At 42.7% G+C, this 230686-nt stretch carries 192 protein-coding genes, 6 tRNA genes and 1 riboswitch (1 of these 199 cut by a window edge); of the genes, 120 read left to right on the top strand and 78 right to left on the bottom strand.

Annotated elements, in window-relative coordinates:
• Positions 1 to 23: 23 nt before the first annotated feature.
• The 3 genes from ACTXGF_RS26965 to ACTXGF_RS26955 form a co-directional block, all read right to left on the bottom strand.
• Positions 24 to 515 (bottom strand): DNA polymerase III subunit chi, encoded by a 492-nt coding sequence (locus ACTXGF_RS26965; protein ID WP_443533099.1) that lies wholly within the window; start codon positions 513 to 515, stop codon positions 24 to 26.
• Positions 516 to 522: 7 nt separating this feature from the next.
• On the bottom strand, positions 523 to 2178 hold the full coding sequence (locus ACTXGF_RS26960) for a leucyl aminopeptidase (protein WP_443533101.1): 1656 nt from the start codon (positions 2176 to 2178) through the stop codon (positions 523 to 525).
• 225 nt (positions 2179 to 2403) lie between these two features.
• Positions 2404 to 3021: a cysteine hydrolase family protein gene (locus ACTXGF_RS26955; protein ID WP_443533103.1), complete on the bottom strand. Its 618-nt coding sequence runs from the start codon at positions 3019 to 3021 to the stop codon at positions 2404 to 2406.
• Between the two features lie 493 nt (positions 3022 to 3514).
• Here ACTXGF_RS26955 and ACTXGF_RS26950 point away from each other — a divergent pair, with 493 nt between their 5' ends.
• Both ACTXGF_RS26950 and lptG read left to right on the top strand, forming a co-directional pair.
• Entirely contained in the window at positions 3515 to 4831 is a 1317-nt protein-coding gene (locus tag ACTXGF_RS26950) for an LPS export ABC transporter permease LptF (RefSeq protein ID WP_443533105.1), read from the top strand.
• Positions 4831 to 6039 (top strand): LPS export ABC transporter permease LptG, encoded by a 1209-nt coding sequence (gene lptG, locus ACTXGF_RS26945; RefSeq protein WP_443533106.1) that lies wholly within the window; start codon positions 4831 to 4833, stop codon positions 6037 to 6039. The genes ACTXGF_RS26950 and lptG overlap by 1 nt, the downstream gene beginning before the upstream one ends.
• Before the next feature lie 120 nt (positions 6040 to 6159).
• Here lptG and ACTXGF_RS26940 read toward each other — a convergent pair whose 3' ends face one another.
• The gene (locus tag ACTXGF_RS26940; RefSeq protein ID WP_101204678.1) at positions 6160 to 6768 is read right to left on the bottom strand and encodes a class I SAM-dependent methyltransferase; all 609 of its coding nucleotides are present in this window, start codon (positions 6766 to 6768) and stop codon (positions 6160 to 6162) included.
• A 241-nt stretch (positions 6769 to 7009) separates the two neighbouring features.
• Here ACTXGF_RS26940 and ACTXGF_RS26935 point away from each other — a divergent pair, with 241 nt between their 5' ends.
• Positions 7010 to 7453: a PH domain-containing protein gene (locus tag ACTXGF_RS26935; RefSeq protein WP_443533109.1), complete on the top strand. Its 444-nt coding sequence runs from the start codon at positions 7010 to 7012 to the stop codon at positions 7451 to 7453.
• Between the two features lie 63 nt (positions 7454 to 7516).
• On the opposite strand, the gene ACTXGF_RS26930 is transcribed toward ACTXGF_RS26935, so the two are convergent.
• The 7 genes from ACTXGF_RS26930 to recN all read right to left on the bottom strand — a co-directional run bounded on the left by ACTXGF_RS26930 (position 7517) and on the right by recN (position 12948).
• Positions 7517 to 7846: a DUF3817 domain-containing protein gene (locus ACTXGF_RS26930; protein ID WP_443533110.1), complete on the bottom strand. Its 330-nt coding sequence runs from the start codon at positions 7844 to 7846 to the stop codon at positions 7517 to 7519.
• 69 nt (positions 7847 to 7915) lie between these two features.
• A complete protein-coding gene (gene xerD / locus ACTXGF_RS26925) occupies positions 7916 to 8854 on the bottom strand; it encodes a site-specific tyrosine recombinase XerD (protein WP_443533111.1) in 939 nt (312 codons plus the stop codon).
• 66 nt (positions 8855 to 8920) lie between these two features.
• On the bottom strand, positions 8921 to 9247 hold the full coding sequence (tusA, locus tag ACTXGF_RS26920) for a sulfurtransferase TusA (protein ID WP_443533113.1): 327 nt from the start codon (positions 9245 to 9247) through the stop codon (positions 8921 to 8923).
• An 83-nt stretch (positions 9248 to 9330) separates the two neighbouring features.
• Positions 9331 to 9825: a hypothetical protein gene (locus ACTXGF_RS26915; RefSeq protein ID WP_443533115.1), complete on the bottom strand. Its 495-nt coding sequence runs from the start codon at positions 9823 to 9825 to the stop codon at positions 9331 to 9333.
• Positions 9826 to 9911: 86 nt separating this feature from the next.
• Positions 9912 to 10487, bottom strand: a complete 576-nt coding sequence (gene ruvX, locus ACTXGF_RS26910) for a Holliday junction resolvase RuvX (protein ID WP_443533116.1) — start codon at positions 10485 to 10487, stop codon at positions 9912 to 9914.
• Positions 10488 to 10537: 50 nt separating this feature from the next.
• Entirely contained in the window at positions 10538 to 11101 is a 564-nt protein-coding gene (locus ACTXGF_RS26905) for a YqgE/AlgH family protein (protein ID WP_101204671.1), read from the bottom strand.
• 167 nt (positions 11102 to 11268) lie between these two features.
• Positions 11269 to 12948, bottom strand: a complete 1680-nt coding sequence (gene recN / locus ACTXGF_RS26900) for a DNA repair protein RecN (protein ID WP_443533118.1) — start codon at positions 12946 to 12948, stop codon at positions 11269 to 11271.
• A 765-nt stretch (positions 12949 to 13713) separates the two neighbouring features.
• Between recN and ppnP the strand changes: the two genes are divergently transcribed.
• The gene (gene ppnP, locus ACTXGF_RS26895; RefSeq protein ID WP_057757729.1) at positions 13714 to 14049 is read left to right on the top strand and encodes a pyrimidine/purine nucleoside phosphorylase; all 336 of its coding nucleotides are present in this window, start codon (positions 13714 to 13716) and stop codon (positions 14047 to 14049) included.
• A 223-nt stretch (positions 14050 to 14272) separates the two neighbouring features.
• Positions 14273 to 15043 carry a 23S rRNA (guanosine(2251)-2'-O)-methyltransferase RlmB gene (gene rlmB / locus ACTXGF_RS26890; protein ID WP_102078746.1) on the top strand — a complete coding sequence of 257 codons (771 nt, stop codon included), beginning with the start codon at positions 14273 to 14275 and terminating at the stop codon, positions 15041 to 15043.
• Here rlmB and coaE read toward each other — a convergent pair.
• The 4 genes from coaE to pilB all read right to left on the bottom strand — a co-directional run bounded on the left by coaE (position 15006) and on the right by pilB (position 19888).
• Positions 15006 to 15692, bottom strand: coding sequence for a dephospho-CoA kinase (gene coaE, locus ACTXGF_RS26885; protein ID WP_379543487.1), 687 nt, complete (start codon positions 15690 to 15692; stop codon positions 15006 to 15008). The two genes, rlmB and coaE, sit on opposite strands and share 38 nt — an antisense overlap.
• A 129-nt stretch (positions 15693 to 15821) precedes the next feature.
• A complete protein-coding gene (locus tag ACTXGF_RS26880; RefSeq protein WP_443533599.1) occupies positions 15822 to 16721 on the bottom strand; it encodes a prepilin peptidase in 900 nt (299 codons plus the stop codon).
• 7 nt (positions 16722 to 16728) lie between these two features.
• Complete coding sequence (locus tag ACTXGF_RS26875; RefSeq protein WP_134292256.1) at positions 16729 to 17952, bottom strand: type II secretion system F family protein; 1224 nt, start codon at positions 17950 to 17952, stop codon at positions 16729 to 16731.
• 220 nt (positions 17953 to 18172) lie between these two features.
• Positions 18173 to 19888: a type IV-A pilus assembly ATPase PilB gene (gene pilB, locus ACTXGF_RS26870; RefSeq protein ID WP_443533121.1), complete on the bottom strand. Its 1716-nt coding sequence runs from the start codon at positions 19886 to 19888 to the stop codon at positions 18173 to 18175.
• A 400-nt stretch (positions 19889 to 20288) separates the two neighbouring features.
• Here pilB and tpiA point away from each other — a divergent pair, with 400 nt between their 5' ends.
• The 14 genes from tpiA to pnp all read left to right on the top strand — a co-directional run bounded on the left by tpiA (position 20289) and on the right by pnp (position 34083).
• The gene (gene tpiA / locus ACTXGF_RS26865; RefSeq protein ID WP_443533123.1) at positions 20289 to 21101 is read left to right on the top strand and encodes a triose-phosphate isomerase; all 813 of its coding nucleotides are present in this window, start codon (positions 20289 to 20291) and stop codon (positions 21099 to 21101) included.
• Positions 21102 to 21315: 214 nt separating this feature from the next.
• Positions 21316 to 21624, top strand: coding sequence for a preprotein translocase subunit SecG (secG, locus tag ACTXGF_RS26860; protein WP_021814138.1), 309 nt, complete (start codon positions 21316 to 21318; stop codon positions 21622 to 21624).
• 141 nt (positions 21625 to 21765) lie between these two features.
• Positions 21766 to 21849: transfer RNA gene (locus ACTXGF_RS26855), tRNA-Leu, on the top strand.
• A 122-nt stretch (positions 21850 to 21971) separates the two neighbouring features.
• Positions 21972 to 22048 (top strand) — tRNA-Met (locus ACTXGF_RS26850).
• Positions 22049 to 22498: 450 nt separating this feature from the next.
• Positions 22499 to 22999 (top strand): ribosome maturation factor RimP, encoded by a 501-nt coding sequence (rimP, locus tag ACTXGF_RS26845; RefSeq protein WP_057757748.1) that lies wholly within the window; start codon positions 22499 to 22501, stop codon positions 22997 to 22999.
• Between the two features lie 134 nt (positions 23000 to 23133).
• Positions 23134 to 24618 (top strand): transcription termination factor NusA, encoded by a 1485-nt coding sequence (gene nusA / locus ACTXGF_RS26840; RefSeq protein ID WP_443533125.1) that lies wholly within the window; start codon positions 23134 to 23136, stop codon positions 24616 to 24618.
• 148 nt (positions 24619 to 24766) lie between these two features.
• A complete protein-coding gene (gene infB / locus ACTXGF_RS26835; RefSeq protein WP_201547504.1) occupies positions 24767 to 27493 on the top strand; it encodes a translation initiation factor IF-2 in 2727 nt (908 codons plus the stop codon).
• Between the two features lie 201 nt (positions 27494 to 27694).
• The gene (locus ACTXGF_RS26830) at positions 27695 to 28084 is read left to right on the top strand and encodes a ribosome-binding factor A (protein ID WP_102078739.1); all 390 of its coding nucleotides are present in this window, start codon (positions 27695 to 27697) and stop codon (positions 28082 to 28084) included.
• A gap of 9 nt (positions 28085 to 28093) precedes the next feature.
• Positions 28094 to 29185, top strand: a complete 1092-nt coding sequence (gene truB, locus ACTXGF_RS26825; RefSeq protein WP_443533127.1) for a tRNA pseudouridine(55) synthase TruB — start codon at positions 28094 to 28096, stop codon at positions 29183 to 29185.
• Positions 29186 to 29568: 383 nt separating this feature from the next.
• Entirely contained in the window at positions 29569 to 30093 is a 525-nt protein-coding gene (locus ACTXGF_RS26820) for a type 1 glutamine amidotransferase domain-containing protein (protein ID WP_102091361.1), read from the top strand.
• A gap of 97 nt (positions 30094 to 30190) precedes the next feature.
• Positions 30191 to 30352 (top strand): hypothetical protein, encoded by a 162-nt coding sequence (locus tag ACTXGF_RS26815; protein WP_443533129.1) that lies wholly within the window; start codon positions 30191 to 30193, stop codon positions 30350 to 30352.
• A 112-nt stretch (positions 30353 to 30464) separates the two neighbouring features.
• Positions 30465 to 30641, top strand: a complete 177-nt coding sequence (locus ACTXGF_RS26810) for a hypothetical protein (protein ID WP_443533131.1) — start codon at positions 30465 to 30467, stop codon at positions 30639 to 30641.
• 382 nt (positions 30642 to 31023) lie between these two features.
• Positions 31024 to 31290 (top strand): 30S ribosomal protein S15, encoded by a 267-nt coding sequence (rpsO, locus tag ACTXGF_RS26805; protein ID WP_045443035.1) that lies wholly within the window; start codon positions 31024 to 31026, stop codon positions 31288 to 31290.
• Positions 31291 to 31980: 690 nt separating this feature from the next.
• Positions 31981 to 34083: a polyribonucleotide nucleotidyltransferase gene (pnp, locus tag ACTXGF_RS26800; RefSeq protein WP_443533133.1), complete on the top strand. Its 2103-nt coding sequence runs from the start codon at positions 31981 to 31983 to the stop codon at positions 34081 to 34083.
• Between the two features lie 119 nt (positions 34084 to 34202).
• Here pnp and ACTXGF_RS26795 read toward each other — a convergent pair whose 3' ends face one another.
• The 4 genes from ACTXGF_RS26795 to ACTXGF_RS26780 all read right to left on the bottom strand — a co-directional run bounded on the left by ACTXGF_RS26795 (position 34203) and on the right by ACTXGF_RS26780 (position 37945).
• Entirely contained in the window at positions 34203 to 34766 is a 564-nt protein-coding gene (locus ACTXGF_RS26795) for a hypothetical protein (RefSeq protein ID WP_443533135.1), read from the bottom strand.
• 34 nt (positions 34767 to 34800) lie between these two features.
• Entirely contained in the window at positions 34801 to 35349 is a 549-nt protein-coding gene (locus ACTXGF_RS26790; RefSeq protein ID WP_443533136.1) for a hypothetical protein, read from the bottom strand.
• Positions 35350 to 35491: 142 nt separating this feature from the next.
• Positions 35492 to 35749, bottom strand: coding sequence for a YheV family putative zinc ribbon protein (locus tag ACTXGF_RS26785; protein ID WP_335731559.1), 258 nt, complete (start codon positions 35747 to 35749; stop codon positions 35492 to 35494).
• Positions 35750 to 37945: a M3 family metallopeptidase gene (locus ACTXGF_RS26780; protein WP_443533139.1), complete on the bottom strand. Its 2196-nt coding sequence runs from the start codon at positions 37943 to 37945 to the stop codon at positions 35750 to 35752. It lies immediately after the preceding gene.
• Positions 37946 to 38447: 502 nt separating this feature from the next.
• Between ACTXGF_RS26780 and ACTXGF_RS26775 the strand changes: the two genes are divergently transcribed.
• From ACTXGF_RS26775 to ACTXGF_RS26760, 4 genes are all read left to right on the top strand, one after another.
• Positions 38448 to 39560, top strand: coding sequence for an AOC03_06830 family ribosome hibernation factor (locus ACTXGF_RS26775; RefSeq protein WP_443533141.1), 1113 nt, complete (start codon positions 38448 to 38450; stop codon positions 39558 to 39560).
• 208 nt (positions 39561 to 39768) lie between these two features.
• The gene (locus ACTXGF_RS26770; RefSeq protein ID WP_414559554.1) at positions 39769 to 40524 is read left to right on the top strand and encodes an endonuclease/exonuclease/phosphatase family protein; all 756 of its coding nucleotides are present in this window, start codon (positions 39769 to 39771) and stop codon (positions 40522 to 40524) included.
• A 186-nt stretch (positions 40525 to 40710) separates the two neighbouring features.
• Positions 40711 to 41742, top strand: coding sequence for an NADP-dependent oxidoreductase (locus ACTXGF_RS26765; RefSeq protein WP_443533143.1), 1032 nt, complete (start codon positions 40711 to 40713; stop codon positions 41740 to 41742).
• 195 nt (positions 41743 to 41937) lie between these two features.
• Positions 41938 to 42810 carry an EcsC family protein gene (locus tag ACTXGF_RS26760; protein WP_443533144.1) on the top strand — a complete coding sequence of 291 codons (873 nt, stop codon included), beginning with the start codon at positions 41938 to 41940 and terminating at the stop codon, positions 42808 to 42810.
• 32 nt (positions 42811 to 42842) lie between these two features.
• Here ACTXGF_RS26760 and ACTXGF_RS26755 read toward each other — a convergent pair whose 3' ends face one another.
• The 3 genes from ACTXGF_RS26755 to ACTXGF_RS26745 form a co-directional block, all read right to left on the bottom strand.
• On the bottom strand, positions 42843 to 43460 hold the full coding sequence (locus ACTXGF_RS26755) for an alpha-ketoglutarate-dependent dioxygenase AlkB family protein (protein WP_443533146.1): 618 nt from the start codon (positions 43458 to 43460) through the stop codon (positions 42843 to 42845).
• Between the two features lie 20 nt (positions 43461 to 43480).
• The gene (locus tag ACTXGF_RS26750) at positions 43481 to 44371 is read right to left on the bottom strand and encodes an alpha/beta fold hydrolase (RefSeq protein ID WP_443533148.1); all 891 of its coding nucleotides are present in this window, start codon (positions 44369 to 44371) and stop codon (positions 43481 to 43483) included.
• 77 nt (positions 44372 to 44448) lie between these two features.
• Positions 44449 to 46365, bottom strand: a complete 1917-nt coding sequence (locus ACTXGF_RS26745; protein WP_443533149.1) for an ABC transporter ATP-binding protein — start codon at positions 46363 to 46365, stop codon at positions 44449 to 44451.
• A gap of 369 nt (positions 46366 to 46734) precedes the next feature.
• On the opposite strand from ACTXGF_RS26745, the gene ACTXGF_RS26740 reads away from it, so the two are divergent.
• Complete coding sequence (locus ACTXGF_RS26740; protein WP_443533151.1) at positions 46735 to 47583, top strand: EamA/RhaT family transporter; 849 nt, start codon at positions 46735 to 46737, stop codon at positions 47581 to 47583.
• Between the two features lie 176 nt (positions 47584 to 47759).
• Positions 47760 to 48650 carry a fructose bisphosphate aldolase gene (locus ACTXGF_RS26735; RefSeq protein ID WP_443533152.1) on the top strand — a complete coding sequence of 297 codons (891 nt, stop codon included), beginning with the start codon at positions 47760 to 47762 and terminating at the stop codon, positions 48648 to 48650.
• A 124-nt stretch (positions 48651 to 48774) separates the two neighbouring features.
• Here ACTXGF_RS26735 and thiC read toward each other — a convergent pair whose 3' ends face one another.
• Positions 48775 to 50889, bottom strand: coding sequence for a phosphomethylpyrimidine synthase ThiC (thiC, locus tag ACTXGF_RS26730; RefSeq protein ID WP_443533154.1), 2115 nt, complete (start codon positions 50887 to 50889; stop codon positions 48775 to 48777).
• Between the two features lie 248 nt (positions 50890 to 51137).
• Positions 51138 to 51282: riboswitch (TPP riboswitch) on the bottom strand.
• A gap of 314 nt (positions 51283 to 51596) precedes the next feature.
• Between thiC and pstS the strand changes: the two genes are divergently transcribed.
• From pstS to phoU, 5 genes are all read left to right on the top strand, one after another.
• Complete coding sequence (gene pstS, locus ACTXGF_RS26725) at positions 51597 to 52763, top strand: phosphate ABC transporter substrate-binding protein PstS (protein ID WP_101211185.1); 1167 nt, start codon at positions 51597 to 51599, stop codon at positions 52761 to 52763.
• Positions 52764 to 52972: 209 nt separating this feature from the next.
• Positions 52973 to 53926, top strand: coding sequence for a phosphate ABC transporter permease subunit PstC (gene pstC / locus ACTXGF_RS26720; RefSeq protein ID WP_191114511.1), 954 nt, complete (start codon positions 52973 to 52975; stop codon positions 53924 to 53926).
• A 61-nt stretch (positions 53927 to 53987) separates the two neighbouring features.
• Positions 53988 to 54893, top strand: a complete 906-nt coding sequence (gene pstA / locus ACTXGF_RS26715; protein WP_101204644.1) for a phosphate ABC transporter permease PstA — start codon at positions 53988 to 53990, stop codon at positions 54891 to 54893.
• A gap of 88 nt (positions 54894 to 54981) precedes the next feature.
• Positions 54982 to 55902, top strand: a complete 921-nt coding sequence (gene pstB, locus ACTXGF_RS26710) for a phosphate ABC transporter ATP-binding protein PstB (protein ID WP_443533157.1) — start codon at positions 54982 to 54984, stop codon at positions 55900 to 55902.
• 119 nt (positions 55903 to 56021) lie between these two features.
• Positions 56022 to 56804, top strand: a complete 783-nt coding sequence (phoU, locus tag ACTXGF_RS26705; RefSeq protein WP_102078266.1) for a phosphate signaling complex protein PhoU — start codon at positions 56022 to 56024, stop codon at positions 56802 to 56804.
• 99 nt (positions 56805 to 56903) lie between these two features.
• Here phoU and ACTXGF_RS26700 read toward each other — a convergent pair whose 3' ends face one another.
• Positions 56904 to 57194 carry an oxidative damage protection protein gene (locus ACTXGF_RS26700; RefSeq protein ID WP_057757820.1) on the bottom strand — a complete coding sequence of 97 codons (291 nt, stop codon included), beginning with the start codon at positions 57192 to 57194 and terminating at the stop codon, positions 56904 to 56906.
• 317 nt (positions 57195 to 57511) lie between these two features.
• The gene (gene argH, locus ACTXGF_RS26695) at positions 57512 to 58885 is read right to left on the bottom strand and encodes an argininosuccinate lyase (RefSeq protein WP_443533601.1); all 1374 of its coding nucleotides are present in this window, start codon (positions 58883 to 58885) and stop codon (positions 57512 to 57514) included.
• Positions 58886 to 59124: 239 nt separating this feature from the next.
• Here argH and ACTXGF_RS26690 point away from each other — a divergent pair, with 239 nt between their 5' ends.
• From ACTXGF_RS26690 to ACTXGF_RS26665, 6 genes are all read left to right on the top strand, one after another.
• Positions 59125 to 60150, top strand: a complete 1026-nt coding sequence (locus ACTXGF_RS26690) for a histidine kinase (protein WP_443533159.1) — start codon at positions 59125 to 59127, stop codon at positions 60148 to 60150.
• 330 nt (positions 60151 to 60480) lie between these two features.
• Positions 60481 to 61218: a LytR/AlgR family response regulator transcription factor gene (locus ACTXGF_RS26685; RefSeq protein ID WP_102078269.1), complete on the top strand. Its 738-nt coding sequence runs from the start codon at positions 60481 to 60483 to the stop codon at positions 61216 to 61218.
• Between the two features lie 252 nt (positions 61219 to 61470).
• A complete protein-coding gene (hemC, locus tag ACTXGF_RS26680; protein ID WP_443533603.1) occupies positions 61471 to 62481 on the top strand; it encodes a hydroxymethylbilane synthase in 1011 nt (336 codons plus the stop codon).
• Between the two features lie 119 nt (positions 62482 to 62600).
• The gene (locus tag ACTXGF_RS26675; RefSeq protein ID WP_443533605.1) at positions 62601 to 63593 is read left to right on the top strand and encodes a uroporphyrinogen-III synthase; all 993 of its coding nucleotides are present in this window, start codon (positions 62601 to 62603) and stop codon (positions 63591 to 63593) included.
• Positions 63594 to 63653: 60 nt separating this feature from the next.
• Positions 63654 to 64688 carry a hypothetical protein gene (locus ACTXGF_RS26670; RefSeq protein ID WP_443533162.1) on the top strand — a complete coding sequence of 345 codons (1035 nt, stop codon included), beginning with the start codon at positions 63654 to 63656 and terminating at the stop codon, positions 64686 to 64688.
• A 52-nt stretch (positions 64689 to 64740) separates the two neighbouring features.
• Entirely contained in the window at positions 64741 to 65232 is a 492-nt protein-coding gene (locus ACTXGF_RS26665) for an acyl-CoA thioesterase (RefSeq protein ID WP_443533164.1), read from the top strand.
• Between the two features lie 141 nt (positions 65233 to 65373).
• Here ACTXGF_RS26665 and ribBA read toward each other — a convergent pair whose 3' ends face one another.
• Both ribBA and ACTXGF_RS26655 read right to left on the bottom strand, forming a co-directional pair.
• Positions 65374 to 66486: a bifunctional 3,4-dihydroxy-2-butanone-4-phosphate synthase/GTP cyclohydrolase II gene (ribBA, locus tag ACTXGF_RS26660; RefSeq protein WP_057757842.1), complete on the bottom strand. Its 1113-nt coding sequence runs from the start codon at positions 66484 to 66486 to the stop codon at positions 65374 to 65376.
• A gap of 350 nt (positions 66487 to 66836) precedes the next feature.
• Positions 66837 to 68126, bottom strand: a complete 1290-nt coding sequence (locus ACTXGF_RS26655) for a replication-associated recombination protein A (RefSeq protein WP_443533166.1) — start codon at positions 68124 to 68126, stop codon at positions 66837 to 66839.
• A 465-nt stretch (positions 68127 to 68591) separates the two neighbouring features.
• On the opposite strand from ACTXGF_RS26655, the gene ACTXGF_RS26650 reads away from it, so the two are divergent.
• Positions 68592 to 69125, top strand: coding sequence for a type IV secretion protein Rhs (locus ACTXGF_RS26650; protein WP_443533168.1), 534 nt, complete (start codon positions 68592 to 68594; stop codon positions 69123 to 69125).
• Between the two features lie 210 nt (positions 69126 to 69335).
• Positions 69336 to 70250, top strand: coding sequence for a hypothetical protein (locus ACTXGF_RS26645; protein WP_443533169.1), 915 nt, complete (start codon positions 69336 to 69338; stop codon positions 70248 to 70250).
• A gap of 132 nt (positions 70251 to 70382) precedes the next feature.
• Here the strand turns inward: ACTXGF_RS26645 and gltA are convergent, their stop codons facing one another.
• A complete protein-coding gene (gene gltA / locus ACTXGF_RS26640; RefSeq protein WP_414559568.1) occupies positions 70383 to 71663 on the bottom strand; it encodes a citrate synthase in 1281 nt (426 codons plus the stop codon).
• Positions 71664 to 72680: 1017 nt separating this feature from the next.
• Between gltA and sdhC the strand changes: the two genes are divergently transcribed.
• The 14 genes from sdhC (at position 72681) to ACTXGF_RS26570 (ending at position 91916) form a co-directional block, all read left to right on the top strand.
• Positions 72681 to 73067 (top strand): succinate dehydrogenase, cytochrome b556 subunit, encoded by a 387-nt coding sequence (gene sdhC / locus ACTXGF_RS26635; protein ID WP_443533171.1) that lies wholly within the window; start codon positions 72681 to 72683, stop codon positions 73065 to 73067.
• Between the two features lie 2 nt (positions 73068 to 73069).
• A complete protein-coding gene (sdhD, locus tag ACTXGF_RS26630; RefSeq protein WP_057762261.1) occupies positions 73070 to 73474 on the top strand; it encodes a succinate dehydrogenase, hydrophobic membrane anchor protein in 405 nt (134 codons plus the stop codon).
• 330 nt (positions 73475 to 73804) lie between these two features.
• Positions 73805 to 75655: a succinate dehydrogenase flavoprotein subunit gene (gene sdhA, locus ACTXGF_RS26625; RefSeq protein ID WP_057757857.1), complete on the top strand. Its 1851-nt coding sequence runs from the start codon at positions 73805 to 73807 to the stop codon at positions 75653 to 75655.
• Positions 75656 to 75878: 223 nt separating this feature from the next.
• A complete protein-coding gene (locus ACTXGF_RS26620; RefSeq protein WP_055123743.1) occupies positions 75879 to 76589 on the top strand; it encodes a succinate dehydrogenase iron-sulfur subunit in 711 nt (236 codons plus the stop codon).
• 913 nt (positions 76590 to 77502) lie between these two features.
• On the top strand, positions 77503 to 80379 hold the full coding sequence (locus tag ACTXGF_RS26615) for a 2-oxoglutarate dehydrogenase E1 component (RefSeq protein WP_347162659.1): 2877 nt from the start codon (positions 77503 to 77505) through the stop codon (positions 80377 to 80379).
• Positions 80380 to 80534: 155 nt separating this feature from the next.
• Entirely contained in the window at positions 80535 to 81782 is a 1248-nt protein-coding gene (gene odhB, locus ACTXGF_RS26610) for a 2-oxoglutarate dehydrogenase complex dihydrolipoyllysine-residue succinyltransferase (RefSeq protein WP_101204629.1), read from the top strand.
• Positions 81783 to 82036: 254 nt separating this feature from the next.
• Positions 82037 to 83491 carry a dihydrolipoyl dehydrogenase gene (gene lpdA, locus ACTXGF_RS26605; RefSeq protein WP_443533173.1) on the top strand — a complete coding sequence of 485 codons (1455 nt, stop codon included), beginning with the start codon at positions 82037 to 82039 and terminating at the stop codon, positions 83489 to 83491.
• A 158-nt stretch (positions 83492 to 83649) separates the two neighbouring features.
• Positions 83650 to 84816 (top strand): ADP-forming succinate--CoA ligase subunit beta, encoded by a 1167-nt coding sequence (sucC, locus tag ACTXGF_RS26600; RefSeq protein ID WP_057757869.1) that lies wholly within the window; start codon positions 83650 to 83652, stop codon positions 84814 to 84816.
• 150 nt (positions 84817 to 84966) lie between these two features.
• Positions 84967 to 85842, top strand: a complete 876-nt coding sequence (sucD, locus tag ACTXGF_RS26595) for a succinate--CoA ligase subunit alpha (RefSeq protein WP_101204626.1) — start codon at positions 84967 to 84969, stop codon at positions 85840 to 85842.
• A 257-nt stretch (positions 85843 to 86099) separates the two neighbouring features.
• Positions 86100 to 86489 (top strand): glycerol-3-phosphate cytidylyltransferase, encoded by a 390-nt coding sequence (tagD, locus tag ACTXGF_RS26590; protein ID WP_443533176.1) that lies wholly within the window; start codon positions 86100 to 86102, stop codon positions 86487 to 86489.
• A 57-nt stretch (positions 86490 to 86546) separates the two neighbouring features.
• A complete protein-coding gene (locus ACTXGF_RS26585) occupies positions 86547 to 89096 on the top strand; it encodes a CDP-glycerol glycerophosphotransferase family protein (protein WP_443533178.1) in 2550 nt (849 codons plus the stop codon).
• Between the two features lie 157 nt (positions 89097 to 89253).
• Complete coding sequence (locus ACTXGF_RS26580; protein ID WP_443533179.1) at positions 89254 to 89991, top strand: glycerophosphodiester phosphodiesterase; 738 nt, start codon at positions 89254 to 89256, stop codon at positions 89989 to 89991.
• A 4-nt stretch (positions 89992 to 89995) separates the two neighbouring features.
• Positions 89996 to 91195, top strand: coding sequence for a CDP-glycerol glycerophosphotransferase family protein (locus tag ACTXGF_RS26575; RefSeq protein WP_443533181.1), 1200 nt, complete (start codon positions 89996 to 89998; stop codon positions 91193 to 91195).
• Positions 91196 to 91259: 64 nt separating this feature from the next.
• Positions 91260 to 91916 (top strand): IS1595 family transposase, encoded by a 657-nt coding sequence (locus ACTXGF_RS26570; protein WP_443533182.1) that lies wholly within the window; start codon positions 91260 to 91262, stop codon positions 91914 to 91916.
• A gap of 30 nt (positions 91917 to 91946) precedes the next feature.
• Here ACTXGF_RS26570 and ACTXGF_RS26565 read toward each other — a convergent pair whose 3' ends face one another.
• Complete coding sequence (locus ACTXGF_RS26565) at positions 91947 to 93461, bottom strand: glycosyltransferase (protein WP_443533184.1); 1515 nt, start codon at positions 93459 to 93461, stop codon at positions 91947 to 91949.
• A gap of 70 nt (positions 93462 to 93531) precedes the next feature.
• On the bottom strand, positions 93532 to 94515 hold the full coding sequence (locus ACTXGF_RS26560) for a capsular polysaccharide export protein, LipB/KpsS family (RefSeq protein WP_443533185.1): 984 nt from the start codon (positions 94513 to 94515) through the stop codon (positions 93532 to 93534).
• A 145-nt stretch (positions 94516 to 94660) separates the two neighbouring features.
• Here ACTXGF_RS26560 and galE point away from each other — a divergent pair, with 145 nt between their 5' ends.
• The 4 genes from galE (at position 94661) to ACTXGF_RS26540 (ending at position 99782) form a co-directional block, all read left to right on the top strand.
• The gene (galE, locus tag ACTXGF_RS26555; protein WP_443533187.1) at positions 94661 to 95722 is read left to right on the top strand and encodes a UDP-glucose 4-epimerase GalE; all 1062 of its coding nucleotides are present in this window, start codon (positions 94661 to 94663) and stop codon (positions 95720 to 95722) included.
• A 69-nt stretch (positions 95723 to 95791) separates the two neighbouring features.
• A complete protein-coding gene (locus ACTXGF_RS26550; RefSeq protein ID WP_443533189.1) occupies positions 95792 to 96676 on the top strand; it encodes a UTP--glucose-1-phosphate uridylyltransferase in 885 nt (294 codons plus the stop codon).
• Positions 96677 to 96679: 3 nt separating this feature from the next.
• Positions 96680 to 98359 (top strand): glucose-6-phosphate isomerase, encoded by a 1680-nt coding sequence (gene pgi, locus ACTXGF_RS26545; RefSeq protein WP_443533191.1) that lies wholly within the window; start codon positions 96680 to 96682, stop codon positions 98357 to 98359.
• A 64-nt stretch (positions 98360 to 98423) separates the two neighbouring features.
• Positions 98424 to 99782 (top strand): UDP-glucose/GDP-mannose dehydrogenase family protein, encoded by a 1359-nt coding sequence (locus ACTXGF_RS26540; RefSeq protein WP_443533607.1) that lies wholly within the window; start codon positions 98424 to 98426, stop codon positions 99780 to 99782.
• Between the two features lie 102 nt (positions 99783 to 99884).
• Here the strand turns inward: ACTXGF_RS26540 and ACTXGF_RS26535 are convergent, their stop codons facing one another.
• Positions 99885 to 101372 (bottom strand): phosphohexomutase domain-containing protein, encoded by a 1488-nt coding sequence (locus ACTXGF_RS26535; RefSeq protein WP_443533192.1) that lies wholly within the window; start codon positions 101370 to 101372, stop codon positions 99885 to 99887.
• 138 nt (positions 101373 to 101510) lie between these two features.
• Between ACTXGF_RS26535 and mazG the strand changes: the two genes are divergently transcribed.
• From mazG to yjgA, 8 genes are all read left to right on the top strand, one after another.
• On the top strand, positions 101511 to 102377 hold the full coding sequence (gene mazG / locus ACTXGF_RS26530; RefSeq protein ID WP_443533194.1) for a nucleoside triphosphate pyrophosphohydrolase: 867 nt from the start codon (positions 101511 to 101513) through the stop codon (positions 102375 to 102377).
• Positions 102361 to 102735: a ComEA family DNA-binding protein gene (locus ACTXGF_RS26525; protein ID WP_443533196.1), complete on the top strand. Its 375-nt coding sequence runs from the start codon at positions 102361 to 102363 to the stop codon at positions 102733 to 102735. Before mazG ends, ACTXGF_RS26525 begins: the two co-directional genes overlap by 17 nt.
• A gap of 166 nt (positions 102736 to 102901) precedes the next feature.
• The gene (gene pcnB, locus ACTXGF_RS26520) at positions 102902 to 105130 is read left to right on the top strand and encodes a polynucleotide adenylyltransferase PcnB (protein ID WP_443533198.1); all 2229 of its coding nucleotides are present in this window, start codon (positions 102902 to 102904) and stop codon (positions 105128 to 105130) included.
• A 1-nt stretch (position 105131) separates the two neighbouring features.
• Positions 105132 to 105653, top strand: a complete 522-nt coding sequence (folK, locus tag ACTXGF_RS26515; protein WP_443533200.1) for a 2-amino-4-hydroxy-6-hydroxymethyldihydropteridine diphosphokinase — start codon at positions 105132 to 105134, stop codon at positions 105651 to 105653.
• A gap of 119 nt (positions 105654 to 105772) precedes the next feature.
• On the top strand, positions 105773 to 106573 hold the full coding sequence (gene panB / locus ACTXGF_RS26510; protein WP_443533202.1) for a 3-methyl-2-oxobutanoate hydroxymethyltransferase: 801 nt from the start codon (positions 105773 to 105775) through the stop codon (positions 106571 to 106573).
• A gap of 57 nt (positions 106574 to 106630) precedes the next feature.
• Positions 106631 to 107533: a pantoate--beta-alanine ligase gene (gene panC, locus ACTXGF_RS26505; protein WP_443533204.1), complete on the top strand. Its 903-nt coding sequence runs from the start codon at positions 106631 to 106633 to the stop codon at positions 107531 to 107533.
• Positions 107534 to 107584: 51 nt separating this feature from the next.
• Positions 107585 to 108550, top strand: coding sequence for an RNase adapter RapZ (gene rapZ / locus ACTXGF_RS26500; protein ID WP_427621240.1), 966 nt, complete (start codon positions 107585 to 107587; stop codon positions 108548 to 108550).
• A gap of 49 nt (positions 108551 to 108599) precedes the next feature.
• On the top strand, positions 108600 to 109112 hold the full coding sequence (gene yjgA / locus ACTXGF_RS26495) for a ribosome biogenesis factor YjgA (protein ID WP_443533205.1): 513 nt from the start codon (positions 108600 to 108602) through the stop codon (positions 109110 to 109112).
• Between the two features lie 200 nt (positions 109113 to 109312).
• Here the strand turns inward: yjgA and ACTXGF_RS26490 are convergent, their stop codons facing one another.
• Positions 109313 to 109933 (bottom strand): thiol:disulfide interchange protein DsbA/DsbL, encoded by a 621-nt coding sequence (locus ACTXGF_RS26490; RefSeq protein WP_057757933.1) that lies wholly within the window; start codon positions 109931 to 109933, stop codon positions 109313 to 109315.
• Positions 109934 to 110438: 505 nt separating this feature from the next.
• Here ACTXGF_RS26490 and ubiG point away from each other — a divergent pair.
• The 4 genes from ubiG to ACTXGF_RS26470 all read left to right on the top strand — a co-directional run bounded on the left by ubiG (position 110439) and on the right by ACTXGF_RS26470 (position 113372).
• Positions 110439 to 111266: a bifunctional 2-polyprenyl-6-hydroxyphenol methylase/3-demethylubiquinol 3-O-methyltransferase UbiG gene (gene ubiG / locus ACTXGF_RS26485; RefSeq protein ID WP_443533207.1), complete on the top strand. Its 828-nt coding sequence runs from the start codon at positions 110439 to 110441 to the stop codon at positions 111264 to 111266.
• A gap of 67 nt (positions 111267 to 111333) precedes the next feature.
• The gene (locus ACTXGF_RS26480) at positions 111334 to 112044 is read left to right on the top strand and encodes an HAD family hydrolase (RefSeq protein ID WP_443533209.1); all 711 of its coding nucleotides are present in this window, start codon (positions 111334 to 111336) and stop codon (positions 112042 to 112044) included.
• A 75-nt stretch (positions 112045 to 112119) separates the two neighbouring features.
• Positions 112120 to 112956, top strand: a complete 837-nt coding sequence (locus ACTXGF_RS26475; protein ID WP_443533211.1) for a YciK family oxidoreductase — start codon at positions 112120 to 112122, stop codon at positions 112954 to 112956.
• 149 nt (positions 112957 to 113105) lie between these two features.
• Complete coding sequence (locus ACTXGF_RS26470) at positions 113106 to 113372, top strand: DksA/TraR family C4-type zinc finger protein (RefSeq protein ID WP_101204603.1); 267 nt, start codon at positions 113106 to 113108, stop codon at positions 113370 to 113372.
• 195 nt (positions 113373 to 113567) lie between these two features.
• Here the strand turns inward: ACTXGF_RS26470 and ACTXGF_RS26465 are convergent, their stop codons facing one another.
• Positions 113568 to 114842 carry a CobW family GTP-binding protein gene (locus ACTXGF_RS26465; protein ID WP_443533212.1) on the bottom strand — a complete coding sequence of 425 codons (1275 nt, stop codon included), beginning with the start codon at positions 114840 to 114842 and terminating at the stop codon, positions 113568 to 113570.
• Positions 114843 to 114906: 64 nt separating this feature from the next.
• Complete coding sequence (gene ompR / locus ACTXGF_RS26460; RefSeq protein WP_057757943.1) at positions 114907 to 115665, bottom strand: osmolarity response regulator transcription factor OmpR; 759 nt, start codon at positions 115663 to 115665, stop codon at positions 114907 to 114909.
• A 378-nt stretch (positions 115666 to 116043) separates the two neighbouring features.
• On the opposite strand from ompR, the gene ACTXGF_RS26455 reads away from it, so the two are divergent.
• Positions 116044 to 118590: a Tex family protein gene (locus ACTXGF_RS26455; RefSeq protein WP_443533214.1), complete on the top strand. Its 2547-nt coding sequence runs from the start codon at positions 116044 to 116046 to the stop codon at positions 118588 to 118590.
• A 119-nt stretch (positions 118591 to 118709) separates the two neighbouring features.
• On the opposite strand, the gene ACTXGF_RS26450 is transcribed toward ACTXGF_RS26455, so the two are convergent.
• Both ACTXGF_RS26450 and ACTXGF_RS26445 read right to left on the bottom strand, forming a co-directional pair.
• Positions 118710 to 119288, bottom strand: coding sequence for a hypothetical protein (locus ACTXGF_RS26450; RefSeq protein WP_443533215.1), 579 nt, complete (start codon positions 119286 to 119288; stop codon positions 118710 to 118712).
• A 751-nt stretch (positions 119289 to 120039) separates the two neighbouring features.
• Positions 120040 to 121326, bottom strand: a complete 1287-nt coding sequence (locus ACTXGF_RS26445; protein WP_443533217.1) for a saccharopine dehydrogenase family protein — start codon at positions 121324 to 121326, stop codon at positions 120040 to 120042.
• A gap of 502 nt (positions 121327 to 121828) precedes the next feature.
• Here ACTXGF_RS26445 and ACTXGF_RS26440 point away from each other — a divergent pair.
• The gene (locus ACTXGF_RS26440; RefSeq protein WP_082624527.1) at positions 121829 to 121984 is read left to right on the top strand and encodes a DUF1328 domain-containing protein; all 156 of its coding nucleotides are present in this window, start codon (positions 121829 to 121831) and stop codon (positions 121982 to 121984) included.
• 133 nt (positions 121985 to 122117) lie between these two features.
• Here the strand turns inward: ACTXGF_RS26440 and ACTXGF_RS26435 are convergent, their stop codons facing one another.
• The 4 genes from ACTXGF_RS26435 to ACTXGF_RS26420 all read right to left on the bottom strand — a co-directional run bounded on the left by ACTXGF_RS26435 (position 122118) and on the right by ACTXGF_RS26420 (position 125872).
• Complete coding sequence (locus ACTXGF_RS26435) at positions 122118 to 122411, bottom strand: 4a-hydroxytetrahydrobiopterin dehydratase (protein WP_057757953.1); 294 nt, start codon at positions 122409 to 122411, stop codon at positions 122118 to 122120.
• A gap of 157 nt (positions 122412 to 122568) precedes the next feature.
• A complete protein-coding gene (locus tag ACTXGF_RS26430; RefSeq protein ID WP_298808883.1) occupies positions 122569 to 122862 on the bottom strand; it encodes a GNAT family N-acetyltransferase in 294 nt (97 codons plus the stop codon).
• A 203-nt stretch (positions 122863 to 123065) separates the two neighbouring features.
• Entirely contained in the window at positions 123066 to 124511 is a 1446-nt protein-coding gene (locus tag ACTXGF_RS26425; protein WP_443533219.1) for a fatty acid desaturase family protein, read from the bottom strand.
• 158 nt (positions 124512 to 124669) lie between these two features.
• Positions 124670 to 125872: a flavin reductase family protein gene (locus tag ACTXGF_RS26420; protein WP_443533220.1), complete on the bottom strand. Its 1203-nt coding sequence runs from the start codon at positions 125870 to 125872 to the stop codon at positions 124670 to 124672.
• 448 nt (positions 125873 to 126320) lie between these two features.
• Here ACTXGF_RS26420 and ettA point away from each other — a divergent pair, with 448 nt between their 5' ends.
• A complete protein-coding gene (gene ettA / locus ACTXGF_RS26415) occupies positions 126321 to 127982 on the top strand; it encodes an energy-dependent translational throttle protein EttA (RefSeq protein WP_057757965.1) in 1662 nt (553 codons plus the stop codon).
• A gap of 103 nt (positions 127983 to 128085) precedes the next feature.
• Here the strand turns inward: ettA and plsB are convergent, their stop codons facing one another.
• Positions 128086 to 130890: a glycerol-3-phosphate 1-O-acyltransferase PlsB gene (gene plsB, locus ACTXGF_RS26410; RefSeq protein WP_443533223.1), complete on the bottom strand. Its 2805-nt coding sequence runs from the start codon at positions 130888 to 130890 to the stop codon at positions 128086 to 128088.
• A 247-nt stretch (positions 130891 to 131137) separates the two neighbouring features.
• Between plsB and ybaK the strand changes: the two genes are divergently transcribed.
• Positions 131138 to 131626 carry a Cys-tRNA(Pro) deacylase gene (gene ybaK, locus ACTXGF_RS26405; protein ID WP_443533224.1) on the top strand — a complete coding sequence of 163 codons (489 nt, stop codon included), beginning with the start codon at positions 131138 to 131140 and terminating at the stop codon, positions 131624 to 131626.
• Positions 131627 to 131821: 195 nt separating this feature from the next.
• Positions 131822 to 132196 (top strand): 5-carboxymethyl-2-hydroxymuconate Delta-isomerase, encoded by a 375-nt coding sequence (locus ACTXGF_RS26400; protein WP_443533226.1) that lies wholly within the window; start codon positions 131822 to 131824, stop codon positions 132194 to 132196.
• Positions 132197 to 132309: 113 nt separating this feature from the next.
• Here ACTXGF_RS26400 and ACTXGF_RS26395 read toward each other — a convergent pair whose 3' ends face one another.
• The gene (locus tag ACTXGF_RS26395; RefSeq protein WP_443533227.1) at positions 132310 to 134130 is read right to left on the bottom strand and encodes an acyl-CoA dehydrogenase C-terminal domain-containing protein; all 1821 of its coding nucleotides are present in this window, start codon (positions 134128 to 134130) and stop codon (positions 132310 to 132312) included.
• Positions 134131 to 134512: 382 nt separating this feature from the next.
• On the opposite strand from ACTXGF_RS26395, the gene ACTXGF_RS26390 reads away from it, so the two are divergent.
• Positions 134513 to 135634, top strand: a complete 1122-nt coding sequence (locus ACTXGF_RS26390) for an FUSC family protein (protein ID WP_443533229.1) — start codon at positions 134513 to 134515, stop codon at positions 135632 to 135634.
• Positions 135635 to 135666: 32 nt separating this feature from the next.
• On the opposite strand, the gene aroE is transcribed toward ACTXGF_RS26390, so the two are convergent.
• Positions 135667 to 136530 carry a shikimate dehydrogenase gene (gene aroE, locus ACTXGF_RS26385; protein WP_443533230.1) on the bottom strand — a complete coding sequence of 288 codons (864 nt, stop codon included), beginning with the start codon at positions 136528 to 136530 and terminating at the stop codon, positions 135667 to 135669.
• A gap of 490 nt (positions 136531 to 137020) precedes the next feature.
• Between aroE and ACTXGF_RS26380 the strand changes: the two genes are divergently transcribed.
• Both ACTXGF_RS26380 and ACTXGF_RS26375 read left to right on the top strand, forming a co-directional pair.
• Positions 137021 to 137683 (top strand): hypothetical protein, encoded by a 663-nt coding sequence (locus ACTXGF_RS26380; RefSeq protein ID WP_165598150.1) that lies wholly within the window; start codon positions 137021 to 137023, stop codon positions 137681 to 137683.
• Positions 137684 to 137686: 3 nt separating this feature from the next.
• A complete protein-coding gene (locus tag ACTXGF_RS26375) occupies positions 137687 to 138715 on the top strand; it encodes an aminotransferase class IV (protein ID WP_443533232.1) in 1029 nt (342 codons plus the stop codon).
• Positions 138716 to 138718: 3 nt separating this feature from the next.
• Here the strand turns inward: ACTXGF_RS26375 and ACTXGF_RS26370 are convergent, their stop codons facing one another.
• Positions 138719 to 138916 (bottom strand): DpnD/PcfM family protein, encoded by a 198-nt coding sequence (locus ACTXGF_RS26370; RefSeq protein WP_443533233.1) that lies wholly within the window; start codon positions 138914 to 138916, stop codon positions 138719 to 138721.
• Between the two features lie 154 nt (positions 138917 to 139070).
• Here ACTXGF_RS26370 and ACTXGF_RS26365 point away from each other — a divergent pair, with 154 nt between their 5' ends.
• A complete protein-coding gene (locus ACTXGF_RS26365; RefSeq protein WP_443533235.1) occupies positions 139071 to 139637 on the top strand; it encodes a hypothetical protein in 567 nt (188 codons plus the stop codon).
• Here ACTXGF_RS26365 and ACTXGF_RS26360 read toward each other — a convergent pair.
• Complete coding sequence (locus ACTXGF_RS26360; RefSeq protein ID WP_443533237.1) at positions 139629 to 140393, bottom strand: DpnI domain-containing protein; 765 nt, start codon at positions 140391 to 140393, stop codon at positions 139629 to 139631. The genes ACTXGF_RS26365 and ACTXGF_RS26360 overlap by 9 nt on opposite strands.
• A gap of 170 nt (positions 140394 to 140563) precedes the next feature.
• On the opposite strand from ACTXGF_RS26360, the gene mltG reads away from it, so the two are divergent.
• Positions 140564 to 141853, top strand: a complete 1290-nt coding sequence (gene mltG, locus ACTXGF_RS26355) for an endolytic transglycosylase MltG (RefSeq protein WP_201573014.1) — start codon at positions 140564 to 140566, stop codon at positions 141851 to 141853.
• Positions 141854 to 141941: 88 nt separating this feature from the next.
• Positions 141942 to 142673 (top strand): dTMP kinase, encoded by a 732-nt coding sequence (gene tmk, locus ACTXGF_RS26350; RefSeq protein WP_443533239.1) that lies wholly within the window; start codon positions 141942 to 141944, stop codon positions 142671 to 142673.
• A 172-nt stretch (positions 142674 to 142845) separates the two neighbouring features.
• Here tmk and ACTXGF_RS26345 read toward each other — a convergent pair whose 3' ends face one another.
• The gene (locus ACTXGF_RS26345; protein WP_443533241.1) at positions 142846 to 145119 is read right to left on the bottom strand and encodes a cation:proton antiporter; all 2274 of its coding nucleotides are present in this window, start codon (positions 145117 to 145119) and stop codon (positions 142846 to 142848) included.
• An 877-nt stretch (positions 145120 to 145996) separates the two neighbouring features.
• On the opposite strand from ACTXGF_RS26345, the gene ACTXGF_RS26340 reads away from it, so the two are divergent.
• The 5 genes from ACTXGF_RS26340 (at position 145997) to purC (ending at position 151590) form a co-directional block, all read left to right on the top strand.
• On the top strand, positions 145997 to 147451 hold the full coding sequence (locus ACTXGF_RS26340; protein ID WP_443533609.1) for a Do family serine endopeptidase: 1455 nt from the start codon (positions 145997 to 145999) through the stop codon (positions 147449 to 147451).
• 265 nt (positions 147452 to 147716) lie between these two features.
• A complete protein-coding gene (locus tag ACTXGF_RS26335; RefSeq protein ID WP_443533242.1) occupies positions 147717 to 148925 on the top strand; it encodes a hypothetical protein in 1209 nt (402 codons plus the stop codon).
• 449 nt (positions 148926 to 149374) lie between these two features.
• On the top strand, positions 149375 to 150280 hold the full coding sequence (gene dapA, locus ACTXGF_RS26330; RefSeq protein WP_165598142.1) for a 4-hydroxy-tetrahydrodipicolinate synthase: 906 nt from the start codon (positions 149375 to 149377) through the stop codon (positions 150278 to 150280).
• 141 nt (positions 150281 to 150421) lie between these two features.
• On the top strand, positions 150422 to 150748 hold the full coding sequence (locus ACTXGF_RS26325; RefSeq protein WP_296135154.1) for a hypothetical protein: 327 nt from the start codon (positions 150422 to 150424) through the stop codon (positions 150746 to 150748).
• Between the two features lie 128 nt (positions 150749 to 150876).
• Positions 150877 to 151590, top strand: a complete 714-nt coding sequence (gene purC, locus ACTXGF_RS26320) for a phosphoribosylaminoimidazolesuccinocarboxamide synthase (RefSeq protein ID WP_443533244.1) — start codon at positions 150877 to 150879, stop codon at positions 151588 to 151590.
• A 224-nt stretch (positions 151591 to 151814) separates the two neighbouring features.
• Here purC and ACTXGF_RS26315 read toward each other — a convergent pair whose 3' ends face one another.
• Positions 151815 to 152255: a hypothetical protein gene (locus ACTXGF_RS26315; protein ID WP_443533246.1), complete on the bottom strand. Its 441-nt coding sequence runs from the start codon at positions 152253 to 152255 to the stop codon at positions 151815 to 151817.
• Positions 152256 to 152624: 369 nt separating this feature from the next.
• Here ACTXGF_RS26315 and ACTXGF_RS26310 point away from each other — a divergent pair, with 369 nt between their 5' ends.
• Together ACTXGF_RS26310 and cutA are read left to right on the top strand one after the other, a co-directional pair.
• On the top strand, positions 152625 to 153257 hold the full coding sequence (locus ACTXGF_RS26310) for a DNA-3-methyladenine glycosylase (RefSeq protein WP_443533248.1): 633 nt from the start codon (positions 152625 to 152627) through the stop codon (positions 153255 to 153257).
• 37 nt (positions 153258 to 153294) lie between these two features.
• Complete coding sequence (gene cutA, locus ACTXGF_RS26305) at positions 153295 to 153606, top strand: YqfO family protein (protein ID WP_443533250.1); 312 nt, start codon at positions 153295 to 153297, stop codon at positions 153604 to 153606.
• Between the two features lie 142 nt (positions 153607 to 153748).
• On the opposite strand, the gene ACTXGF_RS26300 is transcribed toward cutA, so the two are convergent.
• The 4 genes from ACTXGF_RS26300 to ACTXGF_RS26285 form a co-directional block, all read right to left on the bottom strand.
• Positions 153749 to 154123, bottom strand: a complete 375-nt coding sequence (locus ACTXGF_RS26300) for a hypothetical protein (protein WP_443533251.1) — start codon at positions 154121 to 154123, stop codon at positions 153749 to 153751.
• 83 nt (positions 154124 to 154206) lie between these two features.
• On the bottom strand, positions 154207 to 154869 hold the full coding sequence (locus ACTXGF_RS26295) for a hypothetical protein (protein ID WP_443533253.1): 663 nt from the start codon (positions 154867 to 154869) through the stop codon (positions 154207 to 154209).
• A 714-nt stretch (positions 154870 to 155583) separates the two neighbouring features.
• The gene (locus tag ACTXGF_RS26290) at positions 155584 to 155787 is read right to left on the bottom strand and encodes a CsbD family protein (RefSeq protein ID WP_102092613.1); all 204 of its coding nucleotides are present in this window, start codon (positions 155785 to 155787) and stop codon (positions 155584 to 155586) included.
• 437 nt (positions 155788 to 156224) lie between these two features.
• Complete coding sequence (locus ACTXGF_RS26285) at positions 156225 to 157466, bottom strand: NADH:flavin oxidoreductase/NADH oxidase family protein (protein WP_443533255.1); 1242 nt, start codon at positions 157464 to 157466, stop codon at positions 156225 to 156227.
• Between the two features lie 207 nt (positions 157467 to 157673).
• Here ACTXGF_RS26285 and ACTXGF_RS26280 point away from each other — a divergent pair, with 207 nt between their 5' ends.
• The gene (locus ACTXGF_RS26280) at positions 157674 to 158372 is read left to right on the top strand and encodes a TetR/AcrR family transcriptional regulator (protein WP_443533257.1); all 699 of its coding nucleotides are present in this window, start codon (positions 157674 to 157676) and stop codon (positions 158370 to 158372) included.
• A gap of 63 nt (positions 158373 to 158435) precedes the next feature.
• Entirely contained in the window at positions 158436 to 160634 is a 2199-nt protein-coding gene (locus ACTXGF_RS26275) for a molybdopterin oxidoreductase family protein (protein WP_443533259.1), read from the top strand.
• A gap of 91 nt (positions 160635 to 160725) precedes the next feature.
• On the opposite strand, the gene ACTXGF_RS26270 is transcribed toward ACTXGF_RS26275, so the two are convergent.
• Positions 160726 to 162051, bottom strand: coding sequence for a D-amino acid dehydrogenase (locus ACTXGF_RS26270; protein ID WP_443533260.1), 1326 nt, complete (start codon positions 162049 to 162051; stop codon positions 160726 to 160728).
• A gap of 95 nt (positions 162052 to 162146) precedes the next feature.
• Positions 162147 to 162899, bottom strand: a complete 753-nt coding sequence (ygfZ, locus tag ACTXGF_RS26265; protein ID WP_443533262.1) for a CAF17-like 4Fe-4S cluster assembly/insertion protein YgfZ — start codon at positions 162897 to 162899, stop codon at positions 162147 to 162149.
• Positions 162900 to 163195: 296 nt separating this feature from the next.
• Between ygfZ and ACTXGF_RS26260 the strand changes: the two genes are divergently transcribed.
• The 3 genes from ACTXGF_RS26260 (at position 163196) to ACTXGF_RS26250 (ending at position 166941) form a co-directional block, all read left to right on the top strand.
• The gene (locus tag ACTXGF_RS26260) at positions 163196 to 163549 is read left to right on the top strand and encodes a zinc ribbon domain-containing protein YjdM (RefSeq protein ID WP_057758016.1); all 354 of its coding nucleotides are present in this window, start codon (positions 163196 to 163198) and stop codon (positions 163547 to 163549) included.
• Positions 163550 to 163652: 103 nt separating this feature from the next.
• Complete coding sequence (hemL, locus tag ACTXGF_RS26255) at positions 163653 to 164954, top strand: glutamate-1-semialdehyde 2,1-aminomutase (RefSeq protein WP_443533265.1); 1302 nt, start codon at positions 163653 to 163655, stop codon at positions 164952 to 164954.
• A 265-nt stretch (positions 164955 to 165219) separates the two neighbouring features.
• Complete coding sequence (locus tag ACTXGF_RS26250) at positions 165220 to 166941, top strand: AMP-binding protein (protein WP_443533267.1); 1722 nt, start codon at positions 165220 to 165222, stop codon at positions 166939 to 166941.
• Between the two features lie 125 nt (positions 166942 to 167066).
• Here ACTXGF_RS26250 and ACTXGF_RS26245 read toward each other — a convergent pair whose 3' ends face one another.
• Positions 167067 to 167402 carry an Mpo1-like protein gene (locus ACTXGF_RS26245; protein ID WP_240990740.1) on the bottom strand — a complete coding sequence of 112 codons (336 nt, stop codon included), beginning with the start codon at positions 167400 to 167402 and terminating at the stop codon, positions 167067 to 167069.
• A gap of 460 nt (positions 167403 to 167862) precedes the next feature.
• On the opposite strand from ACTXGF_RS26245, the gene ppx reads away from it, so the two are divergent.
• The 5 genes from ppx (at position 167863) to ACTXGF_RS26220 (ending at position 173840) form a co-directional block, all read left to right on the top strand.
• Positions 167863 to 169428: an exopolyphosphatase gene (gene ppx, locus ACTXGF_RS26240; protein ID WP_443533268.1), complete on the top strand. Its 1566-nt coding sequence runs from the start codon at positions 167863 to 167865 to the stop codon at positions 169426 to 169428.
• Positions 169429 to 169605: 177 nt separating this feature from the next.
• Entirely contained in the window at positions 169606 to 170409 is an 804-nt protein-coding gene (locus tag ACTXGF_RS26235; protein WP_102078709.1) for an acetyl-CoA carboxylase carboxyltransferase subunit alpha, read from the top strand.
• Between the two features lie 167 nt (positions 170410 to 170576).
• Positions 170577 to 172139, top strand: a complete 1563-nt coding sequence (tilS, locus tag ACTXGF_RS26230; protein ID WP_443533271.1) for a tRNA lysidine(34) synthetase TilS — start codon at positions 170577 to 170579, stop codon at positions 172137 to 172139.
• Positions 172140 to 172317: 178 nt separating this feature from the next.
• Positions 172318 to 173151, top strand: a complete 834-nt coding sequence (proC, locus tag ACTXGF_RS26225; RefSeq protein WP_443533272.1) for a pyrroline-5-carboxylate reductase — start codon at positions 172318 to 172320, stop codon at positions 173149 to 173151.
• Positions 173152 to 173279: 128 nt separating this feature from the next.
• On the top strand, positions 173280 to 173840 hold the full coding sequence (locus tag ACTXGF_RS26220; protein WP_224737825.1) for a YggT family protein: 561 nt from the start codon (positions 173280 to 173282) through the stop codon (positions 173838 to 173840).
• A gap of 109 nt (positions 173841 to 173949) precedes the next feature.
• On the opposite strand, the gene ACTXGF_RS26215 is transcribed toward ACTXGF_RS26220, so the two are convergent.
• A complete protein-coding gene (locus ACTXGF_RS26215; protein ID WP_443533275.1) occupies positions 173950 to 174744 on the bottom strand; it encodes a hydroxymethylpyrimidine/phosphomethylpyrimidine kinase in 795 nt (264 codons plus the stop codon).
• A gap of 351 nt (positions 174745 to 175095) precedes the next feature.
• On the opposite strand from ACTXGF_RS26215, the gene ACTXGF_RS26210 reads away from it, so the two are divergent.
• The 3 genes from ACTXGF_RS26210 to ACTXGF_RS26200 all read left to right on the top strand — a co-directional run bounded on the left by ACTXGF_RS26210 (position 175096) and on the right by ACTXGF_RS26200 (position 176401).
• Positions 175096 to 175185, top strand: a tRNA-Ser gene (locus ACTXGF_RS26210).
• Positions 175186 to 175366: 181 nt separating this feature from the next.
• Positions 175367 to 175443: transfer RNA gene (locus ACTXGF_RS26205), tRNA-Arg, on the top strand.
• 295 nt (positions 175444 to 175738) lie between these two features.
• A complete protein-coding gene (locus ACTXGF_RS26200) occupies positions 175739 to 176401 on the top strand; it encodes an RDD family protein (RefSeq protein WP_443533277.1) in 663 nt (220 codons plus the stop codon).
• Positions 176402 to 176498: 97 nt separating this feature from the next.
• Here ACTXGF_RS26200 and ACTXGF_RS26195 read toward each other — a convergent pair whose 3' ends face one another.
• The 10 genes from ACTXGF_RS26195 to ACTXGF_RS26150 all read right to left on the bottom strand — a co-directional run bounded on the left by ACTXGF_RS26195 (position 176499) and on the right by ACTXGF_RS26150 (position 185504).
• Positions 176499 to 177524, bottom strand: coding sequence for a calcium/sodium antiporter (locus tag ACTXGF_RS26195; RefSeq protein WP_443533279.1), 1026 nt, complete (start codon positions 177522 to 177524; stop codon positions 176499 to 176501).
• A gap of 188 nt (positions 177525 to 177712) precedes the next feature.
• Positions 177713 to 178093 (bottom strand): aspartate 1-decarboxylase, encoded by a 381-nt coding sequence (gene panD / locus ACTXGF_RS26190; protein ID WP_010196068.1) that lies wholly within the window; start codon positions 178091 to 178093, stop codon positions 177713 to 177715.
• A 100-nt stretch (positions 178094 to 178193) separates the two neighbouring features.
• The gene (gene pth, locus ACTXGF_RS26185; RefSeq protein ID WP_443533281.1) at positions 178194 to 178775 is read right to left on the bottom strand and encodes an aminoacyl-tRNA hydrolase; all 582 of its coding nucleotides are present in this window, start codon (positions 178773 to 178775) and stop codon (positions 178194 to 178196) included.
• A 176-nt stretch (positions 178776 to 178951) separates the two neighbouring features.
• On the bottom strand, positions 178952 to 179632 hold the full coding sequence (locus ACTXGF_RS26180; RefSeq protein WP_057758040.1) for a 50S ribosomal protein L25/general stress protein Ctc: 681 nt from the start codon (positions 179630 to 179632) through the stop codon (positions 178952 to 178954).
• Between the two features lie 421 nt (positions 179633 to 180053).
• Entirely contained in the window at positions 180054 to 181001 is a 948-nt protein-coding gene (locus ACTXGF_RS26175) for a ribose-phosphate pyrophosphokinase (protein WP_057758042.1), read from the bottom strand.
• Positions 181002 to 181110: 109 nt separating this feature from the next.
• A tRNA-Gln gene (locus ACTXGF_RS26170) sits at positions 181111 to 181186 on the bottom strand.
• A 240-nt stretch (positions 181187 to 181426) separates the two neighbouring features.
• Positions 181427 to 181502, bottom strand: a tRNA-Gln gene (locus ACTXGF_RS26165).
• 167 nt (positions 181503 to 181669) lie between these two features.
• Complete coding sequence (gene ispE / locus ACTXGF_RS26160; RefSeq protein WP_443533283.1) at positions 181670 to 182635, bottom strand: 4-(cytidine 5'-diphospho)-2-C-methyl-D-erythritol kinase; 966 nt, start codon at positions 182633 to 182635, stop codon at positions 181670 to 181672.
• 90 nt (positions 182636 to 182725) lie between these two features.
• A complete protein-coding gene (lolB, locus tag ACTXGF_RS26155) occupies positions 182726 to 183358 on the bottom strand; it encodes a lipoprotein insertase outer membrane protein LolB (protein ID WP_443533284.1) in 633 nt (210 codons plus the stop codon).
• Positions 183359 to 183548: 190 nt separating this feature from the next.
• Positions 183549 to 185504 carry a tetratricopeptide repeat protein gene (locus tag ACTXGF_RS26150; protein ID WP_443533286.1) on the bottom strand — a complete coding sequence of 652 codons (1956 nt, stop codon included), beginning with the start codon at positions 185502 to 185504 and terminating at the stop codon, positions 183549 to 183551.
• Positions 185505 to 186055: 551 nt separating this feature from the next.
• Between ACTXGF_RS26150 and hemA the strand changes: the two genes are divergently transcribed.
• From hemA to ACTXGF_RS26130, 4 genes are all read left to right on the top strand, one after another.
• Entirely contained in the window at positions 186056 to 187468 is a 1413-nt protein-coding gene (gene hemA / locus ACTXGF_RS26145) for a glutamyl-tRNA reductase (RefSeq protein ID WP_443533288.1), read from the top strand.
• Between the two features lie 358 nt (positions 187469 to 187826).
• Positions 187827 to 188963: an aminotransferase class V-fold PLP-dependent enzyme gene (locus ACTXGF_RS26140; RefSeq protein ID WP_443533290.1), complete on the top strand. Its 1137-nt coding sequence runs from the start codon at positions 187827 to 187829 to the stop codon at positions 188961 to 188963.
• 234 nt (positions 188964 to 189197) lie between these two features.
• The gene (locus ACTXGF_RS26135) at positions 189198 to 189635 is read left to right on the top strand and encodes a YeeE/YedE family protein (RefSeq protein ID WP_443533292.1); all 438 of its coding nucleotides are present in this window, start codon (positions 189198 to 189200) and stop codon (positions 189633 to 189635) included.
• Between the two features lie 98 nt (positions 189636 to 189733).
• Positions 189734 to 190153, top strand: coding sequence for a DUF6691 family protein (locus tag ACTXGF_RS26130; RefSeq protein ID WP_443533293.1), 420 nt, complete (start codon positions 189734 to 189736; stop codon positions 190151 to 190153).
• A gap of 207 nt (positions 190154 to 190360) precedes the next feature.
• Here ACTXGF_RS26130 and ACTXGF_RS26125 read toward each other — a convergent pair whose 3' ends face one another.
• The gene (locus ACTXGF_RS26125) at positions 190361 to 192025 is read right to left on the bottom strand and encodes an AMP-binding protein (protein ID WP_443533295.1); all 1665 of its coding nucleotides are present in this window, start codon (positions 192023 to 192025) and stop codon (positions 190361 to 190363) included.
• 403 nt (positions 192026 to 192428) lie between these two features.
• Here ACTXGF_RS26125 and ACTXGF_RS26120 point away from each other — a divergent pair, with 403 nt between their 5' ends.
• Together ACTXGF_RS26120 and ACTXGF_RS26115 are read left to right on the top strand one after the other, a co-directional pair.
• Positions 192429 to 194564: a 2,4-dienoyl-CoA reductase FMN-binding domain-containing protein gene (locus tag ACTXGF_RS26120; protein WP_443533297.1), complete on the top strand. Its 2136-nt coding sequence runs from the start codon at positions 192429 to 192431 to the stop codon at positions 194562 to 194564.
• A 159-nt stretch (positions 194565 to 194723) separates the two neighbouring features.
• Positions 194724 to 195968, top strand: coding sequence for a serine hydrolase domain-containing protein (locus ACTXGF_RS26115; protein ID WP_443533299.1), 1245 nt, complete (start codon positions 194724 to 194726; stop codon positions 195966 to 195968).
• Between the two features lie 196 nt (positions 195969 to 196164).
• Here ACTXGF_RS26115 and lplA read toward each other — a convergent pair whose 3' ends face one another.
• Both lplA and ACTXGF_RS26105 read right to left on the bottom strand, forming a co-directional pair.
• A complete protein-coding gene (gene lplA / locus ACTXGF_RS26110; protein ID WP_443533301.1) occupies positions 196165 to 197169 on the bottom strand; it encodes a lipoate--protein ligase in 1005 nt (334 codons plus the stop codon).
• Between the two features lie 280 nt (positions 197170 to 197449).
• Positions 197450 to 197863 (bottom strand): hypothetical protein, encoded by a 414-nt coding sequence (locus ACTXGF_RS26105; protein ID WP_443533303.1) that lies wholly within the window; start codon positions 197861 to 197863, stop codon positions 197450 to 197452.
• A 605-nt stretch (positions 197864 to 198468) separates the two neighbouring features.
• Between ACTXGF_RS26105 and ACTXGF_RS26100 the strand changes: the two genes are divergently transcribed.
• Entirely contained in the window at positions 198469 to 199398 is a 930-nt protein-coding gene (locus ACTXGF_RS26100) for a DMT family transporter (RefSeq protein WP_443533304.1), read from the top strand.
• A gap of 244 nt (positions 199399 to 199642) precedes the next feature.
• Positions 199643 to 200746 (top strand): alkene reductase, encoded by a 1104-nt coding sequence (locus tag ACTXGF_RS26095; RefSeq protein ID WP_201568238.1) that lies wholly within the window; start codon positions 199643 to 199645, stop codon positions 200744 to 200746.
• 87 nt (positions 200747 to 200833) lie between these two features.
• Here the strand turns inward: ACTXGF_RS26095 and ACTXGF_RS26090 are convergent, their stop codons facing one another.
• Together ACTXGF_RS26090 and ACTXGF_RS26085 are read right to left on the bottom strand one after the other, a co-directional pair.
• Positions 200834 to 201799 (bottom strand): pirin family protein, encoded by a 966-nt coding sequence (locus ACTXGF_RS26090; RefSeq protein ID WP_443533307.1) that lies wholly within the window; start codon positions 201797 to 201799, stop codon positions 200834 to 200836.
• 241 nt (positions 201800 to 202040) lie between these two features.
• Positions 202041 to 203381 (bottom strand): BaiN/RdsA family NAD(P)/FAD-dependent oxidoreductase, encoded by a 1341-nt coding sequence (locus tag ACTXGF_RS26085; protein ID WP_443533308.1) that lies wholly within the window; start codon positions 203379 to 203381, stop codon positions 202041 to 202043.
• 347 nt (positions 203382 to 203728) lie between these two features.
• Between ACTXGF_RS26085 and ACTXGF_RS26080 the strand changes: the two genes are divergently transcribed.
• The 9 genes from ACTXGF_RS26080 to pgsA all read left to right on the top strand — a co-directional run bounded on the left by ACTXGF_RS26080 (position 203729) and on the right by pgsA (position 215915).
• Positions 203729 to 204607: a branched-chain amino acid ABC transporter permease gene (locus tag ACTXGF_RS26080; protein WP_057758078.1), complete on the top strand. Its 879-nt coding sequence runs from the start codon at positions 203729 to 203731 to the stop codon at positions 204605 to 204607.
• 76 nt (positions 204608 to 204683) lie between these two features.
• On the top strand, positions 204684 to 205781 hold the full coding sequence (locus tag ACTXGF_RS26075) for a branched-chain amino acid ABC transporter permease (RefSeq protein ID WP_201548966.1): 1098 nt from the start codon (positions 204684 to 204686) through the stop codon (positions 205779 to 205781).
• Positions 205778 to 206545 carry an ABC transporter ATP-binding protein gene (locus ACTXGF_RS26070; protein ID WP_201548964.1) on the top strand — a complete coding sequence of 256 codons (768 nt, stop codon included), beginning with the start codon at positions 205778 to 205780 and terminating at the stop codon, positions 206543 to 206545. Before ACTXGF_RS26075 ends, ACTXGF_RS26070 begins: the two co-directional genes overlap by 4 nt.
• Positions 206545 to 207387: an ABC transporter ATP-binding protein gene (locus tag ACTXGF_RS26065; RefSeq protein ID WP_010196012.1), complete on the top strand. Its 843-nt coding sequence runs from the start codon at positions 206545 to 206547 to the stop codon at positions 207385 to 207387. Before ACTXGF_RS26070 ends, ACTXGF_RS26065 begins: the two co-directional genes overlap by 1 nt.
• Before the next feature lie 5 nt (positions 207388 to 207392).
• Positions 207393 to 209369, top strand: coding sequence for an AMP-dependent synthetase/ligase (locus ACTXGF_RS26060; protein ID WP_443533310.1), 1977 nt, complete (start codon positions 207393 to 207395; stop codon positions 209367 to 209369).
• A gap of 128 nt (positions 209370 to 209497) precedes the next feature.
• Positions 209498 to 210736 carry an ABC transporter substrate-binding protein gene (locus ACTXGF_RS26055; protein ID WP_443533311.1) on the top strand — a complete coding sequence of 413 codons (1239 nt, stop codon included), beginning with the start codon at positions 209498 to 209500 and terminating at the stop codon, positions 210734 to 210736.
• A 415-nt stretch (positions 210737 to 211151) separates the two neighbouring features.
• Entirely contained in the window at positions 211152 to 213113 is a 1962-nt protein-coding gene (gene acs, locus ACTXGF_RS26050) for an acetate--CoA ligase (protein ID WP_443533313.1), read from the top strand.
• 281 nt (positions 213114 to 213394) lie between these two features.
• Positions 213395 to 214603: an NAD(P)/FAD-dependent oxidoreductase gene (locus ACTXGF_RS26045; protein ID WP_443533315.1), complete on the top strand. Its 1209-nt coding sequence runs from the start codon at positions 213395 to 213397 to the stop codon at positions 214601 to 214603.
• 628 nt (positions 214604 to 215231) lie between these two features.
• A complete protein-coding gene (pgsA, locus tag ACTXGF_RS26040) occupies positions 215232 to 215915 on the top strand; it encodes a CDP-diacylglycerol--glycerol-3-phosphate 3-phosphatidyltransferase (RefSeq protein ID WP_057758088.1) in 684 nt (227 codons plus the stop codon).
• Positions 215916 to 216017: 102 nt separating this feature from the next.
• Here the strand turns inward: pgsA and ACTXGF_RS26035 are convergent, their stop codons facing one another.
• Positions 216018 to 216512 carry a pyridoxamine 5'-phosphate oxidase family protein gene (locus tag ACTXGF_RS26035; RefSeq protein WP_057758090.1) on the bottom strand — a complete coding sequence of 165 codons (495 nt, stop codon included), beginning with the start codon at positions 216510 to 216512 and terminating at the stop codon, positions 216018 to 216020.
• 482 nt (positions 216513 to 216994) lie between these two features.
• Between ACTXGF_RS26035 and purL the strand changes: the two genes are divergently transcribed.
• The 4 genes from purL (at position 216995) to ACTXGF_RS26015 (ending at position 223690) form a co-directional block, all read left to right on the top strand.
• Positions 216995 to 221011, top strand: coding sequence for a phosphoribosylformylglycinamidine synthase (gene purL / locus ACTXGF_RS26030; protein ID WP_443533316.1), 4017 nt, complete (start codon positions 216995 to 216997; stop codon positions 221009 to 221011).
• 208 nt (positions 221012 to 221219) lie between these two features.
• Positions 221220 to 221618 (top strand): ACT domain-containing protein, encoded by a 399-nt coding sequence (locus tag ACTXGF_RS26025; RefSeq protein WP_443533318.1) that lies wholly within the window; start codon positions 221220 to 221222, stop codon positions 221616 to 221618.
• A gap of 502 nt (positions 221619 to 222120) precedes the next feature.
• Positions 222121 to 222564 (top strand): Panacea domain-containing protein, encoded by a 444-nt coding sequence (locus ACTXGF_RS26020; protein WP_443533320.1) that lies wholly within the window; start codon positions 222121 to 222123, stop codon positions 222562 to 222564.
• 13 nt (positions 222565 to 222577) lie between these two features.
• Entirely contained in the window at positions 222578 to 223690 is a 1113-nt protein-coding gene (locus ACTXGF_RS26015) for a RelA/SpoT domain-containing protein (RefSeq protein WP_443533322.1), read from the top strand.
• Positions 223691 to 224006: 316 nt separating this feature from the next.
• Here ACTXGF_RS26015 and tdh read toward each other — a convergent pair whose 3' ends face one another.
• The 7 genes from tdh to rsfS all read right to left on the bottom strand — a co-directional run.
• Positions 224007 to 225032 (bottom strand): L-threonine 3-dehydrogenase, zinc-binding type, encoded by a 1026-nt coding sequence (gene tdh / locus ACTXGF_RS26010; RefSeq protein ID WP_443533324.1) that lies wholly within the window; start codon positions 225030 to 225032, stop codon positions 224007 to 224009.
• Positions 225033 to 225095: 63 nt separating this feature from the next.
• On the bottom strand, positions 225096 to 226286 hold the full coding sequence (gene kbl, locus ACTXGF_RS26005; protein ID WP_443533326.1) for a glycine C-acetyltransferase: 1191 nt from the start codon (positions 226284 to 226286) through the stop codon (positions 225096 to 225098).
• 393 nt (positions 226287 to 226679) lie between these two features.
• Positions 226680 to 226871 (bottom strand): hypothetical protein, encoded by a 192-nt coding sequence (locus tag ACTXGF_RS26000; protein ID WP_443533328.1) that lies wholly within the window; start codon positions 226869 to 226871, stop codon positions 226680 to 226682.
• A 29-nt stretch (positions 226872 to 226900) separates the two neighbouring features.
• Complete coding sequence (locus tag ACTXGF_RS25995) at positions 226901 to 227782, bottom strand: N-acetylmuramoyl-L-alanine amidase (RefSeq protein WP_443533330.1); 882 nt, start codon at positions 227780 to 227782, stop codon at positions 226901 to 226903.
• Positions 227783 to 227810: 28 nt separating this feature from the next.
• Positions 227811 to 229163, bottom strand: a complete 1353-nt coding sequence (locus tag ACTXGF_RS25990) for an APC family permease (RefSeq protein WP_443533332.1) — start codon at positions 229161 to 229163, stop codon at positions 227811 to 227813.
• A 163-nt stretch (positions 229164 to 229326) separates the two neighbouring features.
• Positions 229327 to 230106, bottom strand: coding sequence for an MOSC domain-containing protein (locus ACTXGF_RS25985; RefSeq protein WP_443533334.1), 780 nt, complete (start codon positions 230104 to 230106; stop codon positions 229327 to 229329).
• A gap of 228 nt (positions 230107 to 230334) precedes the next feature.
• Positions 230335 to 230686 carry the 3' portion of a ribosome silencing factor gene (gene rsfS / locus ACTXGF_RS25980; protein WP_057758112.1) on the bottom strand. Its footprint extends 62 nt past the window's final position, so only the last 352 of its 414 coding nucleotides appear in the window; its start codon lies off the right edge, out of view; its stop codon occupies positions 230335 to 230337.

Raw genomic sequence — 230686 nt, 5'->3', positions numbered from 1 at the left:
TAAGAGGGAAATAAACAGTAGAGCTACACCTTAAAGTGGGTCAGATCGTAACCTAATTGCTGGTAGGCTTTATATTTATTGCGACCTTCTTGTGTACTTGTAGCATCAGGTCGGATCAGCTCAAGGACTCGAGAGGGTTTTGAATTATTAGTAGCAGCCATAAAATCGTTGACGGGACGTGTCGTCGTATTGAGCACGATACCATTAAAATCTGCTGGCATATGATTGCCTAGCAGTACAGGCGCTGATACTTCAGAAGTAGCAATGTTGCTATCATCAGTACCTCTATCATTGGTAATTTTATTGTCATTATCAGAAAGACATTGATGTGGTATAAAACTCGTGGAGTCCTGTGACCAAAGTGCCGTATCTAGATTTGATAGTAATGTCTCATCTTCAATTAAAATCAGCAAAGACTGAGCGCTTTTGTTAAGCGCCGTCTGAGTCAGCTGACAAATAAAGCCCAAGAAATCTTGGGCCTTACTCTCACTTAATACATAAAAACTAATTTTCATAAATGTATTAAGCCATCTCTGCGCTGTTTTTTAGATATTGCATAAATAGTGGTACTGGACGACCAGTCGCTGCTTTGTCTTTACCTGAGTTCCATGCAGTACCAGCGATGTCTAAATGCGCCCATGCTTGACCTTCTTCAATGAAACGCGATAAGAAGCAGGCGGCAGTTACGGCGCCAGCACCTTTACCACCGATGTTTTGCATATCAGCGATTGGTGAGTCAAGCTGAGCTTGATATTCGTCATCTAAAGGCATATGCCAGATAAGATCACCTGATAGGTTGCTGGCATTTTCTAAATCAAACAGGACGTCTTCATCATTACTAAATACGGCTGAACGAACATGGCCTAGCGCAACCACACAAGCGCCAGTCAAGGTAGCAACATCGATGATGGCTTTTGGCTGATAACGCTGCACATAGCACAAGGTATCTGCTAGTACCAAGCGACCTTCGGCATCAGTATTCAAGATTTCAACTGATTTACCATTCATCGCTTTGACGATATCGCCTGGACGCGTTGCATCACCTGATGGCATGTTTTCAGCACAGGCTAGCGCACCAACGACGTTGATTGGTAGACGCGCTTCACATAAGGCTTTGATTGTACCAAGTACTGACGCCGAACCACCCATATCAAACTTCATCTCATCCATCGCCGCACCTGGCTTAATTGAGATACCGCCTGAATCAAAGGTCACGCCTTTACCGACTAATACGATAGGTGCGTCGTCATTGGTTGCTTGTGCATTGTCATTGCTATTTTTACTTGCATTTTTAGCTGACTTTTTGGTTGGTAGTTTATCGGCCAATGCCTTTAGGCCACTCACTTTTGCGTTGCTAGTGGTTTGCTCGGTAGTGCCTACATTTGAACTAAATTCTGATTTACCACGGTACTCCATGAGTACCAGCTTACCTTCTTTGGTAGAGCCTTGTGCAACGGCCAGGAAGCAATGCATACCTAGCGCTGACATCTCGTCCTCACCTAGTACCTTCACGGTTAATAGGTCCGGGTAAGCTTTTGCAAGCTCTTGAGCTTGTTCAGCCATGTAAGCTGGGAAGCAGATATTACCAGGCTCATTGGCCACATCACGAGTGAGGCTCTGACCAGCAAATACTGACTGAGCAAATGCTAGCGCAGGCTGTAGTGACTCATCAGCTAACAGATAAACATCAGTCAATACAGGCGTGGCTTGCTCAGATTTATATTTATCAAAGCGGTAGCTTGCTGCCAACAGATTAAGGGCAAATTGACCAAAGTGATTTTCTTCTAGTGCATCACCCAAGGCTACAGTAATAGAAGACACACGTTTTTGTGTGCTGCTATAGATGGTATTGGCGATTTTTTGCAGTACTGTATTGTTGAACTTATCAGTGTTACCTACACCGACCAACAGCAGTTGAACAGGGTTTTGCTTAGTGGTCTTTTTATCACCTGCTAGCGCATAATCAGCAACAGTCTCACAGGTAGTACCCTTGAAATGTGATACTTCAATCAGCTGCTCAATACGAGTGGTATATTCGCTTAGCACAGATTTAGCCAGAATGTTTTTCTTGTCATCGACTAAAACAACCAGACAAGCATCGTCTTTACTTTTGGCTTCTTTTTTCAAGATTTTTTGCGTATGAGTCTTTGGTAGATGCTGAGATAATTTGATATTCATATAGTTATCCTTATTAGAGTTATGAAAATTGCAGGATTTGTATGTCTGCTTATACCTGTCAGATTATTAGATTATTTGGTCTATCGAGCAATCACAGTAGTGTAGCATATTGCGATAATTGAGCGCAGTTAGCAAGCCTTAGGTAATACGTTTGAATTATTATGCTGTGCTAACTTACGCTATGGTTTAGTGGTTACATTATCATTTTTCGATGATGCCAACATACTAGCCATTGACCAATTCATCGGTCGTTACCATCGCGGCAAATCTGTCTTGTAGTGCGGCCATGGCAGTGTTATGCATAATTTCAGCGCTTATCGGCTTTCTTGTAGCGCTAGGTAGGTCGCGAGTGGCACAGGCATCATGGCAAACAAAACTATCGAAACCTAAATCAAATGCGGCGCGGACGCTTGAGCTGACGCACATATGGCTCATAAAACCCGCAAAAATAATCTGTTTTTTTGCTGCTGCTGAAATCAGTGATTGTAATTGCGTATCATAAAAGGCATTCGGATGCTTTTTGGCAATTACTGTTTCGCCATCTTGCGGCTGCAGCTGTTCGAAGATCTCAACGTTAGCTGATAAAGGATCAAAGACATTACCATTCTCTGCGCCATGATGGGTAATGTGGAAAATAGGTATATCTTGCTGACGCGCTTTATCGAGTACTAGGCGTGCATTGGCGATGGCTTTTGCCCCAGCGTCCCCTAATGGCATAGCGCCATCGACATATTCATTTTGATAGTCGATAAGAACAAGCGCGCTATTTGACCAGTCAAGCGCATCGAATGTGCCGCCGGCGAGTTCAAGTAGGGTAGAAGGTGTAGAGGTCGTTTTATTCATTAGTATTATTCTCCGTTTGACTATATAAGTATATTTTTCTATCAGTCAGTCTAGCAATTAATAACAGAGATAAATGTTCGATGATACGAATGACAAACAAACCTTTCTAAAATAAATAAAGCAAAAACTTAACGCTATAAATGCTATCAATTCGATGTAATTTAAGGTTTTATCAATTGTTTATCCAATATTTGCTATATTCGTTAATTACTGTCAATAATGCGCTCTTAGCAAGGTGTAGGTAATGTTTCCAAACACATTTCACAGCCATTTTTGAGCAAAACATGCTAGCATTAGCGGTTATATCTGTTGCTTGTGTTTATTGAGTATGACTAACCAGTCGCTTAGTAACGTTTACCGTTATTTGAGTATTTAGATGACCCATATCATGCTGGTGATATGTCGTCGTACGTCCTAGATATTCAGTAAGCCTATCATCAATCGCGCGCATACTAACCGTTTAAGAGTACCCATTGTGATATTACGCCGCTACATGACACAACAAGTTGCCTCGACCACTGCCTTAGTGTTGGGGTTTTTGGTAGTGATGATGCTCGGCGGTCGTTTGATACGCTATTTTGGCATCGCTGCTGAAGGTCGTTTGGACGTCAGCCTACTGTTTACAATCATTGGGTATAACCTACCGTACTTTTTAGAGCTCATTTTACCGTTAGCGTTCTTTATCGCTTTGATGCTGGTATTTGGTCGCTTGTATGTCGATCAAGAAATGGCAGTGATCAATGCTAGTGGCGTGTCTCGAGGTAAGCTTGCTCGGTTAATGACACCATTAATATTGGCATTGTTCGTCGGCGAGGCGGCGCTATCTGTCGTTGGTAAGCCTTGGGGTGTCCGCTCGTCTGAGGCTGTCTGGCAGCAGCAAGCATTGACCAGTGCGTTTGATTTGATTCGTCCGAACGAGTTTATCAGTAGCGGTAATTACCATTTGTACGTGGGTAGTCTCAGCGATGATAAGAAAAAACTACAAGATGTGATCTTGATCCAATCTGAACCCGTGAAAAAAGGTAGTGCTGCTGAAGATATCGATGCTAGTACCACTGCTATTGATATGAATAATACGATTGACAGCGAAACAGCTGAACAAATTGGCATCTCTGATATTCCAAAAGATATTATAAATAGTGGTGCAAAGGACATCAGCAAAGACACGATCACGTTGGCTAAGCGTGCTGAGCAAGTTGATACTGGCAATAGCGGCGTGACCCAGTTGGATCTGTTTCAAGGACGTCGTTACGAAGTCGGCGCAGGCAGTCTGAAATATAACCAAGTCGCTTTTGATCGTTATCGCATTACCTTGACTGAGTCTTCACAGGAAGTTATCACCGAAGACAATATTGAAACGCAAAAGATTGGACCATTGTGGCAAGCCGCAACGAGTAGCTCACCATCAGGCACTAACAGTGCAATGCGCGCTGCACAAGGTGAGCTTGGCTATCGTTTGGCGCTACCATGGCTGATGATTATCGCGCCTATGTTGGCTGTGCCACTGGCGCAAGTGCGTCCGCGTCAAGGACGTTGGCTGCGCTTGTTTCCTTCTATCTTATTATTTGTCAGCTGTGCATTAGGTATCATCTCGCTCAAAAACGCAGTGAGCAAAGACAGCATCAGTGTATGGGCATATGCATGGCTTATTTTAGGATTTATGGCATTGGCGCTTTATATGAATTGGGGTAGCCGTGTGCAACATCGATTGCGCTTTCGCAAACAAGAAAATAGGCTAGCCGCTGCCGCAACTAATTTAGTTAGCGACATAGACAATCAGAACAACAGCTCACAAGGGGGGCAGTCTTAATGCGCTCTTTATTTGCTAGGTCAGCTAAGTCTGATCAATTGGCCAAAAAACCTGCCAATCTAAAAGTCATTAGTCGCTATGTCAAGCTCAACGCTCTATTGGCTATTATCGCTGCCGTCATTGGTTTGTGGGCATTACAGCTGATTTTTTCTTACTTATCAGAGCTTGATTCGTTAGATGATAACTACACCATGGGCGAGGCGCTCAAATATATCTTTTATCGTTCGCCTTACTTTTTAGAGCAATTTATTCCAACGGGTGCGTTACTTGGTGCCGTCATAGGATTGGGCTTGCTGGCCAATAAAAGCGAGCTGGTCGTCATGCGCGCGGCTGGGGTCAGTATTTATCGTATCGTCGGCTGGGTATTGCAGCCCGCTTTGATATTTGTACTATTGGCCTTGGCTATCAATCAGTTCGTTCTACCGTCTTCTAACCAGTTAGCAAAACAGATTAATGATGAAGACAGCACCTCATTGGTCACATCAGTACGCGGCTACTGGACGATACAGCCACGATTCGAAACCGCAGAAGATGGCAGTGCTACACCTGATGGTAGCGATGTTTTATATATTGATTATGCTGATGTCGCAGGCAACATTGGCGAGGTGAAACGCTGGCATTTGGATAATAATGGCAATTTGCAAACTGCTGTCCATGCGGAAGGTGGAAAGTATACTGGCCGTGAACCAATTGATATAAATAGTGAAAAGCCAAGCGAGCAGTATCGTTATGAGTGGCAGTTAAACGATATGGTTAAGCTTTCTATCAATCAAGGTTTTGAGAGTAGCCAAGCTATTTCACCATCAGATACGTTAAGCTTACCCTTTGCCCCAGAGTCTGTGTATCTGCTAACGCGTAAGGCAGAAGATTTATCATTGACGCAGCTGTATGAGCATCGCACGTTTATGCGTCAGCAGGGCAATCGTTCTTTAGATCATGAAGTCGCATTTTGGCAAAAGCTACTATCGCCATTGTCGATATTGTCGCTAGTGATTGTCGCCTGCTCATTTGTTTTTGGCTCGCTACGGACGCACAGCTTAGGCTTGCGTATCGTCGTGGCATTGTTGTTTGGCTTGCTATTTAGCTATATACAAGACTTAGTCGGTTTTGTATCGCTAGCCACAGGCTTTTCACCAATGCTCATGGTGCTATTGCCGATTATCGGCAGCGCGCTATTAGGCGGATATTTGATAAAACGCCAGATGTAGAAAGACAATTAGTCATACAAAATAAAAAGCACGCTAAAACTAATTTAGCGTGCTTTTTTATGTTGATTTCAATTTGAGCCTCAGTTTAAATGGCCGAAACTCAATCAGGCAAAGCTAAAACTAGTCTTTGGTCGCCATCGTAATTGTATAGGTTTTACCTTGTTTGATTTTGTCGCTATTACCAAATACTTCGGTAAACGAGCGTTTCACAAATTGGCGCAGGCCGTTGATGGTGACGACATAAAAACGGCCACCTTTACGCATGCGTGCATAGGCATCGAGGAAGTATAAATAATGCTGCTCCTTACCGACTTTGGCTGGCAAGTTTGACATCACAAGGCTAAAGTCTTTGTCTTTTGCCACATGATTAAAGCCATTTGATAAATGCACATCGACATTGTTTAGACCATTTTTCTCACAGTTACGGCGTGCGTATTCTACCGCCATAAAGTCTTTATCAATCAGCGTATGCTGACCATTTGGACATTCACGTGCTGCCGTCATACCAAGTACGCCATAACCACAGCCCAAATCGATCGAGTCATCATCTTGCTCAAAATCCACATAATCAAGTAGCATCAAACTACCGTCATCGAGCTTTTGCGGTGAAAAAATGCCCCACGTGGTCGCAAAATCAAACGGCTTACCCAGCACTTCTTGGCGAAAATTGATATCTTCGCGCCAGTGTTCGGCATTTTTTAATAGGTCAGCAGGTGGTCTATGGCTCATGGGATTCTCGGATAATAGATAGGAAAAAGGTAGTGCGCAGCCCAGTTAGGCAGCATGTATATCATGACGCACTTTAATAAGGGTATTGTAACTAGAAAAGGATGGGTTTGCAGCTATCTATTTCTAGAACTGCATTTTGCTATATTGCAAAAATTTTTAAGAAAAAATGCTAGAGATATTAGATAAGAGGTATTGCTTAATATAGAATCGAATTTAACCTAATAGTCGCTAAGTATTATTTATGCCAGACATTATATTCGTATCTAAAGTAGACTTCTGGCTTGCACTGTTACTCTGGGGTTTGAGCTTATTTACTGTGTCTGTTCCATTATGGCAGTGGAAGCGAGATGCTCACAAATCCCTCATACAAACTATATTAATGACGGTTATTCTCATACCTTTTGCAGCACTAATGCTCATCCCCTTTTTCGGTACCGAGTACACATTAACGAATGACCAACTACAAGTAGATAGTGGGTTCTCTGTTCAAAAAATTGAGCTTACAGATATCACCTATATTATGCCGACTCGAAGTATGAGTTCTGCGCCAGCATTATCATTGGATAGGATTAAAATATCCTATCAAGATGAAGAAATACTAATCTCACCAAAAGACAAACCACGTTTTTATCGCGAGATACAGGCACGTAATCCTAGAATAGTGATAGATACTGCAGGCGAATAGAATGGCATTATAGTTAGCCGCATTCAGCTATACATCGTTCCTGATATTGAATTTTTCTTGAAACTACTTACTCAAACTCTTATTTAATAAAAGATCAAATATAAATGGCCCAAATGGTAAAAACGAGCCAAACACGCCAGCAGGTAGTGCCCACAGCGGCATTTTTATTCTGCTCGCCGTAATGACCAGCACCACGATATAAGCAACGAATAATACCCCATGCACTGGACCGACATAGCTCACCGCTTCTGGAGTATCGAACATATATTTGAGTGGCATCGCGATACCAAGTAACAATAAAAAAGAAGTGCCTTCTAAATAACCCATGATAGTAAGATTTCGGAGTGCAGAGTTTTGACTCTTTGTTAAGGCAGACGGTTGAGCTTGCGACACAATATATTCCTTTTACAATCATCAATAAATATTAGATTTCAATGCTGCCCATATGACAATATGGCAAGGCTACCCACGTGGATGATGCTCCGCATGTAATTTCTGCAATCTCGCTGTCGCCACATGAGTATAGATTTGTGTGGTGGACAAATCGCTATGTCCTAGCAATAACTGCACACTTCTTAAATCTGCACCATGATTGAGCAAATGTGTGGCAAAGGCGTGACGTAGCGTATGCGGGGATAATTCTTTATCGATACTGGCAACTTTGGCGTATTTCTTAAGTAGATACCAAAAGTTCTGCCGCGTCATATAGCCACCTTGCGCCGTCAAAAATACCGCTTGGCAATTGCCTGATTTCAAATGGGCAATCAAGTCTCCACGTCCATGAGAAAGATAATCTTCCAATGCATCCGCTGCATATTCGCCGAGGGGCACCAGTCGCGTTTTATTCCCTTTCCCCGTGATTTGTAGCCAACCTGAGTTTAGATTCACTTGCTCTAATGAGAGGTTAATCAACTCACTCACCCGTAGACCGCAGGCATAAAGCACTTCTAGCATGGCTTTATCACGCAGTCCAAGTGCCGTACTGGTATCAGGTGCAGCAAGTAGATTATCGACGTCAGCCTCGGCTAAGTCCTTTGGTAACGGACGTCCCAGTTTTGGGCTTTTGATACGTTCACAAGGATTATCTTCACGCAGATTGCTAGCGATCATCCATAGATAAAACTGACGCAAGCTTGAGAGCATGCGTGCTTGGGTACGTGGGGTTTTGCCTTCTTGAGAGAGTGTTGATAAGCAGTGCAGTACATCATCAGGCTGCCAGCGTGTCAGGGCGATAGGATTGGTCAGCTCACAAGAGCGTAGGTCACGGACGTACGCATTACGAGTACGCGTCGCTAGACCGCGCGCCAGCATGGCTTGACGAAACTCAGTCATATAAGCTGGCTCATCATCGACCGCCAATGCTTTAGGCTGTCGTTGTTGCACGGCACGATCACGGCTCATAGGACGATACTCAGGTAGGGGTTAAGTTAGCAATGACAGACAGTTATTAAAACAATGCCAAACCTATCATGCCATCTTTTTCTTAACCAGATAGCGATATAGCGTCACGCTTGCAGGCGTATCATCATCGCTATCGATGGTGATTTCATCAGGGTCAGCATCTAAGCTCACGTTTTCAGCCAATGTTTCTTGACCTATTAGTTCATGACCCAAATGACGACAGAAATTTGGAATGTCGCGCGTGGTAGCTGGATCTGTCGCCAATATCTCAATCACTTCACCGCCATCTGCTTTTCGAATGACACGGTGTAGCATCATGACGGGCTCAGGACAAATCAGCCCTTGAGTATCTAAGTAATGGTGGATAGGCGTGTCTGGTATCGAAGTGGTCATAGTCATTATCGTAAAGCTAAATAAGTGAATTTGAGGATGAGTAGTTTGCTTAAATACTTATCGCGGCGTACTTTGTAGATCGTCTACGCTCCAGTACTTTCAGCATCTTCGTCGGCATCAGGCGTATCAGCTACTTCTAAAAAGTTAAAAAACCGCTTAAAGCTTACTTTAAATAAAAATGCCACGCCTAGCCAACAAGATAGCCCTAACCATGCAGTATCGGCAAAAATTAATCCACCAACCAATATAATGGTTGATACACCAATACTCATGGCAATCATCGACGGTTGGTTTAAGCGATAACGATAAACGACCAATGCATCATAAATAGTAATGGGTATCGTGAGGGCTACTAAGGCGTAGGGCAAATTATAAAATAACTGATAAAGCAGCTGGTTATCATGGAAAGCTTTGATACTAGCAATCGTGCCAAAGACCACAAATGTAAAAATAGCCGCATAAATGAGATAAATCGCTATTTGGTTGGCACGCTGTGCGCCTTTAATACGGGCAATAGCAAGTGGAGCGAAACCATGCTGTGACTTATGTTGCGAGGGTTGGTCTGAGACAGTGGTCATAGTAATCAGTCATTTATCCGTTAAGAGGTACGATGTATCGAAGTGACATTATAGCCGCACACGTGTCTTTTACCTATTTGGCTGCTTTATTCTGCTTTGATTGCATCGATAGCGATACTGCTATTAGGATCAGCAAAATAGGTCGACATTAGGATACAAGCGGAGATATCATCGATTGGGTCGCGTTCGTTTTTGATCCAACCATTGTCCCATGCGATTTCTCTTGCTTCGATGGAAGTCAGCCGCTCATCACACAGTGATACGGTCACTGGCAAATGCTGCTCCATTATTCTATGGGCCAGACGACGAGCGAATTTGTGTGCTCGTTTTGAAAGCATGGAGCTAGTGCCATCCATATTAAGCGGTAGACCGACCACGACTTGCGCCACGCCCCAAACTTTGATGATACCAATTAGATTGTCCCAATCTGGCTGACCGTTATTCATCGCCAATATGTCAAAGGCACGCGCTGTCTGCGTAATGGTATTACCGAGCGACATACCCATCTTTTTGACGCCATAATCTAGCGCCAAGATAAGATGCGGCTTTACTTCTAGCTCAATAGTTTCAGCAGTGCTATTGCTATCGAGAGTATCAAGTTCATTTTCAATGTCATTATCTATAGCGTCTGTGCTACTGGCTGTAAAAGTACTATCTACCATAGTAATGGGTGTCCTTTATGTCTTTATCTAAATTCGCAGAGCGTATGATATTAAGCATGACCTATGTCACTACTAAGATAGTCGAAATTGACTCCGATTTTGTCGGCTGCGATTTGCCAGCGTTCTTCAAACGGGGTATCAAATAATAAATTCAGATCAGCAGGGCAGACTAACCAGTCACCATTACTCAGCTCTTGGTCTAGCTGTTTTTTGCCCCAGCTGGCATGACCTAGACACAGCTGATAGTGACCAACACCTTGCCCTGCGGCGATACGCTTTAGAATATCTTGGCTAGTCGTGATGCAAACGTTCTCTGAAATAGCAAAAGAAGACGCCCATTCCGGCTGACCAGTATGCAGCACAAAGCCAACCTCAGGATACATAGGGCCGCCTTCTAATGCCACATCCTCCATCACCTGTGGATTGGTCACTTCAATATCCAAATCTTCTAGCAACTTACCTACGCGAGATTGCTCAAGCGGGCGATTGACCATCAGACCTAGCGCACCATGCTTGTCATGACGGCAAATATATATAAGTGCCTGCTCAAACCTTGGGTCTGACAGCTCTGGTGCTGCAATCAAAAAATGATGGGTCAAATTGGTTTTAGACATAGAAACAAACGCAACCTAATAATAAGGGTGAAAGACCACTATATGGTGATAATCAACAGAAAAGCAAGATTCGCATCAATTGCTGCTGACCATCATACAGACTCATCTAACCATTCGTTTTAATGAAAACGAATGATTATTTAACGTTAGATAGGTCAGATAGAGCGTTATTTAACATCGGATAATAAGCTGCGGGCATGATCGCGCGTGACATCGGTGATAATGACACCACCAGACATACGCGCCAGCTCGTCTACTTGTGCACTGTCGGTCAGTATGAGTAGCTCGCTTTCGGTCTGTTCTTGATGATGCTTTTGTACCAAGATATGTTGATGTGCTTGTGCCGCGACTTGTGCTTGGTGTGTGATAGCTAACAATTGCTGTGTTTGGCCAAGTGAGCGTAACAGTTCGCCAACCACTTGCGCAGTACCGCCACTGATACCGACATCGACCTCATCAAATACCAACATAGGCTTGGCGGCATTATTATCAGCATTGGTCGCTTGTAAGACTTGCATCACGAGCGCCATACGTGACAGTTCACCACCTGAGGCGATTTTATGTAGGGGCTGCATTGGCATACCGACATTAGCGCTGAATAATAAATCAATATCGAAACAACCTTGGGCATTGTAATGACTAGGTTCAGATTTTTTGATAAAGACAAATTCACAGCGAGCATTGGGTAGCGCAAGCGGTTGTAGTTGTTTGATGAGTTGCTTACTAATTACCGGGGCAGCTTTTGTGCGCTCTTTATTTAACTGTGTCGCCAGAGCGAGATAGTCTTGCCAAGCCTGCTCAATTTGCGCTGCCATTGCATCACTACTTGGCTCGTTCTCTAGCTGCTCTAATTGCGCTTCCCAACCTTTTGCCTCATCAATTAAATCACTCGCTGGCAAGCTATGCTTACGTGACAAACGATGTCCTAAGCTGATTAAATTGTCTAGTGTTTGCAAGCGTTCAGGATCAGGTAGCTGCTGTTCGGCATAATCTGATAGCAGAGCAGTCACCTCAGTGATTTGCTGCTGTGCTAGATGGAGCTGCTCAGAAGCTTGTTCAAACGTTTGACTGACGCTTACTTGATTGTCACAGAGTTTAATCGCTTGTCCGAGCAAGGTCATGACGTCTGGTTCATCAGTATCATTGTCGAGCAAATGCAGACCATGACTGGCCTCTTGCATCAAGGCTTCAATATTGGAGAGCTCTTCGTGTTCAGATTCAACTTCTACGTAATCCACAGCCAATAACGGCGCAATATCTGCTAATTGGCTCTGCAACAACTGAATACGATCTTGACGCTGGGCTTCACGACTTGCGATGTCATCCGCGCGACGTTTTAGCTGTTGATAAGCTTGATAGCTACTGGCAGTTTGGATGGCTAGCGGTGTTATCTGTGCCATCTCATCGAGCCATTGCACCACAAATTGCGGCTTGAGCAATGCTTGCTGAGCATGTTGGCTATGTATATTGACCAGTAAAGCACCTAAACTCTTTAGCTCAGCTAAGCTAACCGGTGAACCATTTAGCCATGCTTTTGAGCGGCCAGTATTGCTTAATTGTCGACGAATAAGTACTTCAGGTTCTTCTAGCGGTCGATCATTTTTGGCAAACCAGTCAGCGACGACACTGTTATTTTCTACATCGAATTGAGCGTAGATATCTGCATGCGCGGCGCCATGCCTGACCATTGCACTGTCTGCTCGCTCACCGACACACAGTGATAGTGCATCTAGCAATAACGACTTGCCAGCACCTGTTTCACCAGTGATGACATTAAAACCTTCAGCCACGCTCAGCTCATGCTGAGCAATCAACGCAAACTGATGTAAAGTTAACGATACTAGCATCAACGCCTCTCAGGACAGACAATGGACATCATATAAATCTTAGGAAGCCATCTATAAATAGGATAAATAAGGAATTGAAAATATCTATTTAAACTTGCTAATTAGATAAATATTATAGGCAAATAGTATGGTGTTAAATGTGCGTAAATACAAACTTTAAGACGAGGTATAACAGAATTTATTATTGGGAGATTACCATAAAACTATTAAAAACTGACAATAAATCATCGACATAATACCTATAATATTAATCATTAGGGTCATTTAACATCTAAAGATAAGCAAAGTATGCGAAAAAGTATTTTGACTAATAATGATAAAAATATATCTAAGTTAGTGGCCTAGCATCTGCCTAGAAAAACACCAAATAAATATTAAATGAGTGAATGGTTACTTGTCATCAAATAGAATTTTCCTAGCCGCTTTAACAAACTTTATAGATATAATGTGGTAGCATAATCTCACATAATGATAAACTCTTCTTATGAGTTTGATGCGCTATGCAACCTAATAACAAGTCATAATTTTGTAAAATTGTAGGCGTATAGTGGTAAAAAACATGCCACTCTATCATTATTCAAAAGCGTTTTCATGGAACCTGTGGCTACCTTTAGCGCGCAGATATCTACTATAGAGGGATAAGGTGCCTAAAGCAGGCATATTTGCTTACTGGTCACGTATTTGAAGCCCAGTGCAACTCTGTCAGTACTTTAACCCGTTACTTATTTTTTAGTTTTGCCATAATTATTTGATAAGGAAGCCACTATGACAGCGGCGCAATTTACTAACGTAACAGTTAATGCCCAAGCGACAGTATCCTATGATGGTCGCTGCTCAAGCCATACCATTATGTTTGAGGATGGTCGCCATAAAACGCTAGGCGTTATCTTACCTTGTGACAACTTGGTTGAGCATTATCACTTTAGCACCAACACTTCTGAGCGTATCGAAATCACCAGTGGTGAGTGTGAAGTGAAGATCAATGGTGACGATGAATTCAGCTACTACCGTGCAGGTCAATCATTTGTCGTTGAAGGCAATAGCGGTTTTAACCTACGTACTGAAGAGATTGTTCAATATGTCTGTCATCTAGAGGGCTGATATTATTAATAGGGCGCTTGAGCTTTATTATTCTAGCGCCTGTTCTATCACACATTAATGTTTCGAGAAAATAAACAATATCGGATTGGTATTGTTTATTTCTTTTTTGACGTTTGGTTTACTGTTCTCTTATCATCAATGAGCTATGACATTTAAAGCCGACGTTATCCTCTTTTATCCCGTCGCCTAATGCGATATCCACTTTATATTTAGTAGGCCTATTATGGCAAAACCCATTTATTTTTACGGCATTCATGCCATTGATGCATTACTTGAACATCGTCCTCTTGATGGCCTTAGCTTGTTTGTGCAGCAAGGGCGCGAGAGTGACAGTCATGTACAAGCTATCATGGCCGAAGCGGAAGCAAACGGCATTAGCATTCAACCAACCCAAAAAGACAAGCTAACGCAATTATGTGGCAGTCCGCAGCATCAAGGCGTGGTGCTCAATGCTCGTCCGTTAGGTTTCGCTGATGAAGGTTTGCTTGATACTATTATTGGCCGTGAACAGTGCTTATTATTGGTACTAGATCAAATTACTGATGCACATAACTTTGGCGCCTGCCTACGTACCGCCGTGGCGATGGGTGTGGATGCAGTGGTTTGTCCAAAACACCATGCAGCGAGTCTAACGCCAACAGTCGCTAAAGTATCGGTTGGCGCAGCAGAGATGATGCCGATCGTCAGCGTTACGAACTTGGCACGCACGTTGTCGCAAATCAAAAATGCAGGCGTTTTCGTATTTGGTACGGCACTTAGTGAAGAGGCTAAGCCAATACATGCCGCTGACCTAACTGGAAAGACTGCTATCATTATGGGTTCAGAAGGAGAGGGTATGCGTCGCCTGACAATGGAGAGCTGTGATGAGTTGGTTTATATTCCAATGTCAGGAAACGAGCATGGTAATCTACAAAGCCTAAATGTGAGTGTTGCTACTGGCATGGCATTGTATGAGGTTAATCGCCAGCGAACTTTAGCTGCTGGGCAAGCGTAAGATACTCTTGATGTAAAGGTTCTAGTTGTAGATATAGAGAGGCAAGGTCGCTCTCATTGAGTATGACATTGTCTGCATGACGATTACGCTCTTCACGACTCAGCTGATTGGTCATAATGGCCTTAATCTTTTGTATGCTTTGATCATCACGCTGACTGGCACGCGCAAGCTGCGTATCTTCGGTGGCATCCATGACTAAAATACGTTGACATAAATTGGCCAGTCCTGCTTCTGCCGCCTCTATAAGTAGGGGCGCAGACAAGATTATATACGGTGAAGTACTAGCATCTAGCTGTGCTTTTGCTGTCTCACGTATCGCTGGATGAGTGATGGCTTCAAGCTCAATCAACGCTTCAGGATTTGCAAATACGTGTGTACGTACAGCAGCCCTATCCATGACACCATCATCCGTCAATATCCAATCACCAAATTTTTTCTGAATTTTCTGCAGGGTGACGCTACCTTTAGCGACAGTCTCATGGGCGATTACGTCTGCATCAATAATATCGATGCCTTGCTCAGCAAACCAAGCACTAGCGGCAGATTTGCCACTACCGATACCACCCGTCAAACCAACCACAAGCTTCTTATTTTTTGGTTGCGTAGTTTGTGGTTGGTGTGAATAAGAGTGTGATGTATTTTTTGACATAATAATGGCTTATCTGACAGATAGAACAATGAATGCAGCTATAAACTCACAATTGGCCTTTTAAGGCTTCGTTCATAAGTCACTGCCGAAAATTTCCTACAATAATCTAGTGTACGCTATCAGTTATTATTAGACATACATACCAAGATACCAACTGACGATATCTGAGCCGTATAATAAGGCAACAATACCTGCAATAGCGATATAAGGGCCGAAAGCAAAAGGTCGGCTTTCACCCTGTTTTTTCATCAAGATTAATCCAGCGATAGAGCCGAGTAAAGATGATAGTAGAATAATCAAAGGTAACATCATAGGTCCAAGCCAAGCACCTAATACTGCCAATAGTTTAAAATCCCCTTGACCCATTCCATGTTTCTTAGTGATTAAATAAAACACTTTGACTACTATCCATAGCGATAAAAACCCAAGTAGTAATCCCCATATCGACTGTGTTGGTGAGACGAACCAGCTTTGTGAGTTTACCGCCAACCCTAAGCCTGCCAAAGGAAAAGTTAGACGATCAGGTAGTAACTGTGTGTCAAAGTCGATACCTGTTAGAGCAACCAGTGTCCATACTAAAACCAATGCGGACAAGCCTGTAGTACTTACCCCAAACTTATATATTACTAATACGGATAGGATGGCAGTTACTAGCTCAACGAGAGGATAACGCAGACCGATAGCCGCTTTGCAGCTTGAACAGCGTCCGCGTAGTAATAGCCAGCTTATTAAAGGGATATTTTCATACCACTTAATTTTATGTGCGCAATGAGGACAGCGTGAGGCAGGTCGACTTAAAGTAATTGGTTGGTCAGTAGCGGCAATATTTGCTATGGGTAGCGTATGCTCGCGTGGCATATCTGCCTGTTCAGACATAAATTGGCTACACTCTTGTCTCCAACCATAGACCATCATCAGCGGTATGCGATGAATCACAACATTTAAAAAACTGCCAACACAAAGACCTAATAGGCCAAATACGAACAAAGCTAAGGCGATATTTTCTTGTAGTAACTGTATAAATTGCATCAAATCATTATCCTACTACTGCGCCCATTTGGAAGATTGGCAAGTACATTGCAATGACTAGGCCACCAATTAATACACCCAATACCGACATAATGAGTGGCTCCATCAAGCTAGTTAGACCATCAACAGCGTTATCAACTTCATTCTCATAGTAGACAGCGACTTTGTCTAGCATTTCTTCTAAGCTACCAGACTCTTCGCCAATGCCAACCATTTGAATAGCTAAACTTGGGAACAAATTGGTAGATCGTATAGAGAACTGTAATTGCTGACCAGTAGATACATCACTCTTAATTTGCTGAGTGGCGTTGTAAAAAACAACATTATTGGTCGCACCAGCAGTAGAATCTAAGGCATCGATAAGCGGCACACCAGCAGCAAAAGTTGTAGATAGCGTACGAGCGAAACGAGCAATAATTGCCTGATAAGCAATATTTCCAAATATCGGAGCCTTTAGCGTAGCCCGATCCAAAAAGTCACGGAACTTTTTAGAGCGCTTTTTAGCCTCAGTGAAGCTAATAATTGATCCACCAATGACAATAATCAAAATAAACCACCATGCCTGCATCCATTCAGACATCGCGACTACCATCTGAGTAAAAGCAGGTAATTCCGCTCCAAATGATTCAAATAATCCAGAGAATACAGGTACTACCTTTACGAGCAAAATTATAGTGACAATGATAGCAACTACGATAACAGCAATAGGGTACTTCATCGCCTTTTTGATTTTTGCTTTTAGAAGCTCACTCTTTTCTTTGTAAGTAGCGACTCGTTCAAGCATCGTCTCAAGTGCACCTGATTGTTCACCAGATTCAACAAGTGAGCAAAATAAGTCGTCAAAGTAGCGGGGGTGTTTGCGCAACGCAGAAGCAAACGTACCACCCGCCTCGATATCCGCTTTTATTTGCAGTACTAAGTCTTTCATACTCGGGTTGTCGAGGGAGTCGGCGACAATTTCGAAAGATTGTGTTAATGGCACGCCTGCTTTCATCATTGTTGCTAATTGCCGAGCGAAAATGGCAATATCAATGGCTTTAATGGCTTTTTTAAAGGTATAAAGTGGTTTTGGTTTTTTCTTAATCCCTTTAACTGTGATACCTTGTTTACGTAGGGTCGCTTTTGCCAGCTCTAAACTACGACTGGTAGTTTCGCCTTTAACTTTCTGTCCGCGTCGATTCACACCGTCGTAAACAAAATCTAACAACATATCAGTCTTAGCTTTTGCCATATTACTACCCTCAAAATAGTCCAATATATATTGTAAATTTACAATAGAATACCAGACTTAAGATACCAGTCAGGCATACTTTATTTTAGCGTAAAAAACCAGTGTATATCTGTTTTATTTTTAAAGATATACGATAGAAAATGTTGCTAGTTTATAAATTGCTTAACAACTACAAGTTAAATCGCCAAGAAATAGCAGATACATTCTACGTTTTTATTTATTATTCAGAAGTCACCCGCATCATTTCTTGAATACTTGTGACACCTTGCAACACTTTTAAAATCCCAGAACGACGCAAATCGCGGAAACCATTTTTAATGGCAGCGTCTTTAATATCTATTGCATTACCATCTTCCATAATAATGCGTGAAATATCAGGGCTGACTTTCATAACTTCATAGATGCCCACACGACCTTTATAACCTTCACGGCATTCATTACAGCCGACTGGTTCATAAATAACATTATCAGTGTTGTCTAGATCAGTATCAGTAAAACCAATCTCTAATAAGCTCTGACGCGGTATGCTAATAGGTTTTTTACAGTTCTTACAAAGACGTCGTGCCAATCGTTGGGCAATAACTAGGTTGACTGATGTGGCAATGTTGAAGGAGGCGACGCCCATATTGCGTAGACGCGTTAATGTTTCAGGTGCCGAGTTGGTATGCAAGGTAGAAAGAACCATATGACCTGTCTGCGCCGCTTTAATAGCAATCTCAGCAGTCTCAAGGTCACGAATCTCACCGACCATGACAATATCAGGATCTTGACGTAAAAAAGACTTGAGCGCATTGGCAAACGTCAGACCAACTTTGGCATTGACATTGACTTGGTTAATCCCTTCAAGGTTAATTTCGACTGGATCTTCAGCTGTTGAGATATTGGTTGCGCCAGTATTCAAGATATTGATACCAGTGTAAAGGGAGACAGTCTTACCAGAACCAGTAGGGCCAGTGATAAGCAACATGCCTTGTGGTTTGTGTAATGCTTCTAAAAACATTTCCTGCTGATCTGGTTCATAGCCCAATGCATCAATACCTAGCATGGCTGATGATGGGTCAAGGATACGCAAAACAAGCTTTTCACCGAATAACGTCGGTAATGAGTTTACCCGGAAATCAATCGCTTTATTTTTAGAAATTTTTAGTTTAATACGCCCATCTTGTGGTACCCGACGTTCTGAGATATCCATCTGAGACATGACCTTTAAGCGTGCTGCAATTTTATTCGCAAGTTGAACCGGTGGATTGGCCATTTTTTGCATGACGCCATCGACACGAAATCGTACTCTGAAAGATTTTTCGTATGGCTCGAAATGTAAATCAGAAGCACCCATACGGATAGCATCGACTAGCATTTTATTGACGAATTTTACGACAGGTGCTTCATCGACGCCGTCGTTCAGCTGAGTTTCGCCATCCTCTTTATCTTCATCACCGTCTTCAAAGCCAACATTTAAATCACTATCAGAGAAGCTATCAAAGCTTTGCATCGTATCTGCATATGCACTTTCTATACGCTTTTTGAGCTTATTTTCTTCGACAACAATGGTTTCTATCGACAGTCGAGAGTTAAAGGCTATTGCATCAATAGCATCAACGCGTGTGGGATCACTCAGCGCGACAAACAGTCGTTGTCCTCGTTTAAAGAGTGGTAATGCATTAAACTTGCGAACGATTTTTTCATCCACCAAGTCTTTTGGAATAACATCAATGTTTAATGCATCAAGATCAAATAGAGGGTCGCCGAAAGCTTGGGATAGCATTTGGGCAAGTTGATAAGCATCGGCCAATTTATTGTCTACCAGATAAGGTACCAGTCCTATTTGCTGCTGTTGCGACTCAGTCTGTGCCGTCTTCATATTCGCTTCGCTAACGACACCGTCGCTAATAAGTTGCTGCGCTAGACCACCATACTTACTGGTTGCGATAGACATTGTAACCTCTCCTTTGATACAAAATATTCTGTAGAACTGCTTTATATTGCACGCTATATACTTGTCGTTGCTAGTCGATAAATCGCTTGAACTATATTGCTTTGTTTATCTTATCTGACTGCATATCTATATATAGAACCAGCAATAATATTTGATTTTATAAACTCTGTATTTCATCAACTCTGTAGTATAGAACTTTACTTTAGTTTGAAAAAATTATATATACCATTAGACGACTAGCTCGTAAAAATAATGGTCTATTGATACATTGTCTGTAGATAAGTTTGCAGTAGTGATTATGCTCATGGTGGCACGCTACTATAGCACTTACGAATTATTTGTTATACTGACGCGCATATTAGCCGAATTGGCATGAATACATGAAACAAGGTAAATAAGTATGCAAGCTTGGGTAATTGGCAATTGGAAACAGAATCCTGCGACTAACAGTGCTGTCAATGCACTATTGGACGACTTATTGACTAAAGTTAATACTGAAGAACAAGCTAACTTGCAGGCGTCAAAAAATCGCTGTAAATTAATGGTAGCGCCAAGTTGTGTTCATTTAAGTACAGTGAGTACGCGTCTAGCAGATAGCTCAATACTCTGTGCCGCACAGGACGTTAGTACTTATAGTGCAAGTACAGGAGCCTATACGGGTGACTGCTCAGCACAGCAGGTAGCAGATGCAGGTGCTACTTGGACGCTACTTGGCCACTCTGAGCGTCGTCAATATCACCAAGAGTCTCATGATTGCCTGATAAGTAAATTGTCTCATGCTTTTTCTCAGAACTTAGGCGTAGTGTTTTGCATCGGCGAAACGCAAGAGCAGTATGACAATGGTCAAACACTCGACGTTATCAATGAGCAACTCTCGGTTATTAAGGATTTACTGACTCAGCAGCCAGATTTGGCATCATCGTTATCTGAAAAGCTGCTCGTCGCTTACGAACCTGTATGGGCAATTGGTACAGGTAAAGTGCCTACTGTGGCAGAAGTGAGTAAAACTCATCAGTATATCAAGCAGACGATTGCAAGCTTTGCTGATATAACAGATACGATTACCGTATTGTATGGCGGTAGTGTTAATGCTGATAATGCCAATAGCTTTGCTTCTGACGCTATGATTGATGGCGCGTTAGTGGGCGGCGCTTCGTTAAAAGCAGAGAGCTTTCTAGCGATTGCCGACGCCTTCAACCAAGCTAATGCTTAAATGAATAAATAACGCTCAGATATCAAGATCATAGCTTATAGAGAGTATGGTTTTATCGGTTGGTAAAAGTAGGTTTAACACTGCCCTTGCAATCGTGTACAATGCGCCTTATTTATATAGTCGATTTGGCATTTGATCATGCCGATTGTCATTCTATTAACCTTACGTTTTATTTTCCGTTATCAGTCGTCATTACGCGGCAAAAGAGGCCACCATGTTTACGTTTATATTAGCCCTGCATATTATTGTGGCCATTGCCATGATCGGCTTGATTCTGATACAGCATGGTAAAGGGGCAGACGCTGGAGCTTCTTTTGGTGCCGGTTCATCAGGTACCGTGTTTGGCGCAGCAGGTACTGCTAATTTCTTGACGCGTGCTACGGCAGTACTAACGGTCATATTTTTTATTACTAGTATGACGCTTGCTGTTCATGCGCGTAAGCAAGCAGAAGATCAGTTTCGTTTAGATGCGCCAGTTTCAGCACCGCAAACGCCGCGTCCATTGACTCAAAATCCTGAGTAAGCCTCTTTTAAGTAGGCAGCGCTTGCTATTTTGGTAGGTTAGATTTACAATGCTTTCCTGTTTTCGCAACTCCTGTTCTATAGGTGCCTACCTTAAGCATCATTGATTATAGACTGGATGATAGAAGCAGAGCAGTACAATGCGATTGTGGTGGAATGGTAGACACGCCATCTTGAGGGGGTGGTGGCGAAAGCTGTGGGGGTTCAAGTCCCCCCAATCGCACCAAGTTTTACAGACGCAGCATAGCGTCAGGTTGGATTTTTAGCAGATAATACTTATTTTATAATTAATTTAAAAAAGTATTGACACTTCTACGAAACCTCCCTATAATATGCGTTCTAGATTGATGCGGGGTGGAGCAGTCTGGTAGCTCGTCGGGCTCATAACCCGAAGGTCGTTGGTTCAAATCCAGCCCCCGCTACCACTTTTTATACTGATGTTTTGTACACTAAATTTGTCAGTACCGATTAGCCCACCATTATGTTTGTGGGTTTTTTTGTATCTGAAGGTCAGTGTTATCGCGGTATCTATCCTACTTATGCTAAGCTCTAAGTCTATAGAGTACGATATTACTCGTCACTGGTCATCATCGGCCGCTACCGGCACGATGCTTCTTAAGCAACACTATCTTTTATTCCTCATACTTTTATCGATAGTAGTGCTTTATAAATAATAAAAGCATTGTTTGGCCGAGCTTGATGTTTTTTACGCTCGTCCCTATATAAATGCACAATATGTATCATATATTTGTGATTTAAAATTATATACTGACCGTGATTCTTATCATCATAAGATTGCTATATAGATAAGAGTCAATCTTTAATACGGTTTACTAAGTACGATAGATAAGTGAATAGGAAAATACAAAGAGATTATGAAGCTTTCGACTAAAGTTGCAGAACTGACTAATATTATTGCCCCTGCCGTGGCCGCTTGTGATGTGTCGCTATGGGGTATCGAGTTTGCGCCACAAGGTCGTCGCTCTTTACTACGTATCTATATTGAGGCATTGCCGGAAGAGCAAGCCCAAGATAAACAAGTAACGATTGAAGACTGCGCGGCAGTAAACCACCAAGTAAGCGGTATCTTAGAAGTTCATGATCCTATCGCTGGTGAGTACATCTTAGAAGTATCTTCACCTGGTTTTGATCGTGCGTTTTTCTCAGATGAGCAAATGCATGCGTATGTTGGTCAAACTGTGAGCTTGCGTCTGATTCAAGCTATCGGTACAGGCGATCAAAAACGTCGTAAAGCCACAGGTACTTTAGATAGTATTGATGAAAACTCTTTAAAACTGACGTCAAGTGATGGCGAGCAGTTTGAGATTGCATTAAGTAATATTGATAAAGCCAATTTGATTTATGAAGATGCCTAGATTTTTACTAGGGTAACTGTTTATAGATAGACAGTTTTATCTTCAATAGCTTACGTGGCTTATAGTAACTATATAATAGCAGCACCCAAATTATAAAATTTAAGTCAATTAAAAAATGATAGGACAGGTATAGCATGAGTCGTGAAATCTTAACGGTAGTAGAAACTGTCAGTAATGAAAAGGGCTTAAATCCTGAAGATATCTTTGAAGCAATTGAAGACGCTTTAGTGGTATCGACTAAGAAGAAAGTATATACCGAGCAGCCAGAAGTGGCTGTACGGGTAGCGATCGACCGTGCAACTGGCGATTACGATACTTATCGTTACTGGACAGTGGTTGCAGATGAAGACCATGAAATGCCAGCTTGTCAGCTTGCTATCACCGATCTTGATCAGGAAGAATGGTCAATTGGTGATATTAAAGAAGAGCAAATTGAGTCAATCGAATTTGGTCGTATTGCTGCTACTCAAGCCAAACAGGTTATCATCCAAAAGATTCGTGAAGCTGAGCGTGCACTAGTTGCAGATGCTTTCGAGCCACGTGTTGGTGAGATGATGTATGGCGAAGTCAAAAAACAGACTCGTGATGGCTATATCATAGATTTGGGTGACAATGCCGAAGGTTATTTGTCACGTGATCAAATGTTGCCACGCGAACAACTCCGTGCAAAATCACGTATCAACGCTATCTTGTACCATGTAAACCGTGAAAACCGCGGTGCACAGTTACTGTTATCTCGCACGCATCCTGAAATGCTATCAGCATTGATGCAAAAAGAAGTGCCTGAGATTGCAGAACAAATTATCGAAATTCGTAACGTCGCTCGTTTGCCAGGCACCCGTGCTAAAATAGCCGTGAAGACTAACGATCATCGTATTGACCCAGTTGGTGCCTGTATTGGTATGCGTGGTACGCGTATCCAAGCAGTACAGCAAGAGTTAGACGGTGAGCGTATTGATGTCGTGGTATGGTCAGATGATCCGGCCCAGTTCATCATCAGCTCTCTAGAGCCTGCTGACGTAAGCAGTATCATTTTAGATGAAGATACACAAACAGCAGATATTATCTTTAGCACCAATGATCAATTGGCGCGTGCTATTGGCTCACAAGGTCAAAACGTACGTCTAGCGTCTGAGTTGACAGGCTATAAGCTTAATATGATGCTCGAAGAAGAGTATCAGCAACGTCAACAAAACGAATCAAAAGCGTTTATTGAATTATTCTATGAGCGCCTAGAAGTAGATAAAGATTTAGCACAGGCATTGGTTGATATTGGTTTTACCAGTATCGAAGAAGTTGCCTATGTACCAGTTGAGACTTTCTATGATATCGAAGGTCTAGACGATGAAGCGATTGATATGATTCAAGAGCGCGCTAAAGAAGTTGTCATCGCTGATGAACTGGTCAAACAACAGAACATGAAAGAGCCAAGTCAAGAGCTTCAAGAGCTTGAAGGTATGACAGTCAGTTGGGCTTATAAAATGGCGCAAAAAGACATCATTACTATTGATGACTTGGCAGAACAAGCCGTCTTCGATCTAGAAGATATCGAAGGATTAGACTCTGAAACTGCAGGAAAACTCATCATGAAAGCTCGGGAATCTTGGTTCGATGAATAAGCGGTAACTGCATATCGCTGTCTTTTGGTGATATGCTATTGAGAATAAAGCGCTGATATCTATTTATAAGTATCAGCCTTAACCCAATCATTTGTAGCCAACAACTGAATTGAACATATAGCAAATAATAGACAGTAGGTGATAATAAATGGCAGATAAGACCGTCAAAGAACTGGCAGAAATGGTAGGCAAAACTACAGATGCTGTAAAGCAGCAATTAGTAGATGCTGGCCTGCCTGCTCGCGCAGAGGATGACCTAGTCACCGAGCTTGAGCAAGAAAAGCTGGTGACGTATTTAAAGCAAAGTCATGGTCAACAAGAAAAGCGTCGTATTAGTCTTAAATCTAAGACGACCAGTACTGCACGTGTGACCGGCTCTTCTGGTAAATCTAAGAGCGTCAATGTAGAAGTGCGTAAAAAGAAAGTATTCGAAAAGCCTGATCCAGAAAAAATGGCTGAAGAGCTAGCCGCTCGTGAGCAGGCTCTGGTTGAGTCTCAAGAACGTGCAGCAAAAGAAGCTGAAGAACGCGCCGCTACTAAGAAAAAAGCGGAAGAGCGTCAAGCAGCAACGCTAGCAGCAATGCGCGCAAGCTTAGGCTCTAGCAAAAAATCAGACGACAAAAACGATGATATTTCTACATCAGTTGTCGTCAAAAAAGGCGGTAAAGCGACTGCTGAAGTTAAGCCTAAAGAACAGCCGAAGAAGAAAGTTGCTGCAACCAAGCCTAAAGTTGAAACCGCTGCTGAACGTAAAGCTCGCGAGACTCGTGAGAAAGAAGAAGCGCGTCTGCGTGAAATCGAACTAGAAACCCGCCGCACACAAGCTGAAGAAGCGCAAAAGCGTACACTTGAGCAAATGCGCAAAATGGCTGGTAAATATACAGATCGTGAGCCTGTTACTGAAGTACGTAAAGATGAGCCATTGGCTGAAGGTTTGGTCGGTGATGCACTAGAAGAGTCTTTCGAAAAAGAGCGTCGCGAAATCAAACGTGGTTCGAATAGTACTGGCACTCGTGGTCGTCGTCGTAAGAACCAAGATGAACGCGAAATCAAAAACCGTAAAAACGGTTTGCGTTCAACTCAAGCATCACAGCATAAGTTTGAAAAACCTGTCGAAAAAATCGTCTATGATGTCGAGATTAGTGAGCAAATTTCAGTTGCCGATCTTGCACAGCGTATGGCGGTTAAAGCTCGCGAAGTAACCAAATTACTTATGAAAATGGGTGAAATGGCTCGTGAGTCAGATACGATTGATCAAGCAACCGCAAGTTTGCTTGTTGAAGAAATGGGTCACAACCCAGTACCAGTTAGTGATACTAAAGTTGAAGACGACTTACAGTACGCAGTTGATGAGCGTAGTAGTAACATTCAAACTCGTCCACCAGTAGTAACTATCATGGGTCACGTCGATCATGGTAAGACCTCACTACTAGATAAAATTCGTGAAACGAAAGTTGCGAATGGTGAAGCGGGCGGCATTACACAGCATATCGGTGCTTACCATGTAAAAACTGATCGCGGTGTTATTACTTTCCTTGATACTCCAGGTCACGCAGCGTTTAGCGCAATGCGTTCACGTGGTGCTCAAGCGACTGATATCGTTGTATTGGTTGTTGCAGCTGACGATGGCATGATGCCACAAACAGCAGAAGCAATTGATCATGCACGTGCAGCTGGTACGCCAATCATTGTTGCTATCAACAAAATGGATAAGCCAGGTGCTGATCCTGACCGTGTTCTTAATGAATTAACGACGAAAGAAGTTGTTTCAGAAGAATGGGGCGGCGATACACCAATGGCTCGTATTTCAGCCAAAACAGGCGAAGGTATCGAAGACTTACTAGAATTTATTAGCTTGCAAGCTGAGCTAATGGAACTAGAAGCGCCATTAGACGGTGCTGCTCAGGGTGTGGTTATTGAGTCAAGACTTGAAAAAGGTCGTGGCCCTGTCGTTAGTGTCCTAGTGAAAAAAGGGACATTAAAACAAGGCGACTTGGTTCTAGCTGGTGAGCACTATGGTAAAGTTCGTGCATTAACAGACGAGCATGGCCAACGTATCAAATCAGCTGGTCCTTCTATTCCTGTAGAGATTTTAGGTCTGCCTGAAACACCTGCTGCTGGTAGTGAGTTCCTAGTTGTAACGGATGAGAAAAAAGCTCGTGAAGTTGCGGACTTTAGAACCAACCGTGAGCGTGAACGTCAACTTGAGCGTCAGAACGCCATGCGTTTAGAAAGCATGTTTGATCAGATGGGCCAAGGCGATGTGTCATTCTTGAATATCGTACTAAAAACAGACGTACGTGGTTCACTTGAAGCACTACTAGCTGCCCTAAATGAACTGTCTACTGACGAAGTAAAAGTCAGAGTGATCAGTTCAGGCGTTGGTCCTATCTCTGAGTCTGATGTAACCCTTGCAGAATCTAGTGAAGCGGTACTATTAGGATTCAACGTTCGTGCAGATGCTACCGCACGCCGTAAAGCAGATACTGCTAACATGGATATTCGCTACTATAGCGTAATCTATGGTTTGATCGATGATGTGAAATCAGCAATGAGCGGTATGCTTGCTCCTGAACATCGCGAGAAAATCCTTGGTGTTGCAGACGTTCGTGAAGTATTCCGTTCTAGTAAGTTCGGTGCTGCTGCTGGTTGTATGGTGGTCGAAGGTACAATCTATCGCAACAAACCTATCCGCGTATTGCGTGATGACCAAGTTATCTTTACTGGTCAATTGCAATCATTGCGTCGTTATAAAGAAGACGTTAATGAAGTACGTACTGGTATGGAATGTGGTCTGGCCGTTCGTGGCTATGATGTTGAAGCTGGCGATAAGATCGAAGTCTTTGAAATCCAAGAGTTCGCACGTACTATCTAAAGCTGCTGTTCGATAGCAGAGTATGTATTAATGCAATATGCGTAACCCGCTGAGCTGTTTAGATACTTTGCTAATATTCAGCTGTACTTAGGCCTAACAGGTACATCCTGCTAGGCCTTTTTTAGCACATATTAGTGCAACATCTATTAATCAGCAGACTTATACAGTAATAAAATAAGCCCATTAAAGTAAGGTAACAACATGAACCAACGTTTACAAAGATTGTCGGATCAGATTCAGCGTGAGCTTGCTGTTCTTATTCGCGATGAAGTCAATGACCCTCGTCTAACGGGTTTTGTCACGATCTCTAGTGTCAAAGTTAGCCCAGATTTAGGCTATGCGGACGTCTATGTCACTATCATGGAGCCTGAGCTCAATGATGCTATGAACAAGACCAATCATGAAGAAAGCATTAAAGTATTGAATAAAGCGGCAGGATTCTTGCGTACGGAATTAAGCCATAGCTTAAAGACACGTACTACGCCGCGCCTACGTTTTCACTATGATGAAGTGACTGCTCGTGGTAACTACATGATGGACTTGATTAGTAAGGCCGTGACTAAAACTGAGCAAAACGAGAATGACGAGTAAATTATTATTATGTCTATAGCGTCTAAGCAAGTTGATAAACAAGCCAATATGACACCTGAAAAAGTAAAAGTTTCAGGTGTCATATTGGTGGATAAACCCAAAGGTATGACCTCGCAGCAAGTCGTATCAAAAGTGAAGTATTTATTTAAATCACCGATACACGATAGTAAAAAGGCAGGACATACAGGAACGCTTGATCCAATGGCAACTGGCCTGTTGCCTATTTGTTTGGGTGAAGCTACCAAGTTTAGCCATTATCAACTGGATGCTGATAAGTCTTACCAAGCGACTATCTTGTTAGGTAGCCAAACCGATACTGGTGATGCTGATGGTCAAATCGTAACGCAGGCATCTATTTCAGTATTCGACGAAGCATCATTGGCGACTATTGCCCAGCAGTTCTTGGGCGCTCAACAGCAGATACCCCCGATGTATTCAGCGCTAAAAAAAGATGGCAAAAAACTGTATGAATATGCTCGGGCTGGCATTGAGGTTGATAGACCGCCTAGAGATATTACGATTAAAGCAATCAATCTACAGATGATAGATGATACCCAGATTAATCTCACGGTTACTTGTACTAAAGGTACTTACGTACGTGTATTAGCGGAAGATATTGCAAAGCAGCTAGGTACGCTAGGACATTTGACGGCATTACGTCGTACACAAGTAGGGAACTTCAGCATTGATGATGCTATCGCTTTATCATCGTTAGAAGAGCATGGTTTAGAGGAGCGTCAAGCTTGTCTACTGCCTATCGATGCTTGTATTGATATCGATGCTGAACTGATGCTGACAGAGGAACAATGCGCCCGTGTACATATGGGGCAGCGCTTAAACGTATTTGATGAGCTAACAGGTAAGCTCAAAGACTATGTTACTAATATGGTTTCTAACCAGCTATCTAATAGTAGCTCTGTTAGTGTTGATGATAACGCTAGTACCAATGGTAAAGCTGATACTGGACTTGATGCGTCTCAGCTTTTAGAGCACGAAATACCTGTTGATATACGTTTACTCAACGAGCAGGGAGAGTTTCTCGGTTTGGGATCTGTGAGCTTAAACGGACGTCTACAACCTAAGAAATTGATTCAGCGCTAATAGTCACGTTTTCACCAATGTTACTTAAATAGAGAAATTATCACCTAACATTGGCCTGATTTACTAATAGTTTACACTAATCACATACCGTCACATTTTATTGCAGGTTTCGCCTATGGTGAAACCTGTTTTTTTTGTACTCTAGATTCATTAGATAGGGAATACTGAGTTAAAAAATAAAACGGATAAATATTATAAAAATAAAAAATTGCTATAAAGCAAATAATTAAAAATAGACAATCAAAAGAAAAAAGTAATGCAGAAAGGACGCATTTGGATAAAAATAAAATAGTTCAAAGGAAAACGTACTACTGAATAATAATAAAATTAGCTTATAAAAATATACTGGCTCACAAAACTAATAGATAAGAAAAAGGAAAGTTATGAAAACGATCGCTTTTTTACTACATAACCACTTCGAACAAGCAGAGTATGAAGACGTCAATAATCAGTTAAAAGACAAAGGCTACAAGACACTTCTTATAACAACAAATGATAAAAAAGAAGTGCAAGCCATGCAGCAAGACGTAGATAAAAGTGATACTTTTACTGCTGATATCTTTGCAGAAGATGCTAACGTCTCTGACTATGATGCGTTAGTTTTACCAGGTGGTACTGTGAACGCTGATACTATTCGTGGTAACGAAAAGGCTCATCAAATTATCAATGCTATTAATGAAGCAGGAAAGCCATTAGCTGTTATTTGTCATGCTCCTTGGGTTCTCATAAATACAGGTATTGCTAAAGGCAAAACCCTTACCGCTTACCCTACGTTGCAACTAGATTTAGAAAATGCTGGAGCAAACTACGTAGATAAGACAGTACAAGTAGATGGTAATCTTATTACCTCGCGTAACCCAGACGATATACCCAATTTCGTTGATGCCATAGATAAAGCATTATCTTAGAATTTTGATTTCTAACTAAACAAGTTCAATTAATTAAGTACTATTAAATCTCAACTCTGTACAACCAACATTCATAACCATAACTAAGGAAGATAATATGTCAAATTCTAATCCAAACGATACTAAACTTGAGCAACAACGTTCTGATTCAGCGGAAGCAGCACTTAAGAGTCAAACTGAAGACAATCATAGTGAAAACAGCGAAGCAGCAGCAGAACGTATCGCAGCTAACTTAGAAAACGTGAAAGAAGATAAGTAGGTTTTTAATATGCCACCTGTAATGGGTGGCATTGATATGTTTATAGTTTGCACGTCTTATGATCGATGAGTGCAACGACAGTTAGTCCAAAAATAATAATTCAGGAGCTAATATGAGTAATTCACCGAACAATATGGACGAGCAAGAAAAAGAGACTGAAAAGCTTGCAAAAGAAATCAATCCAAGTGAGCATACTGCCCCAGATAGTCTAGCGGAAGTGACTACTGCCGCGCCTCTTGAAGATGATGAACTAGGCGGCAATGCGAAAGAAGCTGATGTTAATAAATAGACTACTTAGGTAGGATGTTAATAGCTAGTTATCTATCAAATACTAGTTACCAGAGACCAAAGGTAGCTTTACAAGTATTATGAAAAACTGCTGCTAGTTCAGCAGTTTTTTGTTATAATTACCCCCACATTTAAATTAGGTTTTGAATGATGTACTGTAGTTAGCCCATTACTTTGATTAAGTAGTTCTATAGCTAAATGAAATGTACGATTCAAAACATACTAAATGGTTGTTAACTGAGCTTGTCGTACACTAGGTCAACTCTAGTAATGCAGGGTTGTCCTGAATGGCGTACAGGTTATTTTATTTATTATTCTATTGCTTTAATACTGACTCAAATTGCAGTCCGTTTTTAAAGTTTTTAGCATTGCCGGAGATATTTATGCTAACTAATACCGATCGTGAACAAATCATCGCTCAATACCAACGTGGCGAAAATGACACTGGTTCTCCAGAAGTTCAAGTAGCTTTGTTGAGTGCTCGTATCAATGATTTGCAGAACCACTTTAAAGCACACAAAGCTGACCATCATAGCCGTCGCGGTCTTATCCGTATGGTTAACACGCGTCGTAAACTGCTTGATTACTTAAAAGGTAAAGACCTTGGTCGTTACACTACTCTAATCAGCCAGTTAGGTCTACGTCGTTAATCTAACGACAATAGTACGAGTGGACGCTAAATTTTTTGCTAAACCGCTTGGAACTTGTTTGTTGTTATCGATAAAATAGATTTTTCTAAAAACGGTGTGGAATAGTTTCACGCCGTTTTTTTATGCTTATTCGTTTTAGATACTGTGCTCAAATAGTAAGAGTTATAACCCCTTCTATAGAATCGTTAAGAGGGATATTGGTATAAACTGTACTAACCAGGTCTCAAGTACGGTATTTTCTGACAATAATTGCGCTACTGTGCAATTAATTGGTCAATGGCTATAAATCACTGTAAAATAATGCCTTGTGAGTTTGATAGCGCATCTGCTACAGATATGGCGATTATTGTTAAGATATTCATTATTTGGCTTGGTAATCGGCGCAGATAGCTGATATTTGAGAGCCTAGAAAATAGCCTGTAGGGTTTTTAGCATCGAAGTCTTTTGACTTAATGTCTTTTTGATAGTATTTATAGTAAAGCCAAAATTGCACGACCGAATATACATAATAGTACGATGTCTAACTCAGACAAATATATGAGACAACCAAGTAACGTTATTGGCATTGGTTGCGATGATTTCTAATAGAAAACATGTCAACTGATAGCCATATACACAGAATTTTAATGACAGATATCAGCCTTTTTTAACGCTGATATCAGTTTTGTCAGTCAACATTAGGAAGATTATATGACAATGTTCAACACCATTAAGCGTGAATTTCAGTATGGCAACCAGCAGGTTGTTATCGAGACAGGCCGTATTGCCCGTCAAGCAAACTCTATTTTAGTACACATGGGCGGCGTAACCGTATTAGTTGCAGCAGTCGTAAAATCAGAAGCTAAAGAAGGTCAAAACTTCTTTCCGCTAACGGTTAATTATCAAGAAAAAATGTATGCAGCGGGTAAAATTCCAGGTGCTTACGGCAAACGTGAAGGCCGTGCAAGCGAATTTGAAACGTTGACTTCACGCTTGATTGACCGTCCGATTCGTCCGCTATTCCCAGAAGGCTACGTAAACGAAATCCAAATCACCGCTACAGTTGTATCATCAGATAAAACTCAGTCTGCAGATATCGCTGCACTAATCGGTGCTTCAGCAGCATTGGCTATTTCTGATGCACCATTTAATGGTCCTGTTGCGGCCGCTCGTGTTGGTTTCATTAACGGCGAATACGTTCTAAACCCAACGTCTGAGCAGCTTGAAACTAGTGATCTAGATTTGGTTGTGGCTGGTACTAAGTCTGCAGTATTGATGGTTGAGTCTGAAGCGGCAGAGCTGTCAGAAGACCAGATGTTAGGTGCAGTATTGTACGGCCATCAGCAACAACAAATTGTTATTGATAACATTGCTTCGATGGCTGAAGAGATCGGTACTGCTAAGCAGCAATATTCTGCTCCTGAGCGTGATCAAGCACTTACCAGTAGCATGAGAGAGCAGTTCGGCGAGCAAGTTGCTGATGCTTATACCATTACTGATAAGCAAGCACGTTACACTAAGCTTGATGAGATTAAGCAATCAATTATTGATGCACTTGCTGGTGATACTGAGTCAGAAACTTATGCTGATACCGTATCTGAGCTTAAAGAAATCTATAACGACCTTAAATATCGTACCGTTCGTGACAACATTTTGTCAGGTAAGCCGCGTATCGATGGTCGTGACCCTGAGACAGTTCGTGCGCTTGACGTACAAGTTGGTGTATTGCCATATACGCATGGTTCAGCATTGTTCACACGTGGTGAGACGCAGGCATTGGTTACTACCACACTTGGTAACAGCCGTGATGTCAACATGATTGACTCACTAGGTGGCACGATTCGTGACCATTTCATGCTGCATTATAACTTCCCGCATTTCTCAGTTGGTGAAACGGGCCGTGAAGGTATTCCAAAACGTCGTGAAATCGGCCATGGTCGTCTAGCGCGCCGCGGTGTACAAGCAATGTTGCCAGATAGTGAGCGTTTCCCGTATGTGATTCGTGTGGTATCAGAAATCACTGAATCTAACGGTTCATCTTCTATGGCTTCTGTGTGTGGTGCAAGCTTGGCATTGATGGACGCAGGCGTACCGTTAAAAGCACCAGTTGCTGGTATCGCGATGGGTCTGGTTAAAGAAGGCGATCGTTTTGCTGTATTGTCAGACATCTTGGGTGATGAAGATCATCTAGGCGATATGGACTTTAAAGTAGCCGGTTCTAAAAATGGTATCACTGCACTTCAGATGGATATCAAAATCGAAGGTATTACACCTGACATCATGGAGCAAGCGCTTAAACAAGCCCATGCTGGTCGTATCCATATCCTAGAAGCAATGAACCAAGTATTGCCTGAAAGCCGTACTGAAATCAATGCTCATGCACCAAACTACGCGGTTATCGAAATCAACCCAGACAAGATTCGCGACGTTATCGGTAAAGGCGGCGCAACTATCCGTCAGCTAACGGAAGAAACTGGCGCGGTTATCGATATTGATGACGCAGGTACTATCCGTATCTTTGGTGAAAACAAAGCAGCGACTAAAGCGGCTATCGGTAAAATCGAAGCACTAACTGCTGAAGTTGAAGTTGGTAAAACTTATGAAGGTACCGTTGCTCGTATCGTTGACTTCGGTGCATTTGTAAATGTCTTGCCAAATACGGATGGCCTAGTACATATTTCACAAATCGCAGAAGAGCGCGTAGAGAATGTATCAGACTATCTAAAAGAAGGTCAGGTCGTTAAAGTACTCGTACAAGACGTTGACAACCGTGGTCGTATCAAACTAACTATGAAAGGTGTTGAGCAGAACTAATACTCAATATCTGATGTGGTTTAAGTAATAAAAAACCACCTTGAAGTGCTCGTTATGAGTATTCAAGGCGGTTTTTTTATGTGCTCAAAAAGACGATGACTGGCTAGCTAAAAGGCCATTTATAACTCAATGTTTTTAGGCAGATGTATATCGATACGAAGTTTTGGTAGGTCTTGTAAGTACTCAGTTAGTAATGGCAAAGTAACAGCATGCCAGTCTAAAGGCAGGGTATCTACTGTATTGCTTTTATTGGATACGATATCACGTGGTCTGCTTGAGATAAGTGGCCGCGCAAGTAATGCAACTCTGCGTATGCCTTGGTAACGTATAAGCGGCATTATTTGCTGTTGCAAATCAATCAAGGCAGCAGTCAGCCAACGTGTGCGCGCTGGATGATAAGGATGGTTTGATATCACAAGGTTGGCAATATAGTTTGGCTGGTTACCGTTACTACTGATACCAAGTCCGACCTGCTCACGTGTACGCTTATTAATTAAGCAGCTACCAACATTCAGACTACCATCGCGACACGCACGATGATAGCGACTATAATTATCAGCAAATAGAGTTTTCGCTCGTGTGAGTACAGGATCTAAAACGACACCAGCATTGTTAACAGGTAAAATAAGCAACTGTGCATTGCTATTTAAAATAGAGGCATGTGTGAATTGCAAAATCGCCATCGTAAGCCTCTCTATAACCAAATCAAGTATACGGTTATTGAACCGTCGCTTTATTAGAGTCGTTTGCTTCTAATTGAGCAATTTGTTGTTCAAGCAGTGCAATTTGTTCGGCCTTCATATCAGTCAATTGCTTATTCATAGCCACTTGTTCAGCGGCTAATTTTTCTTGTTCGGCCAGTCGCTGACGTTCATCTTCTAAACGATCAATCTCTTCTTTCGCCAAGCTATCATTTTCTGGTAGAGGCGCATCTAATATAGCAGTAGGATTTGGTATCGCGTTATTGTCATTATTGGCTGCTTCAGAGTTTTCATCCATGAGTACACCATCGTTAATGACAGAGTCATCTGTTGTCTCAGGTATATTGTCTGTTGTTGACTCTGTCGGTGTTTGCTCAGTTGTTGGTACTGAAGTAGCAGTATTAGCAGGTAAAGTAGATTCTGTGTCAGACTTACCTAAAATTAAATAGCCGATGGCAATAATCAGCAGTACTAAAATAAATACTGTCCAAATTTTCCGGCGTGTTTTAGTCGCTTTTTTCTTGGAAGCGTGAGTGGGTAAAGGACGAATGTTTTCTCGTTTCATATTATGATCGATTCATGTCAAGAATATAAGTAGCCATACTATAGCAAACTCAAAATAAAAAGCCTATCTATTGATAGATAGGCTTAATAGACCATTAAATAATAAAGGACTTAATCTGTTTTTAGATATGAAAACTAAATAATTAAGGCTTGAATTTTACAGTGCCGCTGGTGCCAGTCGCCATCGCATCACGAGCTATCTGATCTTCTAAATGGTTCTTGGCGCTAATGGCATCAGGATCAGGGCGGTGCTCTGTGTGTCCGCACTGAGTACATTCAATATACTCATCTGGGGCAGGAGTCACGATATTAACTTGCACCACAGCGTCCATCTCCTGACATTTCGGACAACGTACCCCTGCTAAAAATCGGCGCTTAGGACTAGAAGACTGATAACGCATTTAAATGACCTCGCGAGTCGTTTGAGTGTTTGCGGCATCGATACTTTTAACATCAGTGAAACCATTATGGCGTAACAAGGCGTCGATACTGGCGCTACGACCGCGGAAGTTTTCAAAGTTGGTCTTGGCTGGGAAACTGCCGCCAACAGATAAGATAGATTCACGGAACGCTTTGCCTGTCGCTGGGTTGAAAATCCCGTCTTCTTCAAACTTGCTAAACGCATCCGCTGATAGCAGTTCCGCCCATTTATATGAGTAATAACCTGCAGCATAACCACCCGCGAAGATATGACTAAAACCATTAGCAAAGCGGTTATAGTCAGGTGTTTGCATAACGGAGATATCATTACGGACAGTATTGAGCGTCTCTAAAATGCCATCGTAACTCAGTGCTGGCGTATGAGCGTGAATGAGTAAGTCAAATAGGGCAAACTCAATCTGACGCAGCGTTTGCATGCCGCTTTGGAAATTTTTCACTGCTAATAATGCATCGAGCTTGTCTTTAGGTAATGGCTCACCAGTCTCAACGTGGCTGCTGATAAGGGCGATACCTTCAGCGTCCCAAGCCCAGTTTTCCATAAACTGACTAGGAAGCTCGACCGCATCCCACTCGACGCCATTGACACCAGCGACATCACCGACCGTCACTTGGGTTAATAAATGATGTAAGCCGTGACCAAACTCGTGGAATAAGGTTAATACTTCATCATGGGTCAATAAACTAGGTTTGCCATCAAGTGCTGGCGTAAAATTACCAACCATAAAGCAAACGGGCAGTTGCTGATGGTTTTGTTCTTCATAGCTATAGCGAGATTGGAAACCACTCATCCATGCACCGCCACGCTTACCACTACGTGCAAACAAGTCAAAGTAGAAGCCACCAAGCAAGCGATCATCAGCATCGAATAATTGATAAAAACTCACATCGTCATGCCAGCGAGATACTGAATCACTTTCTACATTTTTATGGCTTTGCGCTTGTACTTTAATACCGTATAGACGCTCAACGATAGTAAACAAGCCGTTAATTACTTTAGGTAATGGGAAATATGGACGAATTTCCTCTTGCGATAAGCTGAACTCACTTTGTTTTACTTTTTCAGCGATGTAAGCGCTATCCCACGGTTGCAACTCGTCAATGCCATAATCACTAGCGTATTTCTGTAGCTGTGCCAAATCTACTTTGGCAGCAGGGGTTGCTTGCGTTCCTAAGTCACGTAAGAATGTCTCTACTTCTAAGACACTGTCTGCCATCTTAGTCGATAGGGATACTTCAGCATAATTTGCAAAACCAAGTAGCTTGGCTTTTTGCTCACGTAATGAGAGGATTTGACTCATATTGTCAGCGTTATTTAATGAGTTGCCTTTTACATTGGTATGTTTATCAAACTCCGAGGCACGCGTAACATAAGCACGATACAGCGTCTCACGTAGGCTACGATCGTCCGCATGAGTCATGATCGCTAGATATACAGGAATATTTAAACTGGCCACATAGTACGGAGTAGGAAGCGCATCTATATCTGTTTGACTTAGAGTGCCATTAGCAAGCTCACGCGCTTTGTATTGTTCGCCTGCATCTGCCAATAATGCCAAACCGCTCTCTGTTAAACCTTTTAATTGAGAGTCTTCTAAAGGCAGGGCAAATGCTTGCGTCGCATCCAAGATATTGTCCGAGAAAGTTGCAGACAGGGTTGATAACTCACTTTGGATAGCGGCAAACTTTTCTTGCTCAGCTTGAGGTAACGCAACGCCTGATAACTCAAAGCTACGTAATGCCAGTTCGATTGCACGTCCACGAGCAGGCTCTAACGTAGCAAAAAAATCTGTGTCATTGACGATAGCTTGATAGCGATTAAACAAAGGCTGATGCTGTCCAACCCGCGTACCGTAAGCAGATAGCTTTGGTAGCAGCTCATGGTGAACATGACGAATCTCATCGTTACTCATCACACTATTGAGATGCGACAAAATACCCCAGCTACGATCTAATGCCAAATTGATATGGTCAAAGCTCATCACATCTGCTAAAGCTTGTTCAGCGCTTATTTTTTCAGCACTGTCGCTTTCTATCACAGTTAAAGTATCTAAAAAAGCATTGGCAGCATCAATAGCGTCAATCACTTGGTTCTGTAACGTATGTGGCGCAGTGTCGGTAAAATCGACAAGGCGTAAATCTAAAGGAGAAGATGTCATATAGGTATCCGGTATCAATGAATTATTACTAATAAAAATGAGAATGAGAATGAGATAAGTCTGGCTACTATTGAAATATACAGTATGTTCTTATTTTATATATAGATTATATAAAAGATGGGTTCGTTTGATAAAAATACAACCTAAGTATTTTTATACGATTCAAGTAATTGGGACAGCGCTAGCAAACTGAAAGTAAATGTCGAGATTCTAGTACTTAGATTCAACATCTCAAGATAATTATCTGAATACGTAGTTATGCTCGCTAAGTCAGTTCTTTAACAATATAGAGTGCTCTACTTACAAAGCGCTATCATTTGCTTGCAAATTAACCCTACAGGGAGTGGGGTATAGCTGTTAGCATCAAGATAATGGAATTTAAATATTATGCATCAATGAGATGCAAGAAAAACACGGATAGAAATTTCTACGCTTATAACAGTATATGAGTGAAGAAATGTATAAAGTTGAAAATGAACGATAATAAAACAAGGAGCAATATATGAAAGCGACTCTTAAAAATTTACGTGAAACTAAAGCTAACCCTGCAGTAAGTATCTTTGTTAAAACGCATCGTGAACATCCAGCTAACGAGCAAGATCCTATCGCTCTAAAAAACCAATTGAAGGTTGCCGAAGATCGTCTGACGAAAGAGTTCGATAAACGCACAGCGACCACTATTCTAGATAATATTCAAAATAAAATCAGTGAGCTCAATCACAATTATAATCTCGATACATTAGCTATATTTGCTAGTACAGATGATGTGCAAGTCATCCGTATGCCAATTGATACAACAGAACGCGTTGTGATTTCAGATAGATTTGCTACGCGTGACTTGGTTCGTGATATGGCAAGTGCGGTTCATTATTATACGGTGGTCTTAACCCGTGACAATGCTCGTTTGATTGAAGCCTCTAATGACCGCGTTGTGAGAGAATTCGATAAAGATGATGATGCACAGAACAACATGGAGAACATTCAGTTCCCTGTCGAAAACAACGGACTATACACAACAGGTGACGGTGGCTCAGATCGTTCATCAAACAACGAAAGCAGTCACTTAAAAGAATTCTTTAACCAAGTTGATAAAAGTGTCCAAGAACTATGGGGCGAGCATAAAATGCCTCTTGTCATAGTTGGTGATGCAAAAAATATTGGCTACTATAAAGAAGTCTGTGATCGTCCAGACAACATCATCGCTACAGTATCGAATGCGACCAATTTAGAAGATGGTAGCGCTCAACATATTGTAGATAGTGTGCAAGAAGCTGTAGAAGAGTATCGTACCTCACTGCACAAAGCTGCGTTGGGTGAAATAGATAAAGCTCGCGGTGCGAATATGTTGCAGACGGATTTACAGGAAGTATATCGCAGTGCCTTCCAAGGGGTTGGCGAGACACTTTACGTACGCCGTGGTTATATACAGTCCGCTAAGATTGATGAGAAAGCACAAACGTTAAGCCCTGCCAATGATGCGACTACGGAAGGCATCACAGATGATGCAATCGGTGAAATCATCGAACACGTCATTCATAATGGCGGCGAAGCTGTATTTATGCCACAAGACATCATGGGTGAAGATCAACCAATAGCGTTAGTAACTCGATACTAATCTGACGATGACACCTATACGCGATGTTCATTTACGATTCAGCCATTTATGAATTAGCCATTAATAATACATAGGTGTAATATGAGAGCATTGGTTCAATACGAGCCAGTGCTCTTTTTATGTCTGTCATTACCATCACTATGGGTGCTATCGTAGCTGAGCTATTGATCTTTACTCCATAAATAATGAGCGTACAACTAACCAAACTATGACTACCACCTCTTTTGTTTTAACCAGCTACAACATCCACAAAGGCATGTCACCGCTGAATCGCCAAGTGAAGATGCAAGGTATTGCTCAGGCGCTAGAGTCTGTGGGTTCAGACGTCTTGTGTTTGCAAGAAGTGCAAGGCCAAAACCTTAAACGCAATATGCAATACAACGAGTACCCAGATCAATCGCAGCATGAATGGTTCGGCGAGTTTTTAGATCTGCAAAACAGTTACGGCAAAAACTCCGAGTACGAAAACGGCCATCACGGCAATGCAGTATTGAGCCGCTTTCCGCTAGACCCCAAACACAATGTAAATATTACGGTCAACAAGCTTGAGCAGCGCGGTGTCTTGCACTGTGAGGTACAGCCTATCGGTTGGGAGATGCCAGTTGTCGTATTGTGTGCACATTTGAACTTGTTTGAGCGTGATCGTATCAAGCAGTATCAAGCGATTAGTGATTATGTGCGAAATGAGATTGCGCCAGAGCAGCCACTTATCTTGGCAGGCGATTTTAACGACTGGAAAAAGATGTCTTGTGACAAACTGGCGTCAGATCTCGGTATGATAGAAGCGTTCAAGCATTGTCATGGCAAGCTGTTGCCAACCTTTCCCGCAAAACTGCCAGTACTCAGCTTGGATCGTATCTACGTGCGCAATTTGCTTGTGAAGGATGCTTGGGTACACACTGGAAAACCTTGGTCATCGCTATCAGATCACCTGCCCATTAGTGCAGAACTGATGCTGCCTTAATACCTAACTATAATAATTCGTCTAAATGTATTATATTGGCAATCTATCAATATATGAACAATTGTTTTTATCGATCATATTATTGATTAACCATGTTCTCGATTGAAAGTGCTATTTGCAGCATAACGTTTCAATAAAATGAAGACCAAGTACAGCCTAATAAACAAAATATAAGGATATTCTACGATGGCAACAGCGTCTACTACTGATAATAATCAACAAGCTAACCACAACATACCTAAGACTCAGCACGCCGTACTCATACACGAGTTCGGTGAGCCTGAAGTAATGAAATATCAAGATGGTGCTGATGTCCCTGAGCTACAGGACGACCAAGTACTGGTAAAAATTGCCTATGCTGGAATTAACCCTGTCGATTATAAAACTCGCCAAGGTAAAGGCTGGGGTGCGGAAAACATTCGCAAAGACAAGTTTGAGAATGATCAGCCAGCTATTTTAGGATTCGATGTATCAGGCGAAGTAGTCATCAGTAATAGCGATGAGTTTGCTATCGGCGATAGAGTAGCGGCCTTGACTTTTACCGGTGGCGGCTATGCGCAATATGTGGCAGTAGATGCCAAGTTGCTTGCAAAAGTACCAGACAATGTCACTTTAGAGCAGGCAGGTGCTTTGCCTTGTATCGGACAAACGGCGCTACAGTTTGTAGATTTTGCTGATATAAAAACAGAAGAGCATGTGGTGATTAATGCACCAGCAGGCGGTGTCGGTCATTTATTAATCCAATTGCTCATGAATAAGGTGGCGCAAGATAACATCAAGGTAACGGTAATTTGCTCGCCAGAAAAGTACGCCAAGCTTGATGAGTTGATAGACGTATCTAAGCTGGCGGGTTGGATAGATTATACCAAAGATGAAGCGTTTCCTGACCTACAAGCCGACGTGCTACTTGATTTAGTCGGTAATGACGCAGGTGTCCGTGCGCTTAGCGTGCTCAAGTCAGGCGCTCGAGTGAATGTATTGCCAACTATCTGGGTTGATAAGCTCAAAGAAGCCGGTCAGCAAAAAGACTTAGCAGTAGCAGGCTATAAAGCGCAGCGTAGTGGTCAAGATATGGCGCATGTTTTACAGGAAGTGGCCGATGGTAAGCTGACTTTAAAGATTCAAAAAACCTATCCACTCTCAGAAGTTGTTGCAGCGCACCATGAGCTACAAAAAGGCGATGCTTTTGGCAAGATTGTCTTGGCCGCTGCTGAGTGAATGTCAAGACTGCCTAAGTATTAGATAGTGTTTGATAGGATTTATTAGTAAGGGGGTGTCTGTTGAAACCCAGTAAACTTAACTGATTACTTAACAAATCATACAAAAGTTTTATTTTGGACAACAGAACGTCCCTGTAGTCTTCGCTTATTTATCATAGGATAGAAAGCGAACAATACTAATAAAGGGAATAATATGACTATCAACAATAAGACTAACAATAATAAGACCAGCAATGAAAAAATAGATGACCACATTGCTTATGAAGCAAAAGTTCGTGCAGAGATAGAAGCATGGAAGAACCCTGATAAAGGAATTTTGGATAAAACGCTAGCAGTGCTTAATACCCCTGTGGTAGCCGCTGGTGATGCATTGATGGAAGCTCCACAATTTGGCGATTCTCTAAAAAAAGCAACTGAGGAAACGATTAGTGCTTTGAGTGATGCAGCCAACTGGACATTGGACACTCAAGACGTTATCGATAGCTATCAAGAGGCAGCAGATATTAACGACGCCTCTATCAAAACGCTAGCTGACGTTAAAAGTCTACCCATTGCTGCTGTAGATAAACAAGTTAAGCTTTTCAAAAGCAAATATGTAGCGCTAACCAGTGCGCAAGGGGTGACTACAGGGATTGTAGGTTGGGCAGGTATCCCTGCTGATGTCGTTGGGCTTATTACAGCCAATCTACGTGCGATTGGAGAATATGCAACGTACTATGGCTTTGATATCAATAATGAAAGCGAACAACTATTTGCGATGTCTTTGTTGGCTGTAGCAACTTCTGCCTCTGTTGAGGAACGTAAAGCAGCGTTAGATGACACTCATGCGATGATTAAAGATCCAGAAACTCAAGCATTCAATCAGATTAATGAAGAAGTTATGTCTCGTGTACTGCGTCAGACAGCGACTAAAGTAGCCGCTAACATCGTTAAGACAAAAGCGGCGCAAATCATTCCAGCGGTGGGCGCAGTAGTCGCAGGTAGTGTCAATGCTAGCTACACTGCCAATGTGTGTGAAGCTGCTTACCAGTGCTACCGTGAGCGTTTTTTAGATCGTCTCGCATAAGAGTTAGATGACTCGTTAAGTCAGCGATAGTATCAAGATGTAAGCATATGCCGAAACGTTAGACTGATTCGTCCAGTATCGACCGTCTTTGTCTTAGTAATCGTATGCTTCCAAAAGGTTTGTGTATCACCATGCATCACAACGAGCTGACCAGACTCAAGATAAAGTTCAACTTTGTCTTGAGTTTTTTTATGCTTAAAAACAAATTTACGTGTGGCACCAAGCGATAAGGAGGCGATGACTGGTTGATGACCGAGCTCTTTTTCGTCATCAGCGTGATAGCCCATACCATTAGTGCCAGAAGGATAGTAATTAAGCAGGCAGGTGTTGAAGTTAGCGATGACACTACTCTCTGCTAAAGCTTGTTCGATTTTCTGTTTCACGTGAAACACTATATCTGTCCACGGAACAGTTTGTCGCACATGTCCTGAATATTGATAGTCTGCATCTGTATCTCCCATCCAGACAATTTTTCGAGTGGTTATGTGGGTCTTACCAAATAACGTCACGATGTCTGGCTGCCAAGGTAGCTCATTTAGTAGAGTGTTATAAAGGGCAGTGGCATCGTCGATAATTACGCCTAGATCATTCACCTTACCATCATAGGGTAGTAAGTTATCCGTGGGTGCAGGGGCAAAGAGGTCAGTCATAATTCAGTCGTTGTAAATCCTTATTTACTTCTTTGGTAGTGCTCGTTGATGATTTGAGCACATAATTCAGGCGCTTCCATTGGCAATAGATGACCATAATCTGACAGCGAAATAAGACTGCTATCTGGGACAAATTTTTGCCATTGCTTTCGTACTCTGTCATTGATGAACAGGGTAGGCTTGCCTGTAATTAAGGTGTAGGGACAGTGTAGTTTTTTGAGTGCGGCATCGATATGAGGAGCGCCAAAATAATTGGCTAGCTCTTGTTCTGGTGCAAACATAAGCGTATAGCTACCATCTGCATTCTTGCTCAAGCTTTGTTCAGCAAACACTTGCAAGTGCTCGTCACTGATACGCTTATAAGCACGCTGCGCACGTAGGCTCTCGTAATAACTACAGGTACTTGGCCAAGTAGATTGCTTGGTTAACGTGCTTTTGAAAGGCTCGCGGCTCAATAGGAAAGAGCGTGGCAAAAGGTTATATAAGGTAGCTTGGTGTTTGGTAAATGTGACAGGCTCGATCAGGTACAACTGCGAAAACAGCTCTGGACGTTTGGCAGCTGCCATTGCTGTGGCTGTTGCGCCTTGCGAATGACCAATACCTACGACAGGCTTGTCTTGTGTCTTTTCTAAAAACTCAATCAGCATATCAGCATCTTGCTCGCGCGTAAGGCGTTGGCTTTGCGGCTTGTCATACCAATAGCCCCGTAGGGCAAGTGAGCTAATATCAAATTCAGTGGCTAGCTTACTTAATAGCGGTGTATAAGTGCCAACGGTAAAACTATTTCCACTATAAAAATGTGCTGCCGCGCGGGGAGTAGAGCTTGAATCTAGCGGCTGATTAAACTGGCTAAGGTCATAGTAGCGTGCCTGTTTTCCGCCAAGATTAATGCGGTTTGTGAATGCTTCCATAAAATAAACACTTCCTTGTGACTTATTTTGAGTGATTTTTTTGCAGTTTGTCTTCTTATGATTGCTCTTAATGAATCTTAGTTATCTTCACCTAAGAAGCCACCACTTTGACGTTGCCACAGTCGAGCGTAGACACCGTTTAATGCTAATAGTTCATCATGACTACCTTGCTCAATGATGCGGCCTTGATGCATAACGACCAGTCTATCCAGTGCCGCAATAGTAGACAGCCGATGGGCGATAGCAATAACGGTCTTGCCGGTCATGATGTCATTTAAGCTTTCGGTAATGGCATATTCAATCTCAGAATCTAGCGCACTGGTCGCTTCATCTAAAAGTAAAATCGGCGCATTTTTTAGCATAACACGTGAGATAGCGATACGCTGACGTTGACCGCCAGATAGTTTGACTCCGCGTTCACCTACTTGGGTATCGAGACCTGTATTGCCTTTATCATCGTACAGATCTTTGATGAAATCCCATGCCTGAGCTTGTTTGGCAGCGATCATAATCTCTTCGTCAGTAGCGTCAGGACGACCATAGGCAATGTTTTCACGCACGGTACGATGTAGCAATGACGTGTCTTGAGTCACCATACCAATCTGTTGACGCAACGATTCTTGCGTAACGGCATCAATAGCCTGACCATCAATTAGAATCTTACCGCTATCGACATCAAAGAAGCGCAGTAGCAAATTGACCAAGGTCGATTTACCAGCACCTGAACGCCCAACCAAACCAATCTTTTCACCCGGCTTAATATCTAAGTGGAAGTTGTCCAACAGTTTGATATATGAGTTAGGAGCGCGCTTAGCGATGCTAGTACCATCGACAGGCTCGCTAGTTTGACCATTGTCTTCTTCGTCATTTTCATAACTGAAGTCAACATGGTCGAACACGATACGTCCGTCCGTGACGGCTAGCGCTGGTGCGTCAGGTTTATCAATAATCGTCTGCGGTGCTGACAACGTACGCATACCATCTTGAACTGTACCGATACTCTCAAACAAACTGGCTGTCTGCCACATAATCCAACGCGTCAAACCATTTAGACGTAATGCCATAGCTGTCGCAGCAGCAATGGCACCAACACCAACTGCGCCTTGTTGCCACAAGTACAATCCAATACCTGCAGTACTACTGACCAAGATCACGCTGATAAGATGTGTCGATACTTCCAAATAGCTGACCCAGCGCATTTGTGCATGAACCGTACCTAGAAATTGCCCCATGGCGTTTTTAGCATAGCCAAGCTCACGACGAGAGTGGCTAAATAGCTTTACGGTCATGATATTGGCATAAGCATCAGTGATTCGCCCTGTCATCAAGGCACGAGCATCTGCTTGGACAATGGCTGTCTCCTTGAGCTTAGGGATAAAGTACCAAATGGTAATGGCAACCAAAATCAGCCAAATAATAAAAGGAATAAGTAGTAAGCTGTCTAAATTAAACAAAATCACCCCTGAGGTGATAAAGTAGACAGAGACATACATAAACATATCGGTGACAGTCATCACGGTATCGCGTACTGCTAGGGCTGTCTGCATTACCTTAGCTGAGACACGTCCCGAAAATTCATCCTGATAGAACTGCATGGACTGCCCAAGCATGCGCTGATGAAAACGCCAGCGCATCTGCATGGGAAACACACCTTGCAAGGTCTGAAAGTGGATAAACGATGACAAGGCAATCCACAATGGGCTTACTATCATGACAGCGAGCATGATGAGCAACATGTCGCCTTTTTCTACCCATAAGTTTTGTGGTGTATAAACGCCCAACCAATCGACGATATTACCTATCCAAGCAAACAGCATGGCCTCGTAGATACCGATACCAGCAGACAAAATCATAAAGATTAGTAGCCAGCCGCGTAGGCCATTGGTACATGCCCACAAAAACTTCAGCATGCCATCGCGAGGTGATGGCAATGGCATAGGGGTGTCTGGAAAGGCGGGTAGGCGGTTTTCAAAAAAGCGAAATAAAGCATTCATAGGCAGTAATAAAACATCAATAGCAGTACGTCAAGATGAACGAGAGGACTCGTTATCTAGAATCTTTACTTTTGTGATTGGGATTAGGTGCTATTTTAGCAAAATTACTAATCATACCTGCATGCTAATTGTAATTTGCTTAAGAATAGCTATGTTTTGAGAGCTTCAGTTATAACTATAATAAATAGATTGCTGTAGAAAACATATTTTGTTACATTTCATATCCACACTTATTTATAGTTTAAATATTGCTTTTATAAGCATGATTTTATTGCAAAAATCAGCTGATTAGCGGGCATTCTATTTAATGGTTTTTATAAATAGACGAACAGTAATAACTCAACATTGAAGTTCAAAAGGTAGCAGTGAATGATGTATTTAATAATAGCGGTGCTATGTAGCGTCGCCGTCTCCGTACTTTTGAAGATATTGCGCCAGAAAAATATAGATATTCGTCAGACCATCGTGGCAGGCTATCCTGTGGCTTTTTTACTGACTTGGGTGTTACTAAAACCTGATATAGGGGCCATACATGCGCTTGATAGCGCTTGGGGCATCATCATTGCGCTTGGAGTACTATTACCTGCTGTATTTATCATTCTCGGAAGAGCTATTGAAGCGGTGGGGATGGTAGCAACCGACGCGTCTCAGCGCTTATCACTTATCATTCCTATCGTAGCGGCTTTCTTGCTATTCGGTGAGGTGCTGACTGGTACACGTATACTTGGATTGGCGTTAGGTTTTCTTGCATTAGGTGCGCTTGTCTATAGACCACAGCATAACGATATTACTCGGCAAGCAAAGCATACGCCACTGTGGTTATTCGGGGTATGGGCAGGCTACGGCATTATTGATATTTTGTTCAAACAAGTTGCCAAACAAGGGGCAGCTTTTCCGCTGACTCTATTGGTTAGCTTCGGGGTAGCAGGTGTATTGCTTTTAATCTATTTACTTGTCACACGGGTACGTTGGCAAAAACAAGCACTTATGACGGGCTTGCTGCTCGGCGCATTAAACATGGGCAATATCTACGCCTATGTGCGGGCACACCAAGTGCTGCATGATTCTCCTAGCATCGTCTTTACTGGTATGAATGTCGGTGTTATTGCCGTAGCGACATTGATTGGCGTAGGTGTATTTAAAGAGCAGCTGAACCGTATCAACATAATAGGATTAGTATTGGCAGTCTGCTGTGTAGGGGTGCTATTTTTGGCGTAAAGCGCACTGTCCAAAAGTATTGGTTTCATGATTTTTTAGCTATATTGTCACGTATCCTATATAGGCATATAAATCATCCTATGATAAGGTTATCTACAAATAACACGGCTTGTATGGAATAAAAAAGCTTAGTTTATGATACTTAACTTAACCAATAAAAATAGGATGCAGGCTCAATGGAATACGATAAGCAATTACAGCGTATAAAAAATAGTTCGGGTTTTATTGCTGCGCTTGATCAAAGTGGTGGCAGCACACCAAAAGCGTTAGAGACTTATGGTGTCAGCAGCGATGCTTATGATAATGATGAGGCCATGTTTGATTTGGTTCATGAAATGCGTGCTCGTATTATGACGTGTGACTGTTTTGATAGCGAGCGTGTACTTGGTGCAATTTTATTTGAAGATACCATGGAGCGCGAAGTCAATGGTAAGTCGACGGCTAATTACCTATGGGAAGATAAAAATATCGTACCATTTTTAAAGGTAGATAAAGGTCTGGCTGAGCAAATGAACGGTGTACAAGTCATGAAGCCGATTCCGAATCTAGATCTATTATTAGATAAAGCAAAGAACTATCCCGTATTCGGTACTAAAATGCGCTCAGTCATCTATGAGCCAAATGCCGATGGTATTGAGCTTGTGGTACAACAGCAGTTTGATGTGGCTAAGCAAATTATTTCAAAAGGTCTGATGCCTATCGTCGAGCCAGAAGTCAATATTGATAGCACTCAAAAGCATGAGTGCGAGTTACTGTTGAAGGCAGATATCCTGCGCAATCTGGAACGCTTGAATGATGAACATCAAGTAATGCTTAAGCTGACCCTGCCAGAAGAGGCGGGGGTTTATCAGGAGCTGATTGACCATCCTAAAGTGCTCAAAGTAGTGGCGTTATCTGGTGGTTATAGTCGTAGCGATGCTTGTGCCAAGCTCAAACAAAACCCAGGTATGATTGCGAGCTTCTCGCGTGCCTTTACTGAAGGCTTGAGTAAGCAACAAAGTGATAGCGAGTTTGCTGAAACCATTAATGCCTCAATTGAAGAGATTTATCAGGCGTCGAAAATTTAAATGTAGTAAATAAAAATTCGCACATAAATCATGAGTAAATAAGTCAAAAAAAGCCCTACTAGATAAGTGTGCAAATACTTAAATAGTAGGGCTTTCCTTATTTCAAAAGTATAGGTTATTAACCCTACACCTCTTTATATAACTGGCGTCCTTCGTTGTTATATTTTTTAGTCATTTCAGCCATGCCTTGGCGAATTTCCTCAGCAGTGGCTTCACCAACTTGTCCGACAAGCTCTGTATCTACCTCTTTGATTAGGTGACCAGCATCGGTTAAGTCGCCTGTTTGCGGCGTTATTTTTTGGTTAGCGGTATCTTTATCCAGTCCTGCTGCATATTCACGCACGTTTTGAGTGATTTTCATTGAACAAAACTTAGGGCCACACATGGAACAAAAGTGTGCCGATTTGTGTGCGTCTTTTGGCAATGTCTCATCATGATATTCGCGTGCCGTATCAGGATCGAGCGCTAGATTGAACTGATCATCCCAGCGGAATTCAAAACGTGCTTTAGATAGCGCATTGTCACGTGCCTGTGCTCCTGGATGACCTTTAGCAAGGTCAGCAGCGTGTGCAGCGATTTTATAAGTAATAATGCCGTCTTTGACGTCTTTTTTGTTTGGTAGACCCAAGTGTTCTTTTGGCGTGACATAGCACAGCATCGCTGTACCAAACCATCCAATCATTGCAGCTCCGATGGCACTAGTGATATGGTCATAGCCTGGAGCGATGTCTGTCGTTAATGGCCCTAAAGTATAGAAAGGCGCGTCAGCACATAGCTCAAGCTGCAAGTCCATGTTTTCTTTGATGCGGTTCATCGCGACGTGTCCAGGGCCTTCGATCATCACCTGTACATCGTGTTCCCATGCGACTTTGGTCAATTCACCAAGCGTACGTAGCTCACCAAACTGCGCTTCATCATTGGCATCTTGCAAGCAACCAGGACGTAGGCCATCACCTAGACTAAATGCGACATCGTACTGTTTCATAATCTCGCAGATGTCTTCGAAATGCGTGTATAAAAAGCTTTCTTTGTGATGGGCTAGACACCACTGCGCCATAATAGAGCCGCCGCGTGAGACGATACCTGTCAGACGTTTTGCGGTGAGCGGTACATAGCGTAATAGTACGCCGGCGTGAATAGTAAAGTAATCGACGCCTTGCTCTGCTTGCTCGATCAACGTATCACGGAATATTTCCCACGTCAGATCTTCAGCGACGCCATCGACTTTTTCTAATGCTTGATAAATCGGTACGGTACCAATCGGCACAGGAGAGTTACGGATTAGCCATTCACGGGTTTCATGAATATGATTACCCGTTGATAGATCCATAATGGTATCCGCACCCCAACGTGTGGCCCACGTCATTTTGGACACTTCTTCATCGATAGACGAACCCAGCGCTGAGTTACCGATATTAGCATTAATTTTCACCAAGAAATTGCGCCCGATGATCATCGGCTCAGATTCAGGGTGGTTGATATTGTTTGGAATAATTGCACGTCCAGCCGCCACTTCATCACGAACAAACTCAGGAGTAATGATTTGAGGCGTATTAGCACCGAAGCTCTCGCCATCGTGTTGACGCATATCGGTCAGTTCATGTTGCTTCTGCGTTTCGCGTATGGCGATATATTCCATCTCAGGAGTGATGATGCCACGGCGTGCGTAGTACATTTGCGTGACGTTCTGTCCCGCTTTGGCGCGACGCGGTTTATCGATATGAGCAAATCTAAGGTTAGCAGTGCTGATATCGCGGGCACGTGCTTGTCCGTATGAGCTGGATAGGCCGCTTAATTGCTCGGTATCACCGCGTTCTGCGATCCAGTTCTCACGCAATTTTGGCAATCCACGTGTGAGGTCGATATCGACATTAGGGTCGGTATATACACCTGAGGTGTCATACACATAAAACGGCGGATTATGCTCACCGTCTTTATCTCCAGTACCGCCAACAGGCGTATCAGCCAAGCTGATTTCACGCATCGGCACTTGGATGTCAGGTCTTGAGCCTTCGATATAGACTTTTCTTGAGGCGGGTAAAATACGGTGTAAGTCGCGCGCATCTTCTTCGAAACGGGCATCACTTGCGGCACGGTGAGCAGGGGTTTTTAACGCATCTGCTTTTTTATCTGCTTTGACGTTGGTCGTGTCAACAGCATTTGAAGCAAGCGTTGAGTTGTCGGCTGGATTATGCGTTTGGGCTTTCGGTGCAATTGAGGTGGTGTCTGCAGTAGTCATATGCTGTCCTAGCGTGTTGGTTTTTGAATAAAATCAACACCGCCAGTATCTGCGGGGGTAGGCATCCATTATTTAGACAAGTTTATAACCTGAACCCACAACTTCGACCAAAAAGTATCGTCGCGCATGGTGGTCATCAAATATTGGACGCAAATTTATATCCTCTCTTCTTATCTGGCTATGCATCACGCATATTAAGACAGTAGTGACGATAAAAATGTATTTCTACGCGCCCTTTGTCATAAATAACAAAGTGCTTAAGACTTCCCTGCGTCGGTACTAACCGCATCAGGTTCGGCGGGTGATCTCTCAGCGAATGTATCAAGGCGACTACTTTAATAAAGCAAGTTTAATAAAGTGAGCCAAAAATACACCGCACCCCGAGTCTGTCAGTGTTGTAAATCAGCCTTCATACTAACAAAATTCTGTACCAACGGCTAATAGTATTTGGATACAAATATCCTGTGCCACACATACTATTCAATATTTTCGTGAATAATTTTTTGAGTGTTGATAGATGAGGATGCTTAGTACTATTAGGCTGTAGGCAAATCGCTGTTGGGCTGTAGACAAATTATTCAAATATTATGTAAAGCGAATGAAGGATTCTAGAAGTTGTCATTAAACTGTCATAAAGATTTGGCAAGATAACACGCATATCACAAGCAATGCTTTTTTATACCGTTGTTAAACTTCAGGAGTCCTACATGCGTTATTCGTTATTAGCAGTGGCCGTCAGTTGTACATTAATGCTTACGGCGTGTAATAAGTCAACAGATACGGCGGAGCCAACTGCTGATACTAGCAGTAGCGCTGTGACAACAGCTGAAACAACCTCTCAGACAGCATCTTCTGCTACGTCAGATTTTAAATCTGCTGAAAATATCGCTATGAATATTACAGGTGCAGGTGCGTCGTTCCCGCAGCCTATCTATGCGAAATGGTCATATGACTACAATGCTGCGACTGGTGGCCAAGTCAACTATCAGTCGATTGGTTCATCTGGTGGTATCAAACAAATTCAGTCAAAAACAGTAGACTTTGGTGCTTCTGATGCACCGATGACGCCTGAAGAGTTAGATGAAGCAGGTTTGATTCAGTTCCCAACCGTGATTGGCGGCGTTGTGCCAATCGTCAACATCGACGGTGTTGAGCCTGGTGCACTGAAGCTAGACGGCACAACGTTGGCTGATATCTATTTGGGTAAGATTAGCAACTGGAATGACCCTGCGATTAAGGCGATGAACCCAGATTTGACCTTGCCAGATGCCGCAATTACAACAGTATTCCGCTCAGATGGTTCAGGTACGACGTTTAACTTTACTGACTATCTTGCCAAGGTTTCACCAGACTGGAAAGACACCGTTGGTGTTGATAAAACCGTCAAATGGCCGACTTCTGCTACTGGTGCAGGCGGTAAAGGTAACGAAGGCGTTTCAAGCTACGTAAACCGCATGAAAAACTCTATCGGTTATGTTGAGTATGCTTACGCTAAGCAGAATAAGATGTCACATACTGCGCTGAAAAATGCAGCTGGTAACATCGTACAGCCATCTGCTGAAACGTTTGCTGCGGCAGGTGATATCGACTGGTCACAACAAGAAGGCTTTTATAAAGTCATCACCAACTCTGAAACTGACCAAGCATGGCCTATCGCTGCTGCGACCTTTATCTTGGTACATAAGCAACCAGAAAATCCTCAGCAAGTCGCTGGCGTGTTGAACTTCTTTGACTGGGCTTATACCCAAGGTGATGACAGCGCCATGGAACTAGACTACGTACCATTCTCTGATACGGCAGTAGCCTTGTTCAAAGAGAAGTGGAACGAAGTAAAAGGTAGCGATGGACAGCCTGTCTACAAGCCAGCTCAGTAATTTGTTTCTGCTAAATACGATTTAGCAACCGACAAGTTATCCTCTCGAATAACTATTCTCCGGTAGTTATTTGAGGGGTTTTAACACAGCAAATTTGATGAATACATCTCGATAAATATGCTTACACATCCCATTTAAGTTTGTTGTGTTAAAACCTGAGATACATCTTTTTAATATTTCGATTCATCCCATTCAATGCTGAGACACTTATGACAGACTTAAGGTCCCAACTGGCTAAACAAAAACGTTACGACGCTTTATTTGTTAACTCTACCAAAGCGTTTGCCATACTCGTCCTCCTATCTTTAGGGGGCATTTTGGTGTCTCTAATTGTTGGAGCATGGCCGAGTATTCAAGAGTTTGGTTTGGGGTTTTATACCAGCAATAACTGGGATACAGTCGCCAATGAATACGGGGCATTAGCGCCTATTTACGGCACCTTAGTCACGTCATTTATCGCTATTATTATCGCGGTTCCAGTCAGTTTCGGTATTGCGATATTTTTAACCGAGATGTGCCCTAAGTTCCTAAAAAAACCACTTGGTATCGCTATTGAGTTGTTGGCTGGTATCCCATCTATCATTTATGGCATGTGGGGATTGTTCGTATTTGCACCATTCTTTGGTGATCACATTCAGCCATGGTTCATTGAGCACGTCGGCCCTTTACCTATTATCGGTAAGCTGTTTGCAGGTGCACCTATGGGACTGGGTATGTTTACCGCCTCCCTAGTACTTGCCATTATGATCATACCGTTCATCGCCGCTACCATGCGTGATGTTTTCTCTGTCGTACCAGACTTACTGAAAGAGTCAGCATATGGCATGGGCGCGACGACTTGGGAAGTCATGTTCAAGATTATCCTGCCTTATACCAAAGCTGGTGTCGTTGGTGGCGTAATCTTGGGTCTTGGTCGTGCATTGGGTGAGACGATGGCAGTTACTTTCTTGATTGGTAATGCTTTCAATATCAGTCCAAGCCTATTCACTTCTGGCGTGACGATTACTTCGGCCTTGGCCAATGAGTTTGCTGAAGCGTCTAGTGAGCTACATCTTGCGTCTCTACTACATCTAGGCTTAATCTTATTTGTCATCACCTTCATTGTGCTGTCTTTAGCGAAACTGATGCTTATGCGCATGGATCACAAAGCAGGTAACCGATAAGTCTGTTACCGATTTATTGAACCTTGATAGATATTGATAAAAGATATGGGAAATAAATATTATGCCTGCTAACAATGCGATCAATGCACCACTACCTACTAAGCCAAACGGCGCTACTCGCTACAATCAAAGCCTGTATAACAAGCGTCGTTTGACCAACAAGTTAGGTCTAGGCTTTGCCATGTCAGCGATGATTTTTGGCTTGTTTTGGTTGTCATGGATTTTGGTGACTTTGTTTGTTGAAGGCTTCCAAGGTATGGTGCAGCTACCAATCTTTACCGCTGATACGCCGCCACCGATGAGTGCAGGCGGTTTACGTAATGCTATCGTTGGTTCGGTCATGTTGGCGTTTTCAGGATTGTTTATCGGTGCACCTATTGGCCTTATGACAGGTATTTACTTATCTGAGTTTTCTAAAGGCAGTATGCTGGGCAAGGTCACTCGCTTTTTAAATGATATTCTATTGTCAGCGCCATCGATTGTCATCGGTCTATTTATCTATGCACTGATGGTAAAAGGTCAAAGTTTCTCTGGTTGGGCAGGCGCGTTGGCATTGGCATTGATTGTTATTCCAGTGGTCGTACGTACGACAGAAAACATGCTGAATCTGGTACCTAATAGTCTACGCGAAGCAGCCTATGCGCTAGGGACCCCTAAATGGAAACTGGTCACTCAGGTTACTGTAAAAGCTGCGCGAGCAGGACTGACCACAGGTGTGCTATTGGCTTTTGCTCGAATCACCGGTGAGACAGCGCCGTTACTATTTACCGCACTTAACAATCAATACTTCAGTACAGATATGGGTCAGCCTATTGCTAACTTACCCAATACCATTTACCAGTTTGCGATGAGTCCTTATGACAACTGGCATACATTGGCTTGGGCGGCAGCACTACTTATCACCGCGTCTGTCCTAGTGTTGAATATTTTGGCAAGATTTATCGGTGGTAGAGGTCAGCCCAAATAAAGGCTGAGAGCAGACCAGACCGTAGCACGCTACACGCTAAGCATTTCCTTAAACTTATATGAAATTAATTGAGCTAGGTTGAAATATTATGAATGATGTCCTAAGCAACGTCCGTACGAACACGACTGCTGACAAATTTAATACGGCAACAGGCAGCCTATTAAATAGACCCATGTCTACTAGCGCCCAAGCTCAGCAACCAAACACTGCTGATTTTAATAAACAAACGATTCAAGATATTCCTAAGAATATGCCTGCTGCAAAAATGGAAGTTCGAGATCTAAACTTCTATTACGATGATTTTCAGGCACTAAAAAACATCAATATCGATATCGCTGATAAAAAAGTGACCGCTTTTATTGGTCCTTCAGGTTGTGGCAAGTCTACGCTACTACGTACCTTTAACCGCATGTACGATCTATATCCAGGTATGCGTGCAGAGGGCAATATCAATTTAGATGGCAAAAACATCTTAGGTAAAGATATCGATGTGAACTTATTGCGTGCACAAGTTGGTATGGTTTTTCAGAAGCCAACGCCGTTCCCGATGTCAATCTATGACAATGTCGCCTTTGGCGTACGACTATATGAAAAATTAAGCAAAGACGAGCTGGATCATCGTGTAGAGTGGGCTTTGAAAAAATCAGCGCTATGGCCAGAAGTGAAAGACAAGCTAAAAGCATCAGGACTGTCGTTATCAGGTGGTCAGCAGCAGCGTCTTTGTATCGCACGTAGTGTCGCGACCAAGCCTGAAGTACTGTTGCTTGACGAGCCGACATCAGCACTGGATCCTATCTCGACGGGTGCTATCGAGGATTTAATCGAAGATCTGAAAAACGACTATACCATCGCTATCGTCACTCATAATATGCAGCAAGCAGCTCGCGTATCTGATTATACGGTCTATATGTATCTAGGCGATATGATCGAGATGGGTGAAACCGATCAGATATTCACCAAACCTACCCAAACCGCGACAGAAGACTATATTACAGGTCGTTATGGCTAACATTGATTGAGATTGAAGTCGGTACAAGCAGACAAAGCTGATTTGCATGTCATAAGCCGACTTTCTAACTTCACAAGCACACCGCGCTATTAAAATATAGATTCTAGGGAATACCTCTCATGCAAAGTGATAAGCATATCTCCAAAAGTTTTGACCAAGATCTTGATGAAGCCATCCGTTTATTCTTATACATGGGTGATAGCGCGGCTAACCAAGTGGCCAAAGCCATTCATGCTCTGATCGATAAAGATGAAACACTGGCACAAGAAGTCATCGATATGGACTTCGATATCAATCGAATGGAAGTCGAGCTCGACGAGCACATTTTATTATTGGTCGCCAAGCGCCAGCCAGCTGCCAGTGATTTGCGCTTAGTCATGTCGATCAGTAAAGGTGTGGTTGATTTGGAACGTATCGGCGATGAAGCGGTAAAAATTGCGCGAATGGCCAGTAAAATAGCGGCAGAAGGCAAATCAGCATACGGCTACGCTGAAGTTCAGCATCTGAGCAATCAAGTTCGTCTGATGCTAAACAACTCGCTAGAAGCTTTTAGTCAATCGAATGCGGAACAAGCGTTTGAAGTGATGCGTAATGATAGCGTTGTCAATACCGAATATCAGTCAGCCATTCGTGCTTTGATGACCTATATTATGGAAGACTCACGCCATGTATCAAAAGTCATTAATATTATGTGGATATTACGATCGCTTGAGCGTATCGGGGACCATGCACAAAATGTCGCAGAGCTAGTCATTAACTATATCAGTGGGCAGGACGTGCGTCATTCAGACTATGCGATGGTCGAAAAAGCGGTGCAAGAAGCCAATGATCGCTTAGCTGCTCGTCAAGTTAGTACATTGTCAGCCAATGAGCTTGAAACGTCAGATAGTGATGAAGGCTGATAAGAAAGACATTGATTTTTACCTTATAATAAAAAACGCGCTATAGTAAGCGCGTTTTTTTATAACTACTAAATGTGGCTAGTAGAAAGCCAGTAAATCCTAGCTTTCTGGTGTCCAGCCTTGTGCGCGCTCATAGTCTTCGTTGTCTAAGAACTTATCACGCTGCTCTGTTAAAAACTTTTTGGCAGCAGGATCCATCATGCTCAGATGGTTTTCATTGATAAGCATCGTTTGATGCTCAAGCCATTCTTTCCACGCCTTTTCAGATACGGTCTCTTGCAGCTCTTGACCTTTTTTATTAGGGAAGGGTGGATGCGGCATCTTTGGTAAATCTTGCTTATATTTGCGGCAAAACACAGTATTTGCTTGAGGATTAAAAGTCTCAGTCATAAGGCATTCCTTATTCATTATATTAAGTGGTTAAATCAAATATCATATGAGTCTATGATAACGGTCTCGGTAGATTTAGCAAAGGGTACTAATGTATATCGTTAGACCTCTATCCATTTGTTATAAAGTCTTTGGTAGTTGGTGTATGACAAATATTGCCTACGTTTAACCTTTTTATTTAGATTTTTAAAGTTAGTGATATTTTGAAAATAACATTGGCTAAACCAGTAGAGGTCATAAGACAAATAAAAACACCCGCATAGATAGCGGGTGTTAAGTTTAGATTGGCAAGTTGGCTATTGTTTATAATTTACTGATTAGGCAAAAGCTTTTAAGCGAGCACGGCCATTGACCACCGCTTGCTTGACTTGGTTTGGCGCAGTGCCACCCAAATGGTCACGAGCTGCTAATGAGCCTTCTAGCGTTAGATAATCGAAGACATCCTCACCGATGGCATCGCTAAATTGCTGTAGCTGTGCCAATGACAAATCACTTAGATCAACACCCTCTTTGATGCCTAAAGCAACAGCGTTACCAACCACTTCATGGGCATCACGGAATGCCACGCCTTGACGTACTAAGTAATCTGCCAAGTCAGTCGCAGTCGCATAGCCTTTCATCGTAGCGGCACGCATGCTTTCCTTGTTTGGCGTGATGTTTGGTAGCATATCAGCAAATGCTAATAGCGAACCTGTCAACGTATCAACGCAATCAAATAAAGGCTCTTTGTCTTCCTGATTGTCTTTATTGTAGGCAAGTGGCTGGCTCTTCATCAGACTAAGCAAAGTCATCAACTGACCAAAGACACGCGCCGCTTTACCGCGTACCAACTCAGGTACGTCAGGGTTCTTCTTTTGCGGCATGATCGATGAGCCCGTACAGAAGCGATCTGGTATTTGCACAAAATTAAACTGCGCTGACATCCAAAGAATAATCTCTTCACTCATACGCGACATATGCATCATCAGGATAGATGCTGCTGAAGTAAACTCAATCGCAAAGTCACGGTCTGAAACGGCATCGAGTGAGTTTTGGCAAATACCTTCAAAACCTAGTAGTTCAGCAGTGATGGTACGATCGATTGGGAAAGTCGTACCAGCAAGCGCTGCGCTACCAAGTGGCATCTGGTTGATACGGCGACGTGCATCGACAAGACGCTCAGTATCGCGATATAACATCTCAAACCATGCCATTACATGATGGCCAAAGCTGACCGGCTGTGCCGTTTGCAAATGGGTAAAGCCTGGCATAATGGTATCGGTATGCTGCTCGGCCAAATCAAGTAAGCCACTTTGCAGACGTACCAATAGGGCGATGATGTTATCCGTCTCTTCGCGCAACCATAGGCGAATGTCAGTCGCAACCTGATCGTTACGGCTACGTCCAGTATGTAGTTTTTTGCCAACGGCACCGACGATATCGGTCAGACGTGATTCGACATTCATATGCACGTCTTCAAGCGCGATTGACCAGTTGAATTCACCTGCTTCAATCTCGCGCAATACTTGCTGCAGGCCATCGATAATGGTGGCAACTTCATCAGCAGTTAAAATGTCACATTCTTTTAGCATCGTTGCATGCGCAATCGAGCCTTGAATATCGTGACGAGCAAAGCGCTGGTCAAAGCCCACAGAGGCAGTAAAGGCAGCAACGAAGCTATCTGTCGCTTCACTAAAGCGTCCACCCCACATTTGTTGGCCTTGGCTACTAGCAGGCGCAGTCTGCGTTGTGGTACTTGTTATAGGAGCATCTGTGCTAAAATCAGAGTCAGATGAACTTTTACTTGATTCAGGATTACTAGGTTTTGAAGAATTGGCGTTCATATCGGTACAAGACAAGTCAAGAGAATAAGAACTCGAGTATAGCAAATGATGAGGTTGCCTTACTAGCTACACGCTTAGAGTTTTTTATTCCTAAACTCATGGAAATCATGAGGCCTTGGCAGTGGCTGACATATATCTTTTTTTGGTCCTTGTTCCTAACGGTAATGGAGCGCCATAGTCTAGCCACTTGGTCAGACTTCATGATTCAGTTTGTACGTAGCTTTACTCAAAACACTCTGACGGTTATTCCCTCACTGTATTTAGTTGACTATCTACGCCCTGCTTTCAAAAACGCCAGTATTCTTAGCGTAAGTATGCGGATTGTACTGTTACTGATGTTTGCTGCTGCAGTTTCGATGGCGTTAGTCACATTATCTATGATTAATTTCGGTTGGCTAACATATGATAGTCGCACGTTTGTATTAAATATCGTGCTCAATACAGTGTTGGCGGGCGGTTTTACCACTGTGTTTCTATTATATTTTTTGCGTAGCTACCGTGAGCTCAATGCGCTTAAGTTGTCCTTTGAATATAAATTGACTGCGCAAAACGATCTAATAAAAGCCCGTACGGCCCCGCACTTTTTCTTTAACACTATCAATACACTCGTATCACTGATTGAATCGAACCCGCCCAAAGCCGCTGACTTATTACAGCACGTCTCTGCACTATTCCGTGCTAGTTTTAGCGGTACACGCGAGATTAGCTTTGAAGAAGAGGTCGATCTCTGTGAGCATTATTTGGCAATCGAATCTAGTCGTCTGGCAGACAAGCTCGAAGTCAATTGGAAGTTACCTGAAGAAGATATCATGTACGACATGGTTATCACTGCGCTAACGCTACAAAGCGTGCTAGAAAAAATACTGCTCAATGTGGTAGAGATGACCACAGAAACTATCTGCATTAATATCGAAGTCACGTGGGAACAACACCGAGTCAAAATTATGATTGATGTTGCGCTTCCCAAAAAAACACTAATTATCAACCATGATTTGCGCCAACATATGAATTTCTATATTCAAGCTGATCGTTTGCGCGCCCATTTTGGACAAAGTGCTGACATTCAAAGTTCGGTAGCCAGTACTCAGATTATCACCATCATCGACTATCCTCTACAAGACGTTGGTTTATAACCTACTGTTATTTATTAGCTTTCTCTCTTTTTTCAAATCCTAAAAGCCTATGTGGCATACTTATTGCAGTACCTCATATAGACGTCATAATTTATGTTTGATAAATAATGAGTACGAATAAGTAATATCATAACTACCGTGAAACACAATTACACCATATAAAATCTACCAATAGCAGGAGTATATTGTCCGCTATAAAAACTGGTAGTTTTCGTCAGAATTTTATTAAATAATTTAGATTTTATATTCTAAGTGATTGATAATGAGTGCTAATATAGCAGTAATACTATTGAAAAAAAATATTAAGTATGTCCTTGGATGGGAGTTTGCATGCGTATCGTAGTTTGTGATGATGAGCCCCTAGCGCGTGAGCGCTTGGTGAGAATTGTACAGGAGTCAGGCCATGAGGTAGTTGCTCAGGCCACAACAGGTGCAGAAGCCATCGTCGCTGTAAAAACCCAGCAGCCAGATATTATATTATTAGATATCCGAATGCCTGAAATGGACGGAGTGCGCTGCGCTCAAGAACTTGCCAAACTTGAGCATCCACCAGCGATTATATTTGTGACGGCATACGACCATTATGCAATTGCAGCGTTAAAAGCCAATGCAATTGGCTATTTGTTGAAACCTGCAAACAAAGATGAGCTACTAGAGGCATTAAACAAAGCAAAGAACCTAAATGCCGCTCAACTAAACGAAATTCGCAAGCTTGAAGATCCGACAGCACGTCCAATACGTGAACATATCGCTGCTCGTACACATCGCGGTGTTGAACTGATTAAGCTAAAAGATATCTACTATTTTGCAGCAGATCAAAAATACGTCAAAGTGCGTCACAAAGATGGCATGGTATTGATTGATGAAACGCTAAAAGAGTTAGAGCAAGAGTTTGATGATCGTCTATTCCGAGTACATCGCAATGCCATTATCAACCTTAGTTATTTGGACTTTTTAGAAACTTTGGATGCAGGCCAGTATCAGATACGTTTTAAAGGTATTGATGAGACACTAGCGGTCAGTCGTCGTCACTTACCTGCCTTACGTGATAAAATCCAAAGCATGTAATAGGCTGTCCTGATAGCGACCAATCATTCCATATCATCAAACCCTTATTTATGCTTAAATAGGGGTATTTTTTTGCGTCAGCATCTACTATTAATCATTTGAGTCGCCTAAGCTTTGGCAAACTTGCCCTATCGAGTAATATCGATATTATTCAGTATAAAGATGAACAGTACTGACATTGGGAATATAGCCATTATAGTATTAGTATCGAACTTATTGAGGCCCTTTATGAGCAATCCGCAGCAACCTGTTTTGACTACTCTAAATATCGCTACACGTCAAAGTCCTTTAGCCTTATGGCAGGCTGAGCATATTCGTGATCGATTATTGGCGTTGTATCCTGATCTAACGATTAATTTGCTAAAAATTGTCACTAAGGGTGACAAGATTTTGGACACACCTTTGGCTAAAATCGGTGGTAAAGGGTTGTTTGTAAAAGAGCTTGAACAAGCGCTGTATGACAAACAAGCTGATATTGCAGTGCATTCGCTAAAAGATGTACCAATGCAGCTTCCTGATGGCCTCACATTAGGCGTCTACTGTAAACGCGCTTCACCAACAGATGCTTTTGTGTCTAATACTTATAATAGTATTGATGAGCTACCACAAGGTGCAGTCGTTGGGACATCAAGTTTACGTCGTCAATGCCAGATCAAAGCCTATCGCCCTGACCTGCAGATCAAAACATTGCGCGGCAACGTCGGCACTCGTCTAGGTAAGTTAGATGCTGGTGAATACGATGCCATTATTTTAGCGACCAGCGGCTTGCAACGTATTGAGCTGGACGCGAGAATACGCGGTGAGCTTGATATCGCAGCTTGCTTGCCTGCAGTTGGGCAAGGTGCCTTAGCAATTGAATGCCGTGAAGGCGATGAAGAAGTCCTCAAATTACTTGCACCACTCAATGATGATAAAGCCCGTATTCGACTTATCGCTGAGCGTGCTCTGAACCGTCATCTAGAGGGCGGTTGCCAAGTACCGATCGCCGCTTATGCAGTTTTGCAGACAGCTGAAGAAACCAGTGTTAATAATGATAACAATGGTGATAACGGCAATAACGATAGTGGGAATGTGCTGTGGCTACGCGGTCGAGTAGGTCAAGCCGATGGTAGCGAATTGTTGAAGGCAGACAAACGAGCTACGTTGGTTGGGACACAAGCCGAGCAAGAAGCCCAAGCCAACCAACTAGGTATCGATGTCGCAGAAATGCTACTTGCCGATGGCGCAGGCGCTATTTTGTCAGCGATCTATCAGCCTGAGTAGTACAAGTACAGTCGCTATAGGTTTGATTAACCGTAAGATAGGCTGATCTAAGCATCAGCCATTTTTGTATACTTAAGCCTTTTTCACTCGTTTTTTGTCATGGTATACCTATGTCATCAATGCCAACTCAATCTACATACACAACTTCTCATAAAAATTATTCTAATGAGAAGTCAAAAGTAATGCCGCAAATTGTCATTAATACTCGCCCAGTAGAGCGAGCAGCACCGTTGACGCAGCATTTGCAAGCGGCAGGATTGGTAGTGATTGAGATGCCAATGTTGACGCTACAACCACGTCTAACAACTGATCTAGATATTGCATTAATGCATCAGTGGATGGCGGGGGAGTACAAAGCGCTTGTTATCGTCAGTCCAACTGCAGCGGCTTCGGGGCTAGCCGCTTGGCAGTCACTTGACCATAAAAAGTGTGAATACAAAACGAAAGATAGTAATGGCAACTATGCGCAGAGATTGTCAGAAGGTTTGTCACTACCTAGTCCGCTGGTTGCGGTTGGTGAAGCAACGGCAGCAGAGTTCAGTCAGGTGCGTATAGATACAACAAACTATCAAATACTTCAGCCTGAGACGGCCAATAATGAAGGCATGCTAGCAATGCCTGAAATCGATAGCTTACAAGCAGGCGATAAATTACTGATATGGCGCGGGCTTGGTGGACGTCGATTATTGGTTGATACATTACAGGCGCGCGGTGTACATATCGATAGTATTGCGTGGTACGAGCGTACGATGCCTATCGATGCAATGGCTCATTACCAGCAGTGGCAACGAGCATTTCTTACTCATAGTACTGCGTCAGATATTGCCCTACCAAAGCAGTCAAAGCCAATTGTCGTCATCAGCAGTGCAGCAGCTTTTGATCATTGGTCAAATATCGTCAATGATGGCCAATCAAAGACTTTAAAAAAAGAGCAAAATTCTGATGCAGTGGCTGATACAACACAGCGTCTATCGCTTACGCTAAAAGATTTTTCTTACGTTGTGTTGGGTGAGCGTCTTGCCAATATGGTTGCAGCACAGCAGTTGAGCTACTGGCGAGTAGAGGATTTATCGCCAGATACGATTCTCTCAGCCATTCATTCTAAAATATAATACCTTAAACTTCTCATTTGCTTTAAACATGTTTATCTATACCAATAACGGTACTGCCTTATGTCAATGAATTCTGAGTCCTTATCTAAGGATCCTTCTACTGTTCAGCAGCGCCGGCAAGCAAATATTTTGCTGCTACGGATGCAATGGCTGGTTATCTTATTGCTGATCGCTGCATTATTGTGGCTATATATTAGTCAGCAGCGCTTTCAGCATAGTGTCAACGATCGTTTGCAGAGTAATGAGCAAGTAATCAGTCGACTAAACGAAATGGACGATCGTCTATTTGCCATGAGTCAGCAGACGCTGCCAGAGCCTAGAGTTAAGGCCAGTAGCCAAGCTCAGAATCAGTTAGATCTGTTGCGTATCCAAATCAAAGCTGCTGATAGACTGTTGGCGGATAGTAATGACAGTGCCGCGATTGAGTTATTGCGAGGTCTACATTGGCAGTTATCGCAAAGCAGTAATGAGATTGCGCCTGCGCTAACCATCGTTATCAAGCAAAGTTTGCTCAAAGATATTGAGCGTCTGCAGGCACAAAGCTCACAGCCAAGCCCATGGCAAATACAAAATCTTGCGATTCAAAACATTCAGGAATTTTTGCACAGTCATGAGCGTCTTGGCAGTTATGAAGGTACGGATTTACAGCGTCGAGAGCTGGTAGATGCAGCTACTGAGAACAGGCAGCAGCTCAAAACAACCAATGCTACTGATACCTCAGCGACTAATGACGCAAATCTAACGCGTCGTCAGCTCACTATCCATGAAGTCATCATGACGTTGAATCTAGCAAGCCAAGCCAGCAATATGCGTAAGCAGGATCAACTGGTCAGCTATTTGACTCAAGCACGTAAACAGTTAAAAACGTTGGTGCCTAGGGCCTCAAATAGCGACAATAAAAAGTCAGTACAAGCTGGCGCGATTGGCATTGTACAAGCCGATAAAAAATCAATCGATGGTCAAAGTAATCTTGAGACAATGAAAGCACCGAGTGACATACCAGAAGTAATTGTATGGCTGAATCAGTTGATTGCTCATGCACCAAAACCAACGCCATTATTGACGACAGAAATCTTAGACAAGCCTCAACGCTAACAAAAGCTAGTCGCAATAGCTAATACAGAAAATATAAAACGTAAGGTAAGCAATGACCCATTCTAATGAAAAGTCAGTATCTATGTTTGATGCAGCAAACGAACACCGCCCTGAATTACTAGCTCATTATCCTGTGATTCATCATCAACCGATACAGTGGGGAGAAATGGATGCCTTCAATCACCTGAATAATGTGGTTTACTATCGTTACGCTGAGTCAGCACGTATCAGCTATCTGCATGCGCTAGGAATGTTTGATGGTAGTATGGTCACTGTTTTAGCTCAGTCTAGCTGTCAGTATTTACGCCCAGTTACCTATCCTGATACATTATTATTAGGAGTTCGTTGTAAGCGTTTGGGCAATACAAGTATGGCGATGGAATATAGTTACTATAGTACTGCGCAAGAGATCATCGTTGCTACGGCAGAGGCTGTGGTAGTACGTCTGGATAGTGATGGAAAAGGTAAATTGCCATGGACAGCAGCAGAGCGTCAACAGTTGCTAGCATTGGAAGCCAAGTTTGGTCATACGCCTGAGCTTTAGGTTGGTTCCTATGTGAGTCGATTGTTCATTTTTTCAAAAAAATTATTATAAATTAAAAGCTAAAAACAAAAAAGGCACGCTAATATAATGTCAGCGTGCTTTTTTAATAACTCATCATTCAACTATTTTCTTAAACAGTTTTTAGTCTTGCTGCGGTGCATGAACAAAATCAACCACGTTTAGATCAAAACCTGACAATGCAAAAAACTTCATTGGCGATGACAATAAGCGCATATCACGGACACCTAAATGACGTAATATCTGTGCACCAACGCCGATACTACGATAAGGTTGCTGCGTGATGGTTGATTGCGACTCGTTGTCCGCGGCTTTATCCAACGCATCTCCCAAATCAACTGGCTGATTGCTACCAATCCATACCAGCACACCACGATCTGAAGCACTGATTTCTTCTAGTGCTGACTGTACGCTCCAGCCACTACGGCCAGTCATATCGTTTTTAGCTGCAAATAAATCGCGTAATGGGTGGAAACCATGAACACGTACAGTGCTGACACCTTCGCTGACATCACCTTTTACCAAGGCTAAATGTGTTTCTTCAGCGCCAAACTCACGGAAGCGATGTAGCGTAAAAGTACCGTGTTCAGTTTCAAAAGGATGTGACTCAATCTCTTCTACCGTCTGCTCATTAGCAATACGATAATTGATAAGGTCAGCAATCGTGCCTATCTTGATGTCATGCTCTTTTGCAAATATTTCAAGGTCGTCACGGCGCGCCATCGTACCATCTGCATTGATAATCTCTACAATCACCGCTGCAGGCTCTAGACCCGCTAAACGTGCTAAATCACAACCCGCTTCTGTATGGCCTGCACGGTGAAGTACACCGCCGTTTTGTGCCATAATTGGAAAAATATGTCCAGGCTGAACGATGTCTTCAGGCTTTGCTGACGAAGATACCGCTGCCTGAATAGTACGTGCACGATCACCAGCAGAAATACCCGTAGTAACGCCTTCAGCCGCTTCAATCGAGACAGTAAAGTTGGTGCTAAATTTAGCCTCGTTACGATCTGACATAAGTGGCAGTGCCAATTGCTGGCAACGTGCTTGTGATAAGGTCAAACAAACCAAGCCGCGTGCGTGAGTAATCATAAAGTTAATATCTTCAGGGCGGACATGCGTCGCTGCCATGATGATATCACCTTCATTTTCGCGGTCTTCATCATCCATCAAGATGACCATTTTTCCAGCACGAATGTCTTCGATAATCTCAGGGATTGCATTTAAACTCATAGTAAATCTCAATATTTTATTATTTATAAATAGGTGTCATTTAGAATATAAGGCTCTATCTGCTTATTGTAGCAGTAGATAATACAAAGCGCTGTTACGGTCAAGCAAAGCGCTACTACGGTCAAGTAAGTCGCGCTATAAGCAATATAATTTGATATAAAAGTGACTCGCTTAATTGCTTGTATATATCATTATGAGGTTATTTTAACGCTTTTCAGCCTCACGTGCTGCGCCATCTTCCCACTATATCGTTCAGTATGTCAAAAATAGTCATAAATATTATCAATGAGCATTAAAACTGACTCATAAATCTAGGCGCTAGCTTTTTTATTAACTTGAGTTTTACGAAATTAATCATTGCTCGCTGCTTGGCTTTTTAGCCAGTCCATAAATTGCTTACTGTGCTGCTCACGCTGATTATCTGCAAACTCGTAAAAACTGGTACCAACCAAATTATCTGGTAAGTAGCTTTGAGGATAGTAATGGTTAGGATAATCGTGCGGGTAAGCATAACCTTGACCGTAGCCTTGACTACGCATCAGTTTGGTCACGCCATTGCGCAAATGTAGCGGTACAGGTGAGGCATCTTTTTCAGCTAGCGCCATTGCAGCATTGATCGCTTTATAAGTGCTATTGCTTTTGGCACTGGTCGCTAAATACACCACAACTTGACCTAAAATAATACGCGCTTCTGGCATACCAATAGATTGCACACTACGCAATGCTGCATCAGCTAGGAGTAAGGCATTAGGATTGGCATTACCGATATCTTCACTGGCCAAAATCACTAAGCGCCGCGCAATAAAATCAGCAGGTTCGCCGCCTACGAGCATACGTGCCATCCAATACAATGCCGCATCGGGATCTGAGCCACGGACTGACTTTATCATCGCTGAGATAATATCGTAATGCTGCTCACCATCTTTGTCATATCTTACCAAAGCAGTCTGTGCCACTCGGCTGACCAACTCATCATCGATAATCACTGGCGACTGCTTGGCATCAGCTGTTTGAATGGCTAACTCTAATAAATTTAGCGCTTTTCTAGCATCACCATGGGCCAGCTGGCTAATGGTATCTTTTGCTTGTAAATCGACGGTTAAACTTTTGAGTATATTATCTTCTGAGAGGGCTCGTTGCAGCACGGTACTTATCTGCTCAGGCGTTAACGGCTCTAAACGATATACTTGGCAACGTGATAGTAGAGCGTTGTTGACACTAAATGACGGGTTCTCCGTAGTGGCACCAATCAAAGTAATATCACCAGACTCTACCGCACCCAATAGAGCATCTTGTTGGGCTTTGTTAAAGCGATGAATCTCATCAATGAAGACCACAGGTGATTCAAATGCCAGTGAGTCTTTATTATCTAGGACTTCGCGTAACTGTTTGACTCCAGTATTTAACGCAGAAAGCGCATGAAAAGGTCGATTGACGGCATCGGCTAACAACATCGCAATGGTTGTTTTGCCAATACCTGCTTCACCGTGCAGGATAATAGATGGCAGGTGTCCTTGCTCTACTAAACGTCGTAGCGGTGCGCCAGCTGCCAGCAAATGCTCTTGACCAATAATATCGGTAAGAGAAGTAGGGCGCATACGCTGAGCAAGTGGGGTATCGGCGTGGAAGTTAGGTGGCATAAGACTCTCGATCGGAAAATAAAAAAACTATCTACTAGCTGCAAAGGTAGTAACAGCAAGGTCTTTATAGTTAAATTTAAATAACAGCATACTAGGCTAATTCTACCAATCTCATTGGATTTTAACACTCGTATACGTTTGGCATGATTTTCGCAGCAATTTTATAATGGCAATGAGTATTAGACATCAGCAGTAAAAGTAGGCTAGTTTATAAGGATGGTACTTTTTATAGGTTATACACGCTAGGCTAACGCAAAAATATGTTAATGAAAGCTATCTAAGCGTATAGCTTGTGTCCGGAGTACTTTAGTTCTCATCATTCATCTATATTAACGGCTCTACTATTAACAGTTTTACCGTATCGATGGGAAAAGTTGGCCAATTGCGACTGTTAACTGTTAACTGTTAACTGTTAACTATTAAGCATTAAAAATGACTTATCAAATATAAGGTATTGCATTAACGATGTCTGAACCGACTCTTAAACGCTTATTCAATCGTTATTTGCGTAGTAATACAGGCAAGCAGCAATCACGTTATCTGACAGCTGGCGAGATAGCGTTGGCGTATTCAGTATTTGGTGACAGCATCAAACTTGACGAAGTGCAGTTAAAGACAGCGTGGTGGGTACTAAAACATTATGCCATTAGCCCCAATGGCAATATTTATTTTAATGCTGTCGATTGGATTACGGATTTTAGCGAAGCTCCACTGAGCAAACAAAGCTGGCTTATACATGAGCTAACGCACGTATGGCAGTTACAGCAAGGCTTAAAAGTTGTACGCGGAGCGATTATCAACCGAAAATACGAATACGTGTTAGAAACAGGCAAATCATTTTTTAAATATGGTATTGAGCAGCAGGCACGCATGGTACAAGACTATTTTGTACGTCGTCAGCATGGTCAGAACTGCCAAGAGTGGGAAGCTTGTATTCCATTTTTGACAGAGCAGCCTATTGTTAAGGCAAAAAATACTGATGATCCATCAGTCATCTAGTTTTTAAAAATAACAGTAAGCTTGGCTGTGATAAGCATAACCGAACTATAGAACGATACATTAACTGAAACACAGGTCAGTTGGATAAATACTGGCTAACTATATTGGACGATTTAACAGTCAGTTGTGTTGCTAAAAATCAAAGAATAATGAACCGCAATTGTAATTTACCCTTTAATAATTTTGCTTTACCAAAGGATATGTACTCTCATGTTTAAATTTTTGTCAGTAAAGCCTAATGTTGATACCTGCTACCAACCGACTTTGCTTGTAGTTGCACTGTCAGGAGTATTGTTTTTGACAGGCTGTCAGCAGTCTGACACATCGCCTGTAACTGATGACAGTCAAACCAGTGAAAAGACAAGCGTAGAAGACAGTCAGCCTATGCCAAAAAGTGACTCAGCTGCTGCGCGCATAAAACAATTTCAGCCGATATATGTCGCACAGGCGCAGAGTTTACAGAGACGATTGCAAGCAGAATATGAGTCATTGCAAGCAGCAGATGCGTCAGACAGTGAGGAGCTTTTATTACTGAATACTAATAATAGTGAAAATACAGATAGTAATAACGAAGTGGCGACCGACCCTATCGCAAATACTACTGCTACCAGTTCTGAAGAAGTGGTGTCATCGGGTAGTTCAGAAGTTGACACGAAAGATATTGAGGCAGATATAGATGTTAATACTAGCACTGAAGTTGGTGAGCGTGACTTAACGGTTTTAAAACGTATCAGTCTTGAGCCGCGTAAACCTGTTATGTTGACCGAGGACCAAATCATTGAACGCTATCAGCAAACCATGGATGCCTTATATCAACCGGTGACAACACCGCTGAGCGCAGAGGATTCTGATACATTAATCAATATGGCGACGTTGGTTCCGCAGTTATTTGAGCATGCAGAGATTGCTGGTAGAGTAAGCGCAAAAAGTCCGGCGCTTGCCCGTTTAATTATTCAGCATCAGGTATGGGAACAAATAGAAGCTCAACAAGTGGTTGATATGCAGCAAATGAAGCAGAAGCAGCAACAAGAGTTTGAAGCTTTGATGGCTAAGTTTAATGAAACCATCGAAGGATACGATGAGCAGATTGCCAAATATGAGCAAACATTAAAAGAGTTTCAGTAACTGACTATATTTTTATGAACTGATTGAATTAATCATTTCTCATAAAACAATCAATATCAAATAACGAGAGTTAAGACAATAAAAAATCCCGCACGATGGCGGGATTTTTTATTGGATAACGATTATTTTTGCTTACTTGCGATCTTCAACTTTTACAAAATCACGGCGCGTTTCACCAGTGTATAACTGACGTGGACGACCGATTTTGAACGGTGCACTGTGCATTTCTAACCAATGGCTGATCCAACCTGAAGTACGAGCCAATGCAAAGATTACGGTAAACATTGACGTTGGGATACCAATGGCTTTCAAAATGATACCAGAGTAGAAATCAACGTTTGGATATAGGTTACGCTCGATGAAGAACGGATCTTCTAACGCAATTTTCTCTAGTGCCATTGCCAATTCAAGCTTAGGATCGTTGATACCTAGTGCTTCTAGTACTTCATCACAAGTCTCTTTCATTACTTGAGCGCGTGGATCGAAGTTTTTGTAAACACGGTGACCAAAGCCCATTAGCTTCACTTCACGGCTCTTCACTTTTTCCATGAACTCAGGCACGTTCTCAACAGTACCGATTTCGTCTAGCATCTCAAGAACAGCTTCGTTTGCGCCGCCATGTGATGGTCCCCAAAGGGCTGCGATACCAGCAGCGATACATGCATAAGGGTTTGCACCAGTAGAACCAGCTAAACGTACCGTTGACGTAGAAGCGTTTTGCTCATGGTCAGCGTGCAAGGTAAAGATTTTGTCCATTGCGCGAGTGATAACGTCGTTTTTCTCGTAGTCTACGTCAGCAGGCGTTGCAAACATCATGTATAAGAAGTTTTCTGCGTAGTTAAAGTCATTACGCGGATACATGAACGGTTCGCCTTGTGAGTATTTATAACTCATCGCAGCAAGCGTAGGCATCTTAGCAATCAAACGAATAGCTGTGATTTCGCGATGTTCTTCATTGCTCACATCTAGGTCTTCATGGTAGAACGCTGATAAAGCACCAACGACACCAACCATGATAGCCATTGGATGCGCGTCACGGCGGAAGCCTTCAAAGAACTTACGCAATTGATCATGAACAGGAGTATGCTCGCGGATTTTTTCAAAAAATTCTGCTTTTTGATCAGCAGTAGGTAGGTCACCATGTAAAAGTGCATAAGCAACTTCTAGGTATTCAGCATTGTTCGCTAGCTCGTCGATAGGATAGCCGCGGTGTAATAACTCGCCTTTGCCACCATCAATATAAGTAATCTTTGATTCAACAGGAGCAGTTACTTTAAAACCAGGGTCATAAGACCAAAATCCTGATTCTTGTAAAGCAGCAATATCGATAACTGGGCGCCCTAAAGTACCTTTAATAATAGGAAGTTCGTATTCTTCACCATTCACGGTTAGTTTGGCATTAGTATCAGCCATAAATTGCTCTCCATTGGTTTGACTTGTTAGAATAAATTACTACAGACGCATACCCTCGCGTCATTGTCGGTTGAACGGTAAAAGTGCATTCAACTCATTTAGTACGCAGGGTATATTAGCAGTAATTCTTGATGATTTGAAAAAACTTTTATGGACCATGTGTCCAATTGGCGCGGTGTGGCGGTAGTTATTCGCTGTAATTTTTGTATCAAAATATGTCTGTCAGGTTATTTTGCTTAAAATTCCTCTGTTTTTGAGCAAGTTTATAGCAGCATTATCGAGCCAATATTTTGGATTTCTAAATATATTTTAGAGACAAAACTCATAAATAATGACACTAAAAACTGGCAGACTGTACCTAGTAAGCGGATTAAAGTTTGTCATAATAAATACTGTTAAAACCAGTATTATCCTTATTCATTCATTTATTGATTAAATATGTATATATTCTTACTGAATGGATAAATTTGTAATTATTGCTCAGGCATTTTATAATTGTAGGAATTAACTGGCACTAGCTTTGCGCGAATTAATAAATGACCATGTTATAGTGTCGTTCAGAGCGTTTTCTATTCATGCTTATTTACGATTGTCTGGTGTTACGATAGACCAAACCGCATTCTATGGTTTGAACTTTCTTCTTAACCAATATTTTTTATTTGTTTAGCACAAGATTTCAAGTGCCTAATATAAGGTCTGCTCTGATATAGAAGACATAGTAACGTTGTCTTACTATTCATACGACCTCTAAAATAGACTGGTTAGTCGATGTTACTCATGTTTATTTTCTTTGTTGTATAATAGATAGGTTGTTTGATAGGCCTGTCGATTCGACAAGCGACATTGAACAGTCTATCAATACCTTTATATACATGATCCTTTCTTCATATTTAGCGCAAACTAAACGAAGTCAGCTAGCTCTTCCTTACTTTATTCGTCTCGTGTGTTGCTCAATGCTCAATTGGCACTATTTATGTCAGGCGTTGATAGCAGATACAGGAGTATAACCGCAAAAGGATGCCCGCTGTGAAAAGCAACCGACCTATTGATCTGCCTTTAAGCCAAGTGATTAGCGTTAATCGCTCACCGATCGCGATCGCCTCTATCTTGCATCGTATCTCTGGCATTATTTTATTTTTATTGATTCCTGTCATGTTATGGATACTACAGAACTCATTGGCATCGCCTGAGAGTTTTGCGACCATATTTGACAATGTACTTGTGCGCTTTTTGGCATGGATATTTGTTGCCGCCATTGCATATCATTTTGTAATGGGTATCAAACATTTATTTGCTGATATGGGCATGAACGAAGAGCTAAAATCTGGCCGCACTGCCTCTATGGTCAGTTTTGTGATTGCAGCGATTTTAGTTGTCGCGTCATTTGTATGGGTGATGTTCTAATGATAAAAAATGATTCAGGAATCAAAAGTGCTACTGGTCTGACAGGTTCAGGCTCACGTGATTGGATTATTCAGCGTATTAGTGCTGTTGTGTTAGCCGTTTATAGTGTGGTGTTGCTGGGCTTCTTTTTGACCCATGGCGATGTCACTTTCGTTGAATGGTCATCATTTATGACCAGCCTACCGATGCGTCTATTCAGCTTGGTTGCAGTACTTGCACTAGCTGGACATGCTTGGGTTGGGATGTGGACAGTATTTACTGACTATATTACAACAGGCAAACTGGGCTCAAGCGCAGCAGGTTTACGTTTAGTACTACAGTCATTGATGATTATCGCTATTTTAGTATTTCTATTTTGGGGCATCATGATTTTTTGGGGTAACGGTTTCGGTATAGCTGCCGTTTAACCATCTCATAAAAAGCTCTGATATCTATATATAACGACGGATGCATTCAACTGCTACATTAGTTGGCAAAGTATTTTAGCGTCATCCGTTGATAGCCAATAATAGTCATAGCATTGGACTGGCATTACTGATCAGCTAATCTGATTATAGTTGAGTAGGCTTAGTTCAGTATAACGATAGATATGCAAATTAAGTGGTTAATGATTATTGAGACTCTTTATTTTATAAGCGTAGAAATGGCCAAATAGTAAGCCTTTATAGCTGTAATAGAGATGTCTTAAAAAGTCTTTGATTTACTTTTACGCATTAACAGGCATTAGGAAAACCGTAATGGCAACTAGACAAGACAATACCATTAGTAATATCAAGACCTTAAACTACGATGCAGTTATCGTTGGTGGCGGCGGCTCAGGTATGCGTGCTTCATTGCATTTAGCGGAAGCAGGCATGAAGGTTGCAGTCCTTACCAAAGTATTCCCAACGCGTTCGCACACAGTTGCCGCTCAGGGTGGTATCGGTGCAAGTTTGGGCAACATGAGCAATGACAACTGGCACTTTCACTTCTATGATACCGTTAAAGGTTCAGATTGGTTAGGTGACCAAGACGCTATCGAGTATATGTGCCGTGAAGCGCCAAAAGTAGTTTATGAGCTTGAGCACATGGGCATGCCGTTTGACCGTAACGAAGACGGTACGATCTATCAGCGTCCGTTCGGTGGTCATACGTCTAACTATGGCGAAAAAGCAGTACAACGTGCTTGTGCCGCTGCTGACCGTACAGGTCATGCACTATTACATACGCTATATCAGAAAAACCTAGAGCAGGGCACTGAGTTCTTTATCGAGTGGATCGCCCTTGATTTGATCAAAGACGAAGCTGGTAACATCAACGGTGTCGTCGCACTTGAGCAAGAGACTGGTACGATTGCAGTATTCCAGTCACCAATTACTGTCCTAGCGACAGGTGGTGCTGGTCGTATCTTCGCAGCTTCTACCAATGCTTATATCAATACTGGTGACGGTATTGGCATGGCAGTACGTGCTGGTATTCCATTACAAGATATGGAGTTCTGGCAGTTCCACCCAACTGGTGTCCATGGTGCAGGTGTACTATTGACTGAAGGTTGCCGCGGTGAAGGTGCTATCTTGCGTAACAAAGATGGCGAAGCATTCATGGAGCGTTATGCACCAACCGTGAAAGACTTGGCACCACGTGATCTCGTATCGCGCTCAATGGACCAAGAAATCAAAGAAGGCCGTGGTTGTGGCCCTAATGCTGACCATATCGTAATGGATATGACGCATCTAGGTGTTGAAACCATCATGAAGCGTCTACCATCAGTATTTGAGATTGGTAAAAACTTCGCCAATGTTGACATTACTAAAGAGCCAATTCCAGTAATCCCAACCATTCACTACATGATGGGCGGTATTCCAACCACTATTCATGGTCAAGTGATTGTACCGGATCTAGAAGCAGGTACGGATGAAGACGGCCTATATGCTAAAGGCAATGTGGTTAAAGGTCTTTATGCAATCGGTGAGTGTGCTTGTGTAAGTGTACATGGTGCCAACCGTCTAGGTACGAACTCTCTACTAGATCTATTGGTATTTGGCCGTGCAGCTGGTAAGCACATCGTTGATGAGTTCCATCATGCAGATCATAACTATAAGCCACTTGATCCACGCGTCCTTGATTTTACAGTGAAGCGTTTAGACAAATTACAACAGTCTACTGAAGGCTACAACGCTCAAGACGTAGCTGATGAGATTCGTGCTACGATGCAAAAACACGCTAGTGTATTCCGTACGCAAGCGATGATGGACGAAGGCGTTGAGAAGATTCTAGCGCTAGGTGAAAAAATCGACAAGATCCATCTTGGCGATAAATCACAAGTGTTCAACACAGCACGTATTGAAGCATTCGAAGTTGCTAACTTGTATGAAGTAGCCAAAGCGACAATGATATCTGCAGCGAAGCGTCATGAAAGCCGCGGCGCGCACAGTGTATCTGACTATGATCGTCCAGAAGATGATGATTACGCACCTAACGGTCGTAATGACCACGATTGGATGAAGCATACTTTATGGTACTCTGAAGGCAATCGCATCATTTATAAGCCAGTACGTAAAGTGCCATTAACCGTTGATTATATCGAACCAAAAGTTCGCGTCTACTAATTCTAGACTGCATACTTTATATATAGTTGATAGATAACAGCAGTGTTAACGTTTTATCCCTTATTAATTTATTAAAAAGGTGACCGCCAGCTACATGCTCATGCCAGCGCTACGACGCTATTAATTGGTATCCGATATTGGTTATCAGTACTGATTAATAGCTAGCGCAAATATGTTGCAATCTTTGTATGCCCGCCATCACCTACGTGTGGAGTTTAGCATTATGAGCCGAGGTACTCGCACCATCGAAATCTATCGCTACGATCCTGATCTGGACGCAGCGCCACGCATGCAAACTTATACGATTGAGCTACTTGATTCAGATCGTATGTTGCTTGACGTACTATTACGCCTAAAGAAAGAAGATGAAACACTTACTTTCCGTCGCTCTTGCCGCGAAGGTATTTGTGGCTCTGACGGCATGAACATCAATGGTAAGAACGGTTTGGCATGTCTAATCAACATGAACACGCTACCAGAAAAAGTAACGGTTCGTCCGCTACCTGGTTTGCCAGTGGTTCGTGACTTGGTTGTCGATATGAACCAGTTCTATGAGCAGTATGAAAAAGTACATCCGTACTTAATCAATGATCAGCCAGCACCGCCAACAGAGCGTTTACAGTCACCTGAACAGCGTGAAAAACTGAACGGTCTATACGAATGTATTCTATGTGCTTGTTGTTCAACCAGCTGCCCATCTTTCTGGTGGAACCCTGATAAGTTCTTAGGTCCATCAGCATTACTGCATGCTTATCGCTTCGTTGCTGATAGCCGTGACGGTGATACTCAAGCACGTTTAGCTCGCTTAGACGATCCGTTTAGCTTGTTCCGTTGCCGCGGTATCATGAACTGTGTATCAGTTTGTCCAAAAGGATTGAATCCAACCAAAGCGATCGGTCATCTACGTAATATGTTGATTGACCAAGCTGGTTAAGCATAAGTAATTGATCTTTATAGTTACTATACGAAAAACACCACCTATTCATTAGGTGGTGTTTTTGTTAGTTAAAAAGCTGATATATAGGTTTACTACTTTTATAGCTAACTTGTCATTTAAAAATATAATGAATTTAGCCTATTAAAAAATAGGTATTAAATGATTTAAGAGTAAAACTGTATGGTCAATACGTTGGTTGTATGTAAGAAGAAATAATATATAGACAATCACCCTATATAATCGAATATAGACATAGTCGAATTTTGGTATAATTGTATTTGGTATTTAATGAGATGCTCAAAGTGTCTTTTTTGGCGCTTAATATGTGTCGTTTGAACAGATTATGACATTATCAGGCTAAAATACTATGCGCACAATGATTATGCGTTTATAATTGATGATAGATATTCATTACATAAATACCTAGTATTGAACAAACAAACTATGTCGCAAAAAATGGGCATGATAATCTATACAGCAATGTATGTCTGTCTGAAAAGGCAGAATTTATCAGCAAATTTAGGGTAATTCAGCATCAATAACCAGTTGATAGGTTAGCTGAAAATATAATTATCTATTAATAGCTTATCATTAATGGATTGGTTATGACTCAAAGAAGTATATATAAATTAATGTTGTGAAACGAGCTAGATAAGAAAACTGAGCGTTCACAAATAGTTTTATTTTTAGACGGGTATTGCAATAAGACTTGTTACCACTATTTAGCATCACTTGCTCTTGTAGACAATGACAGCAATATTCTATGGTGATGGCAATACTTAGGGATAAAAGTGTTTTATCGAATAGTATTTAACAGGATATGACACATTGTCTAACTACCTGAGCATACAACGACTGACACAATAATAAGCACGATTCCATTCATTTATCTATCAAATAGACGATTATTATGAATAGTATAACCAAAGAAAAATCTGGCCAAGTACATACCGAACTGGCTGCCGATAACGCCAACTATATAGAAGCTCTCTACGAGCAATACCTAACAGACCCTGATAGTGTTGATACTGACTGGCAAACGTACTTTGAACAGTATAAGTCGCAGAACGATGCTCAGCATAACGCTATCAAAGATCAGTTCTTACTACTTGCTCGTAATCAAACGGCAAATAAAAGTAGCAGTACTGATACCGACTCTAGCAGCTCTGCCAACTGTGATCCTAAGCAGATGGGCGTACAGCAACTAATCTCAGCATATCGTCGTCGCGGTCATCGCCGTGCTAAGCTTGACCCTTTAGATTTGCATCCACGTGCAGAAGTAGAAGATTTGACGCTTGCTTATCATAATTTGTCAGAAGCTGATCTCGATACCGTATTCCCAACCAATGATTTAGTCATTGGTAAAGATGAAGCGACATTGCGCGAAATCATCGAAATCATGGAACGTGTTTACTGTGGCCATATCGGTGTCGAGTACATGCATGTTACCACCAGTACCGAAAAACGCTGGATGGAAGAATACCTAGAGACCAATCTAGGCTATATCAAATTCGACAAAGAAAAACGTTTATCTATTCTTGAGCGCTTGACCGCTGCTGAAGGTTTAGAAAAATACCTTGCTCGTAAATATACGGGTGTTAAGCGTTTTGGTTTGGAAGGGGGCGAGAGCTTCATTCCTGCTATCAATGAAATCATTCAACGTGCTGGTGGTTATGGCACAAAAGAAATGGTCATTGGTATGGCTCACCGTGGCCGCCTAAACCTACTAGTCAACATCTTAGGTAAAAACCCTGCAGACTTGTTTGATGAGTTTGATGGTAAAGTACAGCCAGAAAAAGGCTCAGGTGACGTTAAATACCACAATGGTTTTTCATCTAATGTGATGACACCAGGTGGCGAAGCGCATTTGGCTTTAGCATTTAACCCATCGCATCTTGAAATTGTCGCGCCAGTACTACAAGGCTCAGTACGTGCCCGTCAAGTACGCCGTAACGATCAGCCACTACTAGACAATACTGGTGGTAATTCAGTATTACCTATCGTGATTCATGGTGATGCCGCTTTTGCTGGTCAAGGTGTGGTTCAAGAAACCTTCCAAATGTCACAAACCCGTGCTTATACCACTGGCGGTACTGTGCATATCGTGATCAATAACCAAGTTGGCTTTACTACTAGCCGTCAAGAAGATGTTCGTTCAACTGAATATTGTACTGACGTTGCCAAGATGGTTCATGCTCCTATCCTACATGTAAACGGTGATGATCCTGAAGCAGTCGTATTTGCCGCTCAGTTAGCATTAGATTATCGTCATAAGTTTGATAAAGACATCATCATTGATTTGTTCTGCTATCGTCGTAATGGCCATAACGAGGCAGATGAGCCATCTGCAACTCAGCCATTGATGTACGCTGTTATCAAGAAACTTCCAACTACTCGTACTTTGTATGCGCAGAAGCTTATCGCAGAAGGTATCTTGAATGCCGAAGAAGAGAAACAGTATGAAGATGACTATCGTGAGTCGTTAGACCGTGGTGATTATGTTGTTAGCTCATTGGTTCAAGAGCCTAACGAACAGTTATTTGTAGATTGGAAACCTTATCTAGGTCATGACTTGGTTGATGACTGGGATACCAGTGTTGATATCGAAAAGCTGAAAGGTTATGGACGCCGTATGGCCGAAATGCCAGAAGGTTATAAGCTACAACGTCAAGTTCAAAAAGTTGTTGAGCAGCGTCTAGCGATGCAAACGGGCGAAGAGCCTCTTAACTGGGGTGCGGCTGAGACATTGGCTTATGCATCATTGGTCGATAACGACGGCGTACTAGTACGTATTACTGGTGAAGATGTTGGCCGTGGTACTTTCTCACATCGTCATAGTGAAATATACAATGTCAATGATGGTAGCATGTATGTACCGTTGTCTCATTTAAGTGAGAACCAAGCACGCTTTGCTACTTACAACTCATTGTTGTCAGAAGAAGCGGTACTAGCTTTTGAATATGGTTACGCGACCACTGTACCGAACGCATTGATCGTTTGGGAAGCACAGTTTGGTGATTTCGTTAACGGTGCTCAGGTTGTGATTGACCAGTTTATCTCAAGCGGTGAGACCAAATGGCAACGTGTTTGTGGTTTGACGATGTTGTTACCACATGGCTTTGAAGGTCAAGGTCCTGAGCATTCATCTGCACGTCTAGAGCGTTTCTTACAGTTATGTGCTGAAGACAATATGCAGGTCATTACCCCAACGACTCCTGCGCAAATTTATCATGCATTACGTCGTCAGGCAGTACGTCCTATCCGTAAGCCATTGATTGTTATGTCACCAAAGAGCTTATTACGTCATAAGCTAGCGACTTCTAATCTAGAAGAGCTTGCTAATGGTAAGTTTGAGACAGTATTGCCAGAGATGGACGATCACAACGCAGATAAAGTGACTCGTATGGTGCTGTGTGGTGGTAAGGTTTATTACGATCTGTTAGAGCAGCGCCGCGCATTGGGTCTTGATCATGTGGCTATTGTTCGTATTGAGCAATTGTATCCATTGCCAGAGACTCGCTTAATCGCTGAAATTGAGAAATATAGTAATCTAGCTGAAATCGTATGGACGCAAGAAGAGCCATTGAACCAAGGCGCTTGGTACTACTTAGCACCGCATATGTTCCGTATTGTCGTACCGCATCCAACCAAAGCAAAAGTCATGGAGCCAGTAGCGCGTCCTCCTAGTGCAGCCCCTGCAACAGGATCACCGAAACTGCATGCTCAACAACAGCAAGCACTCATTGCTGGTGGCCTTGGCATAAGTGTTGATGAATTAGCTCAGTAACACCTTGTCTAATCAAAAGATTATAGAAGATAAATGAATCAGGCGATGACAGTCAGTGCTTTTTAATAAAATATAAGCAAAGTTATTAGAAAATTACTGACTGCCTATCACGACTTAATAATAAGTATGAATATCCAAATCTAAGGAGTATATCGATGGCTGACATCAAAGCCCCCGTTTTTCCAGAATCGGTTGCCGATGGCACAATCGTTGAGTGGCATGTCACTGAAGGTCAACAAGTTAATCGTGATGACCTATTGGCTGAAATTGAAACTGATAAAGTTGTATTAGAAGTTGTGGCACCTGATGATGGTGTATTGACCAAAATCGTAAAGCAAGTTGACGATACTGTATTGTCTGATGAGCTTATCGCTCAGTTTGAAGCCGGTGCAAGTGCTGGTGCTAGCGCAGAAGAAGCGCCAGCAGTAGATCCAGACCAACCAGCTGCGCCAGTTCAAGCAAAACAAGCTGCTGATGGTGGCGAGCCTGTTCAAGCAACAGATAAGAAAGGCGAAGCTGATCATAAAGATCAAAGCCCAGCAGTTCGTAAAGCAGCAAAAGAGTCAGGCGTAGATCCTAAAGAAGTTGAAGGTAGTGGCCGCGGTGGTCGTGTAACCAAAACTGATATGGCTAATCCAACATTGAAATCAGACAGCAGCATCAAGTCTGATAGCGGCCGTCCTGTTGCTGAATCAATGGGCGAGCGTACTGAAAAACGTGTTCCAATGACTCGTCTTCGTAAGCGTGTTGCTGAGCGTCTACTATCAGCATCACAAGATACAGCGATGTTGACGACGTTTAACGAAGTGAACATGAAGCCATTGATGGACATGCGCGCTAAGTACAAAGAGAAGTTTGAAAAACGTCATGGCGTACGTTTAGGCTTTATGTCGTTATTCGTAAAAGCAGCGACAGAAGCGCTAAAACGCTTCCCAGCAGTAAACGCTTCACTAGATGGCGATGACATTGTTTATCATGGTTTCTATGATATCGGTGTAGCAGTATCTTCAGATCGTGGCTTGGTTGTTCCAGTATTACGTGATACTGATCGCATGAGTATGGCTGACGTTGAAAGCACAATCCGTGAGTTTGGCGGTAAAGCACAGCAAGGTAAGCTTGGTCTAGAAGACATGACTGGCGGTACGTTCACTATCTCTAACGGTGGTGTATTTGGTTCATTGATGTCAACACCTATTCTGAACCCACCACAAACTGCTATCCTAGGTATGCATGCTATCAATGACCGCCCAATGGCAGTCGATGGTAAAGTTGAAATCTTACCAATGATGTACTTAGCACTATCTTATGACCATCGTATGATCGATGGTAAAGAAGCAGTACAGTTCTTGGTAACTATCAAAGAATTGGTCGAAGACCCTGCAATGCTACTACTAGACCTGTAAGCTTTTAAGCTTGTATTGGCAACCGCTGATACAAGCTTTTTAACTTTGGTATAGATAATGATTTTTATGAATCAGCGATTACTTGATGCGCTGATAACTGTATTTAAATGAATTTAATAATGGTGATTTGCTATTGATAAGTGAATCTATCTCATTGACATAGTGTATTAACTGTTCAGTGTAGATAATGCTGATCTATCAGCGAGATAACAACCAGTTTAAATGACACATACAATTAAAAATAGGAACGTACTATGAAAGACAATTATGATTTAGTCGTCATCGGCGGCGGTCCTGGTGGTTACGAAGCAGCTATTCGTGCAGGCCAGCTCGGTATGAGTGTTGCTTGTATCGAAAAGCGCGTTTATAAAGGCGAGCCAGCACTTGGTGGTACTTGCTTAAACGTTGGTTGTATCCCATCAAAAGCCCTACTTGACAGCTCACATCGTTACGAAGCTACTAGGCATGACCTTGACGAGCACGGTATCAGTACTGGTGACGTTGCTATCAATATCGAAAAAATGATAGAGCGTAAAGAAGGTATTGTTAAGCAGTTGACTGGCGGTGTTGCAGCGTTGCTAAAAGGCAATGGCGTTGATTGGCTACAAGGATGGGGTACTTTAGTTGACGGCACGGGCACTGACAAAAAAGTCAAATTTACTGCTCTAGAAGACGAAAGCGAAACGACGATCACTGCTAAGAATGTTATTCTTGCGGCAGGTTCTGTGCCTATCGAGATTCCTGTTGCCAAAACTGACGGCGACCGTATTGTTGATTCAACTGGTGCACTTGATTTCACTGAAGTACCTAAGCGTCTAGGCGTTATTGGTGCTGGTGTTATCGGTCTTGAGCTTGGTTCAGTATGGCGTCGTCTAGGTGCAGAAGTAGTCGTATATGAAGCACTTCCTAGCTTCTTAGCTGCTGCTGACAAAGACATCTCAAAAGAAGCTGGCAAAATGCTGAAGAAGCAAGGTCTTGATATCCGTGTCGATACCAAAGTAACCAATGCTGAAGTACAAGGTGACCAAGTTGTCGTCACTAGCGAAAGCAAAGGCGAATCGAGCGAGGAGAGCTTTGATAAGCTAATCGTTTGTGTTGGTCGTCGCGCTTATTCTGAAAAACTGCTTGGCGATGATAGTGGCATCACGTTGACTGAACGTGGCCTTATCGATGTCAATGACCAGTGCAAAACCAATCTTGATGGCGTTTATGCTATCGGTGATTTGGTCCGTGGTCCTATGCTTGCGCATAAAGCAATGGAAGAGGGCATGATGGCTGTTGAGCGTATTCATGGCGAAAAACCTCAAGTTAACTATGACACTATCATCAATGTCATTTATACTCACCCAGAAATCGCATGGGTAGGTTTGACTGAGCAAGAAGCCGAAGAAGCTGGCTATGAAGTTAAAACAGGTTCTTTCAACCTAGCTGCTAACGGTCGTGCATTAGCGCAAAGTGAAGCGCAAGGTTCTGTAAAAGTAGTTGCTGATGCGAAGACAGATCGTCTATTAGGTATGCATGCTATCTCTGCTGGTGCTGGTGATATCGTCCATCAAGGTATGATCGCGATGGAATTTGTTTCTAGTATTGAAGATTTGCAGTTGATGACATTTGCTCATCCAACTATTTCAGAAGCAGTGCATGAAGCTGCTCTATCTGCAGATGGCCGTGCTATTCACGCTATCCAGCGCAAAAAACGTAAGAAATAAGTAGTTGCTCGTTTAGTTATTATCGATTTACAACCTGATTGGGGTATCGCTATTTTGGTGATGCCACAATCATGAGTGCGTCAGACGTATGATTAATATGTATATGTGCGCACTTGATTTCACTTTTTATTAATTGTAAAAAATAAAGGATACAATCAATGAATTTACATGAGTATCAAGCAAAAGAGCTATTAAAAAGCTACGGTTTGCCAATTCAAGAAGGCATCATCGCTCATAACGGCGAAGAAGCTGCTGCAGCTTTTGATAAAACCCCAACTGACATTGCGGTCATCAAAGCGCAAGTACATGCTGGTGGTCGCGGTAAAGCTGGTGGTGTAAAGCTAGTTAAAACTCGTGAAGAAGCTAAACAAGTTGCTGAAGAGCTGATCGGTACTAACCTAGTAACGTTCCAAACTGATGCTGATGGTCAGCCAGTAAACTTTGTATTGGTTGCAGAAGATATGTATCCAGTACAAACTGAGCTATATCTTGGCGCAGTCGTTGATCGTGCAACTCGTCGTGTAACCTTCATGGCATCTACCGAAGGTGGCGTAGATATCGAAGAAGTAGCACACAGCACTCCAGAAAAAATCTTCAAAGTAAATGTTGATCCTTTAGTAGGTTTAATGCCTTTCCAAGCGCGTGACGTTGCGTTCAAACTTGGTCTAGAAGGCAAGCAAATTAACCAGTTCGTTAAATTGATGACTGGCGCTTATAAAGCATTTGTTGAAAACGACTTTGCTCTAATGGAAATCAACCCATTAGCTGTTCGTGAAAATGGCGAAATTGTTTGTGTTGATGGCAAAATCGGTATCGATTCGAACGCGCTATATCGTCTGCCAAAAATCGCAGCGCTACAAGACAAGACTCAAGAAAATGAGCGTGAGCTTAAAGCTGCTGAATTTGACCTAAACTATGTTGCTCTAGAAGGTAACATCGGTTGTATGGTTAACGGTGCTGGTCTTGCAATGGCGACCATGGACATCATCAAATTGTATGGCGGCAAGCCTGCTAACTTCTTGGACGTTGGCGGCGGCGCAACTAAAGATCGCGTTGTTGAAGCGTTCAAAATCATCCTAGAAGACAGCAGTGTTGAAGGCGTTCTAATCAACATCTTCGGCGGTATCGTACGTTGTGACATGATTGCAGAAGCTATTATCGCTGCTATCAAAGAAGTTGACGTACAAGTACCAGTTGTTGTTCGTTTAGAAGGTAACAACGCTGAGCTAGGCGCACAAATCCTAGAAGAGTCTGGTCTGAAATTGATTTCAGCTCAAGGTTTATCTGACGCGGCTCAAAAAATTGTCGATGCTGTTAAAGCGTAAGTCTTTAAACATAAGTGTTTAGAGATAAACGCTTAGGCATAGTAGTCAAATCGTAATAGCGGTTTTTATAATAAAAATTGGTTATCAAAATTTGATAACGATAGTTATGAAGACCACTGTTACAAGACAACCGAATACAAGGAAAATATAATGAGTGTATTAATCGATAAAGATACCAAAGTATTGGTACAAGGTTTTACTGGTAAAAATGGTACGTTCCATTCTGAACAAGCCATCGAATATGGTACAAAAGTAGTTGGTGGTGTGACTCCAGGTAAAGGCGGTCAAACGCACCTAGGTCTACCAGTATTCAATACCATGGCGGAAGCCATGGAAGCGACTCAAGCTGACGCATCAGTAATCTATGTACCAGCACCATTTGTACTAGATTCTATCGTTGAAGCAATCGATGCTGGCGTTAAGTTGATCGTTGTGATCACTGAAGGCGTACCTACTATCGATATGCTAAAAGCAAAACGCTATCTTGAAGAAGCTGGCGACGTACGTTTGGTTGGTCCTAACTGCCCAGGCGTTATCACTCCAGGTCAGTGCAAAATCGGTATCATGCCAGGCCATATCCATCAGCCAGGTAAAGTGGGCATCATCTCACGTTCTGGTACATTGACTTACGAAGCTGTAGCTCAAACTACTAAGCTTGGTTTTGGTCAGTCAACGTGTATCGGTATCGGTGGTGATCCTATCCCTGGTATGAACCAGATTGACGCACTGAAACTATTCGAGGCTGATCCACAGACTGAAGCTATCATCCTAATCGGTGAGATCGGTGGTACTGCTGAAGAAGAAGCTGCTGCTTATATCAAAGACCATGTAACTAAGCCAGTTGTTGGTTATATCGCTGGTGTTACTGCTCCGGAAGGCAAGCGTATGGGTCATGCTGGCGCTATCATCTCTGGTGGTCAAGGTACTGCTGAAGAGAAATTCAAAGCGTTTGAAGATGCTGGTATCGCGTATACACGTGACCCATCTAAACTTGGCGATAAGCTAAAAGAAGTTACTGGTTGGTAAAACGGGCAAAAGCCTATTAACTACTAAAACTCTATTGAAATATCGAGAAGGCACCCCTACAATGGGGTGTTTTTTTTGTTTGAAAAAACTATTTAGTATTGAAATTGAACTCATATATAGTCAATTCTCTATAAATTGGGTATGGTGTCAGTCTCGCTCAGTCTACTACTTGTAGTACTTTTACTCGGCTTCCTTGTATCCAAATTATATTGAACCGACTATACTCTATGTTCATTCTAATAAAAGGTATTACTAATATGATCAAAGTTTTAACATATGGTACATTTGATTTGTTACATCATGGACATATTCGGCTTTTAGAACGTTCTAGATCATTAGGTGATCACTTAACAGTAGCAGTCTCGACTGATCAATTTAATTTGGGCAAGGGTAAGATGTGTGCTTACACTTATGAAGAAAGAATACATATCTTACGAGCTATTCGATATGTAGATAATGTTATTCCCGAAACAAACTGGGAACAGAAAATTGATGATGTAAAGAATCATAATATTGATATCTTTGTGATTGGTGATGACTGGGAAGGTGAGTTTGATTTTCTTAGAGAATACTGTCAAGTTTTATATTTGCCCAGAACGCCTGACATCTCTACTACGCAAATTAAAGAAATGTTATCAAATAAATAAAGCTGATAAGATATACTTTTTAATACATTTAAATAATATTTTTCCAAAGGTAAGGCTATGTCCAAGTTATTAAAGTTAAAAAATAACCCTAAATTATTTTTTAAAGATTCATACGAAAAACGTAGTATACAGCTAAGGAAAATAGCTAATATTTTAAAAAATCAAGAAGCTACAAAGAAGAGTGATGTTCAAAAACCTTTAAAAACTCAAAGTAGCAAAAAGGTCCTCGAGAAAGCTATAAAAAAACCTGTAGCTAATGGCTACAGATATTATCTAGAAAATTATACTCAAGGTAATATTCAAAAAAACTTAGTTCTTTTTGATAGCTTTTGGGGGAGAAAAATCGGCTGCCATCCATATGCTATTTACAGGGCTATGAAGGCTTCTAGAATTTTCGATGACTACAGTTTTATTTGGGTAAAGGAAAGAGGTATCGATATACCGAATGATATTATAGAAGATAAAAAAGTTAGCTTTGTAGTATATGGTAGTGCAGAGTATGCGTCTGCTCTGATGAGAGCTGAGATATTAGTATCAAATTCAAATTTTTCACCATATTTCAGTCCCAAACCTGAACAGTATGTTGTAAGTACATGGCATGGTATTCCTATGAAAACATTGGGTTATGATGCCAATCCAAACCTAGAATCTGTTTACAATACTCAAAGAAATTTCAATATATCTGACTTAATTGTATCATCTAGTCAGTTTTTTACAGATAAGGTCGTAAAATCATATGGTGCCTATTTATCATTAAGTGCAACCAAAGAAATAGGATCTCCTCGTATAGATTTAACGTTAAATGCAGATATAGATCGTATTAAAAGTCAACTGGATATTTCTTTAGGTCGTAAGGTTATATTATACGCTCCAACTTGGAGAGGAAAGATCGGTGAAGTATCGAATGATATAGATATACAAATTGAATTAATAGATTATTTAGAAAGTACATACAGTGAAGAATATGAGATTTTAGTTTCCTTGCATCATTTAACAAAGAAATCATTAGGCAGCAATTTATCAAAGCTAAACATCAAAGAAGTTCCTTCTAATGTAGATATCAATGAAGTATTATCTGTTTGTGATTTGGTAATCAGTGACTATTCAAGTATCTATTTAGATTTCTTATGTCTTAATAGACCAGTTATTCTGTATGTCCCAGATATTGAAGAGTATATGTTGCATAGAGGTTTATATTTGAGCCCTTACGATCTGCCTGTGAACATAGCAAAAAATATGGAAGAGATTTCTCTCTGTATAGAAGATGCTAAGATTCCATCAAGTTTTGAAAGTTATCAAAATATCCGAAACAGCCTATTACCATTTGAAGATGGAAAATCTAGTGAAAGAGTAATTGAAAAAATATTTTCTAGAGAGTTAAATACCTATAGCCATCTTTCAAACAAAGGAAATGTCTTAATATCAGTTGGGGGACTGAACTCTAGCGGTATTACAAAATCTCTATCAAATTTACTGAATAATATTGATTATGAAAAATTCAATATATTTTTACTGATCAATGCGAAATTAGTTGATACTCATTTTGAAAAGCAAGTTAACCTTAATCACTTAAATGATAAAGCAAAGAAAATACTAACTATTGCACCAAAAAATTTTAGTGAAACACAAAAGAATGCCTATCAAAAATTGTCAAGTGGTAAGAAAGTCAGCGGTGCTGAAGAATATCAGGTGAGCATTGCTTTTGATAGAGAGATGCGCAGGTTGATTGGTAAATTTACATTTGACCATGCAATTGACTATACCGGTTATTCTGTATATTGGACTAGTTGTATTACATCTATTTCTGCGAAAAATAAAATTACGTTTCAGCATAGTGATATGCTTGCTGAAGCACAAAATACAGCTAGGGGACATAGCTCACTACATGGTGTTTTTCAGAAATATAAAGATTTTGATAAGCTTGTTAGTGTTTCATTAGAGCTTTTAGAACTAAATAAAGTAAACCTAAGTGAGTATGCTAGAGATAACACATTTTACTACTTGCCAAATCTATTATCCGTAGAAGAGATACTACAAGGAGCAGATGCGCCTTTATCTATAATGTCACCGACAGCTTTTATGCTAAATATGGAAAAAGATGTCATAAAATTTGTTTGTGTAGCAAGGTTATCTCCAGAAAAAGGTCATACGTTATTGCTTCATGCTTTCAAGAAGGTTGTTGATGAAGGTATCAATGCCAGTCTATCTATTGTTGGCTCTGGCCCAACGGAGTCAAAGCTTAAAAATCTCTGCCATTTGTTAGGAATTGAAAACCGCGTTATATTCCATGGTCATATTAATAACCCATATCCCATTATTGCACATAGCGATTGTTTGATACTAGTTTCTGAATATGAAGGGCAAGGTCTGGTTTACCTAGAGGCAATGACTCTGAGTATCCCATGTATAGGTAGTAATATTCCAGTAGTTAGAGATTTAATTACTCCTCATGGTGGTATAGTCACTGACTTAAATGAAAAAAGCGTGAGTGATTCTATGGTTAATTTTGCAAAGAATCCCACTACTGTAGTAGATTTTAGTCCTAAAGAGTATATCGATCAAAATCTTGATATTTTATATAAAAACATACTAGCTATAGATCAATAAAAAAGATAACTGAGGCTTAATATTGGCTTTAAGTTTACTATGATAGCTTAATAATTAGTCATCAAAGCACAGTCGATAACGCGTATTCTCTAGGCTGTATGTGTGCTTTTAAAATGCTTATAATAAAAGCTTAGTAATGAAAATAGGTAGTCTAACTATGGATTCTATTCAAGTAATTGGTCATAGAGGTAATAAAGCTGCCCATGATGAAAATACTTTACAGGGTTTCAATTCAGTCTTCACTGAACCTGAATTTGATGGGGTAGAGTTAGATGTAGTAATTAGCAAAGATAAACAGTTATTTGTGGCTCATGATATGTATGCAAAATTCAATCAAGATGATAAATGGTTTCACCAGTTTGACTATCAGCAGATATTAGATGCATGTGTTGAAGAAAATGGCAATAATGTCAGTAAATTTCCTTTGCTTAAGCAAGTCTTTGATTTGTATAAAACCTGCAACTCGAATCATAAAATTCAAATAGAGGTTAAATCTGATCCAAGCCTAGAGTTAACCTTCAGTATAGCTGATACTATTTTAGCGATTCATAGAATGATTCATGATTATAGTTTGCTAACTATAGCTAGCATTACTTCATTTGATTATCGTTATATAATAGAGTCTAGACGACAAGATCCAAATATAAAAACTGGTTTGATTATGCATCGTTGCTTATTGCCGCTAGATAGTTTTATATCATTGGGGATTAATGCGATTATATTTGAAAAAAACTGGGTTACTAAGAATGATATTCAAATACTCGATGCTTCGGGTATCGATTCCTACGTTTGGACAGCAAACTCCAAATCTGACTGGAATAGAATGAAGAGTCTAGGGGTAACAGGTATTATTACCGACAAACCTAGGGCTTTAGTGAATTGGTTAAAGGAATAATGCAGTGTTATTAAAGTATTTAATGCGTAGATTAAGCAGCCGAGAGAAGAAAGCTAATTTTTTTGCCAAATATGATTCTTTTTTTCCAAAATTTAGTCGTAAAGTCATTCTGGTTGTAAAGAAAAATACAGAATTTTCAGGCAATTTGCGTGTATGTGCTGATGTGCTTTTGGCTGAAAAACATCATAAAGTTTATGTATATAAAGATGGGGTCATGCCAGCCAGTCTAGAAGTAGCGATCAAAGCACAGGGTATGAATGTATTAAAACCTAATTCTTGGTATAGTTTTTACCACATTTTTACCAGTGGATTAATGTTTTTCTCTCATGTGCCTAGAGATGCGCATATTTCTGTTAAACACCGGAAAAGAGCTATTATTGGGTTATGGCATGGTGTAGCTTTTAAGAATATTGAAAGTCAAATGATTGATGTTGCACCTGAAAAGCTCACTTTAATAGAAAAAAATGCTGCACTATACGATTTAATGACAGCATCAAGTCAGAGGGATAAACAGTACCTTTCAAAGTCATTTATGGTTGATGAAAGTATTATTGAGATTACTGGTCTACCAAGGTATGATCTGCTCAAGTCAACATATCCTTTAGATGCATTCTTGGCTATACAACAGCAAACGTTGAGTCAGATTAAAGCTGATAAAACGTTATTATTGTATGCACCCACCTTTAGAGAAAATTGTAAATCACATCTTGAGCAGATTTCTAATTCTGAATGGGAGTGTCTGAATGAGTACATGTTTGCTAATAATGCAGTACTTGGTGTACGGCCACATCCTTATGATTTAAAGTATGAGCCAAAGGTGTTCAAAACGTTAGATAATATAGTTTGGTTAGGTCAAGATGAGTTTACTGAATCTAATTTAGTCTTGCAGTATGTTGATGCATTGATTGTAGATTTTTCTAGTATATGGATTGATTATTTATTACTAGATAGACCTATTGTAGGCTTTGCCAAGGACTTTGAATATTATCGAGATGTTGAACGTGGTTTTGCATATGAATTTGATGAGACTTTTCCTGATGTATTCGTTAATAATATAACTGATTTAATAAGTCAGCTTGATTCGATATTAAGCAATGGCATACAATCGAAAAAATATAGTGCAGCAAAAAAGCTATTCCATGCATATGATATATCAGTTAATTTTTCTGGGAATTTAAAGAAATCAATTAAGCCCTATTTATAATATTATATGCATTAGGTTTAAATAATGGGGCTGTAGTAGATAAGCACTATGCTAGACTACTTTTATGAAGATAACCCGTTGTAAACTCAGCAAAAAAGTACAGCGACGACTGTTAGAGTTTTTTACGGCTGAAGTAACCGCTAGAACGGCCGCAGATTTACTCAATATTCAGCCTAAAACTGCTGCACTTTTTTACCATAAAATAAGACTCGTTATAGAGTATTATTTATCTCTTGAAGCAGATGACATCTTTGACGGTGAAGTCGAATTAGATGAAAGTTACTTCGGCGGTGTACGTAAAGGCAAAAGAGGCCGAGGTGCTGCTGGTAAGACAGCGGTGTTTGGAATCCTAAAACGAAATGGTAAGGTTTATACCATTGTCGTAGCAGACACCAAACAAACCACGCTAATGCCCGTTATCAAGCGTAAAATCAAGCCTGACAGCTTTGTTTATACTGACAGCTATCGAAGTTACAATGCACTGGATGTGAATGACTTTAAACATTTCAGAGTCAATCACTCTAAAGAGTTTACTTGCGGTAAAAACAATCACATCAATGGTATTGAGAACTTTTGGAATCAGTCTAAACGGACACTCAGAAAATATAATGGAATCGATAAGAAGAACTTCCATTTATTTTTAAAAGAGTGCGAGTTTAGATTTAACTACGGGTCACCATCTAATCAGCTTAAAACGCTGAGAAAATGGTGTGATATTTAATCCTTATCTACTACAGCCCCTAAATAATAGCTAAACTGTTAGCAATCTTTTAAGATCATAGGCAAGATTGAGATGGGTACGCCATAGTTTTTGAACTTCCTCTGGGTAGACTGATTTTACAAACTCTTCGGCATTTTCTATCATTAACTGAATCTCTCCATCTGGGTCGTCAGCATCAATAGTACGCATCATATCTTCGAGTGATGCCGCGAACTCTTCAACAGTGGGACCACAAATCACACCACGATTATCACTAAGTAAAAATGTTGAGCCTGCATGTTTGCGTGCTATAACAGGAATACCGATATCCATTGCTTCAGCTATGGTTAACCCGTATGACTCACTAATTGAGGCAGTAGCATGAATCGCGCTTTCCCTCATTCGTGCATCCAAATCTTTTACTGGATCCATAACTTTTACATTAGGAAGTTGCTTAGCTAAATTTAGTACTTTGCTGTGAGCAGGTCCTCCACTACCGTAGATATCAAGACTCCAACCAGGAACGCTATTAGAAGCAATTCTAAATGCTTCAATCAATTCTTCATGCTTTTTTACTGTATCCATTCTACCAGCCGCTATAACTTTCTTTTTTCCTAGAAAGGAGGCTTTACGTTTCTGTGATATGGAATTAGGAATAGATATAATTTGTGCTGAAGTGTTCTTACTAAATACATTAACTAATATAGGGTTGACCAAATGTACAGCATCACATGATTTTATTGCATCTATAAAACTTTTAGCATTTTCAGTAGTTCTAGGTATTTCTCCATCTTTTAAACTTTGATCATAACGTACAGGATTGTGATCCCCCAATATATAGCATACAGATGGAGCTAGATTGTCTTTAAAAAAATTGTATATTTCACCATCGTAATTCGGGAGATAAGCAAAGTCGCTTTTAAGGTTTGCTAAATACTTACGAAGTTTTAATAAAGTACTTTTCTCAGCAGAAATCTTTCCTTGAGGTAAATCGAATTTTTTAAATTCTTGAGAATTTTCCATATATGAATCAATATAATCAAGTTTAACACCATCAGGACATCTGAATATTGGTCCATCGGGTACCAGCCACATTGAGCATATAGTAACGTCAAACCCTGCTCTGGTTAGTACGTCAGAAAGTTGAAAAATAGCAGATGTTTTACCGCCAGAGGAATTTATCTGTCTAGAAAATATAGTCACTGAAAGAGGCTGATCGTATGATTTCTGTATGAATGATAAAGAGACCGCTTTACCTAGCGTTGTATAAGGAATAACATCTAGATTTTTAATACTTGCTTTTGAGCTTTCAACTTCATCTAATTTGACCCTAATTAAATGATCTTCATGTTTCCAGTAAAGATCAAAAGTACCTTGTCGGCAGCTTCTTAAGCCCAATCTTTCGACGGAAAGGGTAAAAAGACCATTTTCATTTTTAATAAAGCTAATTGAAAGTTTAGGATCTTCACGAAGAATAGCAACTAGAAATTCTTTCTCGCTTTGAGTCTCGACTATAACTTGATTTTCTTTAATATAAAGTTTGGTGGTTTTTAAAGTTTTAAGCATGAAATTACCAGAATAGTAGTTTTAGTTCAAAATGGTTAAAGATAGGTTTAGTGGACAATTTGTATATAAATTATATAGAATGAATAATGACGTGGTAATTATAATAGCAGATATAAAATAATTGAGCGGTCAAATATATACTATTATTTTTATCGCGGTAATCTCTGTAAAATGGTTTCCCTAATATAGTGACCTTTTTTCCTCTCAATAACGCTTCAAATCCACCTAATGACGTAATCGTATAGACGTGATCGATTGTCTCTAAGGCATCAACCAAATGTATAGACTGGGTAAGAATCAGACAATCTAGCTCAGTAAGCACACTAACGATAGACGGATTATCCAGCGTCATCGGGTGCGGTTTGACAATGATTTGCGCTTCAGGGTTTTCTTCAATGGCCTTATTGACCACATCAAGTAGCGTAATACCAGTGCCACCACCATATTTTAATGAATCATCATATGGTACTTGGCCTAATACCAATATACGTTTTTTACTCTTGATACCGTATATAGGTATAACATCCACGTATGACTGGTGATTGTATTTGCTCACTCTATGCGACACATAATAATCGAGCATCTCTTGAGCCAGCTCATCATCATAACCATCCTGCTCAAAGTCAAAGTTAGCAATCAAGTCAGTCAGATCGTTTGGGCGAGTGGTATCGAAGTAAGGAGCTTGACTATCCATCACGATAGACAGCGGTGGTGAACTGCTATCGTCATCAGGGCCTGAACGAATAAAACCATCTTCTAAGAAGAAAATGTCTAAATTTTGCGCTCGTACATACTCGATAAAGTAATCAGGAGCCTTATAACCCCAAATATAGATAACAGGACTTACACGCTTGATAAAGGGTTTGAGCCATCGATGAAAATAACGCTTATCAAAGTGTCTTTGTATCTGTATATGCTCTGACTCTAGTACCCACTCACCGACCATATCTCGCCATGGCTGCATACCAACAACTAGCGCCAAACGCTGTTTCGAATGGCAGTAATGTTTATAATAGCCCGATAAAAGTGGCTGAATGTAGGCGTTAAATTTCATAATATGGTTAATGGCTTATGTTGATAGAGTGCAAGTAAGTAAACACTATTAAGGTATTTATGTTGGTAATGTATTATAGTTCCCAGTATAGTTGCATTTATGAGCAAAGACGAATAACTAATTCATAAAGTAACGGATCGATGTTATGAAAAATAAAATATTAGTTACTGGCGGTGCTGGATATATCGGTTCGCATACTTGTATAGCATTGCATGAAGCAGGTTATGAAGTTGTGGTATACGATAACCTATCTAATAGTAGCCGTGAAGCGATTAACCGTGTCTCTACGCTTATTGGACAGCCTATTGAGTTTATCGAAGGTGATATACGAGATGCTGAATCACTCAAACAAGTATTTGCCGCGCATCATTTTTTTGGAGTAATTCATTTCGCTGGTTTAAAAGCAGTTGGGGAGTCAGTAGCAAAGCCATTGCTGTATTACAATAACAATGTCAGCGGTACCATTACCTTATTAGAAGTTATGGCAGAGTATAATATTAAAAATATAGTTTTTTCATCATCTGCCACTGTCTATGGTGATCCTGAATCCTTACCCATCGATGAGAGCTCGAAGCGCTCTTGTACCAATCCTTATGGTCAGAGCAAGCTGACAGTTGAACATATCTTAGAAGATTTAGCTGTGCCTGATGACAGCTGGAACATGATAGCTCTTAGGTATTTTAATCCAGTAGGCGCGCATACATCAGGACAGATTGGCGAAGACCCCAATGATATTCCTAATAATTTGATGCCTTATATTTCTCAAGTGGCCGTCGGCAAACTTAAACAGCTCAGTATCTTTGGTAACGACTATCCTACTGTCGATGGAACAGGTGTCCGTGACTTTATTCATGTCACTGATTTGGCGCAAGGTCACGTGGCTGCACTAAATTATCTAGATAAACAAACCAGATCAAACGGAAGCGGTACGACAAAAAAGAACTCAGTAGGCTTTTTACCTATTAACTTAGGTACTGGCAAAGGTACGTCTGTATTAGAATTGGTATCTGCATTTTCTGATGTATCTGGACAAGCTATTCCCTATCAGTTTACAGGTCGTCGTGCAGGGGATATCGCCAGTTGCTATGCCAGTGCCGATAAAGCGAAAACACTGTTAGGGTGGCAAGCTGAGTTATCAATTAATGATATGTGTCAAGATACATGGCGTTGGCAGAGCATGAACCCGAGTGGATACAATATATCTTGATACTTGTTAAGCTATCATCGTTTATCTACTACCTTATTCTCACTTAACTTTTGAAACAGTCTTATTTATATGAAAAAAATCACTCACGCCGTTATTCCTGTCGCAGGCTTTGGTACTCGTATGTTGCCATTGTCAAAATCTGTGCCAAAAGAGTTGTTACCGCTTGGCAATCGTCCTGCTATTCATTATGTGGTCGAAGAGGCCATTGCTGCTGGTATCAAGCATATTGTCTTGGTCGGTCATGCGCAAAAGAGCGCGATTGAAAACTATTTTGATATCAATGCCGAATTGGACAATCAATTGCGCCATAAGGGCAAAGATGAGCTGGCTGATAGCTTAAACTGGTTGCCAGAAGACGTAACAGTATCGATGATACGCCAAGGTAAAGCGTTAGGTTTGGGTCATGCGGTACTGGCAGCGCGTCCAATCATTGGTGAGCATGACTTTGCCGTATTATTGCCTGATGTCGTACTCGATCCATTTACCACTGATATGTCAGCTGACAATTTGGCCTTTATGTTAGATGCCTTTGCTACAGATGGTCATTCACAGATATTGGTTGATCAAGTAGCGGATGAAGACGTACATAAGTATGGTATCGCTCAACTAGATGAAAAACTCAGCAATACTAATGAGATTGATGAAGAAATAAATATTAATGCTAGCTTTAAAGTGGCTGGTTTTGTAGAAAAGCCCAATTTAGCTGATGCTCCTTCAAATCTGGCTGTGGTAGGGCGCTATGTATTTAGTAACCATATCTTTGATTACTTAGCCAATACTAAAGCATCTGTCGGCGGTGAGATTCAGCTGACAGATGCGATTGATGCGCTCATTAGTGAATATGGTGTCCATGTCACAACTATGCGCGGCAATAGCTACGATGCAGGCGATATGCGCTCGTATATGCAGGCGTTCATCTACTTTGCCGAGCAGCAATTAGCAGATGATGAGTAGCTGATGAATGAGATAAGAAGCGACAAGGCCTATAGCAGTGCTCGACATTCTAAATACTGGCAGCAACTACAAACGCTTGCAAAGCATCCGTGGTCGCTTGCACAGTTATTTGCGCAAGATGATAAGCGCGCCAAGCATTTCAGTGTGCAGGCTGGTGCGCTGTATATGGACTTTAGTAAGCAGCGTATCGATCAGACAGTATTGTCTAACTTACTGAGTTTGGCCGATAGTTGTGAGCTGGATGCTCGTATTGATTCATTACTGCAAGGGGCGATGGTAAATACCAGCGAGCAGCGTGCTGCATTGCACACAGCATTACGATTGCCAGAGACAGCGACATTACAAGTCAATGGACAAAATATCGTCGCTGATGTACATCATAGTTTGTCACAAGTAGCACGCCTATCTGAGCGCGTGCGCAATGGTACATGGCGCGGGTTTTCGGGCAAGGCAATTACAGATGTTGTCAATATTGGGGTTGGCGGTTCTGATCTTGGCCCACTCATGGCGACTACAGCGCTCGACGAATGGGCAGATACCAGTATTGAGGTGCATTTTGTCTCCAATATGGACGGTACGCAGCTTGATAATTTGCTCAAGCATTTAAATCCTGAGACCACATTATTTATTATCTCTTCCAAATCCTTTGGTACGGTTGACACCTTATCGAATGCTAAGACGGCATTATCTTGGCTACTTGCGACGGCAAAACTCCGTGCAGGCACAGAAGATAGTGTATTGCGTCGACACTTTATCGGCATCTCAGCCAATAGTGAAAAAATGAGGGCTTGGGGAATTCATCCTGAGCATCAGTTGCAGCTTTGGGAGTGGGTAGGCGGTCGCTTTTCTCTATGGTCAGCAATTGGCCTTGCCATTGCTATTCGTATCGGTATGAATGGCTTTAAGGCTTTATTAAGCGGTGCTCATAGTATGGATGAGCATTTTGCACAGGCGGACTTTGCTGATAACTTACCAGTATTGCTAGGCTTACTGGCTGTTTGGAACAGTACTTTTTTACAAGTAAATGCGCATACCGTATTGCCTTATGATGGTAGGCTAGGCTATCTACCCAGCTATCTTACCCAGCTAGAGATGGAGAGTAATGGTAAGTCTGTTACTCGAAATGGGGATCATATCGACTATGATACGTGTCCGATTCTATGGGGTGAAATTGGCTCAAATGCACAACATGCATTCTATCAGCTGCTACACCAAGGCACGCAGCAGGTTTCCTGTGACTTTATCGCTTGTGTACGTCGCTACGGTGATGAGGCGCGAAACTCCTCATTGCAACAACAGCACGAATTGTCTTTAGCAAATTGTCTGGCGCAAAGTCGAGTATTGGCATTTGGCAATGCTGCTGTGACAGATCTGGTCGATCCACAGGCAGTTTCCGAAGCAGACAAATATAAGTACTACCGTGGTAACCAACCGTCAACCACATTACTGATTGATGAGCTGACGCCGCATAGCTTAGGAGCATTGATAGCGCTCTACGAGCATAAGGTCTATGTCATGGCCAGTATCTGGGATATCAATCCGTTTGATCAATGGGGCGTCGAGATGGGCAAGCAAATGGCAGACTCGGTACACCATGCCATGCAGCATATCCAGACGGACTCTCAAGGTCTATTCGATACGTCTACTGACCAATTACTACAGCGTATTAAGCAGATGTCTTAGTAGTATTGATACGTCAATAATATAGGAAAGCACGCTCATGCAGACGCCTTTAGATGGTAGCCATATGAATAAATACAATAATGAATCTAAACCAAACCAATTAACTGATTCTACAGTTTGTGTGCTTATTGGTCACAGTATAGAGGCGATTACTAGTGCAGTGGTGCTGGCAAGTCTCGGTCAGCGTGTGCATCTTTACGCAGACAAGATGCTACTGACGCAGCAGATACAACAGTATGGTTTTGAGCATCATCTGCAAGCCCTATGGCAAATGTATGAGCAGCAGCAGGTCATTACCAGTAAGGAATTACCGGCTAGTGCCGATATGCTAATAAAAGGCTATGAAGCAGCTAGTCATAACGAAACTGATGCTCAAAATACGGTGACGCTTTATTGGTTATTTTTAGACAATATTAAACCTGTGTGGACAAAAGACAGTTGGATAACCGCGTTTAATCACAGCTATCAGCAGGCAATCCCTGTGATTATGAGCGGCATTGAGCAATTGGGTCATGTAGAAGGATTGGCTCACCGCTTACAGCGTGCTTGGGTCTATTACGTGCCATTTGTATTCTTACAAGATGGCGATGCGTATAGCTCGATGTTGAATCCTTCGTTATGGTTACTGGGTGAAAAAACAGCGAGTAGCAGCCAGCACTTAAATGTGTTAAAGCCTTTAATGCAGCATGCACGCGCTACCCATTATGCTGATATCGCAACGATAGAGTTTGCCCGTAGCAGCATCATGGCGATGCTAGCAACCAGAGTAAGCTTTATGAATGAGATGTCACGTTTGGCTGATAGTCAAAATGTCGATATCAGTCAAGTCAGTCGCATTATGGGATTGGATGAGCGGGTAGGCAGTAGTTATCTAAAAGCAGGGTGGGGATTCGGTGGTAATACTTTGCCTACTGAGCTGGCTAAATTACAACAATCAAGCCGTACACACAGTTTGGATATGCCTCTATTACAATCTATCGTGCATATCAATGAAGATCAAAAAGAGCTGATATTCCGTAAATTTTGGCAATATTTTGATGGTTTTATTGATAATAAAACAGTCATGATTTGGGGCGGTAGTTATAAATCAGGCTCAGGACGTACTGCTGGCTCAGCTATCCATCCGTTATTAGCATTACTGTGGTCTTATAATATTCGCACACTGGTTTATAGTGATAAGGCACAGCACGAGCTTGCTGAGCTTTATCAGCAACAACCCTTGCTTGAGCTGATTGCTAGTCCTTATCAACAGCTTTGCGATACCCATGCTATTTTCATCATTAGTTGGTCACCACGAGATCAATTAGATATCGCCAAAATCAATCAGCAAGTCATGCCAGTATTTGATGCGCAAAATGCCCTGACACGCTCGCAAATTAATAGCTTAGTAGGTGACTATATGGGTATTGGTCGAACTAAATAGTTTGGTTTAAGGTTTTCTGTGTATAGAAAAAAGGCTCGCTAACACTCATTAGCGAGCCTTTTTAGACTGACAATCAGAATGATTTTTACTGGGTTAATCACTTTATGCTGGTACGGCACCTTGTGTTGCTAACCATTGCTGAATCTCTTGAGTTTTAGTAGCCAGTAAGGGTTGGTCGCCGCGACTTTCGATATTCAATCTGATAAGTGGCTCGGTATTCGAGGCACGTAGATTGAAGCGCCAGTCACCGAAATTCAGACTTAAACCATCAAGTGTTGATTTAACTGGTTGCTCATTGCTGAATTTGGCTTCAATTGCACTGATGATAGCCGGTGCATCATGAGTTGTAAGACGAAAGTTTAATTCGCCTGAGCTAGGATAGGCGGCAATATAGCCTGTTACCAATTCGGATAGTGTTTTACCGGTGATAGACAACAGTTCGATGGTCAATAACCATGGAATCATACCACTGTCGCAATAGAAGAAGTCGCGGAAATAGTGATGTGCAGACATTTCACCGCCATATACAGCACCTGAGTCCCGCATGACTTGCTTGATAAATGAGTGTCCAGATTTACTAATGACAGCCCTACCATTATGTTCTTCTACCACTGCTTCGGTGTTATAAATCACTCGTGGATCATAGACGATTGATTCACTCGGGTATTTGTTTAAAAAAGCTTGAGCGAGCATACCGACGATATAGCTACCATCGATAAATTCGCCACGTTCATCGAATAGGAAGCAGCGATCAAAGTCACCATCAAAGGCAATGCCAAGATCCGCGTTATTTTCCAAAACGGCTTGCTGGGTAGCCACTCTATTAGCTTCAAACATTGGATTGGGGATGCCATTAGGGAAGCTACCATCTGGTGTATGATGCAATTTAATCACTTCAATTGGTGCATCTGCTTGTGCTAATTTATCAACTAATAAATCGACCACAGGACCTGCACTACCATTGCCTGAATTAACGACCAGTTTAAGTGCTTTTAGTTTATCAGTATCGATAAAAGTCATAACATGATCGATGTACGCGCTTTTATCCGTCAATAACTGTAATTTGCCTGATTGATTATCCGTAGTGAACTGCCCAGATTCTGCCAGTGCTTGAATCTCTGCCAAACCATCATCAGCGCTGATTGGTTTTGAATGTTCTTTAACCAGTTTTAGGCCATTATAATTGATAGGGTTATGACTGGCAGTCACTTCGATACCACCTAACGCCTGATAGTGACTGGTAGCAAAATATACTTCTTCAGTACCACTCATGCCCAAATCAATAACATCAACGCCTGCATCAACGATGCCTTTGATAGCGGCTTGTTTTAACTGCTCACTAGAGTGGCGAATATCACTACCGATAACGATAGCAGGTTTTAGAGTTGCTACATCATCGGCTTGAGTTTGAGCCGCTACCTGATAACGCTGATACAAAATCTGTGCAAACGCGCGCCCGATACGGTAGGCAATCTCTTCATCGAGATTGACCCCAAGCTCACCCCGAATGTCATAGGCTTTGAATGAGCTGATAGTAATAGGGTCGAATGTCGCAGCTGGTTGATAGTTGGTGGTCGCAGAAGTGGACATAATGATAAAGTTCCTCGCGCATGAGCAGTGGTAAAATGAAGAGGTTAGTAGCACAATTATAAGCCAAGCTGTGTTCAATGATACACTAACTATTAGACGAATCAGCAAACAACACATAAAACGATAAGAGCCGCCCTTATGAGTATTTCAGACAATAAAGTTACCGTGCCTGTACCAGTACAAGGAACTCCAGACGCTACTGGCCAGCTTGATGATTTGTTAGCGTTGATGGCACGACTAAGGGCAGACTGTCCGTGGGACAAAAAGCAAACCAATCATAGCCTTATTCCGTACGCCATTGAAGAGGCTTACGAGCTAGGCGAAGCGGTACAAAGCGAGGATGATGAGGACATCAAAGGTGAGCTTGGTGATGTGCTGCTGCAAGTGGTGTTTCATTGTCAGATGTATGCGGAGCAAGGGCGCTTTGATATGAGTGATGTTATTACAACCTTACAAGAGAAGCTGGTTCGCCGACATCCACATGTGTTTGAAGCCGAAACGCTCAAAGACGATGCGGCAGTAAAAGTACGCTGGGACGAAATCAAGCTCGAGGAACAGCAAGCGCGCGAAGCACGTGGTAAATCAAAACGTCGCTTAGATCAGGTTAAGGCGGGTAGTGCCTTGATGCAGGCGCAAGATGTACAAAAGCAAGCGTCAAAGTTGGGTTTTGATTGGGAAGGTATTGCAGGTGCCGTAGATAAGCTAGACGAAGAGATTGCTGAGCTAAAGCATGAGCTAACAGATAAGTCTACAACTGAGGTTAAAGCTAACATCAGAGAAGTCGAAAAGGAATTAGGCGACTGTATGTTTGCACTGGTCAATGTCGCACGCAAATTAAATTTGGATGCAGAAGCGGCTACCTTAACCTGTGTGCACAAGTTTAAATCTCGCTTTGGTTATATTGAGGAGCAGCTAGAACTCGCTGGCAAGCGTATTGAAGACAGCGATATAATAGAAATGGATGCACTGTGGGAAGCGGCGAAACAACATGAACGCTCATTATAAGTTCTCATTTGCCAGTTTACTGACGACCACCGCTTTTAGTCTCCTATTGTCTGTGGTCGCACTCAATAACGCCAACGCAGATCCTTGTTTTGACGAACCTCAGCGTGCTTATGAGTATTTGATCGCGAAAGAAAAAGCTGTTACACAAGCGCGTGAGCAGAAAGTTATCAATATCAATCGAGCTAATGAAGGTGAGCTGGTTTCGTTAGATGGTATCGGCAGCAGTAAAGCTCAGGCGATAATTTTATATCGAGATATGTTTGGCGATTTTAAGACAGTGGACGAGTTAGCAAAAGTGAAAGGTATCGGCGCAAAAACAGTCGAGAAAAACCAAAGACGTTTAAGCGTGCGTGATTAATGGCGGTGTTTTGCATTAATTAACCCCAATATTGACAAAATAGCATGTAAGTAAATGTCATAACACCCCCAGTAGGTCCAAAATTTGTTAAACTAGCGGGTACATCCGCCTGATAAACGCTGTGTTATTCAGGGGTAGTTAAAGAATACCGGCGAGGAGTAGATGCATGGCCGAGCGTGCCGCCAAGCAGTTAGAACTGAACAAATCTGAATTACCCAATTCCATTACTGAAGTGATTGCCACATTGACCCGTGCTGGGTTTGATGCGTATATCGTTGGTGGTGGTGTGCGCGATACTTTATTAGGTCTGCGGCCGAAAGACTTTGATGCTGTCACCGATGCCAAGCCACATGAGATTAAAGATGTCTTTGGCAAGCGCTGTCGCATTATCGGTCGCCGCTTCCAGTTAGCGCATGTGTATTCAGGTCGCGAGTTGATTGAAGTTGCTACTTTCCGTGGTCCACCAACCAGTGATGCCAATACCAATCAAGATGGTATGATTCTGCGCGACAATGTTTGGGGCGATATCCAACAAGATTTCTCCCGTCGCGACTTCTCTATTAATGCGCTTTATTATCAACCGCTCAAAGGCATCGTTCATGATTTCTGCGGCGCGCTTGATGATATTGACAACAGAATCATTCGTCTATTGGGCAATGCGCCAGTACGTATCGAAGAAGATCCTGTGCGCTTGTTACGTGCCTTACGTTTCAAAGCCAAGTTAGGTTTTGAGTTTGATGAAGCGTTGTCCGCTCAATTCAATGATGGGAACTGGGCGCTGCTTGAGCAAATATCACCGCATCGTCTCTATGATGAAACGCAAAAAATGTTTACTGGTGGCTATCTAGTACCCCTGTTGCCATTACTGTTTGAATCAGGTGCGATTGATAGTCTCATTATCTATCCACCGTCTGAGCCAAGTGCTTTAGTCAATCAGGTAGCTATCAATACCGATAAGCGTATTGCAGCGGGCAAGAGTATCAACCCTGCGTTCTTCTATGCTGCCTTACTGTGGGAAAATTACCTACATCAATTAGCAAAAGCCAAGAAACGTAATATGCCGTTTGCCGAAGCGCAAATGCATGCTGCTGGTAAAGTCATTGACCGTCAGCGTATCAAAACCGCTATTCCTAAATTTGCTGAGCAATTCATTCGAGATATCTGGATATTGCAGCCAAAACTTGCAGCCCCGCGTAGCAAACAAATCGTTCAGCTATCTGAGCATCCGCGTTTCCGTGCTGGCTTTGACTTTTTGTTGTTGCGTGAGCAATGCGGCGATGCTGAGCATCCGCTATCAGAGTCAACCAACGATATGGGTGACTGGTGGCAGACGTATCAAACCTTATCTGAACAAGAGCAGCAGCAAGCGATTGATGAATTTGACGAAAATATTCGCCGAGGTGCTTATAAAAAAGGGCAACGTGGTCGCGGACGTAATCGTCAAGAATCAAAAACACAGACTACTGATAACGCAACACCTAATCAGAACAGTACAAAGCAAAATAAAGCCGATGACCGTGCTGAAAAAGGTAGAAATAATCAAACGATGGTAAATGATTCGTCAAATATTCCAGCCCGTCGCCGCCGCGCTGCAAGTCAATCTAAAGCCGGTCGCACTGACAGTGGTAGACATAACGTGCAGCAAGTAGAGCAAGACAATAACGAGCTTGCTCAGCTACAGCAGTTGTCCCTTGCTAGTAACAAGCAATCGGCAAGCCAGCAGGCCAAGCCTAAGCCATTATTTGTTATCGAGCACGAGAACGTAGTGCCACCATTGCAGAAGCAACTGTCAGCTGATGATACATCGAAGCGCAGCAAAGCACCTGTGCGAAAGCCAGTATCAACCAATCAAGAAGCTCCAAAGCAAGCGGTTAAGTCTGAACGCTCAGATAACGTTCAGCCGTCTAATACTAACCAACCAGAAGCTCAAGCGTCAGCTAGTCAGGCTAGACCAGTTCGCTCGATCGCAAGATCACCTGCGCTAGTCAGTATGAATAACGAGCCGATCCCGCATAAGCGTCGCCGTCGTCAACCTACTGTAGATAGTGCGAGCAACATTGAAGCACAAAGCAATAGAGATGCGAAGGGCAGTAATGGCAAAGCACAGCCAGCAGCGAAGTATGTGAAAAAAGCGCCTAAACCTGCAATGGAATCGACTGATAAAAGCGATACTAAAAGTGTAAAGGTAGCAGCTAGCAAGGCAGTAGATAGCAAAGACACTACAAAAACTGCTGCACCTGCGAGAGCCAAGAAATCGGTGAAAGCAACTACTGCAAAGGCTGCTAAAGCGAAGCAAGATACGAATGATCAGATGCCTGCTGTGAAAGTAACTGATAACAAAGGCCCTGTACCATCGAAGCGCCGCCGCCGTCAGCCTAGTACTGAAAGCGTATAATATGGATAACAGTACAGATAATAGTAACTGGGTTACCTGTTATGTGGGCTTGGGTAGCAACCTCGCTAATGAGCTGGGTTCGCCTGCCGATCATTTGCAGCAGGCGCTTGCAGTAATGCGAGCACATGAGCAGGTACGTGAGGTAAGTGTCTCTTCTTTTTACGCTTCAGCACCGATGGGTCCGCAAGATCAGCCGGATTTTATTAATGCAGTAGCTGGTTTTGAGACAACGTTTGCCCCTTATGAGCTGCTTGCTTTTTGTCAGCATTTAGAAAGCATGGCTAAGCGAGCACGTTTGCGCCGTTGGGGTGAACGTAGTCTGGATGTTGATATTTTACTATACGGCGAGACACAGATTATTGATCCAACACTGACAATACCGCACGCTGGTTTAAGTGAGCGCAATTTTGTCTTAATACCACTGCGAGAGGTGGCACCAAATTTAACCATCGCAGGTAAGTCGATAAGTGACTATTCACAAAGTCGTGATTGGACAGGTTTAACATTACTATCAAGCGATTGATTATAAATAACTAATGATAAGTAATAGGTGATTGGGATATTGGTCTAAGATTTCTCGATCATAGCTAGAATAGTACCAGTATTGATAATCAAAGGCATTGCAGATTAATTGAGGGTCATATGACAACATTATCTACTCTAAATAAGTTTAAAAAAGAAGGTACCAAGTTCACTTGCTTGACCTGTTATGACTCGATGTTTGCACGAATGATGGAAAAAGCCGAAATTGATACGATTTTAATTGGCGATAGCTTGGGCATGGTTGTACAAGGCCATGACTCGACACTACCTGTAACAGTCAATGATATGGCTTATCACACTGCCAATATTGCCCGTAGTAACAAACACGCGTTGATATTGGCTGACCTGCCGTTTATGAGTTATGTGACACTACCAGAAGCCGTTGCTAATAGCCGCACGTTAATGCAAGCAGGGGCGCATATCATAAAAATCGAAGGTGGTAGCGAGCTGTGTGAATTGGTAACAACCTTAGCGCAAGCAGGTACACCAACTTGTGTGCATCTTGGTTTGACTCCGCAATCAGTCAACGTGTTTGGTGGTTATAAAATTCAAGGTCGCGGTGATGAAGCGGCTGATAAACTACTTGCCGATGCTAAGGCAGTCGTTGACGCTGGCGCTGCACTGCTAGTATTAGAATGTGTTCCAGCTGCGCTTGCAAAAGCCGTTACTGAAGCTGTTGCCGTGCCAGTTATTGGTATTGGTGCTGGAGCTGATACTGATGGTCAGGTATTGGTTATGCACGATATGCTAGGTATGGCGCATGGCCGAGTCCCACGTTTTGTCCATGACTTCTTAACCGATGAGCGCAATAGCGCACACAGTATTGAAGGTGCTTTTGCGCTCTATCAGCAGTCAGTACGCGAAGGTAGTTTCCCGACTGAACAGCACCAATTTAGCTGATTTTGAAGTTATTAAAGTTATTGAACAACAGAACGTTTGAATAGAAGAAAAGTAATCATGTCTCCAATTATTTATCATGATATCTCGTCACTACGTGAAGCGCTTCAGCCTTATCGTGGCCAGCAAAGTGACAAACAAGTCCGTCAGCAGCGCATTGCGCTAGTACCAACGATGGGTAATCTACATGACGGTCATCTTGAGCTGGTAAAAATTGCCAAACAGCATGCAGATGTAGTGGTGGTCAGTATCTTCGTTAACCCTACTCAGTTTGGCGTTGGGGAAGATTTTGACAGCTATCCGCGTACATTAGATGCAGATGTGGCCAAGCTTGCGACAGTGGATGCAGATTACGTGTTTGCACCTAGCATTGATGCGATGTATCCAGTATTACCACCACCTACTGCTGTGTTGGCAGGGGCTATTGCCAATCAGTTGTGTGGTCAATCACGTCCTGGACACTTTGATGGTGTTGGTATTGTTGTCGCTAAATTATTCAATATCGTACAACCAGATGTGGCAGTATTTGGACAAAAAGACTATCAGCAGCTTGCTATCATTAAGCAGTTGGTACGTGACTTGAGTTATCCTATTAATATCATTGGCGCACCTATTGTTCGTGCTAATGATGGCTTAGCGCTATCATCGCGCAATCAATACTTAAATGCAAATGAGCGTCAAGTTGCCCCTGTATTACATCAAGCATTGCAAGAATTAGCGAAGCGATTGAAAAGTACGGCTCTTAGTCAGCAAGCATTTGATAAGCTATTAGTAGATACGCGGACACGTATTAGTGACGCAGGTTTTATTATTGATTATCTGGAAATAAAGACTGAGGAGTTAGGTTCTGTCGTAAGTGACTCTAAAGCCTTTAATATAGAGAACAAAAACATCGTTATTTTAGTTGCAGCGTGGCTAGGAAAAGCGCGTTTGTTGGACAATCAGTTGGTAGTGGTAAATTAGATTTTATGACATAGCAGTAGACTAGATACAATAGACTTGGATGAGTAGATCATGGGTGTAAGTCAGGATCAAAATAGTAATGCAGCAGCAACGATAGCGGATCAGACGTCTACGAATAAGCTCAGTATATTGGTGGTCTCAGGGCGTTCAGGCTCTGGTAAAACCTCAGTATTGAATATCTTAGAAGATCTAGGCTATTACTCTATTGATAATCTACCGCTGTCTTTGTTACCTAATGCTGCTCATAAACTGGTTAATGAAAGCGGCATTCATCGTATTGCGCTGGGTGTCGATATTCGAACGCCACGTGCTGATTTATCTAACTTTGCAGTAACGTATGCTTCTCTCAAGGAGACTTATGGGTCGCATGCGGTACAAATTTTATATGTGACTGCACAAGAGAGTACGCTGATAGCTCGTTTCAATGCGACGCGACGCGTACATCCGCTAATGTCACAAGATATTGATAGTGATAACGCTAAGCATATTGCCTTTAATTTACCTGCTGCTATCAAAAAAGAAGTTGAGCTATTAGAACCAATTGCTGGTCATGCTGATATTAGGATTGATACCAGTAGCCTAAATATTCATCAATTAAAAGATAGCTTGCGTGAACACATAGGTATGGACAATCAGATTGTCATCAATCTACTGTCTTTTGGTTTTAAATACGGTAGCCCTATCGATGCTGACTTTGTATTCGATGTTAGAATTTTACCGAATCCGCACTGGAACCCTGAGTTACGTGACTCGACAGGTCTGGATACTGAGGTAGGTGCATTCTTCTCAGATTATCCAGAAGTAGCAGAAATGATGGGTGATATCGATAAGTTTTTGACCCGCTGGCTACCAGAGTTTTTGCATAATAATCGTCATACGGTCACGGTTGCCATAGGCTGTACGGGCGGCAAACATCGCTCTGTTTTTATCACTGATCATCTACAACGCCACCTTGCTGAGGCCATGCCTAAAGGCGTGAAGGTATTGGCAAAACACCGCGAAAAAAGTCGTTGGTAATGATTTCAGACACTATTTAATTTATTAATTATTATTTTGGAAAGCTTTTATGATCGACTGGAAAGAACAGGACATGCGCGTTTCGCGCACAGAACTCAAAAAAGCCCATGAGCGCTTGCAGCAGTTATCTATACCGCTTGCTAGCTTATCGAAAAAACAGTTAAAAGCTTTACCTGCCAGTGATTATTTTATGGCGGAGCTAATGGCATTGGCTGATATTACTAGCGCCAATGCTCGCAACCGTCAGACCAAACGTGTTGGCAAGCTGATGATTGAAGAAAATCGCCATGAGCTGATAAAGGCACTATTTGATGCCTTTTTTCCTAAAGAACAAGTCTCAAAAATAGAGAGCTGGTACGAGCGCCTGAATATCAATGATGAAGGTACGCTCAAGCAGTTTGTGAAGCAATATAAAGCTTCTGAGCACCACAGTATGTATCAGTTACTATTGTGGATAGAGTATGCCAAACACATGCAAGATGATGAGTTGCTAGCAGAATCTAAATCAGATTTGGCAAGCTATATACGTGAAGTGGCTATTTTATCGCAGCTGAAGAAATAACATCTATATATCAAGCTAGAAATCTATTAATTAGAATTGTATTAGTTGAAAGACTAGCAATTAAATAATGAGTGATTAAAAGACGTATAGCTAAGAGGTTAAGATGCAAAAAAGCCAATCAATTTATGATTGGCTTTTTTATGCACGACATACAGATATGCTGTACGTCATGTGAGTTATTCAAGTACTTATGGCTCGAATTATTTCTTTTCAGCGCGAGTTTTGTCAACTAAATAGTCAACAACTTTAGCGACTTTAGCGTTTTCACCAGTTACCACATATTTGCCTTGTACAACGACAGATGGAACACCAGTGATTTGATAACGCTTGGCGCCTTCTTGAGAGCGACCAATTTTTGTACCAACAGCGAATGAGTTATATAGGCTGTTAAATTTCTTTTCATCAACGCCTTTTGATGCATACCATTTGCTTAGTGACGCTTGATCAAACAGTTTCTTACCATCTTTATGGATAGCGTCAAATAATGCGTCATGAGTTTTGCTTTCAAAGCCTAAAAGCTGAGCCGCATAGAAACCGCGAGCATTGGCTTCCCAAACAGGGTTAAGTGCTGCTGGTGTCTTGAAGAAGGCAACATCTTTGTCTTTGGTTTTTGCCCATTTTTCCATATGCGGGTTAAGCGCATTACAATGTGGGCAACCATACCAAAAGAACTCACGAACAATGATAGCATCACCGCTGATTTTCTCTGGGTTGTCTAGCACACGGTAATCTTTTCCAGCGACATAGTCTGCAGCTTGTGCGCCCATAGAGGCAAGTCCAATGGCCATGGCTAGACCAGTCAGTGTGATGACACGTTTCATACTTTATCCTTGAGGTGTGGAGACTTAGAATGGGTTAAGAGGTTGGTGTCTATATGGTTGTTAAACATGTGACACTTCAAAATATATAGCTTTTAAAGCGTCTAAACCAGACAATGTCGAGTATAATCGAACAATAGCAAAGTATCGACTATGATAACGTAAAATGTATGTACTTGTGAATCGCATTCTTAACCGATAGTTGTAAAGCTGTTAGCTATTATTTAAGGTATATTGCTTGTTACTTTCTGAACCTACTGTTTCTCAAACGTCTAATTTGTTTCTATATAGGATTTAAGAGATTTAAAAGTATCAGAATGCGATGTTGTCACAAGGATACGTATCTTTTCTATATCAAGATACTGCCCAAAAAACAGGGTAAAGTTTGAGCCTATTCACAATCGGTGACGATGTGCTTACGACAAAACTGCTACTCTCATGCTAATATTAAGCACATAATCGTGCACTGTAAACGATAATAACGATAGTGACAATCAAGGAACATACCATGAGCTCAGCTTTAAATTCTTCATCAACTTCAAATGATCAAAATAACAATAGCACTTTCAATAATACAGAGTCTACCACCATCAACGTAGATCCTAGCGAAGTCGAAAAATTTAATAACTTGGCGAGTGAGTGGTGGAGCAATACAGGGGCGTTTGCAACGCTACACGAGATCAATCCATTACGTTTAAACTGGATAGAAGAAAACGTCAAACGTGGCTATCAAAACGCTGCTAATAAAATCGCTGAGCAAGGACTTGCTGGCAAAAAAGTACTCGATGTAGGGTGCGGCGGCGGAATATTGTCAGAATCTATGGCACGCCGCGATGCTGATGTTACAGGGATTGATTTAGGTACAGAGAACCTAAAAGCTGCTGCGTTACATGCAGAGCAAAGCCAGTTAGAGAATACGCTTCGTTATCAGCATATACCCGTTGAAGAGTTGGCAAAAACACATGCTGGTCAGTTTGATGTGGTGACTTGTATGGAGATGCTAGAGCACGTGCCAGATCCTAGCTCGATTGTGCAGGCTTGTTATGAGTTGTTAGCTCCTGGCGGTGTCTGTGTACTATCAACGATTAATCGTAATCCTAAGTCTTATCTGTTTGCCATCGTTGGTGCAGAGTATGTACTGCGGTTGCTTGATCGCGGCACCCATGACTATGCTAAATTTATTACGCCAGCAGAATTAGACAAAATGGCACTCAATACTGGATTTGTTCGTCAGGATATTATCGGTTTGCATTATAATCCGCTGACCAAACGCTACTGGCTTGCCCAAAACGTCGATGTTAATTATATGATAGCCGTACAAAAGCCACTGGCTTGATGCTGCACGCAGCCATTTATTTGCCATACTTTCACTAAACACGTCATCAATCTCAAGAGCATTCACTATGACCCAATTTGTAAAAGCTGTTTTATTTGACCTTGATGGGACATTAATCGATACTGCTGCTGATTTTGTTCGTATCATTGGTAAGATGAGTCTCGAAAACGATTGGCAGGCACCGCCTGAAGCGGAAATCCGTGAGCAAGTCTCTGCGGGTGCCTCAGCCATGGTGCAATTGATGCTAAGACATAATGATCAGCTCGAAGTCAGCGAGGAAGCGTTGCTTGAGTTTCGTCAGCAGTTCTTAGATGATTATGAAGCAGATATCTGTGTCGATAGCTGCGTGTTTCAGGCGCTTGAAGCGGTACTAACAGAGCTTGAAGCAAAGGGTGTGCCATGGGGTATCGTTACCAACAAGCCGCGTTATTTAGCCGAAAAGCTATTAAGTGAGATGCAACTGGATCAACGCTGTGCGGTTTTGGTCTGTCCAGATGATGTATCACGTACCAAACCAGACCCAGAGCCAATGTATATGGCGCTAGAAAAACTCGGCATCCCGCGAGGAGCGGCAGGCTGCGTGATCTATGTCGGTGATCATATGCGTGATATTGAAGCTGGCAACGCTGCTGGCATGCCAACGATTTTGGCCGCTTATGGATATATTCCACCTGAAGATCAAAAGTCTTTGAAAAAATGGGGTGCCGATTATATTACGGATACGCCTGAGCAGTTAAATAAATTACTGCTATCGTCTGGTAAGTTTGAGTATTTATAGACTGCTACATATCACCAGATTTACAACCATAAGCACATATCCTCAACGATTTAATGATAAGTAGTGAGCAATGCCATGAGTGACAATAATAACCAACCAGTCGATCCACAAGACAATAAACAAACTGTTCAAAGTCCTATTCAGCCTTTGACACATGATGATATTCGTAGCTTTGTACCGTCAAGTAACTGCTTGGATGGTAAGACTATTTTGGTGACTGGAGCAGGTGATGGTATTGGCCGTGTTGCTGCATTGACCTATGCGCGTTATGGCGCCACTGTTTTATTGTTAGGACGCACTAGTAGCAAGCTTGAATACGTCTATGATGAGATTGAGAGTCTTGGTGGTAAGCAGCCTGCTATGTTGCCCATGAATTTAGAAGGGGCAACTTACGCTGAAATGCAGCAGCTCGAAGGGCTAATCAATAAAGAAGTCGGCCAGTTAGATGGCATATTGCATAATGCTGGTGTATTAGGACAACTGACGCCGCTTGAGATGTATGACGTCGATACTTTTGCCCAAGTGATGAAAGTTAATTTTACATCGACCTTTATGCTCACTCAAGCGTTGCTACCACTGCTAAAAGATGCCGATCATGGGTCTGTTGTCTTTACCTCTAGCACTGTAGGTACACATCCTCGCGCATTTTGGGGGGCTTATGCACTCTCCAAACAAGCAGTAGAAGGTATGAGTGATATCTTTACTCAAGAGACTCAGAACACCACTAATCTACGTTTCAATTGTGTCAACCCAGGTGGTACTCGCACTAACATGCGTGCGCATGCGTATCCAGGTGAAAACCCTATGAGCTTAAAAACACCTGAAGATATCATGGCAGGCTATGTCTGTCTGATGAGTGACGAAAGTATTGGCGTACGCGGTCAAGTAATTGAGCTACAACCTAAAGATTAGTAGCAAAGTTTGTAAATCGATTGCGTCATTCTTTATTGACGGTTTTACAAACTATTGCAGGTTGCAATTAACCATAGCTAGCCCCATCTATTTGTTATTAAAGACATTTGTATTGTCTAATTATAATGAATAAAATATAGGATAAGATTATGGCAGGTGGCTGGTCGAGAGATGGTGCTGAGCACGAACAGATGGATGCAACGGTAAATGATGCATTGGAGCGAGCGCGACGTTCGTTACCGACAGGTGTAAGTGCTGAGCTGTGTGACGAATGTGGTAAGCCTATTCCAGAGGCAAGGCGACTGGCAGTGCCCGGTATTCAGCACTGCGTTAGCTGTCAGACGGAGCTTGAACAAGAAGCAAAAGCGGCTGAGCTATTTAACCGTCGTGGTAGTAAAGACAGTCAATTGCGTTAAAAAATAGTTAGGGCGTGTCCTCAATTCAATCGATAGTCATCTAAATGGGTTAAAAATGGCTAAATCTTGCCAAACGTCGTCAAATAGCTGACTAATATCTCGATATTATCTGCGCTATTTTCCTTGTTTGACTGCGATTTATCTCATTTTTATCACCATTTTTAAAATGAGGACACGCCCTTTTTTTGTCTGTTGCTATATAACCAGTGCCATCAGTTCGCGATCGCACTCTTCCCAATCTATCAATACTGATGATGCTTTGGCATCATTCTCAGTTTCTGATTTTTCTATAGCTTTATCGGCAGCATGTGTATCGACAGTATTGCCTAATTGCAAAATAATTTCCAATCGACTATCAGTCTGTGGGTCGATGGTTCTGGTGGTTAGACTACCAGGGTTAAAATTGATCTGCATCCAGCCATCAGAAGTATGCACCACGCCTTTGATACGTTGCCAGCTTGGCAATGCTAACAACCAATTCTGTAAATCGTCAGCGTTTAATATGTAGTGTGCAGGTAGTCGCCATCCAGCCAATTGAAAATCTTGCTGCTCTTCATGGTAGCGATAGGGCAGATCACTATCAGCACTGGTCTGAGGATTGGCCTGAGCCTCGCTCTCATCGGTAGATGAACTCGATGATAGTACAGTTGCTAAAGAGCTGGCTGGAGACTGTAAACCAATCATCGATTTTTTAGGATTAGAAATACTGACTTTTCGTTGATTCGAAATGATAGAGCTGGGCTGATTCAGTTGGTCGTTTAACGTAGACAAGTATGCATCTGCTACAAGTTTATTTGCTACAAACTTATCTGATGAATGGACATCTGATGAGTCTGTTGTCTCAGATGCTGTTAGTCCTGATGCCGCCCAAATGATTTTTACTTGTGAATTTAGCGTGGTTATCCATTCTACTAAGACTTGTTTTTTGCTAGTATCTAATTGGACATAACGATTGATTATCAGCACATCGGCATCACGGACATGCGCTTGATAACCATCATGATCACGATATTTAATCTGTTGCCACTGCTCGCCACTCAGTACGGTTATGACAGCATTCATCTTTAGGGCAGTTTGCCAATGCGGCACACTAAGTTGTAGTATCAGCTCACGTGGATGTGCTAAACCTGTGGGCTCAATGAGTAATCGCTGCGGATGATGTTCACTGAGCAGGCGACTGATTGCAATTTGTAAGGGCAGCTGACTGGTGCAGCAAATACAGCCACCACTGACCTCACGAATGGCGATATTTTTTTGCTCAAGCTCGTTATCTTGGGAGCTGGCTAGGAGTGCGCCATCAATACCGATACGGCCAAACTCATTGATTAAGAGGGCCCAGCGTTCGTCATCAGGTTTTGTGGCGAGTAACTGATTAATTACAGTGGTTTTGCCAGCACCTAAAAACCCTGTCACTAACGTGCAGGGTATGTTTTGAAAAATAATTAGATTCTTCACAGGTATGCTCATCATATTGGCGCGTGTTTGTGCTTAACCAAACACGGCCTATATTAAAAGGAGTTAGATCAGTCGAAAGTTATTCACTCTTGATGGTTTCTACCTCGGCTTCATCAGGAACGAACACATAACCAACGCCCCAGACGGTCTGGATATAACGTGCTTGTGAAGGGTTGTCTTCAATCAGACGACGCAGACGCGATACTTGGACGTCGATAGAACGCTCCATTGCACCCCATTCACGACCACGAGCAAGGTTCATCAACTTATCGCGAGTCAATGGCTCACGTGGATGCTGTACGAGCGCTTTTAGTACTGAAAACTCACCTGTCGTCAAAGTGACTACGTTACCATCGCGTTTAAGCGTACGAGTTGATAAATCTAGTGTCCATGGACCAAACTCGACCACTTCCATTTGATGACTTGGTGCACCTGGCAACTCACGGTTTTGACGACGTAGTACAGCTTTGATACGCGCCAATAGCTCTTTTGGGTTAAAAGGCTTAGGCAGATAATCATCTGCACCCGCTTCTAGACCGGCGATACGGTCTGCATCGCCACCTTTGGCAGTCAGCATAATGATAGGAATATCTGCATTGTCCTCGCGCAGACGCTTACAGATACTGATACCGTCTTCGCCTGGCAGCATCAAATCGAGCACGACCAAAGAGAAAAGCTCACGTTGCATGAGTTTGTCCATCTGACTGCCGTCATGAGCGGTACGAACGACAAAACCGTCGTCTTCTAGGAAGCGTTGCAACAAAGAGCGCAGACGAGCATCGTCATCGACGACTAAAATACGCTGAGTCAACGTGTCAGGGCTGTTGTTATCAGTCATACAGGCATCCTTTTATAAAAATTATTGTTATCAGAAACTACAAGTAAATAGCTATGAGCAAAAACACTGCCATTAATTATCATTATTTAATTATTGGTTACGAATAAGCACTTCATAAAATTAAAAACTATTGTTCAATATGTCAGCACATATCAATATTTGTGTTATTGATACTTTAGTGTATAAGATTGCACCGAGAATTGCATCACCCATGACAATAAATGCTGTATGCGTTTGTTTAACAAGTCCATAGGATGTGCGATATAGAACGATTTGCGTCCTAAAATACGCAATAAATAACGAAAAGATAAAAAGGATTTTTATTCATGCAGCTTTTGCTATAATGCAAAGCTACATTTCTCAACGATTGATACGTATATGAGTAGCACTGATACCTTAACGTCATCTCAAACCTCGACAAATGCACAGGTTTTAGATGCAACCACACACGCGAATATTCACGACAAGCTTGCTCGCGCGCTTGGCATTAAGACTGCTCAAGTCAATGCGTTTGTCAAACTTTATGATGAAGGCGCGACGGTTCCTTTTATTGCGCGTTACCGCAAAGAAAAGACTCAGAATCTTGATGATGCGCAGCTGCGTGCTCTAGAGAAGTCTCTTAATTATGAGCGTGACATGGCAACACGCCGCCTCAAAATCACTGAGCTGCTAAGCACACAGGGCAATCTGACTGACGAGCTACAGACACGTATCGATAATGCGACGTCTAAGCTTGAGCTTGAAGATATCTATCTGCCATATCGTCCGCGTCGTCGTTCACCTGCTGCCAAAGCTCGTGCCGCTGGTCTCGATACTGCTGCCCAAGCGGTCTTGACCCAAGAAATCACCCCGACAGATGCCTTGGCTGATTATCAGATCCAGTCAAGTATCACTGATGACAGTGGTAATGAAATTGAGGTTGACTTTAGCGATATTGAAAAACAACTCGCTGGCGTACAAGCGATTATCGTTGATGAATGGACACAAGCATTGGGTTTGTTGGACAACTTACGCAGTGGTTTTGCCAAAACTGCCAGTATCGTATCGAGCGTTGCGAGCGAAGAAAAGCGCGAAGTTGGCGAAAAATTCAAAGATTACTTTGAGCATAGCGAAAGCCTTGCTCGACTGCCAAATCATCGCCTATTAGCAATGTTGCGCGGTCGTCAAGAAAACGTCTTGGGTCTAAAGATTGAAGGCGAAGACGCACCCTTTATCGAAAAAATTATCAGTCATTTTGACGTTGATGCTAAAGCACCAGCAGCCCGCCGTGAGTTTTTGTCAGAGGCAGCCAGTAGCTTGTGGAAAGACAAATGGCGTCCACATATTGAGCATCGCCTATTAACTGAAAAGCGCTTAGCCGCAGAAGCGGATGCGATTGATGTGTTCGCTAGCAACTTACAGCATTTGCTAATGTCTGCGCCTGCAGGCCCTAAAGTAATCTTGGGTGTCGATCCTGGTATCCGTCATGGCGTAAAAATGGCTATCGTTGATGCGCAAGGTCATGTCATATCAGATAGCGAAGAGAAGCCTGTCATCGCGACAGTGTATCCGTTTGCACCTGATAATAAGATGGATGAAGCCAAAAAAGTCATCGATGCGCTGTTAAGCACTTATAACGTTGATTTGGTTGCTATCGGTAATGGTACGGCAAGTCGCGAAACAGATGCGATGATCAAAGAGATTTTGGCTGCGAATGATTCACTAAAAGCCAAAGCTGTCATTGTCAATGAGTCGGGCGCGTCTGTTTATTCAGCGAGTGAACTTGCTAGTGATGAGCTGGCCAATCTAGACGTTTCTGTACGCGGAGCTGTCTCTATTGCGCGTCGCTTACAGGATCCATTGTCAGAGCTTGTGAAAGTTGATCCAAAAGCCATTGGTGTGGGTCAATATCAGCATGACGTCAATCAAAACCAGCTTGCAGACAGTCTGGATAAAGTAACCCAAGACAGCGTGAATGCCGTGGGTGTGGATGTAAACACAGCCAGCCCAGCTATCTTAGCTCACATCGCAGGTCTTAACCGCAATGTGGCACAGCAAATCGTCACCTATCGTAAAGAGCACGGTGCATTTGATAGCCGTGAAGCACTTAAAAACGTCCCACGTCTAGGCGCTAAGACATTTGAGCAAGCAGCTGGTTTCTTGCGTATTCATAATGGTAGCAATCCATTAGATGCCACTGGTGTGCATCCAGAGAGCTATGCATTGATCGATAGCTTACTCGCACAAGCGGGCAAGCCGTTGTCAGAAGTTATCGGTAATGATGGTGTGTTAAATACGATTGATACGACTACATTGGCTGCTAACGATGATAATGTCAGCGTAAAAGCGATTATCGAAGAACTTGCTAAACCTGCTCGCGATCCTCGTCCTGAGTTTAAAACGGCCAATTTCCGTGATGACGTCAATAGTATCAAAGATTTGAGCGAAGGCATGACGTTAGAAGGGGTAGTCACCAACGTAACGGCCTTTGGTTGTTTCGTTGACGTCGGTGTGCATCAGGATGGTCTGGTACATATCTCGCAGATGGCCAATGACTTTGTCGCAGATCCTATGAATCGTGTCAAACCTGGTGATATCGTATCGGTACGGGTTATCTCTATCGATGAAAAACGTGGTCGTATCGGCTTTAGCATGAAACCTGAATCTGAAAAACCTGTCCGTACGGCTGCCAAGTCTACGACAGCTAGTACAGATGGTGAGAAAACCAGCCGTCCGCGCAATAATAATACAAATAGTGACCGTCCAAATAATAGCCGTCCAGCTGCTGACAAACGTCCTTCTAAGCCACGTGGCAAGCGTCAGGATAAAGACAACGCGAGCAATCGTAGTAAGCCAGTGAAAAATGATAAAGCTGAAGCCCCAAGTAAAATGGGTACATTCGGTGCTTTATTACAAGAAGCTGGTGTGACTAAAAATAAGAAATAAACACTGCTAACAACAGCCAAAATTTATAGTTTAGTATAAAAAAAAGGCAGCCATATGGCTGCCTTTTTATATAAGTAATACGCTTACAAACTAATCAAACAAACTAACTAACTATCTGCTTAGCGTGATACAGCGATACGACGGTTTTCTTTAAACTGTACGTTTGCTGGCTGAGTAGCTAATAACTCACCACGCTTGTCTTTTTTCTTTTCTTGCAAAGTACTAGCAGCATCTGCAACTTTATTCTCAGTAGCCGCTTCACCTGCAATTAAAGGCTGATAGTCTGCATTGCTGTGTTGCATGTTAGGTGCTTGAGTGTTCTGTACAGGAGCCTGAGCAGTTGTAGCAGTAGTCATTGCTGCCGCATTGGTTGTTGCTTGAGCGTTATTCATCAAAGCTGCGTTATCATCGCGTGCTTCATTATCCATATCATCAGTTTCGTCGTTCATTTCATCTGCTTCATTATCCATGTCCATATCGACATCAGCAGTGTTTGACTCTTCGACATCGACAGCGCCAGATTGAGTCGCTAGCAACTCACCATCAGGACCTTCTATTTCGGCCTGTATAGTGCTCTCGACAGCAGCATTACGCATATCTGCTGGCATTAGATCGCTATTGTTAACGGGTGCCGCCATTGCCATAGTTGGTAGTACAAGGGTAGCGCCGACGATTAGTGATAAAACATTCTTTTTCATTATAGAACTCCATGATACATAATTAGCAATAGTTAAAAACGATAACTCATATTCAATGTTGAGCCGTTTTTATTTAAAGTTGTCTGTAAATACTGTATGCAAATTATCAACGATGTAGTTTATATTTCAGTAGCAAACTCATTAAGGTTCTAACAGTTTAATGTTTTCTTGTGACGTTATGAAACTGCCATACCTAAAGTCTAGCTGATATTTTAACTTCCAGATTCCCCAAAACTCATTAGTAGCAAAGGTTGATTGTGTTATTACAACTGTTAATAAGTGAGTCTGTTAATAATAAATATCTACCGACGCCTCTAGTATTGAGAATATGAATATTTGATTGCTCATAGTTGTTATTTGAACTTAGATAACTGTTATTAATAGTTTTTTGAGTGCTATTTGTCAGTATTACAGAGACTTTCATCAGTAGTTTTTATTTATAATTCAAAACCAGTGTTTAGATAATTATCAGATTTTAGTACATAAGTTTTTTGATGATATACATTTAATTAAACTAATGTTTACATATAATTTTTCTACAATATTTATAAAATGATAGTAGCAATATTAGATTAGTAGTTAGTATAATAAAGTATTAAATAATTGGGAAACAGAAACATTGTTCACCAAAAAAATACGTTGTTCTCAATTTAATTCTTGTCTAAATTTTTAGAGTAGACAATAAAAAAACCGTATCTCGAAACCAAGATACGGTCATAAAAACATTCAGCCTTTATCATAACTCGATATATTAACTATCAATTACTTTAAAGCTAAGACCAGAATGCGCTTCTAAGCGTGTTATCAGCTTATCTCCCATCGCAGATGCTGGTGTCCAGAACCCACCGCCAACGTCCTCTTTGCTGATATCTTGTGCTAGACATAATGCCGCCTGCGAAATCATGCGAGAAGTACTGCCGTAACCAGGATCTCTATCACCTGTTACTTTAACGGTAATAGTGTCATTTTTGGCGGTTTGTCCAAAGTGACGAATATCAAAGTAGCCGTTTTCTTGCTCGTCCTTAGAAGGGCCTGAGCCAGCTTTTGGTAAAACGTGCTTGGATAGTAACTCGCGACTTGGTTTGATCATCATCGCAGTAGCAAAGCCCAATAAACCTGCGCTCATGGCATAGCTAGACAGTTTTCCTTTGACGCCGTCTTTCATCCACATTGCTTCGTCATATTTGAAATCGCGACCGTACTCATAGCTGAGCAATTGGTTAGTGCGATGGACGATACGCGTATTGATGGTCGCCATGACGAACGGTGCTAACCAGCGCTTATGGTTGCTGTCATATACTGGTTTGCTGACATTATCCTGACGTACGTTTGGTGCATCAGTATCATCGTTTAACAAGTAAGGGTTGGCCACTTGTTTGCGACGTGCTTTGTCCTCACCAGCTTCTTCAAATATTGATGCCATCGATGCGATGGTACCACCTGAGATACCACCTTTCGCTGCTTTGACACGCATATGGATGACATTACAGGTCTCACCGAACTTTTCTTCTGCCTTGGCTTGGGTAAAGTACGCGCCCAAATCTGACGGGATAGAGTCAAAACCACAAGAGTTAACAATACGGGCACCACTTTGCTTGGCAGTGTCTTGATACTTGTCCATCATATCTTTGATGAAAATAGCCTCACCAGTAAGATCGACATAATCTGTACCGTTTTCAGCACAAGATTTAATCAGTGGCTCACCATATTTTAGATAAGGACCGACAGTAGAGATGATGACTTGAGTTTGCTTTGTCATCTTATCAAGGCTGGCAGCATCGTTACTGTTAGCAATAATAATGTCTACCTTGCTCTCAAGTTTGGCCTGTAGCTTATTAAGCTTGTCTTCATCGCGGCCTGCGATTGCCCATGATACGTCTGAGCCATCTTCATTTTTATTATTTGATAAAAAATTGGTTAAATAGTGGGCAGTGATCTGACCGACGAAGCTAGTCGCACCATATAGAACGACGGCATAAGGGCGTGTGTCGCCGCTGGTTTTTTGTATAGGGGTTTCAGTATCCGTATTGGTAGCCATATATATTGTCCTTAATAGATTTGAGAATAAGTGGATAGTAAACTATAAACCAAGTCGTTTGATTAGGTTAGGGGTTTGTGAGGTCGCTACAGTTTATAGTTTGCAGCCAACCTTCCATAAAACATCACATATAACGTGAGAAATTTAAAATAGTTCTGCATACAGTTGGAAGAGTAGCGTTCAGTAAAAGAGTACTCAATAAAAGCACATTCAGTTAAAAAGCGCTTAGTTAAACAACTCTCAGTTAAATAACGCTGTATTCAGAAATATAATTCTATTTCGAAAATATCATCTATTAAAGAAAAAAAGGTATGAGATATCAACAGTTGCTACAAACTTTACATAACCTACCGATATTATTACTAAAATGAACGTTTTTTAGAGACGAACATTGCTAATCTATAAGCGTAAACAGTAATAACTAGCATTAAATAAAAACAAGTTAAATAGATGCTATATAAATTCTAATATCTGTTTTTTACCATTATTTGAGGAGAAGATTATGTTTCGTTGGGCTATTATTTTTGCAGTAATCGCATTATTAGCGAGTTTCCTAGGTTTTGGCGGTGTCGCAGGATTGTCTGCTAATTTGGCGTACATTTTCTTAGCAGTCGCTGTTATTTTGTTTATCGTTGCTTTTGTCAGTCGTAAGATGTAGACACGGCTTATAGTTATAAATAATTACTATAGAAAAGACCCTCAATTGAGGGTCTTTTTTTGTCTGTTTCAGATAAAATAATCAGTACAGCGCCAGACTAATCGGCATCAAGGCATACATTGTAGACTTGCTACTACAACCGTTTGGGCTGAATAATATGCTCCATACGTTTGGCTAAACGAATATCTAGACTAGAGATACCGCCTGTATCGTGGTTGGTTAAACGAACCTCCACGATATTATAGGTATTACGCCATTCTGGATGGTGCTCAAGCGCTTCAGCATGAAATGCCGCTTGATTCATAAAGCTCATAGCTTCGATAAAATCGCTAAAATGATAGGTTTTGACGATACTATTGCCGTCACGTTGCCAGCCAGCAAGCTCTTCTAGTTGTAGATTGATTTGTTTGTCAGATAAACTACTCATATTAATAACCTTTATTGTTATGTCGAATTGGTTTATTAAAAGTGGTGTTGGGGTATGTCTCCTATGCGAAATAAATATCTACATATTTTTCTGCTTCGCCTGATATCACTTAACTGAGTCTCGTTAACGAAGTAATTGAACCTAACTACGTAGCCAATTAAACTAAATCTTGATACTCAGGATGTTTGCTAATGTATGACGCGACAAATGAGCATTGTGGTATCACTTTCTTGTCTTGCTCGCGTGCATAATTCAATGCGTGCTTAACCAGTGCTGAACCAACGCCTTGACCGCCTAATTGCTGCGGTACGATAGTATGATCGTAGACCAATTTGTCAGCACTTTCCTGATAGCTAATATAACCTGTCTGACCATCGATAGAGGTCTCAAAGCGGTTCGCTGCTTGATTATGAACAATGTCTAGATTTGGTTTAGAGGTTTGGTTACTCATTAATATACTCCATTTCTTATTATCGAATTTTTATTATGAACTAAATGTTTTATTAATTTTGATAGTGCCAGTTTAGTATGTAGTTTTGACGCTCAATTATCTAGACGCTTACCGTAATGGTTGATAGGACGACTGTTAACGTCATCTATATCTTCCGTCCTACCTTATCATGGCCGTATCTAGTTGCAAATCTGAATATGTCATCATGCATAGGATATGGCTTTACGAACGACTGGAGGTAAAAAACGAGCGAGACCGCCAGTATTCTCTATCGCTAATTTGTCTTCTAAATTGGCCGCTGACCTATCATCTTTATGAGTAGTACTATCTGCATTTTTCGTTGACTGCATATAGGCTTGCCATTCTTTTTCACTAGGTTTGCTAAAGTGATAAATACGTCCGAGTACTTGCTTGAGTTGTGTGCCAAAGCGACCAGTGTTATAGCTTAAACCATACTTACGGCATATGGCCTGTACCTGCGGCGCAATCTTTGCATAGTGGCCGGCTGGCATATCAGGAAATATATGATGCTCAATTTGATGAGATAAATTACCTGTTAAAAGGTGAAACCATTTGCTGCCTTTGATATTGCTAGAGCCAAGGATTTGGCGTACATACCAGTCGCCTTTACTTTCATTGGCATCGAGATGGGTATAGATATGCGCTTGCTCAGTGAAATGCCCGCAAAAAATCACTGCCCACGTCCATAGATTTCGGACGGTGTTGGCAGTCATGTTACCGCTCAGCGTACTAAAGGCGCTACGACGACCTAGTGTCATCGCTACTATAGACGGTAGTGCAATATAGTCTTTGCCTATTTGTCGTCCGATTTTGGCAAATAACGCGCGAGACTTTTGCTGCATGATTGTGTGCAAATCAGGAGAGTCAGCGTATTCATCTGCACTGATTTGGATGTCATGAAAAGCTACTGCCCATTCAAAGCCAAATGCCAGTACCGCGGTACTAAACATATTGTAGCGATCTTCTGGCGTCCAAGACTGCTCATCAGTCACTCGAATCAAGTGATAGCCTACGTCATGATCACGGCCAACAATATTGGTAAAGGTATGATGTAAATAATTATGAGAGTGTTGCCATAATGGAGCAGGGCAGACAATATCCCAGTCAAATTTTTGACTATTAAGGTGCGGGTGTTGCATCCAGTCATATTGACCATGCATGACGTTATGACCCAGCTCCATGTTGTTCAATATTTTGCTAAAGCTAAGTAAAGACGTGCCTAGTAGCCAAGTAGCGACCAGACTGCGTTTCGATGGCATACGCCCAGCCGCTGCAAGTAGACCACGGGCGATAATTTCACTATATACCACGGTGGCATATATCCGCTGTATGTAGCGTGCATCCTCATTACCTAGCGAGTCCATGACGCTTTTGTACAGGGCGTTGAGCTCTACGGCTAAAGCATCACTTTGAGGCTTTGACAAGGGAGCATCAGTTACTGTGGGGTAGCGAGTCCGTGTTGACGTGTCTGGCTGACTGTTATCATTGATTGCTTCATCATTAAGCTGCGAGTAAGGCATTTTCGGTGTCAAAGGCAAAGGCGCGTTTTTCGCTAGTTGTGCATCGGACAGTGGCGTCAAGATAGGCACAGCAGATTGTGGCGTAGTAACGGGTGGTAATAAGCGCATAAATAAATCCTTAACCGAAACGGCATATATAAGCAGCACTGCATCCGGTTTGATAAGTTATCTGAGTTTTAGCCTATAAAATAACGTTTGTCTTTTATTTCTCATAGGTTGTTTGGCATATGCTTTCTATTGAGCCAGTCGTTCTATTAAACCAGTCATTAAACATCGAGTATCACATCAGTCATGGCAATATTGATACAAGTCTGAATAGACTCGTAACCATCCCCGCTTACTTTCCCTGTCTGGATATTTTTGACCACGCCGCTGACTTTATTACAGCGACACAACTGGCAAATACCTTGTCGGCAACCATGTGCTAGCCGTACATCTGCATTCTCAGCCGCAGCCAGTATGGTCGTGTCACTGCTAAACTGTCGTTGCCGTGACCGCAAATAGACAACGTGTTCTTCTACAGGTACTGTTCTATCAAATGTTTGATTGCTGTTATTATCAACATCAGCTAGAGCATTACCAAAGTTCTCTACGATGATGTTATCGCGCAGCTGTTTGTTTGTAGATAAGGTTATCTCTGCGGCAGCTTTATATAAGCCAGTTAATAACGCTTGTGAGCCACAGGCAAATATTTGTATATCTGCTAGAGGTAAGTTTAGCGACAGCAGACTCTCTGCACTCAAGTACCGTGTGCCAGCCAAATAGGTAGTCGGCTCTTCAGTATGGATTAGATGATAAATAAAGTCTGGATGTGCCTCGTTCAGCTGTTGCCACTGATGTTGAAGCTGGTATGAAACAGTCCGGCTGTAATGCAATAGCGTCACCTGATGTCCATTACTCAGGGCCTGAGTAATAAGTCCGAGCATAGGTGTGATACCGCTACCACCAGCGATAAATAGCAAAGGAGTGAGCTGCTTATTATCAGATATTTCATGCCTTAGTATCGAGGTCTGCTCCAAAGTGAAATGACCAAGTGGCAGACTTGTATCAATGACGCTAGCCAGTGGCATCTGCTTGGTTAAATAGTCAGATACTAATCCTTGCGGTTTAATCGCGATAGTTACCGTATGGCATTGGTCTGCCATATGACTCTCGGTATTATCGTCGAGCCACCAGAGTGGTTGATGCGCCAAGCCCACTATCGAGTAACTACGCTGATAATAAACTCCATCGATACAAACGCACAAATCAAGATATTGACCGCCTTGCCAACCACCCATCATCTCAGAAGTCTGCTGCCTAAAGGCTCTATTGGTCTCAAAATGAAGTGCTATCAAATCATCACTTAACGTATAGCGTGCGATCAGGCGTAACTTAGGAGTCGTCAATGACCAAAAAGGATGTAAGCGCGATCCGATAAAATCGACAAACGCACGTTGAATAATTTCAGGGCGATAGCCATTGGCCATATTGTCAGTACCTGTATGATTGCTATAAAGTAGGTGTTGAGACGAACACAAGGTCAGGTTATCAATCATTTTGATAATTAAATATCAAACGGATCTACTTGACTTTGTTAAGCCACACTAACATGCTAACGGCTATTGATTAAATTTGCGAAAGTTTTGATGCTATTTTTTGTGGTCTTTATAAAACGCTAATGAATCAAAATGTTAAGTTAGTTCATTAAGATAAGACTTCTTGAGTTATTTTTAAAGCGAGTTTTATAGCCAAAGGGCATAGCCTGCTGTCAAAAACAGTAAAACAACTGGTAAAACAACCTGTCAGCTTGCAGGGTATGCGCCACAATGCGATAATGACCTATAATTTGTAACCCTGATTTTGAGGTACGGCACGCTTGGCATCATCGCTGAGTTGCATTTGCTGTTCTCTTCTATGCAGTCTATCGGAGTGTTAATGGCTCAATATATTTACACGATGAACAACGTGTCAAAACTTGTTCCCCCTAAGCGTGAAATCCTAAAAAATATTAACCTATCGTTTTTTCCTGGTGCCAAAATTGGTGTTTTGGGTATTAACGGTTCAGGTAAATCAACCTTGCTACGTATCATGGCAGGTGTGGATACTGAGTTTAGTGGTGAAGCACGCGCGCAAGCAGGTACCAAAGTTGGCTATCTGCCACAGGAACCACAGCTAGATGATAGCAAAGACGTTCGCGGTAATGTCGAAGACGGTATGCGCGAAGCGTTAGATGCGCTAGCACGTTTAGATGCTATCTATGCTGAATACGCAGAGCCTGATGCTGATTTTGATAAACTTGCTGAAGAGCAAGGCAAGATGGAAGATATCATCCAGTCTTGGGATGCGCACAACTTAAACAACCAGCTAGAAAAAGCGGCCGACGCGCTCCGTCTGCCACCGTGGGATGCGGACGTTAGCAAACTATCAGGTGGTGAAAAACGCCGTGTGGCACTATGCCGTCTACTATTGTCGCGCCCTGACATGCTATTACTTGACGAACCGACCAACCATTTGGACGCCGAGTCTGTTGCATGGCTAGAGCAGTTCTTGCAGAACTACAGCGGTACTATCGTTGCCATTACCCATGATCGCTATTTCTTGGATAATGTTGCTCAGTGGATCTTGGAGCTTGACCGTGGCCATGGCTATCCGTACGAGGGCAACTATACCGAGTGGCTAGAGCAAAAGAATACGCGTCTAGAGCAGCAGAACAAGCAAGAAGAATCATTTGCTAAAGCGTTGAAAAAAGAGCTTGAGTGGATTCGCAAAAACCAAAAAGGCCAACAGGCTAAGTCTAAATCTCGTGTACAGCGTTTCGAAGAGTTGAACTCAACTGAGTTCCAAAAACGTAATGAGACCTCTGAGATTTATATTCCACCTGGTCCACGTTTGGGTAACAAGGTTATTGAGATTAATGACATCTCTAAATCATTCGGTGATCGTCTGCTGTATGAAAACCTAAGCTTTAACGTACCAGCTGGTGGTATCGTTGGTATTATCGGTCCAAATGGTGCGGGTAAAACCACGCTGTTTAACATGATTACTGAGCGCGATACCCCAGATACAGGTTCAGTTGATTTGGGTGAAAGTGTTAAAGTTGCCTATGTCGGTCAGGTACGTGATCATCTAGATGATAACAAAACTGTATGGGAAGAAGTTTCTGACGGCCTTGATATCATTACTGTTGGCGACTACACCACGCCAAGCCGTGCCTATATCGGACGTTTTAACTTTAAAGGCTCAGATCAGCAAAAGCACGTTGGTCAATTATCAGGTGGTGAGCGTAACCGTTTGCAATTGGCGAAAACGCTAAAGCAAGGCGCAAACGTATTGCTCCTCGATGAACCATCAAACGATTTGGATATCGAAACCTTACGTGCACTAGAGGATGCGATTCAAGTATTCCCAGGTACAGTGATGGTCGTATCGCATGATCGTTGGTTCCTTGACCGTATCGCGACTCATATCTTGGCATTCGAAGAAGAAGGCCCAGTTTGGTTCGACGGTAACTATACTGAGTTTGAAGCGTATCGCAAAAAGACAATGGGTGATGACGCCAGTCCTAAACGTGCCAAGTATAAGAAAATTACCAACTAATACGGCTGTTTAATATAGTCCAATCCAAAAAAAAGACCGCTAATCATTAGCGGTCTTTTTTTGTTTAGCTTAAAATCTTAAAGGGTATAGGTATTCGTTAAAATTAACGCTTGCGCCCAAATTTACGCTGTTTTTTATTACTAATCTCAGTAATGGCGTGAGTGATTTCTTCTTCGTCCAAACTAGCAACTTGCTGCAAGATTTGCATCATATCAGGCGTTAGCACGTACTTAGCATGATGAGCAATGTCATTAATACGATGATCAAAGGTCAGTATGCCTGTTTCATCGTCTTTTTGTAGATAGTCAAGACGAGTCAACGCACTAATGAAACTGGTAAACAAGGCGCGATCAAAGAAGTCAGGAATATCATCTGCATAAAGCACAGACAAACGCTGTCCGAGCAGGTGACACAGGTCCACAACTTCGTTTTCAGTTAAATTACCAGAGCCTTGCTGAGCAAGTAGGGCAAGCGTCATAAAGTAACGCTCAAGACTTTGTCCAACTGGAGTTGCCAGCACTTGCAGCTGCTGATAGTGCTTACTATTAGACTCAGGAACACTGAGCGTATCATCACCCAAGTCAACGATGAGTCCATGAGACAGCAGGTTGTCAACTTTCTTATTGAGCGTATCAGCCAAGCCATGTGCTGGATAATACAAGAATAGCTCACTTTGTAAGAACGGATATAGCTGTTCAGCGATACTATCGAGACGGCTGCGTTTGATACGTCCGTTGCGTGCGACTAGTGCAGACAGGAACGACAGCAAAATAAAGACATGCAAAATGTTGTTACGGAAGTAGCTAAGTAATGCCGCTTGCTTACCTGCGACCTGAATGATATCGCCCAAGATATGCGGCGTACGTTCGATAAGTTTTAGCTTAATACCATAATCAATGATTTGCTGCGGCGTCATGTCAGTGATAACCGTATCATCTGAGTAGACCAACTGCTGAGCCAGACCTTGATACAAAGCGATTTGCTCACGGCAGATGTTTTCATCCAATGCCGCCTTCGGTGCTGATAGCAGAACCAATGACAGTAGCGAGACAGGGGTGACGACCGCAGCTTTATTGATATGCTGCATGACTTTCACACCGATGTTATCAACCATAGCGCTGGTCTTTTCATCGAGCGGTGAGTCAGTACGATCGGATGGCAAGCTATTGGCTGGTACATCGAATTTCGTCATAAAATCGCTAAGGTGCAACGGTGTACCAAAGCTCAAGTGCACATTGCCAAAGATACGTTCGATTTTACGACCAACTTTGAGCAGCCCGATCAAAGACTCCGACTCTTTTGGTTTACCTTTTAGCTCACCGACATAAGTGCCGCCTTCCATAATACGCTCGTAACCGATATAAGTCGGAATAAATACCACGGGCTTATTGGTTTGGCGTAATTGGCTATGCACAGTCATCGCTAGCATACCCATTTTTGGCGGTAGCAGGCGACCTGAACGTGAGCGACCCCCTTCGATGAAGTATTCAATCGGGGTGTTACGCGTGATCAGGGTATGCATATATTCGCGCAGTACAGCGGTATATAGTGCGTTACCACGGAAGCTACGACGAATATAAAAAGCAACGGCACCGCGTAATAGTGGGCCTAATACAGGTACATCTAAGTTGTCACCTGCTGCGACATAAGGGATACTCAGGCCGCGTTTGTAGATGACATAAGAAAGCAATAGATAGTCAACATGGCTGCGATGACAAGGCACATAAATCAGCTCATAATCGGTCGCAAGTTCACGTACTCGCTCGAAGTGATGGACTTCTACGCCGTCATATAACTGCGTCCATAACCATGTCAGAAATTTATAAAAACCACGGATGATAGAATGAGAGTAGTCATTGACCATCTCATTAGCATAGCCTCTGGCTTGGCTACGAGCTTCTCGAACGCTAGTCCCTTTTTCGGCCGCTTCCATCTCAATTGCATGTTTGATCGCTGGCGAGTACACCAGTTTGTCTACCAAGTTGCGTCTATCTGATAGATCTGGACCGAGCATGCTAGCACGCTGCTTGTCTAAATAAATCGACAGTTGCTGCTGCAACATACGAACCAGTTCACGATTACTATCAGCTGATGCGACTAGCGCATAGCTTGGTGTCTGCTCAGCGTCAGCTGCGGCATCACTGTTAGTAGCCTTTGTCTCTGTATCGAGTGAATCCGCCGCGGTTAAATCTGCTTTAAGGGCATCTGTAGCAACTGAGTCAAAGGTAGCAGGTCCTTCCACATCGCCTTTAAGATTATCATTGATAATGGTACGTAAGTCTTGCGGTGGGTGAAACTGTACAAAAGTATCGCGGCCCATTACTCCAATATTAAATAATTGTTTAGTGATACTAGGATCTTGCCAGTTGTCAGCAGTCAACAGTTTAAATAGCGAATCTTCCTTTTCAGGTGCGCGTCCCCACAGAATCGATACAGGCACTAGACGTACCTTTAGCTCCGGATATTGCAGTACAGCAGATACTAAGCGAGAAAGGCGAGGAGACAGCTGGCTGTCTTTGGCACTTGGGTGATTCAAAAATATGATGGCCGCATTTTCTTTAATATTATGGGCGGCATCATTTACTCCAACCAGTGCAGGCGGTAAGTTGTGCTCTTGCGTCTGCAAGTCAATCAGAATACTGTTGGAACGAGAGTAGTCCTGTAGTACATAAAACCGTAGCGTCTGATCATCATTATCGAACTCAGGTAACTCGCCTAATAGCTTAGGTTTTACGGCGATATCGAGCATCTGACCTGACAGCTTACGATACAGCTGATTGATCGGTGCATTAGAATAAGGCTTCGTAGCGATTGCATTGCCATCAGTTTCAGCAGTGTCAGTTTCAGACGCACGGTCAGTTGCGACCGGCGCTTTAAAAATCCGTTTTTTTAGGAACTTCGGTATCATAATCAGTATCAAAAATAGTCAAATATGTTGCGCTTATGATGCCATAAAAGCCACCAAAGCGATATATAGTGTCTGTATATACTACCAATATTAATACGGTTTGGTTACGCTGTAGTGAGTGACAAATTACACAAAATGCTCAAACATTTGAAAGTTCATATATTTAGCGTAATAATATATTTTTATCTCCGATGACTCATAAATATAGTGTCCACTTTTCAATTTCATTTTATTAAGCCTAAAACTTATGACTCCAGCTATCGATCTTGCCAAAAAACGTAACCTTGATTACCAGGTACACGAATATATTCACGACAGCAATGCCGCATCGTTTGGTTTAGAAGCCGCAGAAAAACTTGGCGTAGCGGTGGCGCAGGTGTTTAAAACTTTAGTGGTGACGACTGATACTGGCGTACTTGCTGTGGCGATATTACCAGTTGATAAAACACTTAATTTTAAAAAAATGGCCAAGGCATTATCTTCTAATAAATTGCTATCCTGCAAAAAAGTACAGATGGCCGACCCCAAACAAGTAGAACGAAGCACAGGCTATGTGTTGGGCGGTGTCAGTCCACTGGGTCAAAAAAAGCGACTAAAAACCGTCATAGATAGCACAGCTCAAGATCAGCCCACAGTCTATGTAAGTGGTGGTCGCCGCGGTCTAGAGATTGAATTGCCGCCTGCACAGTTGGCCGCGACGCTTGATGCTTGCTTTAGTGATATCACTGATGAATAAAATATCCTACGGTTGTGATAATCTGTTTATCATAAAACCTCCATATTGCTAAGCATATTTATGAGTAATCTATACTGGTTTTGCTTGTATTGAAGATATTTTGGCGCAAGATTATTGTAGATTGACCATAGCGATAAGGCGTAGACTTGTACGCCAACTTATCTATTAATTCTATCTACATTTAAGGACATGCTCATGCCACATTTAACCATTCAAGTGACACCCAACGTCAGTATCGCTCACGAAGAATCATTGCTCAAATCGTTAAACAAAGCATTATGGGATAGTGGTCAGTTTAAGCAACCTGCTGATATCAAAGCCCGCATTGTGCCTATTAAGTCATTTCTAGTAGGTGTTGAAGACGATGAGCAAGCAAATGGATTTATTTATGCCCACCTAAAGCTCATGAGCGGACGCGATATGGCCGCTCGTGACCAGTTGGCTGAACTGTTGGTTGCTACTATCGAGGAAAAAATAGGCGCAGAGCAGTCAGGACGTGCGGCATTGCAGATATGTGTAGAAGTTGAAGAGATAAGTGCGGTCTATCATAAGAAAATGCTTGGTAGCTAACAGTACTTGCCTTAAATTGCTAGTTGCTGTGGATTCCGTATAAGCATATTTTCAGTTAGGCATAAAAAAGCGCCTAAATGATAGGCGCTTTTTTATTAATTATCGATGCAGTTTTAATCTAAGAAAGCAAAGTGATCGATTTCCATTGATGTCATGCTTTCGCTTGGTGCAACCATCGCTTCTGCGTGACCAGACGTGCGTGGTAGCAACTTATCAAAGTAGAATTCAGCAGTCTGAATTTTTGCTTTATAGAACTCTAGTGCTTCTGTGCCGCCATTTTCTAGCTTTTCATAAGCGACAGCTGCCATACGCGCCCAATGATAACCCATCATCACATAGCCTGAGTACATTAGGAAATCATCTGATGCTGCTGAGATGATTTCACGGTCTTTACGTGCCATCAGCATCAAGCGTACAGTCAAGGTATTCCACTCAGCACATAGTTTGGTTAGTGCCCAAACGAATTTACGCATGTCTTTATCCAGAGCATACTCACCACACCATTTCATGATACTAGAGGTGTAATCACGGATGATTTTACCTTTAGACTGCAAGATAACCTTACGGCCTAGTAGATCAAGCGCCTGTACGCCAGTGGTGCCTTCGTACATCGTTGCGATACGAGCATCACGAGCGATTTGCTCCATGCCCCATTCTTTGATGTAGCCGTGACCACCATAGACTTGCTGACCATGCTTAGCAGCTTCGATACCTAGCTCAGTTAAGAAGCCTTTTAGAATTGGCGTATAGAAGCCCAATTTGTCGTCCCACTTTTCGAACTCTTCATCATCGCCATTAACGATACCTTGTGCCATTTTATCGGCATAACGTGCTGAATGATAAATCATTGAGCGACCGCCTTCAGCAAAGGCTTTTTGCGTCAGTAGCATACGGCGTACGTCAGCATGATGGATGATAGCATCAGCTACTTTTTCAGGATCTTTAGTACCAGATAGCGTACGCATAGAACGACGCTCTTTGGCATATGGCAAGGCATTTTGGAAAGACAATTCAGTATGGGCCAGACCTTGGATGCCAGTACCGATACGAGCCGTGTTCATGAATGTGAACATGGCTTTTAGGCCTTTGTGCGGTTCGCCGATTAGATAGCCGACTGCGCCGTCAAAGTTCAATACACACGTCGAAGATGCGCTGATGCCCATTTTGTGCTCGATTGAACCACAAACTACGGCATTGCGCTCGCCAGCTTCACCTTCAGCGTTTGGCGTGAATTTTGGTACGATAAATAGTGAGATACCGCGTGTGCCTTCTGGTGCATTTGGTAGGCGTGCTAGAACGATATGGACGATATTATCTGTTAAGTCATGCTCACCGCTTGAGATAAAGATTTTGGTACCGCTGATTTTATAGGTACCGTCATCTTGTGGAATGGCTTTCGATTTAACTTGACCCAAATCCGTACCACACTGTGGCTCAGTCAGACACATGGTACCTGCCCATGAGCCTTCGACCAGTTTAGGTAAATAAAGTGCTTTTTGCTCGTCAGTACCGTACTGAAGCAGCGTGTTGATACAACCTGTTGACAGACCAGGATACATCGACCATGACCAGTTAGCAGTACCGATCATCTCAGCTTTAATAAGGTTGATTGACGTTGGCAGATTCATACCACCGAATTCTTCAGGATATGAGATACCTTGCCAGCCGCCTTCTACAAACTGGTCATAAGCCTCTTTGAAGCCTTTTGGCGTGGTCACGACGCCATCTTCAAAATGACAGCCTTCTTCACCACCTGATTGATAGAGCGGGGCAATGACGTTTTCAGCAAAATCAGCCATGCCTTGTAGAATCATGTCTACAGTTTCAGGATCAGCATTTTCGCCGTTGTCTAAGCTTTTATAATGCGTCTGATAGTCAAATACATCATTAATCAAAAATTTGATATCACGTAAGGGGGCTTTGTAAGTTAACATAATCGCTCTCTTTGGTTAGTTCGCTATCATAGACTTATGGCGCAATATTTGAGTCACAACTTATGTAAGCGATATTTACTTATTTTAGATGAGCTAGACGTTATATTAGTCATCAAGTGAATTATTAGTGGACAGCTTTCCAGTGTATTAGTTATTAGAACGTCTTTAGCGACGGACAGCTGTTATGGCGTTGATATGATTATAAATCTTCTACAGCGACAAATATACAACTAATAACTATTATTCATGATTAATTATGTTATTAATTCGTTTTAGTTTGTATAGGTAAATTGTATCTTCGCTTGAAATTATTCTATAAAGGGCTATGTAGACTCATCTAAATTCAAAGAAAAATGGACTTATCAAATAGGAAAAGCCATTTATGAGCACCTCAAAAAAGCAACAGCGAGTCTCTTGGTTGAGCACACTATTAACTCGTATTAAGGGGTTAATCGATGGTGAGCTAAGTCATTTACTCACAGTCAATCGTAGTCACCGACCATGGCATATGCCAATCATCGCAGCGATTGCGATTAGCTTTCCGGTGTTTGTAGGGGCTCATTTTGGTGACTTGTCTTCAGGTATCAAAGCCTCGCTAGGCTCAATGATTATTTTAAACCTACCATTTGCAGGCGGGCTACCACATCGGCTAGTGACGGTCATGGCTTGGGGGTTTGCGATGATACTCAGCTTTGCACTGGGTCTGATCGCGCAGCTATTGCCAGTGCTGCGATTACCTGTGTTCATGTTGATTGGCATTAGTGTAGTGATGCTAGGTCGTTACTATCGGCAACCACCACCAGCGGGGTTGTTTGTGTTGATGGCGGGTGCGATTGCGCTATTTATCCCTGTGCCGATTGAACAAGTGCTTTCAGCAATAGGGCTTGTGATATTGGGTAGTGGCTCCTCGATGTTGCTAGCGCTACTCTATAGTTTGTTCTTATTGGTGACGCGTCCTGTTGCTTCTGTACCTGTTTATGACTATCAGCCGGATATGATTAGCGATAGTCTTATCGTGGTAAGTTTCGTCAGTTTGGCATTGGTCGTCGCCGTTCTGTTAGAGCTGCCTTATCCATATTGGGCAGCGATGAGCTGCTTTATTATCATCCAAGGTATGCAGCTACGAACCATGTGGATCAAACAGTTGCATCGATTATTAGGTACATTGGCTGGCATGGGCGTGGCAGGTTGGATGCTGTCTTGGGGACACTCGGTATGGGGCATCGCTATCGCGATATTATGTATGATGTTTTTGATTGAGTCATTTGTGGATCGGCATTATGGACTGGCGGTGATATTTATCACGCCGCTGACGATATTTATCGCTGAGTATGGTAGTACGATGTCAGTGCCACCAGTCGCTGGAGACGTTATCCAAGCGCGTATGATTGATACGGCGCTCGGCTGCGTGATTGGATTGAGCGGTGGTCTGGCGATACACTCTACGCGATTGCGTGTACCGCTACGCCGTTTTGAAAATTGGCTGTTACTACGTTTTAGTTAATAGGGTAGAGCTTTACAAAGATTTTTCTTTGATTAACTGTCTTTATTTAGCGCTGTTGTCGCTTGTGCGACATCGATAGTATGCCCAGTCCAACGCTCAAAGCTTAAAGCGGCTTGACCGATAAGCATACCGTAGCCTTCAGAGGTCTGTGCGCCGCGAGCGGCAAAATGCTGTAAAAATGGTAGCGGACGACCATACATCATGTCGTAAGCGTACTGACAGTTTAGAGTATCATCCAGCGGCAACGTATCACCTGACAAGCCAATCGAGGTGGCATTAATGATAATGTCAAAAGAGCCACTGAGTTCATTGGTCGCGCAAACCTCGATGTTTTGGTTATCGATTATTGAGCTGGCCGCGCTTAGCTCATTTACCAAATCGGCTGCCTTAGACACGGTGCGATTGGCAATCGTGAGAGAGCCAATACCCGCTTCAAATAACGGCAATATTACGCCACGAGCGGCACCGCCTGCACCTATTAGCGCCACACGAGCATCGGTCAGTGGCCAGTCCATACTCATAATGTGATTGATAAGTCCTTGTCCATCCGTGTTATCACCATAGAGTGCTTCGGTGATTGGTACGCCGCTTTCTAATAGTGCTTTGTTCAACAGTAATGTATTGACCGCGCCTGCCGTCTTGGCATGTTCTGATAAGCCACCACGCGCCGCACAGCAATCATAAGCAACTTGTTTAAAAGGAACTGTCACGTTAGCGCCCACACCGCCACCACAAAAAAATGCCTCAACGACAGCTGTAAAACTGGCGGCATCATCAGGGCAGTACTGACGCTGATAGCTAATATCAATCCCTGCTTGGATAGCAAACTGCTCATGAATCTCAGGAGATTTACTATGGGCAATTGGATTGCCAATAACGATAAAGTGTTGGGTCATAAATAATCCGCTGGCTAGAAAATAAAAATACTATCAAAGAAGCACTAAGTGGCGCTCAATCATCATAAGTGATAACGCTATGATTGACAAACCAAGAGGCTATCGCCAATCAATGATTAGGAAGTGACAGAGTTAGTCATAGACTGTCTTATCGCTTTTGAAAATAAATTGTGACATTGAAGCAAACATACGCTAAACACGCGCAAGCAGTTTTCTACTTTCTACTGAAGAGAAAGTCGTTTTGGTACGTTATATATTTAACAAATCTGTACTCTCGGGGAGTGCTCCGCGTAACGTAAGAGGTAGTCAAGTGCTGAGCAGTTGGGTAAACTATAAAATATGGAAACCTATATCAATATGCTGTAATGACTGCTAGATTATAATATTTGTGAAATATGCTCTTTATTGAAAACTATTCGTTATCAGCGGCGTTCCTGCCAGCTCGTTAATACTATTTCGAGATCAATCTAAAAGTGTGAGTAAATTATCCATGTGGAATCCTAACCTACAGACCCTTCTAGTCGGTACGATAATGGCAGTTGGTGTGACGCTCAGTGGCTGTGACAGCACCAAAGAAGATGCTCCAAATCCAGATGCTGAGACCACTGAGCAGGCAACGACGAATGAGCCAGTACAGGACAGCGCAAACAATCCTGACCTAGATGGCGCCACTGCTCAGCAAGGCACGCCAGTGAGATATGATGTTGCAGCATGGGGTACGGATAAGGTTGAGTCGCTCGCTGTAGATGAGTTAGATAGTATAAAATCGGTGTTTGGCGAAGTGATGAGCACTGACGAAAACAGCTTGGACTATGCCAGTAATCCAGCGGCAAAATATCGCTTTATGAAAACGGACGCGCCTTATCTAGATATTATCGACTCTGAAAAATATCTAGAGCTTGGCTGGTACTATGCCAATCCTACTGACACAGATAAAGAAAAAGAGCTGAGCCAAAACCACGCCAAAAAAGCCTATCAGTTATCGCGTCAATTGATGGGTGATGATGGCGGAAAAATGGTTGCTGATATGCTCAATAGTCAAATCATCAAAAATAGAATCGTCGGTGGACAAAAGATAGAGCTAGCAAAATGTGAGTTCTACAGTTGCATGCTAGTTATCAATAAAGCCGCTGCTCAAACAGACAATAGCTAAGTCATGACCGATACGACGTCAGTGCCAAACGGTTGGGTGTGTCTGTACCCACAAGGCGATAGGGTGACCGAAGATAGTAGTTTGATCGAAGACAATAGTGTGACCGAAGATGATAGGGCAACCAGCCAAACGGTAACCATATCTTTAGATAATCGCGGGCTGGCATACGCTGACGGCTTCTTTACCACTATGGGTGTCATCGATGGGTTGATACTGTGGTCAGATTATCATTATCAGCGGCTTGTCTCTCATGCTGAAGCCTTGCAGCTAAACATGAATAGCGAAGAGCTATTAGCAGTACTGCAACTGTATGCCCAGCAGTTAGAGCAAGGTATGCTCAAGCTAGTAGTTACTCGCGCTGCGCAGAATGTACGCGGTTATGGTTATACACCTAATGCAAATGGTAGCGACTGTGAGATATGGCTAAAGGCTACCGCAATGAGAGTTTCTACTGCGCTACAACTGTCTTTGCCTGATGGAAACTTGGTACCTATCCAACCTTATGCTTCGGCAATATGTTTGTCTTCTCAGATTGCTTGCTTACCGCCACCGTTGGCAGGTCTCAAGAGCCTTAATCGTTTAGACAATGTCCTCGCTAGTGGTGAACTACAGCGGATAAAAGCTGAGCCATTGGCATCAAATCTTGCTTCAACACTTGGTGAAGGACTGCTACGCGATATGAGTGGGCAGTGGGTTGAGGGTACGATGAGTAATGTTTTCTACCAATTGGCAGAAGAGTCGCTATCAGAATCCAAAACTACCTCTAGTATTCATAAAGATAATGAAGATTACCTAACCACCGGTCAGTGGTACACCCCTTCTATGGCTCAATCGGGCGTCGCGGGCGTCATGCGTCAGGTAATTATAGATGCACTATCGACGACGCAATATCCAGTCATAATCAGGTCGCTACAAGATGAGGATTTGCCTAAATTAACGCACCTCTTCTTTTGCAATGCACTGCGCGGTATCATGCCAATGAGCAGTCTGACGTTGTTGTCAGGTGATGTTGTGGATTTTGAATCTGCCTAGTTGTTATTGAAAGATATTGAATTGGGTATCAATAAAATCATCTGGATATAAAACCACTTGCTCATTTCTATACATTTTTTGCGCTTTTAAAAGGGCACTTTGCTCATCTTCAGCGACAACATCCACGATAGTGCTTAATGTTTCGACAATTTCAACTTGAAAGGTTTGTGCTGCCTTTTTATCTTTTCTTATTATATTCACACTCGATTCTCATATATCACTTCAGTCATTTATACAAGTAGATTAGCAAAAGCCCTCAAAAGAAGTGATCGTCTTTTGTTACGCAGACTTGTGCCATAAAGCAAATCGATCAATGATCCTTTTTCAATAGACATGGTTAAAAGGACAATATCGCATGCGTTTAATATATGAAAAGGTAAGGGTTCCAATACAAATCAGACGTTTGATGGTGTTCGATGAAATTTGTAGATTGGCCAAAGCTAAGCCTAATAAAATCGTGCATTTGTCGCCTTATACTCAATTGGCTTTTGGTGTCATATATTTAAAAGACCTTAAAAGGTTTGTGGCTTTTGGAGGTATGTTTGAGTATGCGCATACGCGAGAAGAAGTCATTGAGCAGGGTATCGATGTTATTGCTAATGATGAATTGGTGATGTGTGCATTGACGGTTAATCTAATTCCTTTCACCAAACCTGCACGCAACTCGGTACAGCTGTTATGGCAGTGGAATCGCTATGTGCGTAATCGATTGCATGCTTATATTGACTATCGTGAAGAGCATTTTTTCAAAATCAATGATGAAATTGATTGGGAGTATCCAGCACATAAGTTTCATCAGCGCCTTGTGGCTACTGCGCGATTACCACTATGGGATGATAGAGGTGAGCTGATTGCCGATGTGTACCGTGACAAAAAAAGACAGCCAAAACCTAAGCACTACAACGAGAAGCGACTAGTATAATTTTCGATAATAACCACGGCTTATAAATTCAATAATGCCTTTATCTCGTAATACTTGTAATTGCTGGCGGATTTTATCTTTTACATGGTTGTTTTCAGGATGTTTGAGCTGCAACTCATCAGCAAAAGCATAGACTTGATTGAGAGAAAAACTGTCATCGAGTCGGTCGATACATTGCCAGATATCGAGTGTCCAACCGCGTGAAGCCATAGATTGCTTGCGTAAAAATAAAGTCTTTTGGAAATGTTGGGTGACATTTTCACGCGGTATAACTTGTTGGTCTTTGACCAAAAATACTTTGCCCGATTCGGGTACTTGGCGTAAGTCAATATTGCAACCAACCCAACCTGCTCGTTTGGCATTCACTGATAAGGGTTTACGCTTAACAATAATATCGGGTGTAAAGAAATGCTTAGGAATAATCAGAAAATTATTGACGGTGTATTCTTTTGAGTAGGTTAAAAAGAAAAAGCTGGGATTGTTCTTACTATTGATACGCTCAATCATCGTCTTATAAGCGCCATCATTGACAATATTGCTTAACTTGGCTTTTTTACTTTTTAGCTCATATTGCTCATTACAATTTTCGCAATAAAAATCAGCGACAGGTTTGTTATTAGCAAACTCAGCAAGCGATTGGGCGCTACAATTGGTGCAGTAACTATTTTCTTTTACCCATGCTTCGCTGAGTACACGAACTTTTTGAGGTTCAGAGTGATAGTTTTTAGCAAGACTTTGGTTAAAATGTAGGTTCATAAGATATTTTTATTATTAATAGATAAGCTGAGAATACTGAAAAAAACGCTTAAGTATTAAGCCATATAAACGGCTATCAATAGCAAGATAATTCATAAGCTAAGCAAATACCATTGAAAATCGCACGGTTCAGTGCTAAATTCTAGCAAACATCTGCCTCGCGAGTTGCCATGAGCAAGCCTACACCCAATATACCACCTGAACGTCCCAATGAGTCGCCGTCAAACAAACAAGATGGCACAGTCGAGGAGCGTGTCGATACCACGCTGCCGGACGCGCAACCAGTGGTAGATGAGGTGGAAGACACATCAGCAACGCCAGCAACCAACGTCTCGCTCATCAGTGGTAACAGTAAACCGCGTCAATATAAAGTCAACAACCCATCGTTTTTTATGCAACGTGGCTATCAAGTGCTGCTAGTGCTAGGGCTAATTGCTGCATTTTTCTTAGTCATGGTTTATCAGACGTTGTTTGGTCGTATCGAGCAGCCACAGCAAATGGTCACGATTGAGCCAGGTCAGACGTATTATGGTCTACTACCGCAGTGGCAGCAGCAGATTCCGCTGTTTTCGGCAGGCGTGGCCAAGCTGTATATCAAATCGCAAGTCGATGCGCCGTTGCATGCTGGTACGTATCAATTACCCGAAAACCCGACTATCGCTGAGGCGCTACAGATACTAGGTCAAGGTGCAAAAGCGGCCATGGTCAAAGTGCAAATCATCGAAGGTAAGACATCTAAAGACCTTTATCAAGCGCTGCGTGATAATGACAAAATCGAAAAAGAAGTACTGACCGCAGATAGTGACAATGCGAGTATTGCACAAGCACTAGATTTGACGGGTGTACTGCCAGATAGTGTGGCTAATAGCAGTGACCCGATTGTTAACTATAATCTTGAAGGTTGGTTCGCGCCTGATACTTATTATTACGGTGAAGGAACCAGCGATAAAAAAGTATTGACTGACCTGTATAAGCGTCAGCAGCAGGTACTGACTGATGCGTGGGAAAATCGTGCGCCGAATCTGCCTTATAAGAGTCCATATGAAGCGTTAGTGATGGCGTCTATTATCGAAAAAGAGACCAGCGTTGCTGATGAACGTCCTTTAGTCTCTGCCGTATTTAGAAATCGCTTAAATAAAAACATGCGTATGCAGACGGACCCGACCATTATCTATGGTATGGGCAGTCGTTATGATGGCAATATCCGCCGCAAAGACATCAATGAAAAAACATCTTACAACACCTACCAAATTGATGGTTTACCGCCAACGCCAATTGCGCTACCATCGGCGGCCTCTATCGAAGCGACCTTACATCCTGCCGATAGTGAAGCGTTGTATTTTGTGGCAACGGGCAATGGCGGGCACAAATTTACCAACAGCTTGGCTGAGCACAATCAAGCGGTAAAAGACTATCTCAGTGTCATGCGTGAGAAAAAATCTCAAACGCCGCCGCAGTAATACTCCTTCTCAATCTTCTTAAAAAACTTATCGTTTATTGAGTGCTACAAAGTAGAGGTAGCGCTCATCAATGACATAAGGTCATATCATGTCAGTATCTATGCACACCAGCGTAACACCGTCACATACCAATACACCATCATCGAATCTACCTGAATCAAGTGCTTCAAATACGGAGGCGGCACCTACTTTAGGCCGCTTTATTAGTTTTGAAGGAACCGAAGGCGTAGGCAAAACTACCGCGATTGAACAGTTATGCTTGCGCTTAGAAGCTAATGGCATCTCGTATCTACGTACTCGTGAGCCGGGTGGCAGCCCATTTGCCGAGCAATTGCGTGATATATTATTAGATCCGGCGACTGATATCGAAGACGATACTGAGCTGCTACTATTGTTTGCGGCGCGCTGTGATCATATGCAGCAGGTCATTCTACCAGCGCTTCAAAATGGTACTTGGGTGATATGTGACAGGTTTACCGATTCTACTATCGCGTATCAGGGCTTTGGGCGTGCGTATGGCGACGAGTTGGTACGCGGCAAAATTGATATGCTCATTAATCAATTTGTGACGCAGCTTCCTGAGCTGACGTTGTGGTTGGATTTGCCAGTAGCAGAGGGTATGAAACGTGCCAATAAGCGCAGTGCGGCAGATCGTTTTGAGCAGCAGGCTACCGAGTTTTTTACTTGGGTACATACTGGTTTTAGCCAGCTTGCGAGCGAGTATCCTGAGCGTATACAGCGTATTGATGCATCGGGCAGTACGGATGATGTGAGTGCACGTATATGGCAGACAGTTATGGACAGATTCGATATCAAATAATTAGGTTTTGCTAAGTAGGTTTATAGATTTATAAGGCAGTTAGATGTATCGATAGCCAGTCAGCTAGTTAGACAGTCAGTTAGCACCAATAAAAAGCCCCAGCACATTGCTGGGGCTTTTTGTTAAGGTAAATATTTTATCTTTAAATCAATAAAGCAGATAACTACGCACGTTATTTGTCATCTATTTTATCTACTTTTACATCCTCAGTAGTAGCGATAGAGGCGTCGCTATCCTGAGCAGAGTCAGGTAGACGATTTGGATCAAGCGCGCCTTTTTTGTTTTTAGGCGCACTGCCATTGCCATTACTGTTCGTAGAAGTTTTGGTCTTCGAAGTCGCTGTCGAATTTGCAGACATGACGCCTTTATTATCCACATTAGTAGCAGATGTTTTTGGCTCTTCTACTGGCTCACTTTTCTCTACAGTAGTGCTAGAAGGTGACTTAGTCTCGGTGCTACTGCTTTGAGTAGTTGATGACTGATTAGCAGTGTTTTGCTCATCATTTTTGTCACTATCTACCGAAGACTCTGGCGCTGCTGTCTGACTGTCATCAGGGCTAGGCTCCTGCTCTTTGCGCTTTTCAGGGGCTTTTGAGTTAGACTCAAAGTTAGCATCAGCTGCCATGCGAGCCTGCTCTTGCTTAGGCGTTACATCGACTGGCTTCGGCTGTACTTCATCGTCTACCACTAGCGATATAAGCTTACGGTCACGAGGAACAGTACCATCAAAATTATCGGTGATGACGTGCAGTTTGCCTTCTTTATCTACCGTATATAGCGGTACGAATTGCTTATTATCCGCTTTATATTGCTCAAAGCTATAGCTATCCGTGATGTTGGTAATCTTAATTCGAGCTTTTTTGGACAGCATACTGGCAAGCTTGGTATAGGTTACATCTTTGCCAAACAACCACTGTGAATGGAAGTTCGATTGCTTGTCATCACGCTCGCTTTTGACTTTCTCATCACTGAATTTAAGACGGTATAGCTTACGCTCACCAAATTCATGACGATAGTGAATCTCGGACAATGTATTCATTTCTTTGTCCATACTCATCGCAAACAAGCGACCAATACCGATTAGATCTAGATGATGATCTGCGTGATCAGAGATAGGGTTGCCAAAGTAAGTACGCAGACCGCTCATGCGTGCGCGTGCAATATTGGTGTAGTTATTGTGCGCAACGATGACATCAAAGCCTTGGTCTTTGAGAGAGGTAGCAATCAATAACGCAATTGGGTTTGAGCCGACGATGAGAATACCGTTGGTCTCAGGCTCACGTACGCCAAGTAAATTGCCGACGACTTTTGCACCTAGACCCTGAATCATGACCGTACCAATGATGACCATAAATACCAGAGGTACAAGTAGCTCTACGCCCTGAATATCATACTCTTGCAAACGAATCGCAAACAGGGATGAGATAGCAGCGGCAACGATACCACGTGGGCCAATCCAGCTAATCATCAGCTTTTCATTGGTCTTAAGGTTCGAGCCGATAGCCGATGCCCAGACTGATAGTGGACGTGCCACAAACATCACGATAGCGAGCAGCACTAGCCCTGCAAAACCAACGCTGAGCAAGCTTGCCAACTCTACACGCGCCGCCAGAATAATGAACAGCACTGAAATCAGCAGAATGGTCAACGACTCATTGAACTCTAAAATCGTCTCACGGGGGAATTTTGGCCAGTTCGCCAATGCCACGCCCAGTACTGTGACGGTCAATAGACCTGACTCATGCTCTAGGTGATTCGATATTGAAAATAAGACCAGTACAAATGCTAGAGTAAACACATTACGCAAAAACTCAGGAATCATATGACGACGCATAAGGAACGCAAGTAACCAAGCGCCCGCCATACCCATTGCAGTCGCCAATACGACAATCTTAGCAAACAGTAGAATACTACTGGCTTCGCCGCCTGAGATAATGTACTCATAGACCAATACCACAGCGATAGCGCCGATGGGGTCAATGATAATACCTTCCCACTTCAAGATGTTGGAAATGGTTTTGTTAGGGCGTACACTACGCAGCAGTGGCATAATGACCGTTGGACCAGTCACACAGACTAGCGCACCGAAGAGTAGAGCAATCAATGGATCGACATCAAATAGTAAATAAGTCGATAGGGCCACGATAGCAATGGTAATCAGTACACCGACCGATACCAGCATCTGTACCACGGTACCATGTTGCTTAATCTCATCGAACTCTAGCGTTAGCGATCCTTCAAATAGGATAATCGCTACGCCCAAAGAGATGAAAGGAAACATCAGCTCGCCCAATACCAGATCTGGGTCAAATACACCCAGCACTGGCCCGACGATAATACCAATCAGTAATAAAAATAAAATGGATGGTTGCTTTAAATACCAAGCCAACCATTGGGCGGCAATGCCAATCCCAACCACGCCGGATAGCAAAAGGGCGGTATCCATAAATTAATCCTTTTATAATCTTGTCATATTTTATATCTATCGATAGCTGTTATAAGATAGTCGCTACCGTTTATTTAACAATAAGTTGTTATCCGTTTTTGTTGTAGCCAAGCTATCGCACTGATAGCCATCATGAATCACAACATAAGCTAGATATGATATAACTACTATAAAGTAGCAAAGACAAAAGCGTTTCTAGATAAATCACAATACGCTAGAAATGCAAAAGATGGAAAACAAGAGTGATGATAGCCAGTTTATAAGCCTGCAATAAACAGCCTCATATACAAGCTAACTTTTGTTTGTTTAGTAAAATATTTGGTTTGACATCATACCATGATTTTATTTCGAGCTGATGTAAGCCGTACCTGCTAAAAAGCTATCTCACGGCCATAAAAGTATACGAAGCCCATATGAAATAACGCTGCCTTGGGTTATCCTGCACTATGCAAAAGGCATTAGCATCATACTTTAAGTTTTTATTTATCATACAGTAGCTGCGTGGGGCATGCACGTCGTGCACAGGATAATAGTGTTAGCGTCATGAAATGTCATATACTGATTGCTGACATGGTTTATTTTTATAAGACACTATTAATCATGTTCTACACTATTAACCACCTTCTAAAGACAAGCGCTCTATAAATATTCAAATAGTGAGTAGTGATAAAAATAAGCGTAAAGTAACTGCTAAATAGGTATGACAGGAAGCTCGAATAAAAGTGCTGCGTAGCATAAATAGACAAGATAAATAGATAAAAGAATATAATTTTACCAAATAGTAACGAATAGGGGCATGCCGCTTGGTGTAGTCGCTATCGCTGACAATCATAACGTGGCTGTTAATAGCAGCGATTACTCATATGGAGGACACAAAATGCCTATCAATATGTTCAAAGGACAGACCACTGCCGATATGCAGCGCTGGTTACAACGTAGTGCGCTGGCATTCGCTATTAGTACCGCTATGTTTGCTAGTATCAATGTCACGACGATAAACAGTGGGCAGGCTGCAGTCACTACGGCTGATTTTTCTGGTTTGGTGCAACAAGTCACGCCAGCAGTGGCACGCGTCAATGTCACCAAAACGATTAGTGAAGCTGAGCTTGCTAAGGCTCAGACTGCTGAAGTGTTGCGTCAGTTCTTTGGTGATCGTCTGCGTATACCGGATCGAGTCGCGACGCCAGCGATTGAACATGCTTATGGTACGGCCTTTTTTATTACCTCCAATGGATATATGCTGACCAACCATCATGTCATCGCAGGTGCGGACAAAATCACTGTGACGCTCAATGATAGAACCGAGCTTGATGCAATTTTGGTTGGTAGTGACGAGCGCTCAGATGTGGCTGTGCTAAAAGTTGAGGGCAGTCAATTTCCAGCCCTGCCTATCGGCGACTCCAGTGGTCTAAAAGTAGGGGAGCCAGTATTAGCAATCGGTTCGCCGTTTGGTTTTGACTATTCAGCCTCTGCTGGTATTGTCAGTGCCAAGTCGCGTAGCTTCTCGCGTGAGACCAGTGTGCCATTTATCCAAACGGATGTGGCACTAAACCCTGGTAACTCTGGCGGACCACTATTTAACCAGCGCGGCGAAGTGATTGGAATCAATTCGCGTATTTTTAGTGGTACTGGCGGTTATATGGGACTGTCATTCTCTATCCCTATTGACGCTGCCATGGACATTTATGAGCAGCTAAAAAACGACGGTGAAGTGGCGCGTGCATATCTAGGAATCTATCCACAAGATATCGATCGCAATCTGGCCGAGGCTTATAATTTAGAGCGCCCTCAAGGTGCCTTACTGACTCGCGTATCACCAGATTCACCAGCACAAAAATCAGGCCTAAGACCTGGTGACATCATTTTGCAATACAATGACGTACAAATCATGGAGGCATCTGATTTGCTGAACTTGCTCAATCGAGCGCGTCCAAGCGATCCCTTCCGTGCACGGATTCAGCGTAACGGTAAGCAGATGGTGATTAACGGTAAGCTCGCTTATGCGCCTAATGATGTAAGAGCACAGAGCGGTGATGAGCAAAATGATGATGTACAGTTGGGCTTGCGTTTACGCGATTTGACGGCAGATGAACAAGCAGAAATTGCTGTCGATAACAAAACTGGCATATTGGTTACTACAGTTGATCCTACTGGATTGGCCGCGCGCTCAGGGATTTTGGCAGGTGATGTCATCACTAACTTTCATCAAAAGCCGATCGAAACAGTAGCAGACTTTTCAGGTGCTATCTCATCTCTTCCTAAAAAAGGCGTGGTCACTATAGAAGTTATACGCCAAGGCATTCCTGCTATTATTGGTCTGCGTATTGAGTAGGTGTCATGATTAAAGCGTGACTGTTAATGTGGCTAATAATGTAACTCAGATTACGGTGCAGAGTATAAAGGCAGCGCGCACGTCAATAATTGTGCTTGTCTATCATGGAGGTCGACCTCTATAATGTTTGGTTTTTTATCAAACAGCTAAGAGTAAGACCTCAACAGCAATCCATTCGTTAAATGAGTTATTGATCGATCAATAGGCTCTAAGGTGGGCCGAGTCGCTTAGTAGGCTCGTACCATTATGCAACCGCTAGGTAATTATGACTGACCCCGCTCTACATACGCTTATTACAACGACGTCAGCAGCACTGCTAGCGTACATTGCACTGTGGTCAGGGCTACAAACGTTTAATGCCAATCCTACCAAGCGCTTTATGCGCATTTGGGTGAAGCTCGCATTGTATTATGCCGCTTACACAATGCCTGTTTGGGCGATATTGCTTATCATGGTTTGGTCACAGAACCTGATACCGATGTTAGCGCAGCTATCATTACCTGCCGTACTGATGGCAATATTGATGATGGGCTTATACTTTTATACTGTCATTGTACAACCCAACCGCTTGCGACTAGAGCATCATTCTATTGACTTAGACTTGTCTACACCGCTCAAAGTCGCCGTATTGGCAGATTTGCGTATAGGAATATACGGTGGTAAGCCGCGTCATATTCGCAAGCTGGTCTCTACTATCAACGCCTTATCAGCAGATGCCGTACTGATTACTGGCGACTGGCTATATTATCCAAGTGCAGATTTAGTAGGCCAGTTAATGCTATTTAAAGGGGTGAATAAACCTGTTTATACAGTCATGAGTACCTCGGACTTGCGTTATCAATCTATGAATACGACCAAACAAGGTCAGCCACTATTAGAAGATACGTTGGCCAGTACTTTTGATGTACTCGATATTAACTATATCGGTCAGCAATGTACGTCGCTGCCACTCAAGTGTGCAAGAGCAACAAATAAGCAGTCAGTCGTCAATCAGTCGACTAATCAAACTCATAATCAAGACAGTGTTGAGCAAGAAAATCCGAATACAAATCCATTAGTAGCGGTGCTTTGTGGCTGGCAAGATGTACCCAAGCAGTCTACAGATATCGAAACGTCAGAGGCGACTGATAAAGCAATGCTTGGAACAGAGATTGCCAATGCCACCAGTCCAGTGATTATCTTAGCATCACGATTTGATAGTATCAGTGATCTGCCAAAATCTTTACAACCACGTCCTTTATTGATAACAGGCGCTGCAAAGGCTATTCAAAAAAATATCCTGCTTGCTCAAAAACAAAACGATATTCGACGTAGTAGTGAGCAATCAGCATTGCTATATAACAGTCGCATGGGTAAGCAGCGCGGCTTATATCAACATGCAAGTGCACAGATATTTGTTAGTAGCGGCATCGGTACGAGAGGGTTGCCTTTTCGATTCTATCGACCTACTATCGATGTGTTGACGATTCGTTAATATTACATAAGAGACTTATCAGCGTACATTGATTGCGCTAAACTGTTCCTTTAATGATGTAACTATTCATCTACAAGGTTTTAGTTCAAGTTCTATAAATTTAAGCGAAAAATAATGCCCATTTTTTGGTACTAAATTTATGGGCTGACTGCCAATTGATTGATAGCGGTCAAATCAAAATATGCTACACTAACGAGCACTCTTATTATTATATTTCTATCGGTTAGTAAGCAGGCCTTTACTCTTGGTAGATTGCCATCACGATACTGATATCGTAGATATAATCATCTATGATACAAACGCTATTATAGTAAGTAGAGACGCAGCATTAACATCAAGTAAGTTACGCCATCAGCGTTTATCAACGCACACAAAGCAATGGCCACTTGCAAACGACCTATCATGTGACAGCTTTAATAAAAGCTAGGATAATACAGTAAGGCACGGTTATGAGCACAGCATACGACGAGATCAAAACCCGACTACAAGGCTCAATGGTAGCTTTGGTAACGCCCATGCACCCTGACGGTAAGGTCGATTATAAACGTCTCGCAGATCTCATAGATTGGCAGATCGAGCAGGGCACACACTGCCTTGTGGCTGTTGGTACTACTGGCGAATCAGCGACCCTATCTATGCAAGAGCATAGCGATGTCATTCGCTATTTTGTCCAGCATGTTAAAGGTCGTGTACCGGTCATCGCGGGTACTGGTGCCAACAACACGATGGAAGCCATCAAGCTGACTCAGGATGCTGCCGATGCAGGTGCAGACTGTGCGTTGCTCGTTGCTCCTTACTACAATAAGCCGCCACAAGAAGGCTTATTCCAGCATTATCAAGCCATTGCCAAAGCCGTAAATATACCGCAAATGCTGTATAACGTGCCTGGACGTACAGTGGTTGATATCGCTCAAGACACGGTCGAGCGTTTGTGTGACATCGATAATATCGTTGCTATCAAAGATGCGACAGGATCTGTCGGTCGCGGTGAGCAATTGATCAAAGCCGTTGGTGACAGAATGGTTGTGCTATCTGGTGATGACGGCACTGCACTCGATCTAATGAAAGTAGGCGGCAAAGGCAATATCTCAGTCACTGCTAACGTGGCGCCAAAAGCCATGAGTGAGACTTTTTCTGCGGGTTTACGTGGTGACTTTGAAGCGGCTGGTAAAATCCATGACGTGGTCAAGCATCTGCATCGCGACCTATTTATCGAATCAAGCCCTATTCCAGCGAAGTACGCCTTGCATAAAATGGGCATTATCGATAAAGGTATCCGTTTGCCATTGGTTTGGCTCGCCGAGCAGCATCATGCGACTATCGATGAAGCATTGGTTCGAGCAAACATACGATAAATTGATATTTAGCCAATTGATATTCGGCGATTTTAGATTTGTTGCTAGTTCGATAATTGATATTCGAGCTAATAGCAGGTCAACTTATCATGATAAGTCAATCGCCTACATGAGCAATAACTGCTAACTCAGAGAGACAACATGATGACAGTAACATCAAAGACAGCATCATCAACGAAAAAATTATTTCCAGCAATGCTGACCTTGGTTTTGGGTAGCACTTTGGTGTTGAGCGGCTGTCAAGCGACCAAAAACTTGCTTGGTAAACGTGACAACGGTAGCTTAGATTATCAGCAAAGCAAAAAGCTTGCACCGATAGAGCTACCTGCCGCCCAAGAAACGGCACCCTTTGTACCTTTGTATTCAACACCTAATGCTGGGGCAAACACGCTCCAACTACAAAATGAGTCAGGCAATCAGTATCAGCTACCAAAGCCTCAGCGTGCTGTTAGCAACACTTCGAACTAAACTTATTCCCTTATCTATATCGCTGACTTTTGCGTTTTTTATTATAGCCGCAAACCATGTATCTTACATCAGTCAGCGGTAGCTGCGCGTTTTTACCACATAAGCTTGAACGAACAGGAACCCCCATAATGCAAAAGCAACAACTGCTGTATAAAGGTAAAGCCAAATCTGTCTATGAAACAGAAGACAATGATCTTCTGATTTTGCACTTCCGTGATGATACCTCAGCGCTTGATGGTAAGCGTATCGAACAATTAGCACGTAAAGGTGTGGTTAATAACCGCTTTAATGCCTTTATCATGCAAAAATTGTCTGATGCTGGTATCGAAACACATTTCGAGAAGCAATTGTCTGATGACGAAGTGTTGGTTAAACGCTTGGACATGATTCCTGTAGAGTGCGTGGTGCGTAACTTTGCAGCTGGTAGTTTGGTGCGTCGTTTAGGTTTAGAAGAAGGTCAGGCATTGACGCCGCCAACTTATGAGCTGTTTTATAAAGATGATGCGCTAGGTGATCCGATGGTCAACGAATCACTTTCTGTGTCTCTTGGTTGGGCGACCAAAGAGCAATTGGCTAAGATGGAAGAGCTAACCTATCAAGTCAACGATGTATTAAAGGCATTGTTTGATGCGGGTGATTTAATCTTAGTTGATTTTAAACTAGAGTTTGGCATATTCCACGACCGTATTGTATTAGGTGACGAGTTCTCACCAGATGGCTGCCGTATCTGGGATAAGAACACTAAGAAGAAACTTGATAAAGACCGTTTCCGTCAATCATTAGGCGATGTGATTGAAGCTTATGAAGAAGTGGCTGACCGTATTGGTGTGCCATTAAAATAAGTATCTGATACTGAACATAAAATAAAAGACTGAGCCATGTGCTCAGTTTTTTTATGTCATTATATTCATAATGGTACTCTAGTGAGGACTTGAACCTTCGGCTGTAAGCTATATATGCCAATAGGTTAAATTGTTAAGATAATGACGGTGTACTTAGCATACATATTCTATCGTATTTGAATTGCTGGCTACCTAGTGTTTTTACCTATTAAAAAGTTCATATGTTAATTCAATACCAAAAAAAATTTTGGTCTTGCGTCGGTCAATGCTTCTAAAAGGTACAAATCTTGAAAATTTCTTTCTCCCCATTCAACTAGTTGCAATTCCCCTGAAAGACTTTTAATGTAGGAATTCACAAAAGAAGACAACATATATTGCGAAAAAATAGGATATTTATCAGTAAAGTATTTCCATCCAATAATGTAAACTTCTTTCCATTTTAACCAGTTTTCAATCAGATAATCTGATACTACATCTGTAAGCGCACCTAGGCTTTTACCTGTAACTAGCTTAAGGCTGTAAGATCCGTACAATACCTTCCCTATTGTCAAAGTGAAATCTTCTTTACTCTCACAGCCCATTAAGTCTATAACAACTATGTTAGGGTCATCCAATCTTTGCTGACCAAATTGAACCCAAGACTCATTATCTCGAAAATAAATCATTTAATTCTCCCCAAAGCTTTACTGCCATGAATGCTAGGTTCAAACTCAGCTGCTGGACTAAATATGCAAACCTTATCCAGATCAGTACATACAAATGGTATACCCCAACGAAACCAGTTATTTCACCCCAAGAACCTATTAACAGACTACTTAAAATAGACTGCCATAATGGAACCAGTTATAAAAGACTGCAACTTCTATCTATTTATCAACCAGTATCCCTCTTTAGGTACAGGCGTATAGTTTAGATTGTATAAAAAATCAAACATAGCGCCAACACTGTCTTCGATACCTTATCTTACTTTTATGCTAATTTATTAGTGCTTACTCATATTGATTAGACCATAAAAATAAGAAAAGGTTTCGCTAATGTCTACTGCCTCATCAACTGTTTTGGAGCCTGACTGGTTCACTCGTCCGACCTGTGTAGTCGCTGCTGACCTGATTGGTAAGGTCTTATGTCGACAGCTGACAGATAGTGACGGACAGCAAAAAACGCTACGTATGCGTATCTCTGAGACCGAGGCCTATATTGGTCAAGATGATCCTGCGTGTCATTCACATGCAGGTACTCGAACGGCGCGCACAGAGATTATGTATGAGCAAGGTGGTGTGTTCTATGTATATTTGACCTATGGCGTGCATCATATGCTAAATTTGATTAGCGGCTCTGTAGAGTCGCCTGAATCGGTATTGATTCGCGCTGGGTTTTTGACCGATGATAGTGACCGTCTGATCGAAGAGCAACAACTCAGTCTAGATAAGCAGTTTACTCATCCTAAGCAGTTTGCAGGCCCTGGCAAATTGACCAAACGCTTGCAAATTGATCGCGATTTATATGGCAAACCTATTTCGCCATCATCAGACGTTTGGATAGAAGATGATGGCTGCCAGCCACCTGTATCACTACGCCCACGTATTGGTATTGATTATGCAGGTGATGCCAAAGACTGGCTACTACGTTATATATGGACCGAGCATCCTTCCTTATCTAAGAACTAGCATATTGAAATTCAAAACCATTCTATGAGATAAGCCTATGTATAAGTTGACTGTTTTTATTCCTGATGCAGCGTTAGACCAAGTGAAATCTGCTCTGTTTACTGCTGGCGCTGGGAAGATTGGAAACTATGAGCAATGCTGTTGGCAGGTACGAGGGGTCGGTCAGTTTATGCCATTATCAGGCAGTAACCCGCATATCGGTACACAGGATAGTTTAGAAACGGTCGATGAGTGGCGAGTGGAAATGGTAGTGGATGAAGCATTTATTGATGCTACCATTACCGCGTTAAAAGAAGCGCACCCCTATGAAACACCAGCTTATGATGTGATAAAAGTCTTGGATTTTTAGTTTTATATAGAAAAATATCAGCTTATGGAATGTAAAGCGTTCTATAAAAAAACCAAATAAGCCACTTGATGACTTATTTGGTTGTAAAGTTTTTCATTTTTCAACTGAGTATAAATAGTGAATATCAGACCTTAATGATCGATTAATCTTTTTTGAGTTTAATCACGTTGTAGCTTGGATAGCCTAGCTCGATTTTGTAATCGTCGCGTCCGCGTTCAGCCTTTATCTTAATCTTACGATCACCGTTTTTATATTTGACGTCTTTGACACGATATCCCATACTACGGACTTTACTAGCAGCTCGTTGCTCGACAACGGAGACATAGCTGTTTTTATCGTTCTTTTTGTCTTTGTGTTTTTTATGACCTTTATTGTCCTTATGAGTATGCTCGTAAAGGTCGTCATAGCCATTGTAGCCGCTAGGCGCAGTCACACAGCCTGTGGTCACTGCCAATAAAGCTGCGACTATGCTGCCAGTCGCTACCGTTTTTAATGTTGAAAATGATAGAGTTTTCATAATGATCTCCTAAGGATATATCGTTGCTCAATATGGGTAAAAGTTAAATGTACCGAGGTAGTTAGCTAAAATGCTGAAAGTAATCAATCTTTTCTGACTTTGATCACATCTAAATTTGGATAACTTAATAATATTTCGTACTTCTGTGAACCGCGTTTGGCCTCAATCTCGAAGACGCCGCGCTTATTTTTTTCTTCAAGCTCGATATCTTCAACACGGTAGCCCATAGCTCTTACTTTATTGACAGCACGGCGTTTAATAGCTGGGTAACGTGATTCTCTTTTAATAGCGTCTTCGACATCGCCTTTTTTATAGCGCTGACCATTTTGATAATTATCTTGATGCTTGTTTTCTTTATAGCGGCCATTATTATTTTGCGATTTATTATTATCCCAATTATCTGGCCACGCTTTTTTGCTTGAGCTGATAAGTCTTAGTGCAGGGTAAGTATATTTTAGCTCGTAGGCTTGGTTGTTCTTTTTGGCATAAGCTGTAAGAGCTCGATCACCACGGTAACTATCAGCTCTGATATCTATAACTTGATAGCCTTTGCGGTGCAAGTCTTGTCGAAGCTGCTGACTTACACGATTAAAGTTATTGCTTTGGCTATTATTGTCACCACGATAAACAGGCTGATTGTCATATCCTGGACCTACAACCGCACAACCCACTGTCGTACCCAATAATGCAACGACAAGACCAGTAGACAAAGTGGCCTTAATAGAGAAAGGTTTTATCGTTTTCATGAGGCAATATCCTATGATGGTATTAAGTAGGCGATATATGTTAGAAATATCTATAACTATAAGATTTTGAGGATATTTTGGTGCGTTAAATTAGTTCGTAATCAATAAGTATTTGTAGTAGTTTGTTTTTCGAAATATTTCCTTACATTATCTATAATAGAGCACAAAACTTTGCGGTAGGTGTCATTTGCGTTAATAAGTTGTAATAATTGTGGTAAGTAAAATAGATTGTTGTAAGCATATGCTTACACGCAATGACGTTTACGCGACTTAACATAAGAGTGAGAGTTAGGCATTATAGTCACACGGCATTAGGGAATGTGACTCAAGGATTGAGTTGACCGCATTAAGGATAATGATTCGATAACTAGCATCAGGATGATAATAGTGATTGAAGTAAGGACACAGTCCCTTTGCTGATAGCAGCAAGTAATACTGAAGCTGTAGTGTAGTAAAAAGGGCAGGATGCTCAGTATCACAATATACTGAATATTTGTGCAAGGATGCATGAAAAGCAGTCGTGATAGGTAACATGGATAGTTAACAATAAAACCGCATAACAATTGATTGCTATGCGGTTTTATCGTGTCTGGAGAATGGTAATTTCTTTCTCCAATAGCTTATCTGTACAGTATAAATCTGCCATAAAAAAACCGCATATATTTCTATGCGGTTTTTATGTTTGTTCGGTACATTAATTGTGCAACGAATATATTAATATTTGTTTTCTACACGCCAATCATCTACTTCACGCTCTGCATCTTCTTTGGCATGACCGTAACGCTCTTGTACGCGGCCTACTAGCTTGTCACGGCTACCTTCGATATGGGTAAGATCGTCGTCTGTTAGTTCAGCCCATTTTTGTTTAACTGAACCTTTCACTTGGTTCCATTCGCCTTTTAGAGTATGTTCGTTCATTGTATTATTCCTTTTATTGAACTTATTATGTTTGATTTATTTCTTAATCACCATTTTGATTTTTATTTCACGATATCGATTACTGATACTACTATTTAATTTTTATTTTAATTGTATTGCACAAGGATAAATGATTGGTTCCAAATATCTTGTGAGATTAAATATAGGACTTTTCAATTCAGCTGTCTGTATATGCTATGTTTATAGTGTTACTTAATTATAGTGGGCGTTTACTAAGTGTTATCTACAAGGCTGCTGTAGTAGTGCCACGTAAATTGCGTCTACTATGCGTGAGAATACTTTCTTCTATGAACTTGTTTTTTTATATGAATATTAAGAAAATATATTATTTATTCAAAAATACTTATGTAGATAAAAAAGCAGATACTCAAAAATAGAGTAGCTGCTTTTTTATTGTCTTTGAAATTGATTGAAAGTTATTTCGTCGAATATTTATTCAAATACTGATGATAGCGTTTGGTGAGTTTTTTTATTCGTATACGATCAGAAATCAATGAGAAAATTGGTGAGGCATTTGGTTTGGGATATTTTCCTTGCCCCATGCGCTGTAATTGTCGCTTGATGACGGCCATTGTAGCAACCGCACTTAAAGTTTTATCTTTCCAACGTACCACAGGATTATGAGCACTAAGCGTACTATCATTTTTCCAGTCACTCGGTAGAGACGGGTTCATGGCTAATGCGGTTCCCATACCAACCACATCAATTCCTTGCGCCAGTACATCTTCTGCGACAGCTAATCGCCTAACGCCACCTGTCGTCATGATAGGCATGGTAGCAACTTGAGCAATCTCTTTTGCGAAGTCTAAAAAGTAAGCTTCTCGTTGCAACGTGCGACCATCAGCTGTGCTGCCTTGCATGGCTGGGCTTTCGTAGCTGCCACCTGATAGTTCAACCAAATCTACCGCCAATTCATTCATCGCTGAAATAACCACTTTGGCATCATCTGCATCAAATCCTCCGCGCTGGAAATCGGCTGAGTTTATCTTCACAGCGACTGCAAAGGTAGGCGCAACTTGAGCACGAACGGCTTTGATTACTTCGATCAATAGTCGCATCCGATTCTCAATCGAACCGCCATATTCATCTTTACGTTTATTGGTAAGCGGTGATAAAAATTGAGAAATTAGATAGCCGTGGGCGGCATGAATTTGTACACCATCGAAGCCAGCTTGCTCTGCTTTTAGTGCACTATCCGCGAATCGCTGTATCAGTTGCTCGATATCTTGTTGCGTCATCGCGTGCGGTTTGCCAAATAGATGAGAGTGCTTGCCTAAATCGATCGCTACGTCAGAAGGTGATAGCACATCGCCGCCCATGGCAGCATATACTTGACGGCCAGGATGGTTGAGCTGCATCCAAACCTGTGTATTGTTGTGCTTGGCAGCATTTGCCCACGCTCTAAAAGGCGCTATCTCACTGTATTTGTCCAATACGACACCACCAGGCCCTGTCATAGCGCGGCCATCTACCATCACGTTTCCAGTGATTAACAGCCCTGTACCGCCTTCTGCCCATTTTTTATATAGACGGAGCAGAGTAGGGCCAGGGACTTGACCGATATCAGCCATGTTTTCTTCCATGGCAGCTTTCGCTAAGCGGTTGGGTAATGTAGCGCCACAAGGCAGCACTAAAGGGGAGAATACAGGTGATGTCATGATAGTGGCCTAAAAGTGGTTTTGTGAAGCATGAGTTCTACTATGGGTTTGGCTATAGACATATGGTTTAAATGACTATAACCTTATAGCTAAGATATTCGCTGTCGGCAATTGACCATTATCATCACATTTTTTTGGCATAATAGCACCTAAGGGAAATTACTGGTGTGTCGATATAATTATCTATTGAATAGGAATACCTCTGCATTGAATGTATTAACGCCAGATTTGACAGTCCCAGTAGAATCTAAACGTGAGCTAGCAAAAGCCAAGACTCGGCGTGCATTATTAAAGAGTGCCTTGCGGTTGTACAGTTTGGAAGGTGCTCAGGGCATGAGCATGAATAAAGTTGCTAAAGGTGCAGGTATTGCCCAGCCCAGTTTTTACAATCATTTTGAGAGTCTAGAGGCGCTACAAAATGAGCTGAGCGCCCAACTAAAAGACAATTATCTATCCCCGATGCGACTGGCATGGGTCAATATGCTCAAAGATTATGATGTGTTGAGTAAAGATCAGTTTAATCAGCAATGTCGACAATGCCTGATTATGATTTTTGATTCTGCATTTGAGAATATCGCATTGTTTCAACACTTACTCGAAGACCGTCCTAGATTTAGTGACAGTATAGAAAACCAGTCATCATTGAATAATGGACTGGGCAATCTGATTACCGAAATACAAGAAGAATGGACAGAGATATTTATTCAAGGATTGCAGTTATCCAATCGTTCTTGCGAGCGCAGTGCTGTCAATCTATGCGTCGATATGGCGGCGGCACAAGTACATGAGTTGATATTGGGCTGTCATCAGCAGCGTTACTCAAGACAACAAGCGATTGCCATGTTGAGTATCAGCTTTGATGCACTGTTCGCCAATTTTTTGCACGGAAGCAATACTAGTCAGTAGTGATAATAAATAAAAATTATTGTCATGAAATCTAGAACACAAAACACAACAGGGAGAGTGACTATGGCCACAACCACGGCTGCACCAACGTTAGGCGAAACGCAAACGCATTTTAGAACTTGTACATTGTGCGAGGCAATGTGCGGCGTCGAAATAAAGCACGATGGCGAAAAAGTCTTGTCGATTAAAGGGGATAAAAATGATCCCTTTTCGCAAGGCTATATTTGTCCGAAAGCCACTGCTTTGCAAGATTTGCATGAAGATCCTGACCGTTTGCGTCAGCCAGTAGAGAGAACGGCTGACGGTTGGAAATCTATTAGTTGGCCAGAAGCGTTGGATAAAGTCGCCGCAGGTATTCAGTCCATACAGCAAAAGTATGGTCAAAATGCGTTGGGTGTTTATTTGGGTAATCCTAATGTACATAATATGGGCGGTATGTTGACCATCAAACAACTGCTTACCAGTTTAAAAACGCGCAGTCGTTTTTCTGCCACCTCTATCGACCAGCTGCCGCATCATATTATTAGCATGCATCTGTTTGGTCACATGCTGCGCATTCCAGTTCCTGATGTCAATAACACGCAATACATGCTGATCATCGGTGGCAATCCGCTGGCTTCCAATGGCAGTATCATGACTGCGCCCAACATGCGTCAAAAGCTAAAAGATATCAAAGCGCGCGATGGTAAGGTGGTAGTAGTTGATCCAAGACGTACCGAAACAGCCGATATCGCCAGCGAACACCACTTTATTCGTCCAGCGACGGATGTACTGCTGTTATTGGCCATGCTCAATGAAATCTATACGCAAGGCTATGCCAAGCTCGATACTAGAGTGGCTGCCTTGGCACCAGAGATCGATCGACTTGCTTTGTTTGCTGAACAATACACACCTGAGTCAGTGGCAGGTATCACGGGTATTACCGCAGCCGAAATCAAACGTATCGTTAAAGAGTTTTGTGAAGCGGAAAGCTCAGTTTGTTACGGCCGTATGGGCATCTCAGTGCAAGAGTTTGGTTTGCTCAGTCAATATCTATCTATGGTCATCAATATCGTTACAGGTCGTTTAGATGAGGTGGGCGGACTCATGTTCCCAAATCCTGCTGTCGATGTTGTGAATAGCTCAGGCCCAGGCTATTTGGGTAAACGTCATAGCCGCGTGAGTAATCTGCCTGATTTTAATGGTGAGTATCCAGTGGTTGCGATGGCAGATGAGATGTTAGTCGAAGGGGAAGGTCAGTTAAAGGGATTCGTTACGGTCGCTGGTAATCCGGTTCTGAGCACCCCGAATGGTGAAAAGTTAGACGAAGCATTATCTCAGTTAGAGTTTATGGTTTCGCTTGATTACTTTGTGACTGAGACCAGTCGCCATGCCAATATTATTTTGCCGCCTGTATCGCCGTTAGAACGTGACCATTATGACATTACTTTTAATGGTTTTGCCGTGCACAATGTCGCCAAATACTCGCCTGCTTTGTTTGATAAAACTGACGATACCAAGCATGACTGGGAGATTTATTTAGGATTGGCAGAGCGCTTAGACAAAGATGCGCCAGAAGCAACGCAAAAGGAACGTGCCGCGACAAAAGCCTTTGGTCCTAAGTTCTTGTTAGAGCAAGGTCTTAAGTATGGACCTCATAAAGAGGTGACATTTGAAGCCTTAGTCGAAAATCCGCATGGTATCGATTTAGGTCCGCTGCATCGTATGTTGCCAGAGGCCATCAAACACGCCGATAAACAAATTCATCTTCATGTTGATTTTTATCAGTCAGATTTGGCACGTGTTAAAGAAATGGTGCAAGAGTATGACAGTAGCCAAACGCTGCTCATCGGCCGCCGTCATGTGCGTAGTAACAACTCATGGTTGCACAATAGCCATCGATTGGTAAAAGGTAAATCTCGCTGTACGTTAATGTTGCATCCGCAAACGGCAGCGCAACATGGCATTGCAGACGGTCAAGATGTCAGAGTAACTTCTCGAGTAGGTAGCGTGGTCATTGCAGCAGAAGTGACGGATGAGCTGATGCCAGGAGTAGTCAGTATCCCGCATGGTTTTGGTCACGGACGCAAAGGGGTGAAGCAAAAGATTGCGCAAGCGCATGCAGGTGTCAGCGTTAATGATTTGACTGATGAGACCTTAATTGACCAGCTGAGTGGTAATGCTGCCGTTAATGGTGTGCCTGTGCAATTAGAAGCATTGGATATGGGTATAGATGGTTTATCTACTGCTACAGAGACTATAGCGGAAGGCGCACTAGCATAAAGTTAATCATACATTTGTAGAAATAAAAAAAAGGCGTTCACGTAAAGTGAGCGCCTTTTTTGTTTGCAATCTGAATACGTCACTGAGCCGATCAAACGCTCATGCCGATAAAATCAAAATCGACGTTGGGCGTTTCACCTTGGATTAGCAAACTAAGGGCTTTTGCAGAGCCGCAAGAGTGTGTCCACCCTAATGTGCCATGTCCTGTATTGAGCCATAAATTATCAAAAGTGGCTGAAGCGTTATGACTGCCATGTTTGACTTGACCGCAGTGCGCGCGACCAATCAAAGGTACGTTCGATGGGGTCATCGGGCGCAGTCCTGTCCAATATTGTACCGAGTTTGCAATAATGCCTTTTGGAAATAACTGCTGCACGCGCCGAGTAATGGCTTCACAGCGCGTGGCATTTAAATCTAGGTTATAGCCGTTAAACTCCGCGGTACCAGCGACTCGCAATTTGTCACCCAGTCGTGAGGTAACCAGTTTAAATTCATCATCAATTAGACTGACAAAAGGCGCTAAATGCGGTGCACGTGGATTCACCGTATAGGTAGCCGAATATCCTTTTGCTGGAAATATTGGCGCGTGTATCCCCAAAGGTTTTAGCAGAGGTACGCTATAGCTGCCAAGAGCGACCACATGACTATCAGCCGTGAAAGTCTGCGCATTTTCGCCTTTTGGACGGATAGTAATACTGTGTACATGCGGACGCGCAGAGTCGGTATCGGTATTGAGCGCTAAAATTTCGGTATCATATAAAAACTGTACGCCAGCATCGATACAGCGCTTTGCCAATCGTTGGGCAAATAGGTGCGCATTGCCAGACTCATCACGACTGGTATAAGTCGCTCCAGTGAGCTTATGCGCAATTGGGTAAAGCGCTGGTTCTAAGTTGACAGCATTATTGATATCAATCACATGGCGCTCACAACCAAGCGCTTGCATGCGTTCAGTTGGTTCGATAGCCGCATCAAACTCTGCCTGATTGGTATAAAAATGCATGATACCGCGTGTTTGCTGCTCGTAGTCGATACCAATATCCGCACGCAGCTGCTGTAAGGTATCTCTTGAATATAGACCTAAGCGCACCATTTGCACTAGATTGGCATCGGCTCTATCAGCGCGGCACTCTTGCAAAAACTGCATGGCCCATTTGAGCTGCGCTTTATCCGCACGCAAGCGATACAGTAGCGGAGCATCTTCTTTAAACAGCCACTTGAGCGCTTTCATCGGGGTCGCAGGATTGGCCCAAGGCGTGGCATGTGAGACAGATATTTGACCGCCATTGGCAAATGACGTCTGCATACCTGCCGCCGATTCGCGTTCAATCACGGTCACATCATAGCCTGCCTGACGTAGATACCATGCGGTGGTCACGCCCACCACACCTGCTCCGAGTACCGCAATATGTGTCATAGGATTCTCTATGCTCATGTTAGTCATGACGGTCGCGCTGTATTGAACTACCATCACCTTCGCTACGTCGCTTGATTCTATTTCTATTTCTATTTTTACTTAGGACGCGCAACATCTATCTGTAGTGCAGCTGGCAAGTCCAATATGCTCAAATCGCTTTCTGCCAACTGTTCAGGACGCGCCACAACCAAAGCAATAAAGCCGTCATCATTTTTCATCGCATTGACCACTTGGATTTTATCAAGTTTGTCACCTGCGCTTGGTGCTTCACCGGTGCCTTGTACATAGTGTAAGAATGCTTTGGGCGCAGATTTAAAGTAGATGCGAGCGATGACTTCTTGACCCAAGTAGCAGCCTTTATCATAGTCCATGCCGCCGCGTTGATGTAGACGCAACTCTTGCGGTTGGAACTCACCTTGAGTCGCGGCCACAATCCAATAATTACCAGTGGCAATACTGCATACCATCCAAGCCTGTGTATCGTCAGCAGTATTATGGTCGTCTTTATGGCTAAAAGTCGGCTCATCTGCTAGCACGCAAGGATAAATCGCTGCTGGTGCACTGGTCTCGAATTTAGAAAACGCCCCGTACTTATTAAGATGTGCCTGCAAAGACTCAGCACAGTCGCTACTGATGACCACATCATAATGTTTCTCTGCTTGTTTTTTGATCCAGATGCCAAACTCAATACGACCTTTTAGGTTACCGATAGCGGCTGCCTGATAGCTAAGCCCGAGCTTGGTAACGTCACAAGTCAATTGCCCTTGCAAGAATTTTTCGGCGTCTTCGCCTTGGATAGTTAATTGCGAAAACTGCGGTACGGCTGATAGATTCGAAGACTGAGTCATTGTTATTATCCTTCTGAGGAGAGCTTATTTATTAATATAGAGGGTAAATCGAAGTGATAAAAAATTATATGGGCGCTTTTGTCATTGACAGCATCTGTGCACATAAATCTAAATGAGGCTAAGAAGAGTACCACAAAAAACCCTGTCATAAAAAACGTCATCAGTAAGCGATGAGTTAAGTGTTAAATTGGGCATAGCGTTTGATTTTCAAGCGTACAAATTGGTTAAAGATGGTGAGTTACGGTACAATATCAGCTCTACAATTAACCTAATGTACGATGGCTGCCGAGGAAATAATGAGCTTACCAAATTGCCCTAAATGTGATGCTGAATATACGTATGAAGATGGTGCGTTACTGGTATGTCCTATGTGTGCTCATGAATGGACGGCGGCTGAGACTGATGCAGCGCAAGCTGAAGACCAAGACGCAGTTATTCGTGATGCTGTTGGCAATGAGCTACAGGACGGCGATGCGGTGACGGTTATTAAAGACCTAAAAGTCAAAGGCTCTTCAATCGTGATTAAAGTAGGAACGAAAGCGAAAAGTATTCGCCTGTTGCCAGATGCTACTGACGGTCATGATATCGACTGCAAACTTGATGGCTATGGCCCAATGAAGCTTAAGTCTTCTGTGGTCAAAAAAGCTTAAATTGTAAAAACTTCTTGAAAGATTCAATAATAAACAAATATAAAATAGACGTTCAATCACAAAACATTGTCGTTATAAATGTCGCTATAAGTAGAGAATAATTATGAGTACTAAAAACGAACAGCTCTTTGCACAAGCACGTAAACACATCCCAGGTGGTGTTAACTCACCTGTTCGCGCCTTTGCAGGGGTCGGTGGTACGCCAATCTTTATGCACCGTGCCAATGGCAGCAAAATTTATGATACCGAAGACAATGCTTATATCGATTATGTCGGCTCTTGGGGCCCAATGATTTTGGGTCATGCGCACCCAAAAGTCATCGATGCGGTGAAAAAAGCCGCCGATGATGGTCTAAGCTTTGGTACACCAACACCGTTTGAAACCACCGTTGCTGACAAGATTTGTGAAATCGTGCCTAGCGTTGAGATGATTCGTATGACTAGCTCTGGTACAGAAGCGACCATGAGTGCGATTCGCTTGGCACGTGGTTATACTCAGCGTGACAAAATCGTTAAGTTTGAAGGTTGCTACCATGGCCATTCAGACAGTCTTTTAGTAAAAGCAGGTTCAGGCATGCTTGATATCGGTGAGCCAACGTCAAAAGGTGTGCCTGCAGACTTTGCTAAGCACACGATTACGATTCCTTATAATGATCCGCAAGCGATTAAAGATTGTTTTGAGAAATGGGGTGAAGAAATTGCCTGCGTTATCTTAGAGCCTATCGCTGGCAACATGAACATGGTTATCCCAACACAAGAGTTTCATGATACGTTGCGCGCAGAATGTACAGCCAATGGCGCAGTATTGATTTTTGATGAAGTGATGACGGGCTTCCGTGTTGGTCTTGGCGGTGCGCAAGCCCATTTTGGTATTGACCCAGACTTGACCTGTTTCGGTAAAATCATCGGTGCTGGCTTACCCGTGGGTGCTTTTGGTGGTAAAAAAGAAGTCATGTCCTGCATCGCGCCACTCGGCGGCGTCTATCAAGCTGGCACGTTATCAGGCAATCCACTAGCGATGCGCGCTGGTATCGCTATGTTTGAAGACTTAACGGCAGAGGGTTTTTATGACGAATTAGCAGCGAAAGTTGATCACCTAATGGATGGTTTCCAAGCAGCAGCTGATAAACATGGCATCCATCTACGTACCAACAAGTTGGGCGGTATGTTTGGCATGTTCTTTGTTAAAGACAGCGCAACCGAAACGCCAAAAAACTTCGATGACGTGACAGAGTGCGATATGGACGTATTTAATACTTTCTTCCACGGTATGCTAGATCGCGGTATTTACTTGGCACCATCAGCTTATGAAGCAGGCTTTATGTCTATCAAACATAGCGATGAAGACATTGATGCGTCAATCAAAGCGGCTGATGAGATATTTGCAGAAATGGCAAAAGCATAGTTTAGCCATGTAAGTTATTAGCTAACTAAAAAGTTGAAGCTTAAAAAAACCAGCAAGATCATCCCGTGATCTTTGCTGGTTTTTTTGTTTATCGATATCTTATTTATAATCGTATTGGGAAGAATACAAAGTATTTTTGAAGATTGTTTGTATAGCCGTTAACGTGACTGATGCTTATACAGTTCTTGCCTGCGCATCCGAAAAACAGACAATAAGTTATGATATTCTGAGGTAAACCCAGCCAATTAAGCAAGGATGCAAACGAATGAGTACCAGTACTTCTAGCAATACCGCGCCATTATGGCAAGCCACTTACGACCAATACGGCCTAGACAATCATTTGAATGTATTGGAAGGTAAGCAAAATCTGATTGACTTACTGCAACCAAAGATTGAACAGCATAGTGAATTTCCAGCTTTTAGTATGGGTGCGTCGTCGCTCACTTTTGGACAGTTAGATATTGCCAGTCGACGTTTCGCGGCTTTTTTACAAGCGCAAGGTGTCGAGAAGGGTGATCGTATTGCGGTACAACTGCCAAATATACTGCAGTATACCGTGGTACTGTTGGGTTGCCTACGTGCAGGTGTGGTATTGGTCAATGTCAATCCCATGTATACCCAATATGAATTGGCACATCAGCTCACTGACGCTCAAGCCTGTGGTCTAATTGTGCTAGATGGTATGAGCACTGCTTATGAGCAATTAGATGACACAGTCAAAGCGCAGTTAAAATGGGTGGTCAGATGTTCCATTGATCCTAGCATTGCTGATAACGACATTGCCTTGCTCAGTCAGATTGGCTCAGAACAACCTGCGCACACACATAAGCAGGCACATGCTTCCTCCGAATCATTAACTGATTCATCACAGCACAACATAATGTTTGCACATATCATGCAGGCCTATGATGCAGAAGCGTTTAAAGCCGTTACGATTGTACGTGAAGATTTGGCCCTACTACAATATACAGGCGGTACGACTGGCAAGCCAAAAGGTGCTATGCTCACTCATTATAATGTCATGGCCAATGTCTGCCAGTGCTATGCGATGTTTGGTAAAACGATTGAAGCCAATCGTAGCGAGCAGATTAAAATACTTAATCCCTTACCGCTTTATCATATTTTTTCGTTTACGGTCTGCGGCTTGCTAGGTCTTTATGGCGGCTGGGAAGATATATTGGTCACCAATCCACGTGATATCGATGGTTTAGTGAATACCATTGAACAGCACCGACCTCATGTTATCCCTTCAGTGAATACATTATTCATTGGCATGCTGCATCATCCAAAATTCGCTAGTCTAGATTTTAGTCGTTTAGCCTTATCTATCGGTGGCGGCACAGCGATTATCAAAGCGGTTTCTGATCAATGGCAGCAAGTGACAGGTATGATTATTAGCGAAGGCTATGGAATGTCTGAGACGGCGCCTGTTATTTCTTTCAATCCGTCTGGCATTACAGAGTTCAATGGTAGCGTCGGACTACCACTGGCTTTGACAGATATCCATATCATTGATGAGAATGGGAATACGTGCCCAACAGGTACAAGGGGTGAGGTCTGTATCAAAGGGCCTCAGGTCATGCGCGGTTATTGGCAGCGAGACAATGCAGATACTTTTACCCCAAATGGCTACTTTAGATCAGGTGATATTGGCGTTATGAATGATGAGGGGTTTTTGACACTCGTCGACCGTAAAAAGGACATGATACTGGTATCAGGATTTAACGTATATCCCAATGAAGTAGAGGCTGCGCTGACTGAACATCCCAAGGTGCTCGAAGTCGCTGTAGTCGGGGTGGCAGATGACCATAGCGGGGAAGTGCCAAAAGCGTTTGTGGTCAAAAAAGACGCGGATCTCACCGTAGAGGAGCTACAAGACTTTGCGAGCAAGCGTTTAACTGGTTATAAGCGTCCACAGTCCTATGAGTTTATCGATGAGCTACCTAAGACTGCTGTTGGCAAAATATTACGCAAATCCTTACGATAAGAAATGTGTCGTTTCGCTTATAGAAATTAGCTGACATCAATGAAGCTATCAATATAATTGAAAACTGGGCCGCTAAAAATAGTCGCCCAGTTTTTTTGTCACTTAATTTATATGACGACTAAACGTTATCGTGCTTTATCAAACTTGCGATCTCTCAAGCTCAGATTACCTCGTAGCACATCGCTATACATACGAAAATCGCTGACAAAGCTTTTCAATGGAAACTTAAAAGAAGCGGGTTTGTTCTTTTCAAAGAAAAAGTGTCCAACCCATGCACAGGCATATCCGGCGGCAATGCCCTTTACTAAAGGTTTGGCTGAGCCAGTTTTGACAGACTTTGCCAATCCTAGTAGGCCAAAGCTACTACCTGCAAAATGTAGACGGCGACAGGCCATGTTTTGATGCTCATCTAAGTAAAAATCATAAAATGCTTGTTTAGGCGAAGTTTCAGTTTTTACCATGTCTTTTTTAGCGCTACTGATAGGGGTTTCAGTATTTTGGGTAGCGTCTTTTGTGGTGGTCTGATTCATGTGACTAGCTTCCTTGCTGGTGAGGTTGATAACTATTAATTGCAGATGGTTTGTAACCGATTAGTTGGTGGCTTTTGAAGTAAATTATACGGATAAAAATTCTGTAAATAACGGTTTTTTATCATGATATTGATAGCTTTAAATGTAGCAAACCGATATGCGTAACACAAGCGCTAGATACTGAGCCGATACCTATCAGCTTATAGGGTGGTTTTCGATGTTCCCGCTACAGTTTTGCATTGCTTGCGAGTGTTTGGCATAAATGCTTTAATGATAAAATTGCCCTGATTTTTGTGGTTATGACTTTTTTCTATACATGTGATTTTATAACTATATAGCACGTGATTTTGGTAAACTATCCACTCTCTCTAACACGGTGACGACTTGTCCTATGCCTATTGACTACCTTACGAATCCGCCAATTGGCGATGATGAAATGATGGCAGCCATCGATATTGGTTCCAACAGTTTCCATTTAGCTATTGCTCGTCTTGACCATGGGGAAGTGCGAAAAGTAGTCTCGATGTCTGAAAAGGTACAGCTCGCCGCCGGTTTGGACGAAAATAATATTCTAAGCGCAGCTGCTGAACAGCGTGGTCTTGATTGTTTAAGCCGCTTTGTGGCGCGCTTGGATTCAGTACCACCAGAGCGTATTCGTGTAGTCGCGACCAATGCGTTGCGTCAAGCCAAAAACGCCAACGACTTTATTTCTCGTGCCAATAAAATCTTGCCGAAACCTATCGAAATTATCGCGGGCCGAGAAGAGGCGCGATTGATTTATTTGGGCGTCTCGCATACCAACGAGAGTAGTGATAAACGCTTGGTTATGGATATTGGCGGCGGTTCGACAGAGTTTATTATTGGTCAAAAGTTTGACCCATTATTGACTGAAAGTTTACAGATGGGCTGTGTTTCTTTTACCCAAAAATTTTTCGCGGATGGCCTGATTACTAAAGAAGCCTTCAATAGTGCCATTTCAGGTGCGCGCAAAGAAGTCTTAGCGATTAATGGTCGCTATCAAAAGACGGGCTGGAGCAGTGTGGTTGGCTCAAGCGGTACGATTAAAGCGGTGCGCAATGTCCTAGTGTCAAAGGGTTGGGCCGATGAGCAAGAACGCATTACTTACAAAGGTGTCAAAAAATTAGAGAAATTGCTGATTAAAATTGGCAATATTGATGATATCGAGTTAGAAGGTGTCAAAGACCATCGTAAAGCGGTATTTCCTGCTGGCGTGGCAGTACTGCGCGCGGTGATGAAAGTATTAGGTGTTGAGACCATTACTTACTCAGATGGCGCGTTACGTGAAGGCGTTATGTACGACATGCTAGGCCGTTTCGCTAGTGAAGATGTGCGTGACCGCAGTGTATTGGCATTAATCAAGCGTTATTCAGGGGACAAAAAGCAAGCCAAACAAGTAGTAAAAACCAGTCGTCATTTATTCGAACAAGTAAAAGACAAGCTTGCGCTGTCCAATGATGATTGCGACTTGCTCAGACGTGCTGCATTCTTGCATGAGATAGGGCTGGCAATCAGTCATAGTAGTTATCACAAGCACAGTGCGTATTTACTTGAATACTCTGATATTCCAGGATTTTCGCAAGTTGATCAAAAACGCATGGCGCAGTTGATGCTTAACCATCGCCGCAAGCTCAAAGCCGATATGCTAGAGCAGACTTGTCAGATTGGTGGCGATCAGTTGGTTTATCTCTGTTTACTGTTGCGCCTCGCCGTACTGGCACATCATAGCCGCAGTGATTATGCGCTACCAGAGCTAGAACTAAAGGTAATCGCTGAAAACAGCTGGCAAATCACCTTAGCGGATAGCAGTGAACATTATGCTTTCTTGCTCGCAGATTTGCGTACTGAGATTGACCAGTTTGCTAAGTGGGGCGTACAGCTTAGTGTGATTGAAGCCCAAGAGGCCGAGACTCCAGAGGTTGAGCAGTTACCATTGTGAGTATTGAGTTAAAGATTAACGTAACAAAAGCGGCGTTGTCGATAATGTCATGCCATTTAAGATGTGCTACTATAGCTCCTATTGAGTTTACAACTGTACTTTCATTATCTGAACACGGATAACGATATTATTCTTAAACATAAATACATTAAGTATAATTATTAAAGGGAAGCGTCTATGAGCACTGTCTGGGATAGTGTGCAGCTTGCACGACACGCCAAGCGTCCATTATTTATGGACTATGTTAATCAGCTTTTTACCGAATTTGACGAGTTGCATGGCGACCGTGCTTTTGCCGATGACAAAGCCATTTTAGGTGGTCTTGCACGTTTCGATGGTCAGCCTGTGATGGTAATTGGTCAGCATCGTGGTCGTAGCACCCGTGAGCGTATTGCTCATAACTTTGGTATGGCCAATCCTGAAGGCTATCGCAAAGTGATTCGTTTGGTCAAAATGGCCGAGCGCTTTAACATTCCCGTGATGACTTTTGTAGATACTCAAGGTGCTTATCCTGGTATTGGCGCAGAAGAGCGCGGACAAGCGCAAGCGATTGCAGAGAGCATTGCTGTATTTTCTAGCCTGAAAGTGCCTGTGATAGTGACTATCATTGGTGAAGGTGGCTCAGGCGGCGCATTGGCAATTGGTGTTGGTGATAAAGTAAATATGCTACAAAACAGCATCTATTCGGTTATCTCTCCAGAGGGCTGTGCTTCTATTCTCTGGAAAACCGCTGAAAAAGCACAAGACGCTAGTGAAGCGCTAAAACTAAACGCCATTAACCTTTATCAAATGGGTTTGATTGACGCTGTTATTGAAGAAGGCGAGGGCGCACATGTGCAGCCACAACCTGTGATGAATGCACTAAAGGCACTGATTACTGAGCAGCTTGATGAGATTAAAGATTTAGATCCTCAAGAGCGTTGTGAGCTACGTTATGAAAAGCTAAAGTCTTTTAACTCAGAAGTGATGTTGCCTGCTTAATTGGTTGCTATGGCGCCTTTATTGTTAAGTCGCTATTATTCAATAATGGACTTTTCATATTAGAGTCTGAGTCTTAATGCTAAAATAAAAACGTGTCATTTAATGGCGCGTTTTTTTATGGCTGTTATCATATGAAGCATCTAAAATAACGAAAAATAAGGCTGACTATGACCAGCAGCGCAATCATCTCACATCCTATTAAATCGATTGCCGATTTGCCAGTTGATAAGACACTAGCAACCGCATTATTGAGCAGTATGTCTGAGTATAATGATCAGCTGCATGGTCGTCGCCTTTGGCTGGCATGTAGTGGTGGGCGTGATTCATTAGCTCTTGCGGCGCTGTGTGTGCAGCTCTATCGACAAGGTAAGTTGCCATGTTTGCCGCAGCTTTTACATGTCGATCATGGCTTACAATCGGATAGTCAGTACTGGGCCAAGCATGTTGCCAATTGGGCAGCGGCTCAAAAAATACCTTGTCGCATTTTACAGGCACAAGTGAATGGACATGATGAGCAGGCCGCTCGGCAAGCACGCTATAATGTTATGCGCGCTCATATCAACCAAGACGATGTATTACTATTAGCGCATCACGCTGATGACCAAGCTGAAACGGTATTAATGCGATTGATTCAAGGAGCAGGAGTCAATGGTCTGTCTGGTATGCAGCCATGGCGAGTGCAAACGCAGGGCGTACAGCGCAATATACTGTGGCGACCTTGGCTCACGATACGACGAGCCACTATTAGCGCCTATGCTAAGCGTTTAGAGTTGCCTTATATCGATGATCCTACGAATGACAGCGGTGACAATGTGCGTAGTGGGCTACGACGCGACATCATGCCAATACTGGCTACATACAATCCCAATGTCATCGATAATATCGCTCGCAGTGCGCAGCTGTTAAGTGATGCACAGGAAACAGTTAGTGCTCAAGCTATGCAAGATATGCAGCAGACAGAGCATACAGACCTGCAACTTTCACCCGCACAGCGCGTGCTAAATATCAGTGCGTTGCAAAAGCTACCCATGTATCGTCAGCGGCAACTATTGCACTATTGGCTCGGTCAAGATGAGCCGTTACCGCCTGCTAAGCAACTCGTCGATGATGTGCTAACTCTCAGCCAACGTGATGACCAAGATCATCAGACAGAACTGTTTTGGCAAGGTCGTAAGGCATCTTATACCATTCGCCGCTATCGTCAGCAGCTCTATCGTATGAGCAGCGAGTGGCTGTCTTGGCTGAAGCTGCCGCTGAACGAGCAGGTGCTGACTTTATCTAATAATTTATTTAGTCATTCAGCTGATAATAATTCAGTCTCACTCATTTTACGTAGCAGTGATCGTTATACTTGGCAGTTGCAAGTAAAGGTAGATGCGCTGGTACGATTGTTAGAAAATAGTGCGGACGGTATAGCACAGCAGGCAGTGTTAAAAGTAGCACCGTTAGAACGTAAGCAACGGTTGAAAACTGAGATGGCTGCGCGACCACAAGCAGGCAAAAAACTGTATCAAACCCTTGGGATCCCATTATGGCTACGAGACAGCTTAATGGTAGTCAGCATTACTTTTATAAATGAATCCGAAGATGGAAGCGAAGTAGAAACTGATATTCCTCTATTACTAGCATCGCCATTTGAGAGTTGGCTTTTGAGTTCTGAGCAGACCGATAACGATGCCAAGAGTAACCAATTAGCTGAGTACATCAAAAGTGAGCTTAGTCTAAAATAGAAAGCGTTAAAAGTTTAATTATCCGTTGGCTGACTCATTGATTTTTATCAGGTTGATGTCAGGCGTGACATTTTGAATTTATCAAACGGTAATAGTGGCAGTATGATAAACTGAGTGTCGTTTTACATATCAGTATGTTAAGTTGAATACCTTTGAATTTTGTGACTAGGAGACAAGTATGTCGGTATTAGATAATAAAAAAATCAGTTTTATTGGTGGCGGAAACATGGCACAAGCGCTCATTAGCGGGCTTGTGGGTTGCGGCATCAAACCAAATCTAATCACGGTCGCCGATCCTAGCAGCGATGCACGTGAGCAATTAGCCGCCAAAGGTCTAAATACTGTTGATCCAATGGCTGATCCAAAGTCTGCTGTGATCGGTGCGGATATAGTGGTACTCGCAGTCAAACCACAAATGATGAAAGTAGTGGTAAGTGCTTTTGCTGATGTACTAGACAATCAATTGGTCATTTCAGTGGCTGCAGGCTTGTCGACTGATCTTTTATCAAGCATGTTGGGCGGCTATAGCAATATCGTCCGTGCAATGCCAAACACGCCTTCTATGATTCAAATGGGTGCGACAGGCCTCTACGGTACAGACAATATCTCAGCGGAACAGAAGCAGCTAGCAACAGCCGTTATGGAAGCATCAGGTTTGGTCATGTGGGTCGATGACGAAGAGCATATGCATGCGGTCACAGCCGTATCAGGTTCAGCGCCAGCGTATATGTTTTACTTTATCGAATCGATGGTCGATGGGGCTGTTGCATTAGGGCTGGATAAAGAACAAGCCTCAGCGCTTGCTATGCAGACCATGTTGGGTGCTGCAAAAATGGCGATGAACAGTGATGATGCACCAGCTGAGCTACGTCGTAAAGTTACTTCACCGAACGGTACTACTCAAGCAGCGGTTGAGTCAATGCAAGCCAATGAGATTGGTCGTCAAATCAGCGAGGCCATGCAAGCTTGCTATGATCGTAGCCAAGCGTTAAGTGAAGAGATGAGCAAGTAAACACTGACAAGGTGTGCTGTGAGTCACCACTGACGACACACCTTATGTAATCATCAGCATCTGATAATGACATTTGTCATCCTAGAATCTGTTAATAATGTCACATTGAGTAGCACTTCATGAACAACATGTTATTTCAAATTTTTGATTTGGTCACCACATTCGCTATGATGCTGGTGTTTATTCGTTTTATGTTGCAGTTTGCAGGGATGGATGCGAGCAATCCGATGATTGCACCTGCTTATAAAGCGACGCATATCGTCGATGTATTTGGGCGTATTTTCCCGACTGTCGCGCAGGGTCGTATTAGCATTGCCGCTATCGTGCTGATGTTTTTGATTCGTCTAATCGATATCTCTGGAAAGGCCGCATTGACGCATAAAGGTATTGCGCCTGTACCGCTATTCTTTACAGGTACGACTAGCTTATTGTTAGACTTTTTACGCATGTGTCGCTACTTGGTGATTGGTTCTATCATCGTTAGCTGGATTGTGGTATTTACCAGATCTGAGCATCCGATTATTGGCATTATCATTAATTTGGCTGAGCCTATTTTGGCCCCGTTTCGTCGTATTACGCCGAATTTAGGTATGCTCGACTTATCGCCAATGGTCGCTTTCTTAGCATTTTATTTGCTTGAAATATTCATCGGTGGTTTGGCCGCGAGTGTCTTGCCAACGTTAGGTTAAGCCTAATAGAATTAAATCTAAAAACTGTCATAAAAAGGGCGTTCTATAAAAATATAGAGCGCCTTTTTTGCGTCTGCTACTTGGGAAATCTATTGGCTTTATAGATATGCTAAAAACGAACAAAGCGATTTGGTATGAGCTGAGCTTGAGTATCATCAGGATGCGGTGCATCAGCTGCCCGCAATGTCTGGGTAATCCAACTGTCAGCCGCTTTTACCGCATCAATGAGAACATCGCCCATTGCCAAGCGTCCAGCGATGAAGCTGGCGAGTGAACATCCTGAGCCATGGAACTCACCGTCTAAGCGCGGCAAAGTACTTTTATGAACCATTTCACCCTGTATATATAAGTACTGCTCGATGTCACCGCTATCAAAATCATGTGAGGTTTTTACCAGTACGGCATGAGCGCCTTGAGCACATAGCTTTTGTGCACCAATATGCAAGTCTTGCTCTCCGCTAAGCGCACGTAGCTCATGAGTATTTGGAGTGATTAAAGTGGCGTAGGGTAGCAATTGTCTAAAGGCGCTAACCAGAGTTTTTTCATCGCCCAAGCTACCACCGCTATTTGCGACTAGTACAGGGTCTAAGACAAATGGCGTATCATTATCGATAACTTGATCAGCAAACAGTTTGGTCAACATTGCGATGTTATCAGTGGTGCCGAGCATACCTGATTTGATAGCACTAACAGGCAAATCATCAAGAACCGCAGTAGCTTGAGCTTTTACCAACGATGCTGCACAAGCCTCAAAGCCAAATACCTGCTGCGAGCTTTGGATAGTGACCGCCGTACACGCAATGGCTGCATGTGCCTCTGATTGTCCAATGGCCTCGATATCCGCTTGTAATCCAGCACCGCCTGAAGGGTCTAATCCTGAAAAACAAAGTACGACAGGTCGCATAACAGCTCCTTTTGAGATATTTTAAAGTAAGTGACAAATACTATAGCCACCTACTACTAAAAAATCTATCATAGTCTTATGCTTGTGGATGAGGTATAAGACGGTAGAATAAATAGACCCAATATTAACAAGCAGTTTGGTCGTTATATTTAGCGATGATATGCCGCAATTTTCCGTATAAAAATGCAAGATAAGTACTTATATCTATAATTTTGATAAAAGCCGCATTAAATCTGTAGACAACGCTTGCAATTCGTTTTGGCTTTGTTATAATACTCGCCCACGACATGAGACGTATTGTTAGCATCAATACTATGTTTATAGATTTTTTATAAATGTCTTGAATCGTTAGGTGAAGTGGGTGAGTGGCTGAAACCAGTTCCCTGCTAAGGAACCATACGTGTAAGCGTATCGAGGGTTCGAATCCCTCCTTCACCGCCATTTATTCAGTTGTTATTAGAGTAATAACGCAATATACTGCGTTAAACATTTTAATAATTAATTCAAAAAATAATTTGTTTTAATTAAAAAAGATGTTGACACAAGCGATATTATCTATATAATGACCAACCTAATTTACTGCAAAAGATATTATCTGCGCAGTGGATAAAGTGCAAAATACGCGCCTGTAGCTCAGTTGGATAGAGCACTTGGCTACGAACTAAGGGGTCGGGAGTTCGAATCTCTCCAGGCGCACCATTTGCATAATAGCTTAATTTAAGCTGATAAAACATTAAAATAATCGCCTGTCTTATGACAATTGGCGGTTTTTTTATGTCTGTAGCTTTTACCCTTCTATTTATTTATTCTACGACCATCTCCTGTGTATAACGTGATTGGATAGCCAACTAATAATATTAAAGAGCAATCTACGATATTGGACAGTCATCTACGATGTTAGGCCATCTACGATGTCATCTAGGATAATGTACGATAGCCCCACCATTTACGGTACAATAGCGTTACTATTCACTGCTTGCTATGAGCTTGTACCATGTCAAAAAGTCCATCTAAACGTCCGTCAAAAACGACTCGCAAATCAAACCTTCAACCGAGTGCGCCTGTACAGCAAGATCCTAACGAAGAGCCAACCATCGCTAAGCCTATGATTCGTGTCGTGGCGATTCTCTATGACGGTATGCTGATTTTGGCGTTATTGTTTTTGGTAGGGACGATACTAACCGTCGTTGGTACGCTGTTGACTATGGAGACGGGTACTGAATCCTCACAGGCTCAGTCACTGCCGCTCTGGTATCAGAACGCTATTATGACGCCATCATTTGTACTGACGCTTGTAGCGTTCTATGGGATATTTTGGCGCCGTGGTGGTCAGACATTAGGTATGCAGACGTGGCGATTAAAAACGATTAATGATGCAGGCCAATGGCTAACATGGGGTCAGTCGTTTAAGCGTATTTTGGCCGCTTGTCTGATGCCGCTAATTTTTGGCATTATTGGCAGTCTTATTGATGGATCACGCGCCGCCTTACTGGCCAGCGCGTTTCTTGGTTTGGTATTCAACTATGTGTTCTGTCTGTTCAACCCTCGCGGTCTGGCAGTACAAGATATGCTGTCCAATACCATCACCCTAAAAATGCCGAAAGTGGCACATGAAGGGCTATGGCGCGGTTTTAAAAATCGTAAGAAAAAATCCTAGTCTGATTTTATTGACGTAACAATTTTTATTGAACTAGTAACTCTTATCGACGTAATAATTTAGTCGTATCCATGCTCAGTTGGTTCAGCCTAAATAGTTACATACTGACGCTTTGAATCAGCCATGCGGTGTAGCCCATAAAGAACAGTACCAGCGTGGCACCTGACGTACGACCGAATTGGCGTTTTGTTTTAAAGGCAAATGCGCATAGTGTCACTAGCAATATCGTCAAAACCCCCATCGCCATCACATCACGCGACAGAATCACTGGGTCGGCGGCGATAGGAGCAATGACCGTTGCCAAGCCGACAACTGCCAAAGTATTAAAGATATTAGAGCCAATGATATTGCCGAGCGCCATATCATGTTCGCCTTTACGGGCTGCTGACAGGCTCGATACCAGTTCAGGGAGTGAGGTCCCAACTGCGACAATCGTTAGACCAATGATAAGCTCACTGAGCCCCCATAGTGTTGCTAACTCGACAGCACCCCAAACGATAGCGCGTGAGCTGGCTACGAGCATCAGCATACCGATAATTAAACTGATAAGACCACGCGTTACGCTTGGTTCTAGCTTTTCTAAGCTCTCTGAGTTATTTAAGTGCTCTAAGTTATTTGAGTGCGCTGAGTCAGCATTAGCCACGACTATATCGTCTTCGTGCTCATGATAGCCTTCGCGTATACTCATTATGATCTGTAGTCCTAAGACTGCAACCAACAAAATCAACAATACGATACCATCGGTTTGGCTCAATGTTCCATCACGTAGCTGCCAAGCGGCGATGACAGTAATCAGTAGCAGTAAGGGCAAGTCGCGTTTTACGATGCCTCTACGGATGATAATAGGGCTAATCAATACAGTTGCACCGAGTACCAATGCGATGTTGATGATATTTGAGCCATAAGCGTTACCTAGAGCCAACTCAGGGCTGCCTTCTATCGCTGCTAGTACTGATACCACCATCTCAGGCGCTGACGTGCCTATACCCAATATTAAGACACCAATTAAAAAGCTAGGCACACTAAATTTCTTTGCTAGTGCTGTCGCTCCATCAATGAAGACATCGGCACTCCAAACTAAAATTGCTAACCCAATCAGTATTGCAAGCGCGGCCAACCACATCAGTATGTTTCCTTGTATATGATGAAAAATGTGAATTTGATAAATAAAAGTGGCATAAAAAAAGCCGAATCTTGATTTAGATTCAGCTTTCCCTTTAGCATCGAGATTTTTAGTAATAATAGCAGCTAATTCAAAGATGTAACTTTGTGGTTATCTTAAATTTACCAAAACCTCACCATCCTGTCATATTAAGCAACTTGTACAGGAATGATATTTGCTGTGTCTTTAACGGTGTTGTCTTCGTTGCAATAGACAAGTTTTGGCTGATACGTTGACGCTTCAACTTCATCAAAATGCGCGTAAGCACAAATGATAACGATATCGCCCAAATCTGCCATATGAGCCGCAGCACCATTTAATGAGATAATACCAGAGCCCGCCTCAGCACGGATAGCATAAGTGCGAAAGCGCTTACCGTTGGTCACGTTGTAGATATCAATAGATTCATTTTCGCGTAGACCAGCAAGATCTAATAGATCGCCGTCGATACCGCAAGAGCCTTCGTAATGAAGCTCGGCATGGGTAACACGGGCACGGTGTAATTTGCATTTAAGCATATTAAGTAGCATAGGTTGGTTCCTTGGCGTAACTGATATTAATTAACTAAATCAAAAGGTTAATGGGGATAAAACTGCCAAAATAAAAGGTCATTATCATTGAACGACTATATTATTCTGGTAATTTAAAGCCATTAATTTGTGAACGTGCTTTTTCGACATCACCATCTAACAATAATGGGAGCGCCTCAAAAGCAGCTGTCAGCGCGCTATCAATCGCAATCTGCTCATCAGGAGATGCTTTAGAGAGAACGTGTCCACTAACTTTAGACTTGTGACCAGGATGGCCGATACCCACACGCAGGCGATGAAAATCATTGCCAATATGCGGCGTGATATCACGTAGGCCGTTGTGACCACCATGTCCACCGTCTGTTTTGAGTTTGATACTACCAGCTGGAATATCGAGCTCATCATGAGCAATCAACAATTCATCATTTTTGATGCCATAGAAATTTACCATAGGCACCACTGACTGACCAGATTTATTCATAAACGTCAGCGGCATAAGTAAACGCACATCAGACCCATGAATCTGCCCACGCCCTGTCGCTCCATGAAATTTCTTATCAGGGGAGAGCGTGATATTAAACTGCTGAGCCAAATGATGGACAAACCAAAATCCTGCATTATGACGCGTAAACATATACTGCTGACCAGGATTACCAAGACCGACAATAAGCTTTATGGCCATAAAAACACCCTGCTTGAATTTGATAAATAGGGGTAAGGTGTGAAGTACTGATAGACAGTTTATTTTCAAACCTTACTTACAAAAACAGCAGGAGATTTTAATCACCTGCTGTCTTATTGACTAAACGAATGTATCACTAACCAGCACAAAATAATGCACTAGTTAGAAATAGTATATTACTCGCTGTCTTTGTTTTCTTCAGTACCATCGTTTTGTTCAGTTGCTGGTACTTCATCAGCATCAACGTCAGCATCAGCATCAACTTCTTCTACTGTTGGTGGCTGCATGTTAACGATAGTACGGTCATGACCGTCTTCTAGCTCAAGCTCATGAATTACAACGCCTTCAGGAAGTTTGATGTCTGATAGACGGAACAAATCACCGATTTCCATGCCAGACACATCTACTTCTAGGTATTCAGGAAGTTGTGATGGTAAGCAGATAACTTCGATGTCAGATACTAGAGTAGATAGTACACCAGCAGCAGCAGTACCAGGCGCATCTTCACGACCAGTGAAATGAACAGGAACGTTCATGTGGATTTTCTGACCTTTTACAATGCGCTGGAAATCAGCATGCATTGGGAAGCCTTTAGCTGGATGGCGCTGCAAGTCTTTGATAACTGCTTGATGCTCTTCACCGTCAACGTTGATAGTCAAGATGTGTGAGAAAAACGCTTCGAATTCTAGTGATTTTACTAGTTCGTTAAGCTTGATAGAGATAGCTGTTGGCTCTTCGTTACCACCATAGATGATAGCAGGAACTAGGTTCTGCTTACGTAGGCGGCGGCTCGCACCTTTACCTTGTAGTTCAGCAGCACGATCAACGGCGTTTAGTTCAAAATGATTAATGCTCATGGATATAATCCTATAAAAAAAATGATGAAGTGTCTGGTCATAAAAAAGTGGATTTGCGACCAATCCACTAATACGTGATGATAGCTAATATTATGGTTACGAATAAAACTCGTAATGTCTAAGCTTAGCCATTTGCTTATAGCAGCGCTCGCTATGATAATTACCATAACGATGGTTGCTGTTAAGCATGATCAGCACTTTTGATAGTGCTAGCCTAATAAAAACAACGAAAAGGTCAGCACAGGCGCGCATTATACGTGATTCTGTAGCAATAATAAAGACCTACGCAAAACGCCTACGCAAAACAAAGCGCCAAGTAAGGTTACTTGACGCTCTGTTTTTTAACTATTCAAGATATATTTCAGCAGCCATTGCTACTAAAAATTACCGCAATAGCTGTTTTAAAAATAACTGTATCAGATTAAGCGTCAAACATCGCGCTAATAGATTCTTCGTTATTAATACGGCGTAAGCTTTCAGCCAGCATCGGTGCAATACTTACCTGACGGATTTTGCTACAGGCTTTGGCTTCAGCAGATAATGGAATCGTATCGGTCACAACCACTTCATCCAATGCAGATTCGCTGATGTTTTTCAGTGCGTTACCTGATAGGACAGGGTGCGTAATATAAGCCAAGACGCGACGGGCACCATTTTCTTTCAATGCTTCAGCGGCTTTACACAATGTACCTGCAGTATCGACCATATCATCAACGATAACGCAATCACGGTCACGAACATCACCAATGATGTGCATTACTTGTGACTCATTGGCACGAGCACGGCGCTTATCAATAATTGCCATGTCGGTATCGCCTAACTGCTTGGCCATCGCACGTGCACGAACCACGCCGCCTACGTCAGGTGAAACAACCATGATATTGTCATAGTCTTGCTTTTGTAGGTCGTTTAGCAATACAGGGGTGCCGTAGATGTTGTCTACAGGGATATCAAAGAAACCCTGAATCTGATCTGAGTGCAAATCAACAGTCATTACGCGATCGATACTAACGATGTTTAGCATGTCAGCGACCACTTTAGCAGAGATAGGTACACGAGCTGAGCGTGGACGACGATCCTGACGAGCATAACCAAAATACGGCATGACAGCTGTGATACGGCCAGCACTAGAGCGACGCAAAGCGTCAGCCATCATCATGATTTCCATCAAGTTGTCGTTGGTCGGTGCACAAGTAGGCTGCATGATAAACACATCTTTACCACGTACGTGTTCTTTGATTTCCACGGCAATTTCGCCATCAGAAAAACGCGTGATGTCAGCTTTACCAAGAGGTATGTGAAGATGATCGGCTACGGTTTTTGCTAATTCTGGGTGGGCATTACCCGTAAAAATCGCCAAATAAGGCATGACAGAAGTCCTATTGATTGACTCAAGCAGCGACCGCTAAGCAGTGTCAAACTGCTCAAATTAAGAAAAGAGTGGTGAAGGTGTTGAAGTATACTATTACAGTAAAAAATGGCAGGGGTAGCTGGACTCGAACCAACGGATGTCAGGATCAAAACCTGATGCCTTACCAACTTGGCTATACCCCTGTAATGTCTAGGCTATGAACAACCGATATATAATAGCGACTAAGTAGTCGTTCTTAATATGGTGTCATGACCTGTCAGTTATCTAAAAAACGGATAAACCGTTTAAAACATAACTTTTCCCTAGCGGTGTCCATTGCGAACTATACCGAAACTGGGATAACGTTGTCAATGACAATAAGATAAGTGGCTGTCTATAAACCGCTTATACTCGATGTATCTCTAACGCTTCGTACTAAAAAATGGCAGGGGTAGCTGGACTCGAACCAACGGATGTCAGGATCAAAACCTGATGCCTTACCAACTTGGCTATACCCCTATTGTGGCGACCTATTATAAGTAAATTTTCAGATTTTGCAAGTCATTTGCGGCTTTTTCTGGTATTTATTCATCATAGGTTACTGCTGGCGCTATTTTAGCAAATTAAAATAGGCAATCCTACCGTTGTCATTATTTAGATGATAAGAAATCTAAAGGTTGTATGTGCTATTTTAAGTTTCCAACGATATACCCTGCACAAGGCGCACCTTCAACCCACTTTGCCAATAGCTTTTTGTTACTGGAAATACTCGCATCTAGAGGCAAAAACACAGCACTACCAGAGCCAGTCATTCGTGCTGTGCTCAGTGTTTGCGCTTCTAACCCCTGTAGATAACTTAAGGCATCTGCAACAGCAGAAGCAAGGCTCGTCACCACTGGGGTAAAGACATTATGATAAGGCGTAGTGAGCGTTTGCACATAGTCAGTGTATTGGTTTTGAATAGTTGCAACCGATAGGGGCGCGATATCTCGCTGTAGTTTAGGATGCGCAAATAAGGTAGCGGTATTGACATGAGCGTTAGGCGTTAAGATTAAATACTGCTGGTCAGGTAGGTCAATGGCAGTTAACTCTTCACCAATACCCATCGCAATAGCGTCTTGGCCAAATATAAATATAGGTACATCCGCACCCACAGTCGCGCCAATCTTTATAAGCTCATCACAGGTAAAATTAAGCTGCCAAATATCATTGAGTACCAGCATAGTCGTTGCTGCATTAGATGAGCCGCCACCCAATCCTGCACCCATTGGCAAGTGCTTATCTAAAGTGATATGCACTTTTGCTAATTGCTCAGGTAAAGTGTGTGACTGTATGGCAAATGCTAGCAATGCGCGTGCCGCTTTGAAAATTAAATTGTCTTCTATACTAGTAGTGATAGCCTCTGCACCATCTAGTATCAGTAGCTGATGACAGAATTGATTAGCACTTAATTCACTAGCTATAGTAGAAATCACGGCATCATCGCTGACCGAAAAATGCAAGTAATCGCCCCAGTCAAGCAGGCGAAATACCGTTTGCAAATTATGATAGCCATCGGCTCGTTTACCCGTGATGTGCAAAAACAGATTGAGTTTTGCAGGTGATAAACGGGTAATCATAGAAACAGATGGTGCGGCTATATTTTCAGTCATATTTTTTTATCATAAGGTGCAGTTATAAACAGCTATCTTAATTAGCAATAATGATTTTTAGCAAGCTTTCTGTTGTTAATGAAAGATGGATTAATGGTTAATCGTCATTACAACTTTGTTGCCTTGTGGCTGTACTGCACTAATTTTACTAGGTAGCTTATCCGTACCTTTATAAGTAAAGCTGGCTGTCCACTCACCATTGACTGAACTAACTAAACGGCTCTGATCATCCAGTTGTGGCGCACTATCTGAAGGTGCTGGGCGACCAGAAATCCAGTAAGGCATTTGTGAAATTGGTGCTTGCCAACCAGTGGCTTTCTTTAGCAAGGTTTCAGGATCATCAGCGGTCAATGTACCTGTCTTTTCGCTGACTAGAGTAGCGGTCTGACCATTGTATTCGATGTTGGTTTTACCAATGCCAAGTGCGCCAATTAATTCAATGGCAAATCGGTCATTTTGTTGACCCCATGCATAAAATGCACTACCACCTTGAGTACCTGTCGAATCATTCGCAGGCGTCGTTACCCCAATTTTACCGGTAATATTAAAACTCTCTAGCTTTTTTGGTTGATCAGCGTTTTGACCTTGTACTGTGGTCGTTTGCTGGTTGGTCGCGTTGGCCGTTTTTAATGACTGACAGCCAGAGGTAATGACCATCGCTGCAGTTAGAGCAGTAAACAGAGCCAATTTATTTGGTTTATAAGAAGTGATTGATGCTGACATAATAGTTTCTCAAAATGGAAAGATGAACAAAGATATTAGCTTAAGCGTTATTTGTTACTCGGTTATGCATGGCTGTTAGCTTCTTATAATGACCTTGTAATTTATAAATGCTTCGTTATTTATAAAACCTTATCAATTATCATATCTCTATAATCGCAAAACCCAAAGAGCATATCCAAAATCAGCACTATTAATACAGCTGTATGCGATCATTGATATTATGCTGTCCAAATGAGAAGCGCTGCTGCAAATCTGCGAGTAATGCTTCGACTTTGTCATTATTACCTAAGCCTTGATAGGCGCGCAATAACAGCGTGCCTGAGCGCAGAGTTGGTAGTACATCATAAGGTGTCTGTAGGTAGTCGATGACCTGCTGATAGTTCTCTTTGGCCAATGCATTGCCCGCCAAGACATTTAAGGCTTGCAGATGTAGGTCGTTATCATAACGTGGGTCATCATAGCGAATCTGAATAATTGCGGTAGCTAGCGCCAGACCTTGCTCTGAGCTGCGCTCATTTGCCAGTAGCAACTGTGCATAGCTCAACTGATAGGATAAATTGCTAGGATCTAATGCCTGTAAATGATTGAGCAGGGTGCGCTTAACGACATAGTCTTCTTTATCGTCTAACAGCTGAGCCCGTGCAAAGAGTAGCATTTCATTATCAGGGTATTTACGAGCGGCACGGGTTAGTAAGCGCAGTGCTTCATCCGACTCGTTTTGTTGCCACAAGATATCGGCTTGCATGACAAAAGTGTCAGGCGCGAATACTGTGAAGTCTTTGCGCAGCTTCTCTAAAGTCGCGATTGCCCCATCGATGTCATTATCGAGTAATTCAAACGCCACTACCTTTCTACGTGCTTCTAATACCAAATCCTCTTGCATGACGCCATTGAGATAGTATTTGGCTTGATCGAACAACTGCTGACGCTCAGCACTGATACCCAGATAATAATAGGCTTGATCAAGATAAGCTGGACTCTTGGCAAGCATATTGAGTAGCTCATCAGCACTAGCGTACTCTTCAATATCCAAGCTCACTAAAGCTGCTAGCAGGGTAATCTCAGAATCATCACTGAAGCGGTTATGCGCCTCAAGCAGTAACTTCCACGCTTGTTCGCTTTGCTTTAAATCTAATAGATAGCGAATCTCATATAGATATAAGCTTTTGCTATCAGGGTTGCGTAGACGAGCTTGACTGACATAATTGATAACAGTCTCTGCGGTCACAATTTTGCGCAATATATCTGCTTTTAACGTAATAAAGGGCACATAGTCTGGCTGACGCTCTAGCGCTCGATTGATATGAACGATAGCGACTTCAGGTTCGTTAAACTGATAGAGTAAACCTGCTTTTAATACTGACAATGAGGCATTTTGCTCGCTATCTAGTGGTTGCAACGCGGCAAGAAGTTCACGTTTGTCGTCGTCATTATTTGGGTAAATGCCTATGAGGATTTCGCTTAAGTCTGCGCGTGGGTCATAGCGCAAGATGCGGTTTAACGTTTCACCCGCTAATATATAGTCGTGGGCACGTAAAGCCAAATGCGCGACATAAAACCAAGCAGGTACGTGGTCAGGGTTTTGGTCTTGCCATGTCTTGGCAAACTGTAATGAATCTTCAACCCTTTCATTACGCAAAGACAGGCTAAGCGCTCTCTCAAACACGGCTGTCGCATCTTCTTTAAAAGACTGTTGCTTATAAATAGAGACCGCGCGTCGTTTGTCATCGCGATCGGCAGCAAACTCGGCATCCAGTAGAGCGTACAAGCTTGGTTCACTAAGCTCAGGCTGCCATAAACTGGCTGGCGCTAAGCCATTAATGTTTTTTACGTTTTCTATGGTGAGCGTGTCTTCATTATAAGGTGTATCAATCGCGGCATTACTATCATTTACTTTATTGCCATTTGGCTTATTGGCAGCGGCCATATTATCGGTAGCAACGGATACTTTAGGAATTTTTGCTTCTAGCAATACATCGGGGTGGCTAGCATGAACAGGGGCTGCCAAACACAGGCACACGGCTAGAGACAACGCTAGCTTATATCGTTGACACAGGCGCTCAATAGCGACATGCAATAAAGCACGGAAGCTAGAGTATTCGCTATAGGAATGTGGTGACCGAAGTAATGACCCAAAAAAAATCATAGATAGCCGTATTCGCCCATGGTTTACCTACACAGATAAGGCAAGTTTGTTTTAATCATTTTAAGTTAAATATTGGCAATATGTACCCATGACAAACATTATAAGAGTAGACCGATGAGATAAACAATAGCATCCGTGTTACTCAGATAGTGGCATGCCTGACCGTATGAATATGCTACTAGTAGCGAGCACGTTGCCAAAGAACGACACTGAAGATGATTAAATATAGATATGTCTGTCGAACTGAATATTATAGAAATATAACAAGTTAAGATAGAGTAAGCGAATGATTTAACATTATATTATTGACCATAAGTTAAAACCCAGCTATTGATTTTATAAATCGTATGAGTAGTTGATTTGTTACATTTGCGACCAGATACAGAGATATGGTTATCATAGATGGGTGAGTGTTAATTAAAGCCCGCAATAATGATATAATAGGCGGTTTTTAGGGTCTTCCTTTTTAGCGCTGTCGTCAAAAACTGTCTTTTAAAAATAATAAGATAGCGTAAGGGGCAACTGAGCGTCATGTTTATGGTCTATCGATAATGAGATTAGTGGTCATTGGGGTCAATCACAAAACTGCACCAGTCGCTCTGCGAGAGCGCTTGGCGCTTGTGGGTGACGATGTAAATGTCGCGCTCAAACAAATAGAAGCCTTTACTGATGGTAGCGTGATCGTCTCTACTTGTAACCGCACCGAAATCTATGCGCTAGTGCCGCACACTTCAACGTCGCATCATGCTAATAGCCAATTGTCTGACTCACAATTACCCAATGTGCAGGATGTCAAAGCTGCTGGCCAATCATCATCCAACAATACTTTTAGTAGTAGCATGAATATCTCGTCTGCTGCGATTAGTGCGCATATTACCAAAATCAAAACGTGGCTGGCTGATTTCAAGCAATTACCACTCGTTGATATTGATCCTTATCTCTATGTACATCGTGATACCCATGCATTGACTCATTGGTTAAGAGTAGCGGCTGGTCTCGACTCTATGATACTGGGTGAGCCGCAGATTCTCGGTCAAATCAAAAACTCTGTGCATCTGGCTCAAGACCAAAAAGTACTCAGTAATCAGCTCGGCTGGATCATCGATCAAGTATTCGCTGCTGCCAAACGAGTGCGTAACGAGACTCAGGTTGGCGCACAGGCTGTATCGCTTAGCTTTGCTGCAGCCAAATTAGTCACACAAATATTTGATGATTTACCCAGTCGTACTCTACTGGTTGTTGCAGCAGGCGAGATGAATCGCTTAGTTGCCACCCATATCGCAGGGCTAGGGGTCGGACGAGTCATTATCTGTAACCGTAATCCCGAACGTGCCGAAGCCTTGGCGGCTGAGCTACGTGGCCCTAATCGCCGCGTAGACGTTAGACCCTTACAAGAGTTGCCGCAAGTATTGGCAGAAGCCGATATCGTTAGTAGTTGTAGTGGCAGTATGGATTTGTTGATTGATAAGACAATGACCATACAAGCGCTAAAACGTCGCCGTTATCAGCCGATGCTTATGATAGATTTGGCCGTACCGCGCGATATCGATTCTACCATTAGCCGTATCGATGATGTTTATCTGTACTCTGTCGATGATTTGCAGCATGTGATTGCAGGTAATATCGAACAGCGTCGCCAAGCCGCAGTGGATGCTGAGCTGCTAGTCAGTCAATTGGTGGTTGAGATAGATCGCCGCTTTCAGGTTCGCCAAGTTGGCAAAGATATTCAGCAATACCGCGCGTGTACTCAAGGTCAAGTCGATAAACTGCTGCATGAATCTATTGCTAAGCTGCAACAGGACGATGTCAGTCCAGAAGATATCATCACTGAGCTGTCACGACGTTTGACCCAAACATTGACCCATGCACCATCGAAACTGATGCGCAAAGCCGCACGTGAAGGCGATAGTGAGTTGCTAGACTTCGTGGTGTCAGGACTACAAGATGCTCATCGAGGGCATTGATGTTTTTATTGTGGCTTTATAAATCAAAACTTATCAATCAATACCTACCAACAAATGCTCGATAGCGCAAGTCATATCGTTGCCTGAGCGTATCGTTGTCAACCTTCAGTATCAGTGCTAATATCAGGCTCTCATGGATGGCTTAGGTCAAGATATGTGCTGGTGTTTGCTTGTAATATGACTACGAATATATTAACTTAATGTTAGTAGACCTCATCAGTGTCCGTTGTTTTTTATTCGCTTAAAGACAACGCATCTCTAGACAGCGCAAGACCTCACCATCAAAAATAATAGCATTTGATTATAGTGCTATCTAATCCATGTCGCATATTATCTAACCATACACTAGGAGTGTTCAATGCCTGCATTACGTCAAGATATCGATCCAAACGGCTTATTAGAGTATTCAGTGGTTTACACCGATCGTGCGCTGAACCATATGTCAAAAGCCTTTCAGCAAGTGATGAACGACCTATCTAGTGACCTAAAATCTGTGTATAACGCTGACGCCGTGGTGATCGTTCCTGGTTCTGGTACTTATGGTATGGAAGCAGTCGCTCGCCAGTTGGTAAATGATGAAGACTGCCTAATCATTCGTAATGGTTGGTTCAGCTATCGTTGGACGCAAATCTTAGAAAAAGGCAAAATCGCCAAATCATCTACAGTCCTCACCGCCAATCGTACCGATGATAGTGAGTCGTCAAAGCCGTTTGCTCCAGTCGATATCGACGTTGCCGTAGCCAAAATCAAAGAAGAAAAGCCAGCAGTGGTATTTGCCCCGCATGTCGAAACCTCATCGGGTATTATCTTGTCAGATGACTATATCAAAGCGTTGAGCGAAGCTGTGCATAGCGTTGGCGGATTGTTAGTCATTGACTGTATTGCTTCAGGTTGCGTATGGCTAGATATGAAAGCATTGGGTATTGATGTGCTGATTAGCGCACCGCAAAAGGGTTGGAGCAGTACGCCGGGCGCTGGCTTAGTCATGCTAAGCGATGCTGCTGTCAAAAAAGTGGACAGCACTGAATCTGATAGCTTTAGTATCGACCTAAAGCAATGGTTGAACATCATGCGTGCTTACGAAAATGGCGGTCATGCGTACCATGCGACTATGCCGACAGACAGCTTACGTCAGTTCCGTGATGCTGTGAATGAAGCCAAAGCAATCGGTTTTGATAAACTGTGTGACGCACAGTGGACACTTGGCAAACGTATCCGCGAAGTACTAGAAGCCAAAGGCGTTGAGAGCGTCGCTGCTGAAGGTTTTAAAGCACCTGGCGTTGTCGTCTCTTATACCGATCGAGATGACATGCATAAAGGTAGTGCGTTCGCTGAAATCGGGGTGCAAATCGCGGCTGGCGTACCATTGAAAGTGGGCGAGCCTGATAACTTTAAAACTTTCCGATTGGGTCTGTTTGGTTTGGACAAATTGACTGATATCGATGGCACAGTAGCGCGTTTTGAAGCGGCACTTGATAAAGTGCTGAGCCAGTAAAGATACCAATTAAGAGGGCTGATAAAGATAGTAATGTGATAGCTTATTAAGTTTTTTCACTGCCTTTTTTGAAGCCTTTACAGTATAGTTCTAACAGTTATAAAAAATACTGAACTATTAGCATTATGCTAGGTTCAGTATTTTTTTACCTTTTTATTATATTTTATAATATAATGTATTTTTATAAATTAATACTCAAGCACGTATTTAATAAACTTAATTAGGTAGTCCGTTATGAGCATACAAATAGACTGGCAAGCATTTACGCCGATCTCCTTAGTTGGAGGTCTAATGCTAGGCGTAGCGACGGTCATCTTACTGCTAGGTATTGGTCGTATAGCAGGTATCAGTGGCATCTTTTCAAGCCTACTAAAGCCCAAGCGTGTAGCGATGTGGCAGGTGCTGTTTATACTGGGTCTGGTCATCTCACCACTGCTATATCAGTTGGCAAGACCGCTACCTGAGGTAGCTATCAGTACTTCCGTGCCATTATTGATTGGTGCAGGGTTATTGGTCGGCTTCGGCACGCGTTTAGGTTCAGGATGCACGAGTGGGCATGGTATTTGCGGTAATGCACGGCTGTCTCCACGGTCATTGGCAGCGACTGTCACCTTTATGCTGTTTGGAATTGTGACCGTTTATATCGGTCGCCACGTATTAGGCCTACTATAGCGAACTCATGGCATATTGTCAGATGAAGACTGATAGCTGGGCTAACGCGCGAACGACATATGATGGTTAATAAAAAATAATAATAGCGAGATACGACGATGCTAAAAAATATAATCGGATTGCTGGCAGGATTACTGTTTGGAATTGGACTACTGGTGTCAGGTATGACCGATCCTGTGAAAGTACAAGGGTTTTTGGACGTATTTGGCGCATGGGATATCTCCCTTGCACTGGTGATGGGCGGTGGTCTGATAGTGGCATTCTTTGGTGTGCGATTAGCGAAGCGTCAACAAAGTAGCTGGATTGGTACACCGATTGATATGCCAAGCAAAACTGTCATTAATAAAAAATTGCTTATTGGTGCGATGTTGTTCGGTATCGGCTGGGGGCTGGTTGGTATCTGTCCAGGACCAGGAATTGTATTGCTCGGTACTGGCCAGTGGCAAGCCTATGTCTTTATTCCAGCCATGATTATAGGAATGCTAATCTATCAATGGCTTGAGCCTAAGCTTGGCTGATATAGTTAGTTCTCTATAAATTGGATACGGTGTCAGCCTCGCTTAGTCTACTATTTGTAGTACTTTCACTTGGCTTCCTTGTCTCCAAATTATATTGAACCAACTATAGTATAAATAGGCTAGCACTCGAAAAAAGGTCAGTCACTTATACGTGATTGACCTTTTTTATGAATATTAATTTGTGACAGGATTTAATATATTGTCAGATCATTTAGCACTGGCAGTTACTTTTGGCGTTTCGTGTGCCAATGATTTTGCTGCTTGGCGTAGCTCAAATTTTTGCACTTTACCGGTACTGGTCTTGGGTATTTCTGCAAAGACAATATGTTTCGGCACTTTAAAACCTGCTAGGTGCTGACTACAATGCTCCATCACCGTATCACGTTGCAGAGTACTACCGGCGTGAATCTCGATAAAGGCAACGGGCACTTCGCCCCATTTATCATGTGGCGCGGCAACGACAGCGCAGCTTTCAATCGCAGGTAGTTTATACAAGACGTTTTCTACCTCGATACTAGAGATATTCTCACCGCCTGAGATGATGATATCTTTTAGTCTGTCCATGATTTTGATATAGCCATCAGGGTATTTGACGCCCAAATCACCCGTGCGAAACCAGCCATCAGCGAAAGCCTTTTCGGTAGCCTTGCGGCTTTTTAGATAGCCTTTCATCACCATATTGCCACGTAGCGCCAGCTCGCCCATCTCTTCGCCATCAGCGGCGACTGGTTCAGTCGTACCTTGCTTAAATACTTCAAACCCTGCCATCAAGTGAGAAGTCATGCCTTGACGTGATTTCTTTTGGGCACGGGTAGCTACATCAAGCTCATTCCATTCTTCCTGCTCAGCACAAACCGTCACTGGCCCATATACTTCAGTGAGACCGTAGACATGCGAGATATGAAAGCTCATGGCTTCCATAGCGGCCAGCATGGTTTCAGACGGCGGTGCACCAGCGACCCAGCCTTTGACCGTATGGATGATGGCTTCTTTATACTCAGGTTTGCCGCCAGCAATCATATTATGTACGACCGGTGCAGAGCAGTAATGGCTAACTTGATGCTTGGCAATCAGCTGCAATATTAAATCAGCATCAATTTTTCGCAAGCATACATTGACCCCAGCACGCTCGGCGATGGTCCAAGGAAAGCACCAACCGTTGCAGTGAAACAGTGGTAGCGTCCATAGATACATCGGGTGTTTGGGCATGTCCCAATCTAAAATATTAGAGATAGCATTGAGAGTTGCACCACGATGGTGATAGACCACGCCTTTGGGCTTGCCTGTCGTCCCAGAGGTATAGTTCAGCGCAATGGCATCCCACTCATCTGTCGGCATCTCCCAATTATCCAAACTGTCTGAACTGGCTATCAATGCTTCATAACTCATGAGCCCAAAACGCTCGACATCGACAGCTTTGTCCGTTGAATGAATGACAATTAAGTCTGGAAAAGTCTCATCGATGATTTCAGCATGTTCAGCAAACTCACTGTCTAAAATTAAAACCTTTGCTTCGGAATGCTGCAAACAAAAGGTAAGCGCATTGATATCGAGTCGGGTGTTGAGGGTACAGAGGACACCACCTGACATCGGCACACCAAAGGCGCATTCGACCATTGCTGGCGTGTTTGGCAACATAACAGCGACCGTATCATTTTTATCGATACCCAATTTGCGCAGGCCGTCAGCCAGTTGGCGACAGCGGGTATAGGTCTGTTGCCATGTTTGAGTGAGGTTGTTGTGTTCTAGGTCGTCATAAATGATAGCAGTCTTATTAGGATAAACTTGCGCGCTGCGAGTGATAAAATCAATAGGGGTAAGTGGTTGATGGTTGGCAGCATTTTTGCCGAGACCTGTATGGAAATCTGTCATGATGATAGTCCTTTATCGTATTTCTATAATGCGTCAGTACATTAACGTCAGTATGTTCTTTAGTACAGTAATCTAGCATAGAAATTATAGGTATAAGTCGATATTTATCGATTTATATCTTAGTCTAATCTCTAAGTGACATTAAACTAACGGTATATAATCTACCTCAAAAGTTGGCTAGGTTTTGTGGTGTTTGCTTAACCATATGCCACAGTACAGCCTGATACACCGTCCTGCTCGTTATAGCAATTAATATAGTGCTCACTCATCAGTCGCTTGTCTGCATAGCTGACAATAATCGCGGTGTGTTACGATATCGATGATGCTAAACCCCTTAGCTCCACTAATTCTAAAAAGCCGTTTTTAAGAAGTAGCCTCATAAACTATTCATAAGGAAAATGATATGTCTGCCAGCCATAGTGCCAATACGATCCAAACCGCTAGCACCAATGAACACTATCCGCATTTATTTGAGCCGCTAGATTTGGGCTTTACTACGCTGAAAAACCGTATGGTGATGGGCTCAATGCATACTGGGCTTGAAGACCGTTTTTATAATTATGGCAAGCTAGCGGCGTATTTTGCAGAACGTGCCAAGGGCGGCGTGGCAATGATGATCACTGGCGGTATCTCGCCTAATCGCGAAGGTTGGTTGTTGCCTGCTGGCGGAACGATGAATACCAAAGCTGACGTCATCAACCACCAGCGCGTCACCCGTGCTGTGCATAAGCACGACAGCAAAATCATCATGCAGATATTGCACAGTGGTCGCTATGGCTATCATCCTTTTGCCGTATCATCTAGCCCGATTAAATCTCCAATCTCACCGTTTAAGCCACGCAAGATGAGCATCAAAAACATCGAGCAGACGGTAAAAGATTACGCTCGCTCAGCCAAACTTGCCAAGCAAGCAGGCTATGATGGCGTCGAAATCATGGGCTCTGAAGGTTATTTACTTAACCAGTTTTTATCAAGTCATGTGAATAAGCGTAAAGACATTTATGGTGGTGATATTCATGGTCGTATGAAGTTCGCTGTCGACGTGGTCAAAGCGGTACGCGAGGCGACTGGAGAAGACTTTATCATTCTATTCCGCTTATCAGTGATCGATTTGGTCAAAGACGGTAACGTCATGGATGAAGTCATCACTGTGGCTAAGGCACTAGAAGAAGCGGGTGTGACTATCATGAACACTGGTATCGGCTGGCATGAAGCGCGTGTTCCAACTATCGTGACTAGCGTGCCACGAGCCGCTTTCGTTGATTTCACTGCTGAAATCAAAAAGCATATTAGTATTCCGATGATGGCGGCCAACCGTATCAACATGCCAGAAACAGCAGAAGAAATCGTTGCGACTGGTCAAGCTGACATGATTCAAATGGCACGTCCATTCTTGGCTGATGCGCACTGGGTCAATAAAGCCAAAAACGGACAGACAGATCGTATTAACACCTGTATCGCTTGTAACCAAGCCTGTCTCGACCATACGTTTGAAAACAAACGCTCGACTTGTTTGGTCAATCCGCAAGCCTGTTATGAGACTGAACTGGTCTATAAGAAAACCAAAAAACCGAAGAAAGTCGCCGTCATCGGTGGCGGTGTCGCTGGTATGTCAGCCGCTCATGTGGCGGCCTTACGTGGTCATGACGTGACTCTGTTTGAAGCTAAAGACGTGCTTGGCGGACAGTTCAACTACGCTAAAGTCATCCCTGGTAAAGAAGAGTTCTTTGAAACTATTCGCTACTATATCAATGAGCTTGAGCATCTGGGTGTTGAGATTAAACTGAACATCAAAGTTGATAAAGACATGCTTGAAAAAGCCAAGTTCCATCATGTCATCGTAGCAACGGGTGTCGTACCGAGAAGTCTAGAAGGTAAGCTCGAAGGGGCTGAGCTGCCACAAGTCATGAGCTATGCTGAGCTACTGTCTGGCGAAAAAGCAGTGGGTAACACAGTCGCGGTCATCGGTGCTGGTGGTATCGGCTTTGATGTAAGTGAATATCTGACAGCCAATCATGGTAAGTCGCTGGATGAGATCGGCCCTGAAGGACTAAAAGATCCAAGCTATCGCCCTGAGCCACAGTCAATCAATGAGTGGCGCGAAGAGTGGGGCGTGACCAACGATACCGATTATCAAAGTGATGGTGGTCTGGTCAGACCGCACGCGATTAAGCCAATCCGCCAAGTTTATCTCATGCAGCGTAGCAAAGGCCGTCTGGGCAGTGGTCTAAACAAAACCTCAGGCTGGGTACATCGTGCGCATATCAAATCTCACGGCGTCATCCAAGTCGCTGGCGTGCAATATGACAAAATCACCAACGAAGGTATCTGGGTGACTAACCCACAAGGTCAAAGCCAGTTATTACGCGTCGATAGCGTCGTTGTCTGTGCCGGTCAAGAGTCAGTCGTTGAGCTGATGCCAAATGTTGGCGATGCGCCAGACGCGCAATATCACCTCATCGGCGGTGCTAAGCTAGCAGCTGAACTAGATGCTAAACGCGCAATTCGTGATGGTGCTGAAGTCGCCGCTCAGATTTAAACTCTTTAGCATTAATGTCAAATAATGGACGGCGAGGGGATATCTCTTGCCGTCTTTTTTTATTTAGATATGCTGTATTTATACGTATAGCTCACTTGCTGATGCTAATACATTGAGATCAGCAAAAACAAAACTTTGCCATATAAAAAGGATTTTACGATGGCTATATTCAAAATATTATTTAAATGGATAGTGCTACCTATCATAGGACTATTGGTAATTATTAGCCTAGGTTTAGTGGTGACTGGTAATGCCTATATTTTCCGAGGCATACAGCTTACTTATTTCAAAGGTGAGACCACTGCTAATATAGATGATTATAAGGATTTCGATAATCGGATTATTAGTACAAAAGATCCTATAGAGTGGGATAAGGATACCAACTTCGGCAATATCTCCCTGACACCTACCTTACAAAATGCCTTGGATACCGACCAAACCGTCGCCTTTGCTGTTATCAAAGACGGCAAGCTACTATACGAGAACTACTGGCAAGGCTACAGTGGCGACTCACATACCAATAGCTTTTCTATGGCAAAAACCGTCACCACCATACTGTATCTCAAAGCGGTAGAAGATGGTTATATCTCTAGTATCGATGAGCCGATTATCAAGCTGCTGCCTGAGTATGCAGACAGTGAATATGCCCAAAACTGTACGCTTGCAGATTTATCGGCGATGACATCAGGCTATGACTGGACAGAAGACTATTATTTCCCAGTCAATCCCACAGCAAAATCCTACTATGGGAATGACCTAGTAAAGCATATTACCAGCCGACCTTTTGTGGAGCAGTGCGGTGGTCAGTTTGATTACTCCTCTGGTGATACTCAGCTGCTAGGTATTGCGTTATCACGTGCATTAGAAGCGCACGACTATACGATTTCTAGCTATTTAGAAGAGAAGTTTTGGCAGCCGCTAGGTATGAAAGGCGATGCTTATTGGTCGCTCGATGGCTCACAAAATATCGAAAAAGTGTATTGCTGCTTAAACGCTAGTGCACTGGACTTTGCGAAATTCGGACAGCTGCTGTTGAATGGCGGCGAGTGGCAAGGCGAGCAATTGCTGAGCAAAACGCATGTTGATTTTATGATTACACCAAATGCAGCAGCATTTACAGAGGGGCAGGCGCAGATATACGGACATTCAGTATGGACGGATATGGATAGTCCAATTCCATTTTATGCGATGCTTGGTCACTTAGGTCAGCGAGTGTTGGTATTGCCCGAAGAGAATGCGATTATCGTTAGACTGGGCAAGCAAAAAGGCTTACCTACGCCGGTAGCAGGTTTTCATTTAGAGCCGGACTTAGGTCAGTATGTCACCGAAGTCAAAGCTATTTTAGATAGTTTGGCTGATTTAGATGATTTAGAGGGTTCGCCTAAGTTATCTAGTGAACAATGAATTGTTAAATAGAATGTTATTCGAATAATCTGAATAGATAAAACGTCGCTATTGCAAACACACTTACGAAGATATCAGGTAGCAAAACTATCAAGCAGTCAGGTTAGCCATTAATCCTGCTGTCTTTTGTCTTCGCAAGTGTTCTTACAGGTTGTTGTTCTTAAAGGTTGAAGCAAAACTTTGCTATATTTGAAGGCTAACCTTCCATCTCACCAACTAACCATTTTTCAAAATCACTCACTTGCGCTGTCAACTCAGGTTGTGCTTTTGTTAGGTCATCGAGCTTATCTTTAATCTCAGGCTTATTATATTTAATACCAGTCAATGTCTCTTTCAGCAGATCAATAAGCTCAACATTTAGCGCATCAGAGAAGATGACAACTTCGGTAATCATTGCCTGCTTCACATCCATATGTACATCCATCATGCCCCAATCAAAGCGAGTCTCGATATGATGAGTAAACTCAGGCGTTTTACCAAAGCGCCAATCCCAATCTGCCATTTGTTGATAGTAAGCGTTTAGCGTCGGCTGCTTAGCAAGGCTGGCCTCATCTAATTGCTCAACCTGTGCAGTCTCTCCATGATATTCACAGAACGCTTCGATAATCGCATCAGACAATGTCTCGTGATTGATAGTCTCATTGAAATCTACCAAGTTTGCTACGCGAGCGCGCACAGATTTGATGCCTTTTGCTTTCAGCTTTAGTGGATGCGGGTTCAGATAATCGCCAAGCTTTTGCATGTTGGCATTGACCAGCAATGTGCCATGATGAAAGCTGCGATCGGCTGCATGTCTAAATGCGCTGCCCGATATTTTGCGGTCGCCGACCTGCATATCGTTACGACCAGACAGCGTGGCGTCTATGCCGAGTTTCTTAAGCGCATTAATGATGACGGTGAAGTTTGCTTCTTGGTCGTAAGCATCACTGGGTGATAAAAAAGTAAAATTGGTATTGCCCAAGTCATGGAACACAGCGCCGCCGCCACTCTGACGCCGCGCTAAAAATACATCGTCTGCTTCCATCTTATCGGTTTTGCACTCTACCCATGGATTTTGCGAGCGTCCAATAACCACGGTTTCAGAGTTACGCCATAAAAATAGGGTATGAGAGTCGGGATTGAGCGTATTAAATATCCAATCCTCGGTGGCAAGATTAAACCAAGGATTGGTCACAGCAGACTTTAGGATGCGCAGTTTCATGTATTTGACTCTTTAATAAATTGGGTTGGTGAGTAGGTTTTATAAATAGGTAGCATCATTCTTACCGATGCAAGCTTGTAATTCAATGGCTGTCCAACAGGGAGGTTGATTTTATCAGTGGCTTTGTCAGTGGTGAAGACATTGAGTATATAGAAAAAACGGTGAGAAAATTTTATAGAAGAGGGCGCTAAGGTTGATGCTTCAGTTTTTAGCGGGCGGCAATAAAAGCCAAGCAAAACACTCAGCTTTATTGCACTATAAATTGCTAGAGTACTCTGCTCTATTTAGCACAGATTTCCCACTGCGATTTTGTACTAAGATAACATTGCATAACTGCTTTACCAGACTGCGCATAAGCATCACTGACGATACGCTGATTGGTTGGCAAACGATATCTGATGATCGCGGGCTCGTCATTGACGGTGGTCGTCCATCCAGTCACTTCATTACGGTCATTATAGTTTGCACTGGTAGAGGTTGCCATTTTGCCAAACCCTGGCAGGTTATAGGAGACCTGTCTAAAACTATAACTCATCGCTGCACCCTCAGCGCCCTCATACTGACAGTTTAGCTTTTTTTGCAGTTTATCTTGTTTATAAACATAACAAGTGGTCTCATCTGAGAACTGACCAACCCCGCAAAAACCGACCGTTGCAACTGACATCATACCGATAAATAACGCTATCCTTTTCATAGTCATTCCTCAATAATTTATAAATCCTACTAATGATGTTTGCCATCTATTTTTTGTATTGCCAAATACTAACCAATACCTTGTAGATAGTAGGAAATTAGTAAACAAATATCAATTAATATATTTTAAGAAAATCTTGAACTGATGTATTAAAGCTATCCTTAACATCAGTATTATTAAGAGTAGCTGTTATAGAACAGGGTTATAAGAAGGGCTTACTATGACCGTGAATCTGTTTTTGTAGATGTTGAACGGATAACTTACTTAAGGATGACTTTCGAGTTCTTTAGTATGTGAATAGAAAGGCGCTGGAATAGGCTAAAGTATATGAATAATAGGATCAGCGCTGCTTGCTATACAGTGCTTACTAAAAGGGATTTGTCCAGATTTATAAATTATCAAAAAGGTGAAAACCTTAAAACTGTGCTAAAAAAATTAATAAATGGCCAAAAACTCACTATAAATTTTATAAAAAATTACCCATCAAACAATTAAAAAGTTATCATCATGAGTTTTTAATCACATGATAGTTTTTACAACGCATCAGACGCTTATGACCGACACGAGTTGGCAAACGCAGTCGAAGCGCTTAATAGGATTACCCAATGACCAACCGTGACCTCATCATCTTTGTGACGCTCTCTTTTATGTGGTCACTCTCTTTCATTTTTTATCGTATCGGCGTGCCTGAGTTTGGCTCATTGGCATTTGCCAGTTTGCGTGTGATATTCGCCGGATTGGTCATGTTGGTCTTTGTATTGCTTAATAAGAAAAACAGAGTCGGCATCAAGGAGCATTGGAAAATGCTAGCGCTCGTTGGCTTGTTTTCAGCAGCGCTGCCTTTTGTGTTGTTCTCGTTTTCCGCGCAATCAGTGAACGCGGGCGTGCTAGCCGTACTAAATGCTTCTGTACCGATGATGAGTGGTTTTATCGCTAGAGTCTTCTTTAAAGATAGGCTATCAAAAAAACAAGCACTTGGTTTGGTCATTGGGGTGATAGGGGTAATCATATTGATGAGCGAAAGCTTATTTGGTGGCGGCGAGCCAGGCAAAGGGTTGGTCGAAGGGCTACTACCAATGGGTTACGCGCTACTAGCCTGTGTAGGTTATGCGCTTGGGGCCAACATCACCAAAAACTATCTGTATGAAGTATCGCCAGTCGCTATCACCGCAGGCTCGCTTATCATCGGTAGTATTATTATGCTGCCTGTGGCTTTTAATGAGTTCCCTTATGGTAAAGATATCAGCATAAAGGCATGGGTATCCGTAATCTGTATTGGTGTATTTTCGACAGCCATCGCCCTTATTTTTATGAATCAGCTTATTAAAAATATTGGCCCGACGCGCGCCACCAGTATCACGCTAGTTATTCCAATTTTCGCCATTATTTTAGGGTATCTACTACTTGGTGAAGCTCTAAATATCCAAGCCATCATCGGTTCAGTAGTGATATTGTTTGGTACATATCTGTCATTAGAGCTGTCTGTCAAAAAAATGCTACAACCAAAGAATTCCACGCGGACGACGAGAGTTTAAGCTACAGTAAACTGTCTTCGTAGCCTTTAATTATAAAGATTCGAATATCTAAATATTGGTGTTTCTGTTTGTAAATATTGCTTGGAATAATTGCATTTGCCCCCTATAAAGAACTCGGCTTATGAGTAGCGTACTTCGCAAATTATAGAACGATAGCTAAGTGCTACCTACTAATATAAGTGCTATTTATTACCAATAATAGTAAACCTGATACTAAGGTTTAAAACAATAAACAGGGCTTTTTATGGCACACGATAATTTATTTGAAACCGTCAAAATGGGTACCCAAACCCTAAAAAACCGCATCATTATGGCACCGTTGACGCGTCTGCGTTCGGTTGAGCCAAGCGATGTACCAACAGCACTTGCAAGCGAATATTATTCACAGCGTGCAGGTTCTGGCTTGGTAATCACTGAAGCGACGCAAGTTTCTTTCCAAGCGAAAGGTTATGCTGGTGCGCCAGGCGTTCATACCAAAGACCAAATCACTGCGTGGAAAACCATCGTAGATAATGTCCATGCTAAAGGTGGCAAAATCGTAGTACAGCTATGGCACACTGGCCTAGTCTCTCATGAGAGCGTACAGCCAGATGGTAAAGCGCCTATCTCTGCTTCTAACGTTGATGTTGGTGTACGTACCTCGCTACGTGACAGCGATAACCAAGCCATTCGTGTAGATGCAACGCCGCCGCGTCCAGCCACACTTGAAGAAATCAAGCAAGTTATCGCTGACTTTGGTCAAGCAACTAAGAACGCCAAAGAAGCGGGTTTTGATGGGGTAGAGATTCATGGTGCTCATGGTTACCTATTGCATCAGTTCTGGGTTGAGCAAACCAACCAACGCGATGATGAATACGGCGGTAGCCGCGAAAACCGTGCGCGCTTGACGCTTGATGTTATCGATGCGTGTGTAGACGCTTGGGATGCAGATCATGTTGGTATTCGTATTTCACCACTGGGTACGTTCAACAACGTAGAAGCTGGATATAACGAAGACGAAAATATCTGGATGATTGAGCAGATTAACAAACGCGGTATCATGTATCTGCATCTGTCAGAGCCAGATTGGGCAGGTGGTACACCTTATAGCGAAGACTTCCGTAAGCGTGTGCGTGCTGCTTTTGATCAAATGATCATCGCAGCTGGTGGCTACACTGCCGAAAAAGCAGAGCAAAATGTAAAAGCAGGTTATATCGATGCAGTCGCCTTTGGCCGTGACTATATCGCCAACCCTGATTTGGCTGAGCGTATCCAAAAGGGCGCGCCGCTCAATGAGCAGCATCCAGAATCTTTCTATGGTGGCGGTGCTGAAGGTTATACCGACTATCCATTTTTAGACCAAGCGTAATAGTTGGATTTTTAGCTAAATAACGCAACATAAAAAGGCCGCTTAACTAGCAATAGTTGAGCGGCTTTTTTTATGCCTAGATTTTCATTATTTGCCGAAAATACCTATTTGATAATCACGAAAGGTCTGGCGTAGTTCTTCTTGAGTATTCATGACAAAAGGACCGTGACCTGCGACTGGTTCACCGATTGGCTCACCGCTTAGCAGTAGCAATTTGATAGGTGTGTCTTCATCGGTAGTTGCAGGGTAGGTCAATTCGATAGTATCAGTAGCAGGTAACGATGGATGTTCAGATTGAGTACCTACATAATTTCGGATAGGCGCTGAAAATTCTATCAAACTACCTGCACTGACGGCTGTACCGTTGACCAATACCTGACCTTCTTGTACCAGCAGTAGGGTATTGTGCGTTTTCGGTACTTGTAGCATGGTTGTACCTGCTGTATGTAGCTTGATATCCCACATATTGACTGGCGTAAATGTCGTTGCGGCTCCCGTTATCCCATGCCAGTCACCGGCAATAATGGCAGCTTGACCGATGACAGTTTGCTCGTCGCTATTGTCTATCAGATCAACGATAGGCATGTCAGCACGTTTGATAGATTGGTATTTGGGCGCAGTCAGTTTGTAGGCGCTTGGCAAGTTGACCCATAACTGCACCATACTAAAGACGCCGCCACGTTGCCCAAAGGCTTCAGAGTGGAACTCTTCGTGTAGAATGCCGCGACCAGCAGTCATCCACTGTACATCACCTTCTAAAATATCGCCGCGCCCACCTGTCGAGTCTGCATGGCTAATCTCACCTGAATAAGCGATGGTTACGGTCTCAAAACCTTTGTGTGGGTGCAGTCCAACACCATGTGGTTGCAGCTTATAATCAGGATTGGGTGAAAAAGTCGTAGGCTTACCGTAGTCAAATAATAAAAAAGGATCGGTATGGCTATAGTTAAAATCAGGATTATTATCGAGATGATTGATTAGGGTTTTTACAAAAAAACCGTCACCTACCCAATGCGGCTTTTTATCACCATGAATATGCTTGATTGAACGCATGGATTACCTCATAAGTCTAAGTGGCATTGCTATCAATAGGATGAATGCCTTACGTTAATTCTACTATGAAAATAGACTTATGTTGTGTTTATTCTCATTGCTCTCTAATATTACTGTCTAAAACCATTCAACTATCATCAAACATACTGTCAGCCATTATCTGAGTAATAGTCAATTATTCAAATGCTGACAGTCATTAAGGCTATTATTGTCGCTATAAATAGTGAAGCCATTAAGGTGATTAAACGACTTCACCACTGACAAAACCACTGGCCCAAGCCCATTGAAAATTATAGCCGCCAAGCCAGCCAGTCACATCGAGTACCTCACCGATAAAGTACAAGTTATCTTGTAAGTTGCTTTGCATCGTTTTGGAAGATACCTCGTCGGTTGTGACACCGCCGCGTGTTACCTCAGCCGTGCGGTAACCTTCTGTACCAGAGGGCTTGAGCTGCCAGCCATTGAGCGTAGCCCCAAGTTCTGTGAGTCGCTCGTCTTTGATATTGGCAAGTTCTGTATCTTTGATGTCTTCCCACAGATGCGTCTGTAACGCTGCCAATAGCTTCTTGGGTAATGCGTTATCTGTATTTTCTGCCAATACGGTACGAATCAGTTGGCGCGGGTGTGATTTTTTGCGAGCCAGTAAAAGCTCAGTGACATGTATCTCAGGCAACAGATTGATACTGATGGTTTCGCCAGTCTGCCAATAGTTGGATAGCTGTAGCATGGCAGGGCCAGAGAGACCGCGATGGGTAAATAGGACGGGCAATTTAAAAGAGATACGCTCGTTACTGGCAATAACTGGCAGACTGATACCAGCCAAGGCACGGATAAGCTCGCCTGTTTTATCAGTGAAAGTAAACGGCACGAGACTGGCATCAGTAGGCACAAGCGTATGCCCGAACTGCTGTGCCAACTCATAGCCGATACCACTTGCTCCCATGGTCGGGATAGACAGGCCACCAGTAGCGACCACCAAAGACTCACAGCTATAGCGTGTCTGCGCGGACTGAGTGCCGTTCGCGATGTCTTTTTTACCAAGCTTTTTGCTTGTCGTTAGATAAAAGCGTTCGCCATTATCATGGGCAGCAGTTTTAACATGATCAATTTGAGCATTAAGCTTTACTTGTACGCCTACGGCTGTGCATTCATCTAGCAGCATAGACAAGATTTCTTGTGCCGAGTCATCACAGAACAGCTGACCGTGTTCGCGCTCATGGTAGGCAATCTTATGCGACTCTACCATGCCGATAAACTCCCAACTCGGATAGCGACTCAGTGCCGATTTGCAAAAGTGAGGATTGGCACCGATAAAATGCTCAGGCTCTACAAAGTAATTGGTGAAATTACAGCGACCACCACCCGACATCAAAATCTTTTTGCCAGCTTTATTGGCATGATCTAACACCAATACGCGGCGACCACGGCGACCAGCAGTCAGTGCGCAATATAATCCTGAAGCACCAGCACCGATGATAATGACGTCATAGTGGTTATCAGTAGATTTTTTGGCTGACGATGGATTACCCACTGATGAATTGCTTGGCTTAACTGGCTTTGCTTGTTTTGGCATTTGACTCATGATGATGACTTATAGAATAGGTTTGGATAGACGATATAAAGTAGCTAATTATACCATGGCAATAATGGCGGTGTTTTTAGGGAAGTAATATAAATAGCTTTTGCCGCTTGCTATAAATCATTGAATAACTTTGATTTTTCTATAGACAATAATTCGTAGTTGGTATAATGTGAATATATGAATATTATTCGCTACTACTGCTGCCATGTTGATTACTTACTAAAACGCTAGTCGTTTCGATATAAAGAAAATGAATTTCTTTACAAGTAGTTGATGAAAAAGTCAGTCGATTGAACCGCTTATTCAAACATTGTCACGGATGATAATGTTAAGACAAAAGGGACTTTATGGATATCCTACAACTGCTCATTAGCGGGATTGCTAATGGTTGTATATATGGGCTGTTAGCGCTGGGTTTTGTACTCATTTACAAAGCCTCAGAAGCGGTCAATTTCGCCCAAGGCGACATGCTTATGCTCGGTGCCTTTTTAGGCATATCTTTCATCAATGCCGATCAGGCAAACCTTCCTTTCTTATTAGGCATTACCTTTGCTGCTGTGATCATGGGTGCGTTTGGCTACTTACTCGATCGCTTTATCTTACGTGGTATTTTTGGTCAACCGCAATTTGCGATGGTTATCCTTACCATCTCGCTTGGTTTCCTAATGCGCTTCGTCGCTGGGGTTATCTGGGGACATAGCCCAGTCTCACTACAGACACCGTTTTCAGGCAAGATGTTGGCATTAGGCTCGCTGAGTATCGCTTATGTTGACATCATTATCATCATATCTACTATCGCATTAACCTCTATTTTGTACTTCTTTTTTGCCCACACGCGGCTTGGTATTGCGATGCAAGCCAGCAGTCAAAACCAGATGGCAGCCTACTATATGGGTATTCCCGTCAAACGGGTCAATGGTATCGTTTGGGCTTTGTCAGGGGTGGTTGCCGCACTCGCCGGCATACTATTTGCGGCCAAAGGCGCCATCGAACCTTCTGTCGGGTTACTGTTCGGTATCAAGGCCTTCGCCGCTGCGGTAATCGGTGGCTTAGGCTCCTTGCCTGGTGCGCTGGCAGGTGGATTACTAGTAGGGGTGATAGAGCCCTTTGCTGGTCGTTATCTACCGCTAGGTCTTAGTCAAATTGCGCCTTATGTGGTTATGCTAATCGTACTAATCGTACGTCCGGGCGGTATTTTTTCTCAGGTCAAACAGAAAAAAGTATAGAAGCTTTGATCCAAGGAAGCTTTGATTCAAGGATGACAAAGCGGCCTCCAAATCTTTTCAAGGATGAGTACTGCCCATGAAAGCTCAGTTTAAACACAGCTATGATCAAGATATCAATATCTTCGATGACAAAAGCCAACTCATAAAGTATGGCGTGCTTCTTTTGCTACTACTGATGGCGCCTTGGTTGTTGAGCAACTATTACATCAGCGAGCTTAGCGCCATATTGATTTGGTCTATCTCTGGACTGGGTCTGATGCTCTTGACGGGGCACACCGGACAGGTCAGTTTAGGGCATGCCGCCTTTATGGCGATAGGGGCATTTAGCCATATGGCACTCATGGCTCGAGGGTGGAATTTCTTTCCTGCTTTGATTGCCTGCGCACTCATCACTGGGGTTATCGGTGCGATCATTGCCAGACCAATCTTACGAACTAGCGGTATCTATTTAGCCATCGCAACCTTAGCGCTTAGTATTATCGTCGAGGACATCGCTATCGTGGCTGAGCCTATTACTGGCGGCATCTCTGGTACCTTTGCTTCTCCCATTAACCTCTTTGGCTACACCATCGATCGCTACATCACGCCAAAAGCCTTTTATTACTTATGCCTCGCGCTCGTGGTGCTAGTTACTTTAGGTTATATCAACTTGCTCAGAAGCGGCACTGGACGATCGTTCTTAGCCATCAGAGACAGTGAAGTATCCGCCCGTGCGCTTGGCGTCAATGTGCCGCAAGCCAAAACGCTAGCGTTCAGCATATCTTGTGCGATTACCGCTGTGGGTGGCGCTATGTACGGACATTTTGTGCAAGCGGTCAATTATGAGAGCTTCACCGTTATCATCTCTATCACCATCCTCTTGCAGATTGTCATCGGTGGTTTGGGCTCCATACATGGTGCGTTTTTTGGTGCTGTCGTCGTTGTCTTATTACCACAAGTGATTGCTATCTTAGGCGATATGGTTGGTCAAGGTGCGGGCTCTAGTATCACCAGTATTCCTGGTATTGATACGGCGCTGTTTGCCTTAGTTATTGTCATTATGATCATCTATGAGCCACGCGGTATATACGGCATTTGGATAAAGATACGGACTTGGTTTCAGATGTTTCCGCTATATCGAAAAGGACTGTTTCGCCGTTCTAAAACTTATCTTAAAACGGAGCGTATGCGATGAGCTTATTAAAAGTTGACTCCTTATCTATCGCATTTGGTGGTGTGAAAGCCGTTGATAATATTAGTTTTGAGGTAAACGAGGGCGAGGTATTCACTATCGTAGGACCTAACGGTGCTGGTAAATCTACGATTTTTAACTTAATCAGTCGCTTGTACGAGCCGCTTAGTGGTCGTATTACCTTTGATGATACTGATATTACCAAGCTCCCAGCTCACGATATCGCAAAACTGGGTATTGCCCGTACGTTTCAAAACATTGAGTTATTTGATCACTCAAGCGTATTACAAAATCTGCTTATCGGTCGGCATTCACAGCGAAATACGTCATGGATACAGGACTTGCTGTTTTTACCAAAGGTGCGCCGTAGCGAGCGCGAGCATCGTTTGCAAGTTGAGAAGATTATCGATTTTTTAGAGTTAGCGCCTTATCGAGATAAACTCATTGCAGGTCTGCCTTATGGTATTAGAAAAGTGGTTGAGATTGCGCGCGCATTGGCCGCTAATCCAAAGCTTATTTTGCTCGATGAGCCGGCCTCTGGTCTTAGTGTAGAGGAGACGTCCGAGATGGCATGGTGGATCGAAGATATGCAAAAAGATCTTGGCTTGACTATCTTGATGGTAGAGCATGACATGAGTCTTGTGAATCGGGTGTCCGATCGCGTATTGGCCGTCGCTGAAGGTAAGTTTTTGGCTCAGGGCACGGCAGCTGAGGTACAAGCCAATCCACAGGTTATTGAAGCCTATCTTGGACAGGAGAGTGTGTAATGTCAGCTATTAAAAAATCACTATCCTCTGCCGCACCTGCCACTGAAATGAATTTGGTCGACTCTGAAGTAAAGAACAACGTACTTGAAGTGCGAAATCTAGAGTCCGCTTATGGCCCAGTGATGGCATTGAGAGGCGTGAGTCTAGAGGTACCCGAAGGTAAAGTTGTCACCATTTTGGGCGCGAATGGTGCGGGCAAGACGACGTTAATGAAAACCATTTCGGGGGTTATCAATCCTCGTAAGGGCGCAGTATGGTTCCACGGTGAACGTATCGATGGCACTGAACCTGATCGCTTGGTCAAAAAAGGACTGTCGCATGTACCCGAGGGACGCGAGGTATTTCCTTTTTTGAATGTCGCCGAAAACTTAGCGATGGGCGCTTATACTCGGCGTGACAAGTCTGAGATACAGCGTGATGTTGAGATGATATATGAGTATTTTCCTATTCTAAAAGATCGCCGTACACAAGCAGCTGGCACGATGTCTGGTGGTCAGCAGCAAATGCTCGCTATCGGTCGTGGGCTAATGTCACGACCCTCTCTTATGCTACTCGATGAGCCGTCTCTTGGACTGTCTCCATTATTGGTACAGGAGATATTTGCCATTATTCGACGATTAAATAAAGAGCAAGGTGTGACGATTCTACTGGTTGAGCAAAACGCAAGAGTTGCTTTGGCAGCAGCGGATTACGGTTATGTGTTAGAAACAGGGCGTATTGTCATGGCAGGCTCAGCGGACAAACTCATGCACTCTGATGATATTAAAGAGTTCTATTTGGGACAAACCAAAGATAACACTGCGGAAGCCACTCGGTGGAAACGCAAAAAGACTTGGCGATAATAATCATGACGACCTCCATTGATATTGATGTTAATACTAAAAACAATACTTCACTTTCTCCTACGGATGCGGCAGACATGAAAGTCACATCTGCTGCGCCAGTATCGTCCCACGATTACTCAGAGAATCATGATTACAATACGGGTCGAAAGATCCACAATGCGCCTTTCGAGCATGCACCTCAAATCCTAGAAGGGTGCGATACGTTGAGTAAACTTTGGCGACAAGTTTGCTTGAGCCGAGGCGACAGAATTGCTCATCGCGAAAAGAGTTTTGGTATCTGGCAGAGTTATAGTTGGCTAGACTATTATCATCATAGCTGCGATATCGGCATGGCACTCGTCGAGCTTGGCCTGAGTAAAGGCGATACTGTCTCTATCTTGAGCGAAGACAATAAAGAATGGCTTTATTTTGATATGGGTGTCTGCGGCGTAGGCGGAATACCCAACGGTGTCTATACGACAGACAGTCCCGAGCAGCTTGCTTATATCCTAAATGACAGCCACTCAAAGTTTCTGATTGTAGAAAATGATGAGCAATTACATAAGTTTTTAGAGATTCGTGAACAGACGCCTAACGTTAAAAAAGTCATTGTCCTTGACCGTAAAGGTTTGCGTAGCCTAGAGGATGATCAGGTTGTTTTCCTCGATGAACTATATACGATTGGTCGAAGTGTCGATAACGCAAGAGAGCGTTTTAGTGATTATATTGATCAAGGTACGCCCAATGACATACGTACTTTAATCTATACTTCTGGTACGACAGGCAATCCAAAAGGCGCTATTTTAACGCACGCCAATGTCCTCTTTGAGCTCAAAACAAGCATAGATATCCTTCCTATTTTACCTACTGATGAGCAGCTCTGCTTTCTGCCCCTATGTCATGTACTCGAACGTTTAACGTCAGTGGATTTGCCTATCCATCGAGGTTGTATCGTCAATTTTGCTGAGAGCACAGAAACGGTATTTGAGAATATGAAAGAAGTATCGCCTGATACTTTTACTGCTGTGCCCAGACTGTGGGAAAAAATGTACGCCTCTATCAGTAATATGCGTAGCGACGCCAGTGCATTCAATGGCTGGGCATTTGATCAAGCCATAAAAGCAGGTCATGATTACGCTGATATCGTGATGACAGGCAATACTCCTACGACAGGTCAACGACTGCGTTACGAGTTTTGGAACAGACTGGTGCTATACAAAATTCGTGATCTGATAGGCATGAGTAATATTCGCCGTGCTACTACTGGTGCTGCGCCCATATCGCTAGATATTATCCGCTGGTTTCATGCGATAGGGGTGCCTATCTATGAAGGCTATGGCATGACTGAAAGTGCGGGCGTAATATCGGTCAATACCCCTGAAGCACAGATGGCCGGTAGCGTAGGTAAGGCATTACCAGATTCTGAAGTCCGTATCGCCGATAACGGGGAGATACTCGTAAGAGGCGCTAACGTGTTTGCAGGCTACTGGAATAAGCCAGAAAAAACCGCTGAGGACTTACGGGATGGCTGGCTACATACGGGTGATGTCGGCGAGATAAGAGATGGTTATATATTTATCACAGGTCGTATCAAGGACATTATCATCACCGCGGGCGGCAAAAATGTCACACCAGCTGCGATTGAAAGCAAACTTAAATTTTCACCTTATATCTCAGATGCGGTCGTCATTGGCGATAAGCGAAAGTATTTGACTTGTCTGATCATGATAGATCAAGAAAACGTCGAAAAATATGCACAAGACAATCAAGTGATGTTTTCTGATTTTCGTTCGTTGTGTCACGCGCCAGAAGTTATCGCCTTGATAGATGACGTCGTACAGTCTGCTAACGAGACCTTAGCTCAGGTAGAAACCATAAAGCAATTCAGGCTTATTGATGTGCTGCTCAGTCCTGAAGATGACGAATTGACCGCGACGATGAAATTGAAAAGAAACTTGGTTGAGAAAAAGCATCATGCTCTCATCGACTCTATGTACTGATCTAGCTCTTTACTCTTTAACACAGTTCAGCTTAGCACCGTTCAGCTTTTTTGAAGTCGTCTCAACCTCGAAAGTATTAATCTCAAGAGCATCAAACTAACAGCGACTGAGTCGCAAGGAGAAAGGCAATGAAATGGACATTCAAGACCACGCTACTAGCACTCACGGTCGGTACGATGGGTCTAGTAGGGTGTAGTGATCCAGAAACGACCGCAGCGACGGGCACTGATACTGAGGCTGCTACATCTACTTCTACAAGCGATATGCCAGTACAAGGTGTGACCGATACTGAAATTATCTTAGGCGGTGCAAATGATTTATCAGGTCCGTTCGCTGGATTTGGTAATCCTGCAGTCGCCGCAGCCAATATGTATTTTGATGAGGTGAATGCGGCAGGTGGGGTCAATGGTCGAAAGATTCGTTACATCGTCGAGGACCATTCTTATCAAGTACCAAAGGCCGTACAGTCTGCGAATAAACTGGTCAGCCGCGATAAAGTGTTTGCGATGCTAATGTCGCTTGGTACACCGCACAACTTAGCGAGCTTCCCTATTATGGACCGCGCCAATGTTCCTAGTATCATGCCGCTCACTTTTGCTCGGGCTATGCAAGAGGAAGGGGCTTTCAATCGTCGCTATACCGCTGGTAGTACCTATTATGATTCAATAAAGCTAGGTATGGAGTATCTCATTGCCGAAAACAAAGTTAGCAATTTATGTGTCATGTATATCCCATCAGACTATGGTGAAGAGACTAATGAGGCGGCTAAGGATATCAGCGATAACAATCCTAACGTCACCCTAGTTCAGTCCAGCTCACATCGTCCTGATGAAACAGACTTTGCTGGGGCAATGGCCAAGCTAAAAGACGCTAAATGTGAACTTATTGCTTTATCTCTAACCATTCGCGGCGCTATTACAGCGGTCGGTACGGCAAACGCTATGGGCTGGAGTGACGTGAAGTTTATCGCTCCTGTAACTGGTTTCCATCCTGCAGTTGCAGCGGCACCAGGTGGCGCAAGTGAAGGCCTATACTCTGTGTCGTACTATAATGATTTGGCACTAAGAGCGAATGAACCTGAGACTAAAGCTTGGGTTGAGAAGTTTGAAAAAGCCACAGGGGAGGAAGTATCAGCAGGTGCTATTCTTGGTTATCTAGCCGCTAAAGTAACCGTTGATGGTCTAACTGCAGCAGGTCCTGACTTAAATGCCGACACTTTCAACAAGGGTCTAGAGACTGTCAGCTTTGTCGACGGCGTTACAGGATCTACAGTTGCCATCACGCCTGAGAGCCATGTCGCGATTAATGATATCTACTTGTCGCAAGTACAAAATGGTCAATGGAAAACAGTAACGCAGCTTAAATAATACATCCTAGATGTTTAGTGAATTTTCGATAGCAGCAAGCCATACATAAGTATGGCTTGTTTCGTTTATACACTTTGGGTTTGGCAATAATTTCATTTTATATGTTAACTGTTTTACGATTATTCATAAGTGCAAGCTCCTTCTTAATACAAAATAAGCCATAAGTCATGGACAATAAAAATTGACTGGAATAATGAGTCAACTTCCTTATAGCGACTAGACTATTTGTGCATAAAGATACAGATGTACAGTGAAATTGTTATGTTTGGCTTTTGATGTCTTGCAACCGTCACGCTTATTTGTCAAACTAACGATGAGTGTCACACATTATGGAAGATGACTCTTATCGCTTACATGGGGCGCGTCATAGACGTTTATCCGTGTAGGTCATAATAATTAAAAGGGACCCAACACTATGACTCAGAAATCATTTCCTATCTCAGCCGAGTTTATGGCTGCTGCCAATACCACACCTGATAAGTACCTTACAGACTACCAGCAATCTATCGAATCAGCCGAAGCAATTGATGCTTTTTGGGCGAAGCGTGCTGAGCTAATCGATTGGATAAAAAAACCAACCAAGGTCAGTAACGTCAATTATGACTTAGATGATTTTCGCATCAAATGGTTTGAAGATGGTGAGCTGAACATTTCAGTCAACTGTCTTGATCGTCACCTCGAAGAAAACCCATACAAGCCTGCTATCATTTGGGAAGGTGATCACCCTTCATTGCACAAAATCATTTCTTTTAAAGAGTTGCACGAAGCTGTCTGCCGTTTGGGTAATTCATTGCGCAAGCTTGGCGTTGTAAAAGGTGACCGCGTAACGCTATATATGCCGATGATACCGGAAGCCATGGTAGCGATGCTGGCATGTGCGCGTATTGGTGCGGTGCATTCAGTGGTGTTTGGTGGTTTTTCTGCCGAGAGTTTGGGCAATCGCTTGATAGACAGTCGCTCAAAAGTTGTTATTACCGCTGATGAAGGTTTACGTGGCGGCAAGCACACACCGCTTAAAGCCAATGTCGATCACGCACTCGATATGGATGGCACTGAGAGTGTCGAAAAAGTCATCGTCGTTCATCGTACAGGTAACTCTATACCGATGAGTGGCCGCCGTGATGTGTGGTATCACAATTTGGTCGATGGTCAATCAGAGATCTGTGAGCCTGAAGTCATGAATGCCGAAGACCCGCTATTTTTATTATATACCTCTGGTTCGACAGGTAAGCCAAAAGGTGTAGTGCATACTACAGGCGGCTATATCACCTATGCTATCTCAACGTTCCGTGATGTGTTTGATATTAAAGAAGATGACGTCTATTGGTGTACGGCAGATGTGGGCTGGATTACTGGCCACACGTACTCAACCTATGCACCATTGGCCAATGGCACGACGACGGTAATGTTCGAAGGTGTGCCAGAGCATCCAACATGGGCGCGCATCGGTCATATTATCGATAAGCATGACGTGACTATCCTATACACTGCACCAACAGCCATTCGAGCAATGATGAAAGAGGGCGATGCTTTCGTTCGAGAGTCGGATCGTTCTAGTTTGCGTCTGCTAGGGTCAGTCGGTGAGCCCATCAACCCAGAAGCGTGGGACTGGTATTACAATGTCGTCGGCGATGGTAAATGTCCTATCGTCGATACATGGTGGCAGACCGAGACTGGTGGTATCTTAATGGCGCCAATACCAGGCACGGTCGATCTCAAACCGGGCGCGGCCATGACACCACTATACGGCGTCAAGCCAGAAATCGTCGATAGCGATGGTGCGACTTTAGAAGGCCCTGCAGAAGGCAATTTGGTGATCAGTAGCGGCTGGCCAGGGCAAATGCGTACCATATACAATGATCATCCACGCTTTTTGAAGACTTACTTTAGCGATTATCCGGGTCATTATTTCACAGGTGATGGCGCTCAGCGTGATGAAGATGGGCATTACTGGATTACGGGTCGTGTTGATGATGTACTCAACGTAGCAGGGCATCGCTTGGGCACAGCAGAGATTGAGAGCGCTGTGGTTGCGCATCCTGCAACTGCTGAAGCTGCGATTGTCGGTATGCCGCATGAGATACGCGGTACAGGTATCTGTGCCTTTATCATTCTAAAGTCAGGTGAAGAAAAAACTGACGATCTAAAAGCAGAGTTAAAACGCCATGTGCGTGCTGAGATTGGACCAATTGCGACTTTAGATGCCATCTATATGGTTGATGCACTACCAAAAACGCGCTCAGGAAAAATCATGCGCCGTATCTTGCGTAACCTTGCAGCAGGTCAATATGTAGGACTGGGCGACCTATCTACGCTTGCTGATAGTTCAGTAATTAATGACTTGGTCGAAGAAGTCAAAGCGGGCCGTGGAGAGTAGGTCAGCCTGATAACAAACCTGCAGTATTAAGGAGGGTTATTCAGTACTAGCCATTAATGTTTGCATATCAAAGCTGAATAGAAGCCATGTTATCGAGAATAGCATGGCTTTTTTACGTAGACGATATTGATATTGGCGCATTTTGAAGGTTCAATAATGCTAACAGGATAATATCGCTACCATTTTAATTGAGGATTAATTGACGAGCCACTCGGTACTTACTAGGCTAACTAATTAATATAGTAGCGACTCATAAATACTTTATAAGGTCCACTGTCATCATGACTGATCATGCTTCGTGCTCAATTGCTCTATCTGCCCCAAAAATCGCCATCATCGGTGGTGGCCTAACGGGATTGCTCACAGCAACACTATTAGAGCGCGCGTCAAACCAGACAGGCAACACCCCGCAAATCGCTATCTTTGAAAAATCACGTAGTGTAGGCCGTTTAGCGACCCGCTATCGCAGCGATAGTGAAACTGGTAAGAACTGGCAATGGTCGTTCGGTGCACAGTTTTTCACTGCGAAAACTTCTGACTTTCAACAGTTTATTGCGCCTTGGTTAGATACAGGGTTGCTACAGCCGTGGTGTGCCGAAGTGGTTGAGTTAACGCCAGAAAGTGACAATGAGCAGTCGCCTAATATCCAAAGCAAAGAACAATGGGACGTGGTGCATGCTCGCTATATCAGCACACCGAAAATGACCAGTTGGGGCCGTGAATTAGCCGCTGCGCTCAAGCATACGACCATAGTATTTAAGACTCGTGTCGCACCGCTTGCTCAGTATTTGCAGTCTCAAAACCAGCAGCAGTCTCAGCATCAGATCCAGAACCAGACTCATAATCAAACTTTTAATCAAAACAGCAAGCAAACTGAGCTATTTGACGAAACTGGAGCCAGTCTGGGCTGGTTTGATTGGGTGATATGTACAGCGCCAAACGGTCAGGCGGTAGAGCTGATGGCGGATAGCGGCTTTGCTCAGCAAGACAAAATTACTAAACCGCAAGTGCAAGCCTGCTATACGCTGATGCTTGGCTGGGATGATGTACGAAAGCTACCTGAGACATTAAATGGCCAACTTGCACCGCAGTGGGATGTCGCTTATTTAAATAGTGCTGTTCTTGATAGGGTATTTATTGAGCATCAAAAACCTGCTCGTGATGAGCTACTACCAAGTGTCACCATTCATGCACGTAATGACTGGTCAGAGGCCCACGTCGATGATGATATTGAGTTGGTAAAAGAACAGTTATTACAGGCGGCAAAACAAGCATTAAATTGGAATGAAGAGAGCGCACCTAGCCAGACAGATTGTCATCGTTGGCGCTATGCAGCTACTATCGTAAATAAAAATACTGAAGAGTTGGGTATCTTAATCGATGCAACTAACCAATGGATCGTCAGTGGTGACTGGTGTGCAAAAGGTAATATAGAAAGCTGCTATCGAATGGCGCAGCAAACCGTTAAGGCAATCATGCAAACGCAGTAAGCGTAATATCCATGCTCATTATTTTGCATTGTTTAGAACTGAGGCTTATTTCAAAGCTAGTGTTTAAGCGATATTTGGAAAGTATAAAAACCCGACATTTAGCAAAACGTAGGCAAAAAAAGGCCCACAGAGGAGGTACTGTGGGCTGAGGAAAACGGGTCATGTATTAGCTACACAGGCCGTGGTCAAGAGTTGTTGTAATTATTGGTGCTCTCTACTGTTATTTATAAGGGTAATAATTATCAATACAATAGGTGGAGATATTTACTTAGCTATTTATATTTACTGATTTAAGTGTACAAGTGTTCTGGTACAGTCGCTATGATAGCGCAATTGAGTGCTGTCTGGCGGTTTTGGTTACAGTATATTACGTTGTAAAAATCCAAAAGACGCAAAGACTTGTATGAAGTACTGATATTTAGAGTAAGTAGCGGAGCTTTATGATGACATCATTCATAAAGGCTTCCAATAATTTCAATACCTTATGTCGATAGGAGAGCATCTAGTCAATCTTGATACCTTTCTTGATATCTTTGATAACTCAATCGCTGCAGAGATGGCATGACGCCTTGTCCGAAAAATGCTAAGCTATCTGCCATTATTATGTTCATATTAAACTGGGTTTGCCATGACTGACAGCACGCATTTGCATACGCAGGAAGAACCGCCAAGTTCGCAAAATACCAAGAGTATTTTTAACTTGCCTAACAACCTTACGATTGCGCGTATCTTGATGATTCCGCTATTTGTTGCGATTGCCTATTGGCCGCCAGCCATGGGTATTGGTATGCCTGCGATTTCAGACAATGTCATTGCGCGCGTTGGGATGAGCGAGTTTAGCGATAGTTTGTTGCGCCACTTGTTATTGACCGGCGTCTTTATTATTGCCGCGATTACCGATTGGCTCGATGGGTATTTTGCTCGTAAACTTAATGTCATGTCAGCCTTTGGTCGCTTTTTGGACCCTGTTGCTGATAAATTGATGGTGGCGGTTGCGCTCATCGTTCTTGTACAGTGGCATCCCAATATCATTATGGCGATAGCGGCTATCGTCATTATTTCGCGCGAAATCGCAGTATCAGCATTACGCGAATGGATGGCAGAGCTGGGCAAAAGCACTAGCGTTGCAGTATCCTATGTTGGTAAACTAAAAACAACGTTCCAGATGGTAGCAATTACCGTACTACTACTTAATTGGCAGTCGCTTGAAACCATCGGTTATGTATTAATGGTCGCCGCTGTGATACTTACCTTGTGGTCGATGATGATTTATCTAAAAGCTGCTTGGCCTTATTTAAAGCAAAGCGGATAGTTTCATAAAAAGGAAGTAATCAGCATAAAATTTAGATAATAAAAAACGCCAGTCGCATTAGCCACTGGCGTTTTTGTTTTTACTGCTTACAAATCAGACGACTTATAGTGTCACTGAGTTATTTTCACCTAAGTTGGTCGCTTTCTTACCGTCCATTACTGCAGCAGTGGTCATCTTGAACATATTGACTACTGAGCTACCACTTAACCAGTATTCTGCACCATGTGGGACAACTTTAATCAATTGGACATTTGGATCTTCTTTACCTTGCTCATAAAACGCATTGTAAATTGGCGACCACAGCTCGTCTAACTTCTCTTGGTCTTCGACCAATTCTGCTTTACCGTTAATTGAGACATAATCTTTTGAATCTTGACTGACATAGGCCAAGTTCACTTGTGGGTCTTTTTCGATATCTTTGATGGTTTCAGTGGTTTTATCGCCAATAAACCAAATTTCTTTTGCACCAATGCTCGTCTCGCTAGTGGTCATTGGGCAGGCATGTAAATGGCCTTCGTGAGTACGAGTAGTCATCATGGCAAACTTCACTTCTTTTACCAGCTCTTGTACTTTATCGATATGGTCTTGTCTACTCATAATAAATTTCCTTTTTGATAGTGTTTTAATTGGGCTTATATAGCGTTGTTTTAATTAGCCGAATTGAACAGTTGATTATTTATAGTAATTTTTCTTTAGGCTATATATGTTTAACCCTTAAATATATATAAAAGTTAAACGTCATCGTTTCCTTAACAACTGAGACTAGAATACCGAGTTGTCACCCTACATTTATATAGGTTCCCAGTAATGCGATGTGAGTGTTTGTAAGGAATATGAAGGTTAGGTAAAAATTGTGACAGCGTAGATTTGAGCGTTCTATTTTTCAATAGGTTAGTCAAAAATGGCTAGAGATTTAATTTTTTTGAACTATCGATTCGCAAATAGTAAGTCGCGATAGAACGCAACTTATCGGCAATTTATCTTGGTTTAGACCTGCTTATTACAGGTCTTCTTGTTATAATACCCAGACCATTTACTTAGCATGGCAGAGATGCCTTGATCTTACGGATTATGCCTTTATGATGACCATCGCCGGACAACCGTTTCTTACCGATTTTCAGACGCAGCAACTCATCAGTCAGTTTCAGCAAAAAACCGAGCTAAATGTCAGTCAAATAAGTACTCAGCAAGTGTATGTACTATCACGAGAGCTATCTGGTGATGAACATAAAAAAGCGCTAGATTTACTGGCGGTTGACCAGTCAGCAACGCTAAATGCGCCGCAAGACAACCAACTACAAGTCATCGTTGGGCCACGTTTTGGTACGATATCGCCATGGGCAAGTAAAGCGACAGATATCTTTAATAACTGTGAAATTGAGATCAATCGTGTTGAGCGTGTCGTCGTTTATACGTTAACCCTCGATGAAAAAATAGACGGTGACGCAGGCGAAAAACTACCAGTAGACGCCGAGCAGTTATTGTTTGACCGTATGACGCAGAGCTTGGTTTATGACTTGAGTGATGTCAGCAAATTGTTTGACGATCAAGCGCCAGCCTCATTGAACCATGTTGATGTGATCGGACAAGGTCAGTCAGCACTAGAATCAGCCAATACAGAATTCGGCTTTGCGTTATCAAGTGAAGATATCGACTATCTGATGAATGCGTACGTCAATGAGTTGAAACGCAACCCAACTGACGTTGAGCTGATGATGTTTGCACAGGCAAACTCAGAGCATTGCCGTCATAAGATCTTTAATGCCCAATGGACAGTCGATGGCGAAATACAACCAAAGTCACTGTTCCAAATGATTAAAAACACGTACCAGTCGAATCCACAAGGCATCTTGTCAGCGTATAAAGACAATGCTGCGGTCATGGCAGGGTCTGATGGCATGCGTTTTTATCCTATTCCAACCGACGCGATGGATGCCAATTCAATCCATCCTTACGACTTTCATCAAGAAAACATCGATATCTTAATGAAGGTTGAGACGCACAATCATCCAACAGCGATTGCCCCTTATTCGGGTGCGGCAACAGGTGCTGGCGGTGAGATTCGTGACGAAGGCGCGACTGGTCGTGGCGGTAAGCCAAAAGCTGGTCTAACAGGATTCCACGTATCACATCTGCATATCCCAGAGCTTAGTGAAAAGTGGGAGCAGTCAGGTCAATTGAGTACGCAGGATTATGGTACGCCAGATCGTATGGCAACCAGCCTTGAGATCATGACCGAAGCGCCATTAGGCTCAGCCAACTTCTCAAACGAGTTTGGTCGTCCAAATCTATGCGGTTACTTCCGTAGTTTTCAGCTAGATACCTCTGCCGCAAAAGACGGTAGCGAGATGCGCGGCTATCATAAGCCAATCATGCTGGCAGGTGGTTACGGCAATATCAAACGCAATCTGATTGAAAAAAATGCCATCAAAAAAGGCGATTTGCTTATCGTTCTTGGTGGCCCTGCGATGCAAATCGGTCTGGGCGGCGGTGCAGCATCGTCGGTCGATAGTGGTGACCTTGATGAAGGCTTAGACTTTGCCTCAGTTCAGCGCGATAACGCTGAGATGGAGCGTCGTTGCCAAGAAGTCCTTGATCGCTGCTGGGCCCTCGCTGGTAATGATGTCGATGTAAGTAATAATAGTAAAGACGGTAACCCAATCGTCTCACTACATGATGTAGGGGCAGGTGGTCTGTCTAATGCGATGCCAGAACTGGTCAATGACCATGAAATGGGCGCGCATCTGAACTTGCGTAAGATTCCATCGTTAGAAGCTGGCATGTCGCCAATGGCCATCTGGTCAAACGAAGCTCAAGAGCGTTATGTGCTAGCGATTCGCCCAGAGAGCAAAGAGCAGTTCGATGCTATCTGTGCCCGTGAGCGCTGCCCATATGCCATCTTGGGCGAGGCGACGGATATCCGTCAGCTAATCGTTGATGATGAGCTGTTGGATGAGCAACCAGTCGATATGCCGATGCAAGTACTACTCGGCGGTACACCAAAGATGCAGCGCAGCTTTGAGCGTACCGAAAGCACGTTACCAGCATTAGAGCTTAGCGACATTAATCTAGCCGAGTCAATTACCGATGTATTGCGTCATCCAACCGTGGCGAGCAAATCATTCTTGATCAGTATTGGTGACCGTTCTATCACGGGTATGGTCGTGCGTGATCAGTATGTGGGTCGCTATCAAGTGCCTGTATCGGATTGTGCGGTGACGGCTTCTGGCTTAGTGGCGCTAGATGGTCAGCCAATGACTGGCGAAGCCATGAGTGTCGGCGAGCGTACGCCTGTTGCGCTTATCAGTCCAAAAGCCTCGGCGCGTCTAGCAGTCGGTGAAGCGATTACTAACATCGCTGGTGCGCGTATCGCTCAATTGTCTGATATCACCATGTCAGCGAACTGGATGGCCGCCTGTGGTGATGATGTAGAAGATGCTGCCTTGTTCGATGCTGTACATGCCGTTGGTGAAGAGCTGTGCCCAGCACTCGGTATCGCTATCCCAGTCGGTAAAGACTCGCTATCGATGCGTGCTAACTGGTCTGATAACGCCAATGACAATGGTGAAAACCAAGACAAATCAGTCGTCTCACCAATGAGTTTGGTCGTGACGGCGTTTGCTCCTGTGGTTGACGTCGCAAAAACGCTAACCCCTGAGCTAATCAATCGCGACAGCGCGTTCTACCGCATTGACTTGTCTAAAGGTAAATTGCGTCTAGGTGGTTCAATCCTTGCGCAAACGCTTAGCCAATTGGGTAACGATTGCCCAGATTTAGCGCAGCCAAGCGACTTGATCGACTTCTTTAACTTTATCCAAGCGGGTAATGAGCAAGGCGTCATCAGCGCTTATCACGATATCGGTGATGGTGGTCTATTAGCGACTATCGCTGAGATGCAGTTCACTAGCCGTCAGGGTATCAAGCTGTCATTAAATGATGATAACTTACTTGGTCAGCTGTTCAGTGAAGAGTTGGGTGCAGTCATCCAAGTATTGCCAGAAAACGTTGCGGCGCTCATGCAATTGGCAGAAGAATTTAACGTCAGCGACATGCTAAGCCTCGTTGGTCAAAGCTCTGAAGAAGATAGCCTGCTGATCCAAACGCCAACGCTCATGGGTGACGACACTCTACGCTTTAGCCGTAGTGAGCTACAGCAAGCATGGACACAGGTCAGCTATCAAATCGCGCGTCGCCGTGATAACCCAGCGTGCGTACAGCAAGAGTATAACTTAATCGCTGATGCGAGCCATAAAGGCCTAATCGCCGCGCCAAACTTTGATCTGAATCAAAAAGTTGAAGAGCCATACTTGGCTAGTCGCGATACTAAGCCAAGAGTTGCTATCTTGCGTGAGCAAGGCGTCAATGGTCAGACAGAGATGGCAGCAGGCTTTACCCAAGCGGGCTTTGAAGCGGTCGATGTACACATGAGTGATCTACTCAGTGGCCGTATCAACCTACGTGACTTCGACGGACTGGTCGCTTGTGGTGGCTTTAGTTATGGTGACGTATTGGGTGCTGGCTCAGGCTGGGCGAATTCTATCTTGTTCCATGACGAGCTTCGCATGCAGTTTGTCCGCTTCTTTGCCCGTCCTGATACCTTCTCACTAGGTGTCTGTAACGGCTGTCAGATGATGGCGCAGTTAAAAGACCTCATCCCAGGTGCAGAAAACTTCCCACGTTTCGTCGCCAACAAATCAGCTCGTTTTGAAGCGCGTACGGTCAACGTAAAAATTGAGCGTACCAAGTCTATCCTGTTCAAAGGTATGCAAGACAGCATCTTGCCAATCGCGGTGGCGCATGGTGAAGGCTATGCCACACTAGACAATACCGAAATCGACGGTATGGCAAAACACGGTCAGCTTGCGATGCGTTATGTCGATAGCCAAGGTCATCCAACTGAGACGTATCCGCTCAATCCAAACGGTTCGCTCGGCGGTGTCACGGGTCTATGTAGCACTGATGGTCGCGTCACCATCATGATGCCGCATCCTGAGCGTAACCTAAAAGCTTATAACCACAGCTGGAAACCAGAAGAGTGGGATGAGGACGGCGCGTGGATGCGTATGTTCCGCAACGCTCGCGCTTGGTTGCGTTAAGATATAGGGTAATTTGTTCTAAGCTATAGTTTTAGATAGCTGTTTGTTAAATAAGAAGGTGGGCTTAGGCTCACCTTTTTTGTGTTTAAGGTTTGAGTGTTTGGAAATAAAGGTTAGTGTTTATACCGTGTTTTCACGAGTATAGGTGATGACATGCTAAAATTGCGGTTAACAAAGAACAGTATTCAGCAAAATAAGGAAGAATAAAATGTCAGGAGTTACAGATATAAATGAGCTATTGAGTTCGATGCAGCCCGCATTGGTTGATGAGTTATTTGTGTTTTGTACCGTGAAAGGTCAACTGGCTGAATACGCAAACTTAGCGCCAATCGCGACGTTTGTGGAGATAGAAGGGCTGACTCTGGTACTAACAAAAGACAAAGCTGATGAGGCAGGTTTACAGTATGAGGGCGTGTTTCGGCAAATCACTTTGACGGTGCATTCAAGCCTAGAAGCGGTAGGTCTAACCGCAGCAATAGCAACCAAACTGACCTCAAAAGGTATCAGTGCCAATGTGATCGCTGCCTATTATCATGACCATATATTTGTGTCGGATGATAAGGCGGAGCAGGCGCTGTCTGCGTTAAAAGAGCTGAGTAATATATAAAATATTTTGACGTTTAAATTTGCATCGTTAAGATCAACTGAGTTAGTTTGGAATAGTGTTCTACAAATAAAAAAGGTGGGCGTAAAGCTCACCTTTTTCATGTTTGAGTTTTCAAAAGTAGGGAGTTATTCATGAGAAGCGTTAAAAAAATTACAATGCAATTTTAACTTTGCAAGTAAGAATTCTTTAAAAGGAGTTTTCTATTTTGCTATTATCTTGATCATCGATTCAGACGGTATTAAGAGTGTATGGATTTCAGTGAAGACCTCAAGAACAGTATTTAAGTATATGTTATATATATTATTATTTCATATCCGTCTCTAGAATTATATGATATAATATATATCCTTAAAGAAATATCACAATCAATATCTTTACACTTTCTAAGTGTATCATCCGAAAAAATAGCATATTGTAATCATATGCCACTTCACTACACTTTTCTTTCTAACAACACGATACACTGTCTAAAGTGGTCTTTAGCCAATATGAGGAGGTTATTATGAAATATTCAGCAATTGCAATTGCAAATGCTTTTATTGAACAAGCTAATAATGGAAAAATTAATAACTTAACTCCTATGAAGCTGCAAAAATTGATGTTTTTCGCTCAATCATGGCATCTGAAATCAACTAATATGCCATTGTTTGATGGTAACTTTGAACGTTGGCAGTATGGCCCTGTTTTACCTGAAATTTATCATGAGTTTAAGAAGTTCGGTTATAGAAGTATTCATGAACTTGGCTCTAATATGTGGAATGAGTTTCATAAGATAGATACTCATGACCATCAAGTAACTGAATTCCTAAAACAGATAGTTGATGTGTATGGTAATTATACTGGAACTGAATTATCTTGGATGACACATCAGCCGGAAACTGCGTGGTCAAATGGGCAATTAGGTACGGTTATTAATTCGCAAGATATGATCAACGGCAAAGTATGATATTTAAATTGTAATGTTAGATATAAAGACAACTTTTAATAACGTTGAAGAGAGTGGCATCAGTAAGGATGTACCACTCTCTTTTCCTATTTCTAATTCAGATGTAACAAGGGCTGGTGACGTTATACGTTCTTGTATGGAAAGTTCAAATCTAGATATTAGAAGAGAAGAGGAGTTTACAAACGCATTACTTATACTTAGAAAATATCGAGAAAATCATGCACCTTGTCTTAAGATATTCTCAAATCTATTAAAAAAGAAATTGAAAAGATTAGAGATTGATAAGGAAAGTATTGTTGGTTCCCGTACAAAAAGGCTAGAATCAATTTCAATGAAATTAGTTAGACTTCGTTCAACTAGACTTTCTCAAATGGAAGATATAGTGGGAGTTAGAGTTACTTTACCTAGTATGCAAGCGGTTGAGCGTTTTATTAGCGATAGAGAAATATGTGAAATATATAATTCAGATTATATTGAGAATGAAACAAGGACAAATAATTATATAAGCAAACCCAAACTTGATGGTTATAGAGGTATACACCAGATTTTTAAGTGTAAGGTCGATAATAAAGTTTTTCGATTGGAACTACAGATCCGCACAAAGGTACAACATGAATGGGCTACAATTGTAGAAATACTCGGTTCTCTGTACAAAGCTTCATTCAAAGCGAGAGAAGGAGATAAAAGGTACTTAAGGTTTCTTGAACTAACAAGTGTATTGTTTTCTATTGAAGAAAATGCTCCTGTTATTTCTAGTTATGCAGAATTAACTCCGATAGAAGTATGTACTAAACTAAATGCACTTGAGAAAGAATTGAAAGTTATTGAAAAGCTAAAAAGCGTTAATTCTATTAATTTATTAGAAAAAAGTCCTGAAGCTAAATATTATCTAATCCAGTTAAACTTAGAGTCTCGTGAGACTAGAGTGCTGCATTACTTTGATGGTAAAAAAGCAAATGAAAACTACTATCGGTTAGAGAAGACTTACAAGGGCAGTGATAAATTTGATGTAGTTCTGGTATCGGTTGATGATGTTAATAAAATTGAAGAAGCTTATCCAAACTATTTCCTAGATAGTGATAGCTTCATCAATAGATATAACAAGCTTTTAGCTAAATATTCATAGCTATAGTGAGTGATTTAGTACCGTCATAAATAGGTTATAGTAAGATTTTACGTATATAGATGCTGAATACATAATGCAGTATTTATTATTCTCTTTCCGATCCTCGGCAAGCAACTCATACACCTTATCACTTTCTCTTAGTACACAACCATCATAAGCAGAGAGCAGTTTAGGTTCTTGCTGCTTTTCCTGATCTTGCTAGGTTCTCTCATCGCTTTTTAATATCCAAAAAAAACGGCACTGAAATCAGTACCGTTTTATAAATCGTGACAATATAAAAGCTAACCATGACTTCTCAAATACTAAATCACCAAAATCAATCCCAGCTTAAAATCACCTTACCGCATTGCCCACTTTCCATGATATCAAAGCCTTCTTGAAAGTCATCAATGTGCATGCGATGGGTAATGATTGGCGACAGATCAATACCGCTAATCAGCATTTGCTCCATCTGATACCACGTCTCCCACATCTCGCGCCCATAAATACCCTTTAGGGTTAACGCCTTAAAAATAATCTTGCTCCAATCCACCGTGGTGGTGTTAGGCAAAATGCCCAAGAGCGCGATTTTAGAGCCGTTATACATGTTACTAATCATCGAATCAAAGGCCTGAGGCGAGCCTGACATCTCAAGACCAATATCAAAACCGTGCATTTTCAAGGTATCGATAGCGCCTTCGATGGTTTCACCCTTGGCTGGGTTGATGGTCATCGTCGCGCCCATTTTTTTGGCAAGCTCTAGACGATAATCACTAATATCACTGACTACAATATTACGCGCCCCTGCGAAGCGGCAAATCGCCGTTGCCATTGACCCAATCAGACCTGCACCCGTGATTAGCACATCTTCACCAAGGACAGGGAAAGATAACGCGGTATGCGTGGCATTACCAAACGGGTCCATAATGGCTGCCATTTCATCGCTGATACGCTCATCGAGTTTGATGACATTATCGGCAGGTATCACCAAATATTCGGCAAACGCGCCGTCGCGGTCAACGCCCACGCCGATGGTGTTTTCGCACACATGTAGCTTGCCACGGCGGCAGTTACGGCAATGCCCACAAGCGATATGGCCTTCGCCTGTGACGCGGTCACCTACTTCAAGATGCTTGACGCCATCGCCCATTTCACTAATGACACCGACGTATTCGTGTCCGATTATCATCGGCGTGTTTATGGTCTTTTGTGACCACTCATCCCATTTATAAATGTGCAAATCTGTGCCACAAATGGCGGTTTTTTTAATTTTTATTTTAACGTCATTAATACCAACTGTCGGTTCTGGCATGTCTTGCATCCAGATGCCTTTTTTGGCATGAGCTTTAACCAGTGCTTTCATAGTTTTCTCTTATTTAGCTGTGTTGTACTTAATTTTTGAATTTAGATAAGTTCTGAGTGATGCTTAATCAATCACCTTCATTTGCTTGGCGACTTTAATAAAGGCGGCGATACACTGGTCGAGCTGATCGCGAGTATGCGCAGCAGAGAGCTGCACACGAATGCGAGCTTCATTTTTGGGTACGACAGGATAGAAGAAGCCAATCACATAAATGCCTTCTTCAAGCAGTGCGTCTGCCATTTGCTGCGAGACATTGGCATCATAGAGCATCACCGCACAAATGGCAGACTCGGTAGGCTTGATATCGAAGCCCGCGTCTTGCATTTGCTTCACAAAATAGGCGGTATTTTCATGTAATTGGTCTTGTAAGGTATTGTCTTGCGCTAGCATTTCAAACGCTTTTACCCCAGCGGCAGCCACCATAGGCGGAATAGAGTTTGAAAATAGATACGGGCGTGAGCGTTGACGCAGCATCTCAATCATTTCTTTTTTGCCCGTGGTAAAGCCGCCAATAGCACCGCCAAACGCTTTGCCTAACGTACCGGTGATCAGCTCAATATCGCCGCGCAGATCAAATAATTCAGTTACGCCGCCACCAGTGCGTCCGACCACGCCTGCTGAATGCGACTCATCAATCATGACCATGGCATCATATTTTTGCGCCAACGCATAAATCTCATCCATTGGCGCCACATTACCATCCATCGAAAACACACCATCGGTGACAATCAAACGAAAACGCTGTGCTTGCGCCGCTTGTAATTGCGTCTCTAAATCTTGCATATCTGCATTGGCGTAGCGATAACGTGCGGCTTTACAAAGGCGCACACCATCAATGATTGAGGCATGATTTAACGAATCAGAAATAATGGCATCTTCGCTGGTCAGCAGTGGCTCAAAGGCACCGCCATTGGCATCAAAACAGGCGGCATAAAGTATCGTATCTTCGGTATTAAAAAACTTAGAAATCGACGCCTCTAATTGCTTATGCAAATCTTGCGTACCACAGATAAAGCGCACTGATGACATGCCGTAACCTGAGTCTTCGATGGCTTTGATAGCCGCCTTTTTAATCTCAGGGTGATCAGACAGTCCAAGATAATTATTGGAACAGAAGTTAAGCATCTCACGGCCATCGGCGATCTTGATGAGTGCATCTTGCGGAGAAGTGATAACGCGCTCGTTTTTATACAGTCCTGCTGCGCGTATATCACTGATTTCTTGTTGTAGGTGTTTTTGAAAGGCTTGATACATAAATATTCCTTTTTTAGTATTATTGGTGTTCATTTGATAATAAAGATATTGAGACTGGTCATAGAACTAGGCTATCAAAGCCAAGCTATCAAATCTGCGCAGCATCTTAGCCATCATTAAAATCAACGATAAAACCAACGAGGCGGGAAGCCAACGAGATGGTGTGAGCAGTGATACTATCTATAACCCTGTGAGCGGTGATTTTATCATTAGCCTATCGCAATAAATAGCCTAAATAGTTGGTAGATAGGCCTTCTTTTATAAAGTGATATAGCGTTGTTTGGTTATAGTATTGGTTTCATAGCGGCTTAGCTATGTCTCAAAACATAAGACATTAACTTGCGCATTTTTATAATCTTGATTGGTAAGTATTGATAAGTACTGTCTATCCAGTTAGTCACCTTTGGGACGCTTCTGAGCCTCAGCGATTAACTCATGAATCTTGGCGCTTTCCTTTAGCACACAAGCATCATAGGCAGAAAGTGGCTCAGGCTCTTGTTCCCCTTTCTTTTCCTGCTCTTGCTTGGCTTTTTCTTCTAGATACTTTTGTAGATCGTCTTGCTCATTTTTTTGAGAGTTATTCATGGCTTATGTCTCCTGATAGTCTGTATTCTTCAATAAAAATCATCCCGACCAGCATACTTCTTATTTAGTGCCTGCAATATTGCATAGGTCTCGCTATCCATATTCCCCGTTGGCTGCTGCGCTCTAAAGTGCAGCTGAAACGCATAGACGACATCGCGACTGGCTTTGTCCCATGTATCAGTGTCGTTGATTTGATAGCCATATTTGCGAAACGCTTGCTTGATCTCAGGTATCGTGGCCGACGCAAATCCATCTTGATTCATAAAAAACTGCTTATCAAACTCATCATACCAAGCGCCGATACCGTAATCGAAATAAAGTCGCTCCCACGGGAATTTGGCACCGGGGTCTATCTTGCGCGAGGGTGCCATATCAGAATGACCGATGATATTTTTCGGTGAAATGTCATAGCGCGCGGCGATATCTTGCACCAGTTGTGCGACTTTTTTAATCTGCAACTCATCAAATGCCACATAGTGCTCATAAGGGTGATAGTCGAGTGTGCCATTTTTTAGTGCGTCTCGATATTCAGGCTTGATACCGCTATTGACGATCTCGATACCGATAGAGGTATCGTTTAATATCGTCCGTCCTGCAAAGCCGCCATCACCTGCATGCCATGCGCGCTCGCTCTCTGGTACGAGGTTATAGATTCTATTGTCATCGTTGTCTAATACTAAATAGTGCGCGCTCACATTGCCTGTGGTCAATGTCTTTATCGAGCGATCATTATCAGAGACGGTATAGTGCAGGACGATGGTTTTGATGCGCTCGCTTTTGCCAGTAGCTTGGTAGCTATCGCTGTCGATGACATAACGCGGTGCTGTCGTTGATACGCAGCCTACAAGCGATAGCATGGAGCATGATACTAGTACTGAAGCCAATGCCATCGAGAAAATATTTTTTGCCATGAAATGCTCTGTATGGGAATAGTTGCGTTTAATTAACGTTAGGATTGACTGCGATTTTTTTATAACCAATTGCCCCAAGCAGAATAAAGAATCCTAGCAAGACATAAGCATTAAATGACAGCGCCGCTGGTGAAAATGGTAGCAGCAACAGCGATATAAAGACCACACTAATTAATACAGAGAGATAATTTAGCAGACCTGCCTGTTTCTTTTTTCGCTCATTGATGAGGTCGGCAGTCGTGACATAAGCAAAGCCAACCGTAATGCCCAAGGATGCCATTGTTACAATGTCGAGTAGGTAGTTTCTACCCAGCCAAGGAGAGAGTAGGCACACCAAGCATATCAATATAACGGTTTTTTGCTTACTGAATTGGTTATGTTTATCTGTAAATACGCTAGGCAATAATGACGTGTCACCCATAGATTCTAAGAGCTTAACCGATGACAATATAAAGCCATTGATGCCACTCATTATCGAGCCAATCATAGCGATCGATAGTAGCCAAATACCAATGCTACCAATCCGATTGTCTATGCCTTCACCTGTTGCCCAGTGGCTGTCTTTGATCGCTTGATAGTCAAAGCTCATGTTTAGCGCGGTAAAGTAGTTGATTAAAAAGTAAAACAACACACCGGCGATGAGTGAGATTAGGATAATACTTTTGGTCTTGGTTTTTGAGTCGCTAATCGCCTTTGAAATTTGCGGTGTGGTCTCAAAACCAACATACGCCCACGGCATAACGGCTAAGATAGGTAACCATGCCAGACTGGTGATAGAGCTGCTAGACATGTCAGTTGGCAAAAATGCTTGGCTCGTTGGTGTCATCCAAAGCGAGGCAAAAAACAGCGCGGTGACTGATAGAATCATAAAGAGGGCGATATAGAGTTGAATTTTTGCGCCGACTCGTACACCTTTTAGATTGATATAACTGAACAAAATAATAGCCGCGCTGCACAAGAACACTTCACTGGCGTAGACTTCCCAACCAGCAATCGTATACAGATAGCCTAATTGTAAGCCGCTAGGTAACAGATAGCGCAGTAGCAAAGCGACGGCTGATATATTGAGCGCGATAATAGAAATATAGCCTATCGTAACGCCCCAACCATAAATATAGGCATGCTTGCGATTAATGTATTTTTCAATCCAATAGATACCGCCTGACTCGTTTTCTGGCGTTTGGGTCAGCAAATTAATATAGGCACGTGCAACCATATAGATGGCTAAAGTACCGATAATAATAGCAACAGAAGAGCCTAATAGCTGTGACTGCGGCAAAAACAAATCGCCTGGCATGACATACGCACCCCAGCCAATAATCGCACCAACGCTAATCGCTATCGCTTGTAGGTAGCTGATACTTTCTGTCTTTTCACTCATGGAGTGCTCCTTCACGATCAAAGATGGAGAAGGAGAAGGGGAGAGTGTTTATTATGGAGCTGACATAGAACATGAAAAACCTTGTGACGCCATTACGCAGGGTACTGGCTATCTTTTATAAGTAGGAAAGTCATATTAAAGGTTTTTGTTGAGTATTACCTTTTCAATCCTGTTGGATTTTTTTAGCCAACACTTTCTTCCAACTCTCTTCCAAACACTCAATCGCTAGCCACGGTTCAATTACATTGGCATCAAACTTTTCTTTTGAGTTTGCCAGTTGCCATAGCGTCTCTAATGTCGCAAACGGATAAGGGCGCTCAACCAAATATACGGGTAAATCAGCGTCTATAATGCCATCACGGACGACTTGGAAGTACCAGCCAGAGATACCTTGCTTGCTGACCCATGCCGCGATATTTGGTACTTTGGTAAATTGTCCAATTTGATCGTTGATTTTGTAGCAAGGGCAGCGTGGTTGGACAATCCGTAGTTGAACGCTAGCACCATCATTACTAGTATCTAAACCGTTTTCAAAGCCTCCTCCGTATTGAAAAATATCACCAATACAAACGGTAGATTCGGTCATTTCAGGCAAACCATCGACAGCTTCAGTCGTAAGGTTTTCTCCTAGCGTACCGACGCGAACTTTTAAGCCGAACTCTACATTGATTTTTTCATATGTTGCAGACGCTAGCTGATGCACGGCTTTCAATGGGCCACCATGATGCTTACGGTCAGCCTGTTCATCAGTGGTTAAGCCCATAAAGTTGACGGCGACAGGAGATTTGATAGGTGCTTTATCAATGGCGCTCATTTCCTCACGGGAAAATGGCATAGACTTGCCAGCGCGAACACAAGTGAGGGTAGCGATATGTAGGGGCAAGTCTTGGTTAAAGTCTGTTAAGGTTTGCTCAGGTGATGATGTGATCGATTCTGCGCTCATAAGGTTTCCTAATAAGTAGAATGAATAGGCTAAGGCGGCTTAATTTTGGCGGTTTAACTTTAGCGGTCAATAAATAATAATATGAAATGAGCTTATCTGTACTCAGTGATGTATTTGATTATACTGGTTCATCATCATAAAATTTACATAAAAAAAGACCAGAATAAGTATTCTGGTCTTTTTGGTGGAGCGTTTCTTAATTTTGAACGAATATCATCACTGACAAGCTTATTTGTTTTTGTTACGACGACCTGCAGTTTTCTTTTCGCGCGGCGTAGCAACTAGCTCAGCCAACTGCTCAGGTGATGACCATAGGCCTTCTAAGTCATAAAACTCACGTGCTTGTGGCGTCATCATGTGGACGACAACCGCGCCCAAATCGATCAACGTCCAATCAGAGTCGATGCCGCCTTCACGACCAAGTGGCATAAAACCAGCTTGCTTAGCTTCAGCGCCGACGCTATCAGCCATCGCACGTACATGACGCTTTGAGGTACCATCAGCGATGATGATGCGCTCTGTTACGTCAGTCAACTCTTCTACATTCATTACAGTGATGTTCTTTGCTTTCATATCATCT

This window comes from Psychrobacter sp. 1Y6, from assembly GCF_052258385.2.
In the GTDB taxonomy this organism is placed as follows: domain Bacteria; phylum Pseudomonadota; class Gammaproteobacteria; order Pseudomonadales; family Moraxellaceae; genus Psychrobacter.
This window is presented reverse-complemented; position numbering and strand designations above follow the sequence as displayed.

Bases quoted from the DNA above. Each gene is read 5' to 3' on its own strand.
- ACTXGF_RS26965 (WP_443533099.1), bottom strand. From the start codon at position 515: ATGAAAATTAGTTTTTATGTATTAAGTGAGAGTAAGGCCCAAGATTTC.
- ACTXGF_RS26960 (WP_443533101.1), bottom strand. From the start codon at position 2,178: ATGAATATCAAATTATCTCAGCATCTACCAAAGACTCATACGCAAAAA.
- ACTXGF_RS26955 (WP_443533103.1), bottom strand. From the start codon at position 3,021: ATGAATAAAACGACCTCTACACCTTCTACCCTACTTGAACTCGCCGGC.
- ACTXGF_RS26950 (WP_443533105.1), top strand. From the start codon at position 3,515: ATGACACAACAAGTTGCCTCGACCACTGCCTTAGTGTTGGGGTTTTTG.
- lptG (WP_443533106.1), top strand. From the start codon at position 4,831: ATGCGCTCTTTATTTGCTAGGTCAGCTAAGTCTGATCAATTGGCCAAA.
- ACTXGF_RS26940 (WP_101204678.1), bottom strand. From the start codon at position 6,768: ATGAGCCATAGACCACCTGCTGACCTATTAAAAAATGCCGAACACTGG.
- ACTXGF_RS26935 (WP_443533109.1), top strand. From the start codon at position 7,010: ATGCCAGACATTATATTCGTATCTAAAGTAGACTTCTGGCTTGCACTG.
- xerD (WP_443533111.1), bottom strand. From the start codon at position 8,854: ATGAGCCGTGATCGTGCCGTGCAACAACGACAGCCTAAAGCATTGGCG.
- tusA (WP_443533113.1), bottom strand. From the start codon at position 9,247: ATGACCACTTCGATACCAGACACGCCTATCCACCATTACTTAGATACT.
- ACTXGF_RS26915 (WP_443533115.1), bottom strand. From the start codon at position 9,825: ATGACCACTGTCTCAGACCAACCCTCGCAACATAAGTCACAGCATGGT.
- ruvX (WP_443533116.1), bottom strand. From the start codon at position 10,487: ATGGTAGATAGTACTTTTACAGCCAGTAGCACAGACGCTATAGATAAT.
- ACTXGF_RS26905 (WP_101204671.1), bottom strand. From the start codon at position 11,101: ATGTCTAAAACCAATTTGACCCATCATTTTTTGATTGCAGCACCAGAG.
- recN (WP_443533118.1), bottom strand. From the start codon at position 12,948: ATGCTAGTATCGTTAACTTTACATCAGTTTGCGTTGATTGCTCAGCAT.
- ppnP (WP_057757729.1), top strand. From the start codon at position 13,714: ATGACAGCGGCGCAATTTACTAACGTAACAGTTAATGCCCAAGCGACA.
- rlmB (WP_102078746.1), top strand. From the start codon at position 14,273: ATGGCAAAACCCATTTATTTTTACGGCATTCATGCCATTGATGCATTA.
- coaE (WP_379543487.1), bottom strand. From the start codon at position 15,692: ATGTCAAAAAATACATCACACTCTTATTCACACCAACCACAAACTACG.
- ACTXGF_RS26880 (WP_443533599.1), bottom strand. From the start codon at position 16,721: ATGCAATTTATACAGTTACTACAAGAAAATATCGCCTTAGCTTTGTTC.
- ACTXGF_RS26875 (WP_134292256.1), bottom strand. From the start codon at position 17,952: ATGGCAAAAGCTAAGACTGATATGTTGTTAGATTTTGTTTACGACGGT.
- pilB (WP_443533121.1), bottom strand. From the start codon at position 19,888: ATGTCTATCGCAACCAGTAAGTATGGTGGTCTAGCGCAGCAACTTATT.
- tpiA (WP_443533123.1), top strand. From the start codon at position 20,289: ATGCAAGCTTGGGTAATTGGCAATTGGAAACAGAATCCTGCGACTAAC.
- secG (WP_021814138.1), top strand. From the start codon at position 21,316: ATGTTTACGTTTATATTAGCCCTGCATATTATTGTGGCCATTGCCATG.
- rimP (WP_057757748.1), top strand. From the start codon at position 22,499: ATGAAGCTTTCGACTAAAGTTGCAGAACTGACTAATATTATTGCCCCT.
- nusA (WP_443533125.1), top strand. From the start codon at position 23,134: ATGAGTCGTGAAATCTTAACGGTAGTAGAAACTGTCAGTAATGAAAAG.
- infB (WP_201547504.1), top strand. From the start codon at position 24,767: ATGGCAGATAAGACCGTCAAAGAACTGGCAGAAATGGTAGGCAAAACT.
- ACTXGF_RS26830 (WP_102078739.1), top strand. From the start codon at position 27,695: ATGAACCAACGTTTACAAAGATTGTCGGATCAGATTCAGCGTGAGCTT.
- truB (WP_443533127.1), top strand. From the start codon at position 28,094: ATGTCTATAGCGTCTAAGCAAGTTGATAAACAAGCCAATATGACACCT.
- ACTXGF_RS26820 (WP_102091361.1), top strand. From the start codon at position 29,569: ATGAAAACGATCGCTTTTTTACTACATAACCACTTCGAACAAGCAGAG.
- ACTXGF_RS26815 (WP_443533129.1), top strand. From the start codon at position 30,191: ATGTCAAATTCTAATCCAAACGATACTAAACTTGAGCAACAACGTTCT.
- ACTXGF_RS26810 (WP_443533131.1), top strand. From the start codon at position 30,465: ATGAGTAATTCACCGAACAATATGGACGAGCAAGAAAAAGAGACTGAA.
- rpsO (WP_045443035.1), top strand. From the start codon at position 31,024: ATGCTAACTAATACCGATCGTGAACAAATCATCGCTCAATACCAACGT.
- pnp (WP_443533133.1), top strand. From the start codon at position 31,981: ATGACAATGTTCAACACCATTAAGCGTGAATTTCAGTATGGCAACCAG.
- ACTXGF_RS26795 (WP_443533135.1), bottom strand. From the start codon at position 34,766: ATGGCGATTTTGCAATTCACACATGCCTCTATTTTAAATAGCAATGCA.
- ACTXGF_RS26790 (WP_443533136.1), bottom strand. From the start codon at position 35,349: ATGAAACGAGAAAACATTCGTCCTTTACCCACTCACGCTTCCAAGAAA.
- ACTXGF_RS26785 (WP_335731559.1), bottom strand. From the start codon at position 35,749: ATGCGTTATCAGTCTTCTAGTCCTAAGCGCCGATTTTTAGCAGGGGTA.
- ACTXGF_RS26780 (WP_443533139.1), bottom strand. From the start codon at position 37,945: ATGACATCTTCTCCTTTAGATTTACGCCTTGTCGATTTTACCGACACT.
- ACTXGF_RS26775 (WP_443533141.1), top strand. From the start codon at position 38,448: ATGAAAGCGACTCTTAAAAATTTACGTGAAACTAAAGCTAACCCTGCA.
- ACTXGF_RS26770 (WP_414559554.1), top strand. From the start codon at position 39,769: ATGACTACCACCTCTTTTGTTTTAACCAGCTACAACATCCACAAAGGC.
- ACTXGF_RS26765 (WP_443533143.1), top strand. From the start codon at position 40,711: ATGGCAACAGCGTCTACTACTGATAATAATCAACAAGCTAACCACAAC.
- ACTXGF_RS26760 (WP_443533144.1), top strand. From the start codon at position 41,938: ATGACTATCAACAATAAGACTAACAATAATAAGACCAGCAATGAAAAA.
- ACTXGF_RS26755 (WP_443533146.1), bottom strand. From the start codon at position 43,460: ATGACTGACCTCTTTGCCCCTGCACCCACGGATAACTTACTACCCTAT.
- ACTXGF_RS26750 (WP_443533148.1), bottom strand. From the start codon at position 44,371: ATGGAAGCATTCACAAACCGCATTAATCTTGGCGGAAAACAGGCACGC.
- ACTXGF_RS26745 (WP_443533149.1), bottom strand. From the start codon at position 46,365: ATGAATGCTTTATTTCGCTTTTTTGAAAACCGCCTACCCGCCTTTCCA.
- ACTXGF_RS26740 (WP_443533151.1), top strand. From the start codon at position 46,735: ATGATGTATTTAATAATAGCGGTGCTATGTAGCGTCGCCGTCTCCGTA.
- ACTXGF_RS26735 (WP_443533152.1), top strand. From the start codon at position 47,760: ATGGAATACGATAAGCAATTACAGCGTATAAAAAATAGTTCGGGTTTT.
- thiC (WP_443533154.1), bottom strand. From the start codon at position 50,889: ATGACTACTGCAGACACCACCTCAATTGCACCGAAAGCCCAAACGCAT.
- pstS (WP_101211185.1), top strand. From the start codon at position 51,597: ATGCGTTATTCGTTATTAGCAGTGGCCGTCAGTTGTACATTAATGCTT.
- pstC (WP_191114511.1), top strand. From the start codon at position 52,973: ATGACAGACTTAAGGTCCCAACTGGCTAAACAAAAACGTTACGACGCT.
- pstA (WP_101204644.1), top strand. From the start codon at position 53,988: ATGCCTGCTAACAATGCGATCAATGCACCACTACCTACTAAGCCAAAC.
- pstB (WP_443533157.1), top strand. From the start codon at position 54,982: ATGAATGATGTCCTAAGCAACGTCCGTACGAACACGACTGCTGACAAA.
- phoU (WP_102078266.1), top strand. From the start codon at position 56,022: ATGCAAAGTGATAAGCATATCTCCAAAAGTTTTGACCAAGATCTTGAT.
- ACTXGF_RS26700 (WP_057757820.1), bottom strand. From the start codon at position 57,194: ATGACTGAGACTTTTAATCCTCAAGCAAATACTGTGTTTTGCCGCAAA.
- argH (WP_443533601.1), bottom strand. From the start codon at position 58,885: ATGTGGGGTGGACGCTTTAGTGAAGCGACAGATAGCTTCGTTGCTGCC.
- ACTXGF_RS26690 (WP_443533159.1), top strand. From the start codon at position 59,125: ATGAGGCCTTGGCAGTGGCTGACATATATCTTTTTTTGGTCCTTGTTC.
- ACTXGF_RS26685 (WP_102078269.1), top strand. From the start codon at position 60,481: ATGCGTATCGTAGTTTGTGATGATGAGCCCCTAGCGCGTGAGCGCTTG.
- ACTXGF_RS26675 (WP_443533605.1), top strand. From the start codon at position 62,601: ATGCCAACTCAATCTACATACACAACTTCTCATAAAAATTATTCTAAT.
- ACTXGF_RS26670 (WP_443533162.1), top strand. From the start codon at position 63,654: ATGTCAATGAATTCTGAGTCCTTATCTAAGGATCCTTCTACTGTTCAG.
- ACTXGF_RS26665 (WP_443533164.1), top strand. From the start codon at position 64,741: ATGACCCATTCTAATGAAAAGTCAGTATCTATGTTTGATGCAGCAAAC.
- ribBA (WP_057757842.1), bottom strand. From the start codon at position 66,486: ATGAGTTTAAATGCAATCCCTGAGATTATCGAAGACATTCGTGCTGGA.
- ACTXGF_RS26655 (WP_443533166.1), bottom strand. From the start codon at position 68,126: ATGCCACCTAACTTCCACGCCGATACCCCACTTGCTCAGCGTATGCGC.
- ACTXGF_RS26650 (WP_443533168.1), top strand. From the start codon at position 68,592: ATGTCTGAACCGACTCTTAAACGCTTATTCAATCGTTATTTGCGTAGT.
- ACTXGF_RS26645 (WP_443533169.1), top strand. From the start codon at position 69,336: ATGTTTAAATTTTTGTCAGTAAAGCCTAATGTTGATACCTGCTACCAA.
- gltA (WP_414559568.1), bottom strand. From the start codon at position 71,663: ATGGCTGATACTAATGCCAAACTAACCGTGAATGGTGAAGAATACGAA.
- sdhC (WP_443533171.1), top strand. From the start codon at position 72,681: ATGCCCGCTGTGAAAAGCAACCGACCTATTGATCTGCCTTTAAGCCAA.
- sdhA (WP_057757857.1), top strand. From the start codon at position 73,805: ATGGCAACTAGACAAGACAATACCATTAGTAATATCAAGACCTTAAAC.
- ACTXGF_RS26620 (WP_055123743.1), top strand. From the start codon at position 75,879: ATGAGCCGAGGTACTCGCACCATCGAAATCTATCGCTACGATCCTGAT.
- ACTXGF_RS26615 (WP_347162659.1), top strand. From the start codon at position 77,503: ATGAATAGTATAACCAAAGAAAAATCTGGCCAAGTACATACCGAACTG.
- odhB (WP_101204629.1), top strand. From the start codon at position 80,535: ATGGCTGACATCAAAGCCCCCGTTTTTCCAGAATCGGTTGCCGATGGC.
- lpdA (WP_443533173.1), top strand. From the start codon at position 82,037: ATGAAAGACAATTATGATTTAGTCGTCATCGGCGGCGGTCCTGGTGGT.
- sucC (WP_057757869.1), top strand. From the start codon at position 83,650: ATGAATTTACATGAGTATCAAGCAAAAGAGCTATTAAAAAGCTACGGT.
- sucD (WP_101204626.1), top strand. From the start codon at position 84,967: ATGAGTGTATTAATCGATAAAGATACCAAAGTATTGGTACAAGGTTTT.
- tagD (WP_443533176.1), top strand. From the start codon at position 86,100: ATGATCAAAGTTTTAACATATGGTACATTTGATTTGTTACATCATGGA.
- ACTXGF_RS26585 (WP_443533178.1), top strand. From the start codon at position 86,547: ATGTCCAAGTTATTAAAGTTAAAAAATAACCCTAAATTATTTTTTAAA.
- ACTXGF_RS26580 (WP_443533179.1), top strand. From the start codon at position 89,254: ATGGATTCTATTCAAGTAATTGGTCATAGAGGTAATAAAGCTGCCCAT.
- ACTXGF_RS26570 (WP_443533182.1), top strand. From the start codon at position 91,260: ATGAAGATAACCCGTTGTAAACTCAGCAAAAAAGTACAGCGACGACTG.
- ACTXGF_RS26565 (WP_443533184.1), bottom strand. From the start codon at position 93,461: ATGCTTAAAACTTTAAAAACCACCAAACTTTATATTAAAGAAAATCAA.
- ACTXGF_RS26560 (WP_443533185.1), bottom strand. From the start codon at position 94,515: ATGAAATTTAACGCCTACATTCAGCCACTTTTATCGGGCTATTATAAA.
- galE (WP_443533187.1), top strand. From the start codon at position 94,661: ATGAAAAATAAAATATTAGTTACTGGCGGTGCTGGATATATCGGTTCG.
- ACTXGF_RS26550 (WP_443533189.1), top strand. From the start codon at position 95,792: ATGAAAAAAATCACTCACGCCGTTATTCCTGTCGCAGGCTTTGGTACT.
- pgi (WP_443533191.1), top strand. From the start codon at position 96,680: ATGAATGAGATAAGAAGCGACAAGGCCTATAGCAGTGCTCGACATTCT.
- ACTXGF_RS26540 (WP_443533607.1), top strand. From the start codon at position 98,424: ATGAATAAATACAATAATGAATCTAAACCAAACCAATTAACTGATTCT.
- ACTXGF_RS26535 (WP_443533192.1), bottom strand. From the start codon at position 101,372: ATGTCCACTTCTGCGACCACCAACTATCAACCAGCTGCGACATTCGAC.
- mazG (WP_443533194.1), top strand. From the start codon at position 101,511: ATGAGTATTTCAGACAATAAAGTTACCGTGCCTGTACCAGTACAAGGA.
- ACTXGF_RS26525 (WP_443533196.1), top strand. From the start codon at position 102,361: ATGAACGCTCATTATAAGTTCTCATTTGCCAGTTTACTGACGACCACC.
- pcnB (WP_443533198.1), top strand. From the start codon at position 102,902: ATGGCCGAGCGTGCCGCCAAGCAGTTAGAACTGAACAAATCTGAATTA.
- folK (WP_443533200.1), top strand. From the start codon at position 105,132: ATGGATAACAGTACAGATAATAGTAACTGGGTTACCTGTTATGTGGGC.
- panB (WP_443533202.1), top strand. From the start codon at position 105,773: ATGACAACATTATCTACTCTAAATAAGTTTAAAAAAGAAGGTACCAAG.
- panC (WP_443533204.1), top strand. From the start codon at position 106,631: ATGTCTCCAATTATTTATCATGATATCTCGTCACTACGTGAAGCGCTT.
- rapZ (WP_427621240.1), top strand. From the start codon at position 107,585: ATGGGTGTAAGTCAGGATCAAAATAGTAATGCAGCAGCAACGATAGCG.
- yjgA (WP_443533205.1), top strand. From the start codon at position 108,600: ATGATCGACTGGAAAGAACAGGACATGCGCGTTTCGCGCACAGAACTC.
- ACTXGF_RS26490 (WP_057757933.1), bottom strand. From the start codon at position 109,933: ATGAAACGTGTCATCACACTGACTGGTCTAGCCATGGCCATTGGACTT.
- ubiG (WP_443533207.1), top strand. From the start codon at position 110,439: ATGAGCTCAGCTTTAAATTCTTCATCAACTTCAAATGATCAAAATAAC.
- ACTXGF_RS26480 (WP_443533209.1), top strand. From the start codon at position 111,334: ATGACCCAATTTGTAAAAGCTGTTTTATTTGACCTTGATGGGACATTA.
- ACTXGF_RS26475 (WP_443533211.1), top strand. From the start codon at position 112,120: ATGAGTGACAATAATAACCAACCAGTCGATCCACAAGACAATAAACAA.
- ACTXGF_RS26470 (WP_101204603.1), top strand. From the start codon at position 113,106: ATGGCAGGTGGCTGGTCGAGAGATGGTGCTGAGCACGAACAGATGGAT.
- ACTXGF_RS26465 (WP_443533212.1), bottom strand. From the start codon at position 114,842: ATGATGAGCATACCTGTGAAGAATCTAATTATTTTTCAAAACATACCC.
- ompR (WP_057757943.1), bottom strand. From the start codon at position 115,665: ATGACTGATAACAACAGCCCTGACACGTTGACTCAGCGTATTTTAGTC.
- ACTXGF_RS26455 (WP_443533214.1), top strand. From the start codon at position 116,044: ATGAGTAGCACTGATACCTTAACGTCATCTCAAACCTCGACAAATGCA.
- ACTXGF_RS26450 (WP_443533215.1), bottom strand. From the start codon at position 119,288: ATGAAAAAGAATGTTTTATCACTAATCGTCGGCGCTACCCTTGTACTA.
- ACTXGF_RS26445 (WP_443533217.1), bottom strand. From the start codon at position 121,326: ATGGCTACCAATACGGATACTGAAACCCCTATACAAAAAACCAGCGGC.
- ACTXGF_RS26440 (WP_082624527.1), top strand. From the start codon at position 121,829: ATGTTTCGTTGGGCTATTATTTTTGCAGTAATCGCATTATTAGCGAGT.
- ACTXGF_RS26435 (WP_057757953.1), bottom strand. From the start codon at position 122,411: ATGAGTAGTTTATCTGACAAACAAATCAATCTACAACTAGAAGAGCTT.
- ACTXGF_RS26430 (WP_298808883.1), bottom strand. From the start codon at position 122,862: ATGAGTAACCAAACCTCTAAACCAAATCTAGACATTGTTCATAATCAA.
- ACTXGF_RS26425 (WP_443533219.1), bottom strand. From the start codon at position 124,511: ATGCGCTTATTACCACCCGTTACTACGCCACAATCTGCTGTGCCTATC.
- ACTXGF_RS26420 (WP_443533220.1), bottom strand. From the start codon at position 125,872: ATGGCCAATGGCTATCGCCCTGAAATTATTCAACGTGCGTTTGTCGAT.
- ettA (WP_057757965.1), top strand. From the start codon at position 126,321: ATGGCTCAATATATTTACACGATGAACAACGTGTCAAAACTTGTTCCC.
- plsB (WP_443533223.1), bottom strand. From the start codon at position 130,890: ATGATACCGAAGTTCCTAAAAAAACGGATTTTTAAAGCGCCGGTCGCA.
- ybaK (WP_443533224.1), top strand. From the start codon at position 131,138: ATGACTCCAGCTATCGATCTTGCCAAAAAACGTAACCTTGATTACCAG.
- ACTXGF_RS26400 (WP_443533226.1), top strand. From the start codon at position 131,822: ATGCCACATTTAACCATTCAAGTGACACCCAACGTCAGTATCGCTCAC.
- ACTXGF_RS26395 (WP_443533227.1), bottom strand. From the start codon at position 134,130: ATGTTAACTTACAAAGCCCCCTTACGTGATATCAAATTTTTGATTAAT.
- ACTXGF_RS26390 (WP_443533229.1), top strand. From the start codon at position 134,513: ATGAGCACCTCAAAAAAGCAACAGCGAGTCTCTTGGTTGAGCACACTA.
- aroE (WP_443533230.1), bottom strand. From the start codon at position 136,530: ATGACCCAACACTTTATCGTTATTGGCAATCCAATTGCCCATAGTAAA.
- ACTXGF_RS26380 (WP_165598150.1), top strand. From the start codon at position 137,021: ATGTGGAATCCTAACCTACAGACCCTTCTAGTCGGTACGATAATGGCA.
- ACTXGF_RS26375 (WP_443533232.1), top strand. From the start codon at position 137,687: ATGACCGATACGACGTCAGTGCCAAACGGTTGGGTGTGTCTGTACCCA.
- ACTXGF_RS26365 (WP_443533235.1), top strand. From the start codon at position 139,071: ATGCGTTTAATATATGAAAAGGTAAGGGTTCCAATACAAATCAGACGT.
- ACTXGF_RS26360 (WP_443533237.1), bottom strand. From the start codon at position 140,393: ATGAACCTACATTTTAACCAAAGTCTTGCTAAAAACTATCACTCTGAA.
- mltG (WP_201573014.1), top strand. From the start codon at position 140,564: ATGAGCAAGCCTACACCCAATATACCACCTGAACGTCCCAATGAGTCG.
- tmk (WP_443533239.1), top strand. From the start codon at position 141,942: ATGTCAGTATCTATGCACACCAGCGTAACACCGTCACATACCAATACA.
- ACTXGF_RS26345 (WP_443533241.1), bottom strand. From the start codon at position 145,119: ATGGATACCGCCCTTTTGCTATCCGGCGTGGTTGGGATTGGCATTGCC.
- ACTXGF_RS26340 (WP_443533609.1), top strand. From the start codon at position 145,997: ATGCCTATCAATATGTTCAAAGGACAGACCACTGCCGATATGCAGCGC.
- ACTXGF_RS26335 (WP_443533242.1), top strand. From the start codon at position 147,717: ATGACTGACCCCGCTCTACATACGCTTATTACAACGACGTCAGCAGCA.
- dapA (WP_165598142.1), top strand. From the start codon at position 149,375: ATGAGCACAGCATACGACGAGATCAAAACCCGACTACAAGGCTCAATG.
- ACTXGF_RS26325 (WP_296135154.1), top strand. From the start codon at position 150,422: ATGATGACAGTAACATCAAAGACAGCATCATCAACGAAAAAATTATTT.
- purC (WP_443533244.1), top strand. From the start codon at position 150,877: ATGCAAAAGCAACAACTGCTGTATAAAGGTAAAGCCAAATCTGTCTAT.
- ACTXGF_RS26315 (WP_443533246.1), bottom strand. From the start codon at position 152,255: ATGATTTATTTTCGAGATAATGAGTCTTGGGTTCAATTTGGTCAGCAA.
- ACTXGF_RS26310 (WP_443533248.1), top strand. From the start codon at position 152,625: ATGTCTACTGCCTCATCAACTGTTTTGGAGCCTGACTGGTTCACTCGT.
- cutA (WP_443533250.1), top strand. From the start codon at position 153,295: ATGTATAAGTTGACTGTTTTTATTCCTGATGCAGCGTTAGACCAAGTG.
- ACTXGF_RS26300 (WP_443533251.1), bottom strand. From the start codon at position 154,123: ATGAAAACTCTATCATTTTCAACATTAAAAACGGTAGCGACTGGCAGC.
- ACTXGF_RS26295 (WP_443533253.1), bottom strand. From the start codon at position 154,869: ATGAAAACGATAAAACCTTTCTCTATTAAGGCCACTTTGTCTACTGGT.
- ACTXGF_RS26290 (WP_102092613.1), bottom strand. From the start codon at position 155,787: ATGAACGAACATACTCTAAAAGGCGAATGGAACCAAGTGAAAGGTTCA.
- ACTXGF_RS26285 (WP_443533255.1), bottom strand. From the start codon at position 157,466: ATGACATCACCTGTATTCTCCCCTTTAGTGCTGCCTTGTGGCGCTACA.
- ACTXGF_RS26275 (WP_443533259.1), top strand. From the start codon at position 158,436: ATGGCCACAACCACGGCTGCACCAACGTTAGGCGAAACGCAAACGCAT.
- ACTXGF_RS26270 (WP_443533260.1), bottom strand. From the start codon at position 162,051: ATGACACATATTGCGGTACTCGGAGCAGGTGTGGTGGGCGTGACCACC.
- ygfZ (WP_443533262.1), bottom strand. From the start codon at position 162,899: ATGACTCAGTCTTCGAATCTATCAGCCGTACCGCAGTTTTCGCAATTA.
- ACTXGF_RS26260 (WP_057758016.1), top strand. From the start codon at position 163,196: ATGAGCTTACCAAATTGCCCTAAATGTGATGCTGAATATACGTATGAA.
- hemL (WP_443533265.1), top strand. From the start codon at position 163,653: ATGAGTACTAAAAACGAACAGCTCTTTGCACAAGCACGTAAACACATC.
- ACTXGF_RS26250 (WP_443533267.1), top strand. From the start codon at position 165,220: ATGAGTACCAGTACTTCTAGCAATACCGCGCCATTATGGCAAGCCACT.
- ACTXGF_RS26245 (WP_240990740.1), bottom strand. From the start codon at position 167,402: ATGGTAAAAACTGAAACTTCGCCTAAACAAGCATTTTATGATTTTTAC.
- ppx (WP_443533268.1), top strand. From the start codon at position 167,863: ATGCCTATTGACTACCTTACGAATCCGCCAATTGGCGATGATGAAATG.
- ACTXGF_RS26235 (WP_102078709.1), top strand. From the start codon at position 169,606: ATGAGCACTGTCTGGGATAGTGTGCAGCTTGCACGACACGCCAAGCGT.
- tilS (WP_443533271.1), top strand. From the start codon at position 170,577: ATGACCAGCAGCGCAATCATCTCACATCCTATTAAATCGATTGCCGAT.
- proC (WP_443533272.1), top strand. From the start codon at position 172,318: ATGTCGGTATTAGATAATAAAAAAATCAGTTTTATTGGTGGCGGAAAC.
- ACTXGF_RS26220 (WP_224737825.1), top strand. From the start codon at position 173,280: ATGTTATTTCAAATTTTTGATTTGGTCACCACATTCGCTATGATGCTG.
- ACTXGF_RS26215 (WP_443533275.1), bottom strand. From the start codon at position 174,744: ATGCGACCTGTCGTACTTTGTTTTTCAGGATTAGACCCTTCAGGCGGT.
- ACTXGF_RS26200 (WP_443533277.1), top strand. From the start codon at position 175,739: ATGTCAAAAAGTCCATCTAAACGTCCGTCAAAAACGACTCGCAAATCA.
- ACTXGF_RS26195 (WP_443533279.1), bottom strand. From the start codon at position 177,524: ATGTGGTTGGCCGCGCTTGCAATACTGATTGGGTTAGCAATTTTAGTT.
- panD (WP_010196068.1), bottom strand. From the start codon at position 178,093: ATGCTACTTAATATGCTTAAATGCAAATTACACCGTGCCCGTGTTACC.
- pth (WP_443533281.1), bottom strand. From the start codon at position 178,775: ATGGCCATAAAGCTTATTGTCGGTCTTGGTAATCCTGGTCAGCAGTAT.
- ACTXGF_RS26180 (WP_057758040.1), bottom strand. From the start codon at position 179,632: ATGAGCATTAATCATTTTGAACTAAACGCCGTTGATCGTGCTGCTGAA.
- ACTXGF_RS26175 (WP_057758042.1), bottom strand. From the start codon at position 181,001: ATGCCTTATTTGGCGATTTTTACGGGTAATGCCCACCCAGAATTAGCA.
- ispE (WP_443533283.1), bottom strand. From the start codon at position 182,635: ATGACTGAAAATATAGCCGCACCATCTGTTTCTATGATTACCCGTTTA.
- lolB (WP_443533284.1), bottom strand. From the start codon at position 183,358: ATGTCAGCATCAATCACTTCTTATAAACCAAATAAATTGGCTCTGTTT.
- ACTXGF_RS26150 (WP_443533286.1), bottom strand. From the start codon at position 185,504: ATGATTTTTTTTGGGTCATTACTTCGGTCACCACATTCCTATAGCGAA.
- hemA (WP_443533288.1), top strand. From the start codon at position 186,056: ATGAGATTAGTGGTCATTGGGGTCAATCACAAAACTGCACCAGTCGCT.
- ACTXGF_RS26140 (WP_443533290.1), top strand. From the start codon at position 187,827: ATGCCTGCATTACGTCAAGATATCGATCCAAACGGCTTATTAGAGTAT.
- ACTXGF_RS26135 (WP_443533292.1), top strand. From the start codon at position 189,198: ATGAGCATACAAATAGACTGGCAAGCATTTACGCCGATCTCCTTAGTT.
- ACTXGF_RS26130 (WP_443533293.1), top strand. From the start codon at position 189,734: ATGCTAAAAAATATAATCGGATTGCTGGCAGGATTACTGTTTGGAATT.
- ACTXGF_RS26125 (WP_443533295.1), bottom strand. From the start codon at position 192,025: ATGACAGATTTCCATACAGGTCTCGGCAAAAATGCTGCCAACCATCAA.
- ACTXGF_RS26120 (WP_443533297.1), top strand. From the start codon at position 192,429: ATGTCTGCCAGCCATAGTGCCAATACGATCCAAACCGCTAGCACCAAT.
- ACTXGF_RS26115 (WP_443533299.1), top strand. From the start codon at position 194,724: ATGGCTATATTCAAAATATTATTTAAATGGATAGTGCTACCTATCATA.
- lplA (WP_443533301.1), bottom strand. From the start codon at position 197,169: ATGAAACTGCGCATCCTAAAGTCTGCTGTGACCAATCCTTGGTTTAAT.
- ACTXGF_RS26105 (WP_443533303.1), bottom strand. From the start codon at position 197,863: ATGAAAAGGATAGCGTTATTTATCGGTATGATGTCAGTTGCAACGGTC.
- ACTXGF_RS26100 (WP_443533304.1), top strand. From the start codon at position 198,469: ATGACCAACCGTGACCTCATCATCTTTGTGACGCTCTCTTTTATGTGG.
- ACTXGF_RS26095 (WP_201568238.1), top strand. From the start codon at position 199,643: ATGGCACACGATAATTTATTTGAAACCGTCAAAATGGGTACCCAAACC.
- ACTXGF_RS26090 (WP_443533307.1), bottom strand. From the start codon at position 201,799: ATGCGTTCAATCAAGCATATTCATGGTGATAAAAAGCCGCATTGGGTA.
- ACTXGF_RS26085 (WP_443533308.1), bottom strand. From the start codon at position 203,381: ATGAGTCAAATGCCAAAACAAGCAAAGCCAGTTAAGCCAAGCAATTCA.
- ACTXGF_RS26080 (WP_057758078.1), top strand. From the start codon at position 203,729: ATGGATATCCTACAACTGCTCATTAGCGGGATTGCTAATGGTTGTATA.
- ACTXGF_RS26075 (WP_201548966.1), top strand. From the start codon at position 204,684: ATGAAAGCTCAGTTTAAACACAGCTATGATCAAGATATCAATATCTTC.
- ACTXGF_RS26070 (WP_201548964.1), top strand. From the start codon at position 205,778: ATGAGCTTATTAAAAGTTGACTCCTTATCTATCGCATTTGGTGGTGTG.
- ACTXGF_RS26065 (WP_010196012.1), top strand. From the start codon at position 206,545: ATGTCAGCTATTAAAAAATCACTATCCTCTGCCGCACCTGCCACTGAA.
- ACTXGF_RS26060 (WP_443533310.1), top strand. From the start codon at position 207,393: ATGACGACCTCCATTGATATTGATGTTAATACTAAAAACAATACTTCA.
- ACTXGF_RS26055 (WP_443533311.1), top strand. From the start codon at position 209,498: ATGAAATGGACATTCAAGACCACGCTACTAGCACTCACGGTCGGTACG.
- acs (WP_443533313.1), top strand. From the start codon at position 211,152: ATGACTCAGAAATCATTTCCTATCTCAGCCGAGTTTATGGCTGCTGCC.
- ACTXGF_RS26045 (WP_443533315.1), top strand. From the start codon at position 213,395: ATGACTGATCATGCTTCGTGCTCAATTGCTCTATCTGCCCCAAAAATC.
- pgsA (WP_057758088.1), top strand. From the start codon at position 215,232: ATGACTGACAGCACGCATTTGCATACGCAGGAAGAACCGCCAAGTTCG.
- ACTXGF_RS26035 (WP_057758090.1), bottom strand. From the start codon at position 216,512: ATGAGTAGACAAGACCATATCGATAAAGTACAAGAGCTGGTAAAAGAA.
- purL (WP_443533316.1), top strand. From the start codon at position 216,995: ATGATGACCATCGCCGGACAACCGTTTCTTACCGATTTTCAGACGCAG.
- ACTXGF_RS26025 (WP_443533318.1), top strand. From the start codon at position 221,220: ATGTCAGGAGTTACAGATATAAATGAGCTATTGAGTTCGATGCAGCCC.
- ACTXGF_RS26020 (WP_443533320.1), top strand. From the start codon at position 222,121: ATGAAATATTCAGCAATTGCAATTGCAAATGCTTTTATTGAACAAGCT.
- ACTXGF_RS26015 (WP_443533322.1), top strand. From the start codon at position 222,578: ATGTTAGATATAAAGACAACTTTTAATAACGTTGAAGAGAGTGGCATC.
- tdh (WP_443533324.1), bottom strand. From the start codon at position 225,032: ATGAAAGCACTGGTTAAAGCTCATGCCAAAAAAGGCATCTGGATGCAA.
- kbl (WP_443533326.1), bottom strand. From the start codon at position 226,286: ATGTATCAAGCCTTTCAAAAACACCTACAACAAGAAATCAGTGATATA.
- ACTXGF_RS26000 (WP_443533328.1), bottom strand. From the start codon at position 226,871: ATGAATAACTCTCAAAAAAATGAGCAAGACGATCTACAAAAGTATCTA.
- ACTXGF_RS25995 (WP_443533330.1), bottom strand. From the start codon at position 227,782: ATGGCAAAAAATATTTTCTCGATGGCATTGGCTTCAGTACTAGTATCA.
- ACTXGF_RS25990 (WP_443533332.1), bottom strand. From the start codon at position 229,163: ATGAGTGAAAAGACAGAAAGTATCAGCTACCTACAAGCGATAGCGATT.
- ACTXGF_RS25985 (WP_443533334.1), bottom strand. From the start codon at position 230,106: ATGAGCGCAGAATCGATCACATCATCACCTGAGCAAACCTTAACAGAC.